Annotated in this window: 223 protein-coding genes, 4 tRNA genes, 2 pseudogenes, 1 riboswitch and 2 other annotated features (2 of these 232 cut by a window edge); of the genes and pseudogenes, 16 read left to right on the top strand and 213 right to left on the bottom strand. The window is 54.6% G+C overall.

From position 1 onward, the window contains the following. The 11 genes from BQ5462_RS07120 to BQ5462_RS07065 form a co-directional block, all read right to left on the bottom strand. Nucleotides 1-671 carry the 5' portion of a glycosyltransferase family 2 protein gene (locus BQ5462_RS07120; protein WP_071142671.1) on the bottom strand. 538 nt of this gene lie to the left of the window's left edge, so only the first 671 of its 1,209 coding nucleotides appear in the window; the start codon lies at nucleotides 669-671; its stop codon lies beyond the left edge, outside the window. Nucleotides 672-686: 15 nt separating this feature from the next. Further along, nucleotides 687-1,907: a 2-amino-4-hydroxy-6-hydroxymethyldihydropteridine diphosphokinase gene (gene folK, locus BQ5462_RS11070; RefSeq protein ID WP_083378103.1), complete on the bottom strand. Its 1,221-nt coding sequence runs from the start codon at nucleotides 1,905-1,907 to the stop codon at nucleotides 687-689. Next, on the bottom strand, nucleotides 1,898-3,094 hold the full coding sequence (gene folP, locus BQ5462_RS07105) for a dihydropteroate synthase (protein WP_071142670.1): 1,197 nt from the start codon (nucleotides 3,092-3,094) through the stop codon (nucleotides 1,898-1,900). Before folP ends, folK begins: the two co-directional genes overlap by 10 nt. 4 nt (nucleotides 3,095-3,098) lie before the next feature. Continuing rightward, entirely contained in the window at nucleotides 3,099-3,863 is a 765-nt protein-coding gene (gene folE2, locus BQ5462_RS07100) for a GTP cyclohydrolase FolE2 (protein WP_071143336.1), read from the bottom strand. Beyond that, on the bottom strand, nucleotides 3,860-4,222 hold the full coding sequence (gene queD / locus BQ5462_RS07095) for a 6-carboxytetrahydropterin synthase QueD (RefSeq protein ID WP_071142669.1): 363 nt from the start codon (nucleotides 4,220-4,222) through the stop codon (nucleotides 3,860-3,862). Before queD ends, folE2 begins: the two co-directional genes overlap by 4 nt. Further along, nucleotides 4,219-4,686: a tRNA (cytidine(34)-2'-O)-methyltransferase gene (locus BQ5462_RS07090; protein ID WP_071143337.1), complete on the bottom strand. Its 468-nt coding sequence runs from the start codon at nucleotides 4,684-4,686 to the stop codon at nucleotides 4,219-4,221. The genes queD and BQ5462_RS07090 overlap by 4 nt, the downstream gene beginning before the upstream one ends. Next, on the bottom strand, nucleotides 4,686-5,972 hold the full coding sequence (locus BQ5462_RS11450; protein WP_071142668.1) for a glucosaminidase domain-containing protein: 1,287 nt from the start codon (nucleotides 5,970-5,972) through the stop codon (nucleotides 4,686-4,688). The genes BQ5462_RS07090 and BQ5462_RS11450 overlap by 1 nt, the downstream gene beginning before the upstream one ends. Before the next feature lie 73 nt (nucleotides 5,973-6,045). Further along, complete coding sequence (locus BQ5462_RS07080) at nucleotides 6,046-7,461, bottom strand: sodium:solute symporter family protein (protein ID WP_071142667.1); 1,416 nt, start codon at nucleotides 7,459-7,461, stop codon at nucleotides 6,046-6,048. A 131-nt stretch (nucleotides 7,462-7,592) separates the two neighbouring features. Beyond that, nucleotides 7,593-8,258: a metal-dependent hydrolase gene (locus tag BQ5462_RS07075; protein WP_071142666.1), complete on the bottom strand. Its 666-nt coding sequence runs from the start codon at nucleotides 8,256-8,258 to the stop codon at nucleotides 7,593-7,595. 129 nt (nucleotides 8,259-8,387) lie between these two features. Further along, nucleotides 8,388-11,807: a UvrD-helicase domain-containing protein gene (locus BQ5462_RS07070; RefSeq protein WP_071142665.1), complete on the bottom strand. Its 3,420-nt coding sequence runs from the start codon at nucleotides 11,805-11,807 to the stop codon at nucleotides 8,388-8,390. Beyond that, nucleotides 11,808-14,828, bottom strand: coding sequence for a PD-(D/E)XK nuclease family protein (locus BQ5462_RS07065; RefSeq protein WP_071142664.1), 3,021 nt, complete (start codon nucleotides 14,826-14,828; stop codon nucleotides 11,808-11,810). It abuts the gene before it with no gap. A 138-nt stretch (nucleotides 14,829-14,966) separates the two neighbouring features. Here BQ5462_RS07065 and BQ5462_RS07060 point away from each other — a divergent pair, with 138 nt between their 5' ends. After that, nucleotides 14,967-16,010, top strand: a complete 1,044-nt coding sequence (locus tag BQ5462_RS07060; RefSeq protein WP_143038031.1) for a hypothetical protein — start codon at nucleotides 14,967-14,969, stop codon at nucleotides 16,008-16,010. Between the two features lie 161 nt (nucleotides 16,011-16,171). Here the strand turns inward: BQ5462_RS07060 and BQ5462_RS07055 are convergent, their stop codons facing one another. The 72 genes from BQ5462_RS07055 to BQ5462_RS06715 form a co-directional block, all read right to left on the bottom strand. Next, on the bottom strand, nucleotides 16,172-16,585 hold the full coding sequence (locus tag BQ5462_RS07055) for an amino acid-binding protein (protein WP_071142662.1): 414 nt from the start codon (nucleotides 16,583-16,585) through the stop codon (nucleotides 16,172-16,174). Between the two features lie 14 nt (nucleotides 16,586-16,599). Continuing rightward, the gene (locus BQ5462_RS07050; protein WP_071142661.1) at nucleotides 16,600-17,640 is read right to left on the bottom strand and encodes a 3-deoxy-7-phosphoheptulonate synthase; all 1,041 of its coding nucleotides are present in this window, start codon (nucleotides 17,638-17,640) and stop codon (nucleotides 16,600-16,602) included. Next, entirely contained in the window at nucleotides 17,612-17,764 is a 153-nt protein-coding gene (locus BQ5462_RS11255; RefSeq protein ID WP_159429680.1) for a hypothetical protein, read from the bottom strand. Before BQ5462_RS11255 ends, BQ5462_RS07050 begins: the two co-directional genes overlap by 29 nt. 1 nt (nucleotide 17,765) lies before the next feature. Then, nucleotides 17,766-20,693 (bottom strand): insulinase family protein, encoded by a 2,928-nt coding sequence (locus BQ5462_RS07045; RefSeq protein WP_071142660.1) that lies wholly within the window; start codon nucleotides 20,691-20,693, stop codon nucleotides 17,766-17,768. A 71-nt stretch (nucleotides 20,694-20,764) separates the two neighbouring features. Continuing rightward, the gene (locus BQ5462_RS07040; protein WP_071142659.1) at nucleotides 20,765-24,541 is read right to left on the bottom strand and encodes a phosphoribosylformylglycinamidine synthase; all 3,777 of its coding nucleotides are present in this window, start codon (nucleotides 24,539-24,541) and stop codon (nucleotides 20,765-20,767) included. A gap of 11 nt (nucleotides 24,542-24,552) precedes the next feature. Next, the gene (locus BQ5462_RS07035) at nucleotides 24,553-25,737 is read right to left on the bottom strand and encodes a GNAT family N-acetyltransferase (protein WP_071142658.1); all 1,185 of its coding nucleotides are present in this window, start codon (nucleotides 25,735-25,737) and stop codon (nucleotides 24,553-24,555) included. 12 nt (nucleotides 25,738-25,749) lie between these two features. Continuing rightward, nucleotides 25,750-26,598 carry a DUF2156 domain-containing protein gene (locus BQ5462_RS07030; RefSeq protein WP_083378100.1) on the bottom strand — a complete coding sequence of 283 codons (849 nt, stop codon included), beginning with the start codon at nucleotides 26,596-26,598 and terminating at the stop codon, nucleotides 25,750-25,752. A 105-nt stretch (nucleotides 26,599-26,703) separates the two neighbouring features. Next, nucleotides 26,704-27,312 carry a histidine phosphatase family protein gene (locus BQ5462_RS07025; RefSeq protein ID WP_071142657.1) on the bottom strand — a complete coding sequence of 203 codons (609 nt, stop codon included), beginning with the start codon at nucleotides 27,310-27,312 and terminating at the stop codon, nucleotides 26,704-26,706. A gap of 90 nt (nucleotides 27,313-27,402) precedes the next feature. Beyond that, nucleotides 27,403-27,960 (bottom strand): elongation factor P, encoded by a 558-nt coding sequence (gene efp / locus BQ5462_RS07020; RefSeq protein WP_071142656.1) that lies wholly within the window; start codon nucleotides 27,958-27,960, stop codon nucleotides 27,403-27,405. A gap of 44 nt (nucleotides 27,961-28,004) precedes the next feature. After that, nucleotides 28,005-29,054 (bottom strand): M24 family metallopeptidase, encoded by a 1,050-nt coding sequence (locus BQ5462_RS07015; RefSeq protein WP_071142655.1) that lies wholly within the window; start codon nucleotides 29,052-29,054, stop codon nucleotides 28,005-28,007. Between the two features lie 97 nt (nucleotides 29,055-29,151). After that, complete coding sequence (locus tag BQ5462_RS07010) at nucleotides 29,152-30,384, bottom strand: peptidase U32 family protein (protein ID WP_235819637.1); 1,233 nt, start codon at nucleotides 30,382-30,384, stop codon at nucleotides 29,152-29,154. Continuing rightward, nucleotides 30,384-31,433, bottom strand: a complete 1,050-nt coding sequence (gene mltG, locus BQ5462_RS07005) for an endolytic transglycosylase MltG (RefSeq protein WP_071142653.1) — start codon at nucleotides 31,431-31,433, stop codon at nucleotides 30,384-30,386. The genes BQ5462_RS07010 and mltG overlap by 1 nt, the downstream gene beginning before the upstream one ends. 15 nt (nucleotides 31,434-31,448) lie before the next feature. Then, the gene (locus BQ5462_RS07000; RefSeq protein ID WP_071142652.1) at nucleotides 31,449-31,763 is read right to left on the bottom strand and encodes a DUF1292 domain-containing protein; all 315 of its coding nucleotides are present in this window, start codon (nucleotides 31,761-31,763) and stop codon (nucleotides 31,449-31,451) included. A 2-nt stretch (nucleotides 31,764-31,765) separates the two neighbouring features. Next, entirely contained in the window at nucleotides 31,766-32,185 is a 420-nt protein-coding gene (gene ruvX, locus BQ5462_RS06995) for a Holliday junction resolvase RuvX (RefSeq protein WP_083378099.1), read from the bottom strand. Next, nucleotides 32,185-32,445: an IreB family regulatory phosphoprotein gene (locus BQ5462_RS06990; protein ID WP_071142650.1), complete on the bottom strand. Its 261-nt coding sequence runs from the start codon at nucleotides 32,443-32,445 to the stop codon at nucleotides 32,185-32,187. Before BQ5462_RS06990 ends, ruvX begins: the two co-directional genes overlap by 1 nt. A gap of 64 nt (nucleotides 32,446-32,509) precedes the next feature. After that, on the bottom strand, nucleotides 32,510-33,040 hold the full coding sequence (locus BQ5462_RS06985; RefSeq protein WP_071142649.1) for a TetR-like C-terminal domain-containing protein: 531 nt from the start codon (nucleotides 33,038-33,040) through the stop codon (nucleotides 32,510-32,512). 32 nt (nucleotides 33,041-33,072) lie between these two features. Next, complete coding sequence (alaS, locus tag BQ5462_RS06980) at nucleotides 33,073-35,700, bottom strand: alanine--tRNA ligase (protein WP_071142648.1); 2,628 nt, start codon at nucleotides 35,698-35,700, stop codon at nucleotides 33,073-33,075. Nucleotides 35,701-35,890: 190 nt separating this feature from the next. Next, entirely contained in the window at nucleotides 35,891-37,267 is a 1,377-nt protein-coding gene (radA, locus tag BQ5462_RS06975) for a DNA repair protein RadA (RefSeq protein WP_071142647.1), read from the bottom strand. After that, the gene (locus tag BQ5462_RS06970; protein WP_071142646.1) at nucleotides 37,268-37,714 is read right to left on the bottom strand and encodes a CtsR family transcriptional regulator; all 447 of its coding nucleotides are present in this window, start codon (nucleotides 37,712-37,714) and stop codon (nucleotides 37,268-37,270) included. Between the two features lie 140 nt (nucleotides 37,715-37,854). Further along, nucleotides 37,855-38,319, bottom strand: coding sequence for an SsrA-binding protein SmpB (gene smpB, locus BQ5462_RS06965; RefSeq protein WP_071142645.1), 465 nt, complete (start codon nucleotides 38,317-38,319; stop codon nucleotides 37,855-37,857). Then, nucleotides 38,270-40,744, bottom strand: coding sequence for a ribonuclease R (gene rnr, locus BQ5462_RS06960; protein ID WP_071142644.1), 2,475 nt, complete (start codon nucleotides 40,742-40,744; stop codon nucleotides 38,270-38,272). Before rnr ends, smpB begins: the two co-directional genes overlap by 50 nt. Then, nucleotides 40,741-41,142 carry a PaaI family thioesterase gene (locus BQ5462_RS06955; protein WP_071142643.1) on the bottom strand — a complete coding sequence of 134 codons (402 nt, stop codon included), beginning with the start codon at nucleotides 41,140-41,142 and terminating at the stop codon, nucleotides 40,741-40,743. The genes rnr and BQ5462_RS06955 overlap by 4 nt, the downstream gene beginning before the upstream one ends. A 5-nt stretch (nucleotides 41,143-41,147) precedes the next feature. Beyond that, nucleotides 41,148-41,894, bottom strand: coding sequence for an alpha/beta hydrolase (locus BQ5462_RS06950; protein ID WP_071142642.1), 747 nt, complete (start codon nucleotides 41,892-41,894; stop codon nucleotides 41,148-41,150). 123 nt (nucleotides 41,895-42,017) lie between these two features. Continuing rightward, entirely contained in the window at nucleotides 42,018-42,242 is a 225-nt protein-coding gene (secG, locus tag BQ5462_RS06945; protein WP_235819599.1) for a preprotein translocase subunit SecG, read from the bottom strand. 155 nt (nucleotides 42,243-42,397) lie between these two features. Next, nucleotides 42,398-42,616, bottom strand: a complete 219-nt coding sequence (locus tag BQ5462_RS06940) for a hypothetical protein (RefSeq protein ID WP_071142640.1) — start codon at nucleotides 42,614-42,616, stop codon at nucleotides 42,398-42,400. A 211-nt stretch (nucleotides 42,617-42,827) separates the two neighbouring features. Further along, nucleotides 42,828-42,971 (bottom strand): hypothetical protein, encoded by a 144-nt coding sequence (locus tag BQ5462_RS11250; RefSeq protein ID WP_159429679.1) that lies wholly within the window; start codon nucleotides 42,969-42,971, stop codon nucleotides 42,828-42,830. 133 nt (nucleotides 42,972-43,104) lie between these two features. Beyond that, a complete protein-coding gene (locus tag BQ5462_RS06935; protein WP_071142639.1) occupies nucleotides 43,105-43,566 on the bottom strand; it encodes a hypothetical protein in 462 nt (153 codons plus the stop codon). A gap of 2 nt (nucleotides 43,567-43,568) precedes the next feature. Then, a complete protein-coding gene (locus tag BQ5462_RS06930) occupies nucleotides 43,569-44,186 on the bottom strand; it encodes a peptidoglycan recognition protein family protein (RefSeq protein WP_071142638.1) in 618 nt (205 codons plus the stop codon). Beyond that, a complete protein-coding gene (locus BQ5462_RS06925; protein ID WP_071142637.1) occupies nucleotides 44,146-44,496 on the bottom strand; it encodes a hypothetical protein in 351 nt (116 codons plus the stop codon). Before BQ5462_RS06925 ends, BQ5462_RS06930 begins: the two co-directional genes overlap by 41 nt. Then, a complete protein-coding gene (locus tag BQ5462_RS06920; protein WP_071142636.1) occupies nucleotides 44,493-44,789 on the bottom strand; it encodes a hypothetical protein in 297 nt (98 codons plus the stop codon). The genes BQ5462_RS06925 and BQ5462_RS06920 overlap by 4 nt, the downstream gene beginning before the upstream one ends. Then, a complete protein-coding gene (locus BQ5462_RS06915; RefSeq protein WP_071142635.1) occupies nucleotides 44,786-45,457 on the bottom strand; it encodes a hypothetical protein in 672 nt (223 codons plus the stop codon). Before BQ5462_RS06915 ends, BQ5462_RS06920 begins: the two co-directional genes overlap by 4 nt. After that, on the bottom strand, nucleotides 45,444-46,421 hold the full coding sequence (locus BQ5462_RS06910; RefSeq protein ID WP_071142634.1) for a radical SAM protein: 978 nt from the start codon (nucleotides 46,419-46,421) through the stop codon (nucleotides 45,444-45,446). Before BQ5462_RS06910 ends, BQ5462_RS06915 begins: the two co-directional genes overlap by 14 nt. Beyond that, entirely contained in the window at nucleotides 46,418-47,260 is an 843-nt protein-coding gene (locus BQ5462_RS06905) for a hypothetical protein (RefSeq protein WP_071142633.1), read from the bottom strand. Before BQ5462_RS06905 ends, BQ5462_RS06910 begins: the two co-directional genes overlap by 4 nt. Further along, complete coding sequence (locus BQ5462_RS06900; protein WP_071142632.1) at nucleotides 47,253-47,657, bottom strand: hypothetical protein; 405 nt, start codon at nucleotides 47,655-47,657, stop codon at nucleotides 47,253-47,255. The genes BQ5462_RS06905 and BQ5462_RS06900 overlap by 8 nt, the downstream gene beginning before the upstream one ends. A 65-nt stretch (nucleotides 47,658-47,722) precedes the next feature. Beyond that, a complete protein-coding gene (locus BQ5462_RS06895) occupies nucleotides 47,723-48,112 on the bottom strand; it encodes a hypothetical protein (RefSeq protein ID WP_071142631.1) in 390 nt (129 codons plus the stop codon). A gap of 11 nt (nucleotides 48,113-48,123) precedes the next feature. Continuing rightward, the gene (locus BQ5462_RS06890) at nucleotides 48,124-48,438 is read right to left on the bottom strand and encodes a hypothetical protein (protein WP_071142630.1); all 315 of its coding nucleotides are present in this window, start codon (nucleotides 48,436-48,438) and stop codon (nucleotides 48,124-48,126) included. Further along, a complete protein-coding gene (locus BQ5462_RS06885; RefSeq protein ID WP_071142629.1) occupies nucleotides 48,431-49,540 on the bottom strand; it encodes a radical SAM/SPASM domain-containing protein in 1,110 nt (369 codons plus the stop codon). Before BQ5462_RS06885 ends, BQ5462_RS06890 begins: the two co-directional genes overlap by 8 nt. 3 nt (nucleotides 49,541-49,543) lie before the next feature. Further along, on the bottom strand, nucleotides 49,544-51,055 hold the full coding sequence (locus BQ5462_RS06880) for a hypothetical protein (protein WP_071142628.1): 1,512 nt from the start codon (nucleotides 51,053-51,055) through the stop codon (nucleotides 49,544-49,546). After that, nucleotides 51,048-51,383 (bottom strand): hypothetical protein, encoded by a 336-nt coding sequence (locus BQ5462_RS06875; RefSeq protein WP_071142627.1) that lies wholly within the window; start codon nucleotides 51,381-51,383, stop codon nucleotides 51,048-51,050. The genes BQ5462_RS06880 and BQ5462_RS06875 overlap by 8 nt, the downstream gene beginning before the upstream one ends. A gap of 16 nt (nucleotides 51,384-51,399) precedes the next feature. Next, nucleotides 51,400-52,029, bottom strand: coding sequence for a hypothetical protein (locus BQ5462_RS06870; protein ID WP_071142626.1), 630 nt, complete (start codon nucleotides 52,027-52,029; stop codon nucleotides 51,400-51,402). Between the two features lie 12 nt (nucleotides 52,030-52,041). Continuing rightward, nucleotides 52,042-53,271 (bottom strand): XkdQ/YqbQ family protein, encoded by a 1,230-nt coding sequence (locus BQ5462_RS06865; protein WP_071142625.1) that lies wholly within the window; start codon nucleotides 53,269-53,271, stop codon nucleotides 52,042-52,044. Continuing rightward, entirely contained in the window at nucleotides 53,268-54,062 is a 795-nt protein-coding gene (locus BQ5462_RS06860; RefSeq protein WP_071142624.1) for a phage distal tail protein, read from the bottom strand. Before BQ5462_RS06860 ends, BQ5462_RS06865 begins: the two co-directional genes overlap by 4 nt. Before the next feature lies 1 nt (nucleotide 54,063). Continuing rightward, complete coding sequence (locus BQ5462_RS06855) at nucleotides 54,064-57,624, bottom strand: tape measure protein (protein ID WP_071142623.1); 3,561 nt, start codon at nucleotides 57,622-57,624, stop codon at nucleotides 54,064-54,066. Next, nucleotides 57,605-57,892, bottom strand: coding sequence for a hypothetical protein (locus BQ5462_RS06850; RefSeq protein ID WP_235819598.1), 288 nt, complete (start codon nucleotides 57,890-57,892; stop codon nucleotides 57,605-57,607). The genes BQ5462_RS06855 and BQ5462_RS06850 overlap by 20 nt, the downstream gene beginning before the upstream one ends. A gap of 77 nt (nucleotides 57,893-57,969) precedes the next feature. Then, a complete protein-coding gene (locus tag BQ5462_RS06845) occupies nucleotides 57,970-58,386 on the bottom strand; it encodes a hypothetical protein (protein ID WP_071142621.1) in 417 nt (138 codons plus the stop codon). Between the two features lie 11 nt (nucleotides 58,387-58,397). After that, nucleotides 58,398-58,925, bottom strand: coding sequence for a phage tail tube protein (locus BQ5462_RS06840; protein ID WP_235819597.1), 528 nt, complete (start codon nucleotides 58,923-58,925; stop codon nucleotides 58,398-58,400). Nucleotides 58,926-58,937: 12 nt separating this feature from the next. Next, on the bottom strand, nucleotides 58,938-59,339 hold the full coding sequence (locus BQ5462_RS06835) for a hypothetical protein (protein ID WP_071142619.1): 402 nt from the start codon (nucleotides 59,337-59,339) through the stop codon (nucleotides 58,938-58,940). Continuing rightward, on the bottom strand, nucleotides 59,306-59,701 hold the full coding sequence (locus tag BQ5462_RS06830; RefSeq protein WP_071142618.1) for a hypothetical protein: 396 nt from the start codon (nucleotides 59,699-59,701) through the stop codon (nucleotides 59,306-59,308). The genes BQ5462_RS06835 and BQ5462_RS06830 overlap by 34 nt, the downstream gene beginning before the upstream one ends. A gap of 4 nt (nucleotides 59,702-59,705) precedes the next feature. Next, on the bottom strand, nucleotides 59,706-60,158 hold the full coding sequence (locus BQ5462_RS06825) for a hypothetical protein (protein WP_071142617.1): 453 nt from the start codon (nucleotides 60,156-60,158) through the stop codon (nucleotides 59,706-59,708). A 2-nt stretch (nucleotides 60,159-60,160) separates the two neighbouring features. Next, entirely contained in the window at nucleotides 60,161-61,009 is an 849-nt protein-coding gene (locus BQ5462_RS06820) for a phage major capsid protein (protein WP_071142616.1), read from the bottom strand. Between the two features lie 5 nt (nucleotides 61,010-61,014). After that, nucleotides 61,015-61,689 (bottom strand): phage scaffolding protein, encoded by a 675-nt coding sequence (locus BQ5462_RS06815; RefSeq protein ID WP_071142615.1) that lies wholly within the window; start codon nucleotides 61,687-61,689, stop codon nucleotides 61,015-61,017. Nucleotides 61,690-61,803: 114 nt separating this feature from the next. Then, a complete protein-coding gene (locus tag BQ5462_RS06810) occupies nucleotides 61,804-62,082 on the bottom strand; it encodes a hypothetical protein (RefSeq protein WP_071142614.1) in 279 nt (92 codons plus the stop codon). A gap of 108 nt (nucleotides 62,083-62,190) precedes the next feature. Then, nucleotides 62,191-62,403, bottom strand: a complete 213-nt coding sequence (locus BQ5462_RS11160) for a hypothetical protein (RefSeq protein ID WP_143038030.1) — start codon at nucleotides 62,401-62,403, stop codon at nucleotides 62,191-62,193. Next, nucleotides 62,396-63,952, bottom strand: coding sequence for a hypothetical protein (locus BQ5462_RS06805; RefSeq protein WP_235819595.1), 1,557 nt, complete (start codon nucleotides 63,950-63,952; stop codon nucleotides 62,396-62,398). Before BQ5462_RS06805 ends, BQ5462_RS11160 begins: the two co-directional genes overlap by 8 nt. Nucleotides 63,953-63,959: 7 nt before the next feature. After that, nucleotides 63,960-65,363, bottom strand: coding sequence for a phage portal protein (locus BQ5462_RS06800; RefSeq protein WP_071142613.1), 1,404 nt, complete (start codon nucleotides 65,361-65,363; stop codon nucleotides 63,960-63,962). Nucleotides 65,364-65,371: 8 nt separating this feature from the next. Further along, entirely contained in the window at nucleotides 65,372-66,628 is a 1,257-nt protein-coding gene (locus tag BQ5462_RS06795) for a PBSX family phage terminase large subunit (RefSeq protein ID WP_071142612.1), read from the bottom strand. 2 nt (nucleotides 66,629-66,630) lie between these two features. After that, entirely contained in the window at nucleotides 66,631-67,059 is a 429-nt protein-coding gene (locus BQ5462_RS06790; protein WP_235819594.1) for a hypothetical protein, read from the bottom strand. A 274-nt stretch (nucleotides 67,060-67,333) separates the two neighbouring features. After that, nucleotides 67,334-67,834, bottom strand: coding sequence for a hypothetical protein (locus BQ5462_RS06785; protein ID WP_235819592.1), 501 nt, complete (start codon nucleotides 67,832-67,834; stop codon nucleotides 67,334-67,336). A 15-nt stretch (nucleotides 67,835-67,849) separates the two neighbouring features. Beyond that, entirely contained in the window at nucleotides 67,850-68,065 is a 216-nt protein-coding gene (locus BQ5462_RS06780; protein WP_071142610.1) for a hypothetical protein, read from the bottom strand. A gap of 117 nt (nucleotides 68,066-68,182) precedes the next feature. Further along, nucleotides 68,183-68,782 (bottom strand): VRR-NUC domain-containing protein, encoded by a 600-nt coding sequence (locus BQ5462_RS06775; RefSeq protein WP_071142609.1) that lies wholly within the window; start codon nucleotides 68,780-68,782, stop codon nucleotides 68,183-68,185. Continuing rightward, nucleotides 68,766-69,005: a hypothetical protein gene (locus tag BQ5462_RS06770; RefSeq protein ID WP_071142608.1), complete on the bottom strand. Its 240-nt coding sequence runs from the start codon at nucleotides 69,003-69,005 to the stop codon at nucleotides 68,766-68,768. Before BQ5462_RS06770 ends, BQ5462_RS06775 begins: the two co-directional genes overlap by 17 nt. Then, nucleotides 69,002-70,426, bottom strand: coding sequence for a DEAD/DEAH box helicase (locus BQ5462_RS06765; RefSeq protein ID WP_076978297.1), 1,425 nt, complete (start codon nucleotides 70,424-70,426; stop codon nucleotides 69,002-69,004). The genes BQ5462_RS06770 and BQ5462_RS06765 overlap by 4 nt, the downstream gene beginning before the upstream one ends. Then, a complete protein-coding gene (locus tag BQ5462_RS06760; protein WP_071142606.1) occupies nucleotides 70,389-70,670 on the bottom strand; it encodes a hypothetical protein in 282 nt (93 codons plus the stop codon). Before BQ5462_RS06760 ends, BQ5462_RS06765 begins: the two co-directional genes overlap by 38 nt. A gap of 322 nt (nucleotides 70,671-70,992) precedes the next feature. Beyond that, a complete protein-coding gene (locus BQ5462_RS06755; protein WP_071142605.1) occupies nucleotides 70,993-73,596 on the bottom strand; it encodes a DUF927 domain-containing protein in 2,604 nt (867 codons plus the stop codon). Further along, a complete protein-coding gene (locus BQ5462_RS06750) occupies nucleotides 73,584-74,162 on the bottom strand; it encodes a hypothetical protein (RefSeq protein WP_071142604.1) in 579 nt (192 codons plus the stop codon). The genes BQ5462_RS06755 and BQ5462_RS06750 overlap by 13 nt, the downstream gene beginning before the upstream one ends. After that, nucleotides 74,159-74,791, bottom strand: coding sequence for an AAA family ATPase (locus BQ5462_RS06745; RefSeq protein ID WP_071142603.1), 633 nt, complete (start codon nucleotides 74,789-74,791; stop codon nucleotides 74,159-74,161). The genes BQ5462_RS06750 and BQ5462_RS06745 overlap by 4 nt, the downstream gene beginning before the upstream one ends. 2 nt (nucleotides 74,792-74,793) lie before the next feature. Continuing rightward, nucleotides 74,794-75,357, bottom strand: a complete 564-nt coding sequence (locus BQ5462_RS06740; RefSeq protein ID WP_071142602.1) for a host-nuclease inhibitor Gam family protein — start codon at nucleotides 75,355-75,357, stop codon at nucleotides 74,794-74,796. Between the two features lie 79 nt (nucleotides 75,358-75,436). After that, complete coding sequence (locus BQ5462_RS06735; RefSeq protein WP_235819591.1) at nucleotides 75,437-75,718, bottom strand: LysM peptidoglycan-binding domain-containing protein; 282 nt, start codon at nucleotides 75,716-75,718, stop codon at nucleotides 75,437-75,439. Between the two features lie 2 nt (nucleotides 75,719-75,720). Then, nucleotides 75,721-76,170, bottom strand: coding sequence for a hypothetical protein (locus BQ5462_RS06730; protein ID WP_071142600.1), 450 nt, complete (start codon nucleotides 76,168-76,170; stop codon nucleotides 75,721-75,723). Between the two features lie 6 nt (nucleotides 76,171-76,176). Then, nucleotides 76,177-76,353, bottom strand: a complete 177-nt coding sequence (locus tag BQ5462_RS06725) for a hypothetical protein (protein ID WP_235819589.1) — start codon at nucleotides 76,351-76,353, stop codon at nucleotides 76,177-76,179. After that, nucleotides 76,334-76,657: a helix-turn-helix domain-containing protein gene (locus tag BQ5462_RS06720; RefSeq protein ID WP_071142599.1), complete on the bottom strand. Its 324-nt coding sequence runs from the start codon at nucleotides 76,655-76,657 to the stop codon at nucleotides 76,334-76,336. The genes BQ5462_RS06725 and BQ5462_RS06720 overlap by 20 nt, the downstream gene beginning before the upstream one ends. Nucleotides 76,658-76,708: 51 nt before the next feature. After that, a complete protein-coding gene (locus BQ5462_RS06715) occupies nucleotides 76,709-76,897 on the bottom strand; it encodes a helix-turn-helix transcriptional regulator (RefSeq protein ID WP_071142598.1) in 189 nt (62 codons plus the stop codon). A gap of 47 nt (nucleotides 76,898-76,944) precedes the next feature. Here BQ5462_RS06715 and BQ5462_RS06710 point away from each other — a divergent pair, with 47 nt between their 5' ends. The 3 genes from BQ5462_RS06710 (at nucleotide 76,945) to BQ5462_RS06700 (ending at nucleotide 80,130) form a co-directional block, all read left to right on the top strand. Further along, entirely contained in the window at nucleotides 76,945-77,679 is a 735-nt protein-coding gene (locus BQ5462_RS06710) for a LexA family protein (RefSeq protein ID WP_328586217.1), read from the top strand. A gap of 58 nt (nucleotides 77,680-77,737) precedes the next feature. Then, nucleotides 77,738-78,754, top strand: coding sequence for a DUF3644 domain-containing protein (locus BQ5462_RS06705; protein WP_071143332.1), 1,017 nt, complete (start codon nucleotides 77,738-77,740; stop codon nucleotides 78,752-78,754). 302 nt (nucleotides 78,755-79,056) lie between these two features. Next, nucleotides 79,057-80,130, top strand: a complete 1,074-nt coding sequence (locus tag BQ5462_RS06700; RefSeq protein ID WP_071142596.1) for a tyrosine-type recombinase/integrase — start codon at nucleotides 79,057-79,059, stop codon at nucleotides 80,128-80,130. Between the two features lie 259 nt (nucleotides 80,131-80,389). Here the strand turns inward: BQ5462_RS06700 and BQ5462_RS06695 are convergent, their stop codons facing one another. The 29 genes from BQ5462_RS06695 to BQ5462_RS06555 all read right to left on the bottom strand — a co-directional run bounded on the left by BQ5462_RS06695 (nucleotide 80,390) and on the right by BQ5462_RS06555 (nucleotide 114,957). Further along, nucleotides 80,390-81,658: a sensor histidine kinase gene (locus tag BQ5462_RS06695; protein ID WP_071142595.1), complete on the bottom strand. Its 1,269-nt coding sequence runs from the start codon at nucleotides 81,656-81,658 to the stop codon at nucleotides 80,390-80,392. Between the two features lie 9 nt (nucleotides 81,659-81,667). Beyond that, entirely contained in the window at nucleotides 81,668-82,345 is a 678-nt protein-coding gene (locus BQ5462_RS06690; RefSeq protein WP_071142594.1) for a response regulator transcription factor, read from the bottom strand. A gap of 19 nt (nucleotides 82,346-82,364) precedes the next feature. After that, a complete protein-coding gene (locus tag BQ5462_RS06685; RefSeq protein ID WP_071143331.1) occupies nucleotides 82,365-82,931 on the bottom strand; it encodes a GTP pyrophosphokinase in 567 nt (188 codons plus the stop codon). 285 nt (nucleotides 82,932-83,216) lie between these two features. Further along, complete coding sequence (gene eno / locus BQ5462_RS06680) at nucleotides 83,217-84,500, bottom strand: phosphopyruvate hydratase (protein ID WP_071142593.1); 1,284 nt, start codon at nucleotides 84,498-84,500, stop codon at nucleotides 83,217-83,219. Nucleotides 84,501-84,655: 155 nt separating this feature from the next. Beyond that, nucleotides 84,656-86,182 carry a 2,3-bisphosphoglycerate-independent phosphoglycerate mutase gene (gene gpmI / locus BQ5462_RS06675; RefSeq protein WP_071142592.1) on the bottom strand — a complete coding sequence of 509 codons (1,527 nt, stop codon included), beginning with the start codon at nucleotides 86,180-86,182 and terminating at the stop codon, nucleotides 84,656-84,658. A 9-nt stretch (nucleotides 86,183-86,191) separates the two neighbouring features. Further along, nucleotides 86,192-88,117, bottom strand: coding sequence for a triose-phosphate isomerase (gene tpiA / locus BQ5462_RS06670; protein ID WP_071142591.1), 1,926 nt, complete (start codon nucleotides 88,115-88,117; stop codon nucleotides 86,192-86,194). 27 nt (nucleotides 88,118-88,144) lie between these two features. Continuing rightward, the gene (gene gap / locus BQ5462_RS06665; protein ID WP_071142590.1) at nucleotides 88,145-89,149 is read right to left on the bottom strand and encodes a type I glyceraldehyde-3-phosphate dehydrogenase; all 1,005 of its coding nucleotides are present in this window, start codon (nucleotides 89,147-89,149) and stop codon (nucleotides 88,145-88,147) included. A 23-nt stretch (nucleotides 89,150-89,172) separates the two neighbouring features. Next, the gene (locus BQ5462_RS06660; RefSeq protein ID WP_071142589.1) at nucleotides 89,173-90,237 is read right to left on the bottom strand and encodes a sugar-binding transcriptional regulator; all 1,065 of its coding nucleotides are present in this window, start codon (nucleotides 90,235-90,237) and stop codon (nucleotides 89,173-89,175) included. 1,215 nt (nucleotides 90,238-91,452) lie between these two features. Continuing rightward, complete coding sequence (gene nadC, locus BQ5462_RS06655; protein ID WP_071142588.1) at nucleotides 91,453-92,292, bottom strand: carboxylating nicotinate-nucleotide diphosphorylase; 840 nt, start codon at nucleotides 92,290-92,292, stop codon at nucleotides 91,453-91,455. Next, complete coding sequence (gene nadB / locus BQ5462_RS06650; protein WP_071142587.1) at nucleotides 92,285-93,883, bottom strand: L-aspartate oxidase; 1,599 nt, start codon at nucleotides 93,881-93,883, stop codon at nucleotides 92,285-92,287. Before nadB ends, nadC begins: the two co-directional genes overlap by 8 nt. 62 nt (nucleotides 93,884-93,945) lie before the next feature. Further along, nucleotides 93,946-94,848: a quinolinate synthase NadA gene (nadA, locus tag BQ5462_RS06645; protein ID WP_071142586.1), complete on the bottom strand. Its 903-nt coding sequence runs from the start codon at nucleotides 94,846-94,848 to the stop codon at nucleotides 93,946-93,948. A gap of 258 nt (nucleotides 94,849-95,106) precedes the next feature. Next, nucleotides 95,107-96,936 carry a glutamine--fructose-6-phosphate transaminase (isomerizing) gene (gene glmS / locus BQ5462_RS06640; protein ID WP_071142585.1) on the bottom strand — a complete coding sequence of 610 codons (1,830 nt, stop codon included), beginning with the start codon at nucleotides 96,934-96,936 and terminating at the stop codon, nucleotides 95,107-95,109. Nucleotides 96,937-97,859: 923 nt separating this feature from the next. After that, nucleotides 97,860-98,522 (bottom strand): histidine phosphatase family protein, encoded by a 663-nt coding sequence (locus BQ5462_RS06635; RefSeq protein ID WP_071142584.1) that lies wholly within the window; start codon nucleotides 98,520-98,522, stop codon nucleotides 97,860-97,862. A gap of 12 nt (nucleotides 98,523-98,534) precedes the next feature. Beyond that, nucleotides 98,535-99,332: a YlmH family RNA-binding protein gene (locus BQ5462_RS06630; RefSeq protein WP_071142583.1), complete on the bottom strand. Its 798-nt coding sequence runs from the start codon at nucleotides 99,330-99,332 to the stop codon at nucleotides 98,535-98,537. A 1-nt stretch (nucleotide 99,333) separates the two neighbouring features. Beyond that, nucleotides 99,334-100,152, bottom strand: coding sequence for a pyrroline-5-carboxylate reductase (gene proC, locus BQ5462_RS06625; protein ID WP_076978296.1), 819 nt, complete (start codon nucleotides 100,150-100,152; stop codon nucleotides 99,334-99,336). Next, nucleotides 100,140-100,772, bottom strand: a complete 633-nt coding sequence (locus BQ5462_RS11055) for a cell division protein SepF (protein ID WP_083378152.1) — start codon at nucleotides 100,770-100,772, stop codon at nucleotides 100,140-100,142. Before BQ5462_RS11055 ends, proC begins: the two co-directional genes overlap by 13 nt. An 18-nt stretch (nucleotides 100,773-100,790) precedes the next feature. Beyond that, nucleotides 100,791-101,495: a YggS family pyridoxal phosphate-dependent enzyme gene (locus BQ5462_RS06615; protein WP_071142582.1), complete on the bottom strand. Its 705-nt coding sequence runs from the start codon at nucleotides 101,493-101,495 to the stop codon at nucleotides 100,791-100,793. Between the two features lie 165 nt (nucleotides 101,496-101,660). Then, nucleotides 101,661-102,464 carry a peptidoglycan editing factor PgeF gene (gene pgeF / locus BQ5462_RS06610; protein ID WP_071142581.1) on the bottom strand — a complete coding sequence of 268 codons (804 nt, stop codon included), beginning with the start codon at nucleotides 102,462-102,464 and terminating at the stop codon, nucleotides 101,661-101,663. Between the two features lie 319 nt (nucleotides 102,465-102,783). After that, on the bottom strand, nucleotides 102,784-104,259 hold the full coding sequence (locus tag BQ5462_RS06605; protein WP_071142580.1) for a phosphate--AMP phosphotransferase: 1,476 nt from the start codon (nucleotides 104,257-104,259) through the stop codon (nucleotides 102,784-102,786). 89 nt (nucleotides 104,260-104,348) lie between these two features. Next, entirely contained in the window at nucleotides 104,349-105,344 is a 996-nt protein-coding gene (locus BQ5462_RS06600; RefSeq protein ID WP_071142579.1) for a 2-hydroxyacid dehydrogenase, read from the bottom strand. Between the two features lie 177 nt (nucleotides 105,345-105,521). Then, nucleotides 105,522-109,598: an autotransporter outer membrane beta-barrel domain-containing protein gene (locus BQ5462_RS06595; protein ID WP_071142578.1), complete on the bottom strand. Its 4,077-nt coding sequence runs from the start codon at nucleotides 109,596-109,598 to the stop codon at nucleotides 105,522-105,524. A 459-nt stretch (nucleotides 109,599-110,057) separates the two neighbouring features. Further along, nucleotides 110,058-110,432 (bottom strand): desulfoferrodoxin family protein, encoded by a 375-nt coding sequence (locus tag BQ5462_RS06590; RefSeq protein WP_071142577.1) that lies wholly within the window; start codon nucleotides 110,430-110,432, stop codon nucleotides 110,058-110,060. Between the two features lie 104 nt (nucleotides 110,433-110,536). After that, nucleotides 110,537-111,397, bottom strand: a complete 861-nt coding sequence (locus tag BQ5462_RS06585) for a protease inhibitor I42 family protein (RefSeq protein ID WP_071143328.1) — start codon at nucleotides 111,395-111,397, stop codon at nucleotides 110,537-110,539. A 66-nt stretch (nucleotides 111,398-111,463) separates the two neighbouring features. Then, complete coding sequence (locus BQ5462_RS06580; RefSeq protein WP_143038028.1) at nucleotides 111,464-112,306, bottom strand: bactofilin family protein; 843 nt, start codon at nucleotides 112,304-112,306, stop codon at nucleotides 111,464-111,466. Beyond that, nucleotides 112,296-112,826 carry a hypothetical protein gene (locus BQ5462_RS06575; RefSeq protein ID WP_071142575.1) on the bottom strand — a complete coding sequence of 177 codons (531 nt, stop codon included), beginning with the start codon at nucleotides 112,824-112,826 and terminating at the stop codon, nucleotides 112,296-112,298. The genes BQ5462_RS06580 and BQ5462_RS06575 overlap by 11 nt, the downstream gene beginning before the upstream one ends. Further along, nucleotides 112,813-113,127, bottom strand: a complete 315-nt coding sequence (locus tag BQ5462_RS06570) for a hypothetical protein (RefSeq protein WP_071142574.1) — start codon at nucleotides 113,125-113,127, stop codon at nucleotides 112,813-112,815. Before BQ5462_RS06570 ends, BQ5462_RS06575 begins: the two co-directional genes overlap by 14 nt. Next, nucleotides 113,120-113,572 (bottom strand): hypothetical protein, encoded by a 453-nt coding sequence (locus BQ5462_RS06565; protein WP_071142573.1) that lies wholly within the window; start codon nucleotides 113,570-113,572, stop codon nucleotides 113,120-113,122. The genes BQ5462_RS06570 and BQ5462_RS06565 overlap by 8 nt, the downstream gene beginning before the upstream one ends. Further along, nucleotides 113,569-113,967, bottom strand: a complete 399-nt coding sequence (locus BQ5462_RS06560; RefSeq protein ID WP_071142572.1) for a type II secretion system protein — start codon at nucleotides 113,965-113,967, stop codon at nucleotides 113,569-113,571. Before BQ5462_RS06560 ends, BQ5462_RS06565 begins: the two co-directional genes overlap by 4 nt. 15 nt (nucleotides 113,968-113,982) lie before the next feature. After that, nucleotides 113,983-114,957 (bottom strand): type II secretion system F family protein, encoded by a 975-nt coding sequence (locus BQ5462_RS06555; RefSeq protein ID WP_071142571.1) that lies wholly within the window; start codon nucleotides 114,955-114,957, stop codon nucleotides 113,983-113,985. A gap of 345 nt (nucleotides 114,958-115,302) precedes the next feature. On the opposite strand from BQ5462_RS06555, the gene BQ5462_RS06550 reads away from it, so the two are divergent. Then, nucleotides 115,303-115,671: an endonuclease domain-containing protein gene (locus tag BQ5462_RS06550; RefSeq protein ID WP_071142570.1), complete on the top strand. Its 369-nt coding sequence runs from the start codon at nucleotides 115,303-115,305 to the stop codon at nucleotides 115,669-115,671. 884 nt (nucleotides 115,672-116,555) lie between these two features. On the opposite strand, the gene glmM is transcribed toward BQ5462_RS06550, so the two are convergent. Genes glmM through BQ5462_RS06500 form a run of 10 tightly spaced genes read right to left on the bottom strand, consistent with a single transcriptional unit; the run spans nucleotide 116,556 to nucleotide 124,634 of the window. After that, nucleotides 116,556-117,902, bottom strand: a complete 1,347-nt coding sequence (glmM, locus tag BQ5462_RS06545) for a phosphoglucosamine mutase (RefSeq protein ID WP_071142569.1) — start codon at nucleotides 117,900-117,902, stop codon at nucleotides 116,556-116,558. Between the two features lie 33 nt (nucleotides 117,903-117,935). Next, nucleotides 117,936-118,586, bottom strand: coding sequence for a bifunctional phosphoribosyl-AMP cyclohydrolase/phosphoribosyl-ATP diphosphatase HisIE (gene hisIE, locus BQ5462_RS06540; RefSeq protein ID WP_071142568.1), 651 nt, complete (start codon nucleotides 118,584-118,586; stop codon nucleotides 117,936-117,938). Further along, complete coding sequence (gene hisF, locus BQ5462_RS06535) at nucleotides 118,583-119,341, bottom strand: imidazole glycerol phosphate synthase subunit HisF (protein WP_071142567.1); 759 nt, start codon at nucleotides 119,339-119,341, stop codon at nucleotides 118,583-118,585. Before hisF ends, hisIE begins: the two co-directional genes overlap by 4 nt. A 4-nt stretch (nucleotides 119,342-119,345) precedes the next feature. Continuing rightward, nucleotides 119,346-120,074 carry a 1-(5-phosphoribosyl)-5-[(5-phosphoribosylamino)methylideneamino]imidazole-4-carboxamide isomerase gene (gene hisA / locus BQ5462_RS06530; protein WP_071142566.1) on the bottom strand — a complete coding sequence of 243 codons (729 nt, stop codon included), beginning with the start codon at nucleotides 120,072-120,074 and terminating at the stop codon, nucleotides 119,346-119,348. After that, the gene (hisH, locus tag BQ5462_RS06525; RefSeq protein ID WP_071142565.1) at nucleotides 120,071-120,685 is read right to left on the bottom strand and encodes an imidazole glycerol phosphate synthase subunit HisH; all 615 of its coding nucleotides are present in this window, start codon (nucleotides 120,683-120,685) and stop codon (nucleotides 120,071-120,073) included. The genes hisA and hisH overlap by 4 nt, the downstream gene beginning before the upstream one ends. A gap of 1 nt (nucleotide 120,686) precedes the next feature. Continuing rightward, nucleotides 120,687-121,274, bottom strand: a complete 588-nt coding sequence (gene hisB / locus BQ5462_RS06520) for an imidazoleglycerol-phosphate dehydratase HisB (protein ID WP_071142564.1) — start codon at nucleotides 121,272-121,274, stop codon at nucleotides 120,687-120,689. A gap of 16 nt (nucleotides 121,275-121,290) precedes the next feature. Then, on the bottom strand, nucleotides 121,291-122,442 hold the full coding sequence (locus BQ5462_RS06515; RefSeq protein ID WP_071142563.1) for a pyridoxal phosphate-dependent aminotransferase: 1,152 nt from the start codon (nucleotides 122,440-122,442) through the stop codon (nucleotides 121,291-121,293). Nucleotides 122,443-122,495: 53 nt separating this feature from the next. Beyond that, nucleotides 122,496-123,149, bottom strand: coding sequence for an ATP phosphoribosyltransferase (gene hisG / locus BQ5462_RS06510; RefSeq protein WP_071142562.1), 654 nt, complete (start codon nucleotides 123,147-123,149; stop codon nucleotides 122,496-122,498). 13 nt (nucleotides 123,150-123,162) lie between these two features. Further along, nucleotides 123,163-124,332 carry an ATP phosphoribosyltransferase regulatory subunit gene (hisZ, locus tag BQ5462_RS06505; RefSeq protein WP_071142561.1) on the bottom strand — a complete coding sequence of 390 codons (1,170 nt, stop codon included), beginning with the start codon at nucleotides 124,330-124,332 and terminating at the stop codon, nucleotides 123,163-123,165. After that, nucleotides 124,329-124,634 (bottom strand): YerC/YecD family TrpR-related protein, encoded by a 306-nt coding sequence (locus tag BQ5462_RS06500; RefSeq protein WP_071142560.1) that lies wholly within the window; start codon nucleotides 124,632-124,634, stop codon nucleotides 124,329-124,331. Before BQ5462_RS06500 ends, hisZ begins: the two co-directional genes overlap by 4 nt. A gap of 1,081 nt (nucleotides 124,635-125,715) precedes the next feature. Further along, nucleotides 125,716-125,829, top strand: a riboswitch (SAM riboswitch). Between the two features lie 72 nt (nucleotides 125,830-125,901). Here BQ5462_RS06500 and BQ5462_RS06495 point away from each other — a divergent pair. The 3 genes from BQ5462_RS06495 to rfbB all read left to right on the top strand — a co-directional run bounded on the left by BQ5462_RS06495 (nucleotide 125,902) and on the right by rfbB (nucleotide 129,260). Beyond that, nucleotides 125,902-126,939 (top strand): methionine ABC transporter ATP-binding protein, encoded by a 1,038-nt coding sequence (locus BQ5462_RS06495; protein ID WP_071142559.1) that lies wholly within the window; start codon nucleotides 125,902-125,904, stop codon nucleotides 126,937-126,939. Then, entirely contained in the window at nucleotides 126,929-127,591 is a 663-nt protein-coding gene (locus tag BQ5462_RS06490; RefSeq protein WP_071142558.1) for a methionine ABC transporter permease, read from the top strand. The genes BQ5462_RS06495 and BQ5462_RS06490 overlap by 11 nt, the downstream gene beginning before the upstream one ends. A gap of 673 nt (nucleotides 127,592-128,264) precedes the next feature. Continuing rightward, a complete protein-coding gene (rfbB, locus tag BQ5462_RS06485; protein ID WP_071142557.1) occupies nucleotides 128,265-129,260 on the top strand; it encodes a dTDP-glucose 4,6-dehydratase in 996 nt (331 codons plus the stop codon). Nucleotides 129,261-129,559: 299 nt separating this feature from the next. On the opposite strand, the gene istB (BQ5462_RS06480) is transcribed toward rfbB, so the two are convergent. The 15 genes and pseudogenes from istB (BQ5462_RS06480) to BQ5462_RS06415 all read right to left on the bottom strand — a co-directional run bounded on the left by istB (BQ5462_RS06480) (nucleotide 129,560) and on the right by BQ5462_RS06415 (nucleotide 150,281). Next, entirely contained in the window at nucleotides 129,560-130,315 is a 756-nt protein-coding gene (istB, locus tag BQ5462_RS06480; RefSeq protein WP_071141678.1) for an IS21-like element helper ATPase IstB, read from the bottom strand. Beyond that, nucleotides 130,297-131,739, bottom strand: a complete 1,443-nt coding sequence (gene istA / locus BQ5462_RS06475; RefSeq protein ID WP_071141677.1) for an IS21 family transposase — start codon at nucleotides 131,737-131,739, stop codon at nucleotides 130,297-130,299. Before istA (BQ5462_RS06475) ends, istB (BQ5462_RS06480) begins: the two co-directional genes overlap by 19 nt. A gap of 74 nt (nucleotides 131,740-131,813) precedes the next feature. Then, nucleotides 131,814-134,333: a P-loop NTPase fold protein gene (locus BQ5462_RS06470; RefSeq protein WP_143038027.1), complete on the bottom strand. Its 2,520-nt coding sequence runs from the start codon at nucleotides 134,331-134,333 to the stop codon at nucleotides 131,814-131,816. 515 nt (nucleotides 134,334-134,848) lie between these two features. After that, entirely contained in the window at nucleotides 134,849-136,351 is a 1,503-nt protein-coding gene (locus BQ5462_RS06465; RefSeq protein ID WP_071142555.1) for an oligosaccharide flippase family protein, read from the bottom strand. Nucleotides 136,352-136,365: 14 nt separating this feature from the next. Further along, nucleotides 136,366-137,895 (bottom strand): O-antigen ligase family protein, encoded by a 1,530-nt coding sequence (locus BQ5462_RS06460; protein ID WP_071142554.1) that lies wholly within the window; start codon nucleotides 137,893-137,895, stop codon nucleotides 136,366-136,368. A 60-nt stretch (nucleotides 137,896-137,955) separates the two neighbouring features. Continuing rightward, a complete protein-coding gene (locus BQ5462_RS06455) occupies nucleotides 137,956-139,056 on the bottom strand; it encodes a glycosyltransferase family 2 protein (RefSeq protein WP_071142553.1) in 1,101 nt (366 codons plus the stop codon). 19 nt (nucleotides 139,057-139,075) lie between these two features. After that, nucleotides 139,076-140,140 (bottom strand): NAD-dependent epimerase/dehydratase family protein, encoded by a 1,065-nt coding sequence (locus BQ5462_RS06450; RefSeq protein WP_071142552.1) that lies wholly within the window; start codon nucleotides 140,138-140,140, stop codon nucleotides 139,076-139,078. A gap of 8 nt (nucleotides 140,141-140,148) precedes the next feature. Then, nucleotides 140,149-140,871 carry a 2-C-methyl-D-erythritol 4-phosphate cytidylyltransferase gene (ispD, locus tag BQ5462_RS06445; RefSeq protein WP_071142551.1) on the bottom strand — a complete coding sequence of 241 codons (723 nt, stop codon included), beginning with the start codon at nucleotides 140,869-140,871 and terminating at the stop codon, nucleotides 140,149-140,151. 4 nt (nucleotides 140,872-140,875) lie between these two features. Continuing rightward, on the bottom strand, nucleotides 140,876-141,694 hold the full coding sequence (locus BQ5462_RS06440; RefSeq protein ID WP_071142550.1) for a LicD family protein: 819 nt from the start codon (nucleotides 141,692-141,694) through the stop codon (nucleotides 140,876-140,878). Between the two features lie 43 nt (nucleotides 141,695-141,737). Continuing rightward, nucleotides 141,738-142,712, bottom strand: a complete 975-nt coding sequence (locus tag BQ5462_RS06435) for a glycosyltransferase family 2 protein (protein ID WP_071142549.1) — start codon at nucleotides 142,710-142,712, stop codon at nucleotides 141,738-141,740. A gap of 6 nt (nucleotides 142,713-142,718) precedes the next feature. Beyond that, nucleotides 142,719-143,540, bottom strand: a complete 822-nt coding sequence (locus BQ5462_RS06430) for a glycosyltransferase (protein ID WP_071142548.1) — start codon at nucleotides 143,538-143,540, stop codon at nucleotides 142,719-142,721. Nucleotides 143,541-143,745: 205 nt separating this feature from the next. Then, nucleotides 143,746-143,957, bottom strand: a pseudogene (locus BQ5462_RS11785) (IS30 family transposase); the annotation flags it as partial. Between the two features lie 202 nt (nucleotides 143,958-144,159). After that, nucleotides 144,160-145,572 (bottom strand): reverse transcriptase domain-containing protein, encoded by a 1,413-nt coding sequence (locus BQ5462_RS06425; protein ID WP_071142547.1) that lies wholly within the window; start codon nucleotides 145,570-145,572, stop codon nucleotides 144,160-144,162. A 609-nt stretch (nucleotides 145,573-146,181) separates the two neighbouring features. Continuing rightward, a complete protein-coding gene (locus tag BQ5462_RS11155) occupies nucleotides 146,182-146,361 on the bottom strand; it encodes a monoheme cytochrome c (protein WP_143038026.1) in 180 nt (59 codons plus the stop codon). 734 nt (nucleotides 146,362-147,095) lie between these two features. Beyond that, entirely contained in the window at nucleotides 147,096-150,281 is a 3,186-nt protein-coding gene (locus BQ5462_RS06415) for an ATP-binding protein (protein ID WP_083378095.1), read from the bottom strand. A 435-nt stretch (nucleotides 150,282-150,716) separates the two neighbouring features. Here BQ5462_RS06415 and BQ5462_RS11515 point away from each other — a divergent pair, with 435 nt between their 5' ends. Further along, nucleotides 150,717-150,845 (top strand): hypothetical protein, encoded by a 129-nt coding sequence (locus BQ5462_RS11515; protein WP_268802579.1) that lies wholly within the window; start codon nucleotides 150,717-150,719, stop codon nucleotides 150,843-150,845. Nucleotides 150,846-151,030: 185 nt separating this feature from the next. Further along, a complete protein-coding gene (locus tag BQ5462_RS06405; RefSeq protein WP_143038025.1) occupies nucleotides 151,031-151,471 on the top strand; it encodes a hypothetical protein in 441 nt (146 codons plus the stop codon). 315 nt (nucleotides 151,472-151,786) lie between these two features. On the opposite strand, the gene BQ5462_RS11510 is transcribed toward BQ5462_RS06405, so the two are convergent. The 11 genes and pseudogenes from BQ5462_RS11510 to pheS all read right to left on the bottom strand — a co-directional run bounded on the left by BQ5462_RS11510 (nucleotide 151,787) and on the right by pheS (nucleotide 159,864). Beyond that, complete coding sequence (locus BQ5462_RS11510) at nucleotides 151,787-151,909, bottom strand: hypothetical protein (RefSeq protein ID WP_268873072.1); 123 nt, start codon at nucleotides 151,907-151,909, stop codon at nucleotides 151,787-151,789. A gap of 47 nt (nucleotides 151,910-151,956) precedes the next feature. Next, nucleotides 151,957-152,067 (bottom strand): annotated as a pseudogene (locus tag BQ5462_RS10925) (transposase); the annotation flags it as partial. Between the two features lie 82 nt (nucleotides 152,068-152,149). Next, nucleotides 152,150-152,953 carry an IS21-like element helper ATPase IstB gene (gene istB / locus BQ5462_RS06400; protein WP_071141508.1) on the bottom strand — a complete coding sequence of 268 codons (804 nt, stop codon included), beginning with the start codon at nucleotides 152,951-152,953 and terminating at the stop codon, nucleotides 152,150-152,152. Further along, on the bottom strand, nucleotides 152,946-154,142 hold the full coding sequence (istA, locus tag BQ5462_RS06395; protein WP_205407907.1) for an IS21 family transposase: 1,197 nt from the start codon (nucleotides 154,140-154,142) through the stop codon (nucleotides 152,946-152,948). Before istA (BQ5462_RS06395) ends, istB (BQ5462_RS06400) begins: the two co-directional genes overlap by 8 nt. Before the next feature lie 109 nt (nucleotides 154,143-154,251). Then, complete coding sequence (locus tag BQ5462_RS06390; RefSeq protein ID WP_071142543.1) at nucleotides 154,252-155,361, bottom strand: ISL3 family transposase; 1,110 nt, start codon at nucleotides 155,359-155,361, stop codon at nucleotides 154,252-154,254. A 231-nt stretch (nucleotides 155,362-155,592) separates the two neighbouring features. Further along, nucleotides 155,593-155,666: transfer RNA gene (locus tag BQ5462_RS06385), tRNA-Trp, on the bottom strand. A gap of 1 nt (nucleotide 155,667) precedes the next feature. Then, nucleotides 155,668-155,742 (bottom strand) — tRNA-Gly (locus BQ5462_RS06380). A 2-nt stretch (nucleotides 155,743-155,744) separates the two neighbouring features. Next, nucleotides 155,745-155,821 (bottom strand) — tRNA-Asp (locus tag BQ5462_RS06375). Nucleotides 155,822-155,894: 73 nt separating this feature from the next. Next, a complete protein-coding gene (locus BQ5462_RS06370; RefSeq protein WP_071142542.1) occupies nucleotides 155,895-156,086 on the bottom strand; it encodes a ferredoxin in 192 nt (63 codons plus the stop codon). Nucleotides 156,087-156,385: 299 nt separating this feature from the next. After that, the gene (gene pheT, locus BQ5462_RS06365) at nucleotides 156,386-158,824 is read right to left on the bottom strand and encodes a phenylalanine--tRNA ligase subunit beta (RefSeq protein WP_071142541.1); all 2,439 of its coding nucleotides are present in this window, start codon (nucleotides 158,822-158,824) and stop codon (nucleotides 156,386-156,388) included. 17 nt (nucleotides 158,825-158,841) lie between these two features. Next, entirely contained in the window at nucleotides 158,842-159,864 is a 1,023-nt protein-coding gene (gene pheS, locus BQ5462_RS06360; protein WP_071142540.1) for a phenylalanine--tRNA ligase subunit alpha, read from the bottom strand. A 34-nt stretch (nucleotides 159,865-159,898) separates the two neighbouring features. Further along, nucleotides 159,899-160,092, bottom strand: a binding site (T-box leader). Nucleotides 160,093-160,417: 325 nt separating this feature from the next. Here pheS and BQ5462_RS06355 point away from each other — a divergent pair. Then, nucleotides 160,418-160,681: a type II toxin-antitoxin system HicA family toxin gene (locus BQ5462_RS06355; RefSeq protein ID WP_083378151.1), complete on the top strand. Its 264-nt coding sequence runs from the start codon at nucleotides 160,418-160,420 to the stop codon at nucleotides 160,679-160,681. Continuing rightward, complete coding sequence (locus tag BQ5462_RS06350; protein ID WP_071142539.1) at nucleotides 160,678-161,022, top strand: type II toxin-antitoxin system HicB family antitoxin; 345 nt, start codon at nucleotides 160,678-160,680, stop codon at nucleotides 161,020-161,022. The genes BQ5462_RS06355 and BQ5462_RS06350 overlap by 4 nt, the downstream gene beginning before the upstream one ends. A 197-nt stretch (nucleotides 161,023-161,219) precedes the next feature. On the opposite strand, the gene BQ5462_RS06345 is transcribed toward BQ5462_RS06350, so the two are convergent. The 11 genes from BQ5462_RS06345 to purE form a co-directional block, all read right to left on the bottom strand. After that, nucleotides 161,220-161,432, bottom strand: a complete 213-nt coding sequence (locus BQ5462_RS06345; RefSeq protein WP_071142538.1) for a hypothetical protein — start codon at nucleotides 161,430-161,432, stop codon at nucleotides 161,220-161,222. Nucleotides 161,433-162,027: 595 nt separating this feature from the next. Next, a complete protein-coding gene (locus BQ5462_RS06340; protein WP_083378093.1) occupies nucleotides 162,028-162,243 on the bottom strand; it encodes a helix-turn-helix domain-containing protein in 216 nt (71 codons plus the stop codon). Between the two features lie 457 nt (nucleotides 162,244-162,700). After that, on the bottom strand, nucleotides 162,701-162,883 hold the full coding sequence (locus BQ5462_RS06335) for a hypothetical protein (protein ID WP_071142536.1): 183 nt from the start codon (nucleotides 162,881-162,883) through the stop codon (nucleotides 162,701-162,703). A gap of 60 nt (nucleotides 162,884-162,943) precedes the next feature. After that, complete coding sequence (locus tag BQ5462_RS06330) at nucleotides 162,944-163,135, bottom strand: hypothetical protein (RefSeq protein WP_071142535.1); 192 nt, start codon at nucleotides 163,133-163,135, stop codon at nucleotides 162,944-162,946. 131 nt (nucleotides 163,136-163,266) lie between these two features. After that, nucleotides 163,267-164,778, bottom strand: a complete 1,512-nt coding sequence (locus BQ5462_RS06325; protein ID WP_071142534.1) for an IMP dehydrogenase — start codon at nucleotides 164,776-164,778, stop codon at nucleotides 163,267-163,269. Between the two features lie 138 nt (nucleotides 164,779-164,916). Continuing rightward, complete coding sequence (gene purD, locus BQ5462_RS06320) at nucleotides 164,917-166,200, bottom strand: phosphoribosylamine--glycine ligase (RefSeq protein WP_071142533.1); 1,284 nt, start codon at nucleotides 166,198-166,200, stop codon at nucleotides 164,917-164,919. A 12-nt stretch (nucleotides 166,201-166,212) separates the two neighbouring features. Further along, a complete protein-coding gene (locus tag BQ5462_RS06315) occupies nucleotides 166,213-166,815 on the bottom strand; it encodes a hypothetical protein (RefSeq protein ID WP_071142532.1) in 603 nt (200 codons plus the stop codon). Nucleotides 166,816-166,838: 23 nt separating this feature from the next. Further along, the gene (purN, locus tag BQ5462_RS06310; RefSeq protein WP_071142531.1) at nucleotides 166,839-167,450 is read right to left on the bottom strand and encodes a phosphoribosylglycinamide formyltransferase; all 612 of its coding nucleotides are present in this window, start codon (nucleotides 167,448-167,450) and stop codon (nucleotides 166,839-166,841) included. After that, nucleotides 167,443-168,498, bottom strand: a complete 1,056-nt coding sequence (purM, locus tag BQ5462_RS06305; RefSeq protein WP_071142530.1) for a phosphoribosylformylglycinamidine cyclo-ligase — start codon at nucleotides 168,496-168,498, stop codon at nucleotides 167,443-167,445. Before purM ends, purN begins: the two co-directional genes overlap by 8 nt. Before the next feature lie 12 nt (nucleotides 168,499-168,510). Next, nucleotides 168,511-169,953, bottom strand: a complete 1,443-nt coding sequence (purF, locus tag BQ5462_RS06300; protein WP_071142529.1) for an amidophosphoribosyltransferase — start codon at nucleotides 169,951-169,953, stop codon at nucleotides 168,511-168,513. A 15-nt stretch (nucleotides 169,954-169,968) separates the two neighbouring features. Next, complete coding sequence (purE, locus tag BQ5462_RS06295) at nucleotides 169,969-170,472, bottom strand: 5-(carboxyamino)imidazole ribonucleotide mutase (protein WP_071142528.1); 504 nt, start codon at nucleotides 170,470-170,472, stop codon at nucleotides 169,969-169,971. 355 nt (nucleotides 170,473-170,827) lie between these two features. Between purE and BQ5462_RS06290 the strand changes: the two genes are divergently transcribed. Continuing rightward, complete coding sequence (locus BQ5462_RS06290) at nucleotides 170,828-171,313, top strand: hypothetical protein (protein ID WP_071142527.1); 486 nt, start codon at nucleotides 170,828-170,830, stop codon at nucleotides 171,311-171,313. A 42-nt stretch (nucleotides 171,314-171,355) separates the two neighbouring features. On the opposite strand, the gene nrdR is transcribed toward BQ5462_RS06290, so the two are convergent. The 15 genes from nrdR to mraZ form a co-directional block, all read right to left on the bottom strand. Then, nucleotides 171,356-171,820 (bottom strand): transcriptional regulator NrdR, encoded by a 465-nt coding sequence (gene nrdR / locus BQ5462_RS06285; RefSeq protein WP_071142526.1) that lies wholly within the window; start codon nucleotides 171,818-171,820, stop codon nucleotides 171,356-171,358. A gap of 19 nt (nucleotides 171,821-171,839) precedes the next feature. Further along, nucleotides 171,840-172,964: a cell division protein FtsZ gene (gene ftsZ, locus BQ5462_RS06280; protein WP_071142525.1), complete on the bottom strand. Its 1,125-nt coding sequence runs from the start codon at nucleotides 172,962-172,964 to the stop codon at nucleotides 171,840-171,842. 175 nt (nucleotides 172,965-173,139) lie between these two features. Next, nucleotides 173,140-173,466: a small basic family protein gene (locus BQ5462_RS06275; RefSeq protein WP_071142524.1), complete on the bottom strand. Its 327-nt coding sequence runs from the start codon at nucleotides 173,464-173,466 to the stop codon at nucleotides 173,140-173,142. Then, a complete protein-coding gene (locus tag BQ5462_RS06270) occupies nucleotides 173,463-174,155 on the bottom strand; it encodes a DUF881 domain-containing protein (RefSeq protein ID WP_071142523.1) in 693 nt (230 codons plus the stop codon). Before BQ5462_RS06270 ends, BQ5462_RS06275 begins: the two co-directional genes overlap by 4 nt. A gap of 13 nt (nucleotides 174,156-174,168) precedes the next feature. After that, on the bottom strand, nucleotides 174,169-175,323 hold the full coding sequence (locus BQ5462_RS06265) for a cell division protein FtsQ/DivIB (RefSeq protein WP_071142522.1): 1,155 nt from the start codon (nucleotides 175,321-175,323) through the stop codon (nucleotides 174,169-174,171). A gap of 1 nt (nucleotide 175,324) precedes the next feature. Next, the gene (locus BQ5462_RS06260) at nucleotides 175,325-176,257 is read right to left on the bottom strand and encodes a D-alanine--D-alanine ligase family protein (protein ID WP_071142521.1); all 933 of its coding nucleotides are present in this window, start codon (nucleotides 176,255-176,257) and stop codon (nucleotides 175,325-175,327) included. Nucleotides 176,258-176,259: 2 nt separating this feature from the next. Next, nucleotides 176,260-177,645: a UDP-N-acetylmuramate--L-alanine ligase gene (gene murC, locus BQ5462_RS06255; protein ID WP_071142520.1), complete on the bottom strand. Its 1,386-nt coding sequence runs from the start codon at nucleotides 177,643-177,645 to the stop codon at nucleotides 176,260-176,262. 4 nt (nucleotides 177,646-177,649) lie between these two features. Further along, on the bottom strand, nucleotides 177,650-178,768 hold the full coding sequence (gene murG, locus BQ5462_RS06250; protein WP_071142519.1) for an undecaprenyldiphospho-muramoylpentapeptide beta-N-acetylglucosaminyltransferase: 1,119 nt from the start codon (nucleotides 178,766-178,768) through the stop codon (nucleotides 177,650-177,652). After that, on the bottom strand, nucleotides 178,765-180,135 hold the full coding sequence (gene murD / locus BQ5462_RS06245) for a UDP-N-acetylmuramoyl-L-alanine--D-glutamate ligase (RefSeq protein ID WP_071142518.1): 1,371 nt from the start codon (nucleotides 180,133-180,135) through the stop codon (nucleotides 178,765-178,767). Before murD ends, murG begins: the two co-directional genes overlap by 4 nt. Nucleotides 180,136-180,243: 108 nt before the next feature. After that, entirely contained in the window at nucleotides 180,244-181,206 is a 963-nt protein-coding gene (mraY, locus tag BQ5462_RS06240; protein WP_071142517.1) for a phospho-N-acetylmuramoyl-pentapeptide-transferase, read from the bottom strand. Further along, a complete protein-coding gene (locus tag BQ5462_RS06235; RefSeq protein ID WP_071142516.1) occupies nucleotides 181,203-182,585 on the bottom strand; it encodes a UDP-N-acetylmuramoyl-tripeptide--D-alanyl-D-alanine ligase in 1,383 nt (460 codons plus the stop codon). The genes mraY and BQ5462_RS06235 overlap by 4 nt, the downstream gene beginning before the upstream one ends. Then, the gene (locus BQ5462_RS06230; protein ID WP_071143325.1) at nucleotides 182,578-184,071 is read right to left on the bottom strand and encodes a UDP-N-acetylmuramoyl-L-alanyl-D-glutamate--2,6-diaminopimelate ligase; all 1,494 of its coding nucleotides are present in this window, start codon (nucleotides 184,069-184,071) and stop codon (nucleotides 182,578-182,580) included. The genes BQ5462_RS06235 and BQ5462_RS06230 overlap by 8 nt, the downstream gene beginning before the upstream one ends. A gap of 166 nt (nucleotides 184,072-184,237) precedes the next feature. Continuing rightward, nucleotides 184,238-184,579: a septum formation initiator family protein gene (locus BQ5462_RS06225; RefSeq protein ID WP_071142515.1), complete on the bottom strand. Its 342-nt coding sequence runs from the start codon at nucleotides 184,577-184,579 to the stop codon at nucleotides 184,238-184,240. A gap of 162 nt (nucleotides 184,580-184,741) precedes the next feature. Then, nucleotides 184,742-185,671 (bottom strand): 16S rRNA (cytosine(1402)-N(4))-methyltransferase RsmH, encoded by a 930-nt coding sequence (rsmH, locus tag BQ5462_RS06220; protein WP_071142514.1) that lies wholly within the window; start codon nucleotides 185,669-185,671, stop codon nucleotides 184,742-184,744. A 38-nt stretch (nucleotides 185,672-185,709) separates the two neighbouring features. After that, nucleotides 185,710-186,135: a division/cell wall cluster transcriptional repressor MraZ gene (gene mraZ / locus BQ5462_RS06215; RefSeq protein WP_071142513.1), complete on the bottom strand. Its 426-nt coding sequence runs from the start codon at nucleotides 186,133-186,135 to the stop codon at nucleotides 185,710-185,712. 261 nt (nucleotides 186,136-186,396) lie between these two features. On the opposite strand from mraZ, the gene BQ5462_RS06210 reads away from it, so the two are divergent. After that, nucleotides 186,397-186,627, top strand: coding sequence for a DUF1858 domain-containing protein (locus BQ5462_RS06210; RefSeq protein WP_071142512.1), 231 nt, complete (start codon nucleotides 186,397-186,399; stop codon nucleotides 186,625-186,627). 127 nt (nucleotides 186,628-186,754) lie between these two features. On the opposite strand, the gene pyrE is transcribed toward BQ5462_RS06210, so the two are convergent. The 31 genes from pyrE to BQ5462_RS06060 form a co-directional block, all read right to left on the bottom strand. After that, the gene (pyrE, locus tag BQ5462_RS06205) at nucleotides 186,755-187,327 is read right to left on the bottom strand and encodes an orotate phosphoribosyltransferase (RefSeq protein WP_071142511.1); all 573 of its coding nucleotides are present in this window, start codon (nucleotides 187,325-187,327) and stop codon (nucleotides 186,755-186,757) included. Further along, nucleotides 187,324-188,049 carry an orotidine-5'-phosphate decarboxylase gene (gene pyrF, locus BQ5462_RS06200; protein ID WP_071142510.1) on the bottom strand — a complete coding sequence of 242 codons (726 nt, stop codon included), beginning with the start codon at nucleotides 188,047-188,049 and terminating at the stop codon, nucleotides 187,324-187,326. Before pyrF ends, pyrE begins: the two co-directional genes overlap by 4 nt. Before the next feature lie 9 nt (nucleotides 188,050-188,058). After that, entirely contained in the window at nucleotides 188,059-188,997 is a 939-nt protein-coding gene (locus tag BQ5462_RS06195) for a dihydroorotate dehydrogenase (RefSeq protein WP_071142509.1), read from the bottom strand. Next, a complete protein-coding gene (locus BQ5462_RS06190) occupies nucleotides 188,991-189,761 on the bottom strand; it encodes a dihydroorotate dehydrogenase electron transfer subunit (protein WP_071142508.1) in 771 nt (256 codons plus the stop codon). The genes BQ5462_RS06195 and BQ5462_RS06190 overlap by 7 nt, the downstream gene beginning before the upstream one ends. Nucleotides 189,762-189,764: 3 nt before the next feature. Beyond that, a complete protein-coding gene (carB, locus tag BQ5462_RS06185) occupies nucleotides 189,765-192,971 on the bottom strand; it encodes a carbamoyl-phosphate synthase large subunit (RefSeq protein WP_076978295.1) in 3,207 nt (1,068 codons plus the stop codon). A gap of 2 nt (nucleotides 192,972-192,973) precedes the next feature. After that, complete coding sequence (carA, locus tag BQ5462_RS06180) at nucleotides 192,974-194,050, bottom strand: glutamine-hydrolyzing carbamoyl-phosphate synthase small subunit (RefSeq protein WP_071142507.1); 1,077 nt, start codon at nucleotides 194,048-194,050, stop codon at nucleotides 192,974-192,976. Then, nucleotides 194,038-195,330, bottom strand: a complete 1,293-nt coding sequence (locus BQ5462_RS06175) for a dihydroorotase (protein WP_071142506.1) — start codon at nucleotides 195,328-195,330, stop codon at nucleotides 194,038-194,040. Before BQ5462_RS06175 ends, carA begins: the two co-directional genes overlap by 13 nt. Next, entirely contained in the window at nucleotides 195,314-196,270 is a 957-nt protein-coding gene (locus BQ5462_RS06170) for an aspartate carbamoyltransferase catalytic subunit (RefSeq protein WP_071142505.1), read from the bottom strand. The genes BQ5462_RS06175 and BQ5462_RS06170 overlap by 17 nt, the downstream gene beginning before the upstream one ends. Nucleotides 196,271-196,684: 414 nt before the next feature. Further along, on the bottom strand, nucleotides 196,685-197,986 hold the full coding sequence (locus BQ5462_RS06165) for an amidohydrolase (RefSeq protein WP_071142504.1): 1,302 nt from the start codon (nucleotides 197,984-197,986) through the stop codon (nucleotides 196,685-196,687). Between the two features lie 117 nt (nucleotides 197,987-198,103). Continuing rightward, a complete protein-coding gene (locus BQ5462_RS06160) occupies nucleotides 198,104-199,684 on the bottom strand; it encodes a DUF4127 family protein (protein ID WP_071142503.1) in 1,581 nt (526 codons plus the stop codon). A gap of 152 nt (nucleotides 199,685-199,836) precedes the next feature. Beyond that, nucleotides 199,837-200,100 carry a DUF1294 domain-containing protein gene (locus BQ5462_RS06155; RefSeq protein WP_143038024.1) on the bottom strand — a complete coding sequence of 88 codons (264 nt, stop codon included), beginning with the start codon at nucleotides 200,098-200,100 and terminating at the stop codon, nucleotides 199,837-199,839. Beyond that, a complete protein-coding gene (locus BQ5462_RS11245; RefSeq protein WP_159429677.1) occupies nucleotides 200,097-200,273 on the bottom strand; it encodes a hypothetical protein in 177 nt (58 codons plus the stop codon). Before BQ5462_RS11245 ends, BQ5462_RS06155 begins: the two co-directional genes overlap by 4 nt. A 121-nt stretch (nucleotides 200,274-200,394) precedes the next feature. Further along, the gene (locus BQ5462_RS06150; RefSeq protein ID WP_071142501.1) at nucleotides 200,395-201,411 is read right to left on the bottom strand and encodes a macro domain-containing protein; all 1,017 of its coding nucleotides are present in this window, start codon (nucleotides 201,409-201,411) and stop codon (nucleotides 200,395-200,397) included. A gap of 217 nt (nucleotides 201,412-201,628) precedes the next feature. Beyond that, nucleotides 201,629-202,315 (bottom strand): DUF2249 domain-containing protein, encoded by a 687-nt coding sequence (locus BQ5462_RS06145; RefSeq protein WP_071142500.1) that lies wholly within the window; start codon nucleotides 202,313-202,315, stop codon nucleotides 201,629-201,631. Nucleotides 202,316-202,441: 126 nt separating this feature from the next. Then, nucleotides 202,442-202,615, bottom strand: a complete 174-nt coding sequence (locus BQ5462_RS11360; RefSeq protein WP_205407936.1) for a winged helix-turn-helix transcriptional regulator — start codon at nucleotides 202,613-202,615, stop codon at nucleotides 202,442-202,444. A 43-nt stretch (nucleotides 202,616-202,658) separates the two neighbouring features. Beyond that, the gene (locus BQ5462_RS06135) at nucleotides 202,659-203,303 is read right to left on the bottom strand and encodes a vWA domain-containing protein (RefSeq protein ID WP_071142499.1); all 645 of its coding nucleotides are present in this window, start codon (nucleotides 203,301-203,303) and stop codon (nucleotides 202,659-202,661) included. Nucleotides 203,304-203,477: 174 nt separating this feature from the next. Then, on the bottom strand, nucleotides 203,478-203,915 hold the full coding sequence (locus BQ5462_RS06130; protein ID WP_071142498.1) for an Asp23/Gls24 family envelope stress response protein: 438 nt from the start codon (nucleotides 203,913-203,915) through the stop codon (nucleotides 203,478-203,480). A gap of 52 nt (nucleotides 203,916-203,967) precedes the next feature. Beyond that, nucleotides 203,968-204,786 carry a nitroreductase family protein gene (locus BQ5462_RS06125; protein ID WP_235819584.1) on the bottom strand — a complete coding sequence of 273 codons (819 nt, stop codon included), beginning with the start codon at nucleotides 204,784-204,786 and terminating at the stop codon, nucleotides 203,968-203,970. A gap of 95 nt (nucleotides 204,787-204,881) precedes the next feature. Beyond that, a tRNA-Asn gene (locus BQ5462_RS06120) sits at nucleotides 204,882-204,956 on the bottom strand. Between the two features lie 282 nt (nucleotides 204,957-205,238). After that, nucleotides 205,239-207,611, bottom strand: a complete 2,373-nt coding sequence (locus tag BQ5462_RS06115; protein WP_071142496.1) for an endonuclease MutS2 — start codon at nucleotides 207,609-207,611, stop codon at nucleotides 205,239-205,241. Between the two features lie 15 nt (nucleotides 207,612-207,626). Then, on the bottom strand, nucleotides 207,627-210,092 hold the full coding sequence (locus tag BQ5462_RS06110) for a U32 family peptidase (RefSeq protein ID WP_071142495.1): 2,466 nt from the start codon (nucleotides 210,090-210,092) through the stop codon (nucleotides 207,627-207,629). A gap of 202 nt (nucleotides 210,093-210,294) precedes the next feature. Further along, complete coding sequence (locus tag BQ5462_RS11690; RefSeq protein WP_235819542.1) at nucleotides 210,295-211,167, bottom strand: IS3 family transposase; 873 nt, start codon at nucleotides 211,165-211,167, stop codon at nucleotides 210,295-210,297. After that, complete coding sequence (locus BQ5462_RS11685) at nucleotides 211,137-211,715, bottom strand: helix-turn-helix domain-containing protein (protein ID WP_071141584.1); 579 nt, start codon at nucleotides 211,713-211,715, stop codon at nucleotides 211,137-211,139. The genes BQ5462_RS11690 and BQ5462_RS11685 overlap by 31 nt, the downstream gene beginning before the upstream one ends. 85 nt (nucleotides 211,716-211,800) lie before the next feature. After that, entirely contained in the window at nucleotides 211,801-212,805 is a 1,005-nt protein-coding gene (locus BQ5462_RS06095) for a bile acid:sodium symporter family protein (protein WP_071143323.1), read from the bottom strand. 56 nt (nucleotides 212,806-212,861) lie between these two features. Next, nucleotides 212,862-213,108, bottom strand: a binding site (T-box leader). A 133-nt stretch (nucleotides 213,109-213,241) separates the two neighbouring features. Further along, a complete protein-coding gene (locus BQ5462_RS06090; protein ID WP_071142494.1) occupies nucleotides 213,242-213,715 on the bottom strand; it encodes an LURP-one-related/scramblase family protein in 474 nt (157 codons plus the stop codon). Nucleotides 213,716-213,763: 48 nt separating this feature from the next. Further along, on the bottom strand, nucleotides 213,764-214,966 hold the full coding sequence (gene coaBC, locus BQ5462_RS06085; protein WP_071142493.1) for a bifunctional phosphopantothenoylcysteine decarboxylase/phosphopantothenate--cysteine ligase CoaBC: 1,203 nt from the start codon (nucleotides 214,964-214,966) through the stop codon (nucleotides 213,764-213,766). Nucleotides 214,967-214,982: 16 nt separating this feature from the next. Next, on the bottom strand, nucleotides 214,983-215,216 hold the full coding sequence (gene rpoZ / locus BQ5462_RS06080) for a DNA-directed RNA polymerase subunit omega (protein ID WP_071142492.1): 234 nt from the start codon (nucleotides 215,214-215,216) through the stop codon (nucleotides 214,983-214,985). Between the two features lie 15 nt (nucleotides 215,217-215,231). Next, nucleotides 215,232-215,876, bottom strand: coding sequence for a guanylate kinase (gene gmk / locus BQ5462_RS06075; protein WP_071142491.1), 645 nt, complete (start codon nucleotides 215,874-215,876; stop codon nucleotides 215,232-215,234). Beyond that, entirely contained in the window at nucleotides 215,869-216,153 is a 285-nt protein-coding gene (remA, locus tag BQ5462_RS06070; RefSeq protein ID WP_071142490.1) for an extracellular matrix/biofilm regulator RemA, read from the bottom strand. Before remA ends, gmk begins: the two co-directional genes overlap by 8 nt. A 16-nt stretch (nucleotides 216,154-216,169) precedes the next feature. Next, on the bottom strand, nucleotides 216,170-217,066 hold the full coding sequence (locus BQ5462_RS06065) for a YicC/YloC family endoribonuclease (protein ID WP_071142489.1): 897 nt from the start codon (nucleotides 217,064-217,066) through the stop codon (nucleotides 216,170-216,172). A gap of 10 nt (nucleotides 217,067-217,076) precedes the next feature. After that, nucleotides 217,077-217,700, bottom strand: a complete 624-nt coding sequence (locus BQ5462_RS06060) for a hypothetical protein (RefSeq protein ID WP_083378092.1) — start codon at nucleotides 217,698-217,700, stop codon at nucleotides 217,077-217,079. A 103-nt stretch (nucleotides 217,701-217,803) separates the two neighbouring features. Between BQ5462_RS06060 and BQ5462_RS06055 the strand changes: the two genes are divergently transcribed. Beyond that, nucleotides 217,804-219,543, top strand: a complete 1,740-nt coding sequence (locus tag BQ5462_RS06055; RefSeq protein WP_071142487.1) for an Rqc2 family fibronectin-binding protein — start codon at nucleotides 217,804-217,806, stop codon at nucleotides 219,541-219,543. 96 nt (nucleotides 219,544-219,639) lie between these two features. Beyond that, entirely contained in the window at nucleotides 219,640-221,307 is a 1,668-nt protein-coding gene (gene ilvD, locus BQ5462_RS06050) for a dihydroxy-acid dehydratase (protein WP_071142486.1), read from the top strand. Nucleotides 221,308-221,394: 87 nt separating this feature from the next. Here ilvD and BQ5462_RS06045 read toward each other — a convergent pair whose 3' ends face one another. The 8 genes from BQ5462_RS06045 to BQ5462_RS06010 all read right to left on the bottom strand — a co-directional run. Beyond that, entirely contained in the window at nucleotides 221,395-222,768 is a 1,374-nt protein-coding gene (locus BQ5462_RS06045) for an aminopeptidase (protein ID WP_071142485.1), read from the bottom strand. Nucleotides 222,769-222,848: 80 nt separating this feature from the next. After that, nucleotides 222,849-223,952, bottom strand: a complete 1,104-nt coding sequence (locus tag BQ5462_RS06040; protein WP_071142484.1) for a glycoside hydrolase family 3 N-terminal domain-containing protein — start codon at nucleotides 223,950-223,952, stop codon at nucleotides 222,849-222,851. A 61-nt stretch (nucleotides 223,953-224,013) separates the two neighbouring features. After that, a complete protein-coding gene (locus BQ5462_RS06035; RefSeq protein ID WP_071142483.1) occupies nucleotides 224,014-224,802 on the bottom strand; it encodes an enoyl-CoA hydratase-related protein in 789 nt (262 codons plus the stop codon). A gap of 19 nt (nucleotides 224,803-224,821) precedes the next feature. Continuing rightward, nucleotides 224,822-225,679: a 3-hydroxybutyryl-CoA dehydrogenase gene (locus BQ5462_RS06030; RefSeq protein WP_071142482.1), complete on the bottom strand. Its 858-nt coding sequence runs from the start codon at nucleotides 225,677-225,679 to the stop codon at nucleotides 224,822-224,824. Between the two features lie 185 nt (nucleotides 225,680-225,864). Beyond that, nucleotides 225,865-227,016 carry an acyl-CoA dehydrogenase gene (locus BQ5462_RS06025; protein WP_071142481.1) on the bottom strand — a complete coding sequence of 384 codons (1,152 nt, stop codon included), beginning with the start codon at nucleotides 227,014-227,016 and terminating at the stop codon, nucleotides 225,865-225,867. A gap of 75 nt (nucleotides 227,017-227,091) precedes the next feature. Continuing rightward, on the bottom strand, nucleotides 227,092-228,273 hold the full coding sequence (locus BQ5462_RS06020; RefSeq protein WP_071142480.1) for an acetyl-CoA C-acetyltransferase: 1,182 nt from the start codon (nucleotides 228,271-228,273) through the stop codon (nucleotides 227,092-227,094). A gap of 292 nt (nucleotides 228,274-228,565) precedes the next feature. Continuing rightward, entirely contained in the window at nucleotides 228,566-228,967 is a 402-nt protein-coding gene (locus BQ5462_RS06015) for a hypothetical protein (RefSeq protein WP_071142479.1), read from the bottom strand. Between the two features lie 12 nt (nucleotides 228,968-228,979). Continuing rightward, nucleotides 228,980-229,063, bottom strand: the 3' end of a protein-coding gene (locus tag BQ5462_RS06010; RefSeq protein WP_071142478.1) for a hypothetical protein. It continues 1,443 nt past the right edge of the window; only the last 84 of its 1,527 coding nucleotides appear in the window; its start codon lies beyond the right edge, outside the window — the gene reads right to left on this strand; its stop codon occupies nucleotides 228,980-228,982.

Genomic DNA, 229,063 nt, shown 5'->3' with positions numbered 1-229,063 from the left:
TCCACAATGGTGCGGGTCTGCCATCCGTCCCGGTCCAGCAGCTTCACGTCGAAGCCAAAGCCGGTACCGGACACAATGGCCGGCAGATCCACATTGTACTTGGGTTTGCTGAACACATCCACACTGAGCCAGTACATGCTGTACCACTGGGTGATCAGGTTGTCATAGGGGTTGAGGGGCAGCCGGTTGCCCTGCACCAGCCGGGCCCCGTGGCGGAAGCTGTCGTCCAGGGCGGACAAAAAGCCTTTGTCCGGCAGGTTGTCCGCATCGAAGATCACCATATGGGAGAACTGGCCCCCGTACTGTTTCAGGATCCGGGGAATGCCCCAGTTCAGGACGGCCCCCTTGCCGGTCCGGGGCCCTTCATTCCGCTCCAGCACCGTCACCCGGGAAAACCGGCGTCCCACCTCCGCTGTGCGGTCATCACAGTGGTCCGCCAGCAGGAACACCCGGACCCTCTCGCCCGGATAGTCCTGCTCTTCCAGGGCGCGCAGCAGCTTGCCCACCACCCCTTCTTCGTTATGGGCGCAGACCAGGACCGCAAAGGTACTGGGCCCCGCCACCACCGGCCGCGGTTTTTTCCGGGTCAGCATTCCCAAGGCCACGGTGGCGCAGGTCCACAAAAATGTGACCAGCAGCACGACCTGGATGAGTAATGTCAGTCGGTACATAGTTCCCTCTTGCAGTTACACAGCCGTCAGGATGAACAGGATGGCTGCGAAGATGCCCATCACATATTCCACGATGATCAGTTCGAATTCATTGGGAAAGATGAAAGCCAGGCCCAGCCCCAGGAAGCCCCCGGTCAGGGTGATCCGGATCATGGCCACGGCCAGATTCCGGGTGGTGCCTTTGGGATCCCTGATCCGGTTCCACAGGGCTTCCCCCGGGCCCCGGAACATGCGGGGTGCCGCAAACAGATACACGATAAAGCCCCCCACCACCGTGCACACCAGGCTGGCCAGGAACATCTTCGGATAGGACGCCGGGAAAGGTACGATTTTATACAGATCGCCGCCCACTGCCGGGAACACGGCCATGGGAACGGTGCCGATCAGGCTCAGCACGAAGTACATCATGCCGGTCCGTTCATCTTCCACACACAGATAGGGTTCCTGGGGACTGCGCATGCCCTGCCATACCCGGAAGGGCAGATAGGCCGACAGCAGCGCTCCCAAAAATTCAATGGGGATGAAATTGGAGTTGCCCCCGGTGACCACCATGCCCAGGGCTGCTCCCAGAGCCGCCGAGATGGCTCCCAGCCGGCCGAAGATCAGCCCGTAGGGGACGGAAAGCATCCCCGCCAGACGCAGGCCGCTCAGGCCCGGAACGATTTGTACGGATTCTGCAATGGCAAATAAAATGGTATAGAGAAGGACCAGGACGACCCCAGTCTTCAAACGATCTTGCATGTTCTGTTCCCTGCTTTCCTGTTTGGTTTCATGTTCTTTTTCCTGAAGAGCCTGCCACAGCGCCCGGATGGTCTTTTTCAGCACCGGATGGACCACTTCCGGCCCGATGGCACAAAGGGGTTCCAGCACGAAGCTCCGGTTGGCCATGTCGGGATGGGGCAGGTTCAAATCGTCGGTGTGGAGGATCTGGTCCCCGAACAGCAACAGGTCCAGGTCGATGTTCCGCTCGCCCCAGTGCCGCCTGCGCTGCCGTCCCATTTCCTGTTCCACGCCCAGGAGCGTATGGAGCAGGCTTTCGGCGTCACCGCCCCACTCCACTTTCGCCGCTCCGTTCAAAAAGTCCGGCTGATCCGTGACCCCATAGGGAGCGGTGGCGATCCAGGGAGATACGGCCAGCACCTGCACCCCGTGTTTCCGGAGCCGGTCCAGGGCCTGTTCCAGGTTCTTCTCTTTGTCCCCCAGGTTGCTGCCCAGGGCAATGTATGCTACTGGCATGCCCGGATCGCCTCCAGCATCCGGATGATCCGGACATTTTCTTTCACATCATGGACCCGGACCATCTGGGCCCCGGCATACACGGCACAGGCGGACAGGGCCATGGTGCCCTCCAGACGGTCGTCTGCAGGCAGATCCCCCAGCACCTTGCCGATGAAGCCTTTGCGGCTGCCGGCCAGAAGCACCGGAATGCCCTGCCCCGTCAGTTCGGCCAGCCCGTTGCACAGGGCCAGGTTTCCGTCCCTGTCCTTGGCAAAGCCCAGGCCCGGATCCAAGATCACCTTGTCCCTGCCCAGTCCCACAGCGGCGCAGGCACCGGCCCGTTCCAGCAGGTAACGGGCCACGTCTCCCACCACATTGTGGTACTGCTTGTTTTCGCTGCTGAGCATGGTCTTGGGCGTCCCCCGCATATGCATGAGCACCAGGGGGGCCTTGGCAGCCGCAGCCACAGTAAGCATCCGGGGATCACCGGTACCGGCCGTCACATCATTGATGATGTCCGCACCGGCTGCCAGGGCCGCTTCCGCCGTCTCAGCATGGTAGGTGTCCACACTGAGAACGGCCTCCGGAAACTGTTTTCGCAGAGCGGAAAGGGCCCCCGTCACCCGGCGTTTTTCCTCTTCCGGAGACACAGGATCCGCTCCCGGACGGGTGGATTCCCCGCCGATATCCAGCAGGTCCGCTCCATCCCGGAGCATGGTTTCCGCTTTCTCCAAAAGGGCCTGTTCCCCACTGATCCGGGAACCGGCATAGAAAGAATCCGGCGTCACATTCAAAATTCCCATGACCCGCATCTTTTCATAGGTCAGCTTCCGGCCGTCAGCCAGTACCGTCACCAGTGTCCCCGGTTCCAGGAATTCCCACAGATCGTCCATAATGGCCTGGATCCCGAACCAGTTGGCCATGGTTCCCAGTTTCTTCACCAGGTTCCGGTACTGGCGCCGGTTGCCCAAAAGGATCACATCCACCCGGTCCAGGCTGCAGTTGATGGTACCCTTGGGATTCACACAGTCCCCGCCCAGGGCCAGCATCTCCTGTTTGATGATGTTGGCAGCCGGCGTGCGCACGTCCAGCAGCTTCAGGGGTTCCACCCGGGCCTTGGGAGCCATCAGTTCGATGCCCACAGGATGGACATCCATCTTTTCCATTTCATACCGGATCCGCGCAGGCGGAATGGACAGGTACATGACATTACACCTCTTTTTCTACGGTTGCAAAGGCATTGTGGTTGTGGATGCTCTCTTCGCTCTCCACAGTGACTTCATACCAGTCGATGCGATCATCGGCCTCCAGCTGCAGGGCGATTTCCCGGACCGCATCCTCCACGAACCGGGGATTCTCATAGGCCATCTCCGTGACGCATTTCTCGTCCGGCCGTTTCAGCAGGGAATACAGCGGGGTGGAAGCCCCCTTCTCCGCCATGGCCACCAGTTCCTCGATCCATACAGGTCCGGTGCTGCGGATGCGCATCCTTGCCCAGGCCCGCTGGTTGTGGGCCCCGTATCGGCTGATTTCCTTGGAGCAGGGGCACAGGGTATGGATGGGCACGTCCACCCCCACTTCCAGGGAGAAGGTCTCCCCTTTTTCCGCCTTGAAATGGCAGTCCACATCCAGGTAGCTTTCGATGCCGCTGACCGGCGCCTTTTTCGTGATGAAATAGGGGCAGTCGAACTGCAGCATGGCCTTCCGGGCCTCCAGCTTCTGCTTCAGCCCGTCCAGCACCTGTTCCAGTTCGAAGGGGCGGATGGGGCCCACCTGCTTCAGGCATTCCACGAACCGGCTCATGTGGGTGCCCCGCTGTTCCCGGGGCAGATCCACCGCCAGGCTCACCGTGGCCACCGTGGGCTGGGTGCCCTTTTCCCTGTCAGCCAGCACAATGGGCCAGCGCAGGTTCCTGATGCCCACATGTTTCAGGGCAATGTTCCGCTCGTCTTTTTGTGCCTGTACGTCTTTCAGCATACTTCACCTCGATATACGATCCCGCTGGTCTTCGTCTCCCAGACCTGGACCTCATGCAGGGCATAGTTGGGCCCGTGGAGCACATCGTGGAGCTGCTTCCACACCCACAGGGCAATGTTTTCCGCCGAAGGGTTGGGCAGGATGTCGTTCAGGCAGTGGTGGTCCAGTTTGTCCACCACCAGCTCGTTCACCGTATGTTTGAACTGGACAAAATCCAGCACCATGCCTTCTTCATCGGGCCTGCCTTCCACTTTCACCACCAGCTTGTAGGTGTGGCCATGGAGATGTTCGCATTTGCCGTGATAGTTGGGCAGGTAATGGGCCGCGTCGAACTCGAATTCCTTGATACAGATCATATGGTTCCCTCCTGAAGGTCAAAATCATTCTGTCGTAAGGCCTCGTACAGCACAATGGCCACCGAATTGGCCAGGTTCAGGGACCGTGCCTCGCTGACCATGGGGATGCGTACACACTCATCCGCATGGGCGTTGCGGAACGCTTCCGGCAGTCCGGCACTTTCCTTGCCGAAGATCAGCAGGGAATCCGGACCGTAATGGACACGGCTGTAAGAATGATGGGCATGGGTGGTCAGAAGGAACCGGGGGCTGTCCGGGTATTCGGCCAGGACTTCCTCCACCGAATCGTAGTAATGGACATCCACCAGGTGCCAGTAATCCAGCCCGGCCCGTTTCAGATATTTATCGTCCACCGAAAAGCCCAGGGGACGCACCAGATGCAGGGACGCTCCCGTGGCCGCACACAGGCGGGCAATGTTTCCCGTGTTGCCGGGAATTTCCGGCTCTACCAGTACAACATGCATCATTTCAAAAGGCCTCCATCCCAATCGGTATCGCTGATGGCAACGATCTGTTTCATCTGTTCATGCAGGTTCAGGATCTTTTCTGCGTAGTAGCTGCCCGTGGCCCATTTGCCGTTCAGCTGGGACCAGTGGGTGAAGAAGCTGTGATTCTGCAGTTTTGTTTTGTACACCAGATAGTACCGGGGATCGATCACCGGCGTCTGGGGCAGCCGGTCAGTGGTATAGGCCATCAGATGCTGCACATGGGCCCGTACCCCCTCCCGGGGCGTGGCAAAATAGGCTCCCCGCACCGTGGCGCTGGTGGTGCCCAGGCCGCAGAAGTTGTTCTGCTCGGGGACCACCGTGCCGCCGAAATGGAAAAATCCGGTCTCCAGCAGGGCCTGGCAGAACACCACATCCCAGCGCAGCCCCTCCCGGCCGGCTTCCTGGTAATACAGATCCACGATCTGTTCCGGGGTGGCCTTGATGGGCAGGTCCTGGTTGTAGCGCCGCAGCAGAGTCACAGCCTGGTCACGGGTGACCTCTCCGGGCCCGGCAATGGGTTCCTGCCGGTAGTTGGCCGGCAGGTTCCACAGGCTGGCAGTGGTGGTCAGTGCATTGATGATGATCTTCAGGCTGGGATCCTCCACCGCCTTGTCCTGGTTTTCCAGGCGCAGCAGCTTGTCCGGGTTGTAATACCTGGGCAGTTGCATTTTTTTGCCGGTGATGGAAAGCAGACCCTTGCGGATCACCAGGCTGTCCGGGTCCGCCGGTCCCAGTCTGGTCAAGTCCGCAGGAGGGAGATCCCTGCCCGGTTTTCCGGATTTCTCGTGCTTTGCCGGTTTTTCCGGTTTGGCCGGTTTCTCAGGTTTTCTGTCCCTTGCCTGTTTTTCCGGTTTCTCAGTTTTTTCGTCCAGAGCCGGTTTTTCCGGTGGGACGGATTTTTCCAGTTTGGCCGGTTTTCCCTCCGGTCCGGCTTCCTCCCGGGTGCCGCCGTCACCGTGGCCCCGGAATTTCTCCCGCAGCCGCTCCAGGAAGCTTTTGGTCCCCTGGGTACCGGTTTGATCCGATTGTTCTTTTTTTTCCAGAGTTTCCTGCTGGTGCCGGTGTTCCTTCCTGGCCCGGGCCGGTTTCTCCCCCGCCGGCCGGGAGCCGGCAGCAGGTGCGGTCTCGTCCAGGGAAACCGGTTCCACGGCGGGATCCCTGGGCGCCAGAACTGCGTTCAAAGGAGCCGCAGAAGCAGTGCCCGGCAGCAGCACAGCCGCCGTGACAAGCCCCAGCAGAAGACGTTTATGGTTGGTTTTCAATGGTTGTGTACTCCTTGCGTTTAGTGGTTAGTGGGTAGTGAATGTACGGCCACACCGGCCTTCTCTTCCCTCTTCACTTTTCCTTTTTCGGCACCACCCACAGGCTTGCCAGCATGATCACCGCCGCTACCAGGATGCCCAGGCTGGTGGCATTCAGGATGCCGATGCCCTTGCCCCCGTTGAAGATTTTCAGGCCCAGCACCACGGCCACGCCGATGATGGCAGAGCAGAAAGCCCCTTTGGTGGAGGCTTTCTCCTGGAACAGGCCGAACAGGAAGGGGGCCGCCAGGGACACGGTCATCAAGCTGTAGAAAATGGCCAGGGCCGTAATGATGTTGGCCATATAATAGGCGATGAATACGCCCACGACGCCGCAGACCACGGTGAGCTTCTGGCTCACTTTCAAAAGGCCCGCATCGTCCAAATCGGGCCGGAAGAAAGTCTGGTACAGGTCCTTGGACAGGCTGGTGGCCAGCATGTACAGTACCGTATCGCAGGTACTTACTTCTGCAGCGAAAATGGCCGCCAGAGCCAGGGCTGAAATACCGAAGGGCATCATTTCCTTCATGGCCTTGGGCAGGGCCAGTTCCTGGTTGCCCAGCTCAGGGAACGCCGCAAAGGCGCACATGCCGATGATGGTGGGCAGGAAGGCGAACAGCAGCTGCACGATGCCGTTCCACAGGGTTCCCCGGCGCACGGCTTTTTCATCCCTGGCTGCATACACCTTGCCGATCAGGCCCGGAGAAATGCAGAAAGCTGGAGTCAGCATCAGGAAATACCCCAGGATGGCCGTACTCCCCATGCCGTCCCAGGAAAAATACCGGGCGGTAGCGGCCGTGTCCATATGGGCTGCCACCGCGGTGTGGAGTCCTTCCCAGCCCCCTACGTACTGCAGGGCGAAGGGAGTGGCCACACAGAACCCCAGGAGGATCACGATCAGTTCGATGATGTTCACAATGGCCGCACTCTTGATGCCTCCGGCGGAGAAGTACAGCGTCACCACCACGGCCGCAATGATGATGCCGTACAGTTTCTCCACGCCGGCCACCACATTCAGGATCCAGGCAATGCCCAGCAGCTGACCGGAAAACAGGGCCAGGGTCCCGATGGCCATCATGGTGGACGTCACACCCCGGAAGGGACGGCCGTACCGCAGGTCCAGGTAATCCCCCATGGTATACAGACTGTGCTTCTTGGCCACCCGCCACACGGCAGGCCCCACAATGTAGGCCAGGATCAGAGACCCCAGGCCGCTGCAGCCGATCCACCACCAGCTGGAGACCCCGAACTTATAGGCCAGCCCGGTGACCCCAACCGTTGACCCGGCCCCGATGTTGGCTGCAATCAGAGTCGTAAAAAGGAGCCCTGCCCCAAAAGACCGTCCGCCTACAAAGAAGTCAGAGGCTCCTTTCACATGTTTCCCCACCAGATGTCCCAGCAGGATCAGTAAAAACGCATACCCGATAATAACCGCCAAATACCAATTCAACAACATCACCCCAAAAATAGTAGTAAAAGTCCTACGGGAATTCAACAGATTCCATTGTACTGTACTTGCGGGCTGTTGTAAAGGAAGGATACCGGTTGTGTAACAAATCGGGGGTTTTTCTTACACTTTTTCTACAATTCCACGGTGCTGCCCGGTTTCACCACCCATACTTTACTGGTGGTGGTGGCTTCCACATCGGCCTTAAAGGCTTCCGGATCCTGGGCGATCACAGGCCAGGTGCTGTAGTGGATGGGAATCACCACGGGCGCCTGCAGCAGTTCAGCCGCCAGGCGGGCGTCTTTGGGTCCCATGGTGAAGTTGTCCCCGATGGGCAGCAGGGCATAGTCGATCTTTTCCAGCCGGGGCAGCAGGGCCATGTCACCGAACACGCTGGTGTCGCCGGCGAAGTAGACGGTCTTGCCGCCGAATTCCACGATGAAGCCGCAGGCATGGCCGCCGGCAATGCCGCTGCCGTGGAAGGCCGGGGTCAGGCGTACCCTTCCGAAGGGGAAGGTATGGGTGCCGCCCAGGTGCATGGCGTGGGAGCGCAGGCCATGGGATGCTGCATCATTGGCGATTTCCGCCGTGGAGATGATCAGGGCGTCATTGGCTTTGGCGATTTCATAGGCAGCGCCCAGATGGTCCCCATGGTAATGGGACACCAGGATGGCATCCGCTTTGATGTCGGAAGGTTCCAGCCCCTCCGGATTGCCCTCCAGATAGGGATCGAACAGCAGGGTGGTCCTGCCGTCACTCAGGGTAAAGGCAGAATGATGGATATAGTGGAATTGTAACATGGAAATCCCTCCTTGAGATGTCAGAAGTCAGACTCGCTCCCTGCGGGAGCTCCAGATGTCAGAAAAAACCGGGACAAGCAAATCGGACAAACGGCCTGCTGGTCCAGGCTGACATCTGACATCTGACTTCTATTCTTTTTTGCAAAAATAACTGTACGGACAGAACGCGCAGCCATCGGCATGCACCGGAAAGTCCCGTTCTTCTTTATATTGTACCAGCTTTTCCAGAAGCTGTTCCAGTTTTTTCTCTTCCCGGGGCCGGTCCTGCAGTTCCCAGGAGCTGCAGTCCTGCAGGAAGTGCAGCCGGGCCCAGGCCACGTTCCTGCCCGGATACAGGGTTTCCGCCGCTTTGGCGTAGATGGTCAGCTGCCGGGTATAACCCTGGCGCTCTTCTCCCCCTGTGGGCGGATGTCCCGTCTTGTAGTCCACGATGCCCAACTGATCCCCGCCCAGATCCACCAGCCGGTCGATGCTGCCCTGAAACACCACGGTGCCGTCCTCGAACGTATAGAGGGGCAGTTCGAATCCCACTTCCGCCTGGGCCTGCTCTTCGGCCATACCCTGGTACAGAGGGCTGGCGCAGTACTGGTCCACCAGCTTCTTTCCTTCCCGCCGGAAGGTGGTTTTCATGGCCTGGGTCAGGGTATCCTCCCCTTCTTCGTCCTCTCTCAGTTCCTTCCGGTTGTCGTCCCCCAGCACAGCCAGGGCCTCGTCCAGTGCCTCTTCCAACGGGCACCCCTTCAGCTGCAGCTCCAGCACCCGGTGTACATAGGTGCCCAGCCGGATGGCAGAGATGCGGCCCGTACCGGTACCGGCAATCTCGGGCTCGATGCCCGGCATCTGCAACCTATAATGATAGAAGAAACTCCGGGGGCAGTTGTCGTATTCCAGCAGGGCACTGGCCGAAAGCCGCAGCTCCCGGTGCACAACAACAGGCTGCACCCTGTCGTACACCGCCGGGTCCAGGGTAAAGGCCTTCGCCTGTTCCCCGCTCCCGGCCGCCAGGTCCGCCGCCAGCACTTCCGCCACGTCCAGCTCCTCGCTTTCCATCTGGTCCCCGTTGGGCCCGTCCGGGGCGAACACCCGCTGGATGGACTGACCCCACTTTTCCTGGCCCGAAGAGCCGGACTTTTTGCCATCCTCCTTCGTCTCGTCCACATTCACCAGGCAAAGGTACTTTTCCGCACGGGTCATGGCCACGTACAGCTGCCGGTGCTTTTCCGCCAGCTCCAGCTTCCGCCTTTCCTCCCGGGCCTGGGCATACACCGATGTGGCCACCATGCCACCCTGGCCGTCGGGCACCTTCACGCCAAATCCCACCTTGGGCAGAAACTGCAGGCCCAGGGTATCGGAAGGGTCTTTCCTGGACAGGTCGGGCAGGAAGACCGCCGGGAATTCCAGCCCCTTGGATTTGTGGATGGTCATGATCTTCACCGCATCCCGGTCGTCCTCCTGGTTGGCGGCGCTTTCCCGGGCCGACAGGGTGCGCATCAGGTTCAGCCGGGCCAGGAAATCCCGGGCCGTAGAGCCCTTTTCCATGGCATCGTTCACAGCCATGGCCCGCAGCTTGCGCACGTTGGCCAGTTTTTCCCGGCCACCTTTCTGACGCAGCAACGTGGGTTCAAGGGCGAAGGCCTCCTGGATGGCGTCCAGCAGTTCCGGCAGGCCCAGCCCATCCGCCAGCCGCTGCAGATGGTCCAGTTTTTCGTCGAGAGCGCTGTATTCCAGCCGTTCGTGGAGGCTCATCCGCAGTTTCAGCTCCGGCCAGTGTTCCATCATAAGGTCCGAGATCCGGGCATCCGTCAGCCCCACGAAGGGGCTGCGCAGGAACCCGGCCAGAGCCCATTCCTTGCGGGGATTCAGCAGAAATGTGAGCAGATTGATCAGATCCACCACCTCCGGCCTGTCGTAGAAGCCCTTGCCGTCGCTGACCTGGCTCTTGATGCCCAGGGCCGTCAGGGCCTCCTCGTACTGCCGGGACAGATGGATGGCGGGCACCAGGATGGCCACGTCCCCGTAGTGCAGTTCCGGGTGGTCAGCCACCAGCTGCCGGATCTTTTCGGCCACCACCCGGCCTTCCCCTTGCTGGCACTGGGGCTGGCTGCAGTCTCCCTTCTTCAGCACCAGGAATTCCGGCTTGGCGCTGGCAGGCTGGTGGGCCTTCAGAGGCTGGGCCGTCACGTCGGACTGGTCGCTGTGCCCCAGCAGGTCGTCGAACAGGGTGTTGCAGGCCGTGATGATCTCCGGGGCAGACCGGAAGTTGTCGTCCATGACGATGTTCACCCCACCGGTCTTTGCAATGTCTTCCCGCACCTGATGGAATACGCTCACATCGGCGCCCCGGAACCGGTAGATGCTCTGCTTGGCGTCCCCCACCACGAACAGGTTCTTCCCTTTGAGTTCTTTGCTGTCACCGCCGCAGAGCAGGTATACCAGCCGTTTCTGCTCATCGTTGGTATCCTGGAACTCATCCACCATCAGGTACCGGAACTGCTCCTGGTAGCGCCGACGCACCACCGGATCCCGTTCCAGCAGGTCCACGGCTTTGGCCGAAAGATAGCCGAAGCTGTACATTTCCTGCTGTTCCTGCTGGGTCTGCAAAAATTCCCGATACCGGGTAAGCAGGGCCTGCCACCACCGGGCCTGCTGTGCTCCCGCTTCGTCCAGGGCCAGGGTGAGCAGGCTGACCACGGCGTTTTTCAGTTCTTTCACCAGGTCTGCGATCTTGCCCCTGGCCGCCAGGCCGCCCAGGCGGTCCCGGAACGTGCCATAGTCTTTGTGGACGATCAGGTGGTGGAGCGCCTCCCGGTCGTCGTTCAGGGCGTCCAGCGTCTGCCGGGTCCGGGCTCCGGCCTGGTCCCGGTTCTGCAGCAGGGCATCCAGGGCGCTTTCTGCCGCAATTTGCAGATCCGTTTCTCCCTGCAGGCTCTTTTCATAGGGGGCACCCAGGTCCCCTTCCTTTAAAATATCCGGCAGGGCATCCAGCAGCCCCAGCAGTTTGCTGCTGAGCTGCCAGGCCGGATACAGCTCCAGCAGGCCCCGGATTTCCTCTGAACCCTGCTGCACCTCCCGGGCCACGAACGTCTCCGTGGCCTGCTGCTGGAACGCCCTGATCTGGAATTCCTCCTGCACCTGGAAATTGGGATCCAGTCCGGCCTCCACCGGGTTCTCCCGCAACACCTGGGAACAGAAGCTGTCGATGGTGGTGATGGGTGCCCGGTCGGCCAGTTGGAGCTGCTGCTGCCAGTAGGCCTTGCTCTCCGGGTCCGTTGCTTCGTCCAGCCGCTCCCGGATGCCCTTCTGCACCCGTTCCCGCATTTCCCGGGCAGCTTTGCGGGTGAAGGTGATGGCCAGGATCTCCAGCACCGGAGCCGTCAGGGTCTGGTTCAGCTGTTTGGCCGCCAGCACCTTCTGTTTCCGGTCTTCCAGGATCTTCAGGAACCGTTCCACCAGCACCCGGGTCTTGCCCGAGCCGGCCCCGGCAGACACGGATACGTTCCGGTCCAGGGTCTCGATGGCCTGCTGCTGCTGTGGGGTAAAATTGGCCATTTACTCATCCTCCTGTTTCAACAGATTGGGGTTTTCCGCAATGCGGCAGATATCCTTTGCCGGGCACCAGTCCGGACAGGTACCGCTGGGGCTGGCGGGAAATTCTCCCTGCCGGAGCCCCTGCACCACCTTCGTGATGGATACTTCCGCGGCAGCCTCCACCGTGGCCAGATCCGCCGGCCGTTTCCGCTTCATCCAGGGCTGCCTGTCCTTCACCACCGGATTCCACAGGCCTCCGGTGCGCTCGCCCGTCTTCAGGGCGCAGTAGCCTCCGCCCAGGATCTTTTCCCGGGATACATGCCCCAGTTGTTCCAGGGCGTCCATATACAGGGGCAGCTGCACCACCCGGCCCCGGGTCAGGTCGCCGCCTGTGGGAGGCTGGCCGCTCTTGTAGTCCAGCACCGCAACCGCATCCCCGTTCTTGTCGATCCGGTCGATCTGGCCGGAGAAGTAGACCTTTTCCCCGTCCACCTCCCGGATGAGAGCCGGCCAGGGACTGCCCTTGCGTCCAAAGGCCCATTCCAGGTGGTGGGGCCGCAGTTCCAGCCCGTCCTGCTGCTGGTAGCCTGCTTCCTTATGCAGCCAGATGGACAGCATGGTCCCATACACCTTGCGGATGTGGGAAAGCAGCGGGCTTTGGGGAATCAGTCCGTCTTCCACCAGTTTCTGGAAGCTGGCTTCGTAGATGTCTTTCAGTTCCTGCTGCAGCTGCTTTTCCGGCAGGTCTGCCAGGGACTGGTCCAGATGGTTCCCCAGAAACGCCGCCAGGGTCTGGTGCAGCAGATTCCCCACCACATCGGGGGTGGGCCAGGCTGTCCGGTCCTGCCAGGGCTGCAGTTTCCACAACCGGCCCACCAGCATGGCAAAGGGGCACTGCAGATACTCGTCCAGGCTGCTGGCTGAAAGGTGCAGAGGCCGCTGCAGCTGGCGGATGGGTTTGGGGTCCACCTGTCCGTTCCAGGGGCCGCACGTTTTCTCCCAGCGGGCCGTCACCGTCCGGCACCGGTCCGGGAAATCCCGGCCCACAGCGTCCAGCAGAAAATCCTCCTCTTCAGGGCCCAGACAGGGCTGCTCTGCCAGCAGGTTCACCAGCAGGGGCTTGCTGGCACAGGTGTCCGGCCCGTCCTGGTATATGGTCACCGGCAGGCTGTCCGGAGCATAGAAATTCTCCAGCTCCTGGATGTACGAGCTGGGTCCCCCTTCCTCGTCCCGATACCAGCTCAGGTACAGTTCCTTTGTGGCCAGGGCCACCGCGGAACCAAAGAAGTACCGGTCCGTCTCCAGGGCCCGGGCCGTCAGGGACAGTTCCACCCCCAGGGTATTCAGCATGGCCCGCTCCTTGTCGCTGTACAGCCAGCTTTCCCGCTTCACCTGGGGGAACAGTCCCTCCCGCAGGCCCAAAATGTACACATAGGGGAAATCCACCCCTTCCACGGAACCGGCCTCCAGCACCCGTACACCCCGGGGATCGCCCTGGCTGAGGGGCAGGGTCTTGCCCTGCAGGGACTCCTGCCAGAACGTCTGGAATTCTTTCGGGGAAAAGGGTTGATCCGCTTCGCCGCACTGCTCCAGGCTCTTCACCAGTTCCTGCAGGGTCTTTACCACAAAGTCCACCGTCTGCCCCAGCACCTTGCCCTGCAGCAGGTCCGACTGCCCGGCCCGGTAGCGTTCGCCCCAGGCTTTGGGCAGCTGCCAGTCTTCCAGCAGCTGCTGCAGGCCGGCCTGCCACTCCTTCGGCGTATGGTCCTTCTGGAAAAAGTCCAGCAGCGTCCAGAATGCCTCCGCCACAACGCCTTTTTTCAAATAGAAACGATAGTCGTCCGCCGAAGGGAAGTACGTCCGGGTATATTCCTCTTCCAGGGCGTCCCGGTCCACGCCGAACAGGTCGGCCATCAGCGTGCAGCGCAGCAGGTCCTGCCATTTGGCCAGGTTCTCCCGGTCCGTGACCACCGCCAGCAGCTTCGTCAAAAAGTCCGGCAGAGGCTGGCCCGCCAGGCCTGTCACCTGGGGCAGCCGACAGGGGATGTCATACTGGGCAAAGGACCGCACCAGTCCCTGGTAATCGGCCATTTTCCGCACGATCACCACGAAATCCTCCGGGCTGGCCCCGTTCTGGAGCTTTTCTTTCATGGAGGTCAAGGCCAGGCGGAGCTCCGTTTCGGGACTGCCCCCTTCCCCCAGGTGGATGGAGGAGGCCGGGTTTCCCCACCGGATCCCCGGGTTCCACCTTCCGTCAAAGGCCGCCAGATCCTCCGGCAGGTTGCGCCGGGTCTCCCCTTTCACTTCGGTGAAGCCGGCTCCCTGCAGGTCGCTGTGGATCTTTTCCGTAGCCGCCGACAGCTCGGGACGCCGGGGGTCGTAGAACACCGCCACGGCCACGTCGCATTTCCGGGCCAGGGCCTTCACCAGCTGCAGCTGCACTGGGTCGAACTGGTAGAACGCCAGGAAGAAGCACTGTTTCCAGGGCACCCTGGCCCCCTCTTCCTCCAGCACCTCCGCCGCCCGGGCGTACAGCTGGCTCAGGTCCAGCAGGTGCTGCTCCTGCAATTGGAACGTATAGAGGGTATAGAGCTGATCCAGTTCCAGGTCCTTTTCTTTCGGAGTCCCTGTACGCCCCCAGGCCTGCAGGGCTTCATGGAACGTCTTCCAGTCCAGTCCTGCCCGGGTGAATTCATCGAAAAGGGCCAGCAGGTTGTCCCGGAACCCGGTCCGTTCCTTCAGCGACCCGAAATAGGTCAGGTTCCCCTTCTTTTCCAGATACTGCAGGGCGTGTTCCAATAATTTTTTCTGGGCTGGACGGGTGACGCTCCGGACCTGGCCCAGCCGGTCGTTGGCCCGCAGGATCTCCCGGGGCAGTTTATCGATGCTGATGGCATTGGCCCGATTCTGCCGGATCCGCTGGAGATAGAACCGATTGGGCACCAGGAACAGGGTGTCCCCATACGGCCGCTTATGGGCCTCCTCCAGAAAGGGTCCCTCCATGGACCCTCCCAGGGGCAGGGAATACAGCGTACCACTCATGGCAACCATCCTTTCTTCTGAAAATTCCGTTCACACTTCTTTTATTGTAGCGTATTTTGCATTTGGCCGCCAGTCACTGGCCTCCCGGCCGTGGCTTATGGTATACTAGAAACAATGAGCCAAAGGAGGTCGGCTGTTTTGCCAGAAACAGAGAAACAAAAAAAGAAACACCGCTTCTCCCACAAGGTACTGTTCCTGCTGCTGACAGTACTGGTGATGGTGGGGATTGCGGCGTATAATTACCGGACGGAGATCCAGCTGCGGATCATCCATCTGAAGCCCCAGCCTGTGCAGACTGTGGAGCTGGGCAAGACCAGCATGAAACTGCAGCGGCTGAACACCCCGGAGCTGACAAGCTACGACGTGGACAAGATCCTGGGCTTCCTCATCCGGGATCACAGCAGGTTCTACCTGGCCCTGCGCAGCCAGGACGGGGAAACCACCGCGGTCCAGGCCTTCACCAACCGGGACGGCAGTTTGTACCCGTTGCGCAGCTTCGGGAACAAGGGCACGGAGACCATCCGGGATAAGATGGTGCTCAGCGTGAACATCGCCCAAAACAACGATGTGGTGTATGTGAAGAAAGGGATGCACACCCTGCGGGACGGCAACGACATCATCAGCCTGAAGGGCAATACCACGGCCACCAGGGTGGAATTCCTGCCGGACTACAGCCAGGGCTATCTGTACGGCAACGACAACTTCACCCTGGCAGTGTACAAGGACGGGGCCTTCGAGCAGAACAAGCCCTCCTTCCTGCACAACCGGAAAAAGCCTTTCACCGGCGGGCTGACCCAGGTGCGGGTCACCGGCAAGGGAACCATCTACGCCGGTGGGCGGATCAAGCCCAACGGGCTGTTCATGGTGGATGCGTTCACCCCCCAGGGGAAACTGCTGAAAAGCTTCGGCAGCCCCATCCAGACCGATAAGGATTCCATCTACAACCTGATCGACATGGCCGTACTGGACAACTATCTGGTGGTGGCCGACGGGTTCACCCTGAAGTTCTGGACCCTGGACGGGAAGTACCTGGGGAACCTGAACAGTTCCAAAGTGCTGGGCGACAACCTGAATGTGGCCCGGCTGGCTCCCATGGACGGAAAGACCCTGGGGATCCTGGCCTATGTACGGAATGCCCAGACCAAACTGGTGGAAATCAAGATCTTTGCCCTGACCCTGTAAAAGGCATCAAAAAAAGGGGGTGTGAAAAAATACTTTTTCACACCCCGTCACTAGTCTCTAGTGACTAGCCGATGGAAGCCAGCTGACGCTAACGAAATAAAGGCGCTGTGGATGATTTTTTCACAGCGCCTTTTCTTTTTACGTTGTGTCCCCTCTTTTCCTCAGAACCGGTCCAGCAGGGTATATCCCTTTCCCTTCAGGAAGGTTTCTGTCTCGGGTTCGTCGGTTTTCAGCACCACGATGGGGCTGCTGGTTTTCCGGTCAAAGGAGATGTACAGGTACCGCACGAACACGTTGGCCTGGCTCAGATGGGTCAGGATCTTGTCCAGGGTGCCCGGGGTGTCGCTGCCCATATCCACGGCGGTCACATAGTCGATGCGGCACTGATAGCCGGCGTTCTTCAGCACTTCCAGGCCCTTGTCGGGTTTGTCCAGGATCAGGCGGATGATTCCGAATTCGGCGCTGTCGGTGGCCAGCATGGTATAGATGTTGATGTGCTCTTTGGCCAGGGCATTGGTGATCTTGCCCAGGGCGCCTTTATGGTTCGCAGCAAAAAGCGAAATCTGTTTCAGCATGGTGTGTTCCTCCCTCAGTAATCTACGCGGCCGGCCAGCTCCAGAATCAGGGCTTCCGTCTTTTCCCAGCCAAGGCACGGGTCGGTGATGGACTTGCCATAGACCCCTTCCCCGATCTTCTGGTTGCCGTCTTCGATGTAGCTTTCAATCATGATGCCCTTCACCAGCTTCTTCAGGTCCGGGTTCATGTGGCGGCTGTACAGCACGTCGTTGGCGATCCGGATCTGCTCCAGGTACTTCTTGCCGGAATTGGCATGATTGGCGTCGATGACCACAGCCGGATTCTGCAGGTCCCGTTTGGCGTATTCTTCGTTCAGCCGCACCAGGTCTTCGTAATGGTAGTTGGGCAGGCTCTTGCCGAACTTGTCCACATACCCCCGCAGGATGGCATGGGCCAGGAGGTTGCCCCGGGTCCGTACTTCCCAGCCCCGGAACAGGAACTGCTGTTCATGCTGGGCTGCCGCAATGGAGTTCAGCATGACGGAAATGTCGCCGCTGGTGGGATTCTTCATGCCCACAGGGATGCCCACGCCGCTGGCGATCATCCGGTGCAGCTGGTCTTCCACGGACCGGGCTCCGATGGCAGCATAGCTCACCAGATCGGACAGGTACCGGTGGTTTTCCGGATACAGGATCTCTTCCGCACAGGTGAAGCCGGTTTCCCGGATCACCCGCACGTGCATATCCCGGCAGGCGATGATGCCGGCCAGCATATCTTCCTTCCCTTCCGGGTCGGGCTGATGCAGCATCCCCTTGTACCCCACCCCAATGGTCCGGGGTTTGTTGGTATATACCCGGGGGATGATGTACAGGGTGTCCTTCACCTGTTCCTGTACTTTGGCCAGCCGGTGGCAGTAATCCACCACAGCCTCTTCGTTATCGGCGGAGCAGGGGCCGATGATCAGCAGGAACCGGTTGTCCCTGCCGGTCAGGATGTCGCGGATTTCCGCATCCCGGCGCCGCTTGGTTTCGTAAATGGCCGGTTCCACAGGATGCTCCATCCTGAGTTCCTGGGGAGAGGGCATTTTACGGATGAACTCCATCTCCAGATCCATGTTCTTCCTCCTTTGTATCCTGATCCTTTTCGTCGCTGTCCACGGTATTGACTACCATGCACCCGTAAGTGCTGAACAGCTGGATCTCTTTTTTCGTCAATTTGATGGGCTTTTCCCTGTCCATGTCAGGCCTTCAGGATCCTGTGAAACAGATCTCTGTTCTCTTCGATCTTGGTCTGTCCGCCTACCACGCACAAATAGCCATCTGCCAGCACATCCCGTACCAGCGGTGCCAGGGCCCGGATGTCCTCCACACTGCAGTCGATGATCTGATCCCGTTTCTTCTGGGCCAGGGCTTCCGGCAGCTGTTTCTGCACGGTGGTGATGGCTTTTTCCAGGTGCATGGCCGGAGTCAGCGGCGTGTCCACCAGGCTGATGGTCCCAATCACGTACTTGGTCATTTCCCGGTCAGAGGCTTTGAAGGTCTCCAGATAGGCGGGCAGATCCCGGTAGGCCTGCAGGCTTTCCGCCAGTTTGGGATCCCGGTAGCTGGAAAGATACATCACCCCGCTGGGATCGAACCGGGTACCGGCCCCGTAGGCACCGCCCTGGACCCGGATCTTCGTCCACAGGTAGCCATAGCGCAGGATGGTCTCCAGCACCTTCATGGCCCCGGTGTATGCGTATCCGTGATCCCGGAAGTTCCCCCCGGCCAGCACGTACTGGACCTTGCCGCTGGTGGTGATGCCTTCGTTGATGTCTCCCGCCGGCAGTTCCGGCATGGATTTGCCCGCATAGGGGCTGTGGGGCAGCCGGGCCACAAAAGCGTCCATCCGGCTGCGGGCCGCAGCTTCCATGTTCTTTTCACAGCTCAGGGAAGCCATCTGTTCATCCTGGTGGAAGAAGGCCGGCAGCAGCAGCTGCAGTTTCTCTGCCACCGCATCGACTTTCTCGTCAAAGTGGGCCCACAGATCCTGCAGGAACTTGTAGTAGGTCAGCTGGTCGTGTTCCAGGCTGCGCCCACTGCGGGAGAAGTAGCTGGTCAGCCGGATGGTGGCCACGGTCATGCCCCGGGCAAAGAAGTTGTTGTCCCAGTCCGTCTTCACTTCGCTGACGATTTCCTTCAGCCGCTTTTTGTCCCCTACATGGCTGCGCAGGGCAATACTTTCCAGGATCTGGAACAGTTTATCCTCGTTCTTTTCCAGTACCTTGGCGGATACCTTGAACACATTGTGGTAGGTGTTGGTGTCGTTGTACAGGGCATAGGGCTTCACTTCGAAGTTCAGTCCGCCCAGGTACAGATCGCTCAGGGTGGTCAGTTCCTCATAGGAATAGTCATCCGTATCCACCTTGCCCAATACGTCGGTGAGCAGGTAGGCGTAGCACAGCAGATCCTCCGGTACACCGGTCATGTCGAAGCACCAGTCGAAGTAGGCGATCTTGTTGGTGAACTGCTCCAGGTACAGGTTCGTATGCTTCCCCTCTTTCGTCACCTGGGGATGTTCGTAATCGTTCTTCCGGGTGATGTCAGAGCGCTTCAGAAGGGGAATGGACGCCAATGCTTCCGGACTGTCCGGAGCAGCCTGCCGGGCGTGGAGCTCGTCGGCGATTTTCCCCACTTCCTCCAGTTTCTCCTGGCTGAAGGTGGCTTTCAGGGCCGCCATCTTCTCTTTGGCGGCTTCCGCCTCCTTTTCTTCCTTGCCCGGTTCCGGAGTCAGGGTCAGCAGGCACTTGTGGGTATTGTCCAGCAGCACTGTCTCGATGAGCTGTTCGTAATAGCCCTTGTCGATGGCGTCCCGCAAAAAGTCCAGGCACTGGGTGAATTGCAGGCAGGTGGTGGGATCGCCGCCATACAGCCAGGTCTCCATTACGTTCAGACCATAGATCAGGCCTTTGGGATAGATGTTGAAATCGGCTTCCCGCATCTTGAATTCTTCAGAATTCAGTTCCGCTTCCAGAAGACGGCGGGGAATCTTGTTCCGGGACAGATCCTGCAGGGTGCGGTAGACCACCTTTACGAATTCGTCTTCCTTTTCAGGGTCAGCTCCGCTCACTTCCACGGTGAACACGGGCTGCAGCTGGGAGCCGTTCAGGCTGCCGGACACGTCGGACCCGATGCCGGCCCGCAGCAGGGCCAGCCGCAGGGGGGCGTTGTTGCCGTCCAGCAGCACGTGGGTCAAGAGCTTCAGGGCCATGATCCGCTTCTGGTCCAGGGCGCTGCCCACTACGATGTTCATGGACAGGTACGTCTTATGCTTCGTGTCAGAACCCACGGGCACCGGATACGTGGCCTTCACTTCCTTCGTCTGGTCGAAGGGAGCCTGCAGGGGGATATCCACCTTCAGGGTACCGGTCTTCGGGAAGGCACTCAGGTATTCCCGGTCGAAGTAATCCAGGTAGTCATCGATATCCATGTCACCGTACAGGTAGATATAGCTGTTTTCCGGGCTGTAGTACTTTTTGTGGAAGGCCACGAACCCTTCCTGGGTCAGACCGGGGATGGCACTGGGCAGGCCACCGGATTCAAATCGGTAGGGGCTGTCCGGGAACAGGGCCTTGCAGATTTCGTGTTCTTCGATGGCATCCGGGGAGGAATACACCCCCTTCATTTCATTGTACACCACTCCGTTGTACACCAGGGGCTTGTCCTCGCCGGCTCCCAGTTCATAGTGCCAGCCCTCCTGGCGCAGGGTAAAGGGATTTTCGGCAATCAGGGGGTAGAATACCGCATCCAGGTACACATCCACCAGATTGCGGAAGTCCTTGTCGTTGCGGCTGGCCACCGGATATACGGTCTTGTCCGTGTAGGTCATGGCATTCAGGAACGTGTTCAGGGACCCTTTCACCAGTTCCACGAACGGTTCCTTCAGTTTGTATTTGCGGCTGCCGCACAGGACGGAATGTTCCGTGATGTGGGCCACGCCGGTATCATCCTGGCTGGGGGTACGGAAGCCGATGGTAAAGACTTTGTTGTCGTCCTTCGTGGCCAGGTAGAACAGATGGGCCCCGCTCTTGTCGTGGGTCATTTCATAGGCAGTAGCGCCGATATCGGGCAGCTCAGTCACCCGATCGACGGTGAATCCATGGTGTTGGCTATGGACAGTCAGTTCCATGTTGTATCAGATCTCCTTTGAGGTTCACAAAGAAGGGGCCGCCGCATCGCGACAGCCCCTTGGTTGTAGAATTATTTGAAGTACTGCACGCCGCCCAGGAACAGAGGCTGCAGTTTGTTGCCGGGGATGTTCTTCATCAGGCCCTCGGTGAACCGTTCCGTATGGCCCATCTTGCCCAGGACACGGCCGTCCGGGCTGGTGATGCTTTCGATGGCATACAGGGAACCGTTGGGGTTGTAGGGGCTTTCCATGGTGGGATCCCCTGCCTGGTTCACATACTGGGTTGCCACCTGGCCGTTCTTGAAGAGCTGTTGGATTTCTTCTTCCGTGGCCACGAACCGGCCTTCGCCGTGGGAAATGGCGACCGTATGGATGTCGCCCGGTTCACACAGGGACAGCCACGGGGATTTGTTGGAAACCACTTTCGTTTCCACCATCCGGGAGATGTGGCGGCCGATGGTGTTGAAGGTCAGGGTCGGGGAAGTTTCGGTCAGCGGACGGATATCGCCGTAGGGGACCAGCCCCAGTTTGATCAGGGCCTGGAAGCCGTTGCAGATACCCAGGGCCAGGCCGTCCCGGTTGTACAGCAGATCCAGGACAGCTTCCTTCAGGGACGGGTTCCGGAACATGGTGGCAATGAACTTGCCAGAGCCTTCCGGTTCGTCACTGGCGGAGAACCCACCGGGAATGGCCAGGATCTGTGCTTCTTTGATCCGTTTGGCCATTTCTTCCACGCTTTCTTTGATGGCTTCCGGCGTCAGGTTGCGAATCACGAAGATATCCGCTTTGGCACCGGCGTCTTCAAAGGCAGCAGCCGTATCGTATTCGCAGTTCAGGCCCGGGAATACAGGAATGAACACCCGGGGTTTCGCCACGTTGTACGGAGCGGTGAGAGGCAGGTCGTTCTTGAAGTACGGCATCTTGCACAGTTCCTTGCCGGAATCCTTCACGATGGACGGGAACACCTTTTCCAGAGTGCCGGTGTAGGCAGCCTTCACATCCGCCAGGCTGATGGCGGTGTCATTCACGGTGATGGTGGCATCGTCGGTCAGATGGCCCAGTTCCAGGAAGTCGTTGCCGGCGAACACCTTGTCCGCATCCGCATCGTCCGCCAGTTCCACCAGGAACCCGCCGGGCTGCAGGGTGAACAGGCATTCCTCATGCAGGAAGGGTTTCACGAAGCTGAAGCCCAGCCCGTTGCCCAGGCACATGGTGCTGAGAGCAGCGGCCACGCCGCCTTCCTTCACCACACCGGCTGTCACGATCCGTTTGCCCAGGATACCTTTATGCACATTGGCCAGCAGGGTCTTCAAAGCAGGGTAATCCACCACTTCGTGCTCGTCGCAGGGCACAGGGATGAACACCACTTTGTGACCGGCCTGTTTGAATTCGTTGGAGATGGTGTCGCGGCCATCCATGACGCCCACGGCGAAGCAGATCAGAGAAGGAGGGACTTCCAGATCCATGAACGTACCGCTCATGGAGTCCTTGCCGCCGATGGCCGGCAGTTCCAGTTCGCAGCAGGCCTTGTAGGCGCCCATCAGGGCAGCGAACGGACGGCCCCAGGTATGTTCCGTATGAAGTTTCGGGAAGTATTCCTGCATGGACAGGCGCAGCTTTCTGGGATCCGCCCCCATGGCCGCAGCCCGGCACACGGCTTCCACCACAGCGTACATGGCGCCATGGTACGGGCTCCAGCAGGCCACGTTGGGATCGTAGCCGCTGGCCATGATGCTGGTGGCGTTGGTCTTGCCGCCCAGCACCGGCAGACGGGCTGCCATGCCTTCGGTCCGGGTCAGCTGGTTGCGGCCGCCGTAAGGCATCAGGACACTGCCCCGGCCGATGGAACCATCGAACCGTTCGCCCAGCCCTTCTTCGCTGCACACGTTCAGGCGGTCCAGGTTGGCCAGCCAGGCGTCTTTGATATCCTTCTTACCTTCCACTTCAGCAGGGGTGCTGTTGAAGACGGATTCTTCGGTGACGCCATCCACAACCACGTTGGATTTTTGCGGAATGCCGTTGGTATCCAGGAAAGCACGGGACAGATCCACGATCTTTTCCCCTCTCCAGTACATCACCAGACGGGGATCTTCGGCCACTTCAGCGACCACCGTAGCTTCCAGGTTTTCTTTATCCGCAGCGGCCATGAATTTGTCCAGGTCACTGGCTGCGATGCACACAGCCATCCGTTCCTGGGATTCACTGATGGCCAGTTCCGTGCCATCCAGGCCTTCGTATTTCTTGGGCACCTTGTCCAGGTTGATCACCAGGCCGGGAGCCAGTTCGCCGATGGCGACGGACACACCGCCGGCACCGAAGTCATTGCACCGTTTGATGAGACGGGTCACTTCCGGATCCCGGAACAGGCGCTGAATCTTCCGTTCGTTGGGAGCATTCCCCTTCTGCACTTCAGCCCCGCATTCGCTCAGGGATTTGGTGGTGTGTTCCTTGGAGGCACCGGTAGCGCCGCCCATGCCATCACGGCCGGTACGACCGCCCAGCAGGACAATCAGGTCGCCGGCAGCCGGACGTTCCCGGACCACAGCGTCCCGGGGAGCTGCACCGATTACGGCGCCCACTTCCATCCGCTTGGCCACGAATTTCGGATGATAATATTCTTCCACGGAACCGGTGGCCAGGCCGATCTGGTTGCCGTAGGAGCTGTACCCGGCGGCAGCGCCCAGGGTGATCTTCCGCTGGGGCAGTTTGCCTTTCAGGGTCTTTTCATAGGGAGTGCGGGGGTCGCCGCTGCCGGTGACACGCATGGCCTGATACACATAGGAACGGCCGCTCAGGGGGTCACGGATGGCGCCGCCCAGACAGGTGGCTGCGCCGCCGAAGGGTTCGATTTCGGTGGGATGGTTATGGGTTTCGTTCTTGAACATCACCAGCCAGTCTTCTTTTTTGCCGTCCACGGTAATGGGCACCACGATGCTGCAGGCATTGATTTCTTCGGAAGCATCCAGATCAGGGATCTTGCCTTCCTTCTTCAGTTTCTTCGTAGCCAGGCAGGCCATATCCATCAGGGTAATGGGGCGCTTGGTGTCGGCGCCGTACACGAAGGCACGATCCTTCTTGTACAGGTCGAAGGCTTCGGCCACCGGTTCGGTGTACACGCCGTCATCGATGGACACATTTTCCAGACGGGTTTCAAACGTGGTGTGACGGCAATGGTCGGACCAGTACGTATCCAGCACCTTGATTTCCGTGATAGAGGGGTCACGGTCTTCTTTCTTGAAGTATTCCTGGATGAAGGCCAGATCGTCCAGGCTCATGGCCAGTTCCTGTTTGTTCAGGAAGTCTTCCAGGCCCTTCCGGTCCAGGCTGCGGAAACCATCCAGCACGGCCACCGGTTTCGGTACATCCCAGGTCATGTCCAGAGTTTCCGGTTTCTCGATGGCTGCTTCCCGGGCTTCCACCGGGTTGATGCAATAATGTTTAATCTTTTCAAAGTCGGCGTCAGAAAGGTCCCCTTCCAGCAGGAACACTTTGGCAGCTTCCACGATGGGGCGCTTGCCCTGGGTAATCAGCTGGATGCACTGGGCTGCGAAATCTTCCCGCTGGTCGTACTGGCCGGGTACCAGTTCCACAGCAAAGCTGCGTACGCCGGCAGGGATTTCCAGTTCCTCGTCCCGGACCATATCCACCGGTGCTTCGCTGAGCACCAGGCTCTTGGCTTCCTCATACGCTTTTTCATCCAGGCCTTCCAGGTCGTACCGATTGATAATCCGAACGCTCTTCAGGTTGGTGAGCCCCAGGGTCTGCTGAAGATCCGCACACAGGTTCGCGGCTTCTACAGCATACGCTTTCTTCTTTTCCACAAAGATTCTTCTAATCGTGTCGCTCATGACAGCCTCCCTTAAAAATACTCGTTGATAAAATTATTCTCCCGCGGGAACAATTTGTCAAGGATTTCTCTCGTTTCTTCGTCGGCTACATAGATGGCACCGGCCCGTTCCAGGGCACGGCTGCTCTGGAAACCGAAGAACAGCTGGGTGAAACTTGCCACATCCAGCAGCACTTTCGGGTCGTCCAGGGTGTTCAGCAGCTTCGTCCCTTCTTTGGTGGACTGCACCTTTACCAGCATGGTGTTCAGGGCGATCTGTTCATCCTTCAGGGCCAGGACCAGTTCTTTTCCCAGCAGACTTTCCGGTACGGGCAGGGTCTTCAGGCAAGTTGCCGCATTCAGCACCCGTCCCATCATGAACGGAGCCTCCCGGGGTGCCAGGCTCTGATCCGGCAGCTGCTGCCAGGTCAGGTCGTCATCCGCGGCCAGCCATTTCAGGGTCTTATAGATACCAGCCAGCCCCTTGAAGTACTGCAGAAGCCGCACCCTGGCCGGAGCGTCCACCGCCAGCAGTTCCTGAACGGTGACGGTCTCTCCCTCCCTATTATACAACGCGTAGGCCCGCGGTGCACCGTCAACTTTTACAATCACCGTTTCGAAATTTTCCTGAGCGGCCGTGGTCAGGGTGTTTTCCCACACCCGATGGTCGCGGACCACCGTGGCATGGTACCGCTCCATGACCCGTTCGTACACCGGTGCCACGGCTTTTTCCGCCGTGCGGGTATCGATCCGGTCCACTTCGAATCCGTCCAGGATGCGGCCCGCCAGATCCAGCCGGGCCAGAGGCAGGCTGTAGCTCTTGCGCAGATGGGTCCAGGCAAAGCCGTAGGGCTGGTAGATGCCGGCGTAGATGGGCATCAGGATCACAAAGGGTACCTTCAGGGCACGGAGGGTGGTGAAGGCCGTTTCCATCAGTTCCCCCATCACATGCTGTCCCCGTGCCACCGGGTCCGTAGCCACCCCCACGATGTAGGGGACCTTCCAGTCCCGGCCCCGCAGCCGGAGCACATAGGGGTTCAGATGGAGCATGGTCACCAGTTTTCCGTCCTCCCGGAAACCGCCCAGGATCCGGTTCTGCTTCAGGGCATACTCCCTGAAGTACCATTCATAGAACGGGGTCCCCTTCTTCTCGAAACAATAGTCCCACAGGTCCGCTGCCTGAGGCAGGGCCTGGGGCTGCAGCAAACGGAAATCCATGGCTGTCTCTCCTTATTTGATGATGGTATTGTACTTTTTCACCATGAACACGGGCTTGTAGGATTCCTTGGCTTCCCGGAGCCCTTCCTTGCCCATGTCCTCTTCCCGGTTGATGTAGGTCACATCGGGCCAGGTATGGTCGATGTATTCCTTGTTGATGGCGGTGAACAGGCCCCGGATGTCGGGATCGGCCTTTTCCACATGGACCACCGCCGTATTCTTTCCGGCCCGTTCCCCGAAGGTAAAGGCCTTCACCTGGCCGTCCAGGCGGATGAGCCCGCCCCGCATCTGGAGTTTGTCCAGGTTGTTCAGCCCTTCCTTGATCGCGTCATATTCCGCCACGATGGAAGGGTCTGTCAGTTCCCGTTCTTCCACCCACTGGCGGCCATATTCAATGCATTCGTCCTTGTTGGCCAGGGTGATGGGTTCATAGACGAAATCCGGATGGTCCTTGATGAACTGATTGTAATGGTTCTTCTTGCCATGCAGCTTGCGCCCGCTCAGGCTGGCCAGGCTGGCACGCTGGTACACATAATCCCAGTTGTCCCGGTCCGGGGTAAACTTGTTCACCTGGGGCAGGTATTTCTGGAACCGTTCGATGGTGTGCTCGTAGATGCCGTGCATTTCGAAGGGCTCTCCCCTGAAATACTGCTTCAGGGCACTCAGGACCTTGGGCAGATCTTCGTTGACGCCGCCAAAAGGGGGCAGCACGAACGTGGTACCGTTCACGGTGACCTTGATGATCAGGCAGCCGTGGCAGATGGCCCAGTAGCTGTCATACTGCTTTCGCCAGATAAAGATGGAACCGAAGCAGCATTCGGACGCATGATAGTCTTCTTCTGTAAAATAATCATCGAAGATGGGTTTATCATCGATGGTAATATGCTTGAATTCTAAAATAAGAATCGCTCCCTCATTTGTATTTGTAACTTATATTATAACAGATGAAGTCAAGGGATGGAAGCTTTATAACAGCCCCATATCATTCACCTTGTCTACGCGGTAACCGAATTTTTTTGTCTCTACCACCTGTACGAACGCCGTGTTGTACAGGCTCAGTTTCCACATGTTGTCGATGGGGATATCCAGCAGGCTGCACACCAGAAGGCGGATCAGGCCGCCATGGCTGACGCATAGGATGTTCGTATCCGGCTCCATGTCCTCCACCAGCTTTGTGAAGGTCTCCCAGCCCCTTTTCTGACTGGCGAACAGGTCCTCCTCCGCGTCCAGCTGTACACGGGCCGGTTTCAGGAACAGGTCCCGCAGGGTCTCCGGGTCTTTTTCCTGGATTTCCCTCATAGGGTGGCCGTCCCATTTGCCGAAGGACACTTCCCGCAGCCCGGGCAGCACAACGGGTTTGATGCCTCTGGCTTCCGCCAGGGGCGCCGCCGTCTGCTGGGTCCGGATGAGATCCGAGGTGTAAATGGCCGCCAGGGGCACCCGGCTGGCCCGTGTCACCAGGGCCGAGGCTTGTTTTTCCCCGGTGTCATCCAGGGGATTGTTGCTCCAGCCCTGGAGGATTCCCTCCCGGTTGGCCAAGGTCTCGCCGTGGCGGACCAGAAAGATTGTTTTCATGATGCGTTTTCCTTACTTTCCATACCTGGTTTCCTGATTGAGAAAAAGGAGCTGTCGCCAGGTGACAACAGCTCCTTATGGAAATTCTGATTATGCTCTTGCAATATAGTCGCCGCTGCGGGTGTCGATTTGCAGAACGTCCCCTTCGTTGATGAACAGGGGCACCTTCACCACATAGCCGGTTTCCATCTTGGCGTTCTTGCTGCCGCCGGTAGCGGTATCGCCTTTGATGCCCGGTTCGGTTTCAACCACAGTCAGTTCCACCGTGTTGGGCAGTTCAATCCCCAGGATCCGTTCGTTGAAGGAAATTACTTTCACGTCCATGTTTTCCTTCAGGAAGTTGATGGCGTTGCCCAGTTGTTCCTTGTTCAGTTCGATCTGATCGTAGGTTTCGTTGTCCATGAATACATAGGTGCCGTCAGATTCATACAGATACTGCATGTTCTTTCTTTCAACAACGGCTTTGGGCAGACGTTCAGCAGCGTTGAAGGTCCGTTCAACCACTGCGCCAGTGCACAGATTGCGCATTTTAGCCCGTACGAAAGCAGCGCCTTTGCCCGGTTTTACATGCTGGAATTCAACGACCTGCCAAGCATCGCCGTCAATTTCAACCGTTACGCCAGTTTTAAAATCGTTCGTAGAAATCATGAAAACAACCTCCAAAAATAGTTTCTAAACAATCTATTTGAATTTTATAATTCTACCAGTTCCTTGGGAACGGACGTAAGCCGTTCACACCCGGTCTCGGTGACCAGGCAGGTATCTTCGATCCGGAGACCGCCCTGATCGGGCAGGTAGATCCCCGGTTCGATGGTGACCACCGCACCGGCCGGCAGCGGCTGGTCATTGGCCCTGTTCAGCACGGGTTTTTCGTGGATGTCCAGCCCAACGCCGTGGCCCAGCCCATGGCCGAAGTTGGGGCCATAGCCCTTGCCGGTGATGTAATCCCGTACGGCCTTGTCCACCTGGATGCCGGTAAGCCCGGCCTTCAGCGTTTTTTCGCCCAGCAGGTTGGCATTCAGGACGATGTCATAGATTTCTTTCTGCCAGGGAGCGGCTTTACCGATTACCACCGTACGGGTGATATCGGAGCAGTATCCGTTGTAGGTGGCACCGAAATCGAAGGTGACGAAATCGCCGTCCTCCACCACCTTTTCAGAAGCCACGCCGTGAGGCAGGGCACTCCGCTTGCCGGAAGCACAGATGGTTTCAAAGGAAGGTTTCGTGGAACCCAGTTTCCGCATGTTGTACTCCAGCTCTGCGGCCAGGTCACTTTCCTTGCGGCCCGCCCGGATGTGGGGCAAGAGCTGTAGAAAGGCTTCATCAGAAATGGCCACCGCCTTGCGGATGGATTTCATTTCCTCGTCCGTCTTCACGGCCCGCAGGCCAACCAGGTTCAGGTTCTTCCAGGTGGCTTGGGGCAGAGCGCCCGCCAGGGCACATTCTTCCGTATAGGAGAAGTAATCCCCGTCCAGGGCCAGATTGCAGCTCCCGGGCAGTTTGGCAGCTTCCGGCCAGAAGCCGTGCTGGTGTTCCACCAGTTCGCATTCCGGGGCCTGCTGCTTCACCTGCAGGGTATACCGGGAATCGGTGATGATCACCGCCCGTTCCTTATCCACATACAGCAGGCTTTCGCCGCCGGTGAACCCGGTGAAATACCGGATGGAAGAATCTCCCTTGATGAAGATCCCATCCACTTTTTCCTGTTCCAGGTAAGCTCGCAATCTGTCCAATGCGCTCATTCGATCGTCTCCTCTGCATGATTCAGTCAGAAAGAATTCGACTAGTCTATTTTACTCTTAAATTGCCCCAAAAAGCAAGGGTTTCTTATATACTTTGTTACAATTTCTTTTCTTTCGGATGCAGCCGCCGGACCAGAGCCCAGGCTTCCATCCGGGGATCTCCCTTAGCCGTGAACACCATCTGGGCATGGGGAGCCACCGTAATGGGCTGCCCCTCAGCGTCCTGCATATCCTCCAGCACCCAGGAGAACCGCTCTCCGCTGGGGGTGAGCACTTCCAGTTCCTGGCCCTGTTTCAGGTTGTTCCGCTGCTCCAGGGTCACCCGGTCCGTAACCGGATCGTAGCCTTTCACCAGGGCAACAAAATCCGCCGTCTGCTCATAACTGCTGGTGGTGTACACCTGGTCCTCCGGCCCCGTCTTGTGCACCGCGAAACCGGTGGTATAGGGCCGGTGGGACACCTTGTCCAGCTCGTTCTTCAGAACCTTGGGTGTGGTGTAATGAGCCGGGTCCGCAAAGCAGGCGTCGATGGCCTGCCGATAGGCCGCCACCACGGAGCACACATAATGGATGCTCTTCATGCGGCCCTCGATCTTCAGGCTGCTGACCCCCGCCTCCATCAGCTGGGGCAGATAGTCCATGAGGCACAGATCTTTGGAGTTCAGGATGTACGTACCCCGTTCATCCTCGGCCACATCGAACAGCTGGCCGGGCCTGTTTTTCTCCGTCAGGGAGAATTCCCAGCGGCACACCTGGGCACAGGCACCCCGATTGCTGTCCCTGCCTGTAAAGTAATTGCTCAGCAGGCAGCGTCCGCTGTAGCTGATGCACATGGCCCCGTGGACGAACACCTCCAGTTCCACTTCCGTTTTCCGGCGGATCTGGCGGATTTCTTCCAGAGACAGCTCCCGGGCCAGCACCACCCGGCTGGCGCCCAGTTGTTCCCAAGCCTGCACCGTGGCGTAGTTCGTGGCGTTGGCCTGGGTGCTCACATGCAGGTGCATATGAGGGATCACTTCCCGGGCCGTGGCCCAGACCCCCAGGTCGGAGATCAGCAGGGCATCCACCCCGGCCGCTTCCAGGCTGCGCAGGTAATCCGGCAGAGCCGGCAGATCGCTGTTGTGGGGAAAGATGTTCACGGTCACGTAGACCCGTTTCCCCCGGGCGTGGGCAAAATCGCAGATTTCCCGGATCTCCTCCAGGGAAAAGTTGGCCGCAAAGGCCCGCAGGCCAAAGGTCTTGCCGCCCAAATAGATGGCATCGGCCCCGTACAGCAGGGCCAGTTTACCTTTTTCCAGGCTCCCGGCAGGAGCCAGCAGTTCCGGTTTCATCACTCTTGTTGTTCTCCCATCCTTTCCGCTTCTCCGATGACTTCACCGGGGTTCAGTTTCTGGATCATTTTTACATGTTCTTCGTAGGTTTTGGTAAAGTGGTGGTAGCCCTGGTCATCGGCCACAAAATACAGGTAGTCGGTCATCACCGGGTGGATCACCGCCCGGATGGCATCCATACTGGGGTTGCCCACCGGTCCCGGAGGCAGTCCCTTGTTCAGGTACGTGTTATAAGGAGATTCCAGTTCCAGATCGTCATAGGTGACCACTTTTTTCTGGGCCCCCAGGATGTATTGGATGGTGGTATCCGACTGGATGGGCATGCCCTTCTGCAGCCGTTTCTCGAATACACCGGCGATCAGGGGCATCTCCTCCTTGTGGGTGGCTTCCCGCTCCACCATGGAGGCCAGGGTCACGATATCCCGCAGGTTCATGTAGCTGCCCTGCAGGTCGGACCGCACTTCCGGTGTCAGCTTTTTGTTGAACTGCTGCACCATCATGGCCACGATATCCTTTTCCGTGGCATTTTCCGGAATGTTATACGTAGCCGGGGCCAGGAACCCTTCCGCCTTGTACATCACATTGGGATTCTGGGTTTCCATGTAGGTATAGGGCGTATAGTTTTTACAGGCATCCTTGAAGGCCTGGGCACTGCCCAGATGATTCTTTTCCAGCTTCAGGGCGATTTCGTTGATGGTGGCCCCTTCCGGTACGGCGAAGGCCTGGGTGTGCACCTTGCCCTTGGAGAGGATGTCGATGATTTCCCTGTCGCTCATCCCTGCCACGATTTCGTATTTGCCGGCCTGGAGCCTGCTGTCCAGCCCCTTCAGTTTGGCCGCCAGCCGGAAGGATTCCGGCGTCTGGATCAGTTTCTTGTCATGGAGCAATTTGGCGATATCCGAGGTGGTCATACCCTCCGTCACCGTAAACTGGACCTTTTGGCCTGTGGCCAGGCTGGTGTTGGTATTGAAATAATCCAGATACCAGTAGCCGCCAAAGCTGATGGCCAGTGCCAGCGCCAGGCCGATGGGTAAGAATTTTTTCCGCATGGTATTCTGTCTCTCTTACTGGGCGTCCATTTCGTCCATGATTTCTTCGTAGGCCCTGCGCACTGCATCGAATTCCTCATCCGTAGGATCCAGGTATACCGGTTCCCCGTTCTCGTCGAAATCCATCCGGGCAATGATCACATTGTCTTCTGCCTCGTCAGGATCCGTATCGTCCTCTTCAGGGATCTGGGTCAGCAGGGCGAAGTTCTTGTTGTCCATGGGAATGACCATTTCTTCCAGATAGTAGCTTTCGTTGCCTTCCTCGTCCGTGATCACCACCACTGCTTCCTGGTCTTCAGTCTGCAGCAGGTCCTTTTCTTCCTTTGCCATTGTCATTGCCTCCTCGGGCTGTCCAGATAATTTTGCAGGATGACCACAGCGGCCATCATGTCGATGATTTTCTTCCGTTTTTTCCTCTGGAGATCCGCCTCGATCAGCACTTTTTCCGCAGCAACCGTGGACAGCCGTTCATCCCACAGCACAACCGGGATGGACGGGAAGCGTTCCTCCAGGATGGTTTTAAATTCTTCGCTGGCCCTGGCTCTGTCGCCAATGGTGCCATTCATGTTCTTGGGATAGCCCAGGACGAACTGTCCCACCTCTTCCGCCTGTACCAGCTCTTCCAGCCGGGCCAGGTCCTTTTCCAGGCTCCGCCGGTGGATGGTCTCCACGCCTCGGGCGATGAAGCCGGTTTCATCACTGACAGCCACCCCGATGGTGCGGGTGCCCAGATCGAGTCCCATGATCCTCATCAGCGATCCATTTCCCCCAGATAGTTCTGGAGCAGGGCTTCAATCAGCTCATACCGTTCAAAGCGGCGGATCTTCAGCCGGGCATCCTTGTAGCTGGTTACATAGGCCGGATCCCCGCTGAGCAGATACCCTGCCAGCTGGTCAATGGGGTTATAGCCCTTTTCCTTCAGGGCATCCGCCACTTCCCGGATGGTCTCGGCTACGCTCTGGTTTTCCGGGACCGGTTTGAACATGGTCGTTTCCTGTGTTGTACGAGACATAGTATTCCTCCTCTGCCTGGAACCGGCAATAGGGGTTGCCTTCCGACAACCCCTAGCCTGTTCCTTAATAGAAATATTGACTGATGATCAACGGTATGGACTCCTGGAACAGCACCAGCATCACTTCGATGGGCACTTTCATCCCATCCAGGATCCAGCGCATGGTCATTTCTTCTCCCCCATAAACAACCATTTCCGTGGCAAACTGGATGTGCGGATTGTTCAGATCCGCGCCCGCCTTCTTCAGCATCAGATGGTAGGCATCCCGGACGAACCGACGGTTGGTCTGACGGATTTCCTCCAGATCGCAGCTGACATACAGGTTCTGCAGAAATTTCAGGTTGGCCTGATACAGCAGGAACTTCTTGTACAGTGCTTCCGACCAGCACCGGCTTTTCAGGATGTCCCTGCCATGTCGGGACAGGATGTGCAGATACACCCAGTGGGCCGCTGCCCGTTTGGATTTGAACTCCCGGTTGAAATCCTCCACCTTCAGATTGGCATCCCGGGCAATCTCCTCGATGGAGATGTCATACAGATGTTTCTTTTCCAGCAGATGATAAAGAGACTTCCCCAGTTTTTCCTTTGGATCCATACTCTGCACCTTCTTCATTCAAGCAATCATGCTTAGTGGATCTGTGCTTCCACCAGTTTCCAGGCTTCGTCCAGCCCAGCCTGCAGCTTGGAGGCATCCTTGCCGCCTGCCTGGGCCATATCCGGCCGGCCGCCGCCGTTGCCGCCCATGACCTGGGCCACACCTTTGGCCAGCTTGCCGGCATGGACGCCCTTCTTCACAGCGTCCTTCGTAGCCATGACCAGGATGTTCACCTTGTCGGCCGCCATGGGTGCTGCCAGCACCACTACGCCGCCGGTCTTGTCACGCAGCGTATCGCCCATATTCCGCAGGCTTTCCACATCCTGGACCTTCACTTCCTGGACCAGTACAGGCACGCCCTTTACGTCTTTGGCATCCGCCGTGACACTGGCGGCCTGGGCAGCTACCATCTTCTTCTCCAGATCGTCAGCCCGATGCTTTTCGCTCTTCAGGTCTTCCTGCAGAGCATTGATCCGGCTCACCAGCGTGGTGGGACGTCCCTTCACCGCAGCAGAGGCCTCTTCGATCAGGCTTTCCAGTTCCCGGGTGTAGGCCAGTGCGCCCCGGCCGGTCACGGCTTCGATCCGGCGGACACCAGCCCCTACGCTGGATTCGGACAGGATCTTGAACAGGCCGATGTGGCTGGTGTTGGAAACATGGACGCCGCCGCACAGTTCCATGCTGTAACCCGGTACATTCACCACCCGGACGATCTTGCCGTATTTTTCACCAAACAGGGCCATGGCGCCCATTTCCTTGGCTTTTTCCAGTTCCTGCTGGGAGATTTCCACATCCACCGCATCCAGGATCTTTTCGTTGACGATGTCTTCCACTTTCTGCAGTTCTTCTTCCGTCAGCGGAGAGAAATGGGAGAAGTCGAAGCGCAGACGGTCCGGACCTACATAGCTGCCGGCCTGGTTCACATGGCTGCCCAGCACCTGTTTCAGGGCTGCATGCAGCAGGTGGGTGGCCGTATGGTTCCGGGCGATGTCGGCACGGCGTTTCAGGTTCACTTCGAATTCCATGTCGTCGCCCACAGCCAGAGTGCCCTGTTCCAGGGTCCCCAGCTGGATGGTGTAGCCATCGGCCAGTTTCTTGGTGTCGGTCACGTCGAAGATGCCCTTTTCGGACACCAGACGACCGGTATCACCCAACTGTCCGCCCCCTTCAGCGTGGAAGGCGGTATTGGTCAGGATCACGGCCAGTTCATCGCCGGCCTTGGCCTTTTCGATGGGCTGGGTTTCGTGGATCGGGAAAATGGCAGCCACTTTGCCGTTCTTGCTGTTTTCGTCCACGGTCAGCTTGCCCAGGCCCAGATGACGGGTTTCGTAGAATACGGGCTTGCCTTCCTTATCGTTCCGGGCAGCCCGGGCTCTTTCCCGCTGGACTTCCATGGCGGCCTCGAAGCCCTTCTTGTCCATGGTGAAGCCCTGTTCTTCCAGGATCTCTTCCGTCAGTTCCCAGGGGAACCCAAAGGTATCGTACAGCTGGAAGGCATCTTCGCCCTTCAGGACGGTGCTTCCCTCCTTGCGCATGGCATCGATCTTCTGGTTCAGCAGGTCAGTGCCCTGTTCCAGGGTCTGCAGGAAGCTGTTTTCTTCCATGGCGATGACCTTTTCAATGTAGGAACGTTTTTCCTTCAGATCGGTGTAGTGCTCCCCGTACATGTCGATGACCAGATCCGCAGCCCCCACCAGGAATTCCTTGCGGATGCCCAGCAGACGCCCGTGGCGGATGGCCCGGCGCAATACCCGGCGCAGGATGTAGCCCCGGCCTTCGTTGGAAGGCAGGATGCCGTCGCCGATCATGAAGGTGACAGAACGGGCATGGTCCGCAATGACCTTCAGGGAAACGTCGTCTTTGGGATCCGCATTGTATTTCTTGCCGGAAACCTTGCAGGCGTATTCGATGATCGGGAAAATCAGGTCGGTTTCAAAGTTGGAGGGCTTTTCCTGCAGTACGGAAGCCACCCGTTCCAGACCCAGACCGGTATCGATGTTCTTATGCTGCAGCGGCGTATAGCTGCCGTCCGGCTCTTTGTTGTACTGGGTGAATACCAGGTTCCACAGTTCCAGGAACCGGCCGCAGTCGCAGCCCGGGCCACATTCCGGACGGCCGCAGCCCCGGTCTTCGCCCAGATCGATATGGATTTCGGAGTCAGGACCGCAGGGGCCGCCACTGGCGATTTCCCACCAGTTATCTTCCAGTTTCACGATCCGTTCGGCCGGTACGCCGCACACATCATGCCACAGGTCATAAGCTTCCTGGTCCTTGGGATATACCGTGATCCACAGTTTGTCGGCCGGCAGTTCCAGGACTTTCGTCAGGAATTCCCAGGCCCAGGGGATCACTTCCTTTTTGAAGTAATCGCCGAAAGAGAAGTTCCCCAGCATTTCAAAATACGTATGATGGCGGGCAGTACGGCCCACGTTCTCGATATCCCCGGTACGTACACATTTCTGGCAGGTGGTGATGCGGGTCGCCGGCGGTTTGACCTTACCGGTGAAATACGGCTTGAAGGGCGCCATACCGGCGCCGATCAGAAGCAGCGTCGGATCATCATGCGGGATCAGGGATGCACTGGGCAGTACCAGATGGCCCCGTTCCTTGAAGAAATCCAGATATTTTTGTCGAATCTCATTACCACTTAAATATTTCATTACCAACTCTCCCAAATTTCGTTCCAGCAGAACGGAAAGTTCCATCAGCCAGAAAAGTATCGTCTTTCGTATCCCATAAATTATATAAAAAGTAAGGGGGACTGTCAAATGAAAAGGAAGGTAAAAAAATCGCCGATGGCGATTTTTCACCATCGGCTGTGGACTAGTGACTAGAGACTAGTGACTGTGTTCACTTGTACAACTCCGCCACGGCCTCTTCCACCGTCCGTACCTGGGCAATGGCCACTTCTTTTGGTTCCTTACCGGCGGGGAAACTGCCCCGGGGCACCACGAACCGATGAAAGCCCAGCTGGATGGCCTCTTTGATCCGACGGTCCACCAGGCCCACTCTCCGCAGTTCGCCGGTAAGCCCCACTTCACCGATGGCCAGCACCCCCATGGGTACAGCCCGGTTCCGGTAGCTGGACACCAGAGCCCCCAAAATGGCCAGATCGGCAGCCGGCTCCTTCACCTTCATACCGCCTACTGCAGCCACATAGGCATCCTGGTCTCCGAAATTCATGCCGCAGCGCTTTTCCAGCACGGCCAGCAGCATATTCACCCGGTTGAAATCCACCCCCACCACGGTCCTGCGGGGCAGGCCAAAGGGGGTATGGGCCACCAGGGCCTGGATTTCTGTCAGGATGGGCCGATTCCCTTCCATGACAGCGGTGATCACCGACCCGGGCACCGGAGACTCCTTGGCCTCCAAGAACAGCCCGGAGGGATTGGCCACTTCTTTCAGGCCCGCCTCCTCCATGGAAAAGATGCCGCATTCACTGGTGGAGCCGAACCGGTTCTTCAGGGCCCGAAGCACCCGGTAGGTGTAGGACCGGTCCCCTTCGAACTGCAGCACCACATCCACCATGTGTTCCAGCAGCCGGGGTCCGGCAATATTCCCTTCCTTGGTCACGTGGCCGATGATGATCACCGCAATGCCCGTTTCCTTGGCAAAGGTCAGCAGCTTGGCGGTACATTCCCGCACCTGGCCCACGCTGCCCGCCGCCGTCTCCAGTTCCTGGTTGTACATGGTCTGGATGGAGTCGATCACCAGCAGCCTGGGCATCACCTGGCGTGCCTGGACCAGGATGGTGCCCAGTTCCGTCGCGGTCATGATCTGGAGGGCGTCCGTGGCCTCCCCCAGCCGTTCCGCCCGCATGGCCGTCTGGGCTTCACTTTCTTCGCCGGAAACATACAGCACTTTCGCGCCCCGGGCCGCCGCCTTCATGGAAACGTCCAGGGTGATGGTGCTTTTGCCGATGCCCGGTGCCCCGCCCAAAAGGATCAGGGAGCCCGGTACGATGCCGCCCCCCAGCACCCGGTCGAATTCGTGGATGCCGGTGGACAGCCGGTGCACCTGCACCTTGTTCACCTGGCGCAGGGTCTTGGGCGTGGGCGCTTCTGTCACCGTCAGATAACTGGGCCGCTGCCGGGTGGGTGTGGTGGGCGCAGCCACCTCCTCCACCAGGGTGTCCCACTGCCCGCATTCCGGGCACTTGCCCAGCCATTTGGCCGTGGAATATCCACAGTTCTGGCATACGTAACGGGTCTGGGTTCGTTTCGCCACTTATTCGTCCTCCTGAAGCAATTGGAATGCGTTGCGGATCAGCTGCTCCTTGTCTTTTTCGCTTACATGGTCACCCAGCACCTGGAGGAAGTACTCCATGAGCCGGGCCTCCCGCAGGGTGACCATTTTATGGGTCAGCAGCGCATGGACCAGCTGGTCAGAAGATTTGCCCTCCCGGGCAGCCGGCAGTGCCGGATGGGCCGCAGCGGTACTGCTTTGGTGCGGGTGCAGCCGGATGATCCGGATAAAGCCCCCGTTCCCCCGTTTCGATTCCACTTCATATCCCCGTTCCGGGGTGAACCGGGTGGTCAGAGTATAGGTGATCTGGCTGGGCGCACAGGAAAGCTTCTCCGCCAGCTGACTCCGTTTCACACTGACTGCGTCCTGTTCGTTGGCAAACAGTTCGCTGATGATGAATTCTTCGATTGCATCTGCGATATTTCGCATGATGAAACACCTCCCCTGGGAAAGGCAGGATTTCCCGCATACTATTATATTTGACTTTTTGACGTTTGGCAAGTAAAAAATCGCCGATGGCGATTTTTCACCATCGGCTGTGGACTAGTGACCAGAGACTTGTGACTGCCTTATCTGTTCCTTTCCTTCATGGCCCGGTCAATGTCCCGCTTGGCCGCTCTGGCAGCCATGTCCTGCCGTTTGTCGTAGAGTTTCTTACCGGTGGCCAGGGCCAGCTTACATTTCACCAGCCCGTGGCTGAAATAGAGCTGCAGGGGCACCAGGGTATACCCCTTTTCTTTGGTCTTGCCGATGAGTTTCTGGATTTCCCGTTTGTGCATCAGCAGCTTCCGGTCCCGCAGGGGATCCACGTTGAACCGGTTGCCGTGTTCATAGGGGCTGATGTGCAGGTTGTAGATGTACACTTCCCCGCTCTTGGTCACCGCCGCATAGGAATCCTTCAGGTTGGCCTTGCCCGCCCGCAGAGATTTCACTTCCGTACCGGTGAGTACCAGGCCGGTTTCGTAGGTTTCGTGGATGTTATAGTCATGCCTTGCTTTGCGATTCTCTGCTACGATTTTCACTGGTTTTTCCATGTTTCCGATCCCTTCTTCTCCGCCGGCGGCGGTGATTCTTCTTTTTCGTGCTGCCGCTCTGGGTCCCGGTGCCTTCCGGTACCAGCTGGCTCAGGCCGCTTTCCTGCTTTTTCGGCGCATCGGCTTTCGGGCCGCTTTTCTTTTTACTTTTGCTGCGATGCCGGTTCCGGCTCTTTGCGGCGCTTCCCTTTTCCCGGCGGCCGGTGGTATCGTTGCGCAGCTTGCCGGTGGCAATCCCGCTCTTGGTCTTCTTCTGGCGTCCCAGTTCCCGGCGCATGGCGTCGGCAGCCTCTTTGGAAAGCCCAGCCAGCACAAAGTCGATCTTTCGTTCTTCCACATCCACCGACAGCACCTGGATCTTCACCTGGTCGCCCAGACGGTACCGGTGGCCCAGATGCTGACCGATCAGGGCATACTGCCCCTCGATGTAATCATAATAGTCGTCCGTCAGGCTGGATACGTGTACCAGCCCTTCCACCCCGTTATCCAGTTCCACGAAAAATCCGAAGGAAGAAACCCCGGAAATGGTGCCGGTGAATTCCTGGCCCACAAACTGGAGCATGTATTCTGCCATCTTCAGATCCACCGTCTGCCGTTCGGCGTCGATGGCTGCCCGTTCCCGGATGGAGCAGTGGGAGGCAATCAGGCTCAACCGCTGGGTCCGTTCCTCCGCCTGCTGTCTGGACAGGCGCTCACCGTCCAGCTGGCGCCGCAGCAGCCGGTGGACCATCAGGTCCGGATACCGGCGGATGGGGGACGTAAAATGGGTATAGAAGTGAGCTGCCAGCCCGAAGTGACCGATGTTCTCCGTCTGGTACACTGCCTGGCGCATGCTGCGCAGGGCCACCGTGGAGATCAGCTTCTCCTCCGGTTTGCCGGCTACTTTATCCAGAGCCCGCTGGAGATCCTTGGGGCGCATTTTTTCTTCCACTTTCAGGGTGACCCCGAACAGGCTCATGAGTTTCGCCAGGTTGGAAATCTTGTCCGGGTCCGGCAGGTCATGGACCCGGTAGATGAAGGGACGCTTGTGTTTGGCCATGAAGCCGGCCACGGTCTCGTTGGCCGCCAGCATGAATTCCTCAATCATCATCTCGGCCACGGACCGTTCCCGCTTTACGATGGCCACCGGGTGCTTCTGTTCATCCAGCAGCACCTTCTGTTCCGGCAGCTCAAAGTTGATGGCCCCCCGGCGCTGCCGTTTCTTGTTCAGCACCTTCTGCAGGTCGGCCATGTTCTCCAGCATGGGTACGATGTCCGCATATTTCTCCCGCAGGGCCTCGTCCTGGTCCACCAGGATGCTCCGCACGTCCGGATAGTTCATCCGATGGTGGTTGTTAATCACACTGGGGGCAATGGTAAAGGAAATGGTCCGCCCGGTCTTGCCGTCGATGAGCATTTCACAGGCCATGGTCAGACGGTCTTCCCCTTCATTCAGGCTGCAGATGCCGTTACTCAGTTCCACCGGCAGCATGGGCAGGACCCGGTCCACCAGGTACACACTGGTGCCCCGTTCGTAGGCTTCCTGGTCCAGGGCGGAATGGGGCTGCACATAGTAGCTCACGTCGGCGATATAGACCCCCAGGAAGTAGTTATCTCCCTGTTTTTCCACATACACCGCATCGTCCAGATCCTTGGAATCCACCCCGTCGATGGTGATGATGTTCCATTTCCGCCGGTCCAGACGGGACTGCAGTTCCTTCTTTTTGATCTTCTGTTCCACTTTTTCCGCAGCCGCCTGTACGGCGTCCGGAAATTTGGTGGGCAGGTCATTGTCCTTGATGATGGACAGGATTTCCAGGCCGATATCCCCGGGCTTGCCCAGAATCTCCACGATCCGGCCTTCGGCATTGCGCCGTTCATCCGGCCAGGTGGTGATTTCCACCACAACCTTTTCCTTGTCTTTGGCACCGCCAAAATCTTTCCGGCGCACGTAGATATCCCGGCCCACCCGTTTGTTGTCCGGGATCACAAAGGCAAACTCCCCGGCCTTGCTGAAGGTGCCCACCAGTTTCGTATGGGCCCGTTTCAGGATCCGGATGACCTTGCCTTCCCGCCGGTCGTCATAGCCCTTTTCCATGACCCGGGCGATGACCGTATCCCCGTCCATGGAACCGGTCAGGCCGCTGGCCGGGATGAACAGGTCGCCCTCTTCCGTCTTTTCTGCCGGGATCACGAAGCCGAAGCCCTTGCTGGTGATCTGGATGCGGCCCACCACCAGACCCATGGCTGCCGGCAGCCCATAGGTGCTGTACCGGGTCTTGATCAGGGTCCCGTTGTCCTCCAGTTCCTTCAGTTCCAGCCAGAACAGCTTCAGGTCCGCTCCTTCCAGCTGCAGGGCCTTTAAAATGGCCTCTGCCTCCAGGGGAGCCGCTGCGTGCTCCTTCACATATCCCAGGATCCGTTCCTGCATTTCATTATTTGTCATGATCTCTCCTCATACATCAGCTTCCCGTCTGCTTCCGCGGCCACTGTGCCGTCTTCCCGGACCACCTGGCCCGTCATCTCCAGCAGCTGTCCCTTTCTCCGTTTCACTTTTGTGATCACCCGGATGCGCTCCCCGATGCGCACCGGCTGCCGGAAGCGTACTTCCAGCCGGGCCGTATAGGCCACCTTGTGTTCGTACATATAGGGATAATTGCCCATGGTCTCGTCCAGCAGGGTGGAGATCAGGCCTCCGTGCATCCGGCCATCATAGCTCTGGTGCACCGGCTGGGGCACGAAACTGGTATAACAGCCGTTCTCGTCGGTGCGGAAATGCAGGTGCAGTCCCATGGGATTGTCCCTGCCACAGCCGAAGCACATGGTATCTCTTTCTCTTTCCATTCTATCTATTCCTCCAAAAAGGCTTCAATGGCAGCATAAACAGCCTGCCGGCCTGTAAATAATGTCATCACGTGGCGGGCCTCCGGCACCCACAGCAGCTTCTTGTGGGCCGAGGCCACATGGTCCGCAATATACTGGGCACTTTCCGGCCGTACCGTATGGTCCGTGCGGCTCTGGATGATCAGGATGGGCTGCTGCACTTTCGGGATCTCCCGGCGCTTGACCAGGCGCAGCAATTTCACCAGCTGATGCACACCGGCAATGGGCATGCACCGATAGGCCACATTGTAGCGCTCGGGAGCATCGATGGACCGGGGAGATTTGGGAATGGCCCAGTAGGGCAGACGGTCTGCCAGCCACAAAAAGTGCACCCGCCAGTCGTACAGGTAGATGGGCGTACTCAGGGTCACCACCCTGTCCACAGGCAGCTCCGCTGCGGCATACAGGGCCAAAAGGCCTCCCATGGACATGCCGATCACGACAACCGTGTGGCACCGTCTCCGCAGCCCCAGCACCGCCTGCCGTACCTGTTCCAGCCACTGTTCGGCTTTGACACAAAGCAGGTTCCGGGGATCGGTGCCGTGCCCGGCCAGCAGGATTCCCTCCACCGTATAGCCTTTCTCGTGGAACTGTTCCCCCAGTTCCCGCAGTTCCGAGGGACTGCCGGTGAATCCGTGGATCAGCAGCACACCTTTTCCCGTCGTCCCCTGCCAGGCATAGGGTTCTGCCCCGGGCATAATGTTCGTGCTCATCAGCGTCCCTCCCTCATTGTAAAAGCGATGGCAGGTATTGTCTACCGCCCCTCCGGTTATAGCAAAAATGGCATTACCCTCCAAGGCAATGCCACTGTGCATGTGTGAACGTTCTTCAGTTGATTACTGCAACCGGGCAATGACCACGTTGATTACAGCAAAAGCCAGGCCCAGCACCACGGTGAACCGGGACAGGGCTTCGTCCATGTCGGTGGGTTTGCCACCGAACAAGGTCTCGCCACCGCCCATACCTGCAAAGCCGGAGCTTTTACCGGACTGCAGCAGGATGGAAAGGCTCATCAGGATGCTCACGATCACATCAAGGACCATCAATATATCTAACGCCACAGGTATTCCCTCCACATATCAGATTCTATCATTATAGACCATAGAAGGGCGTTTTGTCCATAGTTTCCGAAACATAGTATAATTCACGGTGGCCACTCAACGGCCACCGTGTTTTCTTCCAATATATACCATGTTTCCCGCCAAATTTTTGCCGTTTATTTGCCGTCTGCCGCCTCTAATTGGCCTAAGGCAGCTTTACAGGATTCCATCTTTCCATGCTTCACCAGATGGGCAAAGCGCCGAATCAGATCCCATTCATCATCATAGGCACGGAGCTGATGCTGAGCCCGTACCCCTTCCGGTTTTGTAGTGCCTTTTGGTCTTCCGGTTTGGTTGGGGCGGCGTCCACCCCAACCGTTTTTAGTTTCTACCATGAAAATCCCTCCCCAGGCCAAAATAGACTACCCATGCGCTGATTACACCACCGCATGCCAGACCTTTTACCCAGCTGCTCCAGTCTATAGATGAAAGACTGAGCAACATGCCGACAACAACTACCGACGTAATAAAAATAATTGTTTTCATGGTACTCATGTGATAAAATCAAGGCAGGTGGGGAACCTTTCGGCTCCCCGGTGGCTCTGGTTACTTCTTTGCTTTGGACTGCTTGAGAAGTTTCCGGAGCTTTTTCTTTGCCGATTTCGTCGTTTTCCATATCCATATCATCGCTTGGATAAATGAAATCCAGAAAACAAAGTTTTCGGCGGCTGCCTTTAATTTTTCTATCACATCTTTCACACCTCCTTTCCTTTTGATGATTTAATTATACTATATTTTTACTTTTTTGTCAATACTTTTAATCAAGTTTTTGTAATAAAAATACCCCGTAAAGCCAGGTATTTCCTGACTCTACGGGTTTTCTTCATTTTGCGGCCCAGGCTACAAAAAGCCCTGCCGCAATGGCTTCCCATGTATTCCGCTGGGCCTTAATGCGCAGCCGTGTCCGCTTCTCCTCGGCGGCGTACTGCATCAAGGATTGATTGGCTTTGGTCAAGGAGTTGCTGGCTCTCAGTGAGTCGCTCTCTGCCTGCAGTAACCGTGTTTCCAAGTCCCTCGACTGCTGTTCGGCTGTCGCTAATCGACTCTGTAAGGTGGCGATTTGCTTGCTCTGCTTCCTGGAGTTTTTGAGCAGCTCGCTGTTGATAGTCTGCAGCCTGGTCAAGTTGCTGCTCAATTGATTCAGCTCGCTCTGTGTGATCATATAGGTGGCTTCTCCGGTAATAGCCGCAGCAGAAGCCTGCCCCGAACAGCACCAGAGCAGCAGCAAGGTACACAGCCCAACGAGGGCAGCGGCCAGCCTGTGCCTGCACTTGATTCCACACATCTTTAGCCCTCCCCATTATCCTGCATCTCCTGCATTTGATTCTGATACCAGATAGCCTTCCCCCGCAGCACGTTGCCCCCAGTTTTGGGGCTGTCGTAGTCGGTGGTCCAGGAGGGACTCTCCTTCGTGCCCAGGTACTGCAGATCCCACCGCTCGCAACCGTTACAGGGGCCATATTCGTCCCCTTCCGGCAAGAGGCCATCTACATTATCAGCCGCCTCCGCATGGGTCATAATCCGATCCCGGTCGATGGTCAGCCACAGGGCTTTGGCCAGGACGGCCACCACCTGGGCCATGGCTTCAATCTGGGCTGCAGTCGGTGGGTAGGGGCCCAGGGCGTTGCTGGCAGCCTGGTAGCAGCAGCAGAGCGTCACCCCGATGCTGCCCGTATTCCGATGCCACGTATGGGACAAAGTTTCGGCAAAGTCGTCGGTGCTGGCCCACAGGCTCCCGTCCCGGTCAATGTTGATGTGATAGTCATTGTACATCTGGCCATATCGGCCGGCTGTCCAATGCAGGTATACCTTGACGTCACGGCCGAACTCCTGGGCCTGGGCCATCAGCGTGGGCCTGGCGGCCTCAGCCATTGTCCGGATGTCTTTCAGTGTCACTCTTTTCATTTTCCTCTTTTACCTCCTTCTGCCATGGGTCCGGCACTCCGTCGCCATCGGCATCAATCAGGCTTTTTCCGATAAAACCGATGGCAGCCACGAAGGCCATGCTGGTGATGGTCTGAATCAGCATATTCAGGGCCGGCAGGTCCACATGGTTTTTCACCCACCACAGCCACATCCAGGCTGCCAAGTACAGAAAAATGCTCCCGATAATCAGGAGCATAATCGTAATGACCAGAGCCCGGGGCAGTCCACGGACGTGCATGCGGCCCATGGACCCCAGCAAATCCAGCAGGGTCTTTTGGATTTTATTCATTCTCGTACCTGTTCCGCCATGTGGAGCACCTCTTCATGTTTGGCGTTCATGATCCCGTTATCTGCCAGGTGCTCATATACGCCATACATTTCCTGCCACACCTGCTTTTCTTCAGCCGTGGGAGCATTCTGCTGGAACCGGACGTACATGTCATTGAGAGAGGCCCGCAGAATCAGCTGCATCCCTTTCCTCACGGCCTGCAATCCAGTCACATAAGCAATCACATAGCCGGCCAGGCCGCCCAGCAGCAGGCTCACCAGCGTACTCAGTCCTTCAATCACAATATCTTTCACTTTCTCCCCTCCGTCAGCTTGATACACCGGCCAGGATACCGGCTGTACTTCGTCCCCATATAAACATCTTCTCCAGGCACATAGAGCAGATTGAAACTGTTCTCCCCTTCCTGCAGAGGAATCGCCTGGCCCCCGTGGTTGAAATACAGGATTTCATCCTGCCACAAAGGGGATTTCCACAGTGTCCCGGTTACGTGCAGCACCCGGCCGGTAATTTGGTAATCTTCCAGGGTAAAGGCCCAGGAGTTTTTCCGGTCAACTGGATGCAGTTCACCCGGGTCGGCATGCTGGCACTTGCTCCAATCCGTCCGGCTGCTTCGTGGATCCGTCTGCCCACAGGGGCAAAAGATCTTCACGAATACGCCCCGATGGGTCTTATCCACCTGCACCCAGCCATGCAGCCGGAACACCTGCAGGAATTCCAGGGGCTTCAGCCCGTAGATCATCAGCAGTTCCCGGTAGTTGTACAGGACCATATCCCCGGCCCTGCCCGTCACCACCTGGGTAGAAGAACAGGGTGCCAGGGCGTCCAGGTCGATAGTCATGGGATTGCCATTATGGACGATTTCCAGCCGGCTCCCCACCAGATCCACCCACAGTTCTTCCTCCTGGCTGCTCTGGATACAGTCCGGGAACACAACGAACACACTGTCCTTACTGTAAAGCATTGCCCAGCCTCCAGACTGCCGGCTCCTTATCGGCCAACTCCTGGAACCAGGAATACAGGGCATAGTAGAATTCACATTCCTGCTCATGGTCCAGGCTCTTGTGACAGCCACCTCCGCACATCCCGTACACCTTGCACCCCTTGCATTTGGGGAAAAGGTAATCCAGGAGGGCAGCCTGCTGATCCTGCCAGTTTTTCGGATCCAGGGGAACGTCCCGGATATAGAAGCAGCTGAATAACTTACCCGTAGGCCCCACCTTCCACAGGTTCCGGTTGAAACAGTACGTTTCGCCATACTGGTAGTTGGCTTCTAGCCGGCGGAACAGACCATAGAATAGCGCTGTCAGTTCCCAGTTGATTTTCCCGGTTTTCTTGTATCCATCCACCAGCTCCAAGACCAGTTCCTTCCATTGCCGCAGCACACTGGCGTAATCTTCTTTGGTCAGGGCATAGGCGGCGTTGGCCGGGCTGGTGTGATGAACCAAATGAGGAAAGAAAGAAATCCGCATCCCCTTTTCCCGCTTCTCCCGGAACTGGGCCAGGATCTTCCGGAAATCGGTGTTTCCGTGGAAGATCGTAGTGCTGATGCTCAGGTAGGGATAATCCACCAGCTTCTCCAGCGGGTTGAATCCCCGCAGGTCAACATCCCCGCCATCATAGCTGAGAGCAATCTTGAAATGGTTGGCCCGGAAGGATGGAAGAAACCATTCCAGGTTCTTCCCGTTGGTGGCGATGGCAAAAGAGGCATCAGGGACGGACTCTACCACCTTTTTAATGGTGTCCATATACAAGGTAGGCTCCCCGCCCATAAACTTCACGGTCAGGGGGCCTTCCTTCGCCATCTGCTGCAGCCGGCTGTAAAACTCCGGAGGCAGTCCTTTATCTTCTTCCGGGTCCGGTTCCCGGTGACAGTAGGCACAATCCATATTGCACTTGCTGCCCAGATAGATGGTCACGCTCTTCATTTCGTCTCACCTACAATCAGGTTGTACTCGTTCCAAACTTCGTACCATTTCCGGCCCAGCTTGATCTTGATTTCACCCGTGTACCCCAGCGGGTAGAATCGCACCTTGGCCACGCCATGGTCCAGCCGCACCCGGGTGGCATTGAGCAGCCCGGCACTAGCGTGGATCATCACGCCTTCACAGTCCTCCGCCCGGGTCAGCGGGCCGGCTGTAGTGTCGAAGTTCCCTTTATACTTCCGGATTTCCAGTTCCATGTATTCCTGGCCTTCCGGGCAGACGATGGGCGTAGAAAAATCTCCTTCGTACACGGTCCCCTTCCGGTTGGCCTTCAGCTCCCGGCCATTCACAACCAGGGCATAGCTGTCCCACAGGTTGAACCGGGGATGATCCCCGAATTCCAGGGCCGCAGTGCTGAAATCAGAAAAAGTATAGTCACTGTCCGCATCCACCAGGATGTTGTCCTTGTGGATTTCGAACACCCGGATGATGATATCCCGGCTTGTGGGTGTGATAAGGCCCGTATCCACCTGCAGAACGTCATAATCCCCGTACAGCTGGCAGATGTTCTGGAAGTCCATGCGGATCCCCACGCCCAGCCGGTTCAGGTCCAGGAATTTGTAATCAGATTTGGAAATCTTCCGGAAAACCTTCACAAAGCCGGAACGATGGACCAGAGTATAAGAGCTGTAGGAACGCAGGGCCTTGATTACGTCGAAGCCATCCACCGTCCCGTTCTTGTCCATCACTTCGGCCTTGAGATACATCCCTTTGATAGTGATCTTGACCGCCCCGTCATCCCGGGTGGCCACCGAATCAGAGTTATACAGTACGCTAAGCACGTTCGCCCTCCTTCTTCACATAGATGCCGTAGCCGTCCACGAACACCCCGTCCCCGCTGTCTACCGTCAGCTCATAGCCCGGCTGCGGGCTGTCCAGCGTACCCGGTTCCAGGGTATCGTAAAAGCAGGGAGCCTCGCACTGGTAGAGCATTTCTTCCACCGTGCTGCCTGTAATGCTGCGGCCCTGCACCCGGCCATAGCGGGTGGCAATATCCGTATCCCGGGCAATCACCAGATGGGGGTTGCTGGCAAAGCGGATGACCTCCGTCACGTCCGCTTTCTCCACTTTCACCACCCGGCAGGGGCGGTTCCCCAGGTTGATGACAATATCCCCTTCCTTGATTTCCTCGATGGCCTTCGGGCCTTCGTTGGTCAATACGTCTCCTTGCACAATCATGGTTTTCTCCTTTCTCAGGGCCCACCGTCGTCGCTGCCACCGCCACCGCATCCACAATTGATTGATTAACGACATTCTTTATAGTAGACGTTAGAGCCACCCTGTCCTTCCTTTACACATTGGCTTGCACTTTGGCAGGTCTGGCACCTTTGACACGTCTGGCATCCCTGACAGCTCTGGCAGGTACTGCTTTGGCAAGTCTGGCTCTGGCACCCCTGGCATGTTTGGCAGCAGTTGGATTCACAGCAATTCCCGCTGCTTTCTGCTTCCAGCCCATTGATGGCTGCCCGGATGTTCTGGATGTCCGTGGCCAGCACCTTTCCCGTATACGTAGCCTTTTCCACATGGCCAGCGTTCTCAAGCACCGTACTCCGCTTCATTCCTGTGGCGATGGTCACCAGGTCGGATTGCAGGGCGGTCATATCTGTGGTTAGAATTATATTTCCCTTATCCATGGCCACCTCCTTCAGCTGTCATCGGAGCCGCCGCAGTCGCAGTTGCACTCATAAACTTTTATTAACTGACACTTCTGGCACTTCTGACACGTCTGGCACCCTTGGCAAGATCTGCTCTGACAGGTCTGACTCTGACAGGTCTGGCATCCCTGGCAGGCCTGGCATTTCTGACAGAAGTTGGTGAACCCGCAGTTGTCCACGTTCTTGGCGTAGCCCTCCAGGGCCGCAATGGCCGTCTGGAGCTCTGTGATATTGGCCGCCGTCACCTTATCCCCGGCAGCCATAGCCGTCCAGGTAGTCTTGGTGATGGTACCGTTCTTAGCCATTTCCTGCCTCCATGATTTCCCGCCCATAGGCCATGGTGCCTTTTAGGATGGGCAGAAAGATGGCCCGCCGCAGCCGGCACAGCCCCTTTTCCATGTTCTCCGGTGCCACCAGCTTGCAGCCACCTTTGCAGGAAGCCACCGCCGGGCAATCCAGGCACTTTTCCCGCCGCTCGAACGTCCGGTCTGTTTTCAGGATCTCGTTTAGATACTTGAAATAGGAATCATAGATGCTCCCAGCCTTTTGGCTGGTATTGTGGCAGGGATACAGGTTCCCGGCCAGGTCCAGGTTCAGCACGCTGTAGCCGTTGTTGCAGGTGCACCACTGGCGGCTCCAGAAGTCCCCATCCTTGCGCAGATAGCTGTACAGAGCATTGAACCGGCTTTCGATGAAGGCCAGCTCGGCGAATTTCATTTCTCCCTGGCCCAGCCGGTACTTCATGTACCGGTCCATCATGGTCCCCACTTCCCGTTCCACCCTGTCATAGTCCATGTCCAGCAGGGACTTGTCCCCCAGGCCGGTGTCCATGATGGTGTCGTAGTTAAAGGACAGAGGATACCCGTGGATATCGAAATAATCCTTGCTGAGCTCCTGGAAGGCATCACAAGCTTCCTGGGGGTAGTTGTACGCAGAAAGCACAGCGCTTACTCCCAGGTGGTCCAGCTTCAGCAGCCGTTCCCTGGTCTTGCTTCCCTTGGCGAAAACATCATAGCCCCGGGTCTGCAGCACGTTGTGGCCGTCCCAGCTGATGCACACGTAGAGGGGCAGGCTGTTGAACAGCTCCACCATTTCGTCTGTGATGGCCTTGCCGTTGCTGATGGTGCTGAACCGGATGCCCTTCACGCCTTTCAGCTTCCCGATGATCTCTTTCATCAGCGGGAAATAGATAAGGGGCTCACCTCCATAGAAGTGCAGCCCCAGTTCCGTCTTTTCGTCGTTTTCCTCCACCACCTGCCGGATGAACCGGTACACGTCCGGATTCACATGGCCGGACAGGCTCTTTTCCACCAGGGGATGCTGCAGGCAGTACCGGCAGTTCATGTTGCAGCCGTTCCCCAGCATCAGGAAGATGGTGTTGATGTTTCTCTTCAAAAAGTCTCCCATACATTACCTCCCTACCAGGATTTTCACCAGCCGGACATCCTGGCGTGTATCCGGTTCCACGATCCTGCCCACCACGTGGTCCAGGCTGTCTCCTTCCTGCCAGGCTCTCCCCACGCCGGGGATTTCAGAGGGGACTACCTTTGTCCCCACGATTGCCTTGCCGAAATACTTCACGTGGACACGGCCGGCCATGGCCACCGGGATGAATTGCCGGATGTTGGTTTCCATGACACCCTTGCCTTCTTCCACCTGCAGGCCGCCAATAATCTGGGCAAATTCTTCCGAATGAACCCCCACCACGCACTGGCTCTTGTCGGTGGCCTTCACGTACTGTTCCCGGCTGCTTGTTTCATCACAGGCGATGATGTCTCCTCGCTCCGTATCTCCGCCCCTGGGGAAGAACTCTGCGTAGTCGTTATAAACAGCGTTGAACACCTGGGTAGCGGTCAGGGTGCCGGTCAGTACCACATTGCCGCTTTCGTCAGTAGAAACATACCGGCTGTCGTTGGTCAGTTCCGATGTTTTAGAAGGAATGGCCGGAAGGTTCAGCAGGTCCGTGTAGCTTCCTGTGGTGGCTACGGTAGCCAGGCTCCCGCCCTGCTTATTCAGTTCTTCTTTGGTAGCATAGGTTTTCTGGATATCATTTCCGGCCGCATCCCCGGTTGCCTTCACTGCCGTCCCCGTCTTGTCGAGCTTCGTGGCAATTAGGTTCGTGATTGTGGTGGCGAAGTTCGGGTCATTGCCCAGGGCCGTAGCCAGTTCTTTCAGTGTATCTAAGGCTTCAGGAGATCCATCCACCATGGCCGCAATCGCCGCCATAACAAAGGCCGTTGTAGCCGCCTGGGCGTCATTAGTGCCGGCAGGCGCAGTGGGAACAGTCACCTTTCCAGTGAAGTCCGCTCCAGCCAGATCTGCTTTCTTGGTCAGATCCTCATTCACCAGAGCTGTGTATTTATCCGCTGCAGCCTTCGCACTCACCGCCGCATTGCTGGCACTGGTGCTGGCTTCTCCTGCTTTCGTAGTTGCCGTCTGGGCACTGGTTGCCGCCGCCTGGGCCTGCAGGCTTGCCGTGTTGGCACTGGCAGCCGCCGCATTGGCTTTCAGGCTGGCGGTATTGGCGTGGTCATTGGCCACCCCGGCCCAGGTCTTGGCGCTCTTGGAGTTCTTCACCCCGTCCGGTTCCTTGTCGCTCTCCGCCCACTGTCGGGCCACGTCAGCCCAGGTCTTGGCACTCCGGGAGCCGGTGGTATTATCCGGGGCCGTAGTGCTTTCTGCCCATTCTTTGGAGACGTTACTCCAGGTCTTGGCACTCCGAGTACCTTCACCGGCGGGGGCCTGGTCACTGTGGGCCCAGGCTTCCGCCAGGTTCTGGGATTCTTTGGCCTTTTCCGCAGATTGGGCGGCTTCGTCAGCATATTCCCTGGCCTGTTCGGCTCCGTAGGTATCCCCCGTATCAATCTGCCCTTCTGCCCCCGAGACCACCTGGATCTCCAGGGTCTTTTCGTTATCAGACATTGTGGGCCACCCCTCTGATGATGAAGCTGGCTGGGAAGAAGCAGGTCACGATTTTGTTCGTCCGGCTGTTCATGATCACCAGATCATAAACATACGTCCCGGGCTGCAGGTCGTTCAGCGCCCCTTTGGGCACTTCCACGTTCACATAGTTCTGCCCGGAATTGTAAAACTCGGCCGAATAAACCACTTCATTGCTGTTGGTGGTGGCCTTGATGGAGAACACCACCTTGTCATCCGCATCCAGCTTGTAATTTTTAAAAATGAATTTCAGCGCAAAGGTATCATATTGAGATACCTCGATATTCAGCGCATCATCTATGGTGATCATGCTGCCTCCTTATCCATCAAGGTCCGCTGTCATCGCTGCAGCCATCGCTGCAATTGCAGTCACAGTCCCTTACCGTCCTCACAAACTCCGTGGAGCTGGAAAGATTGATCAGCTTCTGCAGGATTTCCCGCAGGGAATAGGTTCCCGCCGGAATGCCCCGGTGTCTCCGGAACTTTCCGCCGTAAATCGGTTTCCCCTTGGGCGAGCTCCCCTCCTGGGAGTCCCAGCTGTTGGGTGCCGTGCTGAGATTGGTTTCCCGGTCAGCCTGCTGGCTTCCGGAAAATGGCAGCTGCAGCATATCAGGCAGCCGGCTGTCAATCAAGGTACCCATGCCCCGGTAGTTCACCGTAATCCATTTCCCGGCATCCGCCGCATTGAACAGCAGCTCGCCCCGGTTCCAGTTCGGGTCCCCGGTCACACTGGCCCGGTAGTCGGGAAAGAACTGCCCCTGCTCCGGGGTGGCCGCCACTTCCGTCATGGCCGCGCCGTTGCAGGTCACAGAAAGGGACGTTGGTTCCGTTTTCTGGGGGACCTCCAAAAGCCGCACCGTGAACGGGCTTGTAGTCGGGATCTGGTGCCGTTCTCCGCTGATGTTGTGGATGTCCAGCACATTGTTCCAGGGATCCAGACGATAATCGTATATCATGCTCTCACCTTCTTACTTGTGTAGCTGTTTGATAGCCGTGGCCTGGGCCTGTTCCAGGTTCTTGGCGTTCCGCTCCACTCCGGCCAGGTACTGGTCCACGGTAAAGGGCGGCTCGCCCAGGGTCATGTCACAACTGATTCCCTTATCCGGGGAAACGGTATATTTCAGTTTGGTGATGGGGTAGTCATGGACATCTCCGGACAGGGTCCGGATTTCCGCCATGCCCTCGGTGGTCATGTGCCGCACGTTGAAGGACCCATCCACCAGCGGGTATTCCAGGCTGACGCCTTTCACCGTGGCCGACTTGATGGGATCCTTATACTGGGCAATGTAGTTGTCACTGTAGCGCTGGGCATCGGCTACCGCATAAGCAGACGGCAGGGAAAGCACCTTCATGCGATACCCGTATTTCTGGATACTGGCATCATCCTTGGCCACACAGAGCCATTGCTCGCCCTGGTCGTCCACATTCCCGCCCTTGGTCCGCACCCAGTTCACGACTTTATCCACGTTCCAGGTGGGGCTGTAGCTGGTGATGTGTTTGCCTACGGTCAGCCGGGCCTGTTCGTTGATTTCCTTCACCCGGGGCTTGAAGTAGATGTTCCGGCGTTCATCCACCCCGTAGACAAAATCCGTGGCGAACTCCGAAAGGGTCTTCAAAGCATCCTTGATGGTCACCCCGTCGAACACGATCTTAGTGCAGGTATAGCCGGCTTTTTCAATCTTGATATCGTTGAACACAATATCCAGATGCTTTTCCGCTTCCACCGCAATGTCCCGGACGATGTCGCCCGGGTCCATGTTCTCGTAGGTCTTGAAGATCAGGTAGCTGGACAGCTGGTTATAGTAGCCGTAGCCCTTGAAGGTGTAGGTGGTGTCCGTGGTCCCTTTCACCGGCCGGTTGATGATGTAGCCGGAGTACCAGGGAGAACGGTCCCCGAACAGGTGGATGTCGATGCGCTGCATGTAATCCAGTTCCGCATTGCTGGGCAGTTCATGGAAGGTCAGTTCCACATTTCCGCAGCCGGTTTCCCCGATTTCGAACGTCACTTTGGACAGGGCGTTGTGCTCTGCCCCGGACCCGAAATAGGCCGTCTTGGTGCCGCTCTTGTTATAGGCGATCACGGTGAACTGGCCAGGGTAAAAGTCAGGGACGGAAGTATCAATGCTTCCTGCCCCGCCCTGGTCCGGTCCCGCATAGATCAGATGGCCGAAAAGGCTTCTCCCGAACATCGTACTCATACGAACCACCTGTTGGTAAAGCTGATTTCAATGGTCCCGGCGTCCCCTGTGTAATAGAACAGGTTCTTGCCAGGCTTCACGTGCAGGAACTGCCCGGAGAAGGTATTGATGCTGTTGGCCTTGTCCCGCCAGACGGTCCCTGCATCCCCGTTCACCGTTACGGTGGCCGGGGCAATCAGCAGGGCATCCGACAGGCTGAATTCCTCCTTGGCCTGCTTGTGGTAGATGTGGATCTTGGCCATGGACTTCACCGGGATGAACCGGAACGTCAATGGCGTGTCCACACTTCCCAGGTTGTCCACGTAGATCTCCGCATTTTCCACCGCTCTGGGAAACACCTTGGTGATTTTCGTGGTGTGCCCTTCATAGCGGAACGGGTCCGCCAGCAGCAGGGAAACCGTAATCTCGCTCCACCGCTGTTGGAAGCCCTTCTGGTATTTGTGGGTGATCTTGGAAACGCCGGCTACCCGGAATTTCCGGTCGGACCGGCCCACATACAGGTCATAGTTGGTCTGGCAGAAGTAGGTGTAGGCCGTGTTCAGGGCATAGTCATGATCCTGCTCCGTAGCGCCGTGCATGAAGAATTCCACCTTGATGGTACGGCCAGAGATCCGGCCATCCCCCACCACGTTGCCGCCGTGGGAGAATGCCTTGTCCTCCAGCTTGTTCCGGAAGGTGTACGCTCCTGCATCGGAAATGGACCACAAAGCCGGCAGGGAATACTCCGTGCCGGCCTGGGTCACGATCTTCAGTTTGCTGTCTTTCAGGATTTTTCTTGCTAACTGCTTCACGTTACGCACCTCGCAGTCCGGCCAGGACCATGTCATTGAAGCCGCCGAACAGGTCGTCTTCATCATCCCGGGAATTGATGTTCCCGTAGATGTTCTGGGTGGCCACCACGGTATTCTGCCGGTTGTCGTCCCCACCGCCGAACAGTTTCTCCAGCAGGCTGGGCTTTAACGGCAATACCGCTTCGTCATAGCGCCCTTCCCCGATCAGGGCAGCCGTAGGGCCGGTGACCACACCGCCTTTGGCAAAGTGTGGTAGGTTCCAGGCTTTTGTAAGGCTATCGGGATCAGCCCCGATATTAATCACCAGATTGTCCTTCTTCTTGTCCTTATCGCCGCCGGAATCAGAATCCTTGTCCTGGAACACTTTCTGCGCAGCTTTGGAAATCAATCCTGCAGCTGCAGCAGCTTCGCCCATTTGCCCGGAAACCAGAGCTGCAGCTCCAGCCGCCATATGCGGGTTGGCCGCAATGACGGCTGCTGTGGCCACGCTGGCCATAACAGTTGCTTTGGCAGCGGCAGCTTCCGTTTCTGCTGCCGTGTTCTTCATTTCCTGCTTGTGTCGGCTGGTCCCCAGCCCGATGGCCATGAGCCAGCCGGAAATCACTTTCTGGATGACGCCCTGGATCAGCTGCTTCAGCAGGGTCTTGGCCAGGTTACTCATGACTTGGCTGAACTTCTTGCCCTCCACCACGCACTGGGCAATTCCGGAGGCAATCCCGTCCTGGACCTGCACCGCCATGTTGGTCAGCATGGTCTGCATGTACTCACCCCAGCTGACGGAAGCCAGCATCAGTTCCTCCATCCACACCCGGCGCTGTTCTGCCAGGTACTGTTCGTTGGCCAGAGTCGTCGCATAGCTTTGGCCGGTAATTTCGTCCTTGGCCGTCATCTGGGCAAGGAAATCGTCCAGTTCGGTGGCCATCATGGCCTTTTTCTGGGCATACTGGGCCTGGGCCAGCTGGGTTTCGTAAGAGCCCATCTGATCAATGGCCTGCTGCTTGACCTTCTGCCGGGCCGCTTCTGCCTCAGCATCAATGTTGGTGATGGCATCCTGGGTTTCCTGGGCTGCAGCAATGGCAGCGGCTTTTTCCTTTTCGTATTCAGCGATCCGATTCTGGGTCTGCAATTGAAGCGTTTTCAACGCTTCGGCGTCTTTGGCATCCCCATTTCCAGAACTGATCTTCTCCTGGAGTTTGGCAATCTTTTCCTGATTGCTGGCCATCTGTTTCTGGAAGGCCAGGGTCTTTTCCCCGCCTTCCGTGTACTTGGCCGCATCCTCCTGGGCCTTTTGCCATTCCTCATGGAATTTGGCCTGGGCCTCGTTGATTTTCAGGATCTTCTGCTTGGTTTCGTCCAGGATCTTGGTATAAGCGTCCACGTCTTTGGGTTTGGTCGTGTCAGAGAAGGATTTCCGGGTGTTGTACACCGGATTCTTCTTGTTGGCATCCATCCCGGAGGCTTCAGCAATCGCCTGCCCAACTTTCCCCAAAATGATCTTCTTCAAAGGCAGCACCGTTTCCGGGCCCGCTTCCCCGATAAGGGCCATAGTCCCACGGTTCGACTGGCCGCCATTGGCCAGAGCCGGGATACGGCCACCTACAACACCACCGGAAGCAAACCGGCCGAATACACCGCCCTGGGCCGCAGCAGGTGCGTCCCCACCGCCGGAAGCCGTAACGGTCATCCCGGTTACAGAAGAACCGAGAGAAAGGATTTTGCTGAATTTCTCCTTGATGGGCTGGACCACATTGCTGTCGAACCAACCCGCCAGCTTGCTGAAAAGTCCAGTAATCTCGGAATAGGCATTCTGGAAGCATTGAGAAATGTAGCTGGTACCGTTGTTAAAAGCAGACCGGATCGGCTGCACCACAGTAGAATCAAACCAGCCGGCTACTGCACCCCAGACACCGCTGATGGTGTCCCAGGCTTCACTGGCAAAGTCGCAGATAGCATTCCAACATTCGGAAGCCACATCCGTCACCGGGCTCATGACCTGAGCGAACCATTCAACGAACTGTCCCCACAGAGCCGTGATGGTATTCCAGGCCGCCGTAGCAAATTCACTGATTGGCTGCCATACAGAACTCTGGAACCAATCCACCAGCGGCTGGACAGCAGCCATCACAAAGCCGCCAAAAGCAACCCACGAACCCACGATGAAGTTGATGACTGTCACTGCAGCGTTCCGGATAGGCTGCCATACGCTGCTTTCCAGCCAGCTCACAAAGCTGCTGAACGCAGTAGAAATGGTCGTGATAGCGCCGGAAACCGCCACCGGGATCTGCTGGAACAGGTTCGCCATACTGGTGATGTAGGGGGACACCGTATTGTAGGCATTGGCAAAAGCATTGACCAGGCCAACCACAACCGGCAGAATCAGGTTAATGGCCCCAATGATCAGGGAAACCACAGCCAGGACAACCGGGCCAGCTCTGCTTACCACATCGTTGATGACTGTCAGAATGGCCGCAATATCCAGATTGGAAAGCGTCGCATAGATTTCATTCCAGCCGGCTATCACAATGTTGATGAATTCCCCGACGATGTTCCCGATGGTCCCCAGAAGGGTTGCCAACTCCGGGCTCACGTTGGAAATCTGGTTCATGATAGCCTGGCCGATTCCAACAGATTCAGCATCCTGTTTGATCTGTTCCAGGGCTTCCCGGAAGCTGGATACCATATCACTGCCGCCCTGGAGGATTCCCTTCAGATTGAAGGCCTGGCTGATAATATCGCCGATACTGGCCATACTGTTCTGGATTTCTTCTTCAAAGTTGGAGAAGCTGGCCATCAGGGTCCCATTCATCCGGGACGTAGCGCCCTGGGTCCGTTCTTCAATGGCGTCCCACAGTTCGTTAATGGCATCCTCGCCCAGTTCACCAGCTTCGGACATTTTCCGCAGTTCTGCAACGGAAAGGCCCATATGATCTGCCAGCAGTTTCCAGGCCGGAATGTTGGCGTTGGTCAGCTGCAGCATATCCTGCCCGTTGATTTTCCCCGCTGCTGCCATCTGGCTCAATGCCAGAGTAGCGGATCCAATCTGCTCGGACGTCAGACCAAAAGCAGACCCCAGGTCCACAATTTTTGTCATCTTTCCGACAGCCGTTTCTGCATCGTCCCCCATGTTGACCCATTGCCGGGCCAGGGGAATCAATTCGTTGGTGTCATAGGCAGACTGTTCGCCCAGATCACGCATCCCATTGATCAGTTTGTCCGTTTCTTCGGAGGAACCCAGTACAAAGTCCAGGCCCTGCCGCAGCACTTCCATATTCGCCGATGCTTCCAGGGCTTTTTTGCCCAGGCTGGTGATGGCGCCAACGGTAAAAGCCCCGGCAATCATGCCCTTGATTTTCCCAATGGCACTGGCCAGGGCATCTGTATCAGCCTTTGTCTGTTTCAGGCTTTGAGAAGCCCGCTGGGCTCCGCTGGCCAGCTCCGGCATCCCGGCATTGCCAACCTTTTTCCCGGCCAGCTGGTCCACGGACGTGCTCACCTGCTTGATGACCCGTATGGCCCCGCTGGCATCCGCTTCCAGGGTGATGTTAATCGTGTTGCTGCTCATGTTTCAACTTTTCCCTCCTTTCTTCTTCCGCTTTGGCAATCGCCAGCCATTCGTCCCTTTCATCCTGGGCCTCTGGCGTCCGGAAGTCATCCGGGAGGATTTTTTCAGGGGTTACGGGCCGTTTGGGGGACCGGTACCCGGCATTGATGACCGGAGCCGTGATGTAGGAAGCGGTGAACATCCGCTTGGCCTTCATCCTGGCCCCATAGCCCTCAATGCGCCGCTGGATCTCCCAGGGCGTCGCTGTACCGATTTCTTCCCCCGTCATGCCCAATTCCCCATAACAAACAGGGAGAATCAGCCCGATGTACTCCGTGAAAGAGCCCCAGGTTTCCGATTCCCCTTCTAAGCGTTTTTTCCGTCTTCCGCCGTTTCTTCTTTCACGTCCTTGCTCTTGACCTTCAGGGCTTTCAGCATCTCATTGGACTGTTTGGCGCCGAAGATCCCGGAGACAGCCAGCGTCACGTAGAAGATGGCTTCCACCTGCTGGATCCCCGCATCCATGGACAGGGTTTCCACCACCTGGCCTGCATTCTTGGCTTCGTTCTTGTCGCCGGCCGCAAAGAGCATAATCCGGAAGGCTTCCAACAGTGCCCCCAAGGGCATGGTCTGGTGTTCCTTCTGGAAATCGAAATAGGACTGCCCGCCGAAGGCCACCGCCTCCAGCTCCTGCAGCCCGTTGATGGTCAGACGGAAGTGATACAGCTTGTCACCGCTCTTGACCCAGACGATCCGGGTCACTTTGTTATAGGAAATATCCATTACTCAATCCCTCATTTCCCGGTAGTGGTAGTAGAACTGGAAGAAGCCGCCGTGGTCCCTACGGAATCCACGCTGGTCAGATTCTTGTAGTATTTCGGCGCCCCGATGCCTTCCAGCTTCATGGAGAAGGTAGCCACATCGTCATGGGGCGTTTCGTCGCTCAGTTCGGTAATGGAGTACCAGTTCCGGTCTGCCGTCTTGTTCTTGCTGTCGTACCGGCAGATATCAACCGGTTCACCGGCGTTGAAGGCATCCCGCAGGGCCTGGTAGGCTTCGTCCCCGCCTACGATGTTCCCTTCCACGCTCAGTTCAGAAGTCTTGATGCCAGGATACTTCTCACCCCAGCCGCCGCTGGTCTTGTCGCTGGCGTCGATGGAGTCAGCGCTCAGATCCAGGTCGCCGGATTTCTGGCCACCGATCATGGCCCATTTGGGAGCAGCTTCCGTAGCGCTTTCCCCGAAATTCAGGTATACCAGTACATATTTGCCTTCCAGCTTGGTGTGTACCGCCGCCAGTTTGGCACGAACTTTATCTGCCATTCTTATTCCTCCTTACATACATGCTTTCACAAGGTATTCCAGGACTGCTGTGCCCGGGTTTCGCCCCCTTTGGCCCTGGGCAATCCCGAAAGTGATGGACGCAACATGCCCGTCCATGAAATCTGCCTCGTTCAGTACCTTACGGACCTTTCGGGAGAGGGTTTCCAGCCGTCTTTCCGTCTGATCAGGCACAACGATATAGATCATGAAGGTGATCACGCCTTCCTCGTCCTCTTTATCCTGGCCGGAAAAGGTTACTTTGTCCGCCGCAATGGTTCCCTCTGTCTCATTGGAAAGAGCCGGCCCCTTCACTTCCTCATTCCAGGGGATTTCCGGGACCGCTTCCTCCAGGAGCTCACAGATGGCAGCCGAATAATCGTCTATCCCCGGTAAATATTCACCGTTTTCGTCCATGGGCTTCCTCCTCTTTCCGTTTCTCCACCGTTAAAGTCCGATGCTGTAAGATCTTTCAAGAGGCTCTTCGCCTGATCGTCATACAGCTTGTACTTCCGTTCATAAATGTCATCCTGCCGGCTGCCGGAATAGCTGCCAATCTGTACCGTGGGATCAGTCCCCACCAGTTCCAGGCAGCAGGCCCGGCAGGCTTCCACAATCCCGTACCGCTTCAGCAGGTTGCTGGGTACGATGGCAGCCTCGTCCACCCCGTAGGTAGCTGCCAGCCGCACAATTGTTTCATTAGCCAGTGCCAGGTTCCCGGCCGTGACCCGTCCTTTCAGGATGGCGTCCGTAATGTCTTCTGCTTTGATCAGATCCATAAAATCACCCCATCCCCAGTTTCTCGGCTGCCTTCTTGAACCGGCTGATGATAGCCGGCTTTTCCTTGTCGAAGGCATTGAAGATGAACGGATCTGCCTGGATGCCTTTCACCTGGGAGCGTTTGGCGAACACGAACTGACCGCCCTCGGACCATCGCAGCACCGTCTTGCTCCGTGGCACGATGGTATGAGAACGGGTGCCCTGGTGCTGGTAAACGGCATGGGGCAGAGCCGTGTAGACCGTTCCCGCCAGGTGGTCGCCGCTCCCTTCCACAGTTGTATGGATGGAGCCTTCGGCCTGGCCGGTCCGGGAGATGAACTTATGTTCCTCCCGGGCTCGTTCCTGCACATCCCGTACCGAAATGTCCATGGCTTCCCGCAGCTGCTTCTGGACTTCTCCCGGCGCCTGCCTCAGCTTCTTGCTTAAGGCATCAGCCCGGAACGATACCCTGACCATGATCAGGGCGTAACGATTTCAGCCTTGGGGTTGGTGTTCAGGGTCACCAGAGCTTTCGGTTGCACCACCAGGGACCCATAGACCAGAAGGCCACGGACTGCATCGCTGAAGTCTTTTTCCAGCCGCAGGGATTCCGTCTTGATGATCTGGGTGGCCATGGAAATCGCTGCATTGGTACCGGCCATAACGGACGTGGTATCAGTGGATTTCACATAGGCCAGGTTGTTGGATTCATAGATCTGGAAGCCAGCTGCAGAACCCACGTTGCCGGTGGTCAGACGGCTTTCCGCCGCTGCGCTGCCGGTACCAACGAAACGCTGGTCCTTCTGCAGCAGTCCATACAGCCAGGGCGGGATCACCAGCCAGCGGCCGATCCGGGGCACGTTGTTTTCGTCCAGCTTGGTGCCCATCTTCACGATGGTTTCGTAAGCCTGTTCCGGGGCTTCCATGTCCTTCAGGGTCAGGATGGTGCCGGCTTCCTTGGCGTGGCCGGCTACCCGCTGGTCGATTACATCACGCAGGGCGTAGGAGGCCCGTTCCAGGCTCCGGTCCATCAGGTCGATGTTGGCCTGGGCAGCGTCCACGTCGTTCACCTTCAGGGCGAAGTATTTCTGCTGGTCGATGACCAGTTCAGTGGGGGTGCCGTCGGTGTCGTCATACACCAAATCAGTGCCTTTCTTATAATCCTTGATGGTTACGTCAGCGATCTGGTTGATCTTCACCCGGTCGCCCAGGTTCTTGATTTCGCCTTCATAGTCCCGGTTCACCAGGTTGCCCAGGACCAGGTTCTTGTCCAGGTGGGCCAGCAGACGTGCGGACCACAGGGCAGGGATAAAAGTAGAAATTGCCATTTCAATCATCCTTTCATAGAATCTTTGATTTCATTCCAGTGTGCGTTGATCTCAGCCGGCGTCATGCCTTTCAGATCATCAGGGGTATACACCTTTTTCGGATTGCCAGCGCTGCCGCTTCCGGCGCCGCCTGCTGCCGTGTTCTTCACAGCCCAGGGGTTGGTCGTCAGCCAGTCCTTCACACCTTCGTCGATAGACACGGCCTTGTCCCCTACCTTCATGCTCAGGGAATCATCATTGCCTACTTCCACCTTGTCCTCCAGGAGCTTGATGAAAGCTTCCGGATTTAGTGCATTCCCTTTGGCCAGGGCGGCCTGCAGTGCAGAATGCATTGCCGTGTTGATGCGCTTCGTGTGTTCAGCTTTGGCTTTTTCTTCGGATGCAGCATACTTATCCGTCAGCTCCTTCACTTGGTCCTGCAGGGCGGTGATCTGACTGCCCAGGGTTTCCGGGTTACCTGTCTTTTTCAGGGCTTCCAGAGTCGTTCGCAGGTTGTTCAGGGCCGCTTCGGGGTTCTCGCTGCCACGGAGGCCAAGGGCGTCCAGCACCTTGTTCCGTTCCACCCGGTTGGCGGCTGCTTCGTTCCGGGCACCGGTGATGATGGCCTGCAGATCCGCCACCATGGCACCACCGTTTTCCACCCCGCCAAGGGCGGCAAAGATTTGATCAAGGGTATACATATCGTTTCCTCCTGCCCGCCTGGGGCAATTGATTTATATAGACCGGCGCCTGGCCGATGCTATCAGGGTAATAAAAAAGCAGGCCCATAAGGTCTGCACAGGGTAATGTATGGGTTATTGGTTGGAATCGAAGTCGAAGGGGACAAAGTCGCTCCGCTGGATTTCATATTCCAGCACCACTTCCCCATCCTCCTTCGTGATGGCCACATCATTTTCCACGTAGGATTCCAGGGTGTGGCCATTAAATACCCGGGTCTGGTAGCAGGTGGGGTTCCGGTCCGTGATCTCGGTGCCAGGGTCTCCTACGATTTCCCGAATGTCGGCGGCAAAGGCCGTCCCCGTAATACCGGCCACCAGGGCCATCGTCATCGCAATCGCTTTCAGGTTCTTCATTTTTGTTCTCCTCTCTTTTCAATGCATAAAAATAGCAGGCCGGATGGTCTGCTGAAAAACTATCTGATTTTAGGTATAAGAAAAGCCCGCTGCCGGAGCAGGGGGCTTCTATCTATTCTTGTTTTGTAGAAACTTTGGAATTTCAAAACAATTACTTTCACGAAAGTAAGATTTACATTTTTCACATTGAACTTTTAAGCTCATCAATGTTTCATCAAATAAAACCCTTATATGTCCTCCACATTCTGGACATTTAAGTTGCTCGATTTCATCTCTGCTTCCCTCAAAAACGACATCCTCAACCTTATCCCAATCATTCATATTCCCACCCCTTAAAAGCAAAGAACCTTTCAATCACGGCATTGATATATTTATGCCGTCTTGCCTCACTAGCATTTTCAAGTCGAGAAAATTTAACTGCTTTATCCGCTTTCAAGCCAATTCTGGCTTCTAACTCCTCATGAATCAATGTATCAATTAATTCATTCTTCCCCTCTTTGAATTGTTTCCCTATTTCCATTGACTTTATTTTTCGAAATCCAAGTGGTGATATTGAAATTGTGGTTTTGCCTGGGCTTTTTATTCTTGAATTGTAAGTGGGCTTGCTAGAAAATCTAATTCCTGATAATTCTTTAGATAAAATATTATCAATTTCGTCCTGTGTTGTTGGGAATTTTCCAGCTCTTAGTTTATCTACACTTATTATACTACTTTTAAGAGTATGAACCAATTCTTTAAAGCGAGAATAAGAGGATGTAACCCCAATATTTCTTGCCTTCTCCATCCACCCGGCTCTTCCGGCTTTCCACTCCTGTTCGCCTTTCATCCCCAGAATGGCCTGGCGGATGTGCAGCGGCTGCCGTTTCAGCCAGGCATTGCCCCGGCCCTCCACGTTGTCAGACCGCTTTTTTCCCTTCAGCTCGCTGGCGTACACCGGTGCGTAATGGCACAGGCAATGGGGATGGGCTGGATTCACCGGAGCCTGGTCTTTAGGGAAAACTCCTGCCCCCAGGCCATACAGATCCGCATGGGCGTACATGTCGCAGATGTCCTCTGCCGGATGCCGGCTTCCCAGCTTCCACTGGTAGGCCACAACGCTGTCATCCTCCCCGTAGCGGGCAAGGAAAGCATCATAACGGGCTCTGGCGGCTTCTGTCCGGGCAATCCGTTCTGCAACGTACCGGCTCTTTTCCTCTATGGCCACCTGGAGGGCTTTCTCAGCGGCTTTTTCACTCCCCTGGTCTAACTTATCGAACAGGTTGTTTAAAGCCGTTCTGAAGTGATTGTAGGTGGCTCTGTCATCCACCAGATCATCCGCCTGGTATTTCACCTTACGGATGGCCCGCTGTAGGTCTTTCAGCTCTTCCTGGGAAAGGTTCTCCCGGCTTCTCCGGGTCCACCGGGTCAGTTCATCCAGGTACTGGGGCAGCTGCTGTTCCCTGACTACATGGCCACTTTTGTAGCCATCGTAGAGGGCCTGGGCGGTGTCCTTCACCGTCTTGTTCAGGTGGATCTGTTTCCGCACCGTGGTGATCACGTCGTTTAGCATGGTGTTGCTGGCACCGTGGATCTTCTCCGACAGGGTCAGCCCGCTGCCGTCCCAGGGATTGGACAGGGCTTCCAGCAGGGCAGCCGCAGGAAGGTCTTTGGCCAGTTCCTGCCCCAGGGCATCCTGGGCCGTGCCAACGATCACGCTGGACACATTGGCCTGCAGCCATTCCTCCACGCCGTATTCCTTGAATACCTGGCGGATGGCTTCCTCCGGGCTCTTGCCCTGTTTCATGAGAATCTCAATGCGGGCCTTCATCATCTGGCCCTGGAATCCATATCGTTTGGAAAAGGCTTTCAGCTGCCGCTGCAGTTCGTCCATGGTTCACCTACTCTTCCGGTGGTTCCTCTTCGTCCTCTGGTTCAGGCGGCTCCGGGGGTTCAGCCGGCTGGGGTGGCTCGTTATAAGCCGGCTCTGTCTCCTGCTTTTCAATGTCGGTAATGATGGCATCAAACCGGTCAGCAGGCAGCTCCGGCACATAAGCTGTCAGTACCTGTTTGGCCACCTCCACCTTGATTTTGTTGGTCAGCTGCATATCCAGGACGGCCTGGGCGTTCTTCAGCTCCGTGGCCACGTCCGTGATGCCGAAGTCATTGGAGTAGGTCGCCGTGTATTCCAGGTCCAGGCCCATCCATTTGGCCACCAGGGCCAGAATCTTCTTTTCCGCCGCCGCACATCGCTTGGCAAAAGCAGAAAGGCGCTGGTTTGTCCGTTCGAACTCCCACTGCCGGCTGATGCCGCTGGCCTCCTGTTTGGTCGTGGTGGAGAACGTCAGCCCGGAAATCCGGTACATCTCTTCCACCATGTTCTTGATCTGGCTCTGAATCAGCGCAGCCGGATCGCTGGGCGGGGAAATGAACCCGGGCTGGAACCGCACCGTGTCCCCGTCGTAGCAAAGAGCGTTGTTGTTCCCGATAATCAGGTCAGAAGCTTCCTTGCTGGGAAAAGTCAAAAGCGGGAATGTCTGGTTCCGCAGGATTTCCGTCAGCCAGGAGCAGTGATTGTACAGGCTGCAGGCGATCCCGGCGATAGGGTACAGCTCCGGTGTGGGATTCAGCTCGCCGTTCTTCACGTGCTGGCTGGGGAACCACACTACCGGGACCTCTCCCAGATTGTGATCACCGGAAGAAACCATCTGGCCATTCTCGTAGACCGCCCAGCGCCGGGTGTCAAAGTACACCGTCCGTTCCTTGTCGTCGCCCATGGTGCTGCTCACCGCCGTATCCCGGAACTTGATGGACAGCACCCGGCCGTTCTTGTCGATACTCACGCCTTCCACCCGGTCCGGGTCCAGGGTGTACGCATAAGGAAATTTCCGCTGGGCCAGGGCTTCACCCATGGAAGCCGGCAGGTCCATGGCCTGAAAGTTCTCCACCACGATGAAAACAGCTCCGTACAGTTTGGCCGACAGGGCCGCAGCCTGCATAAAGCTGTCCATGTCATTCCCGGCTCCGTCCACATCTTCCAGGAACGCCTCTGCCACCGGGCTGGCCGTTCCGGTCCAATCCCGCAGCGGCCGCCGCTTGAAGATGGGATTCACCAGGGCGTTCACGATCAAGGAAAAATGGTTCAGGTAATACGCCGTCTGCTGACGGTCCCGGTAGTTCTGTTCGGTTTCCCTCTTGTGTGGGATCAGGTACGCACCCCGGTAGCCTCCGTCCCCATAGTAGGAGTCCCGCATCAGCCGGTACATGTTGCCGGTGGGGCTCAAATAAAAATCTCGTTCGCTCATAATCTCCCTCAGTAATCAAATCTGGCCGAACGGATGGTTGTCCGTACCGGCATCACGCCGCTGCAGCCATAGCGCACAGCGTCGATGGCATGGTTGTCTTTGTCCGGGTAGGCGCTGATGTACTGCCCCAGCCGGTTCCGTTCGTATTCGTAGGTCATGAATTCCCGGTAGGTGTTGGGGCACCGGCGCTTGTCAATGTAGATGTGCCGCAGGCCCTGCAGCCATTTGATGCCATATTCCACACTGTCGGGTCCTTTGGCCGCCCCGATGATGTTCATGCCCAGGGAGCGCATTTCCTTGATGGACTTGGGTTCCGCCGAATCACAGCGGACCAGCTCCTGGGGCAGGATGATCTTGCTGATCCTGGCCACAGCCTGGGGATTGGTCAGCTTCTGTTCATAGATCTCTCCCCAGATATACAAATCTTCGTGTTTGGCGTCGAAATGCATGGCCACAAAGGCCAGGGGGTCCACAGCAAACCCGAAGTCCAGGCCGAACAGACGATGATCAAACTGGCCTAGAGCTTCATCAGTCAAAGGCAAGTCCTCCACGTTCTCGAAGACTGCCCCGCCGGTGCCGGTCACTTCTCCCAGGTACTCATGACGGTAGGCTGTTTCATTCCGCTCCTTGAGCTTTCCAGCTTCCTGGAGGAACTGTTCCCCCAGCCATTCTGGTGGCACCTGAAGATAGGTGGAGCGGTGCACCAGCCGGTCAGGATCATCCACCAGGATCTCCTCATTCACCCAGTTACTCCGACTTTTGGGCGGGTTGTACGTGCAGAACACCCAGTAACGGGGCCCTCCACGCAGTAGGGACTGGCACAGGTTGCGGATTTCCTCCATGCCGCTGAACTGGTCCAGCTCTTCCAGCCAGACGATGCCCACATAACCGAAAGGCAGCTTGATGGATTTAACCTTCATGGGGTCATCGCAGCCCAGGAAAAGGATTTTCTGGCCAGTCCCCTTCAGGGTGATTTCCGGCGGCGTCATCTTGTACTTGAATCGGTCGATGATCTGCAGCTGTTCGATGCCCCACTGGATCTGCGGGTACACGCTGTTCTTAATGGTCCCGCCCACTTTCCGCAGGACCACAGCATGACACTCCGGATGCTGCAGCATCAGCAGGGGGATTTCCATGCCCACGAAGGACGATTTGGTGGAGCCCCGCCCGCCGGCCAGCCAGTAGTAGGTATGGCCGTGCTGCTGGGCATCCCAGAATACAGGGTCGAAAGCCGGCCCCATGCTGTCTGCCACATTCACCTTCATGGTCATTTCTCCCTTTCGAACGTGAATTCCACCTGTTCAGAAGGTTCGTCCTCCTGCAGGTCTTTTTCGGCCAGCTTCTCTTTGATCTCGATTTCCCGTTCACGCAGTCGCAGCTCTTTTTCCTTCAGCTTCACCGCCGGGCTCTCTTTCATCAACTCCAGCACCAGCTGGCTCATAAGGGCATTGCCCCGGATCATGGCCAGCACCATGCCGTTTGTCATGGCCTCCCCGATGGTGATCTTTCCATCCTGGGATTTGGCTGCCGTCATGAAAGCCTTGCGGACTCCCGGGTCCTCGATATCGCACAGCCGGATGTTCCAGGCTCCTGCCAGGATTTCCTTGATGGCCTTCCGGCGGCGCCGTGCCGCACCGCTCTTGATGCCACCTTTTTTGGCAATTTCCTTTTGTTCGTCTTTTGTTCGCCGGTTCAAAGGAATCAAATCTTCTCGGGCCATCTACATCTTCACCACCGTCCTCAAAATGGATTAAAAAAGCACCTTTTCAGGTGCCGGTCATAAGCTATATGGTTCCTCCCACGAAAAAAGCGCCCTTGGCGGGGCGCTTCCTCCGGTTCTACATATCTTAAAAGGAGGTGTTAATGAACTGGACTGCTTTCCGCAAATCCATGATATCAGTATAGCACGATTTCCTAAGAAAAAGTGGGATAAAAACGGGACAAAAGCGGGATAAAAACGGGATTGGTTCTCACAGTTCCACCAGGTTCAGCCGTGTCTGTGTGGGCGCTGCTTTCGGCCCGTACTCCATGCCGGTCATCTTCCGCAACCCGTCCCGGAATTTCCGCCGGCACCAGCTTTCGTCATGGCAGGTATCCAGGGCGATCTGTTTCCATTGCTGGTGATTGATGCCCCGCAGCCGGATCATCTGACGTTCAGCCCCTTCCAGGGCGTCCATATGATCATCCAGGGCTTTCAGTACGGCTTTCTTCTTCTGGTATTCCGCTTTCAGCCGTTGCAGCCGGCTTTCCAGGATTTCTTTCTGCTGGTAGGCCACTTCTTCCGGTGAAGGCTTGTCCCACCCGCCGCCAAAGCTGTCATAGCCAAACCGGGTAGTCTTGGGTGCCGCTTCCAGCCGAAGCTGGCCGGCGATTTCCCTGATCTGGGCTTCCAGCGTATTCACCCTGGCGGTCCAGATGTTGTAGTTTCGAAGCCTGTCCCGGATGATGTTCTCCCACTCGTTGTAGTACATGGTCCCCACCTCCTGTCATAGTTTCACAAGCACACCTTTCAGCACGTCTTCAGTGCTTTTGAACTCTTCCCGGGTGCTGCTCAGCCGCTGGATGGCCTGCAGCAGAATCTGTCTGATGTCTTCGTCATTGGTATCTGGTCGGATTTTAGCCGCCAGATAGGAAAATTCCGTTTCAGCACACCCGGTCTTGTCTCCCAGGTTTTGCAAAATTCCTTTTACCTGCAGATTCATGATAGTTCCTCCTTTATACTCCTACGAGTAGCATATACAATACCGTAACATCAAGCAGAATCAGCCACATGGCCAGCAATATCAGCGTGACAAGGGCCAAAATTGGAAACCATTTCATTAGTACATGCCTCCCAGCCAGGCCAGCTCATTCATGAGGGTTCTGCCATATTTATGCAGCATCTGGCTGTCATTCTTGTATGCTGCCTTGTCCGGCCCAGAAAGGATTCTCATGCCGAATTTCTCATCCTTTACCAGCGTTGCCCCATTCCGGCGAACACGCTGCAGAGCCTCATACAGCTCCTGCGGCTCTGTGCTGGCCCAGCAAAATAGGTCCATCCACCATGCTGTATCCGGTTTATCTTTGCAAGGATCTTCAATCACCAGGCCAAAATCAGACCAGGCCGCATTGTCAAGGGCGGCCTCGACTTCTTCCACGCTGTAGACTACCATGCCGATAGCCCCCAGCCGGCGGATTACATGCAGGAATTGAATTTGCTCCGGTGTTGGTTTGTTGGGCTTCACCTTGCATTCAATAGCAAAGAATTTTCCGGAACGGGGGATGAATCCAAAGAGATCCGAAAATCCTTTGGGGAGGCCGGTGTCAAACCACCGGCCATCCGCCATTTTTATCTTGCCCACGTTTGCCCGGAACACCAGGCAGCCACGCTTGCTGACGGCCTCTTCGATCCGGTGCATCAGGTCAGTTTCGTTGTTCATAGTAACCCCCTTCGTTGATAACGATAATTATCCCGCCTGGAACCAGTTTTAACTCCAGAACGTCTTTATCGAGGAAGTCGTTTACCTGCCAATACTTTAACGTATCCACTTCTAACATTGCTGTTTGCAGTTTTGGATTTTCACTTAAAGTTTCTGCACTTTCAAAACCAACAAACCCGTTTCCATTAATAGATAATAAATCCAGCACTTCCTTAACCTTCATCCTTGTTGCCTCCCTCTCGCATTATTGAACCAGTTCCCTGTATGGATACCCATCTTACTGGCCGCATACTGATATTTCGACGGTATCGGAATATGCAGCTCAAGCGCTTTATGCAGGCTCCACCCCAGCTTGTAGTGTTTCCCCTTGCGGAAAAATTCAAGCTGCTGCCAGGTCGTTGCCTTGCGATAATCACTGTACGGGGATTCTTTGATTTCTTCCAGAGTCACGCCATCCAGTTCTTCCTGTTCCGCCCTGGGGGCTCGCTCATCTTCGAACAAATGACCACAAAATGGACATTTAATCTGCCCTAGGCCAGGTGCTGGAATGAATACGTGATAACAGATCGGGCATTGCCGTGTAGTGGTTTCTGCCTTCTTCTTTTTCTTCTTTTCTGCCAGGCTCCAGTCGTGATCATCGTCTGGAAAACCATGACGGGTGTAGTTCCCCACGTGATCCAGGATGATGGCCTCTTTGTTTGGATCCGCCGGATTGATTCTCATAGGCCGCATGGCCTGCTGGATGAACAGTGTCAGGGATTTTGTAGGCCGGAGCAGCTGCACAGCCTCGCAGTCCGGCACGTCGAAGCCTTCACCGAACAGGTCCACATTGCACAGTACCAGGATTTTTCCCTCCCGGAATTCCTGTACGATCCTGTCCCGCTCTGCCTTTGGCGTTTCTCCGTCCAGGTGTGCTGCGGGGATTCCATGAGACTGGAACGCTTCAGCAGTAGCACGGCTGGTCTTGATACTGGCACAGTAGACAATGGTCTTCTTGCCCTTTGCCTGCTGCAGCCAGGAAGCTACCGTGTCGCCAAAAATCGTCCCCTTGTCCATCAGCTTGGCAATCTCTTTCTGATCATAATCACCATGACTGGTCCGGATCCCTTTCACATCCGTCAGCGGAACGCTGTACAGGTGATAGGGAGCCAGGTAGTGATTCTGGATCAGCCACTTCGTAGATACCGATTCTGCCAGCTGCTGGAACACTTTGCCCAGCCCGCCGGTTCCCATCCGCTGTGGGGTGGCGGTAAAGCCAACAACCGTTGCCTGGGGAAAATAATCGAAAATCCGGAGGTAGCCGGCTGCCAGTGCATGATGGGCTTCGTCCACAATGATGAGAGAAGGCGGCGTAGTCCGGGCAAGGGTCTTCATCCGGCTTACGGTCTGTACCATGGACACAGAGCACAGAAACGGATTTACGCCCTGCCGATCCATGGTCCGTTTGATCTGGTTAACCAGCTCCTTGCGGTGGACCAGGAACAGCACCCGGTTGCCTTTATCGGTGGCTGCCTTGGCAATGGTAGCGATGATCACGGATTTCCCGCCTCCACATCCCAGGACGGCACACACACGGTGGCAGCCTTCACAGATTGCCTGGCGGATCTTATTCACCAGATCTTTTTGATACGGCCTTAGTTCCATTCATCATTACCTCGATACACTTTGATTCTGCCAGGAGCTGACTGCCAGCTCTGACCATGCAGGCACCAGTAAAATTCAGCTGCCGGATGATGGTTATCATGGCAGCGTCATCACCTTGACGCTTCTGATGTGCCATCCGGTCAGCCATTGCCTGCAGTAGTTCCAGGTCATCTTTCCGGTAATGGATAGATGCCAGGGCATTATGGATAGCATGCCCAGTCCTCTGAATCGTCATTTTATCCATTTTTTACACTCACTTTCGTTGAAATTTCCTACCTTCCTACCTTTTGAAAATCAAAGGTAGGAACTCGAAACCCGCATCACATCAAGTTCGACATCGTTTTTCCTACCTCCTACCTTTTCCAGATACAGCTATATAAAAATAATTTAATTTGAGTCATACTTGACTTTTTGATATTCAAATTAAATTGATTTCCGTGTATCTTTATATGTAGGTAGGAATGGTAGGAAGGTAGGAATGGTAATCAAATGACTAGCCTCCATGCGGTGTTTCGGATTTTAAAAGCTCCTACCTTCTTCCTACCTTAAAAATAAAGGTAGGAAAATTATCTGACAAGTTCCACATAGTACCCAAAGATTCCAGACATTGAGAGCTTAGAAGCAAACTTTCCCTGTTTCGTAGGAATCAGCCGGCCTGTAGTTGCCCACTTCTTGGATACCGCCCGGAAGCTTAATCCGTTATCAGAGAGCAGCTTTTCCAATACTCGCTTGATAATCCACACGTGATTCCCGTCTATCTTCCCCCACACCTCCCGAACAGGAGCATGATGATATTGCTTATCGTTGTAATTATTCTTGATACTGTAGAAGAAGTTTTCGTTATTCTGGGCAATCAGGTCGATGACCAGGTTATAGGCCCGCTCTGCTGTGTCCACTTCCCTGGTCGTCTTCAGGAACGGCTGTACCTGGGAAATCGTGAGCGGTGGAAGCTCTGGAGCAAAGTACATCCGGAAAAATTCATCCGCAGTCATCATGATGCCCATGGCCATGGCCTGTTTTTCCGTCGTCTCTGCCTGCAGCAGCTTCCTGTGGTAGTCGTTGAACACCTCCCGAAGGTCGATGCCATCTGCCACCTTCTCCTGCAGTTTGGCAATGTAGGCCGGCCCCAGGGTACCGTATTGGTTCGTAATAGCCTGGACTGTTTCCGGCCCATTCTCCACTACCTTGTCAACGCATTCGATTTCAATCAGCCGGTTTTCCACGCCGCCACCGCTGGTGGTCTGGCTGATGGGTTCTTCTCCGGTAAAAAGGAAGGCCGTTTTCCAGCTTTTCTGCAGCTGTATCCTGCCCGTCTGGTCCATCCGGCCCCGGCTTACTTCAGCTGTAATCTGGTGGATGAACTGATCATAATCATCGAATTTCGATTTGATGGTCTGAAGTTCGTCCCCGAAAAACGGCAGATTTCCCAACGTGGCAGCACAGCCGGTGGTGAAGTTCACCGTGTTGTTCATGCTCTGCACCAGCTTCCCGGGTGCCGGATTCCCCCATACGGAGGCCGCAACCATTAGACCCACAGTCTTCCCTGCCCCGGTGCCGCCCCACAGATGGAAGACAAAAGACAGCGCCCCCAGAGGCTTAATCAGCGGGGCTGCCAGGCTGGCAGCAATGGCTAACCGAAGGTACAAGTTTCCCAGCAGCGGTTTTACCGCTGCCAGCCATTCCCCCAGTGTTCCTTTCTCCGTAATAGAGTCAATCAGCGTGCCGTATTCATCGGTGCTGTCCAGGCTGATTTCGTCTGTATAAGGGACAAATTCCCCGCCTACCCAGCCGCAGTGCCCCACGCTCTTTACCCTGGGCAAATTGACCGGGTTCAGGGCCACACAGCCTGCCAGGTACTTCACCAGATTCTTGGCGTTGTCGCTGTTTACCTCAACTCCCATGTTGGCCAGGGCAACAATCTTGCTGCTGTTGGCAGCGATTTCCCTGGGCACTACACAGGAACGCCAGCCGTCCGGCTTGTAGTAGCTCAGCCTGATTTTCTCCGTGGCGGTTTCCTGGTTCATCAGGATCTCCGTCGGCAGGATAGGGATGGGGCTGGCCCACGCATAACGGAATTCACCGTTGCCAGAGGCTTCCATCTTTCTCACACCGTCATCATCAGCAATCCAGTCGCCGCATTCCAGCACAACCGGCTGGTTGCTGAATTTCGTGGTATTCTTGCTTCCTTTATTGGCCTGAGCCTGGGCAGCCCTCCACGCCTTGTAGTTTTTCTGGTACTCTCGTGTAATCCCCAGCTCTTTGGCCCGGAATGACGCCAGGCTTTCCGCCTGCTGCCGTTCCATGGGATCGCTGATAGCATTGATTCCAGCAAAGAGCGCCGGCTTGATCATCTCAGCCCGATCCAGACCAGAAAAATATTCCTCCGTGAAATCGGCTGCAGGGTATTTCCAGTTCCGGATACGTTCCGGGTCCCCGCCCTGCTGGAAGTAGTCGGCCACATCCTGCTTTTTCTGGATGGTGGGCCAGATTTCTTCCCAGGGAAAGATCTTCGCTCCCAAATTTTCCCAGGCATGGGCATAGTCCATACCCGGGTCATCATGATCTGGAATGATGACTTTCCGCTTGAACTTATCCAGCATCTGCCGGTCAACGTCCGACAGCTTCAGGTTCTTCTGGCTTCCCGTGTTGGTACTGGTAGCCAAAAAACCCTGCGAAGTCATGGCATCGGCACATTTTTCCCCTTCTACGATATACAGGATGGTAGAAGGATCCGCCGCTGCCATCCGGTCCAGGTTATACAGGTTGTCACAGCCTTCTGGCTTTTTATACTGCACCTGACCGTTTTCATTGGTGAAACAGAAACTGAACACCTTGTGCCCGTCTTCGAATTTTCTCCGTACCTTCTGATACTCAGGCTTCCCCGACGGCGCCCGGTACGTATAGCGGATCTCTTCGATTTGTTTGCCGTGGTCTTTTGGTTTCCGGGACGGTTTTGGCTGCTGCACTGCTGGCTGGATATCCAGGGCTTTTATGATCTCCGGATATTTTGCTTTGCACTTCTGGCAGTACAGCAGCAGCTTATCTCCTTCCCGGTTGATGTACAGATGATGATCATCATGGCAAACGGGGCACTCGGCAACCAGGCCATTGCCCCGTTTGTGCACATTGTTCAGTTTCGAAAGGATTTCTCCTTCAGTCAGAACGGACATTGCGTCTCGTCATAAGTCGGGGACGGAGCTGCCGCAGCAGGAGCGGCCGGCTTAACATCAGGAATGGGCTTCTGAGCATCACCTTTCAGCTTCTTCAGTTCAGGAACCTTGAAATCACCGGCGTGGATTTTGGCAATGGGCAGAACCTCAGTGATAACCTGGCGGATTTTCGTTTTTCCGTCCCGTCCAATGTATTCTTCTTCACCGATAACCGCACCGAACTTCAGACCGTTCAGGGCTGCATCTTTACCGCCTGCCTTCGTCCAGGCATGCCAATCGAACCGTGGGTTGCTGTCCTGCAGCACCTGCATGAAGGTTTTGAAGAAACCTTGGGCAGAATTCTTGTAGGAACGATAAAAAATCGGTAGATTCCAGCCACGGGTCTGGAACAGGGCTTCCCGGTAGCCTTCCCATTCGCCTTCAGCATAGTCCCAGTACAGCCGATAGTACTCCTTGGGTTCGTCCTCATGTGCTTCCATGATGGTCAGCACGTAACCACCAACAGGCGGCCGGTCGAAGCTGCCAGCTTGTTTTTCTTGAACATTGTCCCAGTCGATTTGTCTCATTTCGTTTCCTCCTTATCAACAGTAGGTTTCATGTGGTAAAATTCACGGATCCGGCTGTCTACAGCCTTCAGGTCATTGGGAATTTCCAAAGGGAACATCCCCATTGGGCTCTTGGCTGTCGTAAAGCCATTGCTTTGGGTAAGAAACTGATATTTCTTACCGTCCGTTTCGGCATACAGTACGATTTCGCACAGCCCTTCCAGCACAAGCTGGTTGTCCAGCATCTTGCCGATGGTCTTTGCTTTGATCATGCCCCGGTCGGTTTCTTCTGCATGGTGCAGCAGATAAACGATGGTGTCCGGGTCAGTCTGCTTGATTGTGTCCAGAAGCTGATAGAAGCTAACAGCATAATCGGTGAACTTCTGATAGCTGGTCTCCTTCGCTCTCCGGAAACTGTCGAATGCCAGGAGATACTGGCTGTCATCAATCACATAGGCACGGAGCCCGTTCCGTTTCAATGAGGCTTCAATGGTTTGGTAGTTGGAATTCATTGCTACCTTAAGATCAGACTGAAACGGCAGCCGTTTCCCGGCAACGCTGAACACACCAACCTCGTCCGGCTGGAAATTTCGAAGGCTGGCAGATTTCCCGCTGCCAGAAAATCCAATTACGAATACAGCCATTCCCATGATCACTTCACCTCCACCGTGAATTTCGGATCTTGTTCGGTAACCGTTACGCCAGGTAAAATCTCTCCGTCTTTCGTCACATAATGATTGCCATCAAGGGTACAGGATTTTTTCAGCCCAGCCCAGTCAACCGATTTTTTCACCTTGATAAACTCTGACTGATAGTGATCACAATAATCCAGTAATGCAGCATCGTCCTTTTCAATTTTCGGAGGCTGCTTCCTAAAGCCAAACCGCCCGGATGGTAAAGAGATGGAGCGCTTTTTCTTTCCTTCCAGGGCTTTCACAGCGTATCCCTGAAGCAAGGATTCCAGGTGGGCCTGTTCGTCTTTCAGCGTCTTTGTTTCGCTGTTCAGCCAATCGTTGAGTTGCTGGATCTGCTGTCTGACGAATTGCTCTTTCTGCATGATTTCCAATTGTTTTTCGGAAATTTTCTTCAGGCACCACTCTGCTCCGCTGTCATCCGTTGGTTGCCAACGATCCGGTTCCTCTGGCGCTGTTGCAGCCAGGAAAGATTCTTCATTTGTCATATACCTGAACGTTTCAGGCTGTTTCAAGCTATTCATAGTCATTCCTCCATGTTATAATGGAGACGAAGGTTCCAACTTCATTTCCTGGCTATCAGCATTGCAGTGCTGGTAGCCATTATTTTTTTACCCTAATCGTGATGATCTGACCCGGTTCCAGGGCTCCCGGGTCTTTGATGTCGTTGTCCAGGCGAACCCGGTCGATGACTTCCCAGACGTCCTCACGGCCCTGGTTGACCTTGCTGCAGATTTCCCACAGCGTTTCCCCGGCCATCACCCGGCGGGATACCATCGTGTACTGGGGATTCCGGCGTTCCTGGACGGCCTGCCCGGCGTGGCATGCCATGGTGAGTGCGCCCAGGGTGATGATGGCCGCAGCGCAAATCTTGTTCAGCTCCATCTTCATTCCCTCCCTATCAGTACTTTCAGATCCATGTGAAGGGCATCGGCAATCCGCCACCAGGACTTGATTCCGAAGTGGCTGTAGCCGACCATGACCTTCCGGAAATAGTCCTTGCTCAGCCCCAGGATGGCGTTGAACTGCTGCCGGGTCAGTTTCCGGTGGATCCGGATCTTCTCCAGATTCTTCAGCCCTCTCTCGTGTTCTTCCTTCGTGATGGAAAGGACCGGTTTCCTTGCTGGCTTCACCAGGTCCTTGAGCTTCACCCCCAGGGCCTCGGCAATCTTCTGCAGATCCTGCTCTCTCAGGTTCTTGATCACGCTGGATTCAAACATGATGATCCAGGAATCATAGTGTCCTGTGATCTCGCCGATGTGCTTGGCGGAGACCCCTGCTTTGATCCGGTAGTATTTTTCGTTCTGCCGGACGTTCTCCATCATTTCCGCATCCATGCTCTTTCACTCCCTTCCTGCTGGCACGATCTTCCAGCCGCCCCAGACCTTGACAATCCGGTCAAAGTCGCTGTGCCAGCGGCTATACTGCCGGGCTGTCACTGCGTCCTCATAGCGGCGGAAGATGTGCCCGTACCAGCACACGTCCCGGCGCTGGTAGGTTTCATCGTTTTTCTGGTTCAAGTAGTCCTTCCTTTCCCAGCCCATCCATGACCCCAGACGCCAGCCTGTACAGCAGGCTTTTCAGCTTCTGGATGGTGGCATCCTTGCGGGCAATTTCCCGCTCCAGCTCCCTTTCCCGGGAGCTTTTCCAACCGTTGTGGACCTTGTCCATGACGGTTTTTTCGACTTCATCCCTGGAAAACCGGATGCGCCCTGCACTGTTGACCCGGTGCAGCACCCCATCGGCTTCCAGCTTGTAAACGGTGGATTTCCCCACGTGGAGATACGCTGCCGTTTCTTTCACATTCATCAGCGGCGATTCCATGGCGGACCTCCTTTCTTGTCTTTTTTATGTATCGTCTATTATATTGGACGGTTAAGCCACAAAAATATCTGCTACTTTGCAATTCATCGCCTTCGCCAATTTCAGCAGAGTGCCGGTAGAAGTTTTTGTTTCGTCAGACGTTTCGAGCATGGAAATCAAGGCTCTAGACACACCGCTAATTTCGGATAGTTTTTCTTGTGTCCACCCTAACTTTTCTCTCATCAGTTTTACCTTATACATGTAGCTCCCTCCTTTCTATGCGTCTATTATATTAGACAAGTGAGGGAATGTCAACTATTTTAGACAAAAAACTTGTTTTCTTGTCTAAAATTTTATACAATACAGGCATGGAGGTGTTTCTCATGTATGTAGGTGAATTAATTAAAGAATATAGGAAGAATCACAATTTATCAATGCAAGATTTTGCTAATATTTCTGGTATTAGTAAAGCATATATCGGCGTACTTGAAAAAATTTATAATCCGAAAACTAAAGAGCCCGTAGCCCCCACTCTCGAAAAAATGAAAGCTATTGCAAGTGCGATGGGAATGAGCCTGGATGAAATGCTGAAGGCATTGAACACCAACCAGCCCGTTGTGGTGTCCAGTAAGCCCCAGCCCACCCGTGGCGTCCGCATTCCGGTGCTAGGCCGTGTGGTGGCGGGCATCCCCATCGAGGCCATCACTGACATCATCGACTACGAAGAGATCCCCGCCCAGATGGCCAAAAGCGGAACCTATTTCGCCTTGCAGGTCAAGGGGCGAAGCATGGAGCCCACGCTCCACGAGGGTGATGTGGTCATCGTCAGGCAGCAGCCGGAGGTGGAGAACGGAGAAATCGCCATCGTGCTGGTGAACGGCAACGATGCCACAGTGAAGGAAGTCAAAGAAGGGCCGGACGGGCTGACGTTGATTGGTCATAACGTCGGCGTGTACAGCCCCCATTTTTATACCAGGGAGCAAATCCAGGACCTCCCCATCCGGATCATCGGCAAGGTGGTGGAGCTGAGAAGGAAGTTTTGAGGGAAAGAAAAAGCCCCTCGATATCGAGAGGTCAAATGTTACAGAAAGGATGATGATTATGGATAAAAAACAGAATCTAATCAATCAATTGCTCGAAAAAAGCCAGGAAGCTTTTATCGTAGGAATTGAGTTGTATAACAAACCAACTATTAAATATCGCGTAGAAGGTTTCTCCTTCTTTATTTGCAATGCATGGGAATTAATGCTAAAAGCGTATTTAATAAAGAGAGATGGGGAAGAAAGCATTTACTACTCGAACGATAAGAAAAGAACAAAGACTCTTTTCAACTGCATTGAACAAGTCTTCACAAATAAAAAAGATCCTCTTCGTATGAATCTTGAACAAATTATTGATTTAAGGAATACCAGTACTCATTTTATTACCGAAGAATATGAACAAATCTATGTTCCTTTTTTTCAGTCTTGTGTGCTGAATTATACGAATAAACTTGCCGAATTTTTTGGTATCGATATAACAAAAAATATTCCATCTAATTTCCTAGTACTGTCTGTTAAGCTATCGCCAATCAGCCCGGAAGAGGTACATGCTCGTTATCCGCAGGAAATTGCTAATCGTGTTTTACAAACTGTTGGCAGGTTAAATGATTCTATGCCAGAAAATGGGAACGATAGATATGCGGTTATGATTAAACATGATATTTATATTACTAAAAAAGCTGATTTAGCTTCAACTACCGTACGAATTGCAAAAGATGCGAAAGAAGCAGCTTTTATCATAAAAGATACTAAAGATATGCAAAAATTATGTCCTCATAGAAGAGGTAAATGTATCGAATTAATAAATAAAAAGTTAAAAATGGAAGGGATAAATTTTATAAATCCTTCAAAATTACCAACGGATGAAAAATATAATACATTTACGACTAACAATTTTGATTGTATCGTCAAATTCTATCAGATTAAAGAAAACCCAAAGCTGTGTTATAAATACGAAATAGGGACACAAACACTATATTCGTATAGCGATGCTGCCATTGAATTAATAGTAGAAGAAATAAAAAAAGATCCTGAACATATCATTCAGAATCTGAGAAGTAAACAAAAAAAGAGCTAACCCCAGGGGCAAAGGAATTCTAAGCGTTACGCCTACTCCCATTCGGGAACCCAGCCTATATCCTTCACGAGTTGCTCTATAATTATTATATCAGGAATCTAGAAAATCACAAGCACAAGATATAGTTTTTGTCAAGCTATATCAAGCTATATATTGTGGTTATGAGATTCCAAGCCATTAAAAATTCCCTGCCGGTACCGCAAATACCAGCAGGGACAGTGTAACCACCCTTTCCACAAGGGGCTTACTGTATTATTTTACCACAGGAGCCCCTGCCCTATCCATAGAAGGAGGTATGACCTATGGATTACCATTTCAGCTACCGTGACAAGAACGGCTCTGTGTGTTTGATCTTGTCCTACAAAGTCGGCAGCCGCTGGCGGCAGAAGACCCGGCAGGGCTTCAAGACCCAACGGGAGGCCAGGCAGCACCAGGATGAACTTCTGGAGGCCGCCCAGAAAGAGATTGGAACCACACTCGATAAAACCCTGAAGGCAATCACCTTGCGCCAGTTCTGGACCATGTTCAAGCGTGATATGCAAGGACGGCTGACCTATGGCTCTATCCTGGCTTATGAGGACAGAGTTAAACGGCTGCCGAATATATTGGACCTGCCCATCAAGGATATCACACCGCCGGTGCTGATGAATGAAATCAATGGCCTGCCCTTTGCCGCCAAAACGAAGAACCTCTCCCTGGCAGCTGTTGGCCGTGTACTCCGCCATGCCATGACATACAAGATCATCAAGACGAACCCGGCTGCGGAAGTCCCCCAGGTACAGGACCGGAGAGAACAGACGATCAGAGCCTTCAGCCGGGAGGAAGTCGCTCAGATTCTGGACCACTTCCAGAAGCATGGCCGGGACCCTCTCTACTACCTTGTGGTGCTGGTGGCCAGCCGGACGGGTATGAGAATCGGAGAGATCCGGGGGCTGACGTGGGACTGTGTCAACTTTGCGGCCGGAACGTTCAAGATCTGCAAGCAGTGGGCCAGGACCAGCCGCACATCTTACGGGCTGACCCCCTGCAAGACGAAGAACAGTAACCGGACGATACCAGTGCCAAAGGTCGTACTGGCTGCGCTCCGCAAATGGAAGGACTCGAAGCCGTTCCGAATTGACGGTATGGTCTTCCCTCCCGAGCGGCTGCGCACCATCCAGGTCTACATCAATTCCTACATCCATAAGCATTACCCTGGCCGTTCCCTCCATGCCTTCCGGCACACCTACGCCACACTGATGCTCCATGAAACCGGTGACATCAACCTGGTGGCCAACCTGCTGGGTGATACCATCCAAACCGTCAGTACCACGTACGCCAACAACACAAAAGACATCCAGTTGGCTGCGGCAAAAGCGGTCAACGATATTTTTTAAAATTATTTTTGCCGTCTGTCTGCCGTAAACAAGAAAAACCCCGCAAGAATGCGGGGTTTTATACTTTATTGTTAGATTCTATCATTATAGCCCATACAGAGGCGTTTTGTCCAGAGTTTCTAAACCATAGTATAATTCACGGTGGCCATTGCGTGACCACCGTGTTTTCTTCAATTATATACCATATTTCCCGCCAAGCAGGCCCTTTCCCCCTTTTCCACAGGACTAGGAGACTTGAGCCAACAGGTGTTCTCCCCCCCTAAAAACTCACCCCGAAGGTAATCACCCCGTCCCTGTATTCCACCTGAATTTTGCCGCCCAGCAGCCGGGTGGCTTCCTGGGCCATGGAAAGGCCGATGCCGTAGCCGGCTTTCTGGCTGTTGTGGCTTTCGTCGCCCCGGTAGAACCGTTCAAAGAAATGGGTGTAATCCTGTCCTGCCCCATTTTTGTAGTCATTGGACACCAGGGCCCGGAACCCCTTCTTCCCATGGGGTTCCAGCACAGCCCGGATGGTTCCGCCATCGTCGCAGTACTTGGCCGCATTGTCCATGAAAATGGTGAAGATCTCGTACAGGTATTTGGGGTCCGATTCCGCTTCGATGCCCTCGGGAATCTGGCTTTCCAGCTTCTTCTTTTCATTTTCCACCAGGGGGGCAAAAGAATGGACCGCGTCTGTGAAGCACTGGCTCACATCCACCGGCTCCAGCTTCAGCTGCTTCTGGTTCTTTTCTCCCATCCTGGCCAGCATGATCAGTTCGTTGATCAGCCGGGTCACCCGCTTCACCTGGACCAGGATGTTATCCGTCCACTGGCTCTTGCCGCTGATCAGTTCCAGAGCCTCCGCATTGGCGGAAATAATGGCCACCGGCGTCTTCAGCTCATGGCCGGCATTGGTGATGAACCGCTTCTGGCTCTCCATGTTCTCCACAAAAGGACGGATGGCATAGTTGGACAAAAAGCCCAGGACCAGCAGGTACAGGATCACACAGACAAGGCCGAACCGCAGGGAATACCGGCTGAAAGCCTCCACGGCCCCCACGTCCCGGGTGCAGTCCATGACCACCACCAGCTTGCCCCCCGCATCCCTTCCGGACACTTCATAGGCATAGCTGGCCCGTTTGTTCTTGAACATTCCCCGTACCGGCTGGCTGGCATTTGCTTCCGCCAGCCTGCTGGCAATTTCCAGGGCCTGGAGCTCAGTAAAGGCAGAGATATTGGAAAGATTCAGCCGCTGGATCTTCCCTTTTTCGTCCATCACCACGCTGAAATACCGGGTCTGGTGGGCGAATTCCGGGGTGTCATTGAACCATTCCGGATCGCTGAGCCAGCTCTGGGTACTGGTCCCCGGCTGGTGTACGGGCAGGACCCCGTCGTTCTGCACGATCACATCCAGCAGGGTATCCACCTCTCCCCGCATCTTCATATAAGTGATGGTGTTGATCAATCCCAGGGCCCCTGCCAGGATTAGGACCACGGCGATGAACGCCAGGAACAGGAATTTCCGCCGCAGGCGATGGATGATGTCCATGGCCGCTCCTTAATTGGCCACTGCGGCACTCTGCAGGGTAAAAGCCCCGTCCTGGTGCCCGGTGATGGTCAGATTGCCTCCGATGGCATGGAGTTTCTCCCGCAGGTAGGAAACGTAGATCCAGACAACGCCCCGGTCCTCCTGCTCATCCTGCCACACATGGTTGAACAGCAGCTGGGTGTCGCAGGGCTTATTGGGATGCTGCATAAAGTACTTCATCAACTGGGTTTCCTTGGGAGAAAGGCGTACTGCACTCTTGCTGGATAGTTCCCCTTCGGCGCAGTTCAGGGTCACGCTGCCCGCCTGGAGGGTATCCCGGTTAAAGTCCTCCTGGCGCCGGGTCAGGCTCCGCAGCCGGGCCAGCAGTTCCCCCATGGCAAAGGGTTTCGTCAGGTAGTCATCGGCACCGGCGTCCAGGCCCGTGATCCGGTCATCCACCTCGGCTTTGGCCGTCAGCATGATCACCGGGGTCCGGTCCCCTTCCTTCCGCAGTTCCGTCAGTGCGGTAATGCCGTCCTTCACAGGCATCATAATGTCAAAGACCATGGCGTCATAGATATTCTGGCGGGCTTTGTCCACAGCCGCCTGGCCGTCGTATACGGCGTCCACCTGGTAGCCGCTGTGTTCCAGCACCGCCACCAGGGCCATGGACATGGGTTTTTCATCTTCTGCAAGCAGGATTTTCATAGAGGGATGGCTCCTTTCCTCAGGCTTCCCGGATCAGTTTCCGGATGGTTTCCATGGACAGGTCACAGGCGGCCAGTTCATCGGCACACCGTTTCAGTTCCCGGCCGATCAGTTCCGGGTTCCTGATTTCATGTTTGTACTTCATTTCATGTTCCAGACTGGCCCAGGAATCCATGGCGATGGTGCGCAGCTGGATTTCCGCGTAGAAAATGCCCGGCTCGTGGCCTTCCACGTCGGCAAAGGGCATCTCCAGCCGCAGGATCATGTGGTACGACCGGTACCCATTGGGCTTGACGTTGCGGATGTAGTCCTTTTCCTGGATGATGGTGCAGCCGGGGATCTTCCGGATGTCAGCAATGTTCCGTTCAATGTCGCTTAAAAAGCGGCAGACGATCCGCAGTCCGATGGCGTCATGGATGGTGTGCAGGGCCGATACCGCATTCACCGGCAGTCCCTTCCGCCTGCATTTTTCTTCCATGCTGGCCACATCCTTCACCCGGTAAATCAGATGTTCGTAGGCACTCTGCCCTGTTTTTTGCTTTTCTGTTTCGTTGTACTGTTCGATGGCCCCCACCAGGCGCTGCATCACCTGTTCCAGGACCGGCCGCCAGGCTTCGTAGGTATTGTCCGGATGTTCGTTCAAGGCATTTCCTCCTTTTGCAGGAATGTTCCGACGTTTTCTTTTTATTGTACCATAGCTTTGTGGAATTTCAGTGAAAAAGCAGAGCCTCTGATAATGGGATATCCGCCCTTTTCAAGGGCGGGGGACCATTGCGCCAAAGCGCAATGGTGGTGGGTTCTCCCCCATGCAAAAAGGACCTGTCCCCTCACAGAGGCAGGTCCTTTCCTTCAGCCACAGCTCATGGCTTTATTATTTGATGTTGTAGAACACCTTCATGCCGTTGTACTGTGCCGCAGCGCCCAGATCTTCCTCGATCCGCAGCAGCTGGTTGTACTTGGCCACCCGGTCGGTCCGGCAGGGAGCCCCGGATTTGATCTGACCGGCGTTGGTGCCCACCACCACATCGGCAATGGTGGTATCTTCCGTTTCACCGCTCCGGTGGGAAACGATGGCGGTATAGCCAGCCCGTTTGGCCATTTCAATGGCATCCAGGGTTTCGGTCAGGGTCCCGATCTGGTTCAGTTTGATCAGGATGGCATTGGCCACACCCTGTTCGATGCCCTTCTTCAGCCGTTCCACGTTGGTAACGAACAGGTCATCGCCCACCAGCTGGACTTTTTTGCCCAGGGCATCGGTGAGTTTCTTCCAGCCGTCCCAGTCGTCTTCGGCCAGGCCGTCTTCAATGGATATGATGGGGTATTTTTCGCACAGGGAAGCGTACCATTCCACCATTTCGTCGGCAGTCTTGACCACGCCTTCCCCTTTCAGGTTGTACTTACCGTCTTCGAACAGTTCGCTGGCAGCGGTGTCGATGGCCAGACGGACCTGTTCACCGGGTTTGTAACCGGCTTTTTCGATGGCTTCCACGATCACCTGCAGGGCTTCTTCGTTGCTTTCTAGGTTGGGAGCGAAGCCGCCTTCATCGCCTACGGCCGTTGCCAGGCCTTTGCCCTTCAGCACTTTCTTCAGGGCCTGGTAGATTTCTGCATTGATGCGCAGGGCTTCGGCGAAGCTGTCAGCGCCCACGGGCATGATCATGAATTCCTGGATGTCCACGTTGTTGTCTGCATGGGCACCCCCGTTCAGGATGTTCATCATGGGAACCGGCAGTTCCTTGGCGTTGACGCCGCCCAGGTACTGGTACAGAGGCAGACCCACGGCATTGGCAGCTGCCTTGGCCACAGCCAGGGAGACACCCAGGATGGCGTTGGCACCCAGTTTGCCCTTATTGGGGGTCCCGTCCAGACGGATCATGGCCTGGTCGATTTCCACCTGACGGGTGGGATCCAGTCCGATGATCACATCAGCAATGGCATCGTTGACGTTTTCCACGGCTTTGGAAACGCCCTTGCCGCCAAAACGGTCCTTGTCCCCGTCCCGCAGTTCCACGGCTTCATGGACACCGGTGGAAGCACCGGAAGGAACGGCAGCGCGGCCAATGGTGCCGTCGTCCAGCAGCACATCCACTTCAACCGTGGGATTGCCCCGGGAATCCAGGATTTCTCTTGCACAAACATTTTCAATGATCGGCATTGTAATCACCTCGTGTTTAAAATTTATTGTGTCCCCCTGAAAGGGGGAACGAACCCGCCTGGCGGGTAGGGGTCTCACATCGGGTGTAAAAACCCCACCACCATTGCGCTGAAGCGCAACGGTCCCCCGCCCCTTTCAGGGGCGGACAAAATCGATTATTTCATCAGCAGGGAATGGCCTGTCATGGCCTCCGGTTTCGGCAGGCCCAGCAGATCCAGCAGGGTGGGCGAAATATCGCTCAGGCCCCCGTTTTCTACCTTTGTGCCGGCGTCCGCCCCTGCCACCAGGAACGGCACCGGATTGGTGGTATGGCTGGTCATGGGTGCATGGGTCACCGGGTCTTCCATTTCTTCCAGGTTCCCGTGATCCGCCGTAATGCACACGGCCCCGCCCTTTTTCAGGATGGTATCCACCAGGCTGCCCACACATTCATCCACGGCTTCCAGGGCCGCAATGGCAGCCTTCAGGCTGCCTGTATGGCCCACCATGTCCGGATTGGCGAAATTCAGGATCACCAGGTCGTACAGGTCCTTCTCCAGGGCTTCCTGGAGCTTTTCCGTCACAATGTAGGCACTCATCTCCGGCTGCAGGTCATAGGTGGCCACTTTGGGAGAAGGTACCAGGATCCGGTCTTCTCCAGGGAAGGGCTGTTCCCGTCCCCCATTGAAGAAGAACGTCACATGGGCGTATTTTTCCGTTTCCGCAATGTGCAGCTGGTGCAACCCGGCTTTGGAAACCACTTCTGCCAGGGTATCCCGGATCTCTTCCGGCGGAAAGGCCACCGCAGCCTGGAGGGTCTTTTCGTATTCCGTCATGGAGACGAAATGCACCGGCAGGGCATCGGCTGGCCGTTGGAACCCGGCAAAGTCCGTATCCGTAAAGGCGTGGGTCAGTTCCCGGGCCCGGTCGGGCCGGAAGTTGAAGAACACCATGCTGTCGCCGGTTTCGACCTTGCCATTGACCCCCTCCACCCGGAAGGGGACCACAAATTCGTCGGTCTGGCCTGCTGCGTAGGCAGCCTCCAGCCCGGCTTCCGGGGTAGCGGCCGTAAGGCTCTCGCCCCCGGTCATCACGTCGAAAGCTTTCTGGATCCGTTCCCACCGTTTGTCCCGGTCCATGGCATAGTACCGGCCGGAAACAGTGGCGATCTGCCCCACTCCCAGTTCCCGGCAGGCTTTTTCCACCTGCTGCAGATAAGGCAGGGCACTTTGGGGCGGCGTGTCCCGTCCATCCAGAAAAGCATGGACATACACGTCCTTCACACCCAGCTTCTTCGCCATGGCCAGCAACCCCAGCAAATGGTCGATGTGGCTATGTACGCCCCCATCGCTCAAAAGCCCCAGCAGATGGAGCTTTTTGCCCCCATCCCGGGCCTGTTCCATGGCCTTCACCAGCACCGGATTGGTTTCCAGGCTGCCGTCCTTCACCGCCCGGCTGATCCGAGTCAGACTCTGGTAGATGATGCGGCCGGAACCGATGGACAGATGGCCCACCTCCGAGTTGCCCATCTGTCCCTCCGGCAGTCCCACAGCCTCTCCGCTGCATTTCAGCTGGGCGTGGGGGTACCGGTTGAAATAATAGTCCAGATGCGGTGTCCGGGCACGGGTCACTGCATTGGTGGGCGAAGGGGGAGCGATCCCCCATCCGTCCAGGATCATCAGCACTACAGGTTTCTTTTTCATCAGTGCGCCTCAGAACGTATTGGCAATGGCGCTGAATTCATTGGCATCCAGGCTGGCACCGCCTACCAGGACACCATCGATGCCGTCCACATGGAAGGCATGAGCGTTCTTGCTGTTCACGCTGCCGCCGTACAGGATGCGTACCCGGCGGGCTGCTTCCTTACCGAATTTGTCTTCCACAACCTTGCGGATTACTTCAGCGGCTGCCACAGCATCCGCCACTTCAGCAGTCTTGCCGGTGCCGATGGCCCAGATGGGTTCGTAGGCAACCAGCAGATGTTCGATCTGTTTGTCATCCAGTACATCCAATACCGGTTTCAGCTGGCTCAGGATCTTGTCCTTTGCAGCACCCTTGGCGTGTTCTTCTTCGTTTTCGCCCACGCACAGCACCGGATCCAGTTCGTTCCGGTAGGCAGCCTGGACCTTCTTCACCACGATGTCGTCGGTGTCACCGAACAGCGCACGCCGTTCGCTGTGACCCACAATGACGTACCGGGAACCGATCTCGGCGATCATGGGACCGGACACAGCACCCGTGAAGGCACCTTCGTCCTCATAGTACAGGTCCTGGGCACCGTAGCCGATCCCGTCTTCATCCACCATGGCAGCGACGCTTTCCAGCGCGGTGAACGGCGGGAACAGCACGATTTCCGCCTGGGCCATTTCCGTGTTATGGGCGATCTTGTGAGCCAGTTCCATGGCTTCTTCCACGGTCTTGTGGCATTTCCAGTTACCGGCTACAATAGGGGTCCTCAGGTCATCCAGAGCAGCCACCCCGGGCAGGACTTTGCCTTCCAGGTATTCCAGGGAAGCACCGCCGCCGGTGGAAACGTGACTCATTTTGTCACCCAGGCCCATTTGTTTCACAGCAGCAGCGCTGTCGCCACCACCCACAATGGTGATGCCGTCAGAAGCTGCCAGAGCTTCGGCCACCTTGCGTGTACCGGCTGCGAAGTTGGGCATTTCGAACACGCCCATGGGCCCGTTCCACACGATGGTCTTCATGCCGGCCAGGGTTTCCGCATACAGGTCTGCGGTCTTGGGACCGATATCCAGGGCCATGTATTCCGGATTCAGATGATCCAGGTCTTCGGCTTCATGATCTGCATCGTTGTCGAACTTGGCAGCCATGACCAGGTCCACGGGCAGCAGCATCTTCGTCTTGTTTTCGGCAGCTTCGGCCAGCAGGTCTTTGGCAACGCCGATGCTTTCCTGTTCCACCAGGGATTTGCCCAGGTTGTAGCCTTGGGCCACCAGGAAGGTATTGGCCATGCCACCGCCGATCAGGATCACATCCGCTTTCTTGATCAGGCTGCGGATGACGGCAATCTTGTCGGCCACTTTGGCGCCGCCGATGATGGCTGCGAACGGACGGGCAGGGTTATCCACGGCATTGCCCAGATAGGCGATTTCCTTTTCCAGCAGGAAGCCGGCCACTGCGGGCAGATAATGGGTCACCCCTTCTACGGAAGCATGGGCCCGGTGGGATACACCGAAGCCGTCGTTCACATACACATCCGCCAGGGAAGCCAGTTCCTGGGAGAATTTCGGGTCGTTCTTCTCCTCTTCCGGATGGAACCGCAGGTTCTCCAGCATGAGGATTTCTCCGTTGCCCAGGTTTTCCGCCGCTTCTTTGGCTTCTTTGCCCACGCAGTCCGGGCAGAACTGCACCGGACGATGGATCAGCTTGCTCAGGGCTTCGGCCACCGGTTTCAGGCTGTACTTGGGATTGACCTTTCCTTTGGGACGGCCCAAGTGTGCCATCAGGATGACGGCAGCGCCCTGGTCCAGCAAATATTGAAGGGTGGGCAGGGAGGCTTCCATACGAGTAGAATCCGTGATTTCCCCCTTGTCGTTCATGGGTACGTTATAGTCCACCCGGACCAGTACCCGTTTCCCCGTCAGTGAAATATCTTTGATGGTTTTCTTATCCATAAGAACCCACACCCACCTTTCTCTCAATTAAAGCCCTTTGGAGGCCACGAACACGGCCATGTCAACCATCCGGTTGGAATAGCCCCATTCGTTATCATACCAGGAAACCACTTTGGCCATACGAGGGCCCACCATCATTGTGGACAGGCCGTCCACAATGGAGCTCAGCGGGCAGCCACTGTAGTCGCAGGAAACCAGAGGCAGTTCGTTGTAGCCCAGGATGCCTTTCATGGTGGTTTCAGAAGCCACGCGCATGGCTTCGTTGATTTCTTCCTTGGTGGTGTCTTTCTTCAGGGTTACCACCAGATCGGTCAGAGAAACATCCGGAGTCGGGACACGGATGGCCATACCCTTCAGTTTGCCCTGCAGTTCCGGCAGCACCAGACCGATGGCCTTGGCAGCCCCGGTGGTGGTGGGAATGATGGAGCAGGCACCGGCCCGGGCACGACGCAGGTCTTTGTGGGCAGCATCCAGGATCTTCTGGTCATTGGTGTAGGAATGGACGGTGGTCATCATGCCCTCTTCAATGCCGAAGTTGTCCTGCAGCACCTTGGTGAACGGAGCCAGGCAGTTGGTGGTGCAGGAGGCGTTGGAGATGATGTTGTGATGTTTGGGATCATACTTGTCATCGTTGACGCCCATGACCATGGTGATATCTTCGCCTTTGGCCGGAGCTGCAATGATCACTTTTTTGGCACCGTTGTCCAGATGGGGTTGTACGGTTTCACGGGTCTTGAATTTACCGGTGGTTTCCAGGACCACGTCCACGCCCATGTCGCCCCAGGGGATTTCAGCCGGGCTGTTGAAACGGGTGAATTTGATGGCCTTGTCGCCCACATGCATGATATCCCCATCCACGGAGATGTCTTCATCGAAGGTGCCATGGATGGAATCATACTTCAGCAGATGGGCATAGGTATCGATGCCGGAACGGGCATTGACTGCTACGACTTCCACTTCCGGGTTCTTCACCGCGATCCGCAGCACGCAGCGACCAATACGACCAAATCCATTGATACCGATTTTTACCATTTTTACCATTCCTCCTAAAAAATTTATACAGTGTGACGGTTTCCGTCCTGTAAACAACATATGATTTCCCGGGCAGCGGCCTCGTCGGTGACCAGGATATCATCCTGGCCGCTGCGCAGTACGGAAAGGATGGCGCGTCCCTTGGAGCGTCCCCCTCCGATGCCCATAACCGTGTGGATCGTTTCCAGATCGTTCACCATGAGCCCCAGGGTGTCGGTGCTGTGCACCACCTGCCCATTCAGGTCAAAATACTGGCCCAGGGCTTCGCCGATGGCACCCCTGCTTTCCAGTTCCTTCATCAGTGCGGGCCCCACGCCCCGTTTCTTCGCCATCACCTGGGCCTGTCCCATGCCATGGACCAGGATGTCCGCGCTTTTGATGGTTTCCACCACCTGTTTCACCCGGGCATCTTCCTCCAGGATCTTGCGCAGCACATCCTCGCTGACACTGTCGGGCACGTACAGCTGCAGGTACCGGGTTTTTAGCCGGCCGGCCAGCACCGTGGCAATGGTATTGGCCTGCAGTTCCATCCGGTCTCCCAGACCTCCCCGGGCCGGCACCACCACCGTTTCCGGTTCGTTGCCGTAGGTGTTCTGGGCCATGGCCGCCACCGTAGTCCCACCGGTGACCGCCACGATGTGGGGTTTGTGATCGCTCAGCAAATGCAACAAAATACCGGCTGCCACCCGTCCGATTTCCCGGGTAACCACCTGATCCTGGTCCGCATTCCCGGGCAGTACCACCACTTTCTGCAAGTGGAGTTTCTCCTCCAGGACGGATTCCAGGCTGGAAAGTTTCTGCAGCCGGTTCACATAGTCCCGGAGTTCCTGGAGAAGCACGGCCCCCTCATCAGTAATGCTCATCCCCGTGAGAGTAAAGTCCAGCAGCCCCGCTTCCTTGAGGAAGTCCACATGGGAGCGGAGGATCCGTTCGCTGAGCCCCAGCTTCTTGGCCAGGGTCCGGCGCCCGATGGGCTGGTCGTGGCTGATCTGGCGCAGCACCTTATAGCGCTCCGTCAGAAGCTCCACCATTTCCGGAACCAGTTTATTTTGTAAGTTGATGATCCGATCCAAACTGATGTTGCACATTTTGTCCCTCGTGGTACTTTTTATGTCCCACCCTGTTCGAAAAAAAAATAAATCGTCTTACGGGTTCATTATAACATATTGGACAGAAAAAGAAAGGGGGTGTGTAAAAATGTTTTTACACATCCCCTTTTATAATTGTGTCCAATGCGATGGGTGGTGGGTGTGCTGCAGTCGTCAGGACGACGATGCCGAAAGTGTAGTACTGGACCCATCCACCAGCCATTCGGCTGGTCCCCCTTCCCTTTCAGGGAAGGACAAAAGACGTTGTGTCCCCCTGAAAGGGGGAAAGGGCCCGCTTGCGGGTAGGGGGTTTTTAGTACTGCCTTTACGATAACAGGGAAACCATTTGAACGGGTGCTGGGTGCTGCAGTCGATCGTACGACGATGCCGAAAGTGTAGACTGGACCCATCCACCAGCCATTCGGCTGGTCCCCCTTCCCTTTCAGGGAAGGACAAAAATTTGTGTCCCCCGCAACGAAGACACGAGCAGGAGTCTCCTGGTCCTGTGGAATATTGTGTCCCCCTGAAAGGGGGAAAGGACCCGCTTGCGGGTAGGGGGTTTTTAGTACTGCCAAATGATCACAAAAGCAACATTTAAATAGGTGATGGACCTCCAGTCGTCAGGACGACGATGCCGAAAGTGTAGTACTGGACCTATCCACCAGCCATTCGGCTGGTCCCCCTTCCCTTTCAGGGAAGGACAAAAGACGTTGTGTCCCCCTGAAAGGGGGAAAGGACCCGCTTGCGGGTAGGGGGTTTTTAGTACTGCCAAATGATCACAAAAGCAACTTATAAATAGGTGATGGACCTGCAGTCGTCAGGACAACGAAGTCGAAAGTGTAGTACTGGACCTATCCACCAGCCATTCGGCTGGTCCCCCTTCCCTTTCAGGGAAGGACAAAAGACGTTGTGTCCCCCTGAAAGGGGGAAAGGACCCGCTTGCGGGTAGGGGGGTTTTAGTACTGCCAAATGATCACAAAAGCAACATTTAAATAGGTGATGGACCTCCAGTCGTCAGGACGACGATGCCGAAAGTGTAGTACTGGACCCATCCACCAGCCATTCGGCTGGTCCCCCTTCCCTTCCAGGGAAGGACAAAGAACTTGTGTCCCCCTGAAAGGGGGAAAGGACCCGCTTCAGCGGGTAGGGGGTTTTTAGTACTGCCAAATGATCACAAAAGCAACTTTTAACTCTGTAAAAAAGAGATAAGCTCCATCATTTGATCTTCCCCACATCCAGACTGATATCCACGGCCTTTACGCTGTGGGTCAGAGCCCCTACGCTGATCACATCCACCCCGGCAGCTGCCGCCGCCTGCAGGTTGGCGGCGTTAATGCCGCCACTGGCTTCCACCACGGCCCGGTGAGCGATCATGGCCACACATTCCTTCATAGCTTCCGGCGCCATGTTATCCAGCATGATCACGTCGGCGCCACCGGCCACCGCCTCTCTGGCCTGTTCCAGGCTCTCCACCTCGATCTCGATTTTCGTCATGTGGCTGGCATAGGCTTTGGCCCGTGCCAGGGCCTCCTTCACCCCGCCGGCCACGGCGATGTGGTTGTCCTTGATCAGGATGGCGTCGTACAGTCCCAGCCGGTGGTTGTGGCCGCCGCCCACCCGGACCGCATATTTTTCCAGCTGCCGCAGGCCCGGCGTGGTCTTCCGGGTATCCACCACCCGGGTGCCGTAAGGTCTGGCCAGGTCTGCCAGCTGTCTGGTCTGGGTAGCTACTCCGCTGAGATGCTGCAGCAGGTTCAGGGCCAGCCGTTCTCCGGTGAGCACACTGCGGGCGCTGCCCCTGATCTCAGCGATCTTCGTGCCATAGGACAGGGGATCCCCGTCTTTGGCGAGGGCCGTGAATTCCAGGCCGGGGTCCAGCAGCTGGAACACCCGCCGAGCCACTTCCACCCCGCACAGGATGCCTGTATCCTTGGAATGGATCAGGCCGGTGGTCACCGCATCCTCCGGAATCAGGGCCTGGCTGGTCAGATCGCCGGTTCCGATGTCCTCTTCCAGCCAGCGGCGCAGGCTGTCGTCCAGAGCAAAATTACGCATGAGCCATACCTCCTTCCCGTTCTTCCACGCTGTGATGCCGCCAGCATTCCCGAGGTTTCGGAAAGTCCAGACGGTAATGGGCGCCCCGGCTTTCCTGCCGCTCCAGGGCTGCTCCGGCAATCAGCCAGGACACCAGGAGCTGGGATTTCAGATCCAGCAGCTCATAGGTGGTGGCCGTTTCTTTTTCATACTGCGCCAGTCTGGCGGCAAAGCAGTTCCGGGCCTCCTGGATATCTTCCTGATCCCGGGCGATGCCCAGCTGCCGGCTCATCCGTTCCTGGGCAGCTTTCCGGTCTTCGGCCCACTGTTCCGGGGTGGTGGTGCAGGCCGCCAGGGCCGAACGCCATTCCAAACCTTCCCCGGCTTCCGGCTGCCGTTCATTGCAGATGGCCTGGGCCGTGCGGCGGCCAAAGACCAGCCCTTCCAGCAGGGAATTACTGGCCAGCCGGTTGGCCCCCTGCAATCCGGTGCAGGCCGCTTCCCCGCAGGCGTACAGGTGGTTGATATTGGTACGGCCCCAGGCATCCGTACGGATGCCTCCCATCATATAATGGGCCGCCGGAGCGATGGGGATCCGTTCCTTCTTCATATCCACCCCATATTCCTTCAGAGTCTTGTAGATCATGGGGAATTTCTGTTCCACCCGGTCGATGACCGTGGCGTCCAGCAGCACATGATCACTGCCGCAATGCTTCATTTCCGTGGCAATGGCCCGGGCCACCACATCCCGGGGCGCCAGCTCCTTCATGGGGTGGTACCCGGGCATGAACCGTTCGCCCCTGGTGTTATACAGCAGGGCGCCGGCCCCCCGCACCGCCTCCGAAACCAGGAAGCTGGGATGGCCGGGCAGGGCCAGGGCCGTGGGATGGAACTGGACAAATTCCATATCCATCAGTTCCGCACCGGCCCGGTACGCCAGGGCGATGCCGCTGCCCGTGGCCCCTTCCGGATTGGTGGTATGGGCAAAGAGGCGCCCCACCCCACCGGTGGCGATGACCACATCATGGGCTTTCAGGTGCACCATGTTCCCCTCATGGAGGGCCATGGCGCCGTAACAGGTCCCCTGTTTCACCAGCAGGTCCGTGACATAGCAGTGTTCCAGGCTTTTGATCCGGGATTCTTTGCCTGTAATCTCCCGCAAGGCCCGGGACACTTCCGCCCCGGTGCTGTCCCCATTGGCATGGACGATCCGGTTCCGGCTGTGGCAGCCTTCCCGGCCCAGGGCCAGCGTCCCGTCCGGGTTCCTGTCGAACCGGGCTCCGTGATGCAGCAGATCCAGCACCGCCCCGGGTCCCTCGGTGACCACGATTTCCGCCATGGTCTCGTCCGTCAGCCCGGCACCGGCCACCAGGGTATCATGGAAGTGCAGCCGGGGATCATCGTCGTGGCCCAGTGCCGCGGCAATGCCGCCCTGTGCCTTGGCCGTGTTGCTGTCCGCCAGCTCGTCCCGGACCACCACCAGCACCCGGCGTCCGGCTTCTGCCGCCGACCAGGCAGCCTGCAATCCGGCCGCACCGGATCCGATGACCAGCACATCGGTACTGATGCAGGGTGCCGTTTTCGTATCAAAAGAAGTCCAATAAGTTTCCATTGGGAAACGCCTCCGTAGTCTTTTCGTTGTGTCCCCCTGAAAGGGGGAAGGACAAATTTTTTCTACTTCACTGCCAGCATCCGTTCAAGGGCCACCCTTGCCTTTTCAGCGATGGGTTCGGGGACCACAACCCGGGGTTCCAGGGTCTCCAGCGCCTGTTTCACTTTTTCCAACGTGGTCTTCTTCATATTGGGGCACACCATGTCCCCGGCCATGTAGAATTTCTTGTGGGGGCATTTCCACGCCAGCTGGGTCAGTACCCCGCATTCTGTGGCGATGATGAATTCCTCCCGGTCGCTCTGCTCCGCATATTTCACGATGCCCGTGGTGCTGCCCACGTAATCAGCCAGGGCCCGCACCTGGGGCCGGCATTCCGGATGCATCAGCACCAGAGCCCCCGGATGGGCCTTTTTCGCCGCTTCCACCTCTTCCACCGTCAGGTTGAAATGGGTGGGGCAGGCACTCTGCCAGGGGATGATGCGGGCATGGGTCTGTTCCGCCGTAAAAGAAGCCAGGTCCTGGTCGGGCACGAACAGCAGCTCCTGATCCTTCGGCAGGCTCTCCACCACCTTCACCGCATTGGAACTGGTGCAGCAGATTTCACTGAGGGCCTTTACACTGGCCGGCGTATTGACGTAGGAAACCACTTTATATTCCGGGTGCTGTGCCAGTACCGCCTTCACCCTGGCCTCCAGGGTGTCGTCGAACATCCGGCAGGTGGCATCGGGGGCCGGCAGCAGGGTAATCTTGTCAGGCGACAGGATGTTGGCCGTTTCCGCCATGAACCGGACCCCACAGAACACAATGACGTCTGCGTCGGTCCTGGCCGCCTCCTGGCTCAGGCCGAAAGAATCACCGCAGAAATCGGCGATTTCCTGGATTTCTTCCGGCTGGTACACGTGGGCCAGGATCACCGCGTTCCGTTCTTTTTTCAGCCGGGCAATGGCATCATACAAGTCTTCCATGGATCAGGACTCCTTTTTGGAGGGGGCCGCAGCGCAACCCCGAAGTTTATTTGGTATACATTATACACGATTTTGATTCCATTGTCATGTCAGCAGATGGCAACAGATAATGCAATGACTCCATTGTAGCCTGTTTTGAGATTTTGTGCAAGAAAAAAGAAGCTGTGAAAAAATCCTTCACAGCTTCTCTCTTTGCCAGCAAGAGCTGGCTTCCATCGGCTGGTGACTAGAGACTAGTGACTGATCCAGCCATGGCTATTATTCCACGGTCACACTCTTTGCCAGGTTCCGGGGTTTATCCACATCGCATCCTCTGGCCAGGGCTGCATAGTAAGCCAGCAGCTGCAGGGGGATCACCGCCAGGATCGGGGCCAGGTCTTCATCCGCTTTCGGGATGATGATCACGCTGTCCGCATGTTTGGCCAGCTCCGTATCCCCTTCCATGCCGATACCGATGACGATGGCACCACGGCTCTTCACTTCCACCAGGTTGCTGATGGTCTTGTCATAGATGTTGCTCTGGGTGGCCAGCACGATCACCGGCACCCCTTCCGTGATCAGAGCCAGGGTCCCGTGTTTCAGTTCACCGGCCGCATAGGCTTCTGCATGGATGTAGGAGATTTCCTTCAGCTTCAGAGCCCCTTCCAGAGCCACGGCATAGTCCAGGCTCCGGCCCAGGAAGAAGGCGTCTTCCCGGTTAGCGTAGTTGTTGGCGTACACCTTAATCTGATCCACATGGTCCAGGATGTCGTGCATCCGTTCCGGCACAGCCAGTACAGCCTGGATCAGTTCGTGCAGCCGTTCATCGCTCAGCTTGCCCACCAGATGGGAAATGTACATGCTGAGCAGCAGCATGACGATCAGCTGGGTGGTATAAGCTTTGGTGGAGGCCACGGCGATTTCCGGACCGGCGTAGGTGTATACCACCTGGTCGGCTTCCCGGGCGATGGAGGACCCCACCACGTTGGTCACGGCCATGGTCCTGGCCCCCCGCCGTTTGGCTTCCTTCAGGGCTTCCAGGGTATCGCTGGTCTCGCCGCTCTGGCTCACCACGATGCACATGCAGTGTTCGTCGATGATCGGGTCCCGATACCGGAATTCAGAAGCGATGTCCACTTCCACCGGGATTCGGGCCATCTTTTCGATGTAATACTTGCCCACGATGCCCGCATGATAAGCCGTGCCGCAGGCCACGATAAAGATCTTCTTCAGGTCCTTGAAGGTTTCCGCGGTCCAGTTCAGTTCGTTGAACGTCACCTTGTCGCTGTCCCGGCTCACCCGGCCCCGCAGGGTATCCCGGACCGCCTTGGGCTGTTCATAGATTTCCTTCAGCATGAAGTGTTCAAAGCCGCCTTTTTCAGCTGCTTCAGCATCCCAGTTCACCCGGAACACTTCCTTGTTGATCTTCTTGCCGTCCAGATCTTTGACCGTCACCTTGTCCGCTTCCACAACGGCCATTTCCCCATCGCTGAGGATGTAGGTGTCCCGGGTCTTGTTGATGATGGCCGGGATGTCGGAAGCGATGTAGTTCTCGCCCTTGCCCAGACCGATGACCAGCGGGTTGTTCTTCTTGGCGCAGATCAGCTTGCTGGGGTCCTTGGCGCACAGGAACACCAGGGAATAGGAACCCTGGATGGTGTGCAGCACCTTCCGGACCGTGCTTTCAAAGTCCCCGTCCCACAGGTCGGCCATCAGATGGGGCACGATTTCCGTATCCGTTTCGGACAGAAAATGATGACCCTTCTTCAGCAGTGCCTGTTTCAGGGGCATGTAGTTTTCGATGATCCCGTTATGCACCACGGCAAATTGGCCGCTTTCGTCCATATGGGGATGGGCATTGATGTCGCTGGGTTTTCCGTGGGTGGCCCACCGGGTGTGACCGATGCCGATGGTACCCACCGGTTCATGGCCCACGATTTTCTGCCGCAGGGCGTCCAGACGGCCCACGCATTTTTCCACGTCGATCTTGCCGTCGTTGTAAACGGCGATGCCCGCAGAATCATACCCTCTATATTCCAGTTTGCTCAGCCCTTCCATCAGAAAAGGCGTGGCCTGATGACGTCCGATGTAACCAACAATACCGCACATTGTGTGAAATTCCTCCTGATGTGTTCGTAGTTACCGTCTGCCGCGGCTCCTTCTGTATGCCCCCGTTGCCGGAGGGATTTGTAGAGCCGTTTACGGTTTGCAGCTTACCGAGAGGCATCCGCTGACGTATCGATGAACCTCTTCCTCGTCGGCCGGAACAGCGTTCCGGCACCTGCGCTCAATGATTTACAATGATCCCGTTCCCATTCCCCTCCCAAAAGAACAGGCGGCCAGCCAGATCGGCATCCCCGGCTGACATGTCACTGCAGATACTTTATCATACACTATATAGCCCAGGAAAGCAAGATGAGGGGAATCCGCCGGTGCAATTCGTATGGTCGGGGTAAAAACCCATCCACCAGCCATTCGGCTGGTCCCCCTTCCCTTTCAGGGAAGGACAAATCTTTGTGTCCCCCGCGACGGAGACGACGAGCAGGAGTCTCCTAGTCCCGGGGAAAGAAGGAAAGGAAAAAGATTTTGTGTCCCCCTGAAAGGGGGAAAGGACCCGCTTCAGCGGGTAGGGGGTTCGCACACCTGCCAATCGAAAACAGAAGTATCCTTTTTAAATGAGAAATGAAATGCTGCAATCGATGGCACGACTAAGCCCATAGTGCAGACTGGACCTATCCACCAGCCATTCGGCTGGTCCCCCTTCCCTTCCAGGGAAGGACAAAAGACGTTGTGTCTCCTACTCCCTTGGAATATTGTGTCCCCCTGAAAGGGGGAAGGGGCCCGCCTATGGCGGTTAGGGGATTCGCACACCTGCCAAAAGAAAACAGGAGTACCCTTTTTAAATGAGGAATGAGGTGCTGCAGTCGATCGTACGATGAAACCCATAGTGTAGACTGGACCTATCCACCGTGCATACGCACGGTCCCCCTTCCCTTCCAGGGAAGGACAAATCTTTGTGTCCCCCTTTACCCTCATTCTTCAAAAGGAAACCCGAACAGCTGGAACTGGGGTCTGCCGTACAGATAACTGGTATCATTCAGGTCGAACACAGCATGTTCGCCCCACTTGTTCACCCCCAGCACCGTTACGGACCCGGGCCGGATGTCAAAGGAGATCTTCTTGTCCGCCACTTCCTGGATGCTGAGCCCCAGCCAGGCGAACAGCATGTTCTGGATGGTCCCTTTGTGGGACACGATGATCAGGTCCCCTTTCTGCTGCTCCACCAGCTTCCGGAATCCTGCCACCGTCCGCTCATAGAAACTGCGCCGGGTCTCACCCCCGTCGTAGTTGATGTGATCCAGTTCCCGGCCAGTCACCGGCGGATGGTAGAACGCCCGGGCCTCTTTTTTGGACAATCCGGCCGCCCTTCCATTGTTCTTTTCCCGCAAAAAGGAAAAACACTGTACCGGCCCGGCCTGAAGCTTCTCGGCAATGATCTGGGCTCCGGTGCGGGCCCGTTGCAGGTCGCTGGCCACCACCCTGGGCACCGGATGGCCGGCAAAATCCCTGGCCAGGCATTCCGCCAGTTGGGCGAACTGGGAAAGGCCCTTTTCGGTCAGGGCCGAATCCGTCCAGCCCCCGGTCAGTTCATGGATATGATGATCAGCTTCTCCGTGTCGGATCAATAGGATCATGATGATTTCCCCTTAGATATATCTCTTCAGTGTAATGGCGTACCGCCCCTTCTTCGTGGTGCCCCGCACTTCGGCCAGCTCCACTCTTCCCCGGCTGCGGAAGGAAATCACATCCCCCTCCTTCACGGTCTGGGACGGACTCTTGGCGTCCTGCCAGTTCAGTTTCACGTTCTGGCCCTTGATTTCGTCCGCCATCCGGCTGCGGCTGGCCCCGTACCCGCTGGCTGCCACCGCATCCAGCCGCAGGGCCGCCACCGTGGCGCTGATCAGTTTGATCTTCTGTTCCTTTTCCTTCAGGTCGCTGAGAGGGATTTCCTTCACTTCCACCGTGGCCGCACCGATTTTGGTCAGGTTGCTGAGCACGTACTCCACCATGGGGGTATCCACCACGATCTGGGCCCCCTCATCGATGAACACGATGTCGCCCAGGATCTCCCGTTTGCAGCCCAGACCCATGAAGGCCCCCAGCACATCCCGGTGGCCGATTTCATAGTACCGCTTGTCCCACAGGATTTCCAGGGCCGTAATGGCAAAGTCCGGCTGGCCGTAAAAGTCTTCGCTGACGAAAGCCACCTTCTGCCGTTCCCCATTGTGGAAGCCCCCATTCAGTTCATACCGCACCTGGGGAAAGTTGGCGGCCACGATCTCCGCCACATTCTGGCCATGGGGATCCAGGAACCCTGTCACCCTGAACCGGCGGCTCTTCCTTGCCCCGTCGGCCAGATCCAGCAACTGGGCTGCCAGCTCCTCGTCTCCGCTGGCCTTGAAATAGCGCAATACCGTTTCCCGTTGTTGTTGATTGTTTGCCATATTATTTCTTCAATGCGGCGCTCCGGTCCAGAACGGCCTGTACCGCATCGTAAAACGCTCCTCTCACTCCGTGGTTTTCCAGGGCCTTGATCCCTGCAATGGTGGTGCCACCGGGGCTGGTCACCTGATCCCGCAACTGGGCCGGATGCAGCCCGGTCTTCAGGGCCATCATGCCGCTGCCGGCCATGGTCTGGGCCGCCAGTTTGATGGCCATGGCCCGGGGCAGTCCGGCCATGACACCGGCATCTGCCAGGGCATCGATGACCACGAACAGGTAGCCGGGACCGCAACCGCTGATGGCCGTGATGGCTTCCATGGATTTTTCGTCCACCCGCACCGTTTCGCCACAGCTGTTGAAGATGGCTTCCGCCGCTTCCATGAAATCTTCGCTCACCTGGTCGTCACCGGTCAGGGCCGTCATTCCCATCCCCACAGCCAGCGGGGTGTTGGGCATGGTGCGGATCACCGGATGATCCGGCACCAGGTCATGGAGCATGGCCAGGTCATAGCTGCCCATGATGGACAGGATCCGGGCCCCTTCCGGCAACGCATCCACCAGTTCCTTCGTCACAGCCGTCCTGGCCATCTGCGGTTTCACCGCCAGAATCACCAGGTCGGCATCCTTGACTGCTTCTTTGTTGTCACCGGTCACAGCAATGGCATAGGTATCCTTCAGATACGCCTGCCGTCTGGCCGTGGGCACGGCAGCGGTCACCTGTTCCTTCGTCACCAGACCCCCGTTCAGGATCCCTTTCAAAATGGCTTCCCCCATGGCGCCACAACCAATGAAGGTGATTTTCGTATTGTTTAACGCTGCCACGGATCATTACTCCCTTCCGAACCAAAATTGGTATTTTCCGTATCGATATCCACATTGGGCGGAGCGCACACCAGCAGGTTCCGTCCGATTTTCCGCAGGGTGCCGTCCAGGGCATAGATGGTGCCGCTGATGAAGTCGATGATCCGTTTCCGTACATCCGCATCGGTGTCTTCGAAATTGATCACCACCGGCTGGTTCTTGCACAGGTAATCGGCCATTTTCTGGCTGTCATTGAAGTCGATGGGTTCGATGACCACCACACTGACCGGATTCCGGTTCACCGGCATGGACAGTACCTTGTCCCCGCTGCGGGTGGTCGTACCGCGGGATTCTTCCTCACGGCCGTAGTCCCTGCTGTACTCCTTGGTGTAGTCCTTGCCGTAATCCTTGTCGAACACCTTGTCATAAGGCTTCTCGTAGGATTTTTCATAGGGCTTGTCATAGGAAGGATCGCTGTCCTTCTCATAACTTTTATCCCGCCAGCTGGAACCGCTGCCGAACATGGGCACCACCTTGCTGTCGTCCTGTTCTTCCGTATCTTCCAGCGGTGCATCCTCCTGCAGGTCCTGGCTGTTGGACAGGCCGAAATAGGACAGGAACTTCTTCAATTTGTTTTTCATGTTTTCCACCATTTCTGTTTAAAATTTCAGGGAGTAATCCCGGGCGCCGAACAGGGCGGACCCTACCCGCACCTCATTGGCCCCTTCTTCCACGGCGATCCAGTAATCGTGGGTCATGCCCATGGAAAGGGTATCCACGGCGTCGCTCTTCAGAGCCTCTTTCAGATAGACGAAATCCTTGTACCCGGCGGCGAATACCGGACGGGTCTCTTCCACATGGTCCGTCGCCTGGGCGATCACCATGACCCCCCGCACCCGGATATGGGGATAGTTCTTCAGTTCCGGAATGGCGGCCCGGAAGTCTTCGGGGGCAAAGCCGCTTTTCTGCTCTTCCCCGGCCTCGTTGATCTGCAGCAGCACATCCTGCATCTTGCCCAGTTCCACAGCCGCCTTTTCCAGATGGTCCAGGATCTTCAGACTGTCCACACTTTCGATCATGTCAAAATGTTCCACCGCATGTTTGGCCTTGTTGGTCTGCAGATGGCCGATCAGATGCCAGTGGCCGCCGGCAGGCAACACGGCCTGTTTGTGCATGGCTTCCTGCACCCGGTTTTCACCGATTTCCGTCAGCCCGCAGGCCAGGGTATCGGTGATTACAGAAGCAGGATGGTTCTTGGTCACTGCCAGGATGGTCACCGTATTCCCGGTGATCTTGGGTTCGGTCCGTCTGGCCAGAGCCTCGTTGATTCTGGCCTGCACCGTTGCAATATTGTCTTGTAACATGGGAAACCCCATCTCCTTTATGAATTTGTATCCCTCTGAAAGGAAGCGGGCAGGAGTCTCACATCTGGTGTAAAACCCATCCACCGTCCATACGGACGGTCCCCCTTCCCTTTCCCACGGGACTAGGCTGTTCCTATTCGTCACAGCCGTCGCAGGGAAGGACAATTACTTTCGCCACAGTACCGCCGCCAGGCGGCCCGTTTTTCCCTTTTCCTTCCGGTAGGAAAAATAGGCTTCATTCCGGCAACTGGTACAGATCCCGGCCACGCTGATGTGTTCCGGGCGAACGCCTGCCTCCACCAGCTGCTGCCGGTTCAGTTCCCACAGGTTGAGCAGATAATGTCCTGTCCCGTGGGGGGTGAAGCACCCTTCAAACCCGCTGGCCCGGTCCCGTACCTTTTCATCCACCTCGTAACAGCAGGGCCCGATGCTGGGTCCGATGCCCGCCAGGATAGCTTCCGGCCTGGTGCCGTACCACTGGTGCATCGCCTGTACACCTTTCTGGGCAATCCGGCCCACGCTGCCCCGCCAGCCTGCATGGAGCACGGCGATGGCAGGGCTTTCCGTATCCACCAGCAGTACCGGCGTACAGTCCGCATAAAAAAGCATCAGGGGCAGATCCCTGCAATCGGTCAGCAGCCCGTCGGTACCCGGAAGGGTGGTATCCAGTTCCAGGGCACCCCGGCCGGCTTCCTCTTCCGTGACTCGGGCCAGCACGGTGCCATGTACCTGGGCACAGGTGGCCGTCCGGTTCAGCGCAAAGCCCATGGCCCGGGCCGCTTTCTGCCGGTTCCTCAGGACTTTTTCCGGATCATCCCCCACATGGAGGGCCATATTGAGACCCCCCGGGGTCAGGTTGCTTTCCCCGCCCCTGCGGCAGGTGAATCCGTGCCCCACGCCCAGGTCTTTCCAGGCAGGAAAACAGCCCCACCGGATCCCGTCTTTTTCTTCGAAAGCAAATCCCGCCATTTTCCTCACCTCGATTTTAGTTGCCAGTTGTTAGTGATGAGTGGCTAGTGATGGGAACCCACCACCAGCCATTCGGCTGGTCCCCCGCCCTTGAAAAGGGCGGATATCCCTGTTATCAAAGTTCCCGTTTCATATGATTTGCAACAAACTGCGTAGGGACGGCCCATGAGGGACGTCCGTTCTCAGGTCGCCCAGAGGGATTGCTTCATAGCCAGCGTCAACTGGCTTCCTTCACGAATCACTATCCACGATTCACTAACCACTTACAGTAACCTTTATTTTACTGTTTTTTCTCCTGTTTGTAAACGCAAAAGCACCCTTATTTCAACGCACTCTCCATGCGCCGGATCATGGTTTCCAGCACCTTCAGACGGGCAAACAGTTTGTTGTTGGCCTCCACCACCGTCCAGGGGGCTTCGCGGGTATCCGTGCGGTACAGCATCTCATTCTCCGCTTCCACGTACTGGTCCCATTTGGACCGGTTCCGCCAGTCTTCCTGCGTGATCTTCCAGGTCTTGTTGGGATCATTTTCCCGGTCCTGGAACCGCTTCAGCTGTTCCTCATTGCTGATCTGCATCCAGAATTTCTGGACGATGATCCCCTGTTTCACCCACTGGCGTTCCATGTCGTTGATTTCCTCATAGGCCCGGCGCCATTCGCTGATCTTGGCAAAGCCCTCGATCCGCTCCACCAGCACCCGGCCATACCAGGTCCGGTCGAAAATGGCGATTTCCCCCGGACGGGGCACCTTTGTCCAGAACCGCCACAGGTAGTGGAACTGCTTTTCCCATTCATTGGGGGCACTCACCGGGTTCACCCGATACCCCAGGGGATCGAAGGATTCGGACAGCCGCTTGATGGCGCCGCCCTTGCCACCGGCATCCTGTCCTTCGAAGGCAATGATGGTACCGATCTTCCGTTTGGCCAGTTCATACTGCAGTTCGCCCAGCCGTTTCTGGTACTTTTTCAGCTTTTTCTCATATTCTTCTTCATCCATGGGCTGGTCCGGATTGTACCGGCTCAGGATGTTGGGGATGCTCAGATCTTTCACCGGGCCCTTTTCCGGATCCATCGGTCGCTGTCTGTCCTTCAGGGCTTCTTCCAGCGCCGTGATCAGTACCTGGAACACCCTTTCGATGCCGGTACGTTTATCCTCCATGGGGACGATATGCCAGGGCGCCACATCCGTATTGGTGGCCGCCAGCATCTTTTCATACACATCCCTATAGGCGTCGTAATCCACGCCCTCGATGCCTGCTGGTGCCAGTTTTTCCCAGCGGCTGCCCAGGGCCTCCATGCCTTTGGCCAGATTCTCCCGCTGCTGCTTCTTGGAAATGTGGGTGAAGATTTTGATCACCACATACCCACCCTGGACCAGTTCCCGTTCGAAGTTGTTGATCTCATCAAAGCTCACATGGTACCATTCCGCCGCTTCGTCCGGATCCCCCACAGCGTGTTCGTTCCGCAGGAAATACCAGGCACGGTGATGGATGGAGATCTGTCCTGCCGGCGGCAGTTCTTTCCAGAACTGGAGGAAGAACGGACTTTCCTTCTGCTTTTCCGTGGTTTTGGAAGCCGAATACACCCGAAAGCCCCGGGGGTCCAGGGCATGGATCACCTTGTTGATCAGCTGGCTGCGCCAGGAGGCACGGAACCCCTCGAACAGGATGATCACCGGGATCCTGGCATCCCGGATGGCCCGCTGCAGAAATCCCAGACGGTTTTCCTCGTCCCCGATTCTTTCATTATATGCTTCTTTGGAAAGCTTTGTTTTCAAGTCGATCATATCTAACACAGAAACCCCTTCTTTCCAACAGCCTATTTCTTTTCCATTATAGCACAAAAAAGGCACCGCTCTCTGCGGTGCCTTTGGAAGGGTCGGACTTATTTGATCTGGTTGGGGCATTCCTTGCCTTCGGACAGTTCCTTCAGGTTCTGATAGGAGATTTCCACCATGTTCTTCACGGCTTCGTCGGTGTAGGAACCCAGATGGGGAGTGATCAGGACTCTGGGATACAGGTCGATCAGTTTTTCGAACAGGGGGTTGGTCAGTTTTTGACCTTCCAGGTCTTTGCCGAACAGTTCAGCTTCCCCGTCGATAACGTCGCAGCCATAACCGCCCAGTTTGCCGCTTTCAACGGCTTCGATGACAGCTGCGGTATCAGCCAGCTGACCACGGGCGCAGTTCACCAGGATGGCCCCGTCCTTCATCTTGTTCAGGAATTCTTTCGTAACCACAGCGCCGTTTTCTTTGATGTACGGAGCGTGGATGGTGATGATGTCGGATTTGGCCAGCAGTTCATCCAGGGAAACCTGGGTGCAGTAATCTTCGATGCCTTTGATCTGGAATACGTCTTCGCCGATGACGGTAGCGCCCATGCCATGGAAGATCTGGGCAGCCACACGGCCGATACGGCCCAGGCCCACAACACCCACGGTGCAGTTCCGTACTTCTTTGGAGAACATGAAAGCATCTACTTTGAAGTTCTTTTTGGACGTACGGCTGGTGGTATAAGCCGTATGACGCAGCAGCATCATAGCTTGGGTTACAGCCAGTTCAGCAATGGCGTTGGGAGAATAACGGGGAACGAAAGCCATGGGGAAGCCCAGTTGTTTGGCATATTCCTTATCGATATGATCCGTGCCGGCAGTACGGGTCAGGATGTATTTTACGCCCAGTTTTTTGTAAATGTCCAGGTTTTGTTTGTTGGCGAAGCAGTTGCCACGCAGAATGACTGCATCAAACCCTTTGGCCATTTCAGCGGTTTCTTTCGTATTCAGATAATCAGGAACGCATTTGATGTCATAGCCAAATTCTTTGTTGCAGGCTTCAAAAATCGGCAGTTCAACATCTCTTACACCATAACATAAAACCTTCATACCAATACCTCCTATAAATGGGAAACGCGATTTGGGCAAGCCAAATACCGGCTACGCCCGTTGTCTTTATTGTAGCATGGAAAAGGATATTTTCCAATGTTTTTCGTATTTTGTATACAAATTAATGGAATATTTTGTGAAAGGCCCCATTTCTTCCCATCGCCTGTTTTGCCTGCCTCAGAACTGCCAGTTGACGCCCACGTTCCACTGCCATTTCTTATTCCAGTTCCCCCCAAAGCTTCTTTCTGCGTCCGCGTAAAGACTGGTGTGATCATTGATGTGCCAGGTGCCGCCGAAACCGGCTTCCTGCCATGTGTCTCCGTAGTCTTCGCTGTAGTCCATGGTTTCTCCGTCGGGCGCTGCCAGATGGAACTTCCTTTCCCCGCCGAATTCGTGGAGCACAGAGAATTTCAGGTAATAGTCGTAAGGATGTTTTCCTTCCGTTACCCGTTTGCCCAGAAGGATGCCCAGGCGGCCGATGGCGCTGTCATAGTTCCCCATGTGCACCGTCCTGCCACGGCTGGTGGTGTAGTCTTTGCTTGCCAGGCGGCCCAGCACCATCTGTGCTTCCGGTTCCAGGAAGAGACCGTCGTTTCTAGTGAAGGTTTTGCCCCATTCCACAGAAAGACTTTCGCTGCGGGTGCGATAGTCGGCCCTGTCAGGATAGTCGCCCCAGGTCCTGAGGCTGGTATCGTCCCGGCCCCATTTGGCCACCACGTCGGTATATACACCGCTGTCCCCGAACCAGGTGCCGTAGAGGCCGCCGGAAAGGCCGTGGTCTTTGGAGGAACCATAGCTGTATTTCGGATTGGAAATGGTCCGCTCTCCGAAGAACCCGTAAACGCTCTTTTCATTGGCAGCGTGGTCATAGCCCAGCTGGAAACCGTTGTATCGGCTGTCTGTGCCCTGTCCTTCATAGGCGCCATGGAAATCCCGGACCCAGATGCCGGAATCGTCCTTACTATTCCGGAAACGGAGATCTCCCATGCGCTTTCTCAGGCTGTCGATGTCCAGGCGGTAGCGGGCATAGCTGTTATCGGCAGCTTTCATGAGGGGGATGGTGTCTTTGTTGGCTTTCTTTTCCAGTTTGGTCAGGTACCACTGTTTGTCATTGGCATCCTTCACGCCCATCACATCATGGACATACTGCCCGTTCTGGATGGTGGGCGTCACATCCCAGAGGCCGCCTTTGTCAAGGGTCAGGCCGCTGAAGGTGGCATTCTTACTGTCATCCGTAATGAGCAGCAGATGCTTCGTGCCGGTGACTTCCTTTCCCTTGAGGAAACTTTCATCATGCACCTGGACAAGGCCCTGGGAGCCTGCCTCTGCACGCTTCATATAGACCTTGTCGCCGTCGGTCTGGCTGTCAAGGTCCGTCTTCATTAAGAACATGCCATCCCGGCCGCTGTAGGCATCCATGTCAAGGCGCTGGTAATCCTTGTTATAGGCCATATCGACGATGCCGCCATTGCTGTGGTCCAGTGTCGTCACCGTACTGCTGTCCGTCATATCCCAAAGGGCCCCATTGGCCAGGGCCAGTTCCGTATCGCCCTTGTCCACTGTGGATGCCCCACGGAAGAGAGAATCTCCTGTATGGAGCTTGACCTTGATGGTGCCTTTATCAGCCGATTCCAGGTTCCCCAGAATCACCTTGCGTCCTTCGCCCACAGCAGTGACAGAGCTGCCATCACCGGTGCTGTAGATGGCATTCTGGCTGCCGGAGAGCGTCATGGCGCCGTCGAAGGTGACTTTGCCTGCATCATCCGCTTTGACTACATGATTGATGATGCTGCCTTTGCTGTTCTGCGCATGGCTGTTCACTGTGAGGACGGCACCGTCACCAATCTCCGCATCGGCATGGTTGAAGGAATGGAGCGCCGATACATCGGTCACCTGATCAGGAGCTGTAACCGTAATCTGGGCATTCTTCCCTACCGTAAGCAGCGTATTTTTCCCATCCGTAAAGGTATATCCCGGAAGATGATTTGTGCCGTTGCGGATGCCTTCCACGGTAGGAGCTCCGCCGTTGGACAGTTCAGACGCTTTTACGTCAACGGACAGATTGTCGCCGATGATCATAGTGGCAGGAGACCCATTTTTCTTATTTCCGGAGTTAAGATCAACGCCGGTATTCCGGATACCCTCTGCAGTTCCATAATTATCAGCCTGCACCTGCACGTGGAGGTCATTGCCAAATCTGGATTTTGCCAGAATATTCCGCATGCCGCTGACCACAGCCTTTGCAGGTTGCTGACTGGTATTTTTAACGACGACAGAAATATCGCTGTTATTCCCAAGGGTCATATGACTTTTAAAGAAGTTGTAAAGGCCATTTACATTGCCTGTGGATTCGTCGTTTTCCGAATCAATGTGAATCTGCAGCCCATCCTCTGCAGAGACGGTAGAGCTGTTATACGCTTCCAATCCATAGATCATGCTGGAAGATTTCCCGTCCTTCTGGCTGATGGATATGGTTCCGTTCTTTTGGATTTGTAATTTGGAATCATCTAATACATAAACTCCATACAGCTGGGAAACAGTTCCACCCGTCTGTGTGATAGATACATTTCCTCTTTCTCCCACATTGACTTCGGAAGATGAATGAGGGCTGATGCCATATACATTCCTAACCGTACCATCATTGATGCAGATTGATGCTGTTCCTCTTTCTCCCACATCCACTTCCGAAGATGAATAAGGGTTAATACCGTATACATCCGTAACCGTACCACCATTGATGCGGATTGTCTGCTGATTACCGTCTCCTAAGGTGACCTTTGACTGGGACTGCGCATTAATCCCATATATAGATCCTGCATTGCCGGAATCAATCACGATATGATTCTGGCTATTGTCTCCCATGTGGATGGTAGAGGCGGAATCAATATATATCCCATCGACTGCGTCTGCTTTTCCACGGATTTGCGCAACCGTCATTTCTCCATTTTTTCCCAGATTCAGCTTGGAGTTAGATTCCATTTCAATTCCACGAATCGTCCCCACTGCGCTGTCTGTCACGGTAACATCGTTATGACTGTCTTCCTTGATGGAAATCTCCGTCGTATCCTTCTTTTTATCTTCTTCTGTCGGGTTATAATCCGGATACCTACGTTTTGTCATCTCCCACCCCGACAAAAAGATTCCATCTGCAAAATCATCAGTACGATTGGCAACTGTTACTGTATTTTTCAGACCGGCTCCTATGGTACCCGTCTTTGTATCGTGTACGAAAATACCCACAGTATGTCCTTGACCATAGGAACTCTCTTTTTCAGGATCCTGTTCTACACCCTTCTGCGTAGTGTCAACGGTCAGCCTGTCTCCAATGGAGAAATCCGTTCTGGAAAGAACCAACCCTTCATTATTAATCAGCTGTTGCCCGTTGTCCGGTGACTGTACTAAGAGCGTGGAAGTCAAATGGGCATCGCTCCCCATGGTCAGTTGATCATGAGAAAGAGCCTCTACTTGTTGCCTATTCAAATGAAAATAGTCATGCAGACTTTCCATGGCTCTGATGAGCGTTTCTCCCGTATCCTTGTTGGCCACCGCTTCTGCGGTGCTGGTAAAATGATTGCCAATGACGGTATCTCCATAAAAAAGGGAATAAAAGCCAGATGTCTGATTGTACGAGAAAGCCCCTGATTTCACCGAGAGATTCACGTTATCTCCTACTGTCATATGACCAAAGTGGTTTTCTAACGCATGGGCGTCCAAACGCACTCCCGTTTTTCTCTCCGGAGCCTCGGCATTCACCGTAATAGTAGTCCCACTTCCCACATTCACGGTAGTCGAAGAAATCTGATTGCCATTATTTTTATATTCTTCATTGGCATTCACCGATTCGTCTGTACTTTTAGGATCATGCCTACGGTCCACCCCTTCCAGGTAGATACCGGTAGCGTTGTAGTCATTACCGGTGGCATCTACCTTCACGGTCATCCCATCGGCCAGGTTCACTTTGCCGGGATACTCATCATGTACCCAGATGCCGTTGGCTTCTCCCTTATTTGAATAGGTACCGGAAATGGTCTTGGAATTTACGGTAGTCACGTCATCTGTACCAGCGGCAGCAGTAGAGCCAATCTCCAGAATCGCCCGATTACCGCAGTTTGTCACATCAAAATCATCGGTCACGGTCTGCCCTTTTTCCGTCACCACCAAGGGCCCACTCTGCACCGCCGCCCATACCGGCACACTTCCCCCCAGTGCCAGAGTCAGGGCCAACGCCATAGTCAGCTGTTTCTTGTTTTTCATCCTCATCATATCCTTTCTTTTCCCCTTTCGGCCAAAACAAAAAGAAGCCGGTGGCTGGCTTCTTTGCAGCAAATCTTATGTATGGATATACCGTGTCCAAACTGGATGGGTAGTTGCATTTCTGTCTTGTGTCTTTTTCTTGCAAGCTATTATATAATTATTTCGTGTACATTGCAACGATATATATTTATATTGCATATGTAAAAAAACGTCATTGTCAATATTTACATATTTTATTCAGTGGATAAAACTATGGATTTATGCGGACAAAGATTACAGGAAGGTTGGAATCATGTCATATAACTATTTCCTATAGAACAAATTTGTCTGCTTTTTGTTCTGTGAAAAAAAGATAGAAGTTTTTCATCATTATGGTGTAAAAAAAAGACTGCGGCAGGAAGCCGGGCAAAATGTCCGGCACCTTCCACAGTCTCTGCTGATTGATTTCTCAGAGATGGATTACTTCTTCCACAGTCCGTGCAGGTTGCAATAGGCGTAAGCGGATTCCACTTCGTCCCCATCCACCAGGGCAAATTCAGCTTTGGGCGCATCCCCCGGATGCAGTTCCTTTCTCTGGTTCCCCTGTTTGGTGTGCAGGCTGATCCATTCAATGTAATGTTCCGGCTGCATAGGGTGCAGCACAGAACCCACAGTCACAGTGACCAGGTTCCCTTTCACTTCCACCACCGGAACGTGTTTTTCCTGGGCAGCGTCCGTAGTGTTGGGTACCAGTTCATCCATTTTCTGGCCGCAGCACATCACCGGTACGCCGGTCTCTTTTACAACAGCAATGATTTTCCCACAATGGGCACATTTGTAGAATTTTTGTTCCATAAAAAAGCCTCCTCGCAGTCTAAACTTCTTGTTGTCATCCCATCAGGCCAAAAGCCTGCTCTACAACTCCATCATACCATAAATCGGTCTGGCGGGAAAGCCCCCTACTCCACGTGGAACCTGTATACCCGTTCCCGCAGGGGAGCCGCCAGGGTCTTGCCGTACAGGGCTTTCAGCTGGTAATCCCCGGGCCGGTCGAAACTGGCAAACAGGATGGTCACACCGGGGGAACCGGCCTGGCCGGTGGGGTTCTGCATGGGCAAGGTAAAGGAGTGGCCCAGGTTCACAAATCCCTCATGGCCGCTCTGGTCTGCCAGTACCCACTGGTTGCCGCTGGTGGGGTTGGATTCCATGTACAGGGCCACCAGTTCGCCCTTCTTCAGGGGCAGGGTCATGTTCTCCGCCAGGGAATCCAGCTTGTAACTGGTCAGCAGCCGGGCTCCTTCCGCCACATTCAGGGCTTTCAGGATCCGGGTATAGGGCACCAGCGTATCATACGGGCCATCCGGGGTACTGGCGATGCGCACCCCGTCTTCGGCAAATACGTAGGATCGGCCCTGGATGTTTTGGGCATACTCGGCGCTGTTGGTATAGAACAGATCCTTGTCCTCGATCACATTGCCATCGGTGGTGTCCAGGTTCAGTCCCCCGTAGACGGTCCGGTCCCCCTGGGCCTTCAAGATCACACTGAACAGGCTGGGCCGGTTCACGGTCACTTCATAGCTCAGGGTGGCCTGGCCTCCGGCGGCCTTGCCCAGGGCGTTGGCCTTTTCCTTGATGATGTGGTTCAGGTTGTTCTGCTGGTAGGCTTCCTTCAGTCCGTCCGCAAAGGGAACGGTCCCGGAAGCCCTGCCGCTGCTGTAGGATTCCGAAAGCAGGGTGGTATGGCCAAAAGCAAAGGCAGAAAGGGGCAGGGACATAGAAAGCCCCAGTGCCAGAGCCGTGAGAGATTTTCGCAGATGCATGGGCAGTTCCTCCTTTTTTCGCATGGCTTTATCATACCACACATCCATGGAAAAAGTGTGAAAAGGCTATTTCCAGCTGGTCACAAACGCCTCCAGCACCTTCGCCTCCGGGGTGAAACTGGCCCCTTCCTCCACGGTGATCCTGCCCCGGGCCGCCAGGATCCCTTTCACCTGGCACCCGGCCATGAGGCGCATATCGCCCCCGGCATACAGGTATACGTTTTCCAGCCGGGCGCCGGGGTGCACGGTCACATCCCCCTGGCTCAAAATCCGAAAATCCCCCAGTACCCGGCTGCCCCGCTGAAAAGTCACAGGCCCGCTGACCACCAGGATGCCCCGGCCGGTCAGCCGTTTTTCCAGCTGCCATCCGGTGCGGCCCTTGCAGAATTCGCCGCTAAGGGGCAGTGCCAGCCGGCGGGATTGGGGCAGCTGGCAGGGGGCTGCCTGCTGCAGCTGGTTCCAGTCCACCGCCAGGGTCCGGCTGGCCCGTCCATCCCCCACCATCCCCCCGGGCAGAAAGGGAAGCCTCTCCTCCACCCCGGGCATGGTCACTGCCAGCCGTACTCCCGTAAGGAGGGGCCAGTTCTTCAGATCCAGCAGCTGCAGTCGTTCCCGGTGGATCAACCCTTTTTTCTCCCCTTCCAGCCGCAGGGATACAGGAGGACAGTCCGGCCGGAACCGGACCGCCGGCAGAAGCCGGGTTTCTCCCGGTGCCAGCATCGGTTCGCCCGTCCGCACCTGCTCCAGGCTCCACAACAGTTCTGCCCACAACCGGGCCTCCTGCCGCAGGGTCTGGGCCGCCAGTTCCTGTCTGGCCGTCCGGACCAGGATTCCCGCCAGCCCCGAAACCAACAGCAGGCACACCAGCACCATAAGGCTTGCCAGCCCGGGCTCTTTCCTACCTCCCATAGCGATACACCTTTGCCAGTTCCGTTTCCTGACCGGTCTGCCGGTGCCGCAGGCCCAGGTGCCAGCGAATCCGTTTCTCCGGCAGGGCTTCCACTGCAAACCCGGTTACCTCCACATGGGGCGGGGTCAGGGGATTGACCCCTTTCTGCCGGCTGTCCTGGTTCCAGGTGCCCTTGTACAGGGTGGGAAGGTGGGTGGAGGCCGATTCTGCCACAAAAAAGGTCCACTGGGCCTGGGAGTACCGGTGGTAACACTCCAGTTCCGTTCCATGCTTTCCCTGTACCACCCGGGTCTGGGAGACCGACGTCAGAAGAGCCGCCTCCAGACGGGTGTGCAGGTCCTGGCGGGTCCGCAGCAGTTCCCGGCGCCCCACCAGGCGCTGCAGGGACAGGGCCGCACCGGGCCGCTGCAGGGACAGGGCCGCACCGGGCAGGGCCTGGAGCAGACGGCCTGCCGCCAGCAGGACCAGCAGCAGGGCCAGGGCCCCTTCTGCCAGAAGGAACCCCCTAGCCTTTTTCATAGCCCGCCCCGCAGCCCACCAGATGGTCTTTCCAGTACAGCCGTACCTGCCGCAGCTGCACCCCCGGCAGCCCGGGAACGGCCTGCACTTCCTCCTCCACCCGGTACCCCGTCTCCAGGGTAGTGCATTCCCCCTGCAGACGTTCCAGGGCCAGTTCCTGGGCCTCCTCCCGTTTCTGCCGCCAGGCTCCCAGCCCAGCCGCCTGCTGCCAGCCCATAAGCGCCACCAGGGTCCCCATTCCCAGCAGCAGGGACGCCAGGAGCCCGTCCAGCAGAAAGAACCCGCCGCTCTTTCTATTCATAGACCATCCTCCCCTGCACCGGCTGGAAGCGGATCATTTTGCACCGCCGCCCGTCTCTCCGGTCCCGCAGCCCGATGCAGAAGCTTTCTTCCACATTCCCGGTGGAAGTGAAGCCGCCGCCCTTTCCTACCAGGGTAAAATCCCCCAGCCCCAGCCGGGGCAGGTCCAGGATCTTTGTATGGACCAGGTCCCGCCAGGCGTAGGCCCTGGATCCCTCCTCCGTTACGATGAACTGCAGATGATGGCCGGTCAGGAACAGGTTCCGCTGCTGCAGCGCCGACAGGGTATCCGCTGTGGTCTGGGTGGCCAGGTCCAGCTGGGTCTGCCGAGCCAGGCCCTCCAGTTGGAACAGGGCGGGGCCCGCCAGCAGAAGTCCCGTCATCCAGAGTCCCAGTTCCAGCAGCAGCTCCAGCAGCAGATACCCCGGCGCTTTCCGTGGTCTCATGCCCCTTCTCCGTTTTTGGTGGTGCCCAGTTCGTTGCTCTTGACGGTACGTCCGTCAGAAAGCCTGCCCTGGAATACGATTTCCCCGTCTTCGCCGGCTCCCTCCATCTGGATGTCCTGGTATTCCCGGTCAGGCACGTACTTGCCCTTCCGCAGGGTATCGATATCCCCCGGGGCCTTGCCCGTTTCCAGCTGGTACATTTTGGCACCGCTTTCCAGTACGGCCAGATTGGAAATCAACTGGCTGTCCCGGGATTTGTTCATGGCTGTGTTGATGGAAGGCAGCAGGGCGGCCGCCAATCCCCCGATGATGGCCATGACGGCGATGATTTCGATCAGGGTGAAGCCTCCGGATTTCTTATGGGGTTTCCCGTTAGATTTCAGGTCTGTTTGCATCTTGTTCTCCTTTCCTTACAAAAACGATATGCCATTCATCAGTTCGAAGAGCGGGGTCAGCAGAAAAAGCAGCATCCCCCCGCAGCCCAAGGCAAGGGTGAGCAGCAGAGCCGGTTCCAGCAGGGTCTTCAGCTGCTTCAAACGGCTCTGGAAATCCTGTTCCAGGATGCAGGCGGCTTCCATGAGCAGTCCGGATAGATTTCCGCTCTCTTCGCCCAGGGCCAGAAATTCCACGGTCAGCGGACTGAACAGCCGGTCCCCCTCCCGGGCACAGTGGGAAAAGGGACGCCCGGCCACCACCTGGCGGCTCAGCCGGCTGGCCGTCTCCAACGCCAGCCCGCCCCGGAGCAGCAGGGACAGCAGCCCCAGGTAGCGGATTTCCCAGAACTTCCGGTTCAGGCTGGTCAGGCCCGGACAGCGGAGCAGCCAGCGGGAGCGGCGCTGCCAGGCCAGCCGGAGCAGGAAAGCTGCTGCCAGCAGCCCCACCGGCAGCAGCCAGGGCCGCCCATGGAGCAGGCGGCTCAGAGACAGGAAAAAGCGCAAGCCCGGGCTCATGGGAAGGTGCAGGGAGGCATACAGATCCCCGAACAGGGGCAGGATGCTCCACAGAAAGTACAGGCCCAGCAGGCCCGTGATGCCCAGCACCAGAGCCGGGTACAGAGAAGCCTGAAGCAGGGCCTTTTGATTTTCCCGTTTTTTCTGATAAAATACGGCCAATTGCTGGAATACAGCCGGGAGCTGACCGCTCAGCTCCCCACCTTCCGCCAGCACCCAGGCCAGGTCACCCACCTGAGTGCGCTGGCGGTGCAGCGCCTGGGAAAGAGAGCTTCCCCGGCGCAGCTGGGCAGCCAGTAAACTGCAGACTCGTCCCGTCTCGCCGCTGCCCTGCCGGCCCAGGGCCTCCAGGGCCGACAGCAGGGGCAGACCGCCCTGGAGCAAAAGCCCCAGCCGGCGGAACAAGGTTTCCCGCTGCAGCGTGGAAAGTGCCATATCCGATCACCTCCTTCCAGAAGAAAATGCCCCTCCCAACCCTAGTTCGCCATCCAGCGGTAAAATTCCTACCCCCAAAAAAGCCAACCGTCATTAAACGCAAAAACACCGGCAAGTTCAACTTTTGGTCACATTTGTGATCGTAAGGCTCTACTAAAAACCCCCTACCCGCCAAAAGCGGGCCCCTTCCCCCTTTTCCACGGGACTAGGAGACTCCTATTCGTTGTCTCCGTCGCGGGGGACACAATATCTATTGTCCTTCCCTTTTCCCCGGTTGCCTTTTATCCGCCCTTCTGCTATAGTAATAAAAACCATAAAATTCAGTTATTTTTAAAGGAGACACTCATGCCCTTTTATTCCCACCGTACCCCTCAACGTCTTCGATTCAGAAAAGAACTGCGAAAACAGATGACAAAAGAAGAACGGAAGCTCTGGTTCGAATGCTTAAGGGACTATCCCGTGCGCTTCCGCCGTCAGGAAATCATCCTGGATTATATCGCCGATTTTTACTGTTCCAGAGCAAAACTGATTGTGGAACTGGATGGCGAGCAGCACGCCGATCCCGTGGAAAAAGAGCGGGATGCCCTGCGGACCCGGCGGATTGAGCAGCTGGGATATAAAGTCATCCGGATCCCCAATCGGGAAATATGGAAGAATTTTCAGGGGGTAAAGGAGTATATTTACCGGGAGATGAAGAAAAGGCTGGGGGTATAAGGGGGACACAATATCTTTTGTCCTTCCCTGGAAGGGAAGGGGGACCGTGCTTATGCACGGTGGATGGGTCCAGCACTACACTCTCGCCTTCGTCGTACAAACGATCGAAGTCCCCCACCATCCGTTCAAAGGTTCCTCTGTTATCGTAAGGCGCTACTAAAAACCCCCTACCCGCAAGCGGGTCCTTTCCCCCTTTCAGGGGGACACAATATCTTTTGTCCTTCCCTGGAAGGGAAGGGAAGGGGGGACCGTGCCCAGCACGGTGGATAGGTCCAGCCCTACACTTTCGCCTTCATCATACAAACGATTGAAGTCCCCCACTATCCATTCAAAAAGTTCCTCCTGTTATCGTAAGTCTCTACTAAAAACCCCCTACCCGCAAGCGGGTCCTTTCCCCCTTTCAGGGGGACACAACGTCCCACCGGACTAGGAGACTCCTATTCGTCGTCTCCGTCACGGGGGATACAATCTCTTTTGTCCTTCCCTGGAAGGGAAGGGGGACCGTGCCCAGCACGGTGGATGGGTCCAGTACTACATTCTCGGCTTCGTCGTACAAACGACTGCACACCCCACTACCCGTTCAAATGGTTTCCCTGTTATCGTACGACACTACTAAAAACCCCCTGGGTCCTTTCCCCCTTTCAGGGGGACACAACGTCCCACCGGACTAGGAGACTCCTATTCGTCGTCTCCGTCGCGGGGGACACAATATTTTTTTGTCCTTCCCTGGAAGGGAAGGGGGACCGTGCGCAGCACGGTGGATAGGTCCAGTACTACACTCTCGCCTTCGTCGTACTGACGATTGAAGCCCTTCCCCCACCATACACAAAAACCGAGAGCGCCGGCCGGCGCTCTCGGTTTTTTTCACTCTATCCTTATTTCCTTTACTCTGCCAGTTCCCGTCTCACCACTTCGGCAATGGCTTCGGTGATGTGATCCAGTTCCACCTGGTTGGGGCCCTGGGCCATGATCCGGATCAGGGGTTCGGTGCCGCTGGCCCGTACCAGCACCTGGCCGTCTTCTCCCAGTTCTTCTGTATACCGGCGGACCACATCGGCGATGGCGGTATTCTCCTGCCAGCCGTTCTTGTCCTTCACCCGCACGTTCAGCAGGGTCTGGGGATATTTCACCATCAGGGCACCCAGCTGGCTCAGGGTCTGGTTATGCCGCACCAGGCTGCTCAACAGGTTCACGGCCGTCATCATGCCGTCCCCGGTCCGTACCAGGTCGCCGAAGATGATGTGGCCGCTCTGTTCGCCACCCAGCTTGTAATCGTGCTTCAGCATTTCTTCCAGCACATAGCGATCTCCCACGCTGGTCTTCACCGTACGGCCGCCGTGTTCCTTCATGGCTTTCGCCAGGCCCACGTTGCTCATGACCGTGGTCACCAGCACGTTGTCCTTCAGCTTGCCGGCCTTCATCAGATCCAGGGCGCAGATCAGCATGATCTGGTCCCCGTCCAGGGGTTCGCCGTTTTCGTCCACAGCCAGCAGGCGATCGGCGTCGCCGTCGTTGGCCAGGCCCACATCGGCCCCCTCTTCCCGCACCTTGGCCTGCAGGGCTTCCAGATGGGTGGAGCCGCAGCCGTTGTTGATGTTGATGCCGTTGGGTTCATGGAAGATGGGGATCACGTGGGCCCCCAGGGTGCGCAGGATGGCCGGAGCGATTTCGCTGTTGGCTCCGTTGGCGCAGTCCATGACCACCTTCAGCCCGTTCAGCTTCACCGGGCAGCTGTCCACAATGTGCTGCACGTATTCCATGCCCATGTCCGGTTCGTCGATGACATGGCCCAGATTGCTGCCGGTGACCGTCCGGGTATAATCCACCGGCTGCTTCACGATGGCTTCGATTTCGTCCTCCACCGCATCGGGCAGCTTGTACCCGGTACGGGCAAAGAACTTGATCCCGTTGTCCTCAAAGGGATTGTGGGAGGCAGAAATTACCACCCCCGCATTGGCTTCCAGCTTTTCCGTCAGATAGGAAACCGCCGGTGTGGGGATCACCCCCAGCAGGTGGGCATTGCCCCCGGCACTGCAGATGCCAGCCGCCAGGGCACTTTCCAGCATGGTGCCGGAAAGACGGGTATCCCGCCCGATCAGGATCTTGGGAGTCTTCACTTCCCGTCCAAAATACTGGGCCGCTGCCCGCCCCAGTTTATATGCCAGTTCCGCATTCAGTACAGGACCATTGGCGACGCCGCGTACGCCGTCCGTTCCAAACAATCTAGCCATATGAGCCCTCCAGCTTTTCAGGTATTTTGCTGCTTATTTTTCGTCTTCTTCTTTGCGGCCTGCCATTTCCACCAGCATCTCGCCCGGTGTAATGTTATGGTAAGCCAGCAGTACTAGGCAATGATACCATAAATCGCCCATTTCGTAAACAACCTGGTCCGCATCGTGGTTCTTGGAAGCCAGCAGGGTCCGGGTCACATCGGCCCCCATCTGTTCCAGCAGCGGGTCCTGGCTGGGCGCCTGCAGCAGCTTGTGCTGGGCTTTCTGCCGTTCCTGGTAGCACTGGATCTGTTTGTACAGTTCGTTGATCACCTGGGGCAGCCGGTTGTCGGCCACAGGCAGGCTCTCGCCGGAGGCACTGTTCCACAGGGGATTGAAGAAGCAGGAATAATGGCCCGTATGGCAGGCGGCACCCTTCTGCTCCACCTTCACCAAAAGGGTATCCCCGTCGCAGTCGTAGGTAATGCTGTACACCTTCTGGGTATGGCCGCTGGTGGCACCTTTGTTCCACAGTTCCTGCCGGCTGCGGCTCCAGAACCAGGTATACCCGGTCTCAATGGTGCGGGCCAGGCTTTCGCCGTTCATATAGGCCAGCATCAGGACCTTGTCGGTCTTTACATCCTGCACAATGGCCGGGATCAGGCCCCGGTCATCGAATTTCAATTTGCTTACATCCAGTTTCATAACCGTACGTCCACTCCTTTATTCCGCAAGTATTCCTTCACCTGGCGGATGGTAAACGTTCCATAATGGAATACGGAAGCGGCCAGAGCCGCATCAGCCTTGCCGGTTGTGAGTACATCGTAGAAGTCTTCCAGGGAGCCTGCCCCGCCGCTGGCGATCACAGGCACGGGCACCGCTTCGGCTACTTTCCGGGTCAGTTCGATGTCGAAGCCATCCTTGGTGCCGTCCGCATCCATGCTGGTCAGCAGGATTTCTCCCGCTCCCAGGCTCACGGCCTTCCTGATCCACTCCAGGGCATCCAGGCCCGTGGGGGTATGGCCCCCGTTGATGTACACTTCCCAGGAATCTTCTCCCCGTCGTTTGGCATCCACAGCCAGGACCACACACTGGTTCCCGAAGGCTTCCGCGCCCCGGCGGATCAGATCCGGATCCTTCACGGCCGCCGTGTTCAGGCTGGTCTTGTCGGCTCCGGCCAGGAGCACCGCCCGCATATCTTCAATGGAACCGATGCCGCCGCCTACCGTCAGGGGCATGAACACCTCCCGGGCCGTCCGTTCGATGGTCTTCACCATGGATTTGCGTTTTTCCAGGGACGCGGTGATATCCAGGAACACCAGCTCATCGGCCTGTTCCTTTTCGTACTGGCTGGCCAGTTCCACCGGGTCGCCTGCATCCCGCAGGCCCACGAAATTGGTCCCCTTTACCACCCGTCCATCTTTTACGTCCAGACAGGGTATGATCCGTTTTGCCAACATGGCTCTACGCCTCCTTCGCAATCGCTACAGCCTGGCGAAGGTCAATGGCGCCGGTATATAACGCCTTTCCTATAATACACCCTTCGACGCCATCTGTTTCTCTTTTTTTCAAAATCTTCAAATCTTCCAGGCTGGCCACCCCGCCGCTGGCAGTGACCTTCAGGCCCGAAGCCTTTGCCACCGCCACGGTGGCTTCCACATTCACCCCGCTGAGCATGCCGTCCCGGGCGATGTCCGTAAAGATGATGCGCTCCACCCCGGCATCAGCCATTTTTTTAGCCAGTTCTTCCGCCTGGATGTGGCCGCTGGCTTCCCAGCCCTCTACGGCCACGTCCCCGTTTTTGGCGTCGATGCCCACCACAATGCGGCCCGGATAGGCCCTGCAGGCATCCTTCACCAGCTGGGGATCCTTCACCGCCGCAGAGCCCAGGATCACCTGGTGGACCCCGGCCGCAAGCAGCCGTTCAATGTGGCTCATGTTCCGGATGCCGCCCCCCACTTCAATGGGGATGCCTCCCTGTTCCATAATAGCCCTGATGGCCGTCAGGTTCCGGCTTTCACCGGCCAGGGCCCCGTCCAGGTCCACCACGTGGATGGAGCTGGCTCCGGCGGCGGCCCATTCTCTGGCCATGGCCCCCGGATCCCTGCTGTAGATGGTCTCCCGGGAAAAATCCCCCTTCACCAGGCGGACACAGTTGCCGCCCCGCAGATCGATGGCAGGATAGATGTTCATAGCTTCCACTCCTTAAAGGCCGTCAGCATGGCCAGGCCTGCAAAGCTGGACTTTTCCGGATGGAACTGGAAGCCCTGTACGCTGCCCCGGCCCACACTGGCCGTAATTTTCGTGCCGTACTCGCAGACGGAGGTGATGATCCCCGGGTCCTCCGGCACCGCATGATAGCTGTGAACGAAGTAGACGTATTGGCCGTCCGCGTCCTTCATGAGGGGCGACGGATTCACCGTGGTGATCCGGTTCCAGCCCATGTGGGGAATCTTGTACGGGGTGACGATTTTCTTCACCTGGCCCTTGAAATAGCCCAAGCCCTTGACGCCGGGGCTTTCCTCGCTGCTTTCGAACAGCAGCTGTTCGCCCAGGCAGATGCCCAGGAAGGGTTTGCCGCTGGCCAGGGCTTCCTGGACCGCTTCCTCCAGGCCCCGGGCCCGCATGGTCTCCATGCAGTCGCCGAAAGAGCCCACCCCGGGCAGGATCACCTTGGGGGCTTCCTTGATCACTTTCGGGTCCGCGGAGACCACCGGATTCGCCCCGATCTTCAGCAGCCCGTTGTACACCGAGTGCAGGTTGCCCCGGCCGTAGTCGATGATGACGATGGTGTCTTTTTCCATATTACAGTGCCCCCTTGCTGCTCATGACCCCGTGCACCCGGGGATCCATGGCCACGGCCTCACTCATGGCCCGGGCCACGCCCTTGAAGATGGCTTCCAGCATATGGTGGGTGTTCTTGCCGTAGGGCACGTTGATGTGCAGGGTCAGGCCGCAGTTCATGGCCAGGGCCCGGAAAAAGTCCTCGCCCATTTCCGTGTCGAAATTGCCCAGGGTCACCCGGGGAATCAGGTCCGCATTCCACACCAGATAGGGCCGTCCGGAAAAGTCCAGGGCGATTTCGGCCAGGGCTTCATCCATGGGCAGCAGGAAACTGCCGTACCGGTGGATGCCCTTTTTATCTCCCAGGGCCTGCGCGATGGCCTGCCCCAGGGCGATGCCCACGTCCTCCACCGTATGGTGGCAGTCCACTTCCAGGTCGCCCTTGGCCCGCACCGTCAGGTCCATAAAGGAATGGACCGCCAGCAGGGTCAGCATATGATCCAGAAATCCCACACCGGTCTTGATGTCTGCCTTGCCGGTGCCGTCCAGGTTCAGCTTCACGCTGATCTGGGTCTCTTTCGTATTCCGTTCGATACAACCTTCCCGCATAGCCCTATGCCTCCTGTTATTGTACGATTTCTTTGATGGCCCCGATGATCTTGGGGTTTTCTTCCGCCGTGCCCACGGAGATCCGCAGACCGCCCGGCAGACGGTTGTTCTGGCTGAAGTCCCGGATCAGTACCCGTTTCTTCAGCAGTTCATGGAACAGATAGCTGCCTGCCGCCTTGGCCTTTTCCGCACTGGGCAGATCCCGGGCACCGGCGCCGTCCGCCAGTTTGTCCAGCACCTTCCCTGCCGGCAAAGCCAGCAGGAAGTTCGTGGCGCTGGGCAGCACCCGAAAGCCCATGGCTTCCAGATGTTCCCGCAGGTACCGGCGGCCGCTGACCACCATGTCCACCCGTTCCTTCAGCACGTCCGGTTTGCTGAACAGCAGTTCCGCCGCCATGATGGAGAACCCGTTCACCGTGTAGGGCAGCAGCACCTTTTTCAGTACCTTCATGACCGCAGCGCTGCCGATGCCGTAGCCGATCCGCAGGTTGGCCAGCCCGTAGGCCTTGGAGAACGTCCGCAGCACCAGCAGGTTGTCCACTTCCTTCACCAGGTCCATGGTGGAAAGTTCCCGGGGGTCCCCTTCTTCCACAGCAAATTCCAGATAGGCTTCATCCATGATCACCGGGCAGTCCACGCCCCGGATGATCTTTTCCATGCCTTCCCGGCGGTTATAGTTGCCCGTAGGGTTGTTGGGGTTGCAGATGATCAAAAGGGCCGGCTGCTGCTCTCTGGCAAAGTCGATGACCGTATCCGGATCCACGAACCCATCCGCCGTCAGGGGAAACAGCACCGGTTCGCTGTCCGCCAGGATGGCGTAGGTCTGGTACATGCTGAAGCTGGGGGTGGGGCAGGCGATTTTGCGGCCCGGGCCCCCGAAGGCGTAGCAGGCCTTTTCCAGGAGCTCGCTGGAACCGTTGCCGATGGCCACCAGTTCCGGGTCAAAGCCCAGCTTGGCGGCGATGGCGGCGCACAGGTCCTCCCCGTGCATGGAGGGATACCGGTTGAACAGGTGCTCTGCCAGCCGGCTGTTCAGTTCCAGCCGCAGTTCCGGGGTCATGTCCCAGTTGGTTTCGTTGGCATTGACAATGATATCCGCATCAGGTACCGTTTCCACCTGATACTCTTCGATCCGGGCTAACGTGTCCCGGGCTTGTATGTTGCTCATGGGGGGATGCCTCCTTGGATTTTTGTCCGCCCCTCCGTCGCGGGGGACACAAATTATTCTTCCGGCTTTTCTTCCGCCAGCACCACTTTCAGGTCTTCCACCAGTTTCCGGATCCGGTCGTACTGCATCTTGAAGCTGACCTTGTTGGCGATCAGTCTTGCCGTGCTGGGGAATACGCTGACGATTTCCTTCAATTTATTTTCCCGCAGGGTGCGGCCCGTTTGCACGATATCCACGATGCTGTCGCTGAGCCCCACGATGGGCCCCAGTTCGATGGACCCGTTCAGTTTGATGATCTCCATCTGCATACCCAGCTTGTCGAAGAAATCGGCCGCACACCGGGGATACTTGGTGGCCACCCGCATGTGGGCGTAATCCGTCAGTTCCGGCAGCACCTTGTTCTCCGGCACGGCCATCATCAGGTGGCAGCCGCCGAAGCCCATATCCAGCAACTCGTAGATATCCTTCCGTTCCTCGTTCAGCACATCCTTGCCGATGATCCCGATATCGGCGGCGCCGTATTCCACGTACGTGGGCAGGTCCACGGTCTTTACGATCAAAAACTTCACTTTCGTCTCTTCGTTGGTAATGACCAGCTTCCGGGAATCCTCCACCACGTTTTCCGCAGCGTAGCCCACTTTGGCCAGGAGCTCCACGCTTTTTGCAAACAGTTTCCCTTTGGGCAGGGCAATCGTTAAATAATCCATTGTATCGTCTCTCCTATCCTACATAGGCTACGGCTTCGCACCGATTGGCCGCACAGGCCTTGGCCGCTTCTTCCGGGGTCATGGCATTGGTCCCCACTTTCACGTTCTTGCCGCCGTTTCTCAGTTCCATGGCCTTCTGGATGGCCTTGGCCTGGCACCCGGGAGCCCATGCCACGTAGATATCCCACTTGGAATCCATGTTCAGCCGGCCGTCCCGCCGCAGGGACAGGATGATCCGGTCGATGCCCATGGCAAAGCCCGTGGCCGGTTCCGGATCCCCGAAGGCTTCCATCATATGGTCATACCGGCCGCCGCCGCAGATGTTGAACCCGATCTGGGGCGCATAGGCCTCGAACACCATGCCGGTGTAGTAATCGAAATTGCGGATCAGGGACAGGTCGAAGGACAGATACGGAGCCACGCCATAGCTTTCCGCCAGCTTGTAGATGGCCTTCAGGTTCTTCAGGGCATCCAGGCTCTTGGGGTTCGTCACCCGGGCTTCCAGGCTGTCCAGCAGGTCCCGGCCGCCCTGCAGGTACAGCAGGTCGCGGAACATGTCCTTCAGCGGTTTGGGGATGAACCGTTCCGCCGCTTCCTCCAGGCCCACCGCATTGTGGGAGAGGATCATGCTCTTCACGAAATCCGCCTGCTTCTTCGTCAGCTTGGCGTCTTCCATCAGGCCGGCCAAAAAGCCGCTGTGGCCGATGCTGATCAAAAAGTCCTGCAGGCCCGCTGCCTTCAGGCTTTCCACAGCCAGGGCCAGCACTTCCGCGTCCGCCATGGGAGCTTCGGCCCCGATGAGTTCGATGCCCGCCTGGGAGAATTCGCACTGGCGGCCCGCCTGGGTCTGTTCGTGCCGGAACACGTTGGCGATGTAGAACAGTCGTTTCACGCCCTTGTCGTTCTTCAGCCGGGTAGCCACCATCCGGGCCAGGGGCGTGGTCATTTCGCTGCGCAGCATCAGGGTCCGGTTGTTCCGGTCCATGAACCGCATGCTTTCTTCATTGATGCCGGCGCCGCTCAGGGCAAAGGTATCCGCGTATTCAAAGGTGGGGGTAACGGCTTCATCATAGCCCCAGCTCAGGAAATTGTTGGCGATCTTGTCTTCGATCTCCCGTTTGGCCCGGGCCTCTCCCGGCAGGATATCTCTCGTCCCGTAAGGGATCCGCAGTACAGTACTCATTTGGTTTCTTCTCCTTTATTGGTCAGTTCCGGGATCAGGGTCCGATAGCCCCCTGCCCCGTAATTCAAACAGCGATTCACCCGGGATACCGTGGTGCTGCTGGCGCCCGTATCCTTGACGATCCTGGCATAATTTTCGCCCCGGTGAAGACGCACCGCCACTTCCAGGCGCTGGCTCAGCGCCTTCAGTTCGTTGGGGGTGCAGATGTCTTCCAGGAAAGCCAGAGCCCCAGCTTCATCCTTCAGCAGGGTGAAAGCATTGGCCAGTTGTTTCAGTTCCCGTTGGTTTAGTCCGGCTACCATGATCGAAGCCCCTTTCTCCTAGATGGATTGCAATCGGCTCTGCAGCCGTTTGCTTTAGCTGTTTATTACTTTACTACGATGAAGAAGTAAAAGCAAGTAGTTTTTGTGAATTTGTGAAAATTGTTTTAGGTTTCCCTGTTATCGTAAGGCTCTACTAAAAACCCCCTACCCGCAAGCGGGCCCTTTCCCCCTTTCAGGGGGACACGGACTGGGAGACACAATATCTTTTGTCCTTCCCTGGAAGGGAAGGGGACCGTGCGCATGCACGGTGGATGGGTCCAGCCCTACACTTTCGGCTTCGTCGTACGATCGACTGCACACCCCACCACCCGTTCAAAAAGTTCCCCCTGTTATCATGAGGCTCTACTAAAAACCCCCTACCCGCAAGCGGGTCCTTTCCCCCTTTCAGGGGGACACGGACTGGAAGACTCCTGTTCATCGTCTCCGTCGCGGGGGACACAAGTCTTTGTCCTTCCCTGGAAGGGAAGGGGGACCGTGCGCATGCACGGTGGATAGGTCCAGCACTACACTCTCGCCTTCGTCGTCCAGACGACTGCAGCACACCCCCACCACCCGTTCAAATAGTTCCCCCTGTTATCGTAAGGCTCTACTAAAACCCCCTACCCGCCAAAGGCGGGCCCCTTCCCCCTTTCAGGGGGACACAATATTTTGTCCTTCCCTGAAAGGGAAGGGGGACCGTGCGCATGCACGGTGGATGGGTCCAGTCTACACTCTCGCCTTCGTCGTACAACCGACTGCAGCACCCCCCATCACCCGTTCAAAAAGTTCCCCCTGTTATCGTAAGACTCTACTAAAAACCCCCTACCCGCCAAAGGCGGGCCCTTTCCCCCTTTCAGGGGGACACAACGTTCCATTCCTATTCGTCGTCTCCGTCGCAGGGGACACAACGTTCTTTGTCCTTCCCTGGAAGGGAAGGGGGACCAGCCGTATGGCTGGTGGATAGGTCCAGCCCTGCACTCTCGCCTTCGTCGTCCAGACGACTGAACTCCCCCCAACTCACCGGGCCACAAGGTGGCGCTTGACAAACTGTACTTTATACAGTATCATTTGAGATACACGGAATTCATCCAGAGTAACGGAGGGACTGGCCCTATGAAGTTACGGCAACCATCTGGAAAGCGCTCCTTTCCACGAACGGTGCTAAGTCCATCAGGCATTGCCTGAAAGATGAAGATGAGTGAGCAAATCTGATTCCTCTTCATTCGCTGAAGAGGAATTTTTTATTTTCCACGGAGGTGTCCACCCCATGATCCAATTGGAGCACATTGAAAAAATCTATCACACCGCCTCAGGCGATCTCCATGCCCTGAAAGACATCAACCTGACCATCAACGAAGGTGAGATCTTCGGCATCATCGGCCTGTCCGGTGCCGGCAAATCCACCCTGGTGCGCTGCATCAACATGCTGGAACGGCCCACCAGTGGCAAGGTCTTCGTAGACGGCCAGGAAATGACTGCCCTCAGCGAAGAACAGCTGCGCAAAGCCCGGCAGAACATCGGCATGATCTTCCAGCACTTCAACCTGCTGGCCAGCCGCACCGTCTACGGCAACATCGCCTTCCCCCTGGAAATCCAGGGCCTGGACAAGGCTTCCATTAAAAAGAAGGTAGATCCCCTGCTGGATCTGGTGGGCCTGGCCGACCGGGCCGACCACTACCCCAGTCAGCTGTCCGGCGGGCAGAAACAGCGGGTGGGCATCGCCCGGGCCCTGGCCAGCGACCCCAAAGTGCTGCTGTGCGACGAAGCCACTTCCGCCCTGGATCCCCAGACCACAGAATCCATCCTGAACCTGCTCCGTGACATCAACAAACGGCTGCACATCACCATCGTCATGATCACCCACCAGATGAACGTAGTGAAAGAGATCTGCGACCGGGTGGCCGTCATCGAAAACGGCCAGATCATCGAACAGGGCACCATGGTGGACCTTTTCACCAATCCCCAGAAGACCACCACCAAGGAATTCGTGGCCAGCATCCAACACAACGACCTGCCCGATTTCGTCAAGAAACTGGATCTGCACAAAGAGTACAAGAGCGGCGACAAGGCCCTGGTCAGCCTGAGCTTCATCGGCGACAGCGCCGGCGAGCCCGTGGTGGCCGTACTGATCAAGAAGTACGACACGAATGTGAATATCCTGACCGCCAACATCGAAAACCTGCAGGATACCCCCTTCGGCACCCTGCTCATCGAACTGGAAGGTGACGAGGGCCATCTGAAACAGGCCCTGGATTACCTGCATTCTAGAAAAGTCAAAGACGAGGTGATTGGTTATGTCTCCTAATATGATTCATCTGCTGGTGAAAGCCCTGGGCGAAACCCTGTACATGGTGGCCCTGTCCGCCGCCATCGCCACAATCTGCGGCATCCCCCTGGGCGTGATCCTGACCATTACCGGCAAGGGCCACATCAAAGAAAACCCTGCCCTGCACAAAACCCTGGGCTCCATCGTGAACGCCCTCCGGTCCATCCCCTTCATCATCCTGATGGTGGCCATCATCCCCCTGACCCGCCTCATCGTGGGCAGCTCCATCGGGACCACCGCCGCCATCGTACCCCTGACCATTTCCTGCACCCCGTTCATTTCCCGGATCATCGAATCCTCTCTGTTGGAAGTGGACCCCGGCGTCATCGAAGCCGCCCAGAGCATGGGAGCCAGCCCCATGCAGATCATCTGGAAAGTGTTGCTGCCCGAAGCCATGCACAGCATCGTCCTGGGCATCACCCTGGCCGTGATCAGCCTGATCGGTTCCAGCGCCATGGCCGGTGCCCTGGGCGGCGGCGGCCTGGGAGATCTGGCCATCCGCTACGGATACCAGCGGTTCCAGGCTGACACCATGATTGCCACCGTCATCGTGCTGATTGCCCTGGTGCAGGTGGTACAGAGCATCGGGAACAAGATTTCCAGCAAATTGAATAAGACGAAGATCAAATAAAAACTGGGCGCCTCGATGGTGCCCAGTTTTTTATATTTCTTTCATTATGCAGGATTGCCAGTGCCTGATCCAGGTGCTTGATGATTTCCGCTTCAGGATAAGCTCCCCTGTGAAGGACCTTCTGGGTTCCAGACACGATATATAATAAAGTTTATATAATGATTCATATGGCATGATCCTGTCACCTCAAAATCTGTAAAAATTGCGGCCTAAAAAAATGTTGACCTCAAAAATCACCATTTTTGAGGTTTGGAATCGACTTTATATTTCCATTATAAAGTGCAATACTCTGCTTCAGGATAAAATCCGCCCGACGAGGGCGGACTTTTTTGAATGGAATGGCGTTCGGCCGCACTCTGTAAGCATTACGATCGTACAAAAGGCGTTCGAGGGGGCGGGCTCATCGAATTAGGGGCGATTCGGTGAACCGCCCGCTGTCGCGGTCTGATACCTGGGAACGGACTCCCCTTACGGGTAGGCCCTACGGAAGAACGCCAACATATCCGTTTCTGCGTAGGGATGGCCCATAAGGGACATCCGAGCCCAGGTCGCCCAGCGGGCCATACATTCAAACAAATTTGCCCCTGGGCAAATTTGTTCCTTTGGCTGCAGACTAGTGACTAGAGACTAGTGACTGCCCATTTGCTATAATGAATCCCGGGAGGACACGCTCATGAAAATTCTTGTAACCGGTGGTGCCGGGTTCATCGGCTCCAATTTTATCTTTTATGTGCTGAAGCAGCACCCTGAGGCTAACATCATCTGCCTGGACAAACTGACCTATGCCGGGAACCTTGCTACCCTGGCGCCCATCATGGACCACTCCCATTTCCAGTTCCGCAAGCTGGATATCTGTGACCGCAAGGCTGTATACGCTCTCTTCGAAGAACGACACCCCGATATCGTGGTCAACTTTGCGGCCGAATCCCATGTGGACCGATCCATTTTGGATCCTGCAATTTTCCTGGAAACGAACATCCTCGGGACTTCCGTTCTCATGGACGCCTGCCGGAAATATGGCATCCAGCGCTTCCAGCAGGTTTCTACAGATGAAGTCTACGGGGACCTGCCCCTGGACCGTCCAGATCTGCTCTTTACAGAGACTTCACCCCTCAATCCTTCCAGCCCCTACAGCAGCTCCAAGGCCGGAGCCGATCTGCTGGCGCTGGCCTACCACCGGACCTATGGGCTGCCGGTGACCATCAGCCGGTGCAGCAACAACTATGGTCCCTACCAGTTCCCGGAAAAACTGATTCCCCTGATGATCATCAACGCCCTGCAGGACAAACCCCTGCCGGTATACGGGGATGGGCAAAACATCCGGGACTGGTTATATGTGGAAGACCATTGCCGTGCCATCGACCTGATCCTGCAAAAAGGACGGCCAGGAGAAATCTATAACGTAGGCGGCCACAACGAAATGCAGAACCTCCACATCGTAAAACTAATCTGTAAGGAACTGGGCAAGCCGGAAAGCCTGGTTACCTATGTGAAGGACCGGAAAGGCCATGACAGACGATACGCCATCGACCCGACAAAAATCCATAATGAGCTTGGCTGGCTTCCAGAAACGAAATTTGCGGACGGAATCAAGAAAACCATCAAATGGTATCTGGAGAATCGGGAATGGTGGGAAGAGATCTTGGCTAAGAAGTCAGAGCGCCCCTGACGGGGCTGAAAGATGTCAGATGTCAGCTTGATTGGCAATCAGAAATAGAATCGTAGACCGCCGTGGTGCTGCGCGCGCCAAAAAAGCCAGACGGCACAAAATGACAAAAGGATCGAAACGCAACGCCCCCGCCCGCGATGATCCGCTCTTTACAAGGGTGGTAGTAAATCTGCCTTATGTGGCCGGAATACTCATTCCTATGTGAATGTCAACCAAAAAGTGAGCCACTTGCTCACGAATTTTTGAGCCACTCATGCTCATGAAAAAGTGAGCCACCTGCTCACGAATTTTTGAGCCACTTAAGCATTCGTCATCTTCTGTTTGCTGCTGTGCAAACGGTAAGACTGTCCATTCATATTTAAAACACTGGAGTGGTAGGTGAGCCGGTCGACCAATGCGGCAACCAGCGTCTCGCTGGCAAACATCTCCGTCCATTTGGAAAACTCCAGGTTTGTCGTAATCACTGTACTGGCTCTTTCACTCCTTTCGGCAATCACTTTGAACAACATTTCAGATTCTTCCTGGTTGAATCTTGCATAACTTAATTCATCTATGAGCAGCAGGTCTGCTCCGCTCAAAGTTTTTTCCATCTTGCGCAACTGGTAATCATCATGGGCTTCACATAGCTCAGTTGCCAGCGTTGTGGCATTGCAGAAAATGACCTTCCAGCCCAGCAGACAGGCTTTCACTCCAAGGGCTGTCATCAGATGTGTTTTCCCCGTCCCCGGATTACCGATCATCACCAGGTTCTCATGCCTCTTTATGAAATCGCAGCTTGCCAGCTGCTTCACATATTCAGGCCGAACATGTTCCAGCCTTGTGAGATCAAACTCTTCCAGGGTCTTGAGCATGGGAAAGTGCGCTCTCTTCAGCCTGCGTTGCTGCTGTTTTTCCTGACGGGATGCATATTCCCGCTTCATCAACCCGAGCACGAATTCTTCCAGGCTTTGTCCGGGGCGGAATTTTTCCGCTGGTTCACCGACGTCTTTGAAAGTGGGAAGTTTAAGCTGTTTCGCATAGAAACGGAGTGCTTCCTTTACACCTGCGTCCTGCACATAGTGCCTCCTTCCTGTAAAAGCTGGTCATACATTGAAAGATCTGTCTGCTGCACTTTTACCGGGTCGGTAAGGATATGCGCTTTCCTGTCGGAAACCATAAATTGCTCTTTGTGCTCCCAAAAAGCGTTCTCTCCGTCGGCAGCACATAGCCGCAGAATCTCAACCAGCTGTTCGCTGCTGAATGCATTGGTCTCCAGGAACTGTAGCAGGGCAGCACTGAGGTTCTGCCGTACCGGTTTTGCTTCCAGGATGCTGCGCGGCTTGTATTCCAGCAACGGCAGATAATGCGCAAGTTTCAGAATCTGCTGGTTTTGCCCATAGTTTCTGGCGTGTTCAGCAATCAGTTCCCCCTTGGCAAAGATCCGAATCTGTTCAGCATAGGCTCGCACCGTGACCTCCTGTCCCACATATTTCACGGGCACAGAATAATCGTTAGCGACGAATCGGACAACAGAAAAGGGTGTTACTCGGCAGACTGCTGCTCTGCTTGCATCAAAAGGGCTGCCCGGCAGTGGGCAGAGACGTTTCTGGTCTTCCAGGAGCAGATCCTTTACAGGGTTCTCCCGTCCAGGGATTTTATGCGTATTCGCATACACCTTGCATTTATCCAGCAGGAGTCTGTTCAATTCGTCCAGCGCATCTACTCTGGGTACAGGGACAAAGACATTCCGGCGGACCCAGCCTACGAGATTCTCCACCAGTCCTTTTTCATTTCCACTCCGGACATTGCAGAAAACGGTATGGAAGCAATAATGGGCTGCAAATGCTTCATACTTTTCCTGGGCAATGGCTTCTTTGCCACCTTTTTCCTTAACGGCTACCCGGTCATTGTCAAAAATGACCTTAGCAGGGACGCCCCCAAAGAATTCCAGAGCTTTTCTCAATGCTTCAAGTAAAGCTTCCGTATTCTTCCTGCGGAAACAGACCACGAAAGGAGCACAGCTGTAGCAAAGGCGGGCACAAAAGAAATTGACTTTAGTACGCACTCCTTTGAGGTAAACCACAGCTTCACCCCAATCAATCTGCATCGCATCACCTGGAAGGTGAGCCAAAGGGACGAAGGCTTCCTGAAGATTGCCACGTAACAGATGAACGCAGCGCCGGACTGTGCTTGCACCTCCTGTAAATCCAGTTTCTTCTACCAGGCGGTCATAAATCCGCTTGGCTGTGTGGTGCTGCTTCTTATTGGGTTCTTTCGCATCTTCATCCAGACAGCTCTGGATGAATCGAGTCACCTCCTCTGTAATCACTGCAGATGTCCGATGATATTCGCAGCGGATGCCCGGGAGTGCATTTCCTTTGCAATACTTGGCCACAGTATTACGGGAGATATGCATTTCTCTGGCAATCTGGCGGATAGATTTTCCATCGCGAATGTACATCTGGCGAATTTGACCATAATCTTTCATAGTGATGACCATCCTAACATCAATCCCCTTAGAATCAAATTACTGACTCTAGTATAGGGGAACTTGTTTCAGAGTGGCTCACTTTTTCATGAGCATTTAGATCTTAAATGGCTCACTTTTATATTAGCATTCACATTCCTAATTGTAATTTTCTTTTTTCTTGCCACCGAACGTTGCGCAGAGCGCAGTTCGTAAATGGTTAGCTTTCCCTCTTCATAAAATTCATCCATCATTTTCTCACATTCAACCAGTGCTTGTGGGTTATCAGGATACTGGTTCAACATTTCATAAATCATATCCACTTCTTTTTGATGGGTATGAATTGTTTTTGCCTTCATCTCAACGCTTGGTCTATCTATTGAATATGGATTCTGCATTTCTATTAGCTCAATATTTTTTTGAATAAACTTCTGAATGATCTGTAATTCTTTAATCAACCTTTTATTATTTTTCTTTCTCAATTCATCGTTTGTATCCTCCCATAGTTGTTTTAATATTTTAACCAACCGTTCATTCGTTAAAGTAAACCCGCTGATTACTCTCCAATTCTCAAGTTCCAATGGTGCCAGAGAATGAATAAACTCCCAACGTCCGATGCAATCAATATATTCATATAGAAAATGATAATACTCTTGTTTCTGGTTTAGGTTTCCAATAAGCTTCCCTTGATTAAAAAAATCCATTGCAGAAATAAGCAAGGTATCTTTACTCTTTATGTCTACAAATGAAAGCATCTTAACAAAATCCACATCAACAACAATCTCTTTTTGGATTCTCTTGTAAAACTGAAAAAAGTCTGGCCATTTTTCTTGATAACCACAAACATACATTCCTTGTGCCAGCGACACAAAATAATTGATTCCAAAATAGAAAATACCATTATTGTTTTTATATATTTTTTCATTCAGTGACTGATTTTGCAATCTTCCCCATGCTGTCAGTTGCATTTCTTCGTTTCCAGCCTCAAGTACTTCATTCACAAATCGCTTCATGAACAGTTGCTGATCGCTGTACTCTGATTCTCCGTTCATGAGTAAGTTCCAAATAATGCGATTGATTCGTTCCCTCTTCTCCTGATTCTGCAGATGCTGCGTATAATCTAATTTTGATGGTTCTGTACTTTTTTTCTCATTTTCTATTTTTTTGACGTAATCATATCCTTCATATCCAAGAAAGCAGAATAAATAATACGAATCATGATTTTGCCCATTCTTCATTAATTCTTTAAATGTAGCTTTCGGATTTTTGCTGTTTAAAACATGAGAATAAAATTCAAACAGGGTCTTATCATCACCTTTATTTTTAAACAGATAAACTTCTTCCAACGACTTTCCAGGCTTTAATTTTTCAAACATGTTATGATGGAAAAATTTCAAATAGAGAACTTTCAAAATGATTCTCTTTGCTTCCTCAGACAGCCCTTCCTTTTTAGATAAATATAACTTGGACTCTATTAAATAATTCCGAACCCTTCGTACAGAAAAATTACCAGCTTTTATCTTTTCCAGCTCTATTTCTTCATAGCTTTGCTGCAATGCAAGAAAAAGAGGACCATAACTACTAAGTAATGCTGCTTTTCGATAATCTTCAATCTCCCATCTCTTCAAATCCGTATATTCTGCTTTTTCGGTCTCATCCCATAAATAGCAAATCAGTTTTCTGTAAGGGATATCACTTATATTCACTTCAAAAGGAAGATACTTTTCTCTGAACTGAAAATCAATTCCTTGTCCATTCAACACAGATGCATCATATTCCAATATAAATTTTGCCTTGTTACTGCATAATCTTTCTGCAATGGCAAACAATCTTTTCACATATTCAGAGTCATGTACCCGCTCAATATCTTCAAAAACAATCAGAACCGGCTTTTCCAATTGGAGCAGGTCCTCTCTGAGTCCTACAATAGTAGAAGACGCTTCAACAGAAGAATGGAACAGTTGTGGCAATGACAACTTGCCCCACAAAGTTTCTTTGATACACTGAAGCAATTCTGTTGCATAAAAAGAGTAAATATGGTTTTCTTTCAAGACCTGGGAAATTTTTTGGATGAGTACTTTATCAAAATCTTTATAACTGTACGCCAACGATTCAATATGAATCACATCCCACTTTTCATTTTCCATGAGATCAGTACACAACCGATCAACCACAAAAGATTTTCCTTCTCCATAAGGAGACTGAACTCCCAATATGTTGTCATCTTTAATCAAAATCCTAATTCTTTCCAAATCAGCCTGATGTTCTGGAAAGAGCAGGTGTTTCTCGTTTTCTTCCAAAGTCCGTGCATTATTACGATTCTTATATTTCCATATGCAATAACAAATCAATAGGACTACTAAATTTATTATGAAATATAAGAATTTCATTCTGGCAGGTTCCAAAGAATGCCAAATGATAAAGCATTCTCCCAACCCCAAGTAAATATTCTTTAGGATCTTATCAGCATTCCTGGACCTACCATACCATAACCAGAAAAAGGCAAAGAGCGCATTCAACAGGGAAATGGCAATCTGCTGCTTTACGATTTGTTCACTGAACAAGATGAAAATAACACAAGCAAAGATTGCAATTATCAAGGTTCTTTGTATCGTCTGCCATTTCATTTTAAGGTTCCTCTTTTTAACCATATTTGAGAAAATAGTTAGTTGTAAAATGAATTTGAACAGGTAATCAAAAAGCAAAAATCCATAGCGAAGCTTCATGTTAAAATGGTTTTGCGAAAAATCATCAACAAAGGAGCAATCTCTATGGATCACATCCATTCTAACACAATTGAAGACGTACGTATACCCGGCCGTCATCTTTCTTTGGAAGAACGTGACATGATTCAAGCTCTGTACCGCTAGGGGATTTCCCTTCGCACACGACTCAAACGCCACAATGGATTTTGCTGAGGGATTTCATCCCAAAGGGCATGTCCAGAGAGCGGTTCTCTGATGAGAATATTCTGAAAACATGGACAGATATGCAGAAACAGCTCCCACGGCGTATTTTGGGCTACCATACGCCGTCAGAGCTATTTGATGCATTCCTCGATGAAGTTTATGCTATTGAGTGTATTTCTTGATTATAGTTGTTCAAATTCAACTTGCAATTTACCAATAAGTTTTAAAGGAAGTTACCCAAACTTTCTCCCAATCCCCCGCACTTTTTCCTTCTCCTCCGGGCTCATGGCCGTAACATACACCGTTACCCCATAAAGCAGCGTATACCCTAGCACTTTAAGGAGGAATACAACTTTCCCAGAACCGGGAACCACATGATCCACACCATACCCAATAACTAGGCAAATCCCTACACGCAGGGTAATTTTACCAATTTCTTTCCAGAATTCCGGAATATCCAGCCCGATATATTTCTTGTAGAAATAGTTCATGACCACCCCATTCCCCATCAACATGGAAAAACCAGTGGCCACCGCACAACCTATGCCGCCGTATTTCATTCCCAAAGGGATGGCCAGCACCAGGTTCAGCACTCCGGTGAGAAAATAAATCTTCGCCCGGAAGTCATATCGGTTCATGGCCTGTAGAATGGCCAGACCAATATTCTGGATCAGATCAATGGTAAAGGGCAGGATGATCAGGATGGTGATCCAATAGGACTCTTCAAAACCGGTTCCCGCCCACAGCTGGATAAACTGCCGGCCGAAAATCATAAAGCCGGTGGCCACCAGCGCCAGCAGATAATACTGCCAGCGGCCGATCTGGATAAATAAAGCAGACAGCTCCCTCATCGGTTTTCTCTGGGCCACCATTTCTGTGATATGGGGCAGATAGACACCGGAGATTGCTGTGGATAAAGCCATATAATTCATATAGATCAGGGAAGCGATGGAATACACAGCCACTGCCGCCGTCCCCTGCACAATCCCCAGGATGATCTGATTGGTCTTCCAGAACACCTGGTCAATGAGGCTGACACAGAAAACACTCAATGCCAGCTTCTTGAAATCACGGAACAGGTCCTGATTCCAGTAATGGAATCGGATGGTAATGTGCAGCCTGACAAAACAGTAGTAGATCCGTGCCAGGATCAGCCCCACATTCAGCGCCGTCTGGGCCACCGCCACTGCCATGGCCGTAGGATACTTCTGGAGAATCAGGATGACCAATGCCGGCTGCAGAATCAGCTGTACCGTTTCCAGCCCTTTCAGGAACAGGAATTTTTCATGGGCATTGATCACCGACCGGAACACCATGGTGGAAAGGCTCACCGCAATGTTGAACAGCAGCAGCAGGAACATCTGCCGAGCTTCCTGTAACTCCCCCGCCGTCATACTGGCCCCGAAAATCCCATCCAGATTCCAGTAACAGACAATCCCCACCAGCAGAGAAAGAGCCGTGGCACCCCCATACCCATACAGAGAAATGGCCAGAATATTTTCCATCCCCACCTTGTCCTTTAACGCTTTGTACTTGGTATAAAACCGGGTAACCGCCGCCGTCAGGCCAAAATCCATGATGCTGAAATAGGCAATCAGGGATCCAATCAGTTGGTACAGGCCATATTCCGATTTTCCAATATAGTGCAGGAGAATGGGGACGTAAAGGAAACCGACGATAGCGTGAAGGGCTATATTCAGATAGCTGAGTAAGATACCTACTTTACGTTCGTTCATTATTCATCCAATCTTTATATTTCTGTAGTTTCTTGATAAATGTCTGCATATGCGTAAGCTAAGATTATCCAATATGTATAAAGCCATATTAAAGATCCATTGCATCCAGCTACAGCACTGCCAATCAATGACAACGTAATAGCTAATGTATCCAATTGATCATACCCAGTTGTCTGTTTGAGCTTTCTCAAAAGCTTCAAGAAAATATAAAATAAGGGTAATAAAAATGTTATCAGACCAATGATACCATACTGTGCAAATTTAGATACATACTCATTCAACGCATCTAAGCTATATTTTAGCGGACCTTGTTCATTAAAACTCTGGACCCATAATTGAACTTCTTGATTTTGCAAGTCGTATTCATTAAAATTATGAACCGTATAGGAAGATGTAAGCTGATTCCCCACGCCAAATAACGGATGTTCAATTCCTGTCTTTAAATTAGAACGAATTCGAGCATACCGTGCGCCATTGCTCCTGACATTTTTTTTCGTTAAAGATCCAACATTATCACTTAAATAACTTTCTACAGTAACAGATTTTTGATGCTGTTGCTGCATAAAATTTTTAATAAACCCTACTGATAATAAAAGTGAAAACACAGAAATTCCAAATATAATTATGACTCGCTTTAAATATATTTTTCTTGTTAAGAAAATCGACATAAAAACAAATAGAATAAAAAGGCCCCAATACATTGCCACAGGAGTGCGTGCTTTAGTCATAAAAATTAAGAAAGTATAGAAAACAGTTAAAATCAGTTCAGGTGTCAATATTTTTTTTGCTTTCAAAATTTGCAACCATAAAAAAGGCAACGCAAATCCTGCATAATTGCCCATTTGAGATGGTTCTGAAAATACAGAACGAAGTTGATTTTTCCAAAGAAGTGGAGGCCACCAGCCATGTTGTATTGCTGTTGTATGCAACAGTGGATTGATTTTCATCAAAATAAACTTGGCAAAAGGATTACCTGCTAAATAAAGTAATTCAATGCAGGAATAAACTGAGAGAATACAAACAGTCACAGTGACGCATTTATATAATAAGCTTAAATACACCGGATACTTTTTTTTTAAGATTATGTACAAAATAAAAGAGAAACCAAAGGTATAAAGGACATAGGAAATTGTCCCCTTAACTGCTCTGATTCCAATCCAGCCAACTAAGAGGTTTTGTGCCGATATAGTAATATTATGCTGCTGAAAAAATTGAAGTAACCGTGGTAGTTTTTCAATTTGAGAGATAGGTCCGGATAATATTGCGTCATAATACGGATAAATCAATAATCCATGAATACTGCTAATCAAAAAAACACATAATAAAAAAGCTAAATATTTCAGCTTCTGTCTTTCTTGAATTTCAAATTTTATTTTTCCCGTATACAATTCTATTAGCTTTAATAAAAATAATAAGCTTAGAGAGTACCATGTTAATTTATTAGCAAACCCACTGCTAATGGTATTCAATTGCAACATTTTAGGTATATTATCAAAGATCAATGAAACTATAGAAATACCAATAAGAATACTATATCTATCCATAAGTCTCCTTTCATATACAACATAACGTCTTCCGGACGATATCTTTAAAACATGAGAAAGCTAAGGACTTTGTTTTTTATATAAATTAAGCTTCTTTTTCCATAAATTCTCGATTTTTATTTTTTGCAATATTTTTTTTAAAATATTGCTTAACAAAAGACATCCTCCATACAATAAAATATTTTGATGCATTATCAATCTATACTGCAATCTCCCTTTCCATCTCATAGCAGAAGTATCTGCATTTTTTCCCAAGTACCATAATGTATTTGAAAAATTTTTCTTAGCAGAAAGATATCTCTGTAAAATAGAAGCATTCTCATTTTGAAACTCCATTTTAATCAAGTCTTTTAAAATCATGATAGCTCTTTCAGGCAATTGTGCCTTTAAGTAATTCTCTTGATCAATTTCCTGCAATCTTTTAAATAATAGTTCAAAATTTTTCCAATATGATGCATTGTAGCTCTTTGTTGCCTGTCCTTTCCGTACAACGTAATAATACAGAGGTTCTTGCATTATATACATATTGTTTATGTTACACAACACCTTAAAGATACCGACCTGATCTTCACTATGGATAAGATCCTTTCCGGCCTCCAATGCAGCATGTACAAAGTTGCGTTTAAAAAGCCTAGTACAGAGGAATCCGGACATTCCTGCCAATCCTGTAGATTTATCATACAGAAAATTACTTGATAAAAGCTGATATATATTTTTTTTATCATAATAACCAGGTGCAGGACGGACTGTAGCAGGCATTTCTCGTCCATCTACTACATCATAATATTGACAGGAAACCAAATCAACCTGGTATTTTTGTTGAAATCGCAGCATACGTTCTACAATTTGCAGCGAAACGTAATCATCTGCATCAACAAACATAATAAATTCTCCGTGGGAGTGGAAAAAGCCGTTCAATCTAGCTGCAGTAACTCCAGTATTCTCTTGCGCAATAAAGTATATCCGCGAGTCTCTCTCTGCATATTGTTTGCAAATAGACACACTGTTATCTGGACTTCCATCATCTATTACAATAATTTCAATATTTTTATAGGTTTGTAACACTAAACTATCCAAGCATTTAGCTAAATAATCTTGGACTTTATATACGGGTATAATAATAGACACTAATGGTTTTGATACTAATATTTTATCATCCATTGATTATTCCTTTGAAAACTTAATCGTTCTTAGTTTTTCCTTCCATTACAGCCATCATTCTTAAGTACATATCCTTTAAATTCTTAGTTGCTTTCCATCCGAGATTTTCCAATTTACTGATATCTAAATGAAGATGATGGGAAGGCGGAAATTTAAAACTTATTTCTGTTTCATTATAAGGGAATTGAACTTGAATTTTATCTTCCGCAATTTGTTGTGCTACCAACTGTGCCATCTCGACAATACTGCAATAGGTTTCTGGATTCCCTGCATTATAGGATTCTCCATTCGCGCCTTCTAAAAGCACTGTTAAAATAGCAGTCACCGCATCTGCTGTATAGAGATATTCTCTCTTACTAGTCCCGCTGGTTTGTAGAACTATATCTTTCCCGTCCATGGCATCTCGGGCAAATTCGGCAAAAACCCGTTTGTCATCTTTCAAAACGCCGGGCCCAAATGTCTGCGCCAAACGAATCACCTTAGCTGGTACATGATATTCCTGCGCATAGCTGGCACATAAATTCTCACAAAGCCGTTTGGAAAGGGGATAACAGCTGCGTACCGTCATGGAATCCAACGTACATCCCTGAGATTCCGGGATTAATGTATCAGCCTGGGGAGCGCCATAAACTTCCATACTGGACAAATAAATAAAGCTTTTTACCGCCTTTTCTTTTGCCAGCTTCAACAAATTGGACGTTCCCTGAACTGCAATCTGGATGGTTTCCACAGGATGCTCCACAAAAAACAAACTGGCAGTCGGACTGGCCCCATGGATGATATAATCTACTGACTCATTGATTTCAGGAAGCTGTTCAACGGATCCCTGGAGAAAATGTAGCACTTCATTTTCATGGCCCAGCATCTGCTCTGCTTTTTCCAGATTCCGAACCAAGGCAAATATCTTCAAACGTAATTTTTTTGCCGTATTGGCGTAACAAAGGGCCTTGATTACAGTTGATCCAATGAGTCCTGTGCCGCCAGTTACCAGGACACTCTGCCCCTGCAATTGATTCCAGGGAATATAATCAGCCTGGCTGACGGCAGCCAGGTCTTCTTGTAAAACATCTTCCATTGCACCCATAATAATCCTCACAATCCAAGAATCTGCAAGTTTTCCCGGGCATCCATGATGGCCCGGAATACGTAAAAGTCAGACGGCGTAGTAATCTTTATATTTTCTGCCGGGCCTTCTACCGTAAAAAGTTCATGTCCAAAATACTGCATCAGGCTGGCCGAATCAATAAAATCATTCAGCCCTTCCGCCTGCGCTTTCTGATGGGCTTCATAGATTTCCTGCAGTTTAAAGCATTGAGGTGCTTTGGCCATTTCACAGCGGGAACGGTCGAAGATTTGACCCACTCGATTGTTCTGTTTCTCCTTTAAAAAAATGGTTTCAATTGCAGGAGACACTGTAATCCCATTGCCATTTTCCTTTACGCTGGAAATGCATCGTGTTATGGTATCTTCATTGATTAAAGGCCGCACCCCATCATGGATCAAAACAGTATGGTTTCCTCCATACAGTTCTTCTGCAGCTTTTATTCCATGGTAGATTGATTCCTGACCAGTAGAGCCACCTGGGACAATCTTCCTAACTTTAGTAATCCTGAACTTTTTTAATAGAGCTGCTGCATAACCAATCCAGTCTTCCAGGCAAACCAGAATGATATGGTCAATCATGGGATGGTTCTCAAAATTCTCCAACGTATAAATCAATACCGGTTTTCCATGCATTTCCAGAAATTGCTTTGGTTTTGATTTGGTATTCATACGTTTTCCGGTACCACCGGCAAAAATAACGGCTATGTTCATAAGCTCATTCCTTTACATAGACTTTCATATCGTGGGTTTGTCTTTTTTCCACAGGCGGAAGCTCCATATAATCGCCATAAAGCCCATGAAGGTAAGAATCCCAACAAGAAAAAGTTGGGAACTTATGACCTTCAAACTCTACCATAACTTGCTCTTCAAACTCACTTTTCAACATGCGCTCACCTACACCATAAAGGCCCCAAGTGATAGCACCTACGTATTGGCAGGTATTATAAGGATATTGCTGAGCCAGTTCATTAATTTTTTTTGTACAACGTTTTTTTCCATAAATTCTTGCCAAGGGTTTTAAAATATATTTAGCATATTTATGAAAAGTTGTTTTTCCTTCCCCAAGCTTTACATCAGCTAAAGTAAATAACTTGCGATAAAAACCACATAGCTTATAGATATGACGAACTTGTTGTAAAGATTCAGGTAATCCATCAACAGGAAAAATATCAATCCATAATTGAGCGTTTATATTATCTGTTGAATATTGTGTTTCCACTACGGTTTTAGTATCAACAATTTTAGCAAAAGGGGCCGAAAAATTCCCCAATCGTTCAGCTCTGAGTTGATATCCTTGTGATATTTTAGGATAAACATCGATTAGTTTTTCAAAATCTTTTCGGGGCATACATACATCTATGTCGTCATCCCAAGGAATAAATCCATGATGACGAACAGCTCCTAAAAGAGTTCCGCCACTTAAATAAAAACGCAAATGTTTTTTTTGGCAAAACTCCTGAAAAGAAAGTAGAATATTTAATTCTCTGCTTTTTATTTCTTTTTCTTTTAAAAGGATTGTCGATTTTTTATCCATAAATTATACACCCTCACTCGAGCACAATATATTTTAAAATCCATCATTCCTCTTCATATCTGATTTTCCTAATAAAATCCCAGATAGCAGCGCTAATATAATTTGGAATGAACTGATTAAACAATATTGCTACTTTTACTTTCTTTTCAACATTAGAGTCACCCAGAATTTTAATCAGATCCTTGTGCAACAGTTTTTCATATACTTTTATAGCATCTTTCTGTTGCTTTGATAATCCACTTCCATTTTTCTTAGAAATACAAGCCAATACTGCCATTTTCCAAAGACTTGCTTTACTAATTCTCAGTCCTTTTCTTTGATAAAGTTCATAACGTTCTTTAGCAATATCAGCAGATAATAAGCTTTTTGCCATATTGGCATTATTTGTTAGACTATTTGCTCTACGTACATAGTAATATAGACAATTAGAAGTTGATATAATTTTTTTTACCTTTAATGCTAAATATGTTAGTAATTTGTAATCTTCTAATACAATTGCCTTTTCGTCAAATTTTAGTCCCTGATACAAATTTCTTTTTATAACTTTAAACATCAATATACTTTTCAAACGTACATCTAAAGATAATTCAAAAATAAATTTTTCTTGAGAAATTGTATAAGGAAATCCTGTGTGAACTTCTTCAATTTTTCCATAATGATCATTATAATAATCAAACAAAAGGCAATCAGGTTGTTCTTTTTTTAATAATTCTACAATAGTTTTTTCCCAGTCGTTAGCCACATAATCATCCGAATCTACCCATGCAACATATTTACCCTTTGCTTTAGTTAGGCCTAAATTTCTTGCAGATGCAACTCCACCATTCTCCTTGCTGTAAACATAGAAATTTTGATTATTTGTTGCGTATTCTTGACAAATTATATAACTATTATCTGTTGATCCATCATCGATACAAATAATTTCCATGTTAGAATCCATCTGACCAACCAAAGAATCGAGGCAACGCCGTATATACTTTTCAACATTATACACTGGAATGATAACTGATAATAACATAGTTTTCTACACCTTTGATCTTAGGAAAATTTTATAAAACCATTCTCGCATATGATTTGGCATAATCCTTACAATACTTCTTGTCGTACAATTTAAAGCAAATTGTATATTATTAATAAATCCAGCACTTAACATAAATTTTTGGAATGAAATATCTTGTTTTAAATATTGCATTCCTCCACGTCTTTTAAATAAATCTTTATCTGCCCTGCAATACAATAATGCTTCCTGTAAATTTTGCATTTTGTAACCATGTAAAAGCATCCTTATACATAAATCATAATCTTCAAACCACAAAAAGTGTCTATAATTACCACTAGCCATGACCGCAGATTTTCTAAACATAACCGAAGGGTGTCGCATAGGATTTCTTTTTTTCGCAAACTCTATAATATTTCTGCTTCCAGTGGGATATATAACTAATTGATCAGGATGATGAAAATCAGAGCTGAATTCTTCTACATTGGTACCGATTACAGCAATATCGGGATGAGTCCGTAAAAATTCCAACTGTTTTTGAAAACGTTCTGGATGACATATATCATCGGTATCCATTCTTGCCACTATTTCATTTCTACATTCTAAAAGTCCATCTCTTAATGCAATGCCTAACCCTTGATTTTTTTTGTGAATTACAAAATGAAATAATCCCGTTGTCTCTTGGTATTCTCTCAAAACATTTTCAAGTTCCGGTGTAAGCGGACCATCTTTTACCATAACAATCTCATCAGGTTGAATAGTATTATTTAATATACTATCCAAAGACTCTCTGAGAAAAGTTGGATTTTCGTTTTTATAGATAGAAATTAAAGCTGAAAATTTATCCATTTTTATTACCTTTTTTACATTATATTTTTACATATACCATAAAAGTTTCATATTTATTAAATAATCTCGCAAAAGTGGTAAATTAATTAGCCAAGACAAAATATCAATGGCAGCAACACAAAGAATAAGTTCAACAATCTTCCATATGCTAAATATATTAATATTTTTACCAGGTAAATTGCAAGTTAAATTTGAACAACTATAGTCAAGAAACACACTCAATAGCATAAACTTCATCGAGGAATGCATCAAATAGCTCTGACGGCGTATGGTAGCCCAAAACACGACGTGGGCGCTGGTTCAGCGCATCTGCCATATTTTTCAGGATATCCTCATCAGAGAACCGCTCTATGGGCATACCCTTTGGATGGGTGAAAGCCCTCAGCAAAAGCCATTGTGGCGTTTGAGTCGTGTGCGAAGGGAAATCCCCTAACGGTACAGAGCCTGAATTATGCCACGTTCCTCCTAAGAAAGATGGCGGCCGGGTATACGTACGTCCTCAATTGTGTTAGAATGGATGTGATCCATAGTGATTGCTCCTTTGTTGATGATTTCTCGCAAAACCATTTTAACATGAAGCTTCACTATGGATTTTTGTTTTTTGATTAACTGTTCAAATTCATTTTACAACTAACCGTCTAAAAATTTTATCTAACTTTCTCCGAATTTTTCTCAAATGTCTTTGACGCAAGATACCCGTATGATTCAAATCTTTGAGTCTTCGATTAAAAATCCGTTCAGCACGGAAAGCATAATGGATAAAGTTGCCGTGTTTTTTCCCGTTTTTCCCCTTTTTTAAAATGCCCTTATTTGTATAATTTTGATACAGGTTACGACAGCTGATCCGTTTACCGTTAATGTATCCCCCGTTTCTCTCTATAGTACCGATTTTTTGGTAAAGACGACGGTAATACCTTGCAACAGTCTTATCTCTCACGGTAATCCTATGTCCGTCATAAGAAAAGCCCAGGAAATTAATGACATTGTTCTTCTTTTCTGGGTCTGATAAGTTTTGGATTTGACGTTGCTCAGTTAAAAGATATTTTTGCGTCTTTTCAGGAGAGAGTTTTACAAGATTTTTATTACTGCAGTTGCTTTTCTGTACAAAAATTTCTTTTAGATTGTTTAAGAATTGATTCCATTGACCTTCTGACATATCTTTACAGGGAAGAAGAATCATAAAATCATCAGAATATCTGCGATAATAGCCACCGTATTTGGCGACTTGTTGAGCAATCTGCTGGTCGTATTCAACCATATAAATATTGGCCAGGACTCCACTTAAGGGTGACCCCTGTGGGATACCATATGGTCTGTGATTTTTCTTGATAATGAACTCGTCATTTTTATCTCCCCTTTTTCTACGGCTCAGGATACGAAATTCGTCTTTTGTCAGAATAATTGGTGCATGAGAAAGCTGCCTTCTGGTCATACCTTTGTATTTTAGAATAGCGTCATATTCCACATAACTATATTGGGTAACAGCCTGGTACACCTTGAAAAAATCATCTGATAGTCGTTTTTCTTTAAGGACTTGACACAGCTGCTTTTTTAAATAGGTATGATCAATATAATCAAAAAAATGGGTAAAATCACCGATAATGACGTAACAAGGAGCATGATGAATCAAAAAGGCAAACGCTTCTTCTGCAAACTCAATATTCGACTGACCTCTCATACAATTCCTGTAAGCAATGGAGATCTTGGAAATTCCACAACTCGCCACAAACTCATTATACGCAGTATTCAGCTTTTCACCATAATAGCGATAAATCCAGGAATCCAAATGATCCGCATACATGATATCCCGTTTTTTATTTTTGGGAGAAAATCCACCTGCAACTTTCTTTATTTTATTTTCTTCAATAATAAAGTGAAGAAAAGGATAGAAGCCATGTGTCCTAACCTTCTCAGGATTTGTGATATATTTCAGGACAGAATCTGTGAGACAGCTTCGATAATCAAAATGGACATACATGCTTGCTTTATCTTCGATTCGTTTTCTTATCGCTTCTTTGCTTCCTGAATCCATGAAATACTCCCTATATATGAAAAGCCCGCCAATCTCAACGGGTAGATTTGTCAACGATTGGCGGGTCTATACAATTTAACTGAGCCTTAAGGCCCCTACCCTAATGAAGCATGAGTTCCTGTGGTATGATAGAATCACACACAGGCTGGACATCATCCACCGGCATCCTTCAGATGCTGATGCAAGTCGTACCGCTCATCATTCAGTTCTGTCTTGGCAATGAACCAGCAGACAAAGAATCACGTGATTCTTTGTCTGCGTCAAACCAAACCATCGCTATCGTGAAGGAGGTCTTGACTTTGATAAAATCCTCCGGCACCCCTATAGAATACCGTCCTGGAATCGTTCATCAAGATTGATGAAAATTCCTTACGTACATCATAAAGGTTTATGATGATAATGTCAATATATAGACATATACCATATGTGTATCATACAATCACTCATAGTATCGATGCAGATCAGTAGACCGTACAGGCGAATCAATCAGGACGATCGACCCTACGGTGGCTGGGTGAACCGATAACTCCAACGCCGTAGGGGCCGTCCTTCTGGTTGGCCCGCAATCGCAATCTGCATAAAGAAAGCAGGGCCGCAGCCCTGCTTTCTTTACAACACTCCATTCAATTTTCCCAGTTCCCGGATCTGCTCCACCGATACTTTCGTGATGCGGGCGATGGTCTCCATAGGGATCTTTTCCCGCAGCATGCCCAGGATGTTGCTGTTGCGTTCCTGCTGGATGCCTTTTTCCAAATTTTCTCTTGCAATAGATTCTCCCAACGTACACATTTCGCTCGCCTCTCTTTCCATATCTACTGTCATGAGAATAGCAAATTCCGTTTCCAAAATCTGCTTTTTTATCTCCGTTTCCATTTTCGGCTCCATCAGTACACTGAAGAGTTTCAAGACATCCTTCTGTCTTCGTTCTGGGTTTCCCAATCCCAATATTGCAATGGTCTCCAAGTCGTATTCTATTTTATCATACTCTGTGTCGCCTACCAACCGGTATGGAACGAATGGCTGGGGTTCCTTCCAGATATTTTTCCATAACGGTCTGGACGGAACATGCCCCAAACTCCGGTACAATGGCCTTCAATAGCCAGGCCAGGATGGGTTTGTTGGCCAGCAATCGGCAGCAGGCACGATCTAGCCGTTCCACCTTGGAATAATTGCTGAGATCCTGTGCAAGTGTGGTATTTTGTTGCATTTCATCACACCTTTCATTTGGATTGATCAAAAAGACCTATAGTCCCTATTCGACAGCCAAATGAAAGTCCCTCCCGTCAAAAACGCCGGCCGTCATTATCTGCAAAATTCCCGCAACTTCGTGAAAAAGGGGGCGGGTCGATCACGGCAAGCGATCCCTGCAGGGTCGGCGATAACCGTACGACTGCTATGCTGCCGTATGACCCCAACGCCGCATTGGCGATAACCAGGCTTTTTCAACATTCCCATCAGACAGAAAAAAGGGGATGTGAAGAAATGATTTTCACATCCCCGAATAGGTCATTTTCTGTCAAAAGCTACTTATTCTCATGTCCCTTATTGCTCATACAAACCGCTTCCTGAACCCATTTTTTGTAATCTTTGATTATATCTTCCTTAGTTCCCTTATCATCAAGTCGATGCTCATATACATAATCCACAAGATTTTGAAAATCTTCCCTTTCCTTGATTTGATTCCAGAACTTACCAAAATCTACTGTTTCTTGTTTCAATTTCTCAATGTCTTCCTTGCTAAAAGGGGATACGACCCACGCAAAGGTATTACGCCCCACATCAAACCAGGAATTAAAGTATCTGTGAATATAATATAAAGTTGTCAGATCTTTTTCTCTATCCAATGCTAGATGTGGATATGCATTACACGCAATGGTTACAATTCGAGACTGCTGCAAAGAAATCTGCAAGATTTCTTCTGTTGTATGGGTGTCCAATTCCGGAAGTATCTTTTCATTTCCCTCGAAGACACATCGTTGTAATTTCACCTCATTGGGTTCTTTTCCATCTGAAGCAATTTCAAGGACTTTTACATCTCCCACGTTCAACCAAGATTGAATTGCATTTTGAGGATAAATGCATATCCTTTTTGGCTCCGAGTCTTGATTCATTTGATTATAAAGTTTATCAATTATTTTCAAAGGAGGTTTTACCATACTGCCATTCCACGTTCGTTCAGCCGAATAGACATAAAAAACATCTTTGTTCCAAATCATTTTTAAACTCTTACTTAGCAGTTCTGCTTTTTCATTCCAACGTTCATTCTCTCTTGTAAATAGTATTTGCTCTGTTTTAATCAACGGGAGTAAGATTTTCTCAAGAGAAGAAATCATTTTCCCCTTCTCTGCTTTAAAGTCTTCAATTAATGGTAAAAACAGTGCATAAAAGCTTGCCTCACCTGAAGACAACTCTGATCTTTTATTTTCGATAATCTCTTTTATTTTATATTCCAAAATACACTTTATATCTTTATAAACTATATTAAAGGTTTCTTGTTTCTTATTTCTACGTATTTCAGCTCGATTTAGAGAAAGATATTCCCTCGTTGGAAATCCTAAAAAGTCGATGCATCCATACAATTTATCTAAGTAAAAATTACTAGCAGTCAAGTAATGGGAATCTACAGACATCCCCTTAAAAGTTAGAGCTATCCCTTTTCGACGTTTTCCACTTAGATCGTCTCTAATTGTGAAACTTATATTATTCGTAATATCATACGCATTAAACCAAGATTTATCTTTTCCCCGGTAATAAACGATATCAGATTCCTCCTGTTCCTTCTGTAAAGCGGAGTTATTTAAAATGCCATAATTTCTTTCACAAATCTTCCGTCTTCCCTTTTCCGTCTTAAAATAATATGACACTTGGATGGGAAATATAGGATTACCGATTTCATCGTCCAGGCAATCAATAATATAGAACAGGACCAGAGCTTCTTTCTCATTTTTAAAATCAGTTGAAAACGGATCCAATTCCATATAATGAGAGTCAAAATTCCCACCCAAATTGAATTTTTGGATTTGCATATTCTCTGATGATATACAAAAATGAAACGTCGTACCAACAGGAAGTTTACTATCATCTTCCAGATTGATATAAGATATTCTCCCGCTATCGCGATGGGACCTAAATGTTACTTTTTTCCCGTTTTCTCTTTCCGGTTGGGTTTCACACTCTAATTTATCCGTTACCTGAAAAACTGATTGAAGTCCTAATCCAAATGCTCCAGTAGGCTGTAACCATTTAGGCATGGTATCAACGGTAAGGTTACTTTTTAGAATATGCTCACTCTGCCCAATTTTCATCATTTGTTTCAATCGTTTATCAGTAATTCCTGTCCCATGATCCTTTACGAAAATCTCAATATAGGAATTTCTTTCCTCTTTTTCCTGATTATAAATAACTTCAACAGTAATTGGAAAACGATTATAGTCAGCGAAAGGAATATCGTAAGGTGTAATCTTATCAATATTTTCTAATTCCAAAGAATCACAAATGTCATGATGCTGGAGTAAATTCCAGAATCTGAGTTTCGTTGCATCCAGAGCATTTTGAATCAGTTCACGAATGCATGAGAACCTATTTTTATAAATATTGGCGCCTTCAAAAACCTCGAAAATTGAGTCGTTATCGACTTTAAAGCTGGCAAGGGTATCCCCTTCCAATTTTTGACCATTCAAGAAAATTCTCGGATTTTCCAAGATTGGAGCAGAACCATAATTATCAGGCATGATATTTGTCCAATGCTCAGATATTTCCCTAATTTCATCTTTGATCCATCCAACCCAGGAGCTAGCTGCCTGGAAGGAATTTTCATCTGGACAGTCCAATTCAATTTCGATTCGTTCTGGTATGACCAGAAAATGTCTGAGAGAGCTGTGCTTTCTTTGGTGTGCACGTGTGGTCTCTGGAACCTTTCCATTGATGGGATATGCATTTTCATCAAACCGGCCATTATCCATATCCAACAAATCGGCCAACCGTAATAAAGCAGCAACTCGACGAGGATAGATCAAATCGTCTGAACCGCCCATACCTGAAGCAACTTTATCCAACTTTAAAACATCATCGAAAGGTGCGCCATGAAGTTCTGCAAATTTGCTCAGCAAATAAATAAACCGTTCTTGAATGAATCCATTTGCGCTTAGATTCAGTTTAAAAGGGGAAATCCCTTCTAGCTGGTTTCTGATTAAATCAGAGCTTCTTTGGGCATGACTTCTCCGGAAATAATCTGCTGAAAGAACAGTGACAGCCCATTTCACTTGCACAGGCCAGTTTTTAGAACGCTTCTCAAAATCTTTCTTCCGGACGATTCGTGCATATTCTTTTAAATCAGAAGAGTCGTCGATTTTCTTTAAATAAGATTGGAACGGTTCAGAATCCCATATTTTTACCAATTCGTCCTCTTGAATCAGCATCCCCAAATCATGCGTATATGCACTCATGAGCAGCAGCCAAGTTTCAGTGGCACCAATTTGGGCAATTCTCTTTTCTCCCAGAAGCTGTTCCATGCGCATCAAGACTGTATCCGAATGGGAAGCATCATGAAGGCTATAATGGGGAAAACAAAGTACGATATTTTTAAGCACATTGGCAATATCCCGTTTTTCGACCAGCCAATTGTTGTAAAGTTCTCTATAGATTTCTCCTCTATCACGAAAAGAGGCCAAATGATTTTCCAATGTGAGCATATTATCGTAATTTTCCATTTTCTACCTCCAGCAAATTGTGCAATGATGTTTCGTAACCAATTTGGTTTGAGATGTATGGCTGAAATAAAGATGCCGATTATTATAAAACGAACTCTTGTTTTTATGGTATACGATTTTCTGGTTGTTTGCAAGAAGATTGTTTAGTATAACAGATATTGTGAGTTACATAAGAATTTTCCAACCTGTGGTATCGGCTATCGCCGATAACCCCTCCATCCATGCTGTAGCATGGATACTTCCTCCCCACAGTGGGAGAACTTGGTTGCTGTCTTATATTTTGTTGCCAGTCATAGTAATTTCCATTTACCATAGTATGAACTGTTTCCTTTATTACAATTTCTGTTGACTTTTCTAATTTTTTTGATATAATTTTCTTATCGGATATTTCTTATTACAAACTACTGAAAAATTCCTAGCATTGGAGTGATACCCTTGTTGCCCATCAACTCCCGGGACCATCGTCCCTGGCTGCATGTTTCCCGTGTGGCTGCTTCCATTCTGCATTCCACCTTTACCCGCTTCAAGTACAACCATTTCGAGGATTCCTATCGCCCACTGTAACCTGTGTAAGGAAGTTGAACGCTTCCCTGTGCACAGACTGTTTCTGTACCCTTTTGGGTATCAGCGCGATTGGGATCCTGTTTTTTATTCTCTGAAACTGTTTCAATGAAAACCAGGAGCCGCAGCCCCTGGCTTTTTTATGCCCTTTTTGGGGTATTCCCTATCAACGAAAGGAGTATTTGATTATGACACAACGCCGTATGCTGACCAGAGACATCATCTGCAGTTCCCATTTCATGAAGCTGCCCATCAAGTCCCAGTTCCTGTACATCCACCTGGTGATGGATGCAGATGACGATGGCTTCATTGCCAATCCCCAGGCCGTGGCCATGATTACCCGGACCTCCAAACGGGATCTGAATGAACTGGTGAAGCAGCGATACCTTTATATATTCTCCAGCGGTGTGGGACTGATCCGGCACTGGAAACTGCACAATCACATCCGGGCTGACCGCTACCGGGCGACGATATACACGGAAAAGAACCAGGTGTACGAGTCGGATGCCAAAACCTGGGAACTCATCGAGGAATATGAGCTGCCGGACCGCCCACCGAAAAAACCATTGGAAAGGAAAATGGAAGCACAGATAAGGAACCAGTGGGAGGAGGAAGAAATCCCTTTCTGATCGGCGAATGACTGGCTGACAGGCTGGTATGTCATTCCGGATGACAAAACGGTATGCCAAACGGGATGGCAGGCAGGGTGTCAATGGGTATGCCACTTGGGCGGCTTTCTGGTATGTCGCTTTGGGTGACGCAGGTAAGGATAGGATAAAGAGATTAAATAAAATAATTTAGTGCAGCCTAAGAAAAGGAAAGGATAAGATCTACTGTACGACTGTTATCTTACTTGGTGACCTTCAACGCCGTAGGAGCCGTCCTTCTGGTCGGCCCGCAATCGCAAGCTGCATAAAGAAAGCAGGGCCGCAGCCCTGCTTTCTTTACAACACTCCATTCAATTTTCCCAGTTCCCGGATCTGCTCCACCGATACTTTCGTGATGCGGGCAATGGTCTCCATAGGGATCTTTTCCGGTTCTTTGTCAAATGTTGGGGTAAGATCCAATTCATCTACCACACACGGACGTGAGCGATTTTTGCTCACGTCTGTTTTTATTTTAATTTCACCATCGAAAGCAGTAAAATCCGAGAACGGAATCGTTCAAAGTTGCGAAAACCAAATGCTACTCTCTTTAACACCTTAATCTTATTGTTCATTCCTTCCTGTCAAGGCCGGGTTCAATTTGACCCATTTGGCCGGTTAAAAGTGACCCAATAAAACGGTAAATTCAATGCTTTTTCTGCCTTAGGGCCGGAAGTCCTTAAAGCCGGTTTTCCCAAGGCCGGGCTGGGGGACGGCCGGATTCAAACCTGCACGCAGACGATCTTTCAGCCGGTAACTCTCACCTCTAATATTTATCACATGAGCATGGTACAGCAATCGGTCCAGGATAGCAGTCGCAATCACTGAATCGCTCATGAGTTCACCCCAGTCACTGAAATACTTGTTGCTGGTCATAATTATGGTGCCCCGCTCGTAGCGGGCACAGACAATCTGGAACAGCAATTCTGCCTGCTGCCGGCTCAGCTGCATATAGCCAACTTCATCTATCACCAGGACATCTGGCCGGGCGTAAAATTTGCAGCGCCTGGACAACAGCCTTTTTTCCCGACGCTTTTCCAGATCTTCAATAAGATGGGCTAGCGTAATGAAGTATGCGGTTTTGCCGTGGTGCAGGGTTTCTACCGCAAACGCGGTGGCCAGGTGCGTCTTGCCGACCCCCGGCGGGCCCAGCAGGATCAGATTTTCACCTCGTTCCACAAAAGCAAGTGTACGCAGTTCCTGGAGCTGTTTCGGATTCAGGCTGGGCTGGAACGAAAAATCGAATTCCTCCAGGGTCTTCACGGCCGGGATCCGCGCAGCTTTCATCCTTTTCCGGATGGCTTTCTCAGTTCGTTCCTTCTGTTGAAAGCTCAGGAGCTGGTCGAGAAACGAAATAAAAGTCGAGTCTTTTGCAGCGGCCGTTTCCAGAAGGGCATCCAGCTGGCAGGCTGCCTCCGGCATATTGAATTCAGCCAGGAGCTGCCTGGCATGCTCCACTTCAAGCATTGGATACCACCTCCATCAGCCTGTCGTAAAGGGCTAGAGGTCGTTTCACCACATCCTCTTTCATCTGGATTCCTGCCGTTCGAGGGTAAGCAATGCCTTCCTTTGCCTCCAATCCGCTGTATTGCGCCTGCTGCGGAACATAATATCCCTTTACTTCAGAGAGCGGTATATCTGCCACAGGAAGGTTATCTACGAATACCTGTACATGGTTCTGGTACAGCCGGACCCGGGCTTCTCTGCCGCTGTAATGCCAATCTATACCATAGAGATGACCATCGAAACTGACGAATCCATCTTTGGAAATCCGCCGATCTTCCCAGCGGTAACGGTTACGCAGTTCCTGAGGCGGGAGCGGGTTCAAATGCTCGGCCGCCAATTCCTGCAGAGGGATTTTCCCTGTAGTCCCATGCTTCTTGCCGTTCACATGCTGGCACCATTGAAGAGCCTGACGGTTCAGGTCGTACAGATTGGTGAAACGTCTTCCAGGCAGGAAATTCTCCTTGAGATAACGGACAGAACGTTCCACCTTCCCTTTCGTCTGAGGCCGGCGTACCTTACAGGTGGAAGGCTTGAAGCCCATATCGGCACAGAAACTTTCGAAAGCGGGAAGGAAGATGGTCTTACCGGCCTCGTGTTTCAGGACAACTGTCTTCATGTTGTCTGTCAGCACAACATCAGGAACTCCGCCGAAATATTCGAAAGCGTTCAGGATGCAGCGTTCCAGGCTTTTGAGGTCACACCGCTTTGTGAATTCCACGTACCTGGCCCTGGAGTATCCCAGGGTCATGACGAAAGCCGGAACTTTATGGAATTCGCCATCTGTGCCCAAATATTGGCAGATTCCCCAATCCATCTGGGCTTGTCTGCCGGGCTCGGTTTCATACCGTGGCACAGCCGGGATGGTCTTTGGCGGACGAAAAACGTGGACATAATCCTTGATGATGGTCTTCCCACCGGTGTAACCCATCTGTTGCAAGGTCTCCAGGATGACGACGCAGTTGAATATGCCATCGTGCATCATCTGGTTGACCTGCGGCTTAAAGGGATCCAGAATGGAACCGCGCTTATGAGGTTGCTCCGGCAGAGTAGCCACTTGCATATACTTCTTGGCCGTATTCTTGGAAATATTCTGCTCTTTACCGATAGCATATGCGCTCTTGCCTTTTCTTGCACTATCGCGTATTATCATAATAAGCCCACTTCCTATCATTTGGACTACCTCCTAACAAGTTTGGTCGCTTATTATTATGGTAATCCACTTTGGTATGAGGTGGGTCATTTTTTTCCGGCCCTTTAGGTCAATTATAGTCCGGCCTTAACACTTCCGTAAAACCATTCGAATACGCTTGACTCAATCCTTCCAAAATCTCTGTCTTCCAATCAGTGAACGTCTTTATAACACTCTTGAATTCTTCAACCCCACTTTCTTCGACTAATGATAACCAACGAGATAAGAATGAAGCAATAGCAGACCGTTCTTTCATAGAAAATACCTTAAAGAATGCCTCTTTTAAGGCATAGGCTCTCTGTAATTCTGAAGACTGCTTCAAGATTTCCCGAAGGCTGGCCAGTTCTTCTTCTGTCAGACGATCACCCCTCTTGTTCAAGATATGTTTGTTTCTCTTGAAATAAATTCTTTTTTCGTCGAATAACTTTTGTACATTTTTCCTAACCCGTTCAAGCGCCCAAATGACCAGTCTCTGTATGTGGAATCGGTCACCAATAATTGTTGCACCAGGAAACATCGCTCTGATGACCTTGCGGAAAAGTGACGAAAGGTCCATTACGACAAATTTTACTTTCAATCGCTCTGCTCTTGAAAATTGGCTAAAATAACGAATCAATTCCAGCGCTGTCCTCTTTGGCAAAATATCGAGAGTTTCATGACGCTGAGGGTCATTCACAGCGACCTGGTATCTTTGCCCATGAGCGTTCCCACGAAATTCGTCTAAAGAAAGAACTTCAGGCAGATGGAGAGGCCGTTTAAAAGTAAGTCCATCAAAATACCGGATTACGGTGGAAACAGAGACACCATGGCTTCTGGCAATGGCTTTAAAGCTCGCCAGTTCAGAACAGGCTTGGATGATGCTGTTCTTTACATCGTTAGAACGCCGCTGGTAATGCTCGACGCCAGGAATTTTTTCATAAAATGTCTTATGGCAGCAAGGGCAAAAAAATCTTCTTTTATGAACAATAGCAGAAACAGGATGGGTGTTCCAGTGCCCTAAGAGGACTTTTTGGTCCCGATAGTCCTTAATATGAAGAATTTTATGATGACAGTAGGGGCAACGAGAAGCTGTAGAAGTGAATTCCACGTAAAGGAGGAGGCTGGATCCCAATTTTTCAAATTCTTTTATGGAACCCTCTTCCCAATGGAAGCTTTTTTCGATAAAATGAAAGAAAGACATATCTATTCTCCTTTCAGTTCTTCGTGGTGGTTGAGGTGAAATGTAGCTTAGATATGTCTTTATTTTATCGTAAGACAAGGGGTCTTGTGAACAGGAGTGTCCACAAGACCCCAACATTTATTATAGAACCTATTCTGGCAATAAAAAAGCAGAACCATAAAATGGTTCTGCTGAATCCCCGCTCGAACATACTAAAAAGGGAATCCTCTACAGGATTCCCTTACAAGTCTATGGCAGGAGTACTAGGATTCGAACCCAGATCGACGGTTTTGGAGACCGTTGCTCTACCATTGAACTATACTCCTATGGAGCGGAAAACGAGATTCGAACTCGCGACCCCCACCTTGGCAAGGTGATGCTCTACCACTGAGCTACTTCCGCATTGGCGACCCAGGACGGACTCGAACCGACGATCTCCGCCGTGACAGGGCGGCATTCTAACCAACTGAACTACTGGGCCATTGCCTCAACGCCTTCCAGCGCTGTCGACTTGTTTAGTATACGATACATCTGCCAGATTGTCAAGGGGATTTTTAATCTTCTACCTTTTCAATGGCACCTACTGGGCAGCCTTCCATGGCAGCCACTGCATTGGCTTCTTCCTCTGCAGGCACAGCATCCGGAATGGCTTCTGCCTGGCCAGCATCCGTCATATGGAACACTGCCGGGCAAGTCCCTTCACACAAACCACAACCGATACAAGTTTCATTGACTTTGAATTTCATATTTCCCACTCCCCTTTTTACTGGAGCCAGGAGCCGGTCTCGTTGACCGTCTCTCTTGCTCTTTCTGGCTCCAGTATAGGGCAAAGGGGAAATGCAGACAGTTGGTATGACAACATTCTGCAAAAAATTCATTCAGTCACTATGTTTTACTTTGCATGACTGACAGGTCAATTGCATCGTACTACATTAGGAGTCTTTTTCATGGCTATAAGCTTTCCGGAACCACGCCACTATGGCGTGGTTTTCAAAAGAACCAAGAAGGGGATGTTGCACAGAACGTGCAACATCCCCTTCTTCCTTTACTCTCTCAGCTCTGCTTCGAATTTTTCCTGGACTTTCTTCACCACCTGATTGATGATGTCGTTGATTTCCTTGTCCTTCAATGTCCGTTCCAGATCCTGGAAAGTCAGACTGAAGGCCACGCTCTTGCAGCCGTGTTTTACCTGTTTGCCGGCATAGACATCGAACAGGCGCACGTCTTTCAGCAACGGGCCGGCCTGGGTACGGATCTCGGCCATCAGGTCCACGGCGCTGACGCTCTTGGGCACCACCACGGCGATATCCCGGCTGGTGCTGGGGAACTGGGGAATGTGGGTGAATTGCGGCACTTTCTCGGCTCCTTCCACGAAGCTGCTCAGATCCACTTCCAGTACGTAGGTTTCGGCGCTCAGGCTGAACCGTTCCTGGACCTGGGGATGCAGGGCTCCCATGAAACCCACTTCCCTGCCATGATGGAGCACGGTGCAGCTCTTGCCGGGGTGCAGGAATACTTCCTTCGGTGCGGCATAGGTGACATCTGTGGCCTGCAGGGCTTCCAGCACCTGTTCCAGGGCACCCTTCAGGTCAAAGAAGTCCACTGCGTCCTTGCTTTCGGTCCAGTTCAGTTCGTTCCGTTTGCCGGAGAGCACGATGCACAGCCGGGTCTTTTCCGCCGGTTGTTCGGTCAGAGGCAGTGCTTTGGGCAGGAACACCCGTCCCAGTTCGAACAGGGCGATCCGTTCGGTCTGCCGGGCCTGGTTATAGGCAGCGGTGTTCAGCAGGCTGGGCACCAGGGTGGTGCGCATGGTCTTGAAGTCGTCGCTGATGGGATTGATCACCTGGATGGCCTGCCGGCGGCTGTCTTCTGCAGGCAGCCCCAGTTTGTCGAAATCATTGGCGTTGATGAAGGTATAGGTCATCACTTCGTCCAGGCCGATGCCGGTCAAGGTATCCCGCACCTTGTCCTTCACATCTTCAATGGGAGCCTGTCCGCCCCGGGCCATATCCAGCTGGGGCAGGGTGGACGGAATCTTGTCATAGCCGTACATCCGGGCCACTTCTTCGGAAAGGTCCGCATCGCAGGAGCAGTCATTCCGCCAGGTGGGAACGGTCACCAGCCAGCTGCCGTCAGCCTGGTCGGCCACGGTGAAGTTCAATCTCTCCAGGATGGTCCGCATCTGCTGGTCGGTGATTTCTTCGGTGCCGATACGGCGGCGCAGGGCTTCCGGCACAGCCTTGATCTGGACCGGTTCCTGGGGAACCGGGTAATCTTCCACCACGCCGGAAACGGCTTCGCAGGCGCCCATTTCTTCCAGCAGATGGACGGCCCGGTTCAGGGCATCGTGGTCACGGATGGTATCCACCCCCCGTTCGAACCGCTGGGAAGCTTCACTGCGCAGCCCCAGGTCCTTGGAGGTGTGACGGATGCTGGGTCCGTAGAAGGTGGCGGCTTCCAGCATAACGTTCACGGTCTTACCGGTGACTTCGGTGGCCAGGCCGCCCATGACACCGCCCAGACCGATGGCTTTTTCCGGATCGGCAATGACGATCATGTTGGGAGTCAGATCCCGTTTCTGGCCGTCCAGGGTCACCAGGGTCTCCCCTTCTTCAGCCCGGCGGACGATCCAGGTGTGGTCCTTGACGGTATCGTAATCATAGGCATGCATGGGCTGGCCCAGTTCCATCATCACATAGTTGGTTACGTCCACCACGTTGTTGATGGGACGGATGTTCACGGCCCGCAGCAGTTTCTGCATCCATTCCGGAGATTCGGTGACCTGGATGTTCTTCACCATGCGCAGGGCAAACCGGGTGCACAGGTCTTTGCACTGGATTTCCACCTTGGCGTTTTCAGCCACGTTGCCGCCGGCGGCATCTTTCGTGTCCAGAGCGGGCAGACGCAATTCCTGGTTCAATACGGCAGCCGTTTCCCGGGCCAGGCCCAGCATGTTGAAGCAGTCGCTGCGGTTGGCGGTCAAATCGATATCCAGCACCACATCATTCAACCCCAGCAGGTCCTTCACATCCACGCCGATGGAGGTATCCGGCGGCAGGATGAAGATGCCGTCCCGCTGTTCGGGCAGCAGCAGTTTGGAATCGATGCCCAGTTCCCCGGCGCTGCACAGCATGCCGTTGGAATCCAGGCCCCGCATCTTGGCCGCCTTCAGGGTCATGCCATTGGGCAGGTGGGAACCCACCACAGCTACAGGGACCTTATCCCCCTGGTGCACGTTCTGGGCCCCAGTGAGGATCTGGGTCAGTTCACCCTTCCCCAGGTCCATCTGGCAGACCCACAGATGATCGGAATCCGGATGGCGTTCAATGGAAGCCACCTTGCCGGTGATGACCCCTTCCAGGCCTTCGCCCAGATGGATCACCTGTTCCACTTCCAGGCCCACCCGGGTCAGCTTGTCCGCCAACACTTCCGGAGTGACCGGGATATCTACATATTGTTTCAACCAATTGATCGATGCTAACATTGTTCCTTGCCTCCCACTCAGAATTGACGGATGAACCGCAGATCGTTTTCGAAGAACAGACGCAGGTCGTCGATGCCGTAGCGCAGCATGGCGATCCGTTCCACGCCCATCCCGAAGGCAAAGCCCTTCATCTTGTCGGGATCATAGCCGCTCATGCGCAGCACGTTGGGATGCACCATACCGGCGCCCAGGATTTCCAGCCAGCCGGAATTCTTGCATACCCGGCAGCCCTTGCCGCCGCACATGACGCAGCTGATATCCACTTCGCAGGAAGGTTCCGTGAAGGGGAAGAAACTGGGGCGCAGGCGGATCTTCACGCTGTCCCCGAACATCTCCTTGCAGAACAGTTCCAGGGTGCCTTTCAGGTCAGCCAGGGAGATGTCCTTGTCCACTACCAGGCCTTCCACCTGATGGAACATGGGAGAGTGGGTTGCATCATAGTCGTTCCGGTATACGGTCCCCGGGCAGATCATGCGGATGGGGGTATTGGGGAGCCGGCTCTGCATGGTCCGGGCCTGTACGCCGGAAGTCTGGGTCCGTAGCAGGATGTCGTCAGTGATGTAGAACGTATCCTGCATGTCACGGGCCGGATGGTCCTTCGGCAGGTTCAGGGCTTCAAAGTTGAAGTAATCCGTTTCGATTTCAGGTCCTTCTTCCACTTCGAATCCCATGCGCATGAACACTTTCTTGATGTCCCGCAGGGTCTGGGTCACAGGATGCAGATGGCCCAGGGCCGGTTTGCGGCCGGGCAGGGTGAAGTCTACCGTTTCGCTGGCCAGTTTCTCTTCCATCTGGCGGGCTTCCAGCAGCTTCATCTGGTCGTTGATCCGGGCCTCCACTTTGGCCCGCACTTCGTTGACCATTTTGCCGATTTTGGGCCGTTCTTCCGCAGCCACATCGCCCAGGCTGCGCAGGATGGCAGTCAGGGCCCCCTTCTTGCCCAGGTATTGTACCCGGATATTCTTCAAATCGTCTACACTTTTGACTTCGCTGAGATCCTTCTGGATCTTTTCCCGCAGTTCCTGCAGTTTGTCGCTCATGTTCACGCCTCCTAAAAAATAAAACCTCCGCCCCACAAGGGGCGAAGGTTCGCGGTACCACCCTATTTTCTACTCTTGCAGCCGATAACGCAGCCAGCGCCGGACCTACTCCGTTCAGTCCGATTGCTCCCAGGTGAACTTCATCTCTTCCTTTCGCGCCGGGCTCCCACCTGTCCCCGGTTCTCTGGGCCTACGAGAAAAGACTACTCTCCTGCTCATCGCAAGGTATGGAATTAATGTATTTAGTATAGCATAACGAACGGAAGCCTGCAAGGGCCGGGTTTTACACTGCTTGTCGGAAAACAGCGATGACAGGGGCCACGAGCCTGGAGCCACGAGCCACGGGCCGATGGTATTTTTTACCGTCGATTTCCGCCTATTCACAATCACCGAATTCATACTGGATTCCATGATCACCGGGATAAGGAGCGGTTTCTCGGCCACAGAAGGACATTCCCTGCGGGAAGCCCCTACGCTATTCTCCATTTGCCTTTATCCCTTCTTTTTGATATACTGTAACTATAAAATAGTTACAAAACAGGCAGGTGATCTTGTGACAAAGAAAGCTGTTTTGCTACGGAAATTGATGGCCAAACCCACACCCACTGCATTTACAACTCGAGAACTGGACACCTTAATGGGCCAGTGCGGTTGCAAGAAATTTACAGGAGGGCGAGGTTCAGGAATCGGCTACTATCATGAAAAGACCAAGCGGATTCTCCAGTTCGATGGACCCCATCCGGGAAATGAACTGTATCGCTATCAGGTTAAAATGGTCGTGAAATTCCTGATTTCTATTGGGGAGGTGGAAAAATGAATTCTCTGATGTCGTATAAAGGGTATCGGGCGAAAATCGAATTCGACCCGGAAGATGAAATTTTTGTAGGTCATGTGCTGGGTATCAATGATTCTCTGAACTTTCACGGAGCTTCCGTAAAAGAATTGATCCAGGCTTTCCATGATTGCATCGAAAATTACCTGGAGTATTGCAAGCAGTGCGGCAAGGCGCCGGAAAAAGAATATAAAGGAGTATTCAATGTGCGGATCCGGCCGGAAACCCATCGCAAGGCCGCCTTTGCAGCCGCTGCCGAGGGAGTTACCATGAATCAGTTTGTGGCTGAAGCCATCGATGCCTATTTGGATAAAAAGGCGAAATAGAGAAGGAGCAAAGTCACATTCGGTCGCACTCTCACGACGTTACGGTCCGCACTATCGGTGTTCGAGGGCGGGCGCGCCGCTGGCACGCCCCTACGCAAACAAAGTAGTTTGGACGACTGAAATCGGATGTTCGACTGCAATCCGTAGGGAGCCGATTGCCATGATCGACCCGCCTGCACTTATCAATCATCCCATCGTTAAACAAATGAAACGATTTTACCCTTGAAGCTCACGTTTGCCATATCGGGCAGGAGAATCGTGCGAAAGCCATAATTCAGCGTAAAATGGTATTTTTTACCGTCGATTTCCGCATATTCACAATCACCAAATTCATACTCCCTATCCAGCACAAGGGCTCTCATAGTTTTGACGGGAAAATCATCTATGATTTTATAGGTCTTCTCCATCATGACAGTTTACCTCCCCCCCAGGTATATGATGTTCTGATTGAGCCGGCTCATACTGGATGCCATGATCTCCAGGATAAGGTTTATCGTGTTTTACTTCTTCAGCTCCATACAAAAAGCCACAATGCTGCAACCCGTCGCAACGATCCCCAAAGGACTCCAGCGCCCCCAGTTTCCGACAATACACGAAACCATCAGAATGCCAAGCAAGATTTCCCGTTTCACATCATCAGCTCCTGTTCAAAACTTTTTCTCTCAGTTTTCATTATAGCAAATCGACAGGGTAAAAAAATGGACAATTAGAACGGATTTGAGGATTCCAGGCCACCAGTTCCATATACCAATGCACCCATCTTGCTTTTTCAAAACATCCTGCCTACCGTACGTCGCAGCACCTTTGCGTATTATAAAATAAGCACATGTTTTTGATTAATCTGATTTGTTTGTATGTTCTCCCTGCAGGGGTTCACCAGAGGCCGGCATAGCCGGCCTCCTTTTCTCCAGGAAGGATTTTCCTATATTTTCCGGAAACGGCTTTATTTCTTGGTGGCCACTCTTCAACGAACGGAAAATTTTCCGTTGTTTATCAGCGTTTCCATTAAATTTTTGCCGTTTTTTTGCCGTCTGCCGGTCCGTAAAGACGCTCCATGCCGGATTTTGTTACCAGCCAAATCCTTTTTGACTGAGCCGCTTCGACACCGATTTGGAAACGTGGAGGCCGCCCCTGGCGGCTGATGCAGGCCTGACGAAGTGAATCCGTCAACTTGTTCCACCGCTCAGCCGCCTCTTCCAATGTCATCACATCATGCAGCATTATCTCCCCTCCTTAAAAAGCAGAAGGCTACCAGCGGCTACTAAAACGACGCCCACAATCGGTTGACCGTTAACCAGTGCCAAACAGCCCAAGCCAAGTAAAGCACAGTGCCAAATTGATTTTTTCATGATGTTTTGATAGACTTATAGTAAGTGAGGGGAGGAGTTGCCTCCCCCCCCTCAGCTACTGGCCGAAGATGTTTTTCAGGATTTGGTAGAGACCTGTCAAAATCAATCCAATTCCTGTAAAAACCACTGCGGCCTTTTTTAATAAGTCCATCCTCTCATCTCCTTTCTATGGTTATGTTATACCGTATATACGGTATAAAGTTAAGCAAAAAATAGCCCGTAAAGCCAGGTATTTCCTGACTCTACGGGTTTTCTTCATTTTGCGGCCCAGGCAAGTAAGAGCCCTGCGGCCACCGTTCTCCATGTCGTCCAGCCATCGGCCCACCACGTCAGCCCCGGTCATGCACAGGGCCTGGGGGAAAGTCGTCCCGGTTGCAGTAGTCCAGCACCTCAGCCACGAAATACTTGGCATACAGGGCCAGCTTGTCATCCGCAGGTTTCCCCCGGATGGTTGTCACGTTACTCTGGATTTCCGCAATGACTGCGGCAGGTTCTAGATAAGTAGTAGCCATATTCATCACCTCGTTTCGGGCATGAAAAAAGCACCAGGCATTTCTGCTAGGTGCTATCAGTTATTCAACATGTACAGGCGGATCATTCCAATCAAAATCATTGATCTTTTTATACAATTCGAAGCTCTCGCGTGCATGTTCAGGAGCTTTATCCGTGAGAATGAATCGATCATGTTTTTTATCAATGACATACCAATTGTCGTCATCCATCCAGTCCATACAAGTATGGTATCGTGCAGACATTCCGTTCATACTCACACCCCCTTTTTAATAATTTTACGATATTCTTCGAAGTATTTCAAAATAAATTGACTGTCATTTCCGCATTTCTGCCGTTATAACAAAAACCCCGCATTTCTGCGGGGTTTCGTGTTAAACAAACATTATTTCGGGTAGTTGGAAGAAGTATTTTCTTTCAGCACCACGTCGTGAGCCCCGCCTTCTACCAGGCTGGTAGCAGATACCAGGGTCAGTTTGGCTTTCTTCTGCAGTTCCGGAATGGTCAGGGCACCGCAGTTGCACATGGTGGACCGGATCTTGGAAATGGTCAGGTTCACGTTGTCTTTCAGGCTGCCGGCGTAGGGCACGTAAGAATCCACCCCTTCTTCAAAGGACAGTTTCTTGTCGCCGCCCAGGTCATACCGCTGCCAGTTACGGGCACGAGCAGAACCTTCACCCCAGTATTCCTTCATGTAGGTGCCGTTAATGTTCACCTTGTTGGTGGGGGATTCATCGAACCGGGCGAAGTAACGGCCCAGCATCATGAAATCTGCGCCCATGGCCAGTGCCAGGGTCATATGGTAGTCATATACGATACCACCGTCGGAGCAGATGGGCACATAGATACCGGTTTCCTTGTAGTATTCGTCACGGGCTTTGGCCACTTCGATCACAGCAGTAGCCTGGCCGCGGCCGATTCCTTTCTGTTCACGGGTGATGCAGATGGAGCCGCCGCCGATACCGATCTTTACGAAGTCAGCACCACATTCAGCCAGGAAGCGGAAGCCTTCGGCGTCAACCACGTTGCCGGCGCCCACTTTTACGGTATCACCGTATTTGTCCCGGATCCATTTCAGGGTCCGTTTCTGCCATTCACTGTAGCCTTCGGAGGAGTCGATGCACAGTACATCGGCACCGGCTTCCACCAGAGCCGGTACCCGCTGTTCATAGTCACGGGTGTTGATGCCGGCGCCTACCACGTGGCGTTTCTTGTTGTCCAGCAGTTCCAGGGGATACTGTTTATGAGAGGAGTAGTCCTTCCGGAATACCATGTACATCAGGTTGCCGTCCTTGTCCACGATGGGCAGGGTGTTCAGCTTGTGGTCCCAAATGATATCGTTGGCTTGTTTCAGGGTGATATCGCTGGTACCCACCACCATTTCGGAAACCGGGGTCATAAAGTTCTTGACCTGGTCTTCCATGTTCATCCGGCTGATCCGGTAGTCACGGCTGGTAACGATCCCTTCCAGATGGCCGTTCTTGCTGCCATCGCTGGTAACAGCCATGGTGCTGTGGCCCGTCTTTTCCTTCAGAGCCAGGACATCGGCCAGGGTGCTGTCCGGACGCAGGTTGGAGTCGCTGACCACAAAGCCTGCCTTGAAGCTCTTGACGCGGGCCACCATGGCAGCTTCGCTTTCGATGGTCTGGGAACCATAGATGAAGGAAATGCCGCCTTCCCGGGACAGGGCAATGGCCATATTATCATCGGATACGGATTGCATGATGGCGGAAACCAGGGGAATATTCAAGGTCAGGGCCGGTTCTTCACCCTTTTTGAATTTCACCAGCGGAGTCTTCAGACTCACGTTTGCCGGAATGCATTCGCTGGAAGAATATCCAGGAACTAAAAGATACTCACTGAAAGTATGAGCAGGTTCATCATAGATAAAAGCCATTGTATATCCCCCTTTAAAATATTTTTTCCATTTTAGCACCAGTCTGTCACAAAAGCAACACCTTTTTTCTGGAAAACGGAAAACTTTATGAAAAACAAACCGCAGCGACTGGAAAAGGGCTGCGGTTGTTACAGGATCTTATTTTGCTTTCAGTCGGCGCAGGGCTCTCCAGGCAATATCCTGGCGATAATGGGCCCCGTCGAAGTGGATCTTTTCCACGGCGTCATAGGCTTTCTGCTGGGCGGCCGGAATGTCGTCAGCCACAGCGGTCACGCCCAGGACGCGGCCTCCGTTGGTCAGGATCTTCCCATCTTCTTCCCGGGTACCGGCATGGAACACCACAACATCTTCCATTTCACCGGCAGCTTTCAGGCCCGTAATGGGCAGGCCCTTCTTATAGGAAGCCGGATAACCGCCGCTGGCCATGACCACGCACACGGCAGCCTTTTGGCTCCATTCCACCATATCAGGGCGCAGGGTACCGTTGGCACAGGCCAGCATGATCTCGGCCAGGTCGCTCTTCAAAAGAGGCAGGACCACCTGGGTTTCGGGATCCCCGAACCGGGCGTTGAATTCCACCACTTTCACGCTGTCGCCTTTGATCATGAGTCCGGCATACAGACACCCGCTGTAGGGGCGTCCCTCCTTCGCCAGGGCATCCACGATGGGGCGCAGTACGGTCTTGACGGTCTTTTCCTTCAGGGCATCGGTCATCACCGGAGCCGGGCAGTATGCACCCATGCCACCGGTGTTGGGCCCCTGGTCCCCATCGTCCACCCGTTTGTGATCCTGGGCGGCCAGCATGGGAACGATGGTCTTGCCATCGGTGAAGGCCAGCAGGGAGGCTTCCTCCCCGTCCATGAACTCTTCGATGACCACCCGGTTGCCGGCGGCCCCGAATTTGTGATCCCCCATCATTTCATCCAGGGCTTCCAGGGCTTCGTCCTTCGTCATAGCCACGACTACGCCTTTACCGGCAGCCAGGCCGTCGGCCTTGATCACAATGGGAGCGCCTTTTTCTTCCACGAAGGCCCGGGCATCGGCCAGGTTGTCACACACCTTGAAGAAGGCAGTGGGAACCCCGTACTTCTGCATCAGTTCCTTGGAGAAGATCTTGGAGCCTTCGATTTCCGCTGCTTTCGCAGAGGGTCCGAAAATGGTCAGGCCCCGGGCCTTGAACACATCCACGATGCCGGCCACCAGAGGCGCTTCCGGACCCACCACCGTCAGATCGATGGCGTGCTTTTCCGCCCAGTCGGCCAGGCCGTTCAGATCGGTGATGTCCAGATCCACGCATTCAGCCAGATCCTTCATCCCCGGATTGCCGGGGGCTGCGTACAGTTTCGTCACCTTTTTGCTTTGGGCCAGTTTCCATACCAGGGTATGTTCCCGGCCGCCGCCGCCAATTACCAGTACCTGCATGGTCTCACTCCCTTATTCTGCGTCCAGCTGTTTTTTCAGATACGCTGCAATGGCCGTATCGTATTTGGCCGTATGGTCAAAGGCTTCCTGGGCCAGCATCTTCCGGGTCTTCTGGTCCACATCGCCTTTTTCCTTCAGCATATGGATCAGGTCTTCATACCGATCCGGGTTGGTGATAATCACCACATCATGGAAATTCTTGGCAGAGGCACGTACCATGGCAGGACCGCCGATATCGATGTTTTCGATGGCTTCGGCTTCGGTCACGTCAGGTTTGGCGATGGTCTGTTCGAAGGGGTACAGGTTCACCACCACCAGGTCGATGGGCTCAATGCCGTTCTTCTTCATGTCTTCCATGTGCTGGGGGTTGCTGCGTACAGCCAGGATGCCGCCGTGGATCTTCGGGTTCAGGGTCTTGACCCGGCCGTCCATCATTTCGGGGGTCCCGGTCACGTCACTGACGTAGGTGCAGGGCACGCCGGCCTGCTGCAGCACTTTCATGGTGCCGCCGGTGGAGATGATCTCCACCCCGTTGTTGTTCAGGAAATAGCCCAGCTTCACAATGCCGGTCTTATCGGAAACACTCAGTAATGCTCTACGGATATTTTTGAACATGGGATTTTCTCCTTTATTCCGGATTATTTCCGGATTTTCACTTTCCGGCCGTTGACGGTCAGCCGGTCTTCAGACCACAGTTTCACCACTTCCGGCAGGATGGTATGTTCCTGCACCAGGATCCGGGCAGCCAGGGTATCGTGGGTATCTTCATCCAGTACGGGTACTGCCGCCTGCATGATGATGGGCCCCGTATCCATCCCGGCATCCACAAAGTGAACGGTGCAGCCGGCGATTTTCACGCCGTAGTTCAGGGCCTGGCCCTGGGCGTCCAGCCCGGTGAAAGAAGGCAGCAGGGCCGGATGGATGTTAATGATCTTATGGTACCAGCTGTTGACGAAATCAGCGCTCAGGATGCGCATGAAGCCGGCCAGTACCACCAGTTCCACTTCTGCGTCCCGCAGCCGCTTGTCGATAGCGGCTTCGAAGGATGCCTTGTCGGGATAATCCTGCCGGGCGATGGCCACATGGGGAATCCCCATTTTTTCTGCCCGCTCCAGGGCATAGGCCTCGAGGCTGTCGGAAATCACCACGGCAATCTGGATGGGCAGATTTTCGTTTTGGATCTTGTCGGCCACGGCCTGGAAATTGCTCCCCCGGCCGCTGACCAGTACACCGATTTTCCGCTTAGTCACCGAACACGCCGCCTTTCATTACGGTCTTCTTCGTGCCGGGGATTACAGTACCCAGTTCGTAGAAGGTTTCGTTCTGTTCCTTCAGGTAGGCGCGGACGGCATCGGCTTCGCCGGCGTCCACCACCAGCACCATGCCTACACCCATGTTGAAGGTACGGTACATTTCCTTATCGGGAACATTGCCCCATTCCTGCAGTTTTCTGAAGACCACAGGCACTTCCCAGGCATCTGCATGCACTTCAGCATCGCAGTCTTCAGGCAGGATGCGGGGGATGTTGTCATAGAAACCGCCGCCGGTGATGTGCACCAGACCGTGGAGGTCGAAGTTGCGGATCATGGGCAGCACGGTCTTCGGATACAGACGGGTGGGTGTCAGCAGTTCTTCGCCCAGGGTCTTGCCGAATTCCGGCACATAGGTGTCCACGGTCATACCCTGTGCTTCGAAGCAGATCTTCCGCACCAGGGAATAGCCGTTAGAGTGTACGCCTGTGGAGGGCAGGCCGATCAGCACGTCGCCGGCCTTCACCTTGTCACCGGTGATCATCTTGCTCCGTTCCACCACGCCCACGCTGAAGCCGGCGATATCGTATTCGTCTTTCGCATAGAAGCCGGCCATTTCAGCCGTTTCACCGCCGATCAGGGCGCACCCGCTTTCCTTGCAGGCATTTGCCACGCCCTTGACGATGTCAGCAATCTTCTGGGATTCCACCTTGGCAGTGGCGATGTAGTCCAGGAAGAACAGAGGTTCCGCGCCCTGTACCAGGATATCGTTTACGCACATGGCCACTGCATCCTGGCCGATGGTATCATGACGGTTCATCATAAAGGCAATCTTCAGTTTGGTGCCCACACCGTCCGTGCCGGAAACCAGCACCGGATCCTGGTATTTGCTGCCCAGGGCGAACAGGCCGCCGAAGCCCCCCAGATCCCCGATGACTTCCGGACGATAGGTAGCCCGGACACTGTCCTTCATCAGTTCAACGGCTTTGTTGCCTGCATCGATGTTAACCCCTGCATCTGCATACGTAATGACCTTTTTCTCGCTCACGCTGTTTCCTCCTTAGCAACCCATTTCAAATTGTAACTTGGACCCTTTTTTCATCAGTTCATCTGCTCCATCCGGATATCTGGAATTGAAGCAGGCATAGCACATATCGTCAGGTTTCAATACGGACAGGCTCTGGCGCAGGCCTTCCATGGTGATGTAATGGAGGCTGTCGGCCTTGATGTACTGCCGGATTTCTTCTTCCGTCCTGCTGGCGGCGATCAGTTCCTTCCGTTCGGACGTGTCGATGCCGTAATAGCAGGAATCCATCACAGGAGGCGAGCTGATGCACACGTGCACCGCCCTGGCTCCGTTATCCCGCAGCAGCTGGACGATCTTTCCGCTGGTGGTGCCCCGTACAATAGAGTCATCCACCATGACCACTGATTTGCCTTCCACCAGGCTGCGGTTCACGTTCAGCTTCAGCTTCACTGCATTCAGCCGCTGTTTCTGGGTAGGCTGGATGAAGGTACGGCCGATGTATTTGTTTTTGGTCAGCCCTTCCACAAAGGGGATGCCGGCTTCCAGGCCATAGCCGATGGCGGCCGGGGTCCCGGAATCAGGCACGGAGATCACGATGTCCGCCTTGATGTCCCGGGTTTCCCGGGCCAGGATGCGGCCCATGTTCAGACGGGCCTGGTATACACTTTCTCCGTCGATGATAGAATCGGGACGGGCGAAATAGACATATTCGAAGATGCAGTGGGCACGGTGGACCGGCGTATGGGTGCTGTACATGATGCTCCTGGGTTCCGCATCCGGATCGTCGATGACGATCATTTCGCCGGGTTTCACATCCCGTACATAGTGGGCCCCCACCAGATCCAGGGCGCAGGTTTCACTGGCCACCACCCAGCCGTGATCCAGGCGTCCCAGGCACAGGGGCCGGAACCCGTACCGATCCCGGAAAGCGATCAGCTGGCTGTCATTCATCACCAGGATGGCAAAGGCACCCTCAATGGTATCCGCCGCTTCGGCCACCCGTTCGGGCAGGGTCTTCTTGCGACTGCGGGCGATCAGGGTCGGTACCACTTCACTGTCAATGGTGGTCTGGAACACCACCCCGTCTGCGGCCAGTTCCTTCCGCAGCTGGGCGGCATTGGTCAGATTGCCGTTGTGGGCCATGGCCAGATTGCCCCCGTCATAATACACCTTCAGGGGCTGCACATTGTAGCTCATGCTGGCACCTGTGGTGGAATAGCGGACGTGGCCGCAGGCAATGTATCCGTCCAGGCCTTTCAGCCCATCCTTGAACACATCGTTCACCAGGCCCATGCCCTTCTTGATATGCATGTGCTTGCCGTCAGTCACAGCGATGCCGGCGCTTTCCTGGCCCCGGTGCTGCAGTGCGAACAGGCCCCAGTAGGTGTTCAGAGCCACATCATCGTTCTTGGAATAGATCCCGAAGACGCCGCATTCTTCATGCAGCTTGTCTTCCGCGAAAAAGTTGTCCCCCATAGTTCCTCCCGTTTCTCAGGCTTTGGCAGCAGCAGCTCTGGCCTGGGCCAGCTTTTCTCCTTTTGCCTTGACTTCTTCCTGCATCTTCTTTCTGTAGTCTGCCAGTTTGGTCACCAGTTCCGGATACTTGCCGGCCAGGATTTCCACAGCGAAGATGGCAGCGTTCTTGGCTCCGTTGATGGCCATGGTGGCCACAGGGATCCCGGAGGGCATCTGGACGAAACTCAGCAGGGAATCCATGCCGTTCAGCGGAGTAGCATTGATGGGAATACCGATGACCGGCAGGGTGGTATAGGCAGCGATCACACCGCCCAGATGAGCCGCAGCACCGGCAGCTGCAATGATGGCTTCCACACCCCGGTCCCGGGCACCGCTGGCGAATTCCTTCACCAGTTCCGGCGTACGATGGGCGCTGGCCACCACAACTTCCACCTCAATGCCGAATTCTTTCAGCACCTTTTCTGCAGGTTCCAGTACCGGCCAATCCGAATTGCTTCCCATGATCATTGCTACTTTCATAAGTGCGCACCTCCAAGAATTGCAAGCTCCGAAGAGCCAAATCACCACGATAATCGTTATACCTTTATTCTATCAACGGACCGGTGCGCTGTCAATGTTTTATCGAACTTTTATAACAGAAGTTACACTATTGTTCGATACCGCAGAGAATGTGACAGCCGGTAGGAAGATGTGTCCCCCTGAAAGGGGGAAAGGCCCCGCTTGCGGGTAGGGGGTCTCACCCCCAATTTACATCATACACTCAGTTTATGACCCATCCACCAGCCACTTGGCTGGTCCCCCTTCCCTTTCAGGGAAGGACAAAGTATCTCTTCACTAAATAATTATGCTATAATAAAGAAAAGAGGTGATACCCATGAAACATTCTTTCTGGTCACGAGTTTTGCTGACGCTGATGGCGGTCGCTTCCTTCTGCGGATCGGCTCTGGCGGCAGGCGCCATCCATGTGCCAAAACCGGGACGGATCGGTGCGACGGTACCCCGTCCTACAGTGCCCATCGGCGACTATCAAAAGCCGGGCACCATTCCCACTCCCATGACGGCCCCCGTACACGCCCCCGTACAGAGCATGCGCCCGGTACGGATGAACCCCATTCCCCTGCGTCCCATTGTGCAGCCCATGACGGGCACCGTTTCCACACTGCCCGCGAACCTGCCTGTGTTCAAGCCCAATCTGACCCTGTTCAGCTGGGTAACGCCCGTGGATATCGGTTCGCCTGCGGGCAGCGGGTTCCTGCACAATCCCAGATACTCCCTGGCCTGGTGGAAGACCCCGGAAACCCTGAGCGCCGGCGACCTGTTACAGAGCCGGATGGCAAGGCTGGTGGAGACAAAGAAATAAGCAAAAAAATAAGGCTGTCGTACGACAGTCTTATTTTTTTGCTTATTTTTGTTTTCCTTTGTCCAGCATATTCTGGATTTCCTGCATGAAGCTGTTCACATCAGCGAACTGGCGGTACACCGAGGCGAACCGCACATAGGCGATCTGGTCGATCTTTTCCAGATGGGCCATGACCACCTCGCCGATCCGGGTACTTTTCACTTCGTTTTCACCGGAGGCCCTGATCTCGTTTTCGATCTGGTTGGTCAGGCTCTGGATCTGTTCGTAGGTGAAGGGCCGTTTTTCAAAGGCCCGCAGCAGTCCAGCCAGGATTTTCTTGCTGTCGAACATTTCCCGCCGGCCATCCCGTTTGATGACCAGGAGCGGAATCTGTTCATATTTTTCGTAAGTCGTGAAACGCCGTCCACAATGGGGACATTCTCTTCGACGCCGGATGGACGCCCCCTCTTCAACGGAACGGGAATCGATGACTCGGCTATCTTCGCTGCCACAAAATGGACATTTCATAACCTACACCCCCAGTTCCTTATTTGTTGCGGATCCAGGGCGGAATCTCCGAAGTGGGATTGGTGAAGCTGCTCACCTTGGAGCTGGCAGCGGTTTCAGCGGCCTTGGTCAGACGGCTGGTGCTGGTTTCAGGCTTCACAAAGGAAGACGGTTTGGGGCCCGGGTTGGCCTGGGTCTTGCCGTCATCCACACCGGTAGCGATTACGGTGACACGGATTTCGTCTTCCATGTTTTCGTCGATGTTGGCACCGAAGATGATGATGGCATCGGGGTCCACCACATCGGTGATGATCTTGCTGGCTTCGTTCACATCCATCAGGCTCAGGTTGGGGCCGCCGGTGATGTTCAGCAGCACGCCCTTGGCACCTTCGATGGTGGAATCCAGCAGCGGGCTCTTTACAGCATTTTCGGCAGCGGCCGCAGCGCCTTCGTCCCCTTTGGCAGTGCCGATACCCATCATGGCAGAACCGGCGTTGGTCATAACCGCCTTCACGTCGTTGAAGTCCACATTGATCAGGCCGGGCACACTGATCAGATCAGAGATACCCTGCACGCCCTGACGCAGCACTTCGTCGGCCAGTTTGAAAGCGTCCTTCATGGAAGTCCGTTTGTCCACAACCTGCAGCAGACGGTCATTGGGGATGGTGATCAGCGCATCCACCTTGGCTTTCAGGTTCGCAATGCCCTGTTCGGCCACATTGAAACGGCGACGGCCTTCGAAGGAGAAGGGTTTCGTCACAACGCCCACCGTCAGAGCGCCAGCCTGTTTGGCCATTTCGGCCACCACATGGGCAGCACCGGTACCGGTACCACCACCCATACCAGCGGTAATGAACACCATGTCTGCGCCCTTGACGGCTTCAGCCAGGACATCCTTGGATTCTTCTGCAGATTTTTCACCCACTTCAGGGTTGGCCCCTGCACCCAGGCCTCTGGTTTCGTCCTCACCGATCTGGATCTTGGTGGGGGCGCTGGATTTTTTCAGTTGCTGCGCATCGCAGTTCACGGCGATGAATTCAACACCCTGCAGTCCGGCTTCGATCATGCGGTCAACTGCATTGTTACCGCCGCCACCGACGCCAATGACTTTGATTTTTTCCAGGGGCTGTTCCAACGTCGTATCTTTGTTGTCTGCCTCGAACATATTGCTGGTCCTCCTCATCTATTGTGTGATAAGATCAAAAACCTCTTATTTACACTCGTATAACTTAGTATACCATTTCACCGCGAATATTTCATCCTATTTTACGGAAATTTTTACAACTTTTCTCCAGGGAATCCCCTGCCGGCGGCCTGTGGCCAGTGACCGGCAGGATCCCCTACATCCTCATGAGCAGCCGCCGGATGATGGCGATGTTGTTGAAGATCCTGAGTCCGAAGGCGATCAGGGCCACGTAATACAGGTCGATGCCCAGTTTCAGCCCGAAATAGCACAGCACCGCGGCAAAGATCCCATTGGCAAAGAAGCCGCTGACGAAGATCTTGTAGTTGAAGTGCTTTTCCAGGCTGGACCGGTATCCCCCGAAGGCGGAATCCAGGCAGGCCATGAAGGCCACGGCCACCAGCTTGCTGTATCCGGGCGGCACCACCGGCAGATACGCTCCCAGTGCGATGCCGGCCGCCAATCCAATGAGTGCATAAATCATTGCTGGCCCCCTTCTTCCGGTCTGGCATATTCAAAATGCCGGGTGCCCTTGAAGGCAGGCACCTTCACCTTGTCGCTGCGTTTCACGTTCACCGTGATGCCCCAGAACTTCAGGGTTTCCACCACGCCGCCCCGCAGCCGGAGGGCACTTTCCAGGGTTTTGGGATCACCGATGGCCCGGATTTCGTAGGGCGGGGTGAACCGGGTGTTATTCACGGAAACAGTGGGTCCGGCACAGCGGACTTCAGAAACATCCAGCAGCCGCTCCCTGTTCAGGGCGATGGCTTCCGCCCCGGCGGCCCGCAGTTCATTGAGCAGCCGCAGCAGATCATCGTCGTGGATCACATACAGATTGGGGTTCTCCCCGTTCTTGGGTTTCACCTGGCTGTCGTCCACCGTGACAATCACGCCGGGCCCGGTCAGGGGAACTTCACCGGCCTTGATCTTCAGATCGTTCAGGACCTTGGAATCCCCGCCCGCCCCCTGGACTTCCAGCTCTTCCAGTTTATTGGACAGCTCCTTGTTCTCTTTCTGTGCGTTCTTCAGTTTTTCCGCCAGATCTTCCGCCCGCTGCTGGTTCACGCTCTGCCGGGCGTGTTCTGCACTGCGGAACTGGCTGGAAATCATGGTTCCCACAATCAGGCACACCAGGAACATGAAGAACTTCTCTTTCGTGCTGTGACAGACCATGGTCCTCTCCTTATTACAGTTTGATATAGGGTTTCTCGTAGGTCAGGTCGATATACTGGGCTTTGATCTTTTTCGTTTCCAGCTCCTGGCAGATGGCCTTGAAGGTCTTCAGCTTGGCCAGGGCATTGTCAGGCGTGCCCAGGATCACCGGGATGCCGTTGTACAGGTAGATGCGGATGCTCTGGCTGTCGTCCACATGGATCTCGTTGATCCGCTGCTTCAGGTCCCCATCCAGCTGGCCCAGGAACTTCAGGATGCCCTGGATTTCCTCATCTTCGGTGACATCCCCCAGTTCCGCCTGGCTGATGTGCCAGCCGGACACAAATGGCGCATCCCCGCCGGTGATGCCGTCCGCCAGCCCGATGATGTGGCCGGTGGGATCCACTTTGGCATACTGGCCGCCTTCCATGGCCACGTACAGGGCCGGCTTCCGGTCCGTGATCACCACTTTCAGGATGTTGGGCCATCCCAGGGACAGCTCAGCTTTTTCCACCCGGTAATCGCTGCGCAGGCTGCTGAGCAGTTTTTTCCGGTTCAGGTTGAAGATATTGAGGGGCTCGGACGCATCCCCCATCTCCTTCACTTCGTCCAGGGTCACGGCGGTGTCGCCCACCACCTGCAGCTGCCCGAAGGCCAGCCAGGGCTGGTGCAGCAGCACGTAGGAAGCAATGAGCAGAGCGGCGCTGGCCACCAGGAGGGCCACTTTCGCCCTGTTCAGCCGGCGCTTCGGTTTCCGGCGGCGGCTCCGTCCACCCTCCGGAGTCCCCTGTTCCGGTTCCGGGGTCCTCTTCCGTCCCAGCCGGCGGTTCCGCTGCCGCTGGAGCCGGGCCCTACGGGCCTCTTCCAGCGGACTGTCCGTTTCCGTTCCCGGTTCCGGGCTGTCCGCCTGGCCGTTGATGTAGGCCTGGGCTTCCAGACGGACCTTGCGCCGGGCACTGGCTTCTTCTTCTGCCCTTTTCCGGGCCTCTTCCTGGCGCAGCCGGGCCGCCCGCATTTCCTGCCGGAAGCTGCGGTCCTGCCGGAAGCTGCGGCGGCCGCCGGGCTCCAGAGCCGCGCTTTCCCGCTGTGCCTGGCGCAGTTCTTCCTCCCGGCGGATCTCTGCGTCCTTACTGGCCGGCCGGCGCCGGTTCTGCCCGACCCGGGGCCGGAGCCATTTGGGCCTGTTCATCTCAGTGAGCCGTCTTCAGGATCTTTTCGCACAGATCCGGGAAGGAAATGCCCATGGCAGCTGCTGCTTTGGGGATCAGGCTGGTGGCCGTCATGCCCGGGATGGTATTCACTTCCAGAGCGATGCATTCGCCGTCCTCTGCCAGCATCAAATCCGTACGGGCCACACCGCTGCAGCCCAGAGCCGTGTAGGCGGCCACGGCAATCTTCTGCAGCCGCTCTGTGGTCTCTGCATCGAAAGGAGCCGGACAGGTGTAGGTGGTGGCACCCTTGGTGTACTTGTTGTGGAAATCGTAGAAGTTCACATGGGGTTCGATGAGCACCAGAGGCATGGGCACAGCCCGTCCCTCTTCATCGGACATCACCCCGGCAGCCACTTCCTTACCGGTGAAGAAGGCTTCACACAGCACCCGGTCACCGTATTTGAAGGATTCCTTCAGGGCATCATCCAGTTGTTTTTCGTCTTTGACGATCACCACGCCGATGCTGGAGCCCTGGGTGGCCGGTTTCACCACGCAGGGAATGCCGATTTCCTTCAGGATTTTGGCTTTGGGATCTTTGTCCAGGTTCCTGTCGATGAAGGTACATTTGGCGGTGGGCACATGGTTGTTCTGGAACAGGTGCTTGGTATAGAACTTGTCCATGGCCAGGGCGCTGGCCAGGACGCCGCTGCCCGTATAGGGGATGTGCAGCATTTCCAGCACGCTCTGCAGCCGGCCGTCTTCTCCGTACAGGCCGTGGACGGCGTTGAAGACCACTTTGGCGCCGGAGGCTTTCAGCTGCTCCATGATGTGTTCCGGATCCAGGTCGATGGCTACGGCATCATAGCCCTTTTCTTTCAGGGCATTCAAGATGGCGTTCCCGGTATTGAGGGAAACTTCCCGTTCTTTGGAGGGGCCCCCCATCACCACTGCAATACGATCGTTCTTATCCATTCTCAATTCCTCCGTTCCAAAGCCTGTACCAGGTGCTCACCCAGTTTGACGATATCCCCGGCCCCGATGGTCATGATCAGATCACCGGACTGGGCTTCATGTTCCAGTTTGTCCAGGATGGTGGGCTGGTCGGGCAGGTATTCCACCTGCTGGCCGGTGGTTTCCCGGACTTTGTCCGCCAGCAGCTTGCCGGTGACACCGGGGATGGGATCCTCGCTGGCGGCATAGATATCGGTGACGATCAGCTGGTCCGCATCCTTGAAAGCCACGGCGAATTCGTCCAGCAGCAGCTGGGTGCGGGTGTAGCGATGGGGCTGGAACACCACGATCAGCCGCTGGGGGCTGGTCTGCCGGGCAGCCTTCAAGGTCGCTTCGATTTCCGTGGGATGATGGGCGTAGTCGTCCACCACCCAGACACCGTTCACCTTGCCCTTGGTCTCGAACCGGCGCTTGGCTCCGCTGAATTTTTCCAGGGAGGCCAGGATGTCTTTGGTTTCCAGGCCCAGTTCACGGCTGGCGGCGATGGCGCCCAGGGCATTGAGCACATTGTGACGGCCCGGTACGATCAGATGGCCCCGGCCAAGGTTCTCCCCCTTGTACAGCACGTCGAAATGGGTACCGTCGGTTCCGTATACGATGTTTTCCGCCCGATAGTCCGCATCCCTGCTGTCGATACCGTAGCTGATCACCCGTTTGTCCGTATGTTCCCCGATGGTGCGCACCCGGGCGTTGTCGTAGCACAGTACGGCACAGCCCTGGTCCTTGATCTGGGAAACGAACTGGGCAAAAGCCTTCTGGATGTTCTCCTGGCTGCCGTAATGGTCCAGGTGATCGTCTTCCACGTTGGTCACCACAGCGATATAGGGATGGAATTTCAGGAAGGAGCCATCGCTTTCATCGGCTTCTGCCACCACATAGTCGCTTTTCCCGTTGCGGGCGTTGGAGCCCAGGTTGTTCACGATGCCCCCCACCACGATGGTGGGATCCATGCCGCAGTCATAGGTGATGCAGCTGAGCATGGAGCTGGTGGTGGTCTTGCCGTGAGCCCCGGCTACGGCAATGCCCTTGTGTTTGTTCATCAGATATGCCAGCACATCGCTGCGGTGGATGACAGGCACCTGACGCCGCTTGGCTTCCACCAGTTCCGGATTGTCGGGATGGATGGCGGTGGAGATCACCACCACTTCAGCCCGTTCGATCTGACAGGCAGCGTGGCCGATGAAAACCAGGGCCCCTTCCTTGGCCAGCTTGGTGGCCATGTAGCCGGGTTTGGCATCGCTGCCGGACACATGGTAGCCCCGCTTGATCAGCACGTAGGCCAGGGCGCTCATGCCGGCCCCGCCGATGCCGATGAAATGTATATTCTTGATTTGATCCAAATCAACCAATGTTCTAATCCTCCTGTTTGTTCCGTTCTACCAGTGCCATGGCCTCCCGGGCGATGGTATCGGCTGCCTGGGGCATGGCGGCCCGCAGAGCGCTGCGGTGCATGGTCTCCAGCCGTTCCGGCTCCTTCATCAGCTTTTCCACTTCATTGAGCAGCCAGTCACCGGTCAGTTCCCTGTCCAGCACCACGATGGACGCCCCTTTGGCGGCCAGGGCCCGTGCATTGTATTCCTGATGGTTGGCCGTCGCATAGGGATAGGGCACCAGGATGGACGGGATTCCCTTGACCATCAGTTCCGCCAGTCCGATGGCCCCGGCCCGGGAAACGGCGATGTCGGCCGCCGCCAGGGCCAGAGGCATATCATGCAGGTATGGCACCACATGGATGTTGGGTGCATGGAGGGCATCCTCTCCCAGGGCTTCCACATGCTTTTCATAGCCCACCGTACCGGTGGCATGGAGAATCTGGATGTTGGGATGGCCCGCCAGTTTCTGTTCCACCGGGATCATGGCCTGGTTGATGGTCCGGGCTCCTCGGCTGCCCCCGAACACCAGCAGGGTGGTCAGGTTGGGATTCAGGTTGAATTTCTGGATTCCCTGCTGCCGGGTGGCTTCCAGGATTTCCCGGCGGACCGGGTTGCCGGTGTAGATCTTCCTGGCATGGGACGCAAAATATCTGGCCCCTTCCTGGTAGCCCAGGAATACCTCATCCACAAAGCGGGACAAGATCTTGTTGGTCACGCCGGGCATGGCGTTCTGTTCCTGGATGCAGCAGGGCACCCGTTTCATGGCCGCCCAGAACAGGATCGGACCGCACACGTAGCCGCCGGTGCCGATCACCAGGTCGGGATCCAGCCGGTTCAGCAGGCTGTAGGCTTCTTTCATCCCCAGCAGCAGTTTGCCGGCACTTTTCAGGGTACCCAGGCCCAGGTGCCGTTCGAACCCGGCTACATCGATGAATTCCAGGGGATACCCATACCGGGGGATGATGTCCTTTTCCAGTCCCTTCCGGGTTCCCACAAATGTGATTTCACAGTCAGGGTCCAGCTGCCGCAGTGCCCCGGCAATGGTCAGTGCCGGATAGATGTGGCCGCCGGTGCCCCCGCCGGACAATACGACTTTCACGCTTCTGCCTCCTTAGCCAGATCGTTCACGATCTGTTTGAATACCCGGCCCCGTTCCGGGAAGTTGGCGAACATGTCATAAGAGGAGCAGGCCGGAGAGAGCAGCACCACCTGGGGAGCCTTGGCAATGTTGTAGGCCCTGCGGACCGCATCCTCGAAGCTGCCGTCGATCATGATGATGTTCTGCACCCCGTGGGCTCTGGCTGCTTCATAGAACCGGTGCCGGGCTTCTCCCAGAAGGATCAGGGCATCGGTTTTGGCTTTGATGGTCTCCATCAGGTCATCCAGCCCGGTCATCTTGTCGTGGCCCCCGGCCAGCAGGATCACATGGCCGTCCTTGAAGGCTTCCAGGGCCTTGATGGCAGAGTCGGTATTGGTGGCCTTGGAATCGTTGTAATACTTTACTCCATGGATGGTGGTCACGTATTCCAGCCGGTGTTCCACGCCCTTGAAGGCTTTCAGCACCCGGGCCATGTTCTCGGGAGTGACCCCGGCGAAGAAGGCACTCAGGCAGGCAGCCAGCACGTCCTGTTCGTTGTGGGCGCCGAAGATCTGCAGATCGGATACCCTGCAGATCTGTTCCTTTTTGCCGTCCACGTTCAGTACGAACCAGCCGTCTTCGATGTACCCGCCTTCCGGCAGGACCTTTTTCGTGCTGAAGTAGATCACCCGGCTTCTGGCATTTTTGCCCAGACCGCTGGACACAGGATCATCCGCATTCAGGATCAGGATATCATCGGGAGTCTGGAAGGCAAAGATCTTGGATTTGGCGGCGACGTAGCCGGCCATGTCACCGTGCCGTTCGAAATGGTCCGGCGTGATGTTCACGATGCAGGCCACATCAGGGGCCAGGCTGGTGGTGCCTTCCAGCTGGAAGCTGGACAGCTCCGCCGCCACCCAGGAATTTTCGTCCAGGTCCTGCAGTTCCTTGCTCAGGGCAAAGCCGATGTTCCCGGCCACCGTGGTCTTCACCGGCAGGGTGGCCAGCATCTCACCCAGCAGGGTGGTGGTGGTGGTCTTGCCGTTGCTGCCGGTTACAGCGCACCAGTGGCCCTTGTACATCCGGCTGGCCTGTTCCGCTTCCGCAATGATTTCCATATCCAGGGCCCGGGCCTTCTTCACCGTTTCCGTGGTGAAGGGAATGCCCGGAGAAATGATGAACAGGTGGCATTGCTCCAGATACGGTTCCGGATCTTCCCCGCACACGTACTGGCCGCCCCGGGTTGCAAAGCCTTTCAGCCAGGCCGGGTCCAGCTCCTTTTTGTCGTCGTTGTATAAGATCACCTTGTCGCCGCGTTCTGCCAGGACTTCAGAAACCCCCTGGCCACTGATACCGGCGCCATACACAAAAATTTTTTTGTCACTCATGGTATCTGCCCCCCATTTGGTTATTCCAACTTTTTAAGTGGCCAGTGGCTGGTGATCCGTAGTAGTTTTTCCACGATCCACCACCCACTGCCCACTGGTCACTATCTTTTATCTCATCAAATACAGCCCCACACCCACCAGGCTGAACACACAGCTGGCCAGAGCGAAGCGCTTCACCACTTCCACCTCTTTCAGGCCCCCCAGTTCAAAATGATGGTGCAGGGGTGCCATGCGGAAGATCCGCTTGCCGTGGGTGAGTTTGAAATATCCCACCTGCAGCATCACGGACAGAGCCTCCAGCACGTAGATGCCCCCGATGATCACCAGGAGCAGCTCCGTATGGGTTCCGATGGCCACAGCGGCCACAGCACCCCCCAGAGCCAGGGAACCGGTGTCCCCCATGAAGCATTTGGCCGGATGGTGGTTGTAGATCAGAAAGCCCAGGCAGCACCCTGCGATGGACAGGGCGAACAGGGCTTCCGGCTGCAGATGGCTCTGGTAGCCGATATAGGCAAAGGCCAGCATCACCGGCAGGGTCACCGTGGCAGCCAGGCCGTCCAGTCCGTCCGTCAGATTCACTGCATTGGTGGTGCCCACCAGCAGCAGCAGGATGAACACCGCGTACACGGCATGGCTCATATGGATGGTCACATTGAAGAACGGCACCCAGATATTGGTGCTGTATACAGTCACATCCCCCGGGTACAGCAGATAGACCGCCGCCACCAGGATCTGCAGGGCCATCTTCTGTTTGGAGGTGAGCCCCAGGTTCCGTTTGAAGAAGATCTTCAGACCGTCATCGATGAAACCGATGATCCCGTAGCCCACGAACAGCCACAGGGCCACCACGATCCGGGAATCCAGAGGGATCCACAGCAGACTGGAAAGGATGGCCGCTCCGATCATCATCAGGCCTCCCATGGTGGGCGTCCCGTTCTTTTTCAGGTGTTCCTTGGGACCGCATTCCCGGATGCTCTGGCCGAAATGCCATTTGTGCAGCAGGGGCAGCAGGAACCGTCCGATCACGGCCGTCAGCACGAAGGAAGTCAGCAGGATACCGAATCCGCTCATTGTGCTTTCCCTTCTTTCCGGAACACCAGGTCGATCAGTTTGAATACTTCCATGCCGTGGGAGCCCTTCAGCAGCACCACGTCACCGGGCTGGACCAGGGCTTCCAGGGCCCGGGCCGCCGCCTCTTTATTTTCCACATATTCCACGGGCACGCCCGCTTTTTTCGCTTCTTCTGCCGTATAGCGGCTTTCCGGTCCGTAACAGATCAGGGCATCCACCCCGTCTTCGCCGCACCAGCGACCCACCTGGGCATGGCCGCTCTGAGAGTGGGCCCCCAGTTCCAGCATATCTGCCAGGACGGCAATGGCCCGGCCCCGTCCCTGGTTCTTCACCACATCGGCCAGGGTCCGGAGTCCCACTTCCATGGAAGCCGGGCTGGCGTTATAAGCGTCGTTGATTACGGTCACATCGCCGAAATGCAGGATTTCCTGGCGCATACCGGTCATCTTCAGGTTCTCCAGCCCATGGGCGATGGCCTGGTCGGAAACGCCGTATACTTCGCCCACCGCCACGGCCGCCAGGGCGTTCATCACATTGTGCCGGCCCAGGAGCGGCAGTTTCACCGTCTGTGTATTGCCGGTAATCCGGCTCCGGTAGGTAAAGGTGGTGCTGAGGCCGTCGGCTTTGATCTGGATGGCTTTTACATCCGCATCGCTGTCGATTCCATAGAAGTGGACCGTGGCACCGGTCTTCATCACCGAAACCCGGGGATCATCCCCGTTCAGAAAGGCATGGTTCTTCGGGGTGAAATCTTCCAGGATCTCACTTTTGGCTTTGGCGATGTTCTCCAGGCTGCCCAGCAGTTCCAGATGGGTATCCCCCACATTGGTGATCACCGCCCCATCGGGATAGGCAATGTGCTTCATGGCCCGGATCTGCCCCAGGCCCCGCATGCCCATTTCCACCACGGCCATTTCTGTATCCGGACGGATGGTCAGCAGGGTCTTGGGCAGGCCGATTTCGTTGTTGAAGTTGGCCTGGGTCTTGATGACCCGGTACTTTTCCCCCAGCACGGCGGCAATGCAGTCCTTGGTGGAGGTCTTGCCGTTGCTGCCGGTGATGGCAATGACGGTCAGGTCCTTCTGGGCCAGCCGCCAGGCCGTGGCAATCTGCTGGTAGGCCTTCAGGGTATCGGGTACCACCAGGCACTTGTCCGGATCCACCCCTTCCGGCACCCGGGAAACCACCGCAGCTGCGGCCCCCTCCGCCAGGGCTCTGGCCACAAATCCATGGCCGTCGAATTTTTCGCCCACCAGGGCCAGGAACAGACAGCCGGGCACCAGGGCCCGGGAGTCCGTGATCACGTCCGTGAATCCAGTATCTTGGGGCAGGGCGGATTCCACCGACAGTGCCTTGCAAATCATAGAAAGCTTAAGCATGGGTCTTCCCCTTCTGAAAATAGTCCCGTACCACTTCTGCATCAGAAAAATGGATGGTGCGGTCTTTCAAAATCTGATAGTCTTCATGGCCTTTGCCGGCAATCATCACCACATCGTCAGGTCTGGCATGGGCCATGGCGAATTCAATGGCTTCCCGCCGGTCGCTGATCTTGTGGATTTCCTTATCGGCAGGGGGATCCACCAGGCCTTCCTCGATGTCTTTGATGATGGCTTCCGGATCTTCCGACCGGGGATTGTCGCTGGTCACGATGAGCTTGTCAGCCAGGTCCAGGGCAATCTTGCCCATGATGGGCCGTTTGGTCCGGTCCCGGTCCCCGCCGGCGCCGAAAATCACCCACAATTTTCCCCTGGTGATCTGGCGGGCCGTCTTCAGCACGTTTTCCAGGCCGTCCGGGGTATGGGCATAGTCCACCACCACCGTAAAAGGCTGGCCTGCATGAATCAGCTGGAACCGGCCGGGCACGCCGCCGAAATCGTCCAGTCCCCGGATGATTTCATCCTTCGACAGGCCTTCGGCCACGGCTGCACAGATGGTGCCCATCACATTGTATACATTGAATTCTCCGGTGATGTGTAGTTTCAGATCCATTTCACCCACCGGCGTATGGAGGTTCAGTTCCATATGGGTGGCGGCCACGTGGAAGGTCAGCGGATACACATCGTTGTCCTTTCCCTTGCCGTAGGTCATGATCTTCGTCTTCACCCGGGGCATGATGAGGGCCGAGCTGGGGTCATCCGCATTGAAGATAGCCGTCTTGTTGGGTTTCACCCCTTCGTGGAGATGGGTGAACAGCAGGGCCTTGGCCTCCCGGTAGTTTTCCATGGTCTTGTGGAAATCCAGGTGGTCCTGGGTGATGTTGGTCAGTACGGCGGTGTCGTATTCGATGCCAGCCACCCGGCGCAGGGCCAGGGCGTGGGAGGACACTTCCATGACACAGGTGTCACAGTGGGCCTCCACCATTTCGTACAGGATCTTCTGCAGGTCCACCACATCCGGGGTGGTATTGTGGCTCTTGCGCACATCGTCCCCGATCATCACATTGATGGTGCCGATGAGCCCCACCTTGTGGCCCGTACGGGTCAGCAGGGTCCGCAGGATGTTGGTGGTGGTGGTCTTTCCGTTGGTGCCAGTTACACCCACCATGCGCATCTTCCGGGCCGGATAATCGTAGAACCAGGGTGCCAGGCCGGTCATGGCCTGGTTGGTGCTGGGCACTCTGATCAGGACAGTCCCCTCCACGGGAGCCACATCCTCTTCCACCAGAATGGCAGCAGCGCCCTGTTCCACAGCTTTTCCTATATATTTATGGCCATCTGTATTGACACCCTTCAGACAAATAAAAAGGCTGCCAGGGGCTACGGTGCGGGAATCGATGGTCAAATCGCAGATGACTTGATCATTCACCTTCCCCGTGACCACCGCTCCGGGCAGCTGGCAAAGCACTTCCTTCAGTTTTCTTTCCATGTCCATCCCCCATTCTCACACCATACTTCTGTGTCCTTCTGAAAGAGGAAAGGAACCGCCGGCAGGGAGCCACACCCGATTCAAGTCCTGCGTCCGATGCCGGACCCCTCCGCCAGCCCATTGGGCCGTTCCCCCTCCCTGTTCAGGGAAGGACACGTATGACGTTCTAATTCTCTCTTACGTAAATATTGCTCCGGGCTGTCTGCATGCCCAGTTTTTTCTTGGCGATGCTGGTGATCCGTTCCGGGCTCCGCAGCCGTTCCACGTCGATTTTCAAAGTTTCGTTCTCATCCAGCTGCTGGGCTTCCACGCCCTTCAGCTTTACCAGGGCCTGGGAACGGGTAAAGTACAATTCGCTCAGGGCCACATTTACGAATACTAATGATAATACCAAACCGGCAAAAAATGCAACCCGTCGCAGCACAATATTTTTCCTTACCACGGCTTTTTTCGGTGCCGCCTTCCGCTGCCGCGTCCGGGAGGGAGCCGGAGCTTCCTCTTCCTGCACGGCGGCAGAACCTTCTGTATAGTATCTATGAGACGGCCAAACCATCGGTCGACCAGTTTTTCTGTTCACCATGATGCGTCTCCTTCAGTATTGTTTCTTCTTCGTTCCCGCCCTTTTCCACGGGACCCGGCTTCTGCTTTCACAGCCGTCCGGGCAAGGCCATTATATCTTCACGGCACCCCGTAATCTGGCACTGCGGGCCCGGGGGTTTTCTTCCAGTTCCGCCGGGGAGGGGGTGAATTCCTTCAGTTTCTTCAGTTCCGGTTTCCGTCCGCACACACACACGGGCAGTTCCGGCGGGCAGATGCAGCCCCGCTGCAGCCGTTTGAAAGCCCGTTTGATGATCCGGTCCTCCAGGCTGTGGAAGGTAATCACGCCGATGTGACCGCCGCTTTTCAGGTGGTGCACCGCCGTTTCCATAGTGGCGTCCAGGATCTTCAGCTCGTCGTTCACTTCGATGCGGATGGCCTGGAACGTCCGCTTGGCCGGATGGGGTCCGTCCTGACGGGCCCCTTTGGGGATGGCCGCCTTGATGATGTGGACCAGTTCTCCAGTGGTGGCAATGGGATGTTCCTTCCGGGCTGCCACGATGAACTGGGCGATCCGTTTGCTCCAGCGCTCTTCGCCATACTTGTAGATCAAACTGGCCAGGTCCTCTTCTTTATACCGGTTCACCACATCGGCCGCCGTGAAGGCAGCCTCCTGGTCCATCCGCATGTCCAGGGGCCCGTCATGCATATAGGAGAACCCCCGTTCCGGAGTATCCAGCTGGTAGGAAGAGACCCCCAGGTCGAACAGGATCCCGTCCACCTGGTCGATGCCCAGGTCCCGGAGAATGGTTTCCAGGTTCCGGAAGTTGTTGTGGACGATCTTCACCTGGCACCGGGCGTCTTTCAGCCGTTCCGTGGCAGCACAAATGGCATCCTCATCCTGATCGATCCCGATGAGCATGCCTTCCGGATCCAGCAGCTGGGTGATCCGATGGGAATGACCGGCTCCCCCCAGGGTGCAGTCCACATAGATCCCCTTTGGATCCGTGACCACCCACTGGACACTTTCTTCTAATAATACACTTTTATGGACAAATTCCATGGTAATTCCCCGTTCTATGAGACAGGAGAGCCATGCCCTCACTCAAATTCCAGTTCTTCGATCATATCCGCCACATCGGCTTCCACCGCCTTGGTGTATTCCGCATAGCGTTTTGCATCCCAGATTTCGGCTTTGTTCCCCACTCCCACGATCAGAGCGGTCTCTTTGATCTGGGCATAGGTACGCAGGTTGGCCGGCAGCAGGATGCGGCCCTGCTTGTCGGGCTCCACTTCGCAGGCGCCCCCGAAAATGAACCGGGAAACGTCCCGCATTTTGTGTTTGGGCATCATTTTTTCGGCGAAGCTGTTCTTCAGCTTCTCCCAGGCTTCCATGGGATATACGTCCAGGCACCCGTCCACACCTTTGGTCACAACAAAAGATGCGCCCAGGTTCTCCCTCATTTTGGCCGGGACGAACAGACGGCCCTTGCTGTCCAGAGCATGTTCGAATTCTCCCATCAACATGACCGTCACCCCACTTTCGCGCAAAAATCCACCACTTTTCCCCACTTTTCAACATTATAGAATGTTTTAAGGGAAAAAGCAATACAAAACCGGTCATGTCAGAGTAAAGACACAGTGGGGACACCCCCCTGTCAGCCCCTGGGACTCGCCTCTCCTGAGAGACACCCGTTCCCCTGGGCCCAGCGATTTTTCCCTTTCTATCCTTGACAACCTATGCTATAATGAATCATACAAACTTAAATGTAATCGAGGAGGATTCAGATGGAAAAGGTTACTGCTGATTCCAGCATTATCGGTACGGTGCAGATGCACCCTGAAATCGTCAACATCTTCATGCAATACGGCCTGGGCTGCATCGGCTGCATGGCTGCCAACTTCGAAACCATCGGCCAGGGTGCCGCTGCTCATGGGATCGACGTGGATGCCCTGATCGCCGACATCAACGACTGCATCGCTGAAGTGGAAGGCGACGACAAAAAAGAAGCAAAATAAGGCATAAAAAAGACGCTGTGGGAAATTTTTCACAGCGTCTTTTTTTCGCTAGCGTCAGCTGGCTTCCATCGGCTAGTGACTAGTGACTAGTGACGGGGTGTGAAACGTATTTTTCACACCTCATTTTTTATTTCCCGGTCCGGCCGCGCTGGGTCAAAGGTTCGCCTTTTTGGCACAGGGGGCACTCTTCCGGTTTGTAGGCTTCCACGTCCAGGCGCAGCAGCGGTTCCATCCGCACACCGAAGTCCACTTTGCCGCCGCTCCGGTCCACCAGATAGCCTACGCCCACAGGCACGCCACCTTCGCTCTTCACCACGTCCAGCACTTCCCGTACACTGCCGCCGGTGGTCACGATGTCTTCCACCACCAGGACCCGGGTGCCCGGTTTGATGGCAAAACCACGTTTGAAGGTCATCTTCCCGTTCACCCGTTCGGTGAAGAAGAATCTGGTCCCCAGGTTCTTGGCCACTTCATAGGCCAGCAGGATGCCGCCGGTCATGGGCCCTACCACCAGTTCCACGTTGTCGTTGATGAACCGGGCAGCGATTTCCTTGCACAGGGCTTCCGTGTAGCGGGGATGCTGCAGCACATTGAATTTTTCCACATACAGCGGGCTGTGCAGGCCGCTGGTCAGCAGAAAATGGCCGTGCATCACGGCGTTGGTTTCTTCCAGCATATGCAAAACGGTATTTTCGTTCATTCTTTCCAGGCTCCTTCCATTTCTTCCAGGATCTTCCGTACGGCTTCCTGTTTATCCTCGGCTTTGGTAATGGGCCGGCCCACCACCAGATGGGTGGAACCGCTGGCAATGGCCGCAGCCGGAGTGGCGATCCGGCTCTGGTCATTGGTGGCCGCCCAGGCTGGACGCACCCCCGGCGTCACGATCAGGAAGTCTTTCCCGCAGCGCTGCCGGATGCCGGCCGCTTCTCTGGGAGAGGCAACCACCCCGTCCAGGCCGCTTTCCTTCGTCAGGGCTGCCAGATCCAGCACCTCTTCCCCGATGGTTTTGGCATAGTTCAGGGGTTTCCACTGGGCCTCATCCATGCTGGTGAGCACCGTGACGGCAATCAGTTTGGGAGCAGGTCTGCCCAGTTCCCCGGCTGCTTCCTTCACGGCTTTCATCCCTTCAGCCATCATCCGGGGCCCGCCAACGGCGTGCACGTTCATGATGTCGGCGCCCAGCCGGGTCAGTACTGCCAGGCTGTGGGCCACCGTATTGGGGATGTCCTGGAGTTTCAGATCCAGGAACACTTTTTTATTTCTGTCTTTCAGATAGCGGATGATGTCCGGGCCTGCGCCGTAGAACAGTTCCATCCCTACCTTATAAAAGGTCACGGCATCTCCCAGTTCCTCCACCAGGGCTTTTGCCTGGTCAAAGGTGGGGTAATCCAGGGCCGTGATCAGTCTGTCTCTTACGTCCATGCTGCCTCCTCAGGCTTTCCGGGGCAGGGCCTGCCCCCGCAGTTCGTCCAGGCTCTTTACGCCATTTTCGTCCAGATACTGCTGGATGCCGAAGCTGATCTGCTCGGCCAGGTCGGGCCGGGTAAAGTTGCAGGTCCCCACAGCCACAGCCGTAGCCCCGGCCAGGATGAACTCGATGGCATCCTGCCAGCAGCTGATGCCGCCCATGCCCACCAGGGGCACCTTTACGGCCTGGGCCACCTGGTACACCATGCGCACGGCCACCGGCCGCACGGCAGGGCCCGAAAGACCACCCACCACATTGCCCAGTACCGGACGCCGTTTCTGGATATCGATCTTCATGCCCACCAGGGTGTTGATCAGGCTGATGGCATCGGTACCGGCTGCTTCCACGGCCCGGGCGATCTCCGTAATGTCCGTCACATTGGGGGACAGTTTGGTGATCACCGGCTTGTGGGTATGGGCCCTGGCCGCCTGCACCACCTTGCCGGCTTCGTGGCAGTCCGTCCCAAAGGCCAGGCCGCCCTGGGCCACGTTGGGACAGGAAATGTTCAGCTCGATGGCGTCCACGCCGTCCACGTCCAGCAGCTCGGCGAGTTTGCCGTATTCCTCGGCGCTGTCTCCGTCGATGTTGACGATCACCGGGGTGCGGGTCACTTTCCGCAGATGGGGCAGGGTTTCCTTCAGGAAGAATTCCACCCCGGGATTCTCCAGGCCCACGCAGTTCAATACTCCGGCCGGAGTCTCCACCAGCCGCTGGCCCTTGTTGCCGGGCCGGGGCTTCAGGGTGGTCCCCTTGACGGTGATGGCGCCGATATGGTCCAGATCCAGGAAATCGGTGAACTCCAGTCCGAATCCGAAGGTACCGGAGGCAGTGGTCACCGGGGTCTTCATGGGGATCCCGGCCAGATTCACCGCCAGACGCGGATCTTCATAGGGTTTTACCATTCTACGACCTCCTGACTCCAGAATACCGGGCCGTCCTTGCAGATCTTCATCCGCTTGCCGCCCCGGCCTTCACAGGAACAGGACAGGCAGGCGCCCAGGCCGCAGCCCATGTATTTTTCCAGGGAAACCTGGCAGGGTACCCCGTAGGTTTTCACCACTTCCACCACGGCCTTCATCATGGGAGAAGGACCGCACACGTACACACAGTCGTACTGACCGGTTTTCAACAGGTCCGGCAGCACGGCGTTCACGGTGCCTTTCACTCCATAGGAACCATCATCGGTGGTTTCATACTGGCGGGCCGTCTTGTCCCTGAACAGCTCGGACCAGAAAACTTCGGCTTTCGTCCGGCCGCCCACGATCACTTCCATGTTGTGGCCCGGGTCTGCCTGAGCCAGGAAGTGCAGGGGAGCCAGGCCCACGCCGCCTCCCACCAGGAGGCCGTGTCTGGCACTCAGGTCGAAGCCGTGGCCCAGAGGCCCCACCACACTGATTTCCGCACCCGGTTCCAGGTTTTCCATCAGTTGGGTGGTTTCCCCCACCACCCGGTAAATCAGGGAAAAATTCCCCTTTTCCACGTCCACGCCTGCCACACCAAAAGGCCGGCGCAGCAGGGGTTCGTGGAGGTGGTTCACCCGCACGGTGACGAACTGGCCCGGCTGGGCCGTCTGCGCCACTTTCGGCAGGTGGATTTCCATGCGGCGGATGTCATGGCTCAGGGTTTCCTGGGCCACCACGGTGCCGCTTTCAAATACAGCAGTCATAATTTACTCCGATTTCAGATCCTGCAGAGCCACCACGCTCACCACGTGACGACGCCGCATGGCCCCGATGGCCTTTCCCAGGGCCCGGGCCGTATCCAGGCTGGTCAGGCAGGGGATGGCGTGTTCCACCGTAGAACGGCGGATCTTAAACCCGTCTCTGGTGGCATCGCTGCCGTGGGTCAGGGTATTGATCACCATGCAGATCCGGCCTTCCTTGATGTCGTCCAGCAGGTTGGGGGTACCGGCACTGGCCTTTTCCACCCGGCCCACATGGATGCCCTTGCTTTCCAGGAATTTGGCGGTTCCCGCAGTGGCCACCAGTTCATAGCCCAGGTCTTCGAACCCTTCGGCGATGGGCACCACTTCTTCCTTGTCCTGGTCCGCCACGGTGATCAGGATGGCGCCGCTCTTGGGGATATGGGTACCGGCAGCGATGAAGGCCTTATACAGCGCTCTGGGGAATTGCGGGTCGATGCACATCACTTCGCCGGTGGATTTCATTTCCGGCCCCAGGGTGATATCCACATCGGTCATCTTGTTGAAGCTGAACACCGGTGCCTTGACGGCGTAGTAATCCGGGAACAGTTTCAGGCCCGGTTCGAAGCCCTGTTCCTTCAGGGAAACGCCCATGGCACACTTGGTGGCCACATCCACCATGGAAACGCCGGTGACCTTGCTCAGGAACGGTACTGTACGGCTGCTCCGGGGGTTCACTTCGATCACATACAGTTTTTCGTCCCGAACGATGTACTGGATGTTGATCATGCCGTGGACTTCCAGGCCCAGGGCCAGCTTGTTGGTGTAATCCACGATCTGTTCGATCACATTTTCGCTGAGGGTGCGGGGCGGATACACGGCGATGGAGTCGCCGGAGTGGACCCCGGCCCGTTCGATGTGTTCCATGATGCCCGGCATCAGCACCTCTTTGCCGTCGCAGATGGCATCCACTTCCACTTCGGTGCCCATCAGATAATGGTCCACCAGGACAGGGTGTTCGTGGGAAGCCTTCACGGCATTGTTCATATAATATTTCAATTCTTCATCGTTGTAGACGATTTCCATGGCCCGTCCGCCCAGTACATAGGAAGGACGTACCATTACAGGGTAGCCCACATCGTTGGCAGCTTTCAGGGCGCCGTCGATGTCGAATACCGTATGGCCTTTGGGACGGGGGATGCCCACCTGGGTCAGCAGTTCATCGAACCGCTCCCGGTCTTCTGCCCGGTCGATGCTGTCCACGGAGCTGCCCAGGATCTTCACACCGCAGGCATGGAGCGGGCCTGCCAGGTTGATGGCAGTCTGGCCGCCGAACTGCACGATGACCCCTTCCGGTTTTTCCCGGTCGATCACGTTCAGCACATCTTCCAGGGTCAGGGGTTCGAAGTACAGACGGTCAGCCGTATCGAAGTCAGTGGAAACGGTTTCCGGGTTGTTGTTCACGATGATGGTTTCGTATCCCAGATCCTTCAGGGCCCATACAGAGTGTACGGAGCAGTAGTCGAACTCCACGCCCTGGCCGATCCGGATGGGGCCGGAACCCAGCACCATGACCTTTTTCCTGTCGGTGTCCTCCACTTCGTCTTCCACACCATAGGTGGAATAGTAGTACGGAGTTTCCGCATCGAATTCGGCGGCACAGGTATCCACCATCTTGTACACCGGGGTAATACCCATTTCTTTCCGGATGGCCCGGATTTCCAGGCCGGTCTTCCCCACCAGACGGCCGATGGTCTCGTCGGCGAACCCGCGCTTCTTCACTTCACCCATCAGTTCCGGCGTCAATTCTTCGCTCTTCAGCCGGGTTTCCAGTTCCACGATGTGCCGGATCTTCCGCAGGAAGAATTCATCGATCTTGGTGATGGCGTGGGCCTGGTCCACCGTCATGCCTCTCCGGAAGGCTTCGGCAATGGTGAAGAGCCGTTCGTCGTCCACCTTGCGGACTTTGTCGAACACTTCCTGGTCGGTCAGTTTATGCAGTTCCGGCAGATCCATATGGATCAGACCGATTTCCAGGCAGCGGACAGCCTTCAGCAGCCCGGCTTCGATGTTCCGTTCGATGGCCATCACTTCGCCGGTGGCCTTCATCTGGGTACCCAGGGTATGGTCGGCGTTGACGAATTTGTCGAAGGGCCAGCGGGGGATCTTGATGACGCAGTAGTCCAGGGTGGGTTCGAAGCAGGCGGAGGTCTTCCGGGTCACGGCGTTTTCGATTTCATCCAGGGTATAACCGGCAGCGATCTTGGCAGCCACCTTGGCGATGGGGTAACCGGTGGCTTTGGAAGCCAGGGCAGAAGAACGGCTCACACGGGGGTTCACTTCGATGACGATGTATTCCTCGCTGTCCGGGTTCAGGGCATACTGCACGTTGCAGGCGCCTTCCACGCCCAGTTCCCGTACGATGTCGATGGCAGCGGTACGCAGCATCTGCACTTCCCTGTCCGTCAGGGTCTGGCAGGGTGCCACCACGATGGAGTCACCGGTATGTACCCCCACCGGGTCGATGTTTTCCATGTTGCAGACGGTGATGCAGTTGTCCTCATGGTCCCGCACCACTTCGTATTCGATTTCTTTCCAGCCGGCCACAGACCGTTCGATCAGGGCCTGACCGATCAGGGAGTACATCAGCCCCTTGGTGGTGATGTCATCCAGCTGATCCATGTTGTGGGCGATGCCGCCGCCGGTACCACCCAGGGTATAGGCCGGACGCACGATCAGGGGGAAGCCCACCTTTTGGGCGAATTCCTTGGCCGCATCCACACTTTCCACAATGGTGCTCTGGGGAATGGGCTGATGGAGTTTTTCCATGGTTTCCTTGAACAGTTCCCGGTCTTCCGCCTTCATGATGCTGGGGATCTGGGTGCCCAGGAGCTGGACGTTGTATTTCTTCAGGATGCCTTTTTTATCCAGTTCGATGGCCAGGTTCAGGCCGATCTGGCCGCCCAGGGTGGCCAGCAGGGAATCCGGCCGTTCCTTGGCGATGATGGCTTCCAGGAATTCCACATCCAGGGGTTCCACATAGACCCGGTCAGCAATGTGCACATCGGTCATGATGGTGGCCGGGTTGGAGTTCACCAGCACCACTTCCAGCCCTTCTTCCTTCAGGGCGCGGCAGGCCTGGGTACCGCTGTAGTCGAATTCCGCAGCCTGACCGATGATGATCGGGCCGGAACCAATGACCATGACTTTCTTTACATTTTCCTTCTTTGGCATAATCAGTGTCCTCCCATCATCTTGATGAACCGGTCAAACAGGTATCCGTTGCCACTGGGGCCCGGAGATGCTTCCGGATGGTACTGCACGGTAAAGGTGGGATGCTTCAGGTAGCGCAGCCCTTCGATGGTATTGTCGTTCAGGGAACGATTGATCACTTCGACGGGCAGGCCCTTCAGGGAATCCTCATCCACCATGAACCCGTGGTTCTGGGAGGTGATGCAGATCTTGTGATCCACCAGGTCCCGCACCGGCTGGTTGATGCCCCGGTGGCCGAACAGCATCTTCTTGGTCCTGGCGCCGTTGGCCAGTGCCATGACCTGATGGCCCATGCAGATGCCGAAGATGGGTTTCTTGCCGATCATCTTTTTGATGTTCTCGATTTCAATGGTCAGGTCCGCCGGATCGCCGGGGCCGTTGCTCAAAAAGATGCCGTCCGGATCGATGGCCAGCACGTCTTCGGCCGGGGTTTCAGCCGGGAATACGGTGAGCCGGCAGCCCTTTTCCACCAGGCATTCCAGGATGTGACGCTTCACGCCGTAGTCCAGCACGGCCACCGAATATTGGGCGTCCTCCGGTCCCATGGTGTAGACTTCCTTCGTGGTCACCTGCTGCACCTGGTCATGTTCTTCCGGGGTGGCCAGCAGTTTTTCCACTTCCTCATCCGGTGTATCCGCCGGTACCAGCACCCCCTGCAGGGTACCGTAAGACCGGATCCGGCGGGTGATGGCCCGGGTATCCACCCCAGTCAGCACCGGGATGTCGTTCTTTTCCAGGAAATCCAGTACCGTGCCTTCATCCCGCCAGCTGGAAGGTTCATCGCACAGTTCGCTGACGATCAATCCCTTGTAGCAGCACCGGTCGCTCTGACAGAACAGGTCATTGCAGCCGTAGTTGCCGATCAGGGGATAGGTGAAAATGACGATCTGACCGCAGAAGGAGGGGTCCGTCAGGGTTTCCTGATAGCCCGTCATGCCCGTGGTGAAGACCACTTCCCCTACGGCTTTATGGGTGCTGTACAGCGTTCCTTCATAGACGCTGCCATCTTTCAATACCAACTTGCCTTTTACTTTTTGCATACTACACCGTCTTTCATCACAAACTGGCCATCGACCATGGTCGCCACTGCCATACCCTTGCAGTGCTTGCCGTTAAAGGGGGTCACTTTCCCCCGGGTATAGAATTTGCTGGAGTCCACCGTCCATTCCCTGTCCAGGTCCAGGATGGTCACATCCGCATTGCTGCCAACTTTCAGGCTGCCGGCCGGCAGGTTCATGATCCGTGCCGGGCTGGTGCTCATTTTATCCACGATTTCATTGAGGGTGAATGCACCGGTGTGGTACAGCTCGGTGAGGACCACACCCACGGAGGTTTCCAGGCCGCAGAAGCCGTTGGGTGCATATCGGAACTCCACATCTTTTTCTTCCGGTGCATGGGGTGCATGGTCGGTGACGATGGCATCGATGGTGCCATCCTTCAGACCGGCCCGCAGGGCTTCCAGATGATCCCGGCTGCGCAGGGGCGGGGACACGCGGGTTGCGGTGCTGTACCCCAGGCAGGCTTCATCGGTCAGGGTCAGGTGGTGCACCGTGACTTCGCAGGTGATGTTCACACCCCGTGCCTTGGCCTTGCGGACAATGTCCACAGCCCCTTTGCTGGCGATGTGGGCAATGTGGATGTGGGCACCGGTGTATTCGGCGATGGCCGCATCCCGGGCCACACAGATATCTTCCGCGATGGAGGGAATGCCGGGCACACCCAGGCGGGCAGAAACGGCCCCTTCGTGCATATAGCCTTCATGGTTCATGTCTTCGTCGATATCATGGCAGATCAGGGGTTTGTCGAAAGCGGTCACATACTGGGCGGCCAGGTTCATCACCGTGGCGCTCTGCACATAATGCCCGTCATCGGAAAAGCCCATGACGCCCCGCTGGGCCATGTCCCCCATTTCGCTGAGTTCCCGGCCCTTTTCGCCCTTCGTGATGGCACCGATCACTTCCACATGGACGTAGCCTTCTTCTTTGGCCCGTTTCTGGATGCCGCTGACCACGATGGAGGTATCGACGATGGGTTTGGTGTTGGGCATGCAGGCCACCCGGGTGATGCCGCCGTGGGCCGCTGCCATGGTGCCGGTCACCAGGTCTTCCTTGGCTTCCAGACCCGGTTCCCGCAGATGGGTGTGCAGGTCGATGAAGCCCGGGGCCACCACCAGGCCGGCAGCATCGAACACCTCATCGGCCGCAGCGTCGATGTGGGGTGCTTCTTCCACGATCTTGCCATCTTCCACCAGGATATCCAGCACGGCGTCCAGGTTCTGGCTGGGGTCTACCACTCGTCCGTTCTTAATTAGCGTTTTCAACTGGTTTTCCTCCCATAATCGTCAAGAATAACACGGCCATCCGCACAGCCACTCCGTTGGTCACCTGTTCCCGGATCACAGCCTGATCACTGTAGCCCGTATCCCAGGAGATTTCCAGGCCCCGGTTCATGGGACCCGGATGCATCACCAGGCAGTCCGGTTTGGCCAGTTTCATCCGTTCCTCGTTCACTCCGTAGATCCGCGCGTATTCCCGGGGGGTGGGGAACATACCCATATCCTGCCGTTCCAGCTGGATCCGGAGCACATCCACCACGTCGGCCCCTTCGATGGCGTCTTCCACCCGTTTGTCCACCGTGACCCCCAGGGCCTGGATGTCATGGGGGATCAGGGTCATGGGTCCGGCCACATGCACATCGGCGCCCAGTTTGGTCCAGGCTGCGATGTTGCTGCGGGCCACCCGGCTGTACAGGATATCACCGATGATGGCCATCTTCATCCCCTTGAACTTCTTGCCGTGTTCCAGGATGGTGAACATGTCCAAAAGACCCTGGGTGGGATGGGCGTGTGCCCCGTCCCCGGCGTTGATCACCACCGGTGCGGCGATGTCAGCGGCATACTTGGCGGCACCCTCCACCGGATGCCGCATGACGATGGCATCGCAGGCCATACTCTGCATGGTCAGGATGGTATCCCGCAGGCACTCCCCTTTTTTCACACTGGAAGTCCCCGTATTCAGGTTGATCACATCGGCTCCCAGGTATTTACCGGCCAGCTCAAAGGAGCTTCGGGTCCGGGTGCTGTTTTCGTAGAACAGGTTCACGATGGATTTGCCCCGCAAAGAGGGCAGCTTCTTGATGTCCCGTTTCATGACCTTCTTCATCTCTGCTGCCGTTCGCATGATCAGATCATATTCTTCTACGGACAGGGAAGAAAGATCCAAAATGTCCCGTCCAGACAGGCTGACTGCCGCCTTTGTCATGTTAGTGCCTCCTATGGAAAATCAGGTTGGTGGTCGGGGCCCGGCCAGGCCGCCCCCGTTCAATAAAAATAAGCCTTCTCGTCCTAAGACAAGAAGGCTTCTAATAACTGCTTCTGGATAAAAGTCCCTTTCTTAGTCTCACAGGACTAGGTTAAAAGGTGATTCTTTGAAGTTTTTTCTAGTGTAGCACGAGGGGAAGGAAAAGTCAAGGGAAGCAGACCGCCCCTTGTCCTCCCCTGAAAGGGGAGGGGAACCAGCCGAATGGCTGGTGGAGGGGTCCAAATATCAGACGTAAGACTTACATCGGGTGTGAGACCCCCTACCCGCAAGCGGGGCCTTTCCCCCTTTCAGGGGGACACAACTGCTCTGCCATCGCCACACAAGCTGACATCTGACATCTGGTCTCTGACTTCTTTATTCCTTATTCCCGAAATGCTTTACCAGGGTGGCAATGGTGCCGGCGGTCCGGGGCAGTACCTCTTCGTTGAAGTCAAAGTCGCTCTGGTGATGGCCAGCCGCTTCTTCCGTGCCGTACAGCATATACACGGCCTGGCCGCCATGCTCCTGGACCCGGCTCATGAAGTAGCAGCAGTCCTCACTGCCGCTGACTTTCTGCTGCAGATCCACATGGCCGTATACATGGAGGGACTGGACCAGATCGTAGATTTCCCTGCCCATGGCAGGAGAGGAATCAGAGGTGGTGGCACTGCCCATGGGTTCGATCTGCACATCCACATCGTACATCATGGCCGCAGCCCGTACCATCCGTTTGGCTTCTCTGGCCATGAAATCGTTCACTTCAGCCGTTTCTCCCCGGGTCTCGAACTTGATCAGGCCGTTGGCCGGCACCACGTTCCGGCCGGTACCGGCTTCCAGGATGCCCACGTTGATCCGGCTGGCACCGCCGCTGTGCCGGGAGATGGTATGGAGGGAAATGGCGGCCTGGGCGGCTGCCAGGAGGGCATTCTTCCCCTTTTCCGGGTCTGCCCCGGCATGGCTGGGTTTGCCTGTGAACACCGCATCCAGCTTATCCGTGGCCAAAAATCCCTGGGTCATGCACACCAGGGAGTTGTCGTGGTAATTCCCCAGTCCGATGTGGCCGCTGATGAAGTAATCCACATCATCCACGATGCCGCTCTGCACCATGCTCTTGGCCCCTACTACACCCTCTTCCCCGGGCTGGAAGCAAATCTTCAGGGTCCCGGCCATTTCATCCTTATGTTCGGCCACCAGTTTGGCCACCGCCAGGCCGATGGTGGCATGGCCGTCATGGCCACAAGCGTGCATCAGGCCTTCATGCTGGGACTGGAACCCCAGGGCACTGGGCCGGTGGCAGGGTTTCGGATCTTCGGCGACGAACAGGGAGTCGATGTCGAACCGCAGGGCCACCGTTTTGCCCGGTTTCTTGAAATGCATCACGCCCACGCAGCCGGTCATGCCCCCGGCCATCTTATCCACCAGGACCGGGTTGGCTCCTTCTTTGATGGCCCGCTGGGCACATTTCTTCAGCACAGCCTCATCAGGCACCAGCATCCGGGCCGTGGGGTCCAGGATCTCTTTGCCCATGAGCACTTCATAGCCCCATTCCTGCAGTTTGGTGGCAATGATGGACGTGGTGCGGAATTCTGTCCAGGCCGTTTCCGGATGGGCATGGAGATCCCGCCGCATCTTGATCATATCATCCTTCATTGCCAACGCTTCCTCATAAAAAGTCATCGGTATTCCCCCTCCTGATAAAAATTCCAGCAAACGGGGAAGAAGTGTCCGCCTCTTCCCTGATTCTTTATGATTTCATTCTGCCGGTGTCAGCCGGTTTTCTCCTGTCACGACCCACTAGTCACTGGTCACTTTCTTCACTTCCACCTCGAAGGTCCTGTGCCAGGGCAGACGGTACTCGTACTGTTCCACCCTATTACCCAGCACCGGTTCCCCAGTGGTCTTCATCTTTTCTGTCACCAGCTTCTCGGCCTGCTTCGTCTGGTCATCCGTCAGCCTGCCGTCGGTCCACTTTTGCGGCCATACCAGCTCCTGGCGCACCTGCTGACGCACCTGGCTCTGGTAGGCCCAGTCATCCAGGTAGCGGATGGTCAAGAGATCCTTCCGATCTTCCTCTGTCAACCAGGGACGCAGCAGACCCTGTCCCAGGGCGTACCCCAGGCTGTTGCTGGCGGTATTCCAGCCGGCGTAAGAACCCAGCTGGTACCCCAGGGGAGCCGGCTGGTCCTGCTCTTCTGTAAAAAGGCCCTTCACCAAGGCGTTGCTGCCCCCGTTGCCGAAGGCAATATCCGCCACCCCTGTGTTGGCTCCCTGGAGCACATACTCCCGGGTCCGCTTCAGGAACCGCCGGCCCGGTCCGTCCAGGGTATCGATGTTGGAGGCTGTATCGGCCCCCACCGTCACTCCGGTAACCGGGGTATAGATGCCCAGCACCAGATCCGCCCTTTGATCGAACTGGGCCGGATAAGCCCCGGCCGCCAGGACATGCTGCCGGTAGCTGGTCCGGATGGGACTGTCTTCATAGCTGGCCACCGTTTCCGGGCCTTTTCCTTCATTATAGTACGCATACACCAGCGGTGTGATGCCCCGCGCCTTGTTCAGTGCCCGGTTCAGCAGGGTCATGCCCAGTTCATCCGCCCCGGAGAACGACCGCAGCTTGTAACCATATGTCTTGTCCACGCTCTCCAGCAGCACTGCCGCATCCCGGTGGGCTTCCGAATAAGGAGCCGAGTCATCCCGGCCCAGGAGCAGGTAATCCAGAAACCCCTGCCCCAGGCCCTCCGCCAGGAGGCGCAATACCTCCAGATTCTTCCGCCGCCGGTCCAGCAGATCCTGACGGATGTTCTCCGGCAGCTGGACCTGGAGCCGGACCAGTTCTTTCTTTTCCTTCTTTTTCAGAAGGCCCAGCCGACCCCGGTCCCGCAGTTCACCCCACCGGAACAGCTGGGGCCCGTACTGGGCATAATAAGCCGGTTCCGCCGGTGCACTGCTCCATTTGGGAGACCGCATGATGGTGGCAAAGCCATAAAGAGGTACCCCGGGGTGTTTTGCCTTAAAAGCCAGCAGAGCCTTCGTCCGCTCTGCCAGAGTGCTTTCCGGCAGTTCGTGGGTGCGGGAAGGCACGAGGCCGCCGTAGATCAGGCTGTCCGTTGCCACCACAGCGCCGTCCGCTCCGCTGGCATGGGCATCCAGCCACTTTAGCAGCCTGTCCGGATCCCCGTTTTGCCGGTCGCTGGAAAGGAGCGCCAAAGGCGGTGTTTCCACCATCACCCCTGCTTTGCGAAAGCTGTCCACCGTATATGCCAGGGATACGGGACGGTTGTCCAGGGGCACGAACAGGATTTTTTCCGCTACTGCCGGTGTACACCCTGCCAGCGCAGCCAGCATAGAAATGATTACACGTTTACACCAGCCCAACTCCTCACCTCGTTTCCTGTAACGAAAATATTATATCATAACTATGGGCTGTTGCCTATGCAACAGCCCTCCTTATAAAGCTGCCGGGCGGCTGATTGCCGCCCTAAGTCTCTAGTCTCTAGCCGATGGTGAAAATTTGCTGGTGGCAAATTTTAAGAAAGGAATAAAATCTTCACCACAGTCAAAATCTGCAACCCTAGTAATACTGGAACTCCAATCACGAATTTGGCGTGCTTTGTTTTGTGGCGGAATACTTTCATGGCCAGCAGGGCTCCCACACTGCCGAAGCAGGCCGCCGAGAGCAGCAGCTGCCATTCAGGCACCCGCCAAGATCCCTTCCGGGCGCAGCGTTTGTCATAGCCGTACAGCAAAAAGGTGAGCCCGTTCAGGCCCACCCCGATCCAGAAAAGACTCATAAGGCACATTTCCCCTCTTCGCAGGACTGCGGCGGCTGGGCATCGGCCAGGATTTTGATGGGGGAAGCCGTGGTCTTCCCATCCCGGTTCCGCAGGTCCATGCCACACCCGGTCCACACAAGGCCCAGCAGCCCCAGGGCCACGATGGCCAGTACTTTTCTATTTTTTGTCATATTCCTTCACTCCTTTACAGCGATCAGTACTGTTACAGCATTGCTTTCTACCGTCCTGTACCAACAAACTGACAGCTGACATCTTAGAGCGAGCATAGGGAGCGCTCTGACTTCTTCTTCCTCACAACTCCCCATCCCCGTACCGGAACAGGGCCTCGTTGATTTCGTACAGGTCCGGCTTGCCCCGCTCCAGGAAAAACGTCACAATCACGTCGTCTTTGATGCTGGGCGACAGGCTATATCCTGCTGTCTGGAGCAGCTTTTCCGTTTCCGAAAGGCTCAGCTGCAGCGCCACGGCCAGCGCCAGGGCCGTTTTCTTCGTGGGATGGTACTCCTTATTGCTGCGGATCTTGGAAAACAGCTTCCGATCCAGGTTGGCCCGTTTGTACACATCCGTATCCTTCAGCCCTTTGGCGTCGATCAGCGCCAGCAGCTGCTGGGAAAAGCTCTTCTGTACATGGCCCAGAGCGTTTTCCAGGGAATCTGGCGGCGCCCCCACTGACGGAGCCTGGGATGTCTGCATTGGTGCTGTCGCATCCATTTCCATAGAATAGCAGACCGCTTCCTCCCGTACCCGGCGTTTGCGCCGGGGCGACTGTTTATAATAAGTCCCGATGTAATGGGTCAGTTCCCGGTCCAGCCGCTCGCCCAGTTCCACCGCATTCTTGTCAAACAGGGCCAGGTACACGATCAGCTCCTCTTCCTGCTCCGCCAGGAACCCGGTGATGGCCTTCCGGGCCACTTCCAGAGCCAGGTCTTTGGGGACACCGATAATCCCGGAGGAAATCAGGGGAAAGGCCACGCTGTGGCAGCCGTTCTCCAGGGCCAGTTCCAGGGACGATTGATAGCAGCTGGCCAACAGTTCCTTTTCATGGCACTTGCCCCCTTGCCAGATGGGTCCCACCGCGTGGATGATATACTTCGCTTTCAGGCCATAGCCACCGGTGAGTACCGCTTTCCCGGTAGGACAGGGCGCCTTTTCCAGGCATTCTTCCTGCAGATCACGGGCCCGGCTCCCTACGGCCCGGAAAATGGCTCCGCATACGCCGCCTCCGGCCAGCAATTGAGAATTGGCCGCATTGACGATGGCGTCCACATCCATTTGGGTCAGGTCGGCATGGACAAGATGAAAAGGCACAGAAAACAGCTCCCTTCGAATATGCTATATCTAGTATACCATATCCAAAGGGAGCTGTTTACAAGTCTCTAGTCTCTAGTCACTAGCCGATGGATAAATTTGCTTTTGGCAAATTTCATAAAACAATCCAAACCTGAATTTCGTTTTTCTGCCAGCAGCAATGCTGGCTTCCTTCAGCTGCAGACTAGTGACTGCGGACTAGTGACTGGCCCAGGCCTTACAGCACTTTCACCGCCTGGTTCTTTTCCCCGAACTTTTCCAGCAGCAGCTGTTTGATCTGGCCCCGGGGCGTATCCTTCTTCTCTTCCAGCTTGATGAGCTTGTACGCCTGGAACAGCGGCGACGGTCCGATTTCCGAACTGAAGAAGCCGATGCCCTGGTTCCAGGCCAGCAGCTCGAACACGTCGTCCAAAGCCCGGGAATCGATCCCGTGCATGTACGCCTTCACCAGTTCCCGGGTGGCCTGCCGCATCCGTCCTGCCCCCACGGCGTTGGCCAAGGACAGGATCAACCGCATTTCGTAGTTCAGGAAATGCCGTTCATCGTTCCAGGTCTCATCCCAGAACGCCACGGCGATCTGGCCCAGGTTCTTGTCGATCAGAGGGAAGTTCAGCAGGGCCGCCGGGCCGAAGGGCTTTTTGCCGGAAGCGGCTTTTTCTTCCTTCCGATAGAAATAGATGTGGAATTCCGAAGGTCCCTGCTGCTCCACTACGTATTCATAGCCCCGGTCGGCTAGTGCTTCGTACAGCGGATAGGGCTGGAAGTCCTGGATCAGATGCAGGCCGGAACCGGCAGGCAGGGCATCCGCCTTCTTGAACAGGCCCTGGGAAAAATTCCCCTGCAGGCTCCGCAGGTCGATCACCTGAAATCCGTCTTTTTGCGCCATCCATGCTTTATTTTCCATCTTCAAAAACCTCCCTGGCTTGAACTCTTTTGTTTACACCAATAGAGTAACATAAGAGAAAACGGATGAACGTTGTCTAAACAACATTCATCCGTTTTGCGTGGTTTTTGTCTGCTGTCTCAGAGATCAGTTGCGATAATCGCATTTCTGGCACTGGGTCATGGTGTTATCGTTCGTTTCCTTATAAAACAGGCCGGACCATTTGCAGATGTCCTGCAGGATGGGGACCACGGACTTTCCTTTTTCGCTCAGGGAATATTCCACCTGGGGCGGGATCCGGAACAGAAGGACTGCAGCCACCAGGCCGAGGCTGATGGCCTGGGCCAGCGGGCGTTCTGCCTTCTTATCTTTTATACCCCTCCACCCTATCCTTCCAGTCCTTTCTCCGACGGTTCCCCTGGCGCATACAACTGACCGTTTCGGCCATACAGGCATAAGCCAGCTTTTGGCCCCGGGCATCGTTCACATAGTTCGCTGCATCGTTTTCTTCCATGCCCAGCTGGGAGGCTGCTTCCACCGCATCCATGTTGGCCCCCAGGAACAGGAATTCCCAGCCGGCCTTCTTGCAGCGGTGGATCAGGCCCTGTACCTGGCGCAGGCTGTACCGGCAGCTGCTGTTTTCGTACCCGTCGGTGATGATCATGACGATGGTCTTCTCCGGCTGATACTCCTTCCTCAGCTGGCCCTGATTTCTCCAGATATGCCGCAGGGTTCCGCCCAGGGCATCCAGGAGGGCCGTAGTGCCCCGGGGCACGTATTCCCTCCCGGTAAGGGGCCGCACCGCCTTTACCGGGCAACGGTCGTAGAGTACCTTCACCTCGTGGTCGAACAGGATGGTGCTGAGCACCGCCTCTCCTTCCTGGGCCTGCTGGGTCTTCAGGAAGTGGTTGAACCCGCCGATGGTATCGCTTTCCAGCCCGCTCATGGAACCGCTCCGATCCAGGATGCAAACCAGTTCCGTCAATTGTTTTTTCCTTTGTTCTCTCATGAAAAAGACCTCCTTTGTTCTTGTTACCTGTAGTGTAACAAAAACAGGGAGGTCAGAGGTCGCCGGCAAAGCGACAAATCAAAGGTTAGAACCCAAACCGGAAGCCGGCGTTGAAGCGGTACTTCATGCGCACGTCGGCATTTTAGGAAATTCTATGCAATTGTCAGGAAAAACTCACTGGTTCTCCGTGCTGTCCGCCGGTTTTTCCGTTTCTTCCGCCTTGGCCACAGGTTCCGCTTCCTTAGCCGGTTCGTCCAGCCGGGCCACGATGATGTCCACCTTATCTACCACGAAATCGGTGATCTTCACCACTTCCTTCACCACCGCCTCCCGCAGGTTCTCGATGGTTGCGGGAATATTGGCGTCACAGCAGACAGACACTTTCAGGGTGAAGGCGGCATGGCCTTTGGTCACCGTACCATTTTCGTCCACTTCCGCATCGGTCTTCTCCACACTGATGGTGGAACCGTTCTTGCCGGTCAGTCCCTTGGCGAACCCCATGAGCCCGCCGCTGCCGCCTTCGTACAGCCGGACGTTTTCCACCTTTTCCGCAGCCAGCCGCACCAGCTGCATGAAAACTTCTTCACAGATGATGGTCTTACCCTGGATCATCCCGATCCCTCCTTTTCCGATCAAAAAAAGCTGCCGTTTCCGGCAGCTCCTTTTATCTGAATTCCACTTTTAAATGCTGCCGGTCAACCAGTGCATGGTACTTGTACTTGGGATAGCCTACCAGCAGGGTACCTACGATGACCTGTTTCTTGGGGACTTCCAGCAGTTCCCGCAGGGGCTCGTAATCGCACTGAGCGCAGGTCTGGATGAAGCCCATGATGGTGGTCCCCAGCCCCAGGGTGGGTGCGTACAGTTCCGCATAGGCCCAGGCTTGTTCGCAGTTGCTGATGCCGGTCTGGTTCAGCCGGCGGGCCAGTGCGAACACCAGCTGTCTGGCATTGCGGCCGATGATATCGGTTCCGCTCCGGTAGGTTTCCAGCACTTTCCGGAAGTACCGGGCCCGAGGCGAATTGTTATCGATTTCCTCCTGCATCCAGTCAGCCACACAGTCCGTGATCTTTTTGATCAGTTCCCGGTCGGAGACTACGATGTAGTACAGGCCCTGGGAGTTGGCCGCCGTAGGAGCATACCGGCAGATATCCAGCAGCTGGCGCATCTTGTCTTCGCTCACCAGTTCATCGGTGAAATTCCGGATGCTGCGGCGCATGCGCAGGAAATTATAGGCTGTCTGGGAATCCAGCACAGGCATGGGGATGGGATCCATCTCTGCCCGGGGGCAGCGGATGTTGTCAAGAGCGCCGGTGGGACAAACAGAAACACAGTGGCCACAGGACATACAGGACCGGTCGTTGATGCACACGGGACCGTTTTCCTGCATCTCGATGATGCAGCTGGGACAAACTTTCGAACAGATCCCACACTTTACGCATTTTTCTTGATCAACGGTCAAAATATCAGCCAAATAAAACACCTCATATCTCTCGGTTTGCAGCAGGCGCCGGAACCAGCGAACCTCTGAAAATGAATTTAAAAAAAGCCGGACATCCGTCCGGCATATTCTGCAAATGGCTCCCCGAGTAAGACTCGAACTTACAACAACTCGATTAACAGTCGAGTGCTCTACCATTGAGCTATCGGGGAATCTCAACGAAGATTATTCTACACGAAAACGGGTTATATGTCAACAACTTTTTTGGTTTTTTCAAAAAGCCGGTGTAGAAGGCCTCCGGCCGACCTGGGAACGGTCTCCCCTTACGGGTAGCCCCTACGAATGGAACCAGATTCTATGCACGATGCATAAATGTCCAGACCCAAGTCACCTGCAGGGACCTGGATTTATTTTTCTCTTTACTCTGCACTGATTTCCGCACGATCAAGCTGTCATCTGGTTTCTTTCTGCAAGCGTGCGGTCTGACATCTCTTTTACTTCACCCACACAATGGTCGCCCCGAAGCCCCCTTCGTTCAGCGGTGCCATTTCGGTTTTCTTCACGTTGGGATGCTGGTTCAGGTATTCCAGCAATCCTTTCCGCAGCATGCCCGTGCCTTTGCCGTGCACCAGGCGGAACCGGTCCATACCGGCCAGCAAGGCATCGTCGATGGCCTTGTCCACGTAGGGGATGGCCTCGTCCACGGTCTTGCCGCGCACATCGATCTGCACGGTGGCATCCTGGGCTTTCTTTACGAACAGGTTGTGGCCCTGGCTGGTGCTGCGCTTCAGGGTCCGGTGGGTGCTCTTCGGCTGGCTGGGAGCCTCTTTCAGCAGCAGGCAGTCCTTCAGCTTCAGGTTCATCTTCATGACCCCGATGCGCACCTGCACCTCGTTGCCGTTCAGGGCGGTGATCACCCCGCTCTGGCCCAGTTTCTTCACATACACCCGCTTGCCCACGGCCGCATTGCCGCTGGTCAGGCCCTGGCCCTCGGGCATGGGCTTGCCGTCGATGCTAAAGTTCTTGTTCAGCACTTTCCGGCTCATTTCTGCCAGCTGTTCCACCTTGCGGCTTTCCACCATGTCCTGGTTGGCCCGCAGTTCCTTCAGGATGCTGGTGGATTCCCGCCGGGCGTTCCGGTACAGTTCATCGGCCTGTTCCCGGGCCTTGCGCAAAATAGCGTTCCGGCTCTTTTCCAGCTTGTCCCGTTCCTGTTCCAGCTGGTTCTTCCTGTATTCGGCTTCCCGGCGCAGGCTTTCGATTTCGTCCTTGCGGCTTTCGTATTCCCGCCGTTCCCCTTCCAAGTTCTGCAGCACCCGTTCCATGTTGCTGTGGCCTTCGCCGATGAACGTCCTGGCCTCGTCCAGGATCTCCTGGGGCAGGCCCAGCCGCTTGCTGATGTAGAAGGCGTTGGAGGAACCGGGCACGCCCATGAGCAGCTTGTACGTAGGCCGCAGGGTCTCCGGATCGAATTCCACACTGGCATTCTCCATGCCCTCATGCTCGTAGGCAAAGGTCTTCAGTTCGCTGTAGTGGGTGGTCATGATGGTGAGCACCTTTTTCTTGTACAGGAACTCGATCATGGCCATGGCCAGGGCAGCGCCCTCGGTGGGGTCGGTCCCCACGCACACTTCGTCCACCAGCACCAGGTCCCCTTCCCGCACGTCCTTCAGGATGGAGATCATGTTCTTCATATGGCCGGAGAAGGTGGACAGGCTCTGCTCGATGCTCTGCTCGTCGCCGATGTCCGCATACACCCCGCCGAATACGGGCAGGATGGCTTCCGCTGCCGGCACGAACATCCCGGCCTGGGCCATCAGGGCGAACAGGCCCACGGTCTTCAGGGCCACGGTCTTACCACCGGTATTGGGCCCGGTGATCAGGAGCGTGGTGAAATCGTCCCCCAGGTTGATGTCCAGGGGCACCACCCGGTTCTGGTCCAGCAGGGGATGGCGGCCTTTGGTGATGCGGACCCTCTGCTGAAGGATCATCATGGGCCGGCAGCAGTGGAGCTTCTGGGCCAGGTTGGCCTTGGCGCCGATCAGGTCGATCTGGGCCACTACCCCCAGGGATTCCAGGATGTTGTCCGCTTCGCTGCCCACGTGCCCGGTCAGGGTGCGCAGGATCCGTTCCACTTCAGCCTGTTCTTCCAGCATATATTTCTTGATGTCGTTGTTCAGGTTCACCACAGCCATGGGTTCCACAAACAGGGTGGCTCCGCTGGAGCTCTGGTCGTGGACAACCCCGGGGAAGTTCAGCCGGTATTCCTGTTTGATGGGAATCACGTACCGGTCTTCCCGCATGGTCACCAGGGCGTCCTGGAAGTATTTCTGGTTCATGGGGTCGTGGAGCAGGCTGTTGAGCTTGTCCTTCACCCGGTTCTTGGCGGCCAGGATGCCCATGCGCAGCCCCTGCAGCTTCACAGAAGCATTGTCCTTGATGTTGCCCTTTTCGTCCAGGGCGCTGGACAGCTGCTTGCTCAGCCTGGAAAAATCCCCCAGCTGGGGGCCGTAGTCCCGCAGAGCCGGCGCGTTTTCCGTGTCTTCCGTTAAAAACTGTTTCAGACTGCGGATGCCGTCGATGGCGTCACCGATGGCCTTGAAGTCTTCCGGTTCCAGGATGCTACCCACCTTGGTGCGCTTCACCAGGGGGCTGATATCCGTGATGCCCCCCAGGGGCAGGCGCCGGCCCTCGTCCAGCAGCTGCACGGCTTCAGCAGTTTCCTCCTGGGCCAGTTTCACCTGTTCGAACCGGCTGGAGCTGACCAGGTCCAGGGCCAGTTTCTGCCCCAGAGAGGTGCCGGCCTGCTCCGCCAGCATGGCCTTCACCTTATCGAATTCCAATGTATTGACTGCAAATTTTGCCATACAAACTCCTTCTATTTACAGGACCCCTCTGAAATAATGGCCTCGGGTGGTGTGGGGACGATTCTCTTCCACCTTCGTCTCCCCGTCCAGCACGCCCCGGTACAGGGCCACCAGCTCACCCAGCTCTTCCGCCGAGTAACTGCGGCAATCCATGCGCAGCCGGGCGATACCCGCCTTTTCCATTTCGGACACGTTGGCCAGCATGGACAGCGGATGGCCGTTCAGCACATGCATCCGGCCGAACTGGTCCTGCTTCAGGGGGAACCGTTCCTTCTTCCGGTCTTCCAGAAAGCCCGGTTCTTTGCACTTGAAGCTGCAGGACCCTTTATCCAGATGACCCAGGAAGCTGCCTTCCACGCAGTATTCGCTGACCATCATCTCCAGGGCCCCTTCCGCCAGGCATTCCAGGGGCAGCGGGCTCTTCTTTACCAGGCCGCTTACCTGCTGCAGGGTCAGCTCCGGCGACAGGGTGATGCCGGAAAAGCCCTGTTCCTGCCAGAACAGGATGCTCTGGCTGTTGAACGTATTCATATTGTAATCCAGCCACAGGGGAGCCCCGGTATCCCGGGCCATTTCCACCAGGCCGTTATTGGCAATCAGGATGGCGTCCGGTTCCAGAGCCGCCCACTGGGCCAGGGCATTCTGGTAATACTTCAGCTGGCCTTCGCTGACGATCCGGCTGGTGGCTGCCAGCCACTTCTTTCCTTTATTCCGCACCCAGCCGGCGATGGTCTTGTAGTCGTCCAGGGTGAGGAGCGGCAGGGTATAGCTGTCGCCGCCGAGAATCAGCACATCGGCACCGGCTTCCAGGGCCACCTTGGCCTTTTCCAGGGTATCCACGTGGACGCTGAGCTCGCTGTGCTTGCGCTGGCCGTGGTTCACCCGCTGGTCCAGCACGCTGTTGTGCCATACAGCCTTCTTCCGGGGCGGCAGGAATGCGGCCAGCCGTTTTTCCGTCAGTTCGTCCACGGCAGCCCGGCGGGCTTCGTTGATTTCGCTCATGGGTACCATGACCCCTTCATCCAGGTGGCAGGTCAGTTCTCCCAGGGAGAATTCCGTGGTCCCCAGCCGGTCCACCTGTTTTTTCACAGCGGCCTGGTCCAGGGCATGCTTCCGGGCTTTTTCCACGATGAAGCCGGTCAGGGCCTTCCCCTGGTTCCCCTCTTCGTCCGTGGCCGTGATCTCCATAGGCTGGCCCAGATGGGCCGTCACCTGGAAGTACAGGGGGATCCGTTTCTTGTGGTCTTCGCCGAAGAACTGGGCTGCATACTGCATCAGCTGGTTGTCGTAGGTGCGGAACACCCGGTCGTTCAGACGGATGCCCCGGGGTACGGGGATGGTCACCACGCTGCCGGCCCGGGCTACAGGCACCTCTTTGCCGTTCACCTTCATGTGTTCCACAGTGGTGCCTACCCGGCCGCCCACGCTGACCCAGAATTCCAGGCCGTCACCCAGATGCAGGTCCTTGTCCAGCTTCACAGTGCCGGTGGTATGGTCTTTGGCCAGGGACTGTACCCGGCCGATGAGCACGCCCCGGTTGTTGGGACGCCGGTCGCTCATCATGGTGCGGCCCGGACGGCCCACCATGTACGCCGTGGTGAAGTCCCGGTTGAAGATCTGTTCGATGTTCTGCTTATCCTCTGCAGGCACATGGTAATGCCCCTCGATATAGCTGTCGAAAGCCCGGCGGTAGATGTCCGTCACCACAGCCACGTATTCCGGCCGCTTCATCCGTCCCTCGATCTTGAAACTCTTCACCCCGGTCTGGATCAGCTGGGGCAGGATGTCCAGGGTATTCAGGTCCTTGGGAGAAAGCAGATAATGGCCTGCATCCACTTTGGCCAGCATGTCTTTGCCATCCTGATTGATCAGGGTATAGGGCAGGCGGCAGGGCTGGGCACAACGGCCCCGGTTGCCGCTGCGGCCCCCGATCAGGCTGCTCATGAGGCACTGGCCGCTGTAGCAGATGCACAGGGCCCCGTGCATGAAATTCTCGATCTTGCTGGGAGTCCTGGTGCAGATGGTCTTCAGGTCCTTCAGGCTGGTTTCCCGGGCAGGCACGGCCTGGGCCATGCCATTGTGGTAGGTGAACATGACCCCGGCAGAGTTGGTCACCGTCATCTGGGTGCTGGCGTGCAGCGGCAGTTCCGGTGCCACCTTCCGGGCAATCCGGATGATGCCCATATCCTGGACGATGATGCCGTCCACCCCGATGTTGCTCAGAAAGCACAGGTATTCCCCCACTGCAGGCAGTTCCTCGTCATCCACCAGGGTATTTACGGTGACGTAGATCCGCACCCCATGCAGGTGGGCAAAACGGACGGCCCGGGTCATTTCCTCGGGGCCGAAGTTATCCGCATAAGCCCGGGCGCCGAAGTGGCTGCCTCCCAGATACACCGCGTCCGCGCCGGCGAAGACAGCGGCCTCCAGGGCTTCCCAGGTGCCGGCCGGTGCCAGTAATTCAAGATCTTTGCGTTCCATTCCATTCTCCTTCAAAAGGGGCAGAAAAAAGGGCCCCCATTCCCTCTCAATTTGTTTCAATACTTACATCTGTAATTTATAATTTTATCATTTTTATGGGGTTTTTGCTATAAAAAAAGGGACTGTTCAAAACAGTCCCTTGATGTGACCCCAAAAAGTTAGACCTTAGTAACGAGATGGTTTTTACCGTCTCGTTACTTTTTTATGCTGCCTGCAAGGAAAGCCTGTATTGAACAGGACTTTTCCAGCCCAGTTTTTCCTTGATTCTTTGCTCGTTATAGTATTTGATGTATCGTTCGATAGCGCCTTTTAATTCTTTGTAGCTGTAGTAGGTCACTCCGTAATATATTTCCTGCTTCAGTAAGCCGAAGAAGTTTTCCATTACAGCGTTATCATGACAGTTGCCTTTTCGAGACATGCTCTGAAAAATTCGTTCGTTTTTTAGTCTTTTGGTATAGAATTTCATTTGGTATGCCCAGCCCTGATCGGAGTGAAATGTTCTTCGATACGGACAATCAGCAGTAATTTTGATTGCTTTGGCTTGAGCTTCCAGTATGCTGTTAGCCGAAGGATATTTGGCTATTCCATAGCTGATGATTTCATTATTGAACATGTCCAGGAAAGGATCCAGATAAAGCTTGCGCAGAGTCAAATGTCCCTGTGAATCTGCTTCATAGTATTTGAATTCTGAAGTGTCGGTCGTAATCTTCTGGTGAGGGATATTCGTCTCAAAACGACGATGTATCCTATTTGGAGCAATGGTTCCTACCTTACCCTTATAGGAGCTGTATTTACGGCTCTTCCGGGTAAAAGATGTTACCTGAAGGCTCAGTTTCTGCATGATACGTTGAACTTTCTTCTTGTTCACGCAAATCCCTTGGTTCTTTAGCTCACCGGTCATGCGACGGTATCCATAATCTTTATGCTGGCTGCGGATTTCCTGTATTTTCTCCTCTACTTCCTGGTCTGGATTCTCGCGGTCAAACCGTTTCTGCCAGTACATATAGGTTGCTTTGGGCATTTGCGTATAGGAGAGAATGTCTTTCAACTTGAATGATCCTCGGAGACTGGAGATGATTTTCGCAACTCTCTCATTTTTGCTTCGTCCTCTAAACGCAGTCTCCTCAGTTCTTTTAAAAAAGCATTCTCTATTCGGAGTTTAAGGTTTTCATTCTCTAACTCCTGGACATGTTCCACACTGATGTTGACCATCGGTTGTTGAACCTGGGTATCTGTTTTTTTGGGTTTTGATTGGCTCAAAGTCTTTTTCCTACCTTTTTTATGTGACCGTAACGCATCCGGCCCCGCAATTTTAAATTCATTGACCCATCTGGAAATCAATGACGGATTGTTGATTCCTACACGAATTGCCAATTCCTGATATGAGATTTCATTTGTTAAGTAAGACTCTACCACAGAAAGTTTTTCTTTGAAAGAGTATATTTTTTGAGAGCGAGATCTCTTCAGACCATTATCTCCAAATGCCTTGTAAGCAGCAGCCCACTTTAGCAGCTGGCTGCTACTTGCCATCCCATATTTACGTGAAATAGAAATACACCCTTTGTCACTGTTCAAGTATTCCAGTACTATTTTTTTCTTAAATTCATAGCTGTGTCTTGCCATAAAAAAACTAACCCCCAATTGTTAGATTTTTGGTCTAACAATTGGGGGTCAGCTCAACTGCCAGTAACGGCAGTCCTTTTTCTTTTTATTTTGCTCTCACCGCCGCTACTTCCGGTTCCAGTTCTTCTTCGAATTCAGAATCGAACCGCTTATTCAGATAGTTGCTGTACACATAGGCCAGCACCGCACCGGAGATGTTGTGCCAGGCACTGAAGATGGCACCGGGTACGCCAGCCATGGGCATGGAAGCGAAATGGGCTTTGGCCAGGCCCGTTGCCAGTCCGGAGTTCTGCATCCCCACTTCGATGGACAGGGCCACCATCTGTCTCCAGTTCATGCCGGTTGCCTTACCGATGGCAAAGCCCAGTACATAGCCCAGCACGTTGTGCAGGATCACCACCAGCAGGATGACACCGGCGCTGTTCAGGATGGCGTTGCGGCTGGCACCGATGATTCCGGCGATCAGGAAGGAGATTACCAGAGAGGATACAGCCGGCAGATAATCGATGGCTTCCTTGGCGAATTTCGGGAAGAAGTTCTTCACAGCCAGACCAACAGCGATGGGGAAGAACACGATCTGCAGGATGGAAACGAACATGCCCACCGGATCAAAGGAGATCTGCTTGCCGATGATCAGATAGGTCAACAGCGGAGTCATGATGGGCGACAGCACCGTGGAACAGCTGGTCATGGTCACGGAGAAAGGAACATCCCCATGGCTCATGAAGGTGATCACGTTGGAGCTGGTGCCGCCGGGGCAGGTCCCTACCAGGACCACGCCCACGGTCAGGGCCGGATCCAGATGGAAGGCCTTGGACAGGCAGAAGGCCAGGAAAGGCATCACGAAGTACTGGGCGCAGACACCGAAGAAGATGTTCCTGGGCTGCTTCAGCACCAGGGCGAAGTCATGCAGGCTGGTGGTCATGCCCATACCGAACATGATGATTCCCAGCATCACGCTCAGGATGGAGACCCCATGGGCCTTGCCCAGCACCCAGGAAAAAGCATGGGGTTCGGTCAGCCCGATGCCCAGGAACACCAGGGCGATCACCCCGAAATACTTGCCAATCATTTTACAAACGGTTTTCAAACTCATTGCATAAGACCCCTCTCTCTTTTTGCAATCAAAAAATCCGCCCCTCCAAAAGAAGGGACGGATTTGAAAAGTCCGCGTTACCACCCTGATTCCCACAGGCATTGCTGCCCATGGACACTTGCAACGTACCAACATACGCGTTTCCTGTAACGGGGATCAGCCGTACGCGCTTAATGACCTGCTTCAGCGCTTCTCTTCCGGGAGGATTTTCCTTCCTGGGTCCCAACCGGTTCGCACCACCCACCGGCTCTCTGCATGAGCTCGTCAAAAAGTACTCTTTCCCATCATCAGATTTCACAAAGGGATGTGAAGTTTTGATTGCTTTCTTTAAAAAGTATGGTTACATACTACATTCGCTTTCGGGAATTGTCAAGGAAAAAGAAAAATATTTTTTATGGGTTAAATAACTGTATCAGATGTTGCAGATTTCCTATTTCTCCCGGCTGCACTTCTCGGCGTCCATGGCCAGGGCAAACATGAGCACGTACAGGGCGTTCTGCGGGTCGCCGATTTCCAGCACGTAGGTGTCACTGAGATGGAACAGCTCTTTGCTCACCGTGGCCACCCATTCTCCCTGGGCGTCGCTGATGGTATAATCCCACTCCAGCAGGTTGCCGTCCACCTGCCAGCCGTTGAAATCGATGTCGAACCCCGGGCTGAACAGGGTGAGCTTCTTTTTGATCCGGCCGATATATTTCCCGTTTTCGTACAGCTCAAAGGCCGGCAGGAACGTGAGGATCTTTTCCCGCACCAGGCCCACTTCCCTGCCCTGGGCATCATAGATCTTCAATTTGTGGCCCCAGGCCAGCTGCCCCTTCACCACAAACACCGTGTTGCCATCTTCATCGTAGATATCGTAACTGTCGAACCAGGAAAAGATCCGTTGTTTGAACAGAAGCTTCATGGATATCTCCTCCTTTTTTCGCCATTATACCACAAAAAACGAGCCGCCTCACCGGCAGCCCGTTTTTTCTTTCACAATATCCAGGATGTGGTTCCCCACTTCTTCCTTGGTCATCAGATCCAGGCCCTTGATGGTGCCGTCAGGGAACAGCAGTTTCACCACATTGGTATCGGTACTGAAACCGGCCCCCTTCATGGTCACATCATTGGCCACGATCATATCCAGGTTCTTCTTTTTCACCTTGGCAGCCGCATTCTCCAGCAGATTCTGGGTTTCGGCCGCAAAGCCCACCAAAAGCTGGCCGGCCTTCTGCTGCCCCAGAAGCTTCAGGATATCCGGGTTCTTGTCCAGGGACAGTTCCAGGGTCTCATCGTTCTTCTTGATCTTCTGCTCCGCCCGGTGATGGGGCTTGTAATCGGCCACAGCTGCGGCCATGATCACCACGTCCACGTTGGGATACACCCCCAGCACTGCATCCAGCATCTCCCGGGTGCTTTCCACGCTGGTAAAGGCCACATTCCGGGGCGGCTGCAAGGCCGTCGGGCCCGATACCAGGGTCACTTCCGCACCCCGCCGGGCCGCATCCCGGGCAATGGCATAGCCCATCTTGCCGCTGGACCGGTTACCGATGAAACGCACCGGATCGATGGCTTCCCGGGTGCCCCCAGCCGTCACCAGGATCCGCAGGCCCCGCAGATCCCCTTCCCGGCGGGCCAGGAAGGCATCGATGAAGGCCTTGATGTCCTCCGGTTCCGGCAGCCGTCCGGATCCGTTCACCCCACAGGCCAGGTGCCCGGCCCCGCTGGGCATGATGGTGACCCCATCCCTGCGCAGTGTTTCCAGATTCCGCACCGTAGCCGGGTTTTCCAGCATATTGGTATTCATGGCCGGACAGATGATCTTGGGTTTGGCACAGGCCATCAGGGTGGTGGACAGCAGATCATCTGCAATGCCCCCCGCCATCTTGCCGATGATGTCGGCGGTGGCCGGAGCCACCACCATCACATCGCACCAGCGTCCAATGGCCACGTGTTCCACGTTGAATTCCGCATTGCCGGCCCACAGGCTCGTGGCAACAGGATTGCCGCTGATTTCCTTGAACAGCAGCGGCGAAACCAGATGGGTGGCCGCATCAGTCATGATCACCCGCACCTGGGCACCGGCCTGGACCAGGCGGCTCACCAGCGTCACTACCTTATAGGCTGCAATGCCACCGGTCACCCCTACTGCAATTTTTTTCCCTTCCAGCATGGGTCTGCTCCTTTGGTTATTTTTGTTTGGTCTTTTCCATTTCCTTGACTTCTTCCGGCGTGGCAATGGTCACCAGGCCTTCGGCGATTTCCTTCAGCGCAATGGAAACCGGCTTGTTGGAATCGCACTTCACCAGGGCAGGTGCCCCATTCACCAGCTGGCGGGCCCGCTTGGAGGCCATAATCACCAGGGCATACTTGCTGCCGACTTTGTCAGTCAGATAATCGATAGAGGGATCAATCATGGACATAATGCATACTCTCCTTTACTTCTCCTGCGGTTTCCCGCAGTCACAGGTGCCGTTGTGGCAGATTTCGTCGACGATATAATAGGTGCGTCCCACCCGCAGGTGTTCCACATCGATGATTTTGCTGACTTTGTCCGTGGCCTTTTCCACTTCGTCGTTGACCACGATGTAGTCATACTTGGAGGCGTAGGCCAGTTCGCTGGTGGCGGCGCTCAACCGGCGTTTGATCACGTCCACAGCGTCGGTGCCCCGGTTGTAGATCCGTTTGGACAGTTCATCCAGGGAAGGGGGAACGATGAATACGAATACACCGTCCGGAAAACTCTTCTTCACCTGCAGGGCGCCCTGGGGATCGATTTCCAGGATTACATCCAGCCCTTCGGCCAGCTTGTCCATCACATACTTCCGCGGGGTTCCATAGTAGTTTCCATATACAGAAGCGTGTTCCAGGAGACCCCCGTTGCGGATCATTTCCTCGAATTCATCCCGGCTCTTGAAGAAGTAGTTCACCCCGTCCACTTCTCCTTTCCGGGGCTGACGGGTGGTACAGGAAACGGAGTATGCCATATGGTCCCGTTTTTCCCGCAGTCTTGCACAGATGGTGCCCTTCCCCGCACCACTGGGGCCGCTGAGCACCAGTAGAATCCCTTCCGGTTTATTCATTCTCTTCCTCCTTCTCTTCTGCCGCATCTTCCGGGCCATCCTGGTTGAACCGGTTGGCGATGGTCTCCGGTTGCAGCGCCGACAGCACGATGTGGCCGCTGTCCATGATCAGCACAGCCCGTGTGCGCCGACCGTAGGTGGCATCAATGACAACACCCTTGTCTCTTCCGTCCTGGATGATCCGTTTGATGGGAGCGCTCTCCGGGCCGATGATGGTGATGACCCGCTGGGCGGATACGATGTTCCCAAAGCCGATGTTGATCAATTTGATGTCCATAAATTCTCTCCTAGTCTCATTGAATATTTTGGATCTGCTCGCGTACTTTCTCGATTTCGCTTTTCATGTCGACGATAGTCTGGATCATCTGGGCATCCCCTGCCTTGGAAGCGATGGTATTGGCTTCCCGGTTCATTTCCTGCACCAGAAAGTCCATCCGCCGTCCCACAGGTTTTTCTTCTGTCAGCAGACGGCCGAACTGATCCAGATGGCTATGGAGCCGTACCATCTCTTCCGTCACGTTCACCCGGTCGGCATAAATGGCCGTTTCCTGGATAACCCGGCTCTCGTCCAGAGGACCGGTGCCCGCTTCCGCCAGAAGTTCCTTCAGCTGCCGGGTCAGCCGGGCCCGATAAGCCTTCACCGTTTCCGGGGCCCGCTGCTGCAGGCTCTCCAGCTGCCCGGTGATCCGCCCGATCCGCTCCACCACATCCCGGGAAATGTTCTCCCCTTCCGTGCGGCGCATAGCCACCAGATGGTCCAGGGCTTCGTTCACCGCCCCTTCCATGGCAGGCCACAGGGCGTCCAGGTCCAGGTCCGCCTCTTCAGGCACCAGGACTTCCGGACATCCGGCAATGAAAAACAGTTCCTGCTTGCCGGGTTCCGCCGGAACCTGGAGCAGGGACGTAAGTTCTTCCAAACTATCATGATAAGCCTTTGCCAGCCCTTTGTCAATCGTAACTTGGCGGCCTTCCGTACCCGTGTAGCTGGCATTGATGAACACATCCACATGGCCACGCTGGATCTTTCCCAGGAGAAGCTTCCGGATCCGGTTCTCCACCGGGTTCAGGAACCGAGGCATCCTCAGGTTCAGCTCTGTATACCGGTGGTTCACCGTCTTGATCTCGATGCGGAAGGAAAAATCCGGACCCTCTGCCGTACCCCGGCCGTAGCCGGTCATACTCTGTACCATGGCCCCCACCTCAGTTCATGGTGGCCAGGTTCAGGACGAACTGCCGGGTGCCGCCATATTCATCATAGGCATTCATCACCATGGGCTTGGCCGGGTTCACCTTGGACAGGTCGAAATACACATAGTACTCCAGATCCCATACATTGGCATCCTCCAGGTCCCCGCTCACCTTGTTCAGCACCTGCATATCCCGCTGGCTGGCGGAGTTCAGGTTCTTGTAATAGGGAGTCAGCACGTTCTGCCCCTGGTACAGCTTCACCTTCAGTTTGCTGGCGTCCAGTTTCACCGTGGTGCTCAGGTTCACCCCCAGGGCCAGCACCCCGTCGTACTGTTTGGCCACCTTCATGCCCTGGTCAACCGTAGGGGTATCCCCGTTATTGGCGGTGCTGCGGGCATCCACCGCGGCGGTCAGATACGGAGTATAGACCACCACCCGTTCCCGCAGTCCATAGGGATTCATCTGTTTCCGGTCATAAACCGTCCAGGGGGCCAGCACTTCACTGAGAGACGCCCCTTTCCGTTCCACTCCGTACGCCTGGGCGGACTGCACCGCGTTAGGGGTCAGGGGTACCATGGCAAATGCAGGCTGGGAAAACAGCAGGCAAAGCGCTGCCACTACACCCAATTTCTTCATTGTATCCTCTCCTTTACAGTTTGACCGAACGTTCATTGATGGGTATACTAATCTTATATATTATAACGAATTTAACGAAGCCGTGCAAATTTTGGAGGAAACCATGAATTTAGAAGGAATCACCCTGCAGCTGCTCACCCGGGAACTGTCCCGGGCCCTGGGCGGCGGCAAGATTTTCAAGATCTTTATGCCCAGCCGGGCGTCCCTGCTCCTGCAGGTGAATGCCCTGAACCAGACCCGGAACCTGCTCATCGATATGAATGGGGCTTCGCCGCTCATCACCCTGCCCAAAACCCTGCCCGAACGGCCCGACCTGCCCCCTGCCTTCTGCATGCTGCTGCGCAAGCACCTGGAGGAAGGGCGGATCGCCGGCGTGCACCAGTATGGCCTGGACCGGGTGCTGATCCTGGACGTGGACCTGATCGGCGCCGAGCGGAAGATCATCACCAAAAAGCTGATCCTGGAGCTGACGGGCAAGAACAGCAACATCATCTTCACCGATGAAAACGGCATCATCCTGGACGCCCTGCGCCATGTGACCCGGGCCCAGAGCCGGGTGCGCCAGATTCTGCCCAACCTGCCCTACACCTGTCCGCCTGCCCAGGAGGGACTGGATTTCCTGCAGGAAAGTCCCAACGCCCTCCGGCAGGCCGTGGTGGCCCAGGGAGACGTGGACCTGGTACGTGCCCTGATCACTGCCACCGTGGGCATCGGCAAGGCCACGGCCCAGGAAGTGGCCCTGCGCAGCGGCATCACAGGCCCGGTGAACCTGCTGGACCTTTCCTCTGCCCGGAAGCTGGAAGAAACCCTGGCCGGGCTGCAGACGGAAATCAGAGAGCGGCTGGAAGGAAACGATCCCACGGTCATCGCCCAGATCGACCCCCGGAACCGGATGAAGAACCTGGTGCCCTATGTGCCCCATATCCATCCGGACTGGAAACAGCAGTCCTTCCCCTCCCTGCTGGATGCCATGGCCTACAGCGCCTCCCTGGTGCCGGTGCAGATCCCCGACAAGGATGTACTCACCAAACTGGTGGCCGCCCAGGAAGCCAAAACAGAAAAGAAGCTGAAATACCTGGCCCAGGACCTGGCCCGGGCGGAAAACGCCGATGCCCAGAAAGTGATCGCCGACACCCTGATGACCTACGGCTGGTCCCTGCAGAAGGGGCAGACGAAATGCACCCTAAACAGCATCTATGACAACAAGCCCCTGCATATTGCGCTGGCGCCGGAACTGACCCCCATGGAAAACGCCCAGGCCTACTACAAACGGTACAATAAATTCAAACGGGCCGTGGGCGAGATCCAGCAGCAGCAGAACGAGGCGGAGGAACTGCTGGAATACCTCCAAAGCCTGGAAGTCTCCCTGGGCACCGCCTCCACCAAGGGAGAGATCGCCGAGATCAAACAGGAAGTCATTGCCCTGGGGCTTTTGCCCGCTCCCCGGAAGAAGCAGCCCAGCCAGGGACGCAGTACCCCCCTGAAGGTGCAGCTCACTCCGGAAACCTTCCTGTACATCGGCAAGAACAACCGGCAGAACGATGAAGTCACCTTCAAGCTGGGCCGGGGCAGCGATCTGTGGTTCCACGCCAGGAACATGCCCGGTTCCCATGTAATCCTGAAGACCACCCTGCCCCAGGCCCGGGAAGAGGACATCCTGACGGCCGCCCGTCTGGCTGCCGGCTTCAGCCGGGGGAAGGCAGCCGACCGGGTACCGGTGGATTACACGGAAAAACGACTGGTGAAAAAGCCCAGCGGGGCCAAACCCGGTTTCGTGATCTATACAGGTCAGACCACTCTTTTTGTTAAACCTTGTACAACTGTCCCCGAGAAAAATCATTGATTTCTTTTTTCGTTGACAGCCATTACATTCCGTGCTAGATTTAGCGTTATAACTTTAAAAAACTGCAATGGTTTAAAAGAAGAAAAGAGGAATAGTATGAGAAGTACGATTGTAAAAAAAGGTACGACCCGCGCGGCCCATCGTTCCCTGTTCTATGCAATGGGGTATACGGAAGATGAATTGAAGAAACCCCTGATCGGGATTTGCAACGCCCAGAACGAAATCATCCCGGGGCATATGGATCTGGATCGAATTGCCAAGGCCGTGAAATACGGCGTGCTGGAAAACGGTGGTACTCCCATTGAATTCCCGTCCATCGGCATCTGTGACGGCATCGCCATGGGCCACGATGGCATGAAATATCCCCTGGCCAGCCGGGAACTGGTAGCTGACAGCATCGAAGCCGTTGCCAACGGCCACGCTTTCGATGCCCTGGTGCTGATCCCCAACTGCGACAAGATCGTCCCCGGCATGCTCATGGCTGCTGCCCGGCTGAACATCCCCACTGTTGTGGTCAGCGGCGGACCCATGCTCCCCGGCCGGTACCATGGCAAAGACATCAGTGTCAGCACTGTATTCGAAGCTGCCGGCCGTTTCGCAGCAGGCAAGATCGACAAGGAAGAACTGTCCGAGATCGAACACTGTGCCTGCCCGGGCTGCGGCTCCTGCGCCGGCCTGTTCACGGCCAATACCATGAACTCCCTGACAGAAGTCCTGGGCATGGGCCTGCCGGGCAACGGCACCATCCCGGCCGCCTATCAGGGCGCCCGGATCGCCCTGGCCAAAGCAGCCGGCAAACAGGTCATGGAAATGCTGAAAAAGAACATCTGCCCCAGAGACATCATGACGGAAAAAGCCTTCCACAATGCCATCACTGTGGATATGGCCATGGGTGGTTCCACCAACACGGCCCTGCACCTGCCGGCCATCGCCCATGAAGCCGGTGTGGACCTGCCCCTGGAACTGTTCGATGAAATCAGCAAGAAGACTCCGTACCTGACCAAGCTGAGCCCCGGCGGCACCTTCCACATGATCGATGTCCAGGAAGCCGGCGGTATCCGTGCTGTCATGAACGAACTGGCCAAACACGGCCTCATTGAAGAAGACTGCATGACCGTCACCGGCAAGACCGTGGGCGAAAACATCAAGGGTGCCAGGATCCTTCGTCCGGAAGTGATCCACACCTACGAGGAACCGGTGCGCAGAACCGGCGGCATTGCCGTGCTGAAGGGCAACCTGGCCAAAGACTGCTCTGTGGTCAAGGAAAGCGCCGTGGCTCCGGAAATGCTGAAACACTCCGGTCCTGCCCGGGTATTCGACTCCGAGGATGAAGCCATCGAAGCCATCGTAGGCAAACAGATCAAACCGGGGGATGTGGTGGTCATCCGCTATGAAGGGCCCAAAGGCGGCCCGGGCATGCGGGAAATGCTGAACCCCACCGCCGTGATCACCGGTATGGGCCTGGGCAAATCCGTTGCCCTCCTGACCGACGGCCGGTTCTCCGGTGCCACCCAGGGTGCCTGCATCGGCCATATTTCTCCGGAAGCCCGGGAAGGCGGCAACATCGCCCTGGTGGAAGAAGGAGATATCATCGACATCGATATCCCCAACCGGACCCTGAACGTACGGGTCAGCGACGAAGAACTGGCCAAACGGAGAGAGAAATGGGTCTGCCCGGCTCCCAAGGTGAAGAAAGGGTACCTGGCCCGGTATTCCTACCTGGTTTCCTCCGCCGCACAGGGTGCTGTGCTGAAATTCAACTGAGGCAATCACTAGTCTCTAGTCTCTAGTCTGCAGCTTATGGAAAGAACCCGTTCCCTTTTTTGGGAACGGGTTCTTTTTATGCAAAAATCATTTGCTCTCGAAGAACGCCTGATAGGCTCTGAAGGTTTCGTAGGCATCGGCCTTGCTCAAAAGGTCATAGGGAGAATGCATGCTCAGCATGGCCGTGCCGCAGTCCACCACTTCGCAGCCCCAGTCGGCCAGCATGAAGGCGATGGTCCCGCCGCCGCCCTGGTCCACCTTGCCCAGTTCGCCGATCTGCCAGGCCACTCCGGCCTCATTGAAGATCTTCCGTACCTTCTGGATGAACTCGCTGTTGGCGTCGTTGCTGCCGCCTTTTCCCCGGGCCCCGGTGTATTTGGTCAGGGCCACGCCGTAGCCCAGGAGTGCCGAATTGTCCTTTTCCGTCACTTCCGGGAACATGGGATCCATGCAGCTGTTCACATCCGCAGACAGCATCTCGCTGTTTTCCATGGTCTCGTAGAAGTCCAGCAGGGTCCCCCGATTCTGCAGGGCCAGCAGCTTCATGACGAACTTCACGAAATAAGAGGACTGCATGCCTGTGTTGCCGTAGGAACCGATTTCTTCCTTATCGGTAAACAGGGCAGCCTGTGTCTTCACCCCCGGTTTGGCTTCCAGCAGGGCTTGCAGATTGGCATAGGAACACACCCGGTCATCCTGGCCGTAGGCGGCAATCAGGGAACGGTCGAATCCCACATCCCGGCTCTTCAGTGCCGGCACCAGTTCCAGCTCAGCCGTGGTGAAATCCTCTTCCTCCACCCCATAGGTGTCCTTCAGCAGTTTCAGCAGGGCATCCCGGGCCTTTTCGTCCCTGTCCGTATGGGTGCCGATGATGGCCTGGAGCTGCTCGCCAGTGATGCCTTCCGCCAGGGTCTTCTTCATCTGGTCCTGGGCCATGTGGATCAAAAGGTCTGTAATGTAGAACACCGGGTCCTGTTCATCCATGCCGATGTTCACTTCGATCTGGCGTCCGTCCTTTGTATAGATCACACCCACAAGGGCCAGGGGGATGCAGGGCCACTGGTACTTCTTGATGCCGCCATAATAATGGGTGCGGAAGTACACCACTCCATCCTGTTCGTGGACCGGATTGCCCTTCAGGTCCAGCCGGGGGGAATCGATATGGGAGCCCACGATCTTCAGGCCCTCATGCACCGGTTCTTCGCCGATGACGGCCAGGATGCAGGCTTTTCCTTTCTGGTTCCAGTAGACCTTGTCCCCGGTTTTCAGTTCTTTGCAGTCATACAGAGGCTTGAAGCCGGCCTTCTCAGCCTGGGCCAGGATTTCTTTCACCGCCAGCCGTTCACTGCGGGCCTTGTCCAGGAAATGTTTATAGGTTTCGCCATAGGTCATGACGGCCTGGCGTTCTTTTTCGCTCATGCGAGCCCATACAGGCTCTTTGCGGCTATAGGTTTCTTCCATGTTGTTTTCTCCTTCTGACAATACCGATCCATGTCCGGTACATTGATTCCACAGGCCTGGGGCCGGAACGTTCACCGGTCTCACAGCCCTTCCTTTGCTTTCAGCACCCGGTACAGGGCTTCTTCCACCCGATCTTCCGGCAGGCTGCCCTCTGCAATGGCCCTGGTGAGGCCCCGGTGCACCTGACGGATCCATTCCGGATTGTGGCAGATCATCACCAGATCCGCCCCGGCCTGGATGGCCTGTACACCGGCCTGTTCCATGCCCACGTGTTTGGAGATGGCCCCCATCCCCAGGTCATCGGTCATGACGATGCCCTTGTACTGCAGCTTTCCCCGGAGCAGATCCGTCATGATGGCTTTGGAAAGAGAAGCGGGATGCGCCCTGTCAAAAGCCGGATACCGCACATGGGTCACCATGATGGCGAAGACCTGGGGCGGGAATTTTTCCATGGCATCCTGGAAGGGCTTTACATCCTCCCGGAGCAGTTGTTCCTGACTGGCGTCCACCACCACTTCATCCTGGTGGGTATCCGCCTGTCCCTTTCCCAGCCCGGGGAAATGTTTCAGGGTGGCCAGCAGATGGGCTTTCCGGTATCCGGTCAGGGCCCCTTCCACGAACTTGGATACCGTGGCGGAATGGCGGCTGTAGGACCGTTCATTGGCACTGCCCAGATCTGCCACCGGCGCCAGGTTCAGGTTGAATCCCAGGGATTTCAGTTTTCCTGCCGTCCGCTGGGCCCATTGCTCTGCCTGTCGGGGATCTTCGGTGCGTCCGATGGCAGCCTCACTGGGCGGCGGTTCCAGGAACCCTTTCATCCGGGTCACCTGTCCCCCTTCCTCATCCACACCGATGAGCAGCCGGCTCTCCGTGGAAAGGCTCTGGAGCTTTCCGGTAAGCTGCCGGGTCTGTTTCGCCGAGGCCAGGTTGCTGTCGAACAGGATCACACCCCCGTACTGGTTCTGCTTCATCTCTTTGACAAAAGCCTCACTGGGTTCCGTGCCTTCCAGCCCCACCAGCATCAGCTGGCCGGCTTTCTGGGATGGAGTCATGGCGTGGATTTTTTCCACAATGGGATCTTTCGGAGTTTCCGATTCCTGTTTTTCCTGCCCGGGCATGGGCCGCAGCATGGTCAGAGCCCCCAGGAGCCCAATCCCCAGCAGGCAGACAATCAGTTTCTTCATACAATCTTCCTTTGAAACAAAAAGGCTGCCGCACCCTTGTTGCGGCAGCCTTGAAAAGGTCTTACTTGTTCATGAATACCGGTTTCCGTTTTTCCAGGAAAGCCTTCATGCCTTCCTTCTGGTCCAGCGTTGCGAAGCAGGTACCGAATACCTGGGCTTCGTAGTTCAGACCGGATTCCAGGTCCATGTTCAGCCCTCTGTTGATGGCATCCTTGGCACAGGCAATGGCAATGGGCGCCTTCTTCATGATCTTCCGGCAGACTTCTTCTGCGGTGGTATACAGTTCTTCCGGTTTGCATACCCGGTTCACCAGGCCGATCCGATGGGCTTCCTCCGCATCGATCATGGCCCCGGTGTAGATCATTTCCTTGGCATATCCTTTGCCGATCAGCCGGGCCAGGCGCTGGGAACCACCGAACCCGGGGATGATCCCGTAGTTCACTTCCGGCTGGCCAAATTTGGCCGTGGTGGAAGCAAACCGGAAATCACAGGCCATGGCCAGTTCACAGCCGCCGCCCAGGGCATAGCCGTTAACCGCGGCAATGGCCACCACCGGCAGTTTTTCAATGGCATCGAACACTTCATGACCCAGGTTGGAGAAGGTCCGGCCCTCCACTGCCGTCATGGTGCTCATGGCCTTCAGATCAGCACCGGCCACAAAAGCCTTATCCCCGGCCCCACGGATAATCACAGCCTTGACAGCCGGATCCGTGGCCAGTTTGCCAAAGCAATCCTTCATTTCCAACAGCGTGGGAGTATCCAGCGCATTCAGGAATTTGGGACGGTTCACAGAAACGGTGGTCACCCCATCTTCTGCAATTTCTACCAGCAAATCCTTGTACTCGTACATGGCAGACACCCACTTTCAATTATTTGTTGTAATCGTAGAACCCTTTACCCGTCTTGCGGCCCAGGTAGCCAGCTTCCACCATCTTTCTCAGCAGAGGAGCCGGACGATATTTGGGATCGCCGAAGCCTTTGTACAGGACTTCCATGATGGCCAGGACCGTATCGTTACCGATCAGGTCGGACAGAGCCAGAGGTCCCATAGGATGGTTGAAGCCCAGTTTGGCCACAGCATCGATGTCTTCCTTGCTGGCAACGCCTTCGCTCAGGGTAAAGATGGCTTCGTTGATCATGGGGATCACGATCCGGTTGCCCACGAACCCGGGAGCATCATGGACTTTCACAGGGTTCTTGTCCAGAGCCTTGGCCAGTTCATACACTTTGTTGAAGGTATCTTCAGAAGTCCCCAGGCCCTTGGTCACTTCCACCAGCTTCATCACAGGAGCCGGATTGAAGAAGTGCATGCCGATGAATTTGTCCGGACGGGAAGTGCCGGCACCCAGCATGGTGATGGAAACAGAAGAGGTGTTGCTGGCGATGATGGCATCCTTCGGCAGCTTTTCGTCCAGTTCTTTGAAGATTCCTTGTTTGATCTTGATGTTTTCCGTAGCGGCTTCAATGGCCATATGCACATCGCAGGCTTCCGGAGTCAGATCCACAACACCATGGATGCGGCTCATAGTGGCTTTCTTGTCGTCCTCAGTGATGCGGCCCTTGGCTACACTGTGATCCAGGGCTTTTTCAATCTTGGCGATGCCGCGGTCTACGAATTCTTGTTTGATATCTCTCAGCGTCACTTCCACCCCATGGGCAGCCATGACTTGAGCAATGCCGCTGCCCATTTGGCCAGCGCCGATAACCATAACTTTCTTCAGTTCCATGATAACAATCTCCTTTACCCTTCATTTCGGGCCGAAGCCCGAATCGTATCAATCAGGCAGCATGCGGATTGCTCCGGAACTGCCAGCTTCTGAAAATGTCAAGCTTTGAAGATTCCAGTATTTGTAAAGCAAGGGCTGGCAATATACCAGCCCTTGAGCCGTCCTCTCACAGGAAGGGGATGGAATTATTTCTTTTTGTCTCTCAGCAGAGCACGAGAGGTTACGATCCGCATAACCTGGTTGGTGCCTTCGTAGATTTGGGTGATCTTGGCGTTACGCATATACCGTTCAGCAGGATAGTCAACGGTGTAGCCATAGCCGCCGAAGATTTGTACAGCATCCGTGGTCACTTCCATGGCAATATCGGAAGCATAGCATTTAGCCATGGCAGCCGCTTCAGAGAAGGGTTTGCCTTCCTGTTTCAGCATGGCTGCGTTGTAAACCAGATACCGGGCAGCTTCGATCTTGGTGGCCATGTCAGCCATCATGAATTGCAGAGCCTGGAATTTGGAAATCGGACGACCGAACTGTTCCCGTTCTTTGGAGTATTTCACAGCAGCAGCCAGAGCGCCTTCAGCAATACCCAGAGCCTGAGCAGCTACGCCGATACGGCCGCCATCCAGGGTTTCCATAGCGATCTTGAAGCCTTCGCCTTCTTTGCCCAGCAGGTTTTCTTTGGGAACTTCGCAGTCTTCGAAGATCAGTTCAGCGGTGATGGAGGTGTGGCCGCCCATCTTATCTTCCAGTTTGCCGAAGCGGAAACCGGGCATGCCTTTTTCTACGATGAAAGCGGAGATACCATGTACACCCTGGCTCTTGTCGGTCATGGCGAAGATGACATACGTATCAGCTTCTTTACCGTTGGTGATGAAGATCTTGGAGCCGTTCAGGATGTATTTGTCACCCTTCAGGACCGCAGTGGTCTGTTGGGCGGAAGCATCGGTCCCGGCAGAAGGTTCGGTCAGGCCGAAAGCACCCAGATGGGTCCCTTCGCAGATCGGGGTCAGGTATTTTTGTTTCTGTTCTTCCGTACCGAACAGAGCGATAGGAGTGGCGCACAGAGAAACATCTGCGGACAGGGTGATACCCGTACCATCATCCACTTTGGACAGTTCTTCCACAGCCAGGATATAGCTCAGGACATCCAGGCCCATGCCGCCGTATTCTTCGGGGAAGCAAACGCCGCCGAAACCGGTTTCCAGCATCTTGTTGATCAGGTTGCGATCGAAGGTGTGGTTCTTGTCTCTTTCTTCTACCGTAGGAGCCAGGAATTTTTCAGCAAAATCCTTGGCCATGTCTTTGATCATTTGTTGGTCTTCCGTCAGATTGAAATCCATGGTGTATACCTCTCTTTTCCCTAATAGAAATTTAGAGGGAGCTCCGCATCCAGGAAGCATCGCTCCCTGAATGGATTACAGCATTTCGACGACTGCAGCCGTACCCATGCCACCGCCGATGCACAGGGTGGCCAGGCCCCACTTCTTGTCTCTGTGTTTCAGAGCATACAGCAGGGTTACCAGGATACGGGCGCCGGAGCAGCCGATGGGGTGACCCAGGGCAATGGCGCCGCCGTTGACGTTGGTCTTGTTCCAGTCCAGACCCAGTTCTCTGCCCACTTCTACGGTCTGGGCAGCGAAAGCTTCGTTGGCTTCCACCAGATCCATGTCCTTGACTTCCTTGCCGGCTCTGGCCAGAGCTTTACGGCTTGCAGGGATGGGCCCGATGCCCATGATGGCAGGATCCACACCGGCAGAAGCATAGGAAACGATCTTGGCCATGGGTTTGATTCCCAGTTCTTTGGCCTTGTCAGCGCTCATGATGACCAGAGCAGCGCCGCCGTCGTTCAGGCCGGAAGCGTTACCGGCCGTAACAGTGCCGCCTTTTTTGAAGGCCGGACGCAGTTTGGCCAGGACTTCCATGGTCGTCCCTTCTCTGGGGAATTCATCGGTATCGAAGACTTTTTCGCCTTTTTTGGTTTTAATGGTTACAGGAACGATTTCTTCTTTAAAAGCACCGTTCTTGATGGCTTCAATGGCTCTGGCCTGGGAACGGCAGGCCACTTCATCCTGGTCTTCCCGGGTTACGCCGAATTTTTCAGCCACGTTTTCAGAAGTGATGCCCATGTGATAGTCGTTGAATGCATCCCACAGACCATCGCGGATCATCACATCCACCATCTTCTGGTCGCCCATTTTCATGCCCCAGCGAGCTTTGCCGGGAACCGTGAACGGAGCGTTGGACATGCTTTCCATACCACCGGCCACTACGATGTCATTGTCACCGGCCAGAATGGATTGGGCAGCCAGTTCCACGCATTTCAGCCCGGAACCGCAAACCTTATTGACCGTAAAAGCAGGTACTTCCACCGGCAGACCGGCAAAAATAGCAGCTTGTCTTGCAGGGTTCTGGCCCAGCCCGGCCTGCAGGACGTTGCCCATGATGACTTCATCCACCAGTTCAGGCTTCACATTGGCTCTCTTCAGAGCCTCCTTGATGACCACAGCACCCATTTGCGGAGCAGACAGGGGAGTCAGGCTGCCGCCGAACTTGCCAATGGCCGTTCTTACAGCACTTGCAATTACAACTTCACGCATAACAAACCATCCCTTCTTGATTTGATTTGAAACAATGATTGTATCGATGAAATGACGGATGGAAATAAGCCTGATCCGCCATCACACAGATCGAAAAGAAAGTATTGCAATCAGGCTTTACTTATGTGTTTGATTATACACTAATTATAACGCACACTCAACCCATTTTCAATGTTTTCGTAGTTTACCAAAAAACAAGGTAAAATCAGCACTTTGTTAAATCCATTTCTGGAAGACCGTTTGTCCCTTGTCTGACCGGCCCAATGTACCGGCCCGACAGTCCTCCATCTGGTTACCATCCGGAGAAATATTTGCGAAAGATCGTCAGGACCAGGAACACCCCCAGGCCGATCAGGGCAAACCCCAATAAGGTCGGCAGCAGGAAAATCACACAGAAAATGATCAGGGCCAGCACCAGCACGGCACGTCCGTTCAGTTTCACCAGATCCCATATCCGTCTCCATCGGGCCTTCCTGGCCTGCTGCTGCTCCTTCCGGCGCAGGTCCTCCTGGTCGTACACCCTGTAATCGTCCCGGCTGCTCTCTTCCGGGCCGGTCTCGATGGTCACCCCGCTGAAAGAGTCGCGTTCCTCCTCACTGAGCACCTGGGCTTCCACATCGTCGTTGGAGGCTCCGCAGCCGGGGCAGGCATCCAGGTCATCGGGGTATTCCAATCCGCAATGCTTACAAATCATGGTGTATTACTCCTACACAAACTTGGAAAACAGCATGAGAAAGCCCAGCTCGTCCAGATACCGGGGGTCCGATGGCTCCAGCTTCAGCTGGGTACG

The organism is Acidaminococcus timonensis (assembly GCF_900106585.1).
In the GTDB taxonomy this organism is placed as follows: domain Bacteria; phylum Bacillota; class Negativicutes; order Acidaminococcales; family Acidaminococcaceae; genus Acidaminococcus; species Acidaminococcus timonensis.
The sequence above is the reverse complement of the archived record's forward strand: the minus strand, read 5'-3'. Positions and strand labels throughout refer to the sequence as shown.

Excerpts from the sequence above, each read along its gene's own strand:
- BQ5462_RS06145 (WP_071142500.1), bottom strand. The coding sequence starts at position 202,315 with ATGGAAAATAAAGCATGGATGGCGCAAAAAGACGGATTTCAGGTGATC.
- BQ5462_RS11245 (WP_159429677.1), bottom strand. The coding sequence starts at position 200,273 with ATGACAAAAAATAGAAAAGTACTGGCCATCGTGGCCCTGGGGCTGCTG.
- pheT (WP_071142541.1), bottom strand. The coding sequence starts at position 158,824 with ATGTTAGCATCGATCAATTGGTTGAAACAATATGTAGATATCCCGGTC.
- BQ5462_RS06330 (WP_071142535.1), bottom strand. The coding sequence starts at position 163,135 with ATGAACGGAATGTCTGCACGATACCATACTTGTATGGACTGGATGGAT.
- BQ5462_RS06030 (WP_071142482.1), bottom strand. The coding sequence starts at position 225,679 with ATGGAACTGAAGAAAGTTATGGTTATCGGCGCTGGCCAAATGGGCAGC.
- BQ5462_RS06170 (WP_071142505.1), bottom strand. The coding sequence starts at position 196,270 with ATGACAAAGGCGGCAGTCAGCCTGTCTGGACGGGACATTTTGGATCTT.
- BQ5462_RS06155 (WP_143038024.1), bottom strand. The coding sequence starts at position 200,100 with ATGAGTCTTTTCTGGATCGGGGTGGGCCTGAACGGGCTCACCTTTTTG.
- folK (WP_083378103.1), bottom strand. The coding sequence starts at position 1,907 with ATGCCAGTAGCATACATTGCCCTGGGCAGCAACCTGGGGGACAAAGAG.
- BQ5462_RS07010 (WP_235819637.1), bottom strand. The coding sequence starts at position 30,384 with ATGAAACCGGAACTGCTGGCTCCTGCCGGGAGCCTGGAAAAAGGTAAA.
- BQ5462_RS06415 (WP_083378095.1), bottom strand. The coding sequence starts at position 150,281 with ATGGAAAATTACGATAATATGCTCACATTGGAAAATCATTTGGCCTCT.
- mraY (WP_071142517.1), bottom strand. The coding sequence starts at position 181,206 with ATGAGCGGATTCGGTATCCTGCTGACTTCCTTCGTGCTGACGGCCGTG.
- nadA (WP_071142586.1), bottom strand. The coding sequence starts at position 94,848 with ATGGAAGACTTGTATGATGCCATTGCCCGGCTGAAAAAAGAACGGAAC.
- BQ5462_RS06690 (WP_071142594.1), bottom strand. The coding sequence starts at position 82,345 with ATGAAAATCCTGCTTGCAGAAGATGAAAAACCCATGTCCATGGCCCTG.
- BQ5462_RS06985 (WP_071142649.1), bottom strand. The coding sequence starts at position 33,040 with ATGGATCCAAAGGAAAAACTGGGGAAGTCTCTTTATCATCTGCTGGAA.
- BQ5462_RS06740 (WP_071142602.1), bottom strand. The coding sequence starts at position 75,357 with ATGAATAGCTTGAAACAGCCTGAAACGTTCAGGTATATGACAAATGAA.
- BQ5462_RS06765 (WP_076978297.1), bottom strand. The coding sequence starts at position 70,426 with ATGGAACTAAGGCCGTATCAAAAAGATCTGGTGAATAAGATCCGCCAG.
- BQ5462_RS06230 (WP_071143325.1), bottom strand. The coding sequence starts at position 184,071 with ATGGAAAGAAAACTGAAGGAAGTGCTTTGCCAGCTGCCCGGAGCGGTG.
- gap (WP_071142590.1), bottom strand. The coding sequence starts at position 89,149 with ATGGTAAAAATCGGTATCAATGGATTTGGTCGTATTGGTCGCTGCGTG.
- BQ5462_RS11255 (WP_159429680.1), bottom strand. The coding sequence starts at position 17,764 with ATGGACAGGGAAAAGCCCATCAAATTGACGAAAAAAGAGATCCAGCTG.
- BQ5462_RS06705 (WP_071143332.1), top strand. The coding sequence starts at position 77,738 with ATGGATAAAAAACAGAATCTAATCAATCAATTGCTCGAAAAAAGCCAG.
- BQ5462_RS06785 (WP_235819592.1), bottom strand. The coding sequence starts at position 67,834 with ATGTACTACAACGAGTGGGAGAACATCATCCGGGACAGGCTTCGAAAC.
- BQ5462_RS06325 (WP_071142534.1), bottom strand. The coding sequence starts at position 164,778 with ATGGCTTTTATCTATGATGAACCTGCTCATACTTTCAGTGAGTATCTT.
- BQ5462_RS06780 (WP_071142610.1), bottom strand. The coding sequence starts at position 68,065 with ATGAATCTGCAGGTAAAAGGAATTTTGCAAAACCTGGGAGACAAGACC.
- BQ5462_RS06880 (WP_071142628.1), bottom strand. The coding sequence starts at position 51,055 with ATGTCTGATAACGAAAAGACCCTGGAGATCCAGGTGGTCTCGGGGGCA.
- BQ5462_RS06755 (WP_071142605.1), bottom strand. The coding sequence starts at position 73,596 with ATGTCCGTTCTGACTGAAGGAGAAATCCTTTCGAAACTGAACAATGTG.
- BQ5462_RS06710 (WP_328586217.1), top strand. The coding sequence starts at position 76,945 with ATGTCAACTATTTTAGACAAAAAACTTGTTTTCTTGTCTAAAATTTTA.
- BQ5462_RS06745 (WP_071142603.1), bottom strand. The coding sequence starts at position 74,791 with ATGGGAATGGCTGTATTCGTAATTGGATTTTCTGGCAGCGGGAAATCT.
- BQ5462_RS06970 (WP_071142646.1), bottom strand. The coding sequence starts at position 37,714 with ATGCGAAATATCGCAGATGCAATCGAAGAATTCATCATCAGCGAACTG.
- mltG (WP_071142653.1), bottom strand. The coding sequence starts at position 31,433 with ATGCGGAAAAAATTCTTACCCATCGGCCTGGCGCTGGCACTGGCCATC.
- BQ5462_RS06720 (WP_071142599.1), bottom strand. The coding sequence starts at position 76,657 with ATGGAATCGCCGCTGATGAATGTGAAAGAAACGGCAGCGTATCTCCAC.
- BQ5462_RS06940 (WP_071142640.1), bottom strand. The coding sequence starts at position 42,616 with ATGGTAGAAACTAAAAACGGTTGGGGTGGACGCCGCCCCAACCAAACC.
- BQ5462_RS06090 (WP_071142494.1), bottom strand. The coding sequence starts at position 213,715 with ATGAAGCTTCTGTTCAAACAACGGATCTTTTCCTGGTTCGACAGTTAC.
- BQ5462_RS06930 (WP_071142638.1), bottom strand. The coding sequence starts at position 44,186 with ATGAAAAGAGTGACACTGAAAGACATCCGGACAATGGCTGAGGCCGCC.
- BQ5462_RS06350 (WP_071142539.1), top strand. The coding sequence starts at position 160,678 with ATGAATTCTCTGATGTCGTATAAAGGGTATCGGGCGAAAATCGAATTC.
- istA (WP_071141677.1), bottom strand. The coding sequence starts at position 131,739 with ATGGTCATCACTATGAAAGATTATGGTCAAATTCGCCAGATGTACATT.
- BQ5462_RS06490 (WP_071142558.1), top strand. The coding sequence starts at position 126,929 with ATGTCTCCTAATATGATTCATCTGCTGGTGAAAGCCCTGGGCGAAACC.
- BQ5462_RS06855 (WP_071142623.1), bottom strand. The coding sequence starts at position 57,624 with ATGAGCAGCAACACGATTAACATCACCCTGGAAGCGGATGCCAGCGGG.
- BQ5462_RS07015 (WP_071142655.1), bottom strand. The coding sequence starts at position 29,054 with ATGAGCGCATTGGACAGATTGCGAGCTTACCTGGAACAGGAAAAAGTG.
- BQ5462_RS07045 (WP_071142660.1), bottom strand. The coding sequence starts at position 20,693 with ATGGAACTGACTGTCCATAGCCAACACCATGGATTCACCGTCGATCGG.
- BQ5462_RS07065 (WP_071142664.1), bottom strand. The coding sequence starts at position 14,828 with ATGAGTGGTACGCTGTATTCCCTGCCCCTGGGAGGGTCCATGGAGGGA.
- hisA (WP_071142566.1), bottom strand. The coding sequence starts at position 120,074 with ATGAACATCTATCCTGCCATCGATCTGCGGGGCGGCAACTGTGTCCGC.
- BQ5462_RS07075 (WP_071142666.1), bottom strand. The coding sequence starts at position 8,258 with ATGTTACAATTCCACTATATCCATCATTCTGCCTTTACCCTGAGTGAC.
- hisB (WP_071142564.1), bottom strand. The coding sequence starts at position 121,274 with ATGCGGGAAGGTTGTATCGAACGGAATACGAAAGAGACCCAGATCAGC.
- BQ5462_RS06470 (WP_143038027.1), bottom strand. The coding sequence starts at position 134,333 with ATGAAATGGCAGACGATACAAAGAACCTTGATAATTGCAATCTTTGCT.
- hisH (WP_071142565.1), bottom strand. The coding sequence starts at position 120,685 with ATGGAAAAAGACACCATCGTCATCATCGACTACGGCCGGGGCAACCTG.
- BQ5462_RS06015 (WP_071142479.1), bottom strand. The coding sequence starts at position 228,967 with ATGATTTGTAAGCATTGCGGATTGGAATACCCCGATGACCTGGATGCC.
- rnr (WP_071142644.1), bottom strand. The coding sequence starts at position 40,744 with ATGACAAATAATGAAATGCAGGAACGGATCCTGGGATATGTGAAGGAG.
- rsmH (WP_071142514.1), bottom strand. The coding sequence starts at position 185,671 with ATGGAATTTGTCCATAAAAGTGTATTATTAGAAGAAAGTGTCCAGTGG.
- BQ5462_RS06600 (WP_071142579.1), bottom strand. The coding sequence starts at position 105,344 with ATGAAGGTTTTATGTTATGGTGTAAGAGATGTTGAACTGCCGATTTTT.
- BQ5462_RS06060 (WP_083378092.1), bottom strand. The coding sequence starts at position 217,700 with ATGAAGAAATTGGGTGTAGTGGCAGCGCTTTGCCTGCTGTTTTCCCAG.
- BQ5462_RS06865 (WP_071142625.1), bottom strand. The coding sequence starts at position 53,271 with ATGAGTACGATGTTCGGGAGAAGCCTTTTCGGCCATCTGATCTATGCG.
- nadB (WP_071142587.1), bottom strand. The coding sequence starts at position 93,883 with ATGGAAACTTATTGGACTTCTTTTGATACGAAAACGGCACCCTGCATC.
- BQ5462_RS06460 (WP_071142554.1), bottom strand. The coding sequence starts at position 137,895 with ATGGATAGATATAGTATTCTTATTGGTATTTCTATAGTTTCATTGATC.
- BQ5462_RS07090 (WP_071143337.1), bottom strand. The coding sequence starts at position 4,686 with ATGCATGTTGTACTGGTAGAGCCGGAAATTCCCGGCAACACGGGAAAC.
- ispD (WP_071142551.1), bottom strand. The coding sequence starts at position 140,871 with ATGAACATAGCCGTTATTTTTGCCGGTGGTACCGGAAAACGTATGAAT.
- BQ5462_RS06045 (WP_071142485.1), bottom strand. The coding sequence starts at position 222,768 with ATGGAAGAAACCTATAGCCGCAAAGAGCCTGTATGGGCTCGCATGAGC.
- BQ5462_RS06795 (WP_071142612.1), bottom strand. The coding sequence starts at position 66,628 with ATGAAGGTGAATGTGGCAGACAGCATGGGGCCGGCTTTCGACCCTGTA.
- BQ5462_RS07055 (WP_071142662.1), bottom strand. The coding sequence starts at position 16,585 with ATGCTGAAACAGATTTCGCTTTTTGCTGCGAACCATAAAGGCGCCCTG.
- BQ5462_RS06900 (WP_071142632.1), bottom strand. The coding sequence starts at position 47,657 with ATGATTGTGCAAGGAGACGTATTGACCAACGAAGGCCCGAAGGCCATC.
- BQ5462_RS06275 (WP_071142524.1), bottom strand. The coding sequence starts at position 173,466 with ATGATTTATGCACTCATTGGATTGGCGGCCGGCATCGCACTGGGAGCG.
- BQ5462_RS06055 (WP_071142487.1), top strand. The coding sequence starts at position 217,804 with ATGAATTTAGAAGGAATCACCCTGCAGCTGCTCACCCGGGAACTGTCC.
- BQ5462_RS06440 (WP_071142550.1), bottom strand. The coding sequence starts at position 141,694 with ATGGATAAAAAATCGACAATCCTTTTAAAAGAAAAAGAAATAAAAAGC.
- pyrE (WP_071142511.1), bottom strand. The coding sequence starts at position 187,327 with ATGAACGAAAATACCGTTTTGCATATGCTGGAAGAAACCAACGCCGTG.
- pheS (WP_071142540.1), bottom strand. The coding sequence starts at position 159,864 with ATGAGCGACAAACTGCAGGAACTGCGGGAAAAGATCCAGAAGGATCTC.
- glmM (WP_071142569.1), bottom strand. The coding sequence starts at position 117,902 with ATGGCTAGATTGTTTGGAACGGACGGCGTACGCGGCGTCGCCAATGGT.
- tpiA (WP_071142591.1), bottom strand. The coding sequence starts at position 88,117 with ATGGATAAGAAAACCATCAAAGATATTTCACTGACGGGGAAACGGGTA.
- BQ5462_RS06850 (WP_235819598.1), bottom strand. The coding sequence starts at position 57,892 with ATGACGGGGGAAGAAATCGGTACAGCGACGCCCTGGGAGATCCAGCGG.
- BQ5462_RS06290 (WP_071142527.1), top strand. The coding sequence starts at position 170,828 with ATGAAACATTCTTTCTGGTCACGAGTTTTGCTGACGCTGATGGCGGTC.
- BQ5462_RS06235 (WP_071142516.1), bottom strand. The coding sequence starts at position 182,585 with ATGCTTAAGCTTTCTATGATTTGCAAGGCACTGTCGGTGGAATCCGCC.
- BQ5462_RS06825 (WP_071142617.1), bottom strand. The coding sequence starts at position 60,158 with ATGGTCAGGGTATCGTTCCGGGCTGATGCCTTAAGCAAGAAGCTGAGG.
- BQ5462_RS06495 (WP_071142559.1), top strand. The coding sequence starts at position 125,902 with ATGATCCAATTGGAGCACATTGAAAAAATCTATCACACCGCCTCAGGC.
- BQ5462_RS07000 (WP_071142652.1), bottom strand. The coding sequence starts at position 31,763 with ATGGCAAAGGAAGAAAAGGACCTGCTGCAGACTGAAGACCAGGAAGCA.
- BQ5462_RS06840 (WP_235819597.1), bottom strand. The coding sequence starts at position 58,925 with ATGGCAGATAAAGTTCGTGCCAAACTGGCGGCGGTACACACCAAGCTG.
- alaS (WP_071142648.1), bottom strand. The coding sequence starts at position 35,700 with ATGAAATATTTAAGTGGTAATGAGATTCGACAAAAATATCTGGATTTC.
- istB (WP_071141508.1), bottom strand. The coding sequence starts at position 152,953 with ATGCTTGAAGTGGAGCATGCCAGGCAGCTCCTGGCTGAATTCAATATG.
- BQ5462_RS06560 (WP_071142572.1), bottom strand. The coding sequence starts at position 113,967 with ATGCAAACAGACCTGAAATCTAACGGGAAACCCCATAAGAAATCCGGA.
- hisF (WP_071142567.1), bottom strand. The coding sequence starts at position 119,341 with ATGTTGGCAAAACGGATCATACCCTGTCTGGACGTAAAAGATGGACGG.
- BQ5462_RS06580 (WP_143038028.1), bottom strand. The coding sequence starts at position 112,306 with ATGGGAGGTAGGAAAGAGCCCGGGCTGGCAAGCCTTATGGTGCTGGTG.
- coaBC (WP_071142493.1), bottom strand. The coding sequence starts at position 214,966 with ATGCTGGAAGGGAAAAAAATTGCAGTAGGGGTGACCGGTGGCATTGCA.
- BQ5462_RS06770 (WP_071142608.1), bottom strand. The coding sequence starts at position 69,005 with ATGAAGGTTAAGGAAGTGCTGGATTTATTATCTATTAATGGAAACGGG.
- rpoZ (WP_071142492.1), bottom strand. The coding sequence starts at position 215,216 with ATGTCCATGATTGATCCCTCTATCGATTATCTGACTGACAAAGTCGGC.
- BQ5462_RS11055 (WP_083378152.1), bottom strand. The coding sequence starts at position 100,772 with ATGAAAAACAAATTGAAGAAGTTCCTGTCCTATTTCGGCCTGTCCAAC.
- BQ5462_RS06750 (WP_071142604.1), bottom strand. The coding sequence starts at position 74,162 with ATGAGACAAATCGACTGGGACAATGTTCAAGAAAAACAAGCTGGCAGC.
- remA (WP_071142490.1), bottom strand. The coding sequence starts at position 216,153 with ATGGACATCAAATTGATCAACATCGGCTTTGGGAACATCGTATCCGCC.
- BQ5462_RS06315 (WP_071142532.1), bottom strand. The coding sequence starts at position 166,815 with ATGTTCAAAAATATCCGTAGAGCATTACTGAGTGTTTCCGATAAGACC.
- smpB (WP_071142645.1), bottom strand. The coding sequence starts at position 38,319 with ATGGAAAAACCAGTGAAAATCGTAGCAGAGAATCGCAAAGCAAGGCAT.
- BQ5462_RS06165 (WP_071142504.1), bottom strand. The coding sequence starts at position 197,986 with ATGACTTTTTATGAGGAAGCGTTGGCAATGAAGGATGATATGATCAAG.
- purF (WP_071142529.1), bottom strand. The coding sequence starts at position 169,953 with ATGGGGGACAACTTTTTCGCGGAAGACAAGCTGCATGAAGAATGCGGC.
- BQ5462_RS06450 (WP_071142552.1), bottom strand. The coding sequence starts at position 140,140 with ATGGGTGCAATGGAAGATGTTTTACAAGAAGACCTGGCTGCCGTCAGC.
- BQ5462_RS06890 (WP_071142630.1), bottom strand. The coding sequence starts at position 48,438 with ATGGCTAAGAACGGTACCATCACCAAGACTACCTGGACGGCTATGGCT.
- BQ5462_RS06340 (WP_083378093.1), bottom strand. The coding sequence starts at position 162,243 with ATGCTGCATGATGTGATGACATTGGAAGAGGCGGCTGAGCGGTGGAAC.
- BQ5462_RS06260 (WP_071142521.1), bottom strand. The coding sequence starts at position 176,257 with ATGGATAAGAACGATCGTATTGCAGTGGTGATGGGGGGCCCCTCCAAA.
- BQ5462_RS07040 (WP_071142659.1), bottom strand. The coding sequence starts at position 24,541 with ATGAGCGACACGATTAGAAGAATCTTTGTGGAAAAGAAGAAAGCGTAT.
- pyrF (WP_071142510.1), bottom strand. The coding sequence starts at position 188,049 with ATGGACGTAAGAGACAGACTGATCACGGCCCTGGATTACCCCACCTTT.
- BQ5462_RS06265 (WP_071142522.1), bottom strand. The coding sequence starts at position 175,323 with ATGAACAGGCCCAAATGGCTCCGGCCCCGGGTCGGGCAGAACCGGCGC.
- BQ5462_RS06630 (WP_071142583.1), bottom strand. The coding sequence starts at position 99,332 with ATGGCAAACAATCAACAACAACGGGAAACGGTATTGCGCTATTTCAAG.
- BQ5462_RS06870 (WP_071142626.1), bottom strand. The coding sequence starts at position 52,029 with ATGATATACGATTATCGTCTGGATCCCTGGAACAATGTGCTGGACATC.
- istA (WP_205407907.1), bottom strand. The coding sequence starts at position 154,142 with ATGATAATACGCGATAGTGCAAGAAAAGGCAAGAGCGCATATGCTATC.
- BQ5462_RS06695 (WP_071142595.1), bottom strand. The coding sequence starts at position 81,658 with ATGGACATCATCCATCGCCTGCGGCGGAAATTCCTGTTCCTGGCGTTC.
- BQ5462_RS11155 (WP_143038026.1), bottom strand. The coding sequence starts at position 146,361 with ATGTGTACGTTGGGAGAATCTATTGCAAGAGAAAATTTGGAAAAAGGC.
- BQ5462_RS06550 (WP_071142570.1), top strand. The coding sequence starts at position 115,303 with ATGCCCTTTTATTCCCACCGTACCCCTCAACGTCTTCGATTCAGAAAA.
- BQ5462_RS06760 (WP_071142606.1), bottom strand. The coding sequence starts at position 70,670 with ATGGATAAAATGACGATTCAGAGGACTGGGCATGCTATCCATAATGCC.
- BQ5462_RS06820 (WP_071142616.1), bottom strand. The coding sequence starts at position 61,009 with ATGGCAATTTCTACTTTTATCCCTGCCCTGTGGTCCGCACGTCTGCTG.
- purE (WP_071142528.1), bottom strand. The coding sequence starts at position 170,472 with ATGAAAGTAGCAATGATCATGGGAAGCAATTCGGATTGGCCGGTACTG.
- BQ5462_RS06595 (WP_071142578.1), bottom strand. The coding sequence starts at position 109,598 with ATGAAAAACAAGAAACAGCTGACTATGGCGTTGGCCCTGACTCTGGCA.
- pgeF (WP_071142581.1), bottom strand. The coding sequence starts at position 102,464 with ATGGCGGGATTTGCTTTCGAAGAAAAAGACGGGATCCGGTGGGGCTGT.
- efp (WP_071142656.1), bottom strand. The coding sequence starts at position 27,960 with ATGATTTCTACGAACGATTTTAAAACTGGCGTAACGGTTGAAATTGAC.
- BQ5462_RS06715 (WP_071142598.1), bottom strand. The coding sequence starts at position 76,897 with ATGTATAAGGTAAAACTGATGAGAGAAAAGTTAGGGTGGACACAAGAA.
- BQ5462_RS06025 (WP_071142481.1), bottom strand. The coding sequence starts at position 227,016 with ATGGATTTCAATCTGACGGAAGACCAACAAATGATCAAAGACATGGCC.
- BQ5462_RS06390 (WP_071142543.1), bottom strand. The coding sequence starts at position 155,361 with ATGTCTTTCTTTCATTTTATCGAAAAAAGCTTCCATTGGGAAGAGGGT.
- BQ5462_RS07035 (WP_071142658.1), bottom strand. The coding sequence starts at position 25,737 with ATGGATTTCCGTTTGCTGCAGCCCCAGGCCCTGCCTCAGGCAGCGGAC.
- BQ5462_RS06555 (WP_071142571.1), bottom strand. The coding sequence starts at position 114,957 with ATGGCACTTTCCACGCTGCAGCGGGAAACCTTGTTCCGCCGGCTGGGG.
- BQ5462_RS06570 (WP_071142574.1), bottom strand. The coding sequence starts at position 113,127 with ATGAATAGAAAGAGCGGCGGGTTCTTTCTGCTGGACGGGCTCCTGGCG.
- gpmI (WP_071142592.1), bottom strand. The coding sequence starts at position 86,182 with ATGAAAAAGAAACCTGTAGTGCTGATGATCCTGGACGGATGGGGGATC.
- BQ5462_RS06830 (WP_071142618.1), bottom strand. The coding sequence starts at position 59,701 with ATGGATCTGATCAAAGCAGAAGACATTACGGACGCCATCCTGAAAGGA.
- BQ5462_RS06035 (WP_071142483.1), bottom strand. The coding sequence starts at position 224,802 with ATGTACGAGTACAAGGATTTGCTGGTAGAAATTGCAGAAGATGGGGTG.
- mraZ (WP_071142513.1), bottom strand. The coding sequence starts at position 186,135 with ATGTTGATGGGAGAATTCGAACATGCTCTGGACAGCAAGGGCCGTCTG.
- BQ5462_RS06405 (WP_143038025.1), top strand. The coding sequence starts at position 151,031 with ATGACACAACGCCGTATGCTGACCAGAGACATCATCTGCAGTTCCCAT.
- BQ5462_RS06800 (WP_071142613.1), bottom strand. The coding sequence starts at position 65,363 with ATGAGCGAACGAGATTTTTATTTGAGCCCCACCGGCAACATGTACCGG.
- BQ5462_RS06955 (WP_071142643.1), bottom strand. The coding sequence starts at position 41,142 with ATGGAAAGAGAAAGAGATACCATGTGCTTCGGCTGTGGCAGGGACAAT.
- BQ5462_RS06115 (WP_071142496.1), bottom strand. The coding sequence starts at position 207,611 with ATGGCAAAATTTGCAGTCAATACATTGGAATTCGATAAGGTGAAGGCC.
- BQ5462_RS06910 (WP_071142634.1), bottom strand. The coding sequence starts at position 46,421 with ATGAAGAGCGTGACCATCTATCTGGGCAGCAAGTGCAATATGGATTGT.
- ruvX (WP_083378099.1), bottom strand. The coding sequence starts at position 32,185 with ATGAGGATCATGGGACTCGATCTGGGCACCCGCACCATCGGGGTGGCT.
- BQ5462_RS06895 (WP_071142631.1), bottom strand. The coding sequence starts at position 48,112 with ATGGATAAGGGAAATATAATTCTAACCACAGATATGACCGCCCTGCAA.
- BQ5462_RS06430 (WP_071142548.1), bottom strand. The coding sequence starts at position 143,540 with ATGGATAAATTTTCAGCTTTAATTTCTATCTATAAAAACGAAAATCCA.
- BQ5462_RS06210 (WP_071142512.1), top strand. The coding sequence starts at position 186,397 with ATGGAAAAGGTTACTGCTGATTCCAGCATTATCGGTACGGTGCAGATG.
- BQ5462_RS06990 (WP_071142650.1), bottom strand. The coding sequence starts at position 32,445 with ATGTCTCGTACAACACAGGAAACGACCATGTTCAAACCGGTCCCGGAA.
- BQ5462_RS06370 (WP_071142542.1), bottom strand. The coding sequence starts at position 156,086 with ATGAAATTCAAAGTCAATGAAACTTGTATCGGTTGTGGTTTGTGTGAA.
- BQ5462_RS06730 (WP_071142600.1), bottom strand. The coding sequence starts at position 76,170 with ATGGATGCGGAAATGATGGAGAACGTCCGGCAGAACGAAAAATACTAC.
- BQ5462_RS06335 (WP_071142536.1), bottom strand. The coding sequence starts at position 162,883 with ATGGCTACTACTTATCTAGAACCTGCCGCAGTCATTGCGGAAATCCAG.
- BQ5462_RS06810 (WP_071142614.1), bottom strand. The coding sequence starts at position 62,082 with ATGAAGAACCTGAAAGCGATTGCGATGACGATGGCCCTGGTGGCCGGT.
- hisIE (WP_071142568.1), bottom strand. The coding sequence starts at position 118,586 with ATGAAACTGGATGTAAGCAAATTGAAATTCGATGACCGGGGCCTGATC.
- BQ5462_RS06515 (WP_071142563.1), bottom strand. The coding sequence starts at position 122,442 with ATGAGCAACATACAAGCCCGGGACACGTTAGCCCGGATCGAAGAGTAT.
- BQ5462_RS07070 (WP_071142665.1), bottom strand. The coding sequence starts at position 11,807 with ATGGCCAATTTTACCCCACAGCAGCAGCAGGCCATCGAGACCCTGGAC.
- BQ5462_RS06455 (WP_071142553.1), bottom strand. The coding sequence starts at position 139,056 with ATGGATGATAAAATATTAGTATCAAAACCATTAGTGTCTATTATTATA.
- BQ5462_RS06110 (WP_071142495.1), bottom strand. The coding sequence starts at position 210,092 with ATGGAACGCAAAGATCTTGAATTACTGGCACCGGCCGGCACCTGGGAA.
- gmk (WP_071142491.1), bottom strand. The coding sequence starts at position 215,876 with ATGAATAAACCGGAAGGGATTCTACTGGTGCTCAGCGGCCCCAGTGGT.
- BQ5462_RS06935 (WP_071142639.1), bottom strand. The coding sequence starts at position 43,566 with ATGTGTGGAATCAAGTGCAGGCACAGGCTGGCCGCTGCCCTCGTTGGG.
- BQ5462_RS06805 (WP_235819595.1), bottom strand. The coding sequence starts at position 63,952 with ATGGACGAACTGCAGCGGCAGCTGAAAGCCTTTTCCAAACGATATGGA.
- eno (WP_071142593.1), bottom strand. The coding sequence starts at position 84,500 with ATGCCGATCATTGAAAATGTTTGTGCAAGAGAAATCCTGGATTCCCGG.
- BQ5462_RS06615 (WP_071142582.1), bottom strand. The coding sequence starts at position 101,495 with ATGTTACAAGACAATATTGCAACGGTGCAGGCCAGAATCAACGAGGCT.
- BQ5462_RS06040 (WP_071142484.1), bottom strand. The coding sequence starts at position 223,952 with ATGAAGAAACTGATTGTCTGCCTGCTGGGGATTGGGCTCCTGGGGGCT.
- BQ5462_RS06635 (WP_071142584.1), bottom strand. The coding sequence starts at position 98,522 with ATGATCCTATTGATCCGACACGGAGAAGCTGATCATCATATCCATGAA.
- BQ5462_RS06875 (WP_071142627.1), bottom strand. The coding sequence starts at position 51,383 with ATGATCACCATAGATGATGCGCTGAATATCGAGGTATCTCAATATGAT.
- BQ5462_RS06575 (WP_071142575.1), bottom strand. The coding sequence starts at position 112,826 with ATGAAAAAGGCTAGGGGGTTCCTTCTGGCAGAAGGGGCCCTGGCCCTG.
- BQ5462_RS06190 (WP_071142508.1), bottom strand. The coding sequence starts at position 189,761 with ATGACTGCTGTATTTGAAAGCGGCACCGTGGTGGCCCAGGAAACCCTG.
- BQ5462_RS06195 (WP_071142509.1), bottom strand. The coding sequence starts at position 188,997 with ATGGTAAAACCCTATGAAGATCCGCGTCTGGCGGTGAATCTGGCCGGG.
- BQ5462_RS06775 (WP_071142609.1), bottom strand. The coding sequence starts at position 68,782 with ATGAACAACGAAACTGACCTGATGCACCGGATCGAAGAGGCCGTCAGC.
- purD (WP_071142533.1), bottom strand. The coding sequence starts at position 166,200 with ATGCAGGTACTGGTAATTGGCGGCGGCGGCCGGGAACATACCCTGGTA.
- nadC (WP_071142588.1), bottom strand. The coding sequence starts at position 92,292 with ATGCGTAATTTTGCTCTGGACGACAGCCTGCGCCGCTGGCTGGAAGAG.
- BQ5462_RS06435 (WP_071142549.1), bottom strand. The coding sequence starts at position 142,712 with ATGTTATTATCAGTTATCATTCCAGTGTATAATGTTGAAAAGTATATA.
- BQ5462_RS06425 (WP_071142547.1), bottom strand. The coding sequence starts at position 145,572 with ATGGATTCAGGAAGCAAAGAAGCGATAAGAAAACGAATCGAAGATAAA.
- BQ5462_RS06660 (WP_071142589.1), bottom strand. The coding sequence starts at position 90,237 with ATGTGCAACATCAGTTTGGATCGGATCATCAACTTACAAAATAAACTG.
- folP (WP_071142670.1), bottom strand. The coding sequence starts at position 3,094 with ATGTACCTGTCCATTCCGCCTGCGCGGATCCGGTATGAAATGGAAAAG.
- BQ5462_RS06885 (WP_071142629.1), bottom strand. The coding sequence starts at position 49,540 with ATGGGAGACTTTTTGAAGAGAAACATCAACACCATCTTCCTGATGCTG.
- BQ5462_RS06565 (WP_071142573.1), bottom strand. The coding sequence starts at position 113,572 with ATGAGACCACGGAAAGCGCCGGGGTATCTGCTGCTGGAGCTGCTGCTG.
- BQ5462_RS06700 (WP_071142596.1), top strand. The coding sequence starts at position 79,057 with ATGGATTACCATTTCAGCTACCGTGACAAGAACGGCTCTGTGTGTTTG.
- BQ5462_RS06135 (WP_071142499.1), bottom strand. The coding sequence starts at position 203,303 with ATGAGAGAACAAAGGAAAAAACAATTGACGGAACTGGTTTGCATCCTG.
- BQ5462_RS07025 (WP_071142657.1), bottom strand. The coding sequence starts at position 27,312 with ATGAAAACAATCTTTCTGGTCCGCCACGGCGAGACCTTGGCCAACCGG.
- BQ5462_RS06915 (WP_071142635.1), bottom strand. The coding sequence starts at position 45,457 with ATGCTTTACAGTAAGGACAGTGTGTTCGTTGTGTTCCCGGACTGTATC.
- BQ5462_RS06845 (WP_071142621.1), bottom strand. The coding sequence starts at position 58,386 with ATGGATATTTCCTATAACAAAGTGACCCGGATCGTCTGGGTCAAGAGC.
- carA (WP_071142507.1), bottom strand. The coding sequence starts at position 194,050 with ATGCAAAAAGTAAAAGGCAAGTTGGTATTGAAAGATGGCAGCGTCTAT.
- rfbB (WP_071142557.1), top strand. The coding sequence starts at position 128,265 with ATGAAAATTCTTGTAACCGGTGGTGCCGGGTTCATCGGCTCCAATTTT.
- queD (WP_071142669.1), bottom strand. The coding sequence starts at position 4,222 with ATGATCTGTATCAAGGAATTCGAGTTCGACGCGGCCCATTACCTGCCC.
- hisG (WP_071142562.1), bottom strand. The coding sequence starts at position 123,149 with ATGGATTATTTAACGATTGCCCTGCCCAAAGGGAAACTGTTTGCAAAA.
- BQ5462_RS06590 (WP_071142577.1), bottom strand. The coding sequence starts at position 110,432 with ATGGAACAAAAATTCTACAAATGTGCCCATTGTGGGAAAATCATTGCT.
- BQ5462_RS06020 (WP_071142480.1), bottom strand. The coding sequence starts at position 228,273 with ATGCGTGAAGTTGTAATTGCAAGTGCTGTAAGAACGGCCATTGGCAAG.
- BQ5462_RS06925 (WP_071142637.1), bottom strand. The coding sequence starts at position 44,496 with ATGAATAAAATCCAAAAGACCCTGCTGGATTTGCTGGGGTCCATGGGC.
- ftsZ (WP_071142525.1), bottom strand. The coding sequence starts at position 172,964 with ATGTTCGAGGCAGACAACAAAGATACGACGTTGGAACAGCCCCTGGAA.
- murD (WP_071142518.1), bottom strand. The coding sequence starts at position 180,135 with ATGAGTGACAAAAAAATTTTTGTGTATGGCGCCGGTATCAGTGGCCAG.
- BQ5462_RS06130 (WP_071142498.1), bottom strand. The coding sequence starts at position 203,915 with ATGATCCAGGGTAAGACCATCATCTGTGAAGAAGTTTTCATGCAGCTG.
- BQ5462_RS06950 (WP_071142642.1), bottom strand. The coding sequence starts at position 41,894 with ATGAGCACGAACATTATGCCCGGGGCAGAACCCTATGCCTGGCAGGGG.
- BQ5462_RS06270 (WP_071142523.1), bottom strand. The coding sequence starts at position 174,155 with ATGGTCTGTCACAGCACGAAAGAGAAGTTCTTCATGTTCCTGGTGTGC.
- BQ5462_RS11685 (WP_071141584.1), bottom strand. The coding sequence starts at position 211,715 with ATGGCAAGACACAGCTATGAATTTAAGAAAAAAATAGTACTGGAATAC.
- BQ5462_RS06500 (WP_071142560.1), bottom strand. The coding sequence starts at position 124,634 with ATGGTAGCCGGACTAAACCAACGGGAACTGAAACAACTGGCCAATGCT.
- carB (WP_076978295.1), bottom strand. The coding sequence starts at position 192,971 with ATGCCAAAGAAGGAAAATGTAAAGAAAGTCATGGTCATTGGTTCCGGC.
- BQ5462_RS06585 (WP_071143328.1), bottom strand. The coding sequence starts at position 111,397 with ATGCATCTGCGAAAATCTCTCACGGCTCTGGCACTGGGGCTTTCTATG.
- hisZ (WP_071142561.1), bottom strand. The coding sequence starts at position 124,332 with ATGAGTACTGTACTGCGGATCCCTTACGGGACGAGAGATATCCTGCCG.
- ilvD (WP_071142486.1), top strand. The coding sequence starts at position 219,640 with ATGAGAAGTACGATTGTAAAAAAAGGTACGACCCGCGCGGCCCATCGT.
- BQ5462_RS06685 (WP_071143331.1), bottom strand. The coding sequence starts at position 82,931 with ATGCAGCGCCTGGTGGGGGCCATCGAACAGTACAACGAAACAGAAAAG.
- BQ5462_RS06835 (WP_071142619.1), bottom strand. The coding sequence starts at position 59,339 with ATGGACGAAAACGGTGAATATTTACCGGGGATAGACGATTATTCGGCT.
- BQ5462_RS06735 (WP_235819591.1), bottom strand. The coding sequence starts at position 75,718 with ATGGAGCTGAACAAGATTTGCGCTGCGGCCATCATCACCCTGGGCGCA.
- BQ5462_RS06465 (WP_071142555.1), bottom strand. The coding sequence starts at position 136,351 with ATGAACGAACGTAAAGTAGGTATCTTACTCAGCTATCTGAATATAGCC.
- BQ5462_RS06815 (WP_071142615.1), bottom strand. The coding sequence starts at position 61,689 with ATGTATACCCTTGATCAAATCTTTGCCGCCCTTGGCGGGGTGGAAAAC.
- BQ5462_RS11160 (WP_143038030.1), bottom strand. The coding sequence starts at position 62,403 with ATGAATGATTGGGATAAGGTTGAGGATGTCGTTTTTGAGGGAAGCAGA.
- BQ5462_RS06065 (WP_071142489.1), bottom strand. The coding sequence starts at position 217,066 with ATGGTACAGAGTATGACCGGCTACGGCCGGGGTACGGCAGAGGGTCCG.
- BQ5462_RS07050 (WP_071142661.1), bottom strand. The coding sequence starts at position 17,640 with ATGGATCTGGAGATGGAGTTCATCCGTAAAATGCCCTCTCCCCAGGAA.
- nrdR (WP_071142526.1), bottom strand. The coding sequence starts at position 171,820 with ATGAAATGTCCATTTTGTGGCAGCGAAGATAGCCGAGTCATCGATTCC.
- BQ5462_RS06345 (WP_071142538.1), bottom strand. The coding sequence starts at position 161,432 with ATGATGGAGAAGACCTATAAAATCATAGATGATTTTCCCGTCAAAACT.
- glmS (WP_071142585.1), bottom strand. The coding sequence starts at position 96,936 with ATGTGCGGTATTGTTGGTTACATCGGACGTCATCAGGCCACGCCTTTT.